The following is a 230,686-nucleotide window of genomic DNA, read 5'->3' on the forward strand; positions in this document are numbered from 1 at the left end:
TTTTTTTTGTTTTAGTTGGTAAATCTTGTGCTTTTTTTATTTTTATTTATGGTAGGTTTTTAGGCGGTAATTTCTAGGTGCTTTTTTCATTTAAACTGCTTATTTTTTAAAATCAGAGATAAGCAATTTAACTATATATTTAATCTAAATATATTTATATCGTAGGAAAAATATCTATTGCCACAAATTTAACTTTTTTATAATTAAAAATTATAAATTGCCAGGAAAGTTAAATATAAATATTTTTTAGTTACTATAGTAAAACTATAGATACAATTTTAAAATTTTTTAAATATCTTAAAATTGTGAAGAGAAATTTAATAATTTAATTTTTAAGGCATTTAAAAAACCTTAAACTTTTAATAACATTTTTTTATCATTAATCACAACCCTTCTTGCTTATATACTTTTATGGACCTATAAAGATACATAAAATAACACACAAACAAATTTTAACTTTATAAGCCCGTAAAAATATATAAGCTCTTAAATAACATTTTTTTAATAACGGCAAATGGCGCTAAGGCGCTGGGTAACTAATTTATAACTAAACCTTTTTTGTTTAAAATAATATCTTGTTCATGTTCTTTTATTTTTTCCCTACCTTTTTTCATTCAATATGAATATTTATCAGGTAAATAAGTAGCATAACCATCAATTATTGCCTGCCTCATTTTTATAGCTATATGAATATATGGATCTAAATCAACTTCAAAATCAAAAATTTTTAATCTATCACAAACTAAACCAAATAAAAAATCACATTTACTGCTTAATTTAAACAAATATAAATTTTCTGTTTTAACCATAAATTGAGTTAAATCATTAGGATTAATATTTAATACTCCAATTTTAGTTTTAGGATTAGAACAATTACTACTAAAATGATAAGACTTGATATTTAAATCATATTTATTTAAATCTTTTGAGTCCAATTTATTTACTTTACTCATATATTTAGATAAATATTTAACTACTTTTTTTCTTCCTGTTGTTCCACCTTTTACTTTAACATTTCAATTAATACCATGAGGTCAATAAGTAAGAATTATAGAGTTAGGAATATATACATTTAATATTATGTGGAAATGAACTGCTCCACGTTTTTGATATTCATATATAGATACATATTTTAATTCTTGGTTTTTACGAAATTTAGATCGCTTTTCGCTATAAAATCAATATTTTAATTTTTGAAAAAATAACTTTAAATCATATTTAGCTTGTTTAATATCTTGCATATTTTTTGCATAAGTGAGAGTAAGAAATGATAATGTTTTTTGGTTATAAAAGTTATGAAATGATTTTCTAATAAATCTACCTTTACTGCGAATTTTACTATTATTTAATTTTTCTTTATTTTTACCAGTATTTTTAACACCACCCTTATTACGCAAATTACTCTCATAACTACTTAAAGGCAATATACTAGTCCTTACCATATCTCCATAATAAGTCTTTGAACAATAATATTCCATAAATAAAAAAACTCCTTTTTAAAGAGTTTCAATCAACATTATAAAATAATAAAGCAGTATTAATACTATTAATTAATAATAATTAAAAATAACTACTATTTAAGTTTTAATGTGAAGAGAAACTTAATATTTATCTAATTAAAGAATAACATAATAATCAATTATTAAGCAATTCTTTTCTTCCGTTGTGTTATTTTATTAAATTAAGTATAACATACGTTACACTTTTTTATTTATTATTGATAGAATTAATATACCTAAAACAAAAAATGCAGGAATTATTCAATCCTGTATATTAAATATGATTATAAATAAATACATTATATTTAATATTATAAATGCAATTTTCAAAGTAAATGGTAATAAATTAAATTCCATTGATTCTATCTCCATATTTTTTAAATTTATTTAATCCTTCAATTATAGAAATTGATTTTTTTATGATTAGAATAATTGTATAGTGCAAATTTTAATAAATTAATATTCTTTTGATGATCTAAATAAATAGAAATAGCAATTTAAAAAAACTATAATTTGTTTTTATATAATTTATGCTTTTATATCATTTTTATAATATTTTAAAACAATTTTAAATATTTATATTGAGTTGATTTTTTTTAAACATAATTATCAATATTTATATCTTTTAATCCATTGATTATTTCTTTTTAAAACATTTATTTATATAAATATTTTATAACATATGTAAGAAAATTATATTCATTAAGATTTTCGTAAATAAAAAATAATTTAAATATGAAAAATTATTTTTTATTTAACTAATTTTTCATATTTGTTTCTTAAAGATTTTTCCTTAATTTTTATCTGTCCGTAATGTTTAGTCATTTCTTCAATTGATTTAAACAATTTATTCATTTCTTCATCGTAGTTATCAATATATTTAATAATTTTACCTAAACCATCAATTTTTTTGTCGTATTGATTTATATTATCAAATAAACTCATGTACTTATCAATTGATTCAATTATTGCTATAAGAGTACTTGGCCCAGCAATAATAACCTTACTGTTAAAAGCCTTATCAATTATTTTAGGCATTGAATTAATATAAGAGAAAATTCCCTCACTAGGAACAAACATAATAGAATATACAGTTTTGTCTTCTTCACTTACATATTTAGAGGTTTCTTTAACCCTTTCTAAAACATGCTCTTTAAATTCTGCTTCTTTTTTCTTAAACTCATCACTTGTAATTTCATAATTTAAAAGACTTTGATAAGCATTAAAAGGAAATTTAGAATCTACAGGTATGTTTACAAATTTACTTCCATCACCTTTAATGAATAAGTCAACAACAAGTCCCTTTCCTTCATCTTTTTTTATTAATTTGTATTGTCTTTCATAAATTAAATTATTATTTTTATTTATCCCTGTAATGTTTGTAAGTATTCTCTCTAATAAATATTCCCCAGCCTTACCTGCTTTATTATTTTGGCTAAGTAAATTATCTAATTTAAAAACTTTTTCTCTAACTTCAATAATTGGAGCTGATTGCTCGGTAACTTTTGTAAGCATTTCTCTAACTTCTTTATTTTTTAAATTCATTTTTTCTTCAGTTGATTGAGTTTGTTTTAAAATGAAATCTCTAACACTTTCACCTAAGTTATTCATACCTTCAACATTTGATGTTGCATTTTTCAATACCATTTCTTTTAAAGATTGTTCAAAATTATTAAGTTTTTCATTGCTGGTATTACTTAAATTATTAATATATTCTTTTAACTGAGCATCGGATCTGACATTAACCTCAGAGAGCTGTGCTTGAAAAATTTCAAGGTCTCTTTTATCAACACCTTCTACTTTAATATTATTTTTTTTAAATAAAAATAATATTATTAAAATAACGCAAAGAATTATAAGAAGTGTTAATAATACTAATATTATTATTTCCATTATGATTTCACCAACATACTTTTAAACTTATCCATTCATTTTATTAAAAAAATATAAAAACAAGCATTTTTATAATTAAATTCATTCACAATTCCTTCCTCCGTCTTTCTCTATTCTCTTTTAATTCCCTAATTTCTTTTTCTAATTCAAGTATTCTTTTTTCTTTTTCAAGAGACTCAATTTTATTAATCTCTGGTTGTTTATTTTCATTTAAAATAGCTAACTCGTATACTTCTTGTAATTATTCTACAGTTTTCTTTTTCTGTCAAATCTTAATGTAGTTATTTTTAATATCTTCTAATTTTTGTAACTTAATTTTATTTAATTCTGGCTCTAAAATTTTTAATTCCTCATAACTACACAAATTAACTTGAATAGTTTTACCATTTAAACTTAAATAAGATTGATCTAGAAGAGAGTTAAACTTAGAGTTTAACTCTTCTAGTAAATCATCAATATATTTAAAGACTATTATTTCAAACATTTTATAAGAATTAGAATTAATACTTAATCTTGTGTCTTTACCAAGAAAACTATTTATTAAATCAGAAACTCTATACGAAAGATCTAAATCTTTAAATTTTTCTTCTTTTTCAATTTTTAACTGTGCTTTCTCTTTTAATTTCTGAATATTTTTTCTTTCATCTTCTTTTAACATTTTTGAATATTGTCTTTGTTCTGCTGTAGGAACTCCTAGCAACCAACCAACTCTCTAAATATTGACATATTAAAATTCCTTTCTTTAATATTTAAACTTATTATAATAAAAAAGTATGTATTAAACATACTTTTTTATTATTCTTTAGTTTTATTATTCTTATTTACTTTTGATAATAAATTTGCTTGTCTTTTTTCTAAAATATTTTGTCTTTTGACTAATTTAAATATTTTTTTAATATTTTTGTTTTCTATTCCTAAAACTCTATTAGATCTAAAAGATTTATAATCATAATAAAAGGAAGTTAGAATATGTCAAATTGCGTTTTATCTTGTCATGCATGTCAATGTTCATGTCAAGGAACTGGAAGTAATCATAAATTTAAGGATTGTAAACACAATTTTTCAGGTAATAATATCAAAAAATAATATTAAAAAAATACTCTAAAAATAGTGTTTTTTTTAATTCAACTTCATAAATACCTTTACACATTTTTAATTTAAATTCTTTATTTTTAAATTTTGCCATATTTTTATCTTTTAGTTTCCTAATTTTGTTTCAAGTATTTTAATTTTATTGATTTATATCTGTTTTGATTTAATATTTCTTGATCAATTTCTTCAGTTATTTTAATCTGTTTTTTCTTTTAAATTTTTACATATTTTTGATAAACTTTATCTAATAAATATTCATTTTTTAAAAGTATCTATAAGATTAGCAAATATATAAATAGTTATAATGTTCTATAAAAATTTTTTATAGATTTAATTATAATTTAAAATTAAGACTATTTTTTGTAAAGTATGTATAATTTCTTTAAGATTTATTTTTAATATATCTTAAAGAAAGGATTCATATATGAAAAATATAAAAATATCTTGATTATCAATGACAATAAGTTTTTTAGTTTTAACATTATTTTCAATATTAATGTTCTTTTTAAAACAAAATACTTTGCAACTATTTGGATGATTTTCTGCAAGTAGTTTTCCTGGTAATCAAATTAAAATTTGAGCAATTTTATTAATGACTTTTTCTATCTTAGGATTAGTTGTTTCTATATTGATGATTGCTTTAAATTTCAAAGATATTGATAGTCTAAATAAAATTGCAACTTATGCACATATTTTAGTTGCATTAGTTATTCTGTTTGTGGTTTTAATGTTTATAATTTCAGCTATAATGTCAAAAACAAATCAAACTACGCCAATCATTATACTTTCATTATCAGCAATTGCTGGTAGTGCTGTGATTGGAACTACAGCATGAGTTGCTAAAGAAGAATTAATGTAAGAAATAAAATAAAAAAAGAGAATAATTTTCTCTTTTTTTATTATGCCTTTTAAAAATTTTGTATTCATGTAAACTTTTTTGAAAATAACTTTTCAAGTTTTTTAATAAGCTCATACTTATTATTATTTATAAAAAAATGAGCATTTTAAAAAATGCTCTAAAAGATTATATTCTTCAATCTTACATAAAAAGTCATTTATATAAGTTTTTCATTTTTTAGTTTTAAAAATCATATAATTTGGCATATAGATACAAGAAAAGATATTATCAACTTCTTTTATATCAATTTTTGACTGTGGTAAAAAGTAAGGGGGTAATGAACTTATTAATTAATTTTGTTTAAATGAATATCTTTAAAAGTTCCAAAATTTAGTCTAATTTTTGTTTTAATTGATTAGAAAATAATTCAATTTTATTAATTGAATTATTTTTACTTTTATTAATATCTACATAAATTTGTTTTGCATCTTTTCATGAAGTATTTACATTATTAGAAAATTGATCTCATGATATTGCAAATTTTTCTCTTAAATTATGTTGACTTTCTAAAAATCTAGAATTATATTTTTGCTGATTTTTGATATTTATATCTAATCTGGCTCTAAACTCAGCTTTAGAATAAAAAATACCATTTTGTTTTCAAACTCTTCTTCTTTTGGGTTTGCCTTACTTATTTTAAACCTTATTTTTATTGCTATCTAAAACATATTAATAAATTGTAGGTTCCTTTTAAAAAAAACCCCAAGTGAATATTATTATCTGTATTTGTATACATTGAAAAAAATCAATTTACTTTTTCAAAGTCCATACCATTGTCACTAAAAAAACTTTTAAGTTCAATGTTTAATGATTTTTGAACTTTTTCAGGATTATAAAGATTGTTCTCTTTAATAAAATCATCTGAAAAAGAGATAATAGCATCTCAAAAAACTTGCTTATCATCTAAATTTTTCATATCTTTTCTTAATTCTTTTACTTCTTCTATAATCATTAGTCATTTTTTTCAATAAATTCCAGTACTCTTAAAGTTTTTGTTAATTTCTTCAAGCATTTTATTATATTTAAATTTTTATTCTCTTGAACCAGTTCTTAAATTATCTAATAGTTTTACTTGTTCATCATCAATATCTAGATTAAAAACAGCATCAGGTCTAGAAATATAGTTTAAATAATCTCTAGACCTATAATAATTATCTCTAGACTTTTTAATCTTATTTATTACCTCTTTTGTTAATGGATCAATTGGTTGATTAAAATTTAAATTTTTAAAAATAACTCCAGGAGTTATTTTCATAGTTTTCCTTTCTATTTTCCCCAAGGAAAATTTAATAAAGATAAATAAAAAACTAGCAGTTGCTAGTTACTAAAATATTAATTTAAACAAAAAAATAGAGTCCTAGCGCTGCCAGTGCTCTATTTACATTATAAATTTAATAACACATAAATGTAATTAAGAATTGAAGATAGAGATGAAAGTCTTCTCTAATTCTTCGATATTTTCAAATCTTTCTTTCATACCTTTATTAATAAAATTAATTATCTTTTCATTATTAATTTCAATAATATTTGTTTTACTAGTTACTAAAAATATTAAATTATTAGTAAATGAATATAACTCATGTTTTAAATCATAATTTTTAAAACAATCTACCAATAATGAAGGATCATTAAATGAATCCTTCATTATTGTATTTATACTAGTTTGCTCAATTGTTGGTACTTTAACTAATCCAAAATCTGATATCTTTAATAATGGAAAACTATCATAGTCTTTTATTAAAATATTTTTAGGAGGTAAATCTCTATTAAATAATTATTTAAAAGGAATATATTTAACTCCTTTAATTAATTGAATTCCCATAAGTTTTCTATATTCTAAAGATAAGTCTGGATATTTTTTCAAATAATTTTCGAGATTATAGTCAAGATACTCCATAATATAACTATTTTCTTCTTCTAAATAAGAATAAACTTTAATAATATAAGGAGAATTTAATTCTTTTAAAGTCTTAAATTCTATTTTAAATCCTTCAATTTCTTTTTCATCTAATTCTTTTTTTGTTTTTTTAGGTATAGAGCACATATATGTGCAAAATGTTTAACTGCGTATTTACAGATAACTTAAATCACCTTTAATTTCTTAATCTAAATAAAAACTGCTTTTTATAGCATTTTTTTTATATTTAATTGATTTATTTTCTACCCACTTATTTTTATCCTCGATTTAAACGAATTCAAATAGTTCATCTACATTATCCTTAATTTTATCTCCATTACTTTTCTGAATACCATATGTAGTCTCATAGTTTCTTATAATTTTTTTAATACCACCTTCGCCAAAAAATGATTTGAATTCCTTACTCTTAATTTTTTCATTGAATAATTTAGTAATTATTTCATCTCTATCTTCTGATAAATGTATAGCTCTGTGACACTCTGGACATAAGGCTATTAAATTATAGTAATTATCCAAATTTATATCATAATCAATTTGAACTTTTTCATTATAAGGAATAAAATGATGAACTTCAAAATACATTTTTCTATCAGAAAACTTTATAAAAGTTTTATTTTTTAAACAACTTTCGCAATGACTAACTTCTTTTAAATAATCATCTATTATTTTTTTATTCCTAACCATTTTTATTGTTGTAATCTCTTTCAAATCTTTCTTGGGATTGTATTTTTTTAGTTTATAGTTTTTTGTTCTTCAACTCTTATATCATTCCTCAGAAAATGAACTAGTATTTCCATTAAACTTGCTCTTTTTAAAGAACTCATCCATTATATTTACTTGAAGACTTGTTTTACCTTTTAATCCTGCTTTCGGTAATCCACATCAAACTCTAAATAAATAATGTATATTATCTATTTTAAAAGATCAAGATTCTTTTGTCCTAACATTAAAATCTTCAACATTATTTAATATATATTCCATAATTTCTTTTCGAACAAATTTCAGAGGCATATTATAGTCTATATATTTAAAGAAAGCTTCCACACAGACATATTCATCTCTATATGTTCAAGCAACCCTTATTTTTTTAACCTCTTGCATAACCTTCAACCTCTATCCCAGGAAAGTAAACATTATATGCTAATTGCTCATTTGGCAATTTCTCTCCATTTTTTTTGAATCTTATTTTATAAATGACAATAAGAATTTTATCTTCATTAGATGAATATTTTTGAAGATTTGAATCACCAAAATATTTATCTTCATCAAATTTTTCATCACTTCTTTTACCAGCAGCAGAAAGAGTGAATATATCTTTTTCACCATGTAAGGTACGTACTTGCTCATCTTGATCTGATCTGATTAAGATTGTTTTAACTTTCTTAGTTTTATAGTTTTTACCTTTTAGTAACTGAGAGTAATCAACGTCAATTTTGTTTAGAATAAATTGTTCAATATTCTCGTTTTTTGAGAACTCTTCTCAATCTGCATATTCAATATATTTACTATTAACACTTTTACCATAAATTTCTTCTCTACCTTCAGTTCTAAGTTTTGACTCGTAATCTCATTCTAAGTTATTTGTATCATGAAATATATTTTGTGTTTGTCACTTTTTGATACATATGTATCTTGTTTTAATTACATTTGGTCTTGTTATTCTCTCCTCTTTTGGCAAAGAAAACAATAAATTACCAAGAAAAGTGTCTATATCTGTATCTCCAGCTTCAAATTGCTCAAGTTCCTGTCATAATTTTTCTTCTAAATTAGCAATCATAAGGTACATTTCCTTTAAAGGTTCGGTGGTGAAAATCTTTATATAATCTAATATTTTTTTTCTATAACCAAATCATCTAGCTCTTTGTAAAACAGTATCTGCATTATTTTTATTTGCTATTCTAGTTATGTAAGTTACAATTAAATTTTCCAAAGTAACCCCTCGCTGTAGCAAATCAGAACCAATATATATAATGTAATTATCCTCTATTTCTTGTATTTTAAGCGCATCTTTCGTTCCGTTTATTAAACGAATATGAACTTCACCAAGTATATCTTTGAACTTTTGAATAAATTCTTTATCTTCCTGATTTGAAAAATCTAATTCCCTATTAAAGAGCATTCTAAATCCTTCATTTATAAAGTCTTTAAACATAAGAAAATCTATGTCTTGTTCATCTTGAGAATATTCCCTATATTCACTAAGCATTTTGTTTAGTTGACTTCTTATTGTTGACTGTTTTTTAGTTACTCTTTCAATATGAATAAGCATTTCATATTTTTTTAGTGGTGTGCCTTTTTTTAAATGATCAATGATACAACACAAAAAATATGATATAGATCTTTTCAATGAATCTGGAGATTCCATTTCATATCTTTCATCTTCAAACAATTCTCCATTGATGTCATTTATTATCTCAATATATTTATTCGTTTCGCTTAAGTGGAATTCTTCTAGACCACAGTATCCTTTTCCTGGTTTAGTTAATTTAATAAATTTAGGAGAAAGTAACTCTTGTTTTTCAAGAAGCAAATTGGCATAAGGTGTCGCAGTAACTGTAAGATAGGCAAAATTTTTTAAGTTTTTAGTAAGCTCTGTAACTTGCTTATTTATTTTTGTTTGTTCCTTACCTTTTTCTCTTTTTGTAAAATTACCATCCAAACTAGCTTGATCACCTTCATCATCAATAATAAGCACTTTTCTCTTGTCAAAAATATCCTTATTTTTAATTATTGAATTAATAGTTTTTTCCAGGTGTTTTATTTGTTTTAAAATAGTTACGATTGCCTTTTTGTTTTCTTCTGGATCAAAAAAATTGGCATCAGATCCTTCTGTTATATTTTCAGGTTTATCAAATATTTCCGTTTTAAAAACCTTACTTAATTGTTTTATTTCACCTTTTCTTTTGAAATTACCAAAAACCTCCTTTGCTCTTATAAAGTTCTGTTTAAGCAAAGTTTTGTCTCAACCACCAAGGATAATAACAGTATCAAATCCCCTTTCAAAAGCAACAGAAATAACTCCTAAAAAATTTGAAGTTTTTCCAGACTGTACCTTTCCAACGATAACTCCAACATTATTTTTTGTAATTAAGTTATCATCTATACACTCACCAACAATGTCTTGAGCTTTTTCAAGAATTTCTAATGTTCCTTCTTCTCCAATTTTTGGAATATAAACTTTTTTAAAGTTACTTATAAAATCACTCATTTTAATACCTCTTAGTTATTTTCAATATAGTTTAATAGATAACTATTAATTACTTTTGTTATTTTTAATGGGTCAACTTTTGAATCTATTGACTCAGTTCTTAATTTGATAATTGCAGCAACGTATGCAAAAGAGAAAGTCTTAATAAATATTATAAAATCAGGCATTTCTGTATAAGGTTTAAAGAACTGGTGTTCTATGTGAATAACAACTTCAAAATAACCTTTTGCATCATCAATTCTTTTTATAGTTATTCAGTCTTTTGGTTTTTGGTTATCATCTATAGTCATTTTTAGTTTTTTGCCTTTTTCCAAATACATTATATTGTCTAATTCTTTTACACTTTCTTCTCTATCGTCATTAACTTTTTTTTGGTTACCATCAAATTCATGTGATGCTAGTTCATATTCTTTCTTATTGTTTGCACTTATTATTTTCTGTACATCATTTCCAAGCATTTTCATAATTTGATCATTAGAGTTTTTTATTTCGTTAGAAGATATTTTAGATATAGGAGATGGTTCAACTTTTCTCAAAATCATAGATCAAGATTTTAATTTTGCTGTTTCTCTAGCTATAAAATTTTTAAACGCATCCTCTAAACCATCATCTCAACTAAATCCATCTTTAGCTTGATTTGCAGGGAAAGTGTCTAAATCTAATTCCCCATATAGTCTTTGATATGAGAAACTACTTTGATCACCAAACACTTCTTTAGGTCTATAGTTATTTTCAAAACCACCTATAATTGCTCTACCTCTTCTGAAAAGTGTAAATCCTGCTTTACTTCTTGAACCTTCCTTACGAATACCCACAAATCCCTTGACCGGATATATTTCTCCTTCAAATTCAAAAGATCCATCAATAGTTTTTGTACAGACTGTAGGTCTTACTATTCCTTCAATTTCACCAGGTTGAACAACTCTGGGTTCGACATCTTCAAATTTCAATGCTGGAACAAGAGATAATTTTTCATATTCAATACCACTATAATCCATCATTTTTTTATCTTTTAACTCTGCATAAACTATTTGAATATCATTACTCCTTATGTCTCTTCTATATATACCAGTTAACAAATTAACAAGATTTTCTTTTTGATTTTTTGTCCTTATTGGTTTATTCAAATTTTCTAAAGTGATTTTTGTATAGTGTTTTGAGGTTATTTCGTCTTCTACATCAATAGGTATAAAATCAGGACTTTCTTTAGAAATTTTCTCAATATCCATTACAACTCTATATTTTTTTTTCGATCCTAATTTAGAAGACTCAACTGTTCATTTATCACTAAATCAAGTGGCCGCAGTTTTTAAACCCATTCCAAATTCGTTTCTACCACCTTTATTTTTAGGTGGTTTACCAAGTATTACAGCTCTTTTAAAGTTTTCCAATTCCATACCGTAAGCGTTGTCAACTATTTGCAAAGTAGAATCTTTACCAGAATTAGTATAAAGAATATAAATCTTTAATTTATATTCTTTATCATTATTTTTATAGTACTGTTGGATCTCAGCTTTTTTTTCAAAAAAACTTGCCGTTGAGTTGTCCACGAATTCAGCTAATGCATATGGTTGTGTATAACTCAACCTTTTATATGTGGCATATATACTTGTGTCTGGTCTAAAGTCTAATTCATATTTATTTTCCATAATTATTCCTAACCCCTTTTAAATAAGTCTTGATATCATTTTATCAGTTTTTCTATATTATATTCAGGATAGACATCTTTAAATTCATCTGTAACTATTTTTTCCGCTATATCTCTTATAAGTTTTTCTTGTTCCTCTTTTGAAGAAAGGTGTATTTTTTTATGACAATTAGGACATAGAGTTACTAAATTGATTTTTGAGTCTAGTGTTTTTATAAAATTCATTTGTGTCTTGTTGTTATAAGGTATAAAATGGTGAACCTCAAAATACTGAATTAATTCATTTTTTTTAGTGAAAGTAGACTTTGTTGAACAAGCTCTACAAAATTGATTTGCAATCAAAAAATCAGAAACTATTTTGCTATCTCTTTTAAGTTTATTATTGTAATCCACACTCATAATATTTTTCTGATCAAAGTCCTCAATAGATTCTTCAATTAATTTTACATAATCAAAAAAATCATCATTTTCTATATCCTCAAAATTTTCAATTACATTTTTTTTGTTTGTAATTACGTTACCACTTAAGTAAGCATCAATAAGAACTTCTAAATTTTTTGAAAATATTGTTCCCTTATGATCGACAAAAAATTCAATATTAGTGTTTTTTAAAACAAAGTTGCATATATCTTCATAACTAACTCAATAAGATGAATAACTTTGATCTTTTTTATTTGAATTATTTTTATATCTTTTTATAAATTCACTTATATCGGAAGTAATAAAAAATAAAGTTTCCTCACCTATATTCAAAAGAGCAAAATAAGAATTTATAGAATTATCTTCAAAAAGTTTCTTTTTAACTTGAAATCTCTTATTGCTATTTCCAAATATACCTGAGTTTTTTAGATAAACAATATTAATAAAGTAATTTTTATTTTGAAATTCAAATTTTAAATAGTTTTCAGATAACTTTTTAGAGTCAGATTTAAAATTAAGAGTACTCATTTTAACTCTTTTATATAATGATTTTATAAATATGTCAAAAAAAACTCTTGATTTTTTTTGTCTTTCATCAAATACATTTACATTTTCTTCAATTTCTAAACCATCTACTATATTTTTATAAATTCCCATTTAATTTTGTCCCCTAACTTCAAAAATTATTTAATATATAAATGATTAATTGTTTCACAACATTTATATTTATTGAGTTTCCAAATTGTTTTTGAGTAATAAAGTCATGTCTCTGCGAACGTCCAAATAATTCTGAATAAGATTTAAAACCTAAATCAATATCTTCATCTCTAATTTTATAGAAATTTTGTAATTTCCCAGTTTCATTAGGAGTTAAATATCTTCACTTTTTTCTATTATCATCAAATATCAAAGGTGTTTGTACCATTGCAACAAGAGTTGGAAAATCTTCTTTTCTTCTGCATCTAATACCAGACTGTCTCAATTGAATAAAAGAGTTTTTTATGTCAAAATTTCCAATACCTGCTTGTCACTCAAATTTTTTTTCTCTAGCTTGTCATTCATCTACATTATATTTTTTTCTTCATTTATTAATATATGTTGAATTATCATCATATACTTCCCACATATCTCTAAAGTATTTCTTCCTTCATTCAGAAATAGTGCTGTTATTAAGTATTTTTTTTCTTTCAACTATATTTGTAAATAAATAATCAAATCATATAACAGGCATAGTTCTTCCTTTTGGCGGTTTTACATTTTTTAAAAACTCTCCCCATGCCTCTATTGCTATTTTTACTTTTTCTTCTACTAAACCATAGTAAAATTCATCTACGTTTTTTTCTACTATTTCATTACTAAAGTATTTTATTTCCGAATATGGTTTAGGTGAATCTATAAACTCTTTATTTTCAACCAAATCTTTTCTAACACCAAGAATATATACTCTTTCTCTTTTTTGAGGTACCCCTATTTGTGTAGCAGATATTACGACAGGTTTTTCAGTTGTTAAATAACCCAAATCATTAATAGTATTAATAATAGTATTAAATGTTTCACCATTATTATGCTTTACAAGATGTTTAACATTCTCAAGTATAAAATACTTTGGTTTTTTTATTGATAATATTTCTGCTATTTCAAAAAAAAGAGTCCCTCTAATTTGATCTAAAAAACCCATTTTTTTCCCTGCATTTGAAAATGTTTGACAAGGAAAACCTGCAAATAAAAAATCATGATCTTCTATATCACTTTTTTTAACGTCTCTAATATTTATTATTTCATCTATATTGTAATTAAAGTTTATTGAATATACTTTTTTTGCATAATCATCTATTTCACTTACAAATACACATTTTGGATTATTTTTTTTGTCAATTTCTTTTAAGGCTGCTTTTAAAGCATAATGAAATCCACCAATTCCAGCAAAAAGATCTATAAATTTAACTTCTTTCATAAAAACCTCGCTTTTTTAATAATAAAGTTTTTTTTATATTATTACAAGCCTTTTAATGAAAAAAATACTATGTTTTCTCCAAATTAAATAACATTATATTTTTACAATAAAAAAATATAGATTTCTCTACATTTCACAACATCCTAATAAAGTTGAATCCTCTAGATCAATAGCAAATTCAAAATTAGTTTTATAAAAAATATCTTCTGTTGTTTTTCAAACTTTTTCCATAATTTGTTCAACAAAGTCTTGGTTTTTCATAGCAACACTTCCACCAATTACTATGATTTCTGGATTTAAAAAGTAAATTGAAGAAGATATTAAACTAACTAATTTTTCTTCAATATCTTTAAAGAAACTATTAACTATTTCATTTTCTTTTGATTTGTATAATTCAAAAGCTTGGTGAGTATCAATTACTTGTACTCCAAGTTTATTTAATTGTAAACAAATGTTTTTGCCACTTGCTTGAAACTCTATTCCACTTCTTTGCACATTTTCACTGTTTCAAATCGGAAGTGCATTTGCTATTTCAAGTGCAGTTCCACTATATCCAGAAAAGATTTTGCCTTCACTTACAAAACCAGCTCCAATTCCTGTTGAAATTGTAAAGTATAAAAGTGAATGTAAATCTTTTCTTATAGTATATTGACCTAAAGCAGCTACATTTCCATCATTGTTTATTTTTACATTTTCTACATTAAATAAATCTTTAAATTCTTGTAAAACACATTTTTGATTTCAATCAGGTAAATTATAAGTTATTAAAATGGTTCCAGTTTTTAAGTCTAATGGTCCAGGACAACAAACACCAATATAGTCTATTGAATGGTTTCAAGAATCAACTGTTTCTTTTATTTCTTGTAAGTTTTTTTTCATGTTATTTCCATCAGTATCAATAACTTTTTTGTTTATTATTTTGTTATTGTCTATTAATGCAAATCTTATTGAAGTTCCACCAATATCAACAGCTAATTTCATATTTGTTAAGTCCTTCCTATTATTTTTTAAATATAAATGTAATTGTTTTTACATTTAAGTTTATCTTACTTCCATAAATAATTATAAATGTACCATCTTTAAATCCTTTTGAAGAAAGGATTTCACAAAATTCTTGTGTTCCATATCAAGATAATTTAAATTCTTGGCTTTCTTGCAATTGATCACCTATAAAATAATCAATTTGATTAATTGTGTATTGTTCTACTCAATTAATTTCTTTTGCTAAGTTTTTAACAACTATTTGTTTATTATTTATTGTATGAGTAAACTCATGAAAACTTCCTGATTTGAATTCTATTGGAAGTATTAAATCAATTATAAGAGTTCCATTATTAGTTAAAGATGTATAAAAGTTTTCTAAAACTTTTAAAGCTTTTTGTCTTGATTCTAATAAGTTAAAACTTGCATTAGGAACTATTATATATTCATAAGTATCTTCACTTACATATTTTTCTAAATCATCACAAATTAAGTCGGCTTGTAAGTTTTCTTTTTCTAAGTTTTCTTTACAAATATCTATCATTTCTTGAGATTTGTCTATTCCAACTATGTCTACTTTGTATTTTAATAAAGGTATAAATAACCTTCCATTTCCAACTCCAGCTTCAAGAACTTTTCCTTCTATTGGAAGTAATTGAGATTTGTAAAATTCAAGATCTTTGTCAATACTTGTTCCTGGAGGTTTTGTTGAGTTGTATATTAAACTGCTTATTTTCTTGTAATGATTTTCCATAGGGTTTTCCTTTTATTATTTGTATTCAAAAAGTTTTTCAAGTATTTTTTCAACTACAGTTACATTAACTGTATTTTTTAATTGTTTATAAGCTTGTTTGATGTTTTTGTTTATTTGAAAGTCTTCTGGAAGACTAGCTAATCTTGAACATTCTCTTAAAGTTAATCTTCTTTTAAAAGGTCCATAAATTGGAACTTCTGAAATAGTGTTTGTTGTTTGAACAACATTTGGCTTTTGAATTTTAATACCAGAAGCTTTAATTTGAATTAATCCATCATAAATATTTTTGATATCTGTATTTGATTTTCAATCAAGTTTTCTATAAGAAGATTTATTTCTTAATATGTCATAGTTTTTAGCCAATCAAGAATCAACAAACTTAATATTTTTAATATATAAATCTTTGTTTTTGTTAATTACACTTTGTTTTGATAAAGGCATTTGTTGAACTATTCTACTTGCTGTTTTAAAATAATCAATTCATATTGGAAAATCAACATTTTCCATATTTACGTTTTTTTTAAATTCATTTCAAGCATCTAAAATAATTTTTTCATTAGGTGTTATTTCATATGTTTTAAAATCAAATTCATCTGAGTTATTAAATATGTTTTCAATACTATTCTTTTTCTTTGAAACTTTTCTTTTAAAGTTAATTTCTAAACTATTTTCTTTCACAAATTCTTTTTTAATTTCAACAACATAAGAACTTACCTTTGCATAAGGTATTCCAAAATGATGAGGACTTAAAAGTAATGGCTTTTCAGTTGTTACATATCCTAATTTTTTAAAGATTGATTTTAATTCTTTTCAAGTATTTCCTTTTTCATTAACTGCTAAGTTTTTAATGTTTTCAAATAAGAAATATTTAGGACTTTTAGCTTCAATAACTTTTGTCATTTCAAATAATAAGTCAGTATCACTGTATTCATATCAGCTTTTTTCTGTTGTTTTATTAAATGTTTTCGAAGGAAGAGAACATAAAAGAATATCGTGATCTGGTATTTCTTTTACATTTATGTTTCTAATATCCTTACTTGCAGTTATTCCAAAGTTCTTTTTATAAGTTTCTAAGCTATAACTGTTTTTTTCACAACTTCAAACACATTCACCATCAAATTTTTTCATTGCATAATTAAATGAACCAATTCCTGAAAATAAATTTATAAATTTCATAAGTACCCCCATTTAGTTTTACACCTCTATTATTTAATCACTAATTAGTGGGTTTTGTATCAAAAAAAGAAAAAACCCAATATAGATTAGGTTTTAGTTTATTTAATAATCTTGTTTTTTGACATTAACAATAAGTGTTCATTGTTATTATCTAGTTTCTTGCAAAATATCGGACCTGCTGCTTTGATTTTTACCCCTAGTCTTTCAGTTAACTCTTCAAATTCCATTTCATCCAAGTTTTCATAAGTTTCATCTATGTTTTCAACCAATAGATAAGGATCATCAAATGCATCAAGCATTTTTATATCATTGATAAGATTGTTACTAATGTTAATTTCAATCCTTTGATATATGTACAATTTTTTTCCTTCTTTCAATAATGCTACTCATGCATCATCTGGTGCTATTTAAATAACACCTTACTTAAATTATAATTGATTAAATGCTATATAAAATAAAAAACCAACATAAAGTTGGTTTAAATATAACTATTTTATATATACAAATGATTGCGGGGCACAAGATACTCCAAAATCTTCCAATTCTCTAGGTTCTTCAAATTCTATATACTCATCGATTTCATAAGCTATTGCTTTATTTTTATTCTGATAATAATGGTAATAAAAATTTTTGTCCACTCCAGAAAATTCCTTTGTAAATTTTCAGATATTTTTTGGTGTATCTATGTGTATCTTACCTATTTTTGCTATTCCAACAACTTTAGAAACAGGTGCAGTAGCGTATACAAAAATTTCGCTTGGGCTGTACTTTCTTGCTTCAACTTTTCTAAACTCGAACCTTTTATTACCGCTTTTAATATTTTCTATATGTTCACTATGTATTGACATTAAAATTTTCATGATTTTTCAACCTCTCTAAAATTAGTTTATGAATAAGTTCTTTATCTTTAATTGCGAATGCAGGTAAATATAATAATTCAGGTCATATTCCCATTTCTTTTAATGATGAATGATTAATAATTTTTCCTTCCCCAAAAGAGAATATATGAAAAAATTTAATTATTATTTTTCTTTCAGAATTGAATTGTTCTTCTAATTCTTTCATTGTAAAAACTGAAGTATTACCAACTAATTTTAATCATTCATTTAATAACATTTTTCTTCCATCATAAACCTCAGAAACTATACCAATTCCAGTTACAACTGATTTATAAGTTTTTGGAGCAATATCACTAATTCTATATTCTAGCAAGAAGTCTCCGCTCTTCGGCAATGAAGCATATTGTATTTTTGTAATGTAAGTTTTACTTATACTTATTGAAGAAACGTTAAACTCCTTAGCTTTATTATCAACATTATACAACTTATTGTTAGGTAATAATTTATCGTGATAATTGCTTTCCAAAGGTATTAAATAATAATCTGAGTCTTTTTATAAATCCCAAATAGGTTGATTGAAATATCATTTATAATTTTTTTTAACTGTATCCATTTTTTGATCAGTAAATTTCGACATAACTATTTCATTATTTTTAACACCTGTTTCAATAAATCCTCAAGATTCTAGTACATTATATAATATTTTTTGTTTTTCCTTAAAAAGAGTAACATAAGCTTCATTAATATTATTATTTTCCATTTCTGAAAAAATTATATTTATGATCGCCTCTGATAATCTTTGAGATTTTATTGAATCATCAATTTTTAATGTAGATATTTTTATTCTCTTGCCTATTATTTGCTTAGGTTCAATATCTTCTTCTATTTCATACTTTATTTGCAACATCAAAAATGCTTTAATGTTTTGAAAATCATCAAACTTTACATAAGCTTCACAATCTTCGGAAGCTTTTTTGTTAAATCAACTTTCAAAGTCCATTTTTCCATAATCATTTCTAAGAGTATCAAAAAATATATCACTCAGTTTTAAATCTTTTAATTTTATTTTTTTTAAAATTTCCATTTTTCTCATTATTTTCTATTTTATATATTTTAACATGTGTAATTTAAATTTAATTAATAATCAAATCCAATTTTAAGTTGATATTATCCGTGATTAGTATCAGTTGAACACATTTGGCATTCAGAACAGTTATCATCGTATTGACATCCACAGTTGCAATCTTTGCAATCTTTGTTACATTCCATACTATTCCACTTCCTTTCAACTATATTTTATTCCTTTTAAAAGAAATATTTTTTTACTTTAAATGTTGCAATAAAATTTCACTTATCTTAACACTACCTTGTTGTAGTATTTGGCTAAATTGTAATTCATTACATCCATTATCAATGTGATCACTTATTACTTTAAGAGATATTAAAGGTCTTTTAAAGATATGTGCTGCTTGGTAAAATCCAAAACACTCCATATCAAATACTGTAATATTTTCACTTAAAGGTTTTATTATTTTGTTTATTTGATCGTGTGAATTTATAAAAGTATCACTTGAACAAATATCTACTCTTTTATATTCATTAAATGAATCCAAAAGTTCTTTGTTTGAAGTATAGAATGGTTCCATACCAGGAATTTGTCCTAATTTATAACCAAATCCAGTTGCATCAGCATTTCCTAAATATGAGTTTTCAACAACAACTGGTTCTAATAAAGATAATTGTTGTGAAAATGTACCAACTAACCCTGCATTTATAAACAAGTCAATTTCATTTTTTGCATTTACATATGCAAAACAAGTTGATGCATTTATTAATCCTACTTTTGATATTGCTATATAAATATTGTCTTTTTTATATATTTCAAAACTTTCATTTTCTAATAATTCAGCATTAAGCTCATCAATAAGTGCTTGAGCTTCTTCTTTCATGGCAAATAAAATAGCATAATTTTTCATTATATTAATTTTCCCCTTTTACTCAATAGTTATAAGATTCTATAAGTGATTTACCTATAGAATCAAGTGAATGTTTATTAATAGCCACTTCATATTGATTTTTTAACAGTTCTTTAAATCCTGTTAGTAAATCAGATTTAACAAGTGCTCTAAGGTTCTCAACACCTTCATAGGTTCTTTCTGCAGATATTTTATCTGCACAAAAAACAATCATATCTAATACTGTCATATCTTTCGATCCGACAGTATGATTATAAACTGCATTTATTATTTCTTTATCACTAAATAATCAATCTTTTTCTAAATGATATGCTCCTACAAATGAATGTCATACTGGAGAAGGTTCATTTAAAAGTTCTTTATTGTTTTGTTCTAAGCAAGATATCATATCTTGTTCACTTCAGCGTTTTACAACATCATGAAGTGTTCCTGCTATTTGAGCTTTGTTTAAATCAACATTATTTAGTCTGGCAAGTTCCATTGCCATTTGTCCAACATTTAATGAATGAAAGTATCTTTTTTCATCCATTTTACTTTCTACTCTTTCGTGTAAATACATTAAATTATTATTTACATAATCATTTACTTCTTTTATTTGTAAATGTAAGTCTTCTAAGTTTCTAATTTTTGTTGAACTTAAGTGATTGTTTTCAAATTCAAATGTTTCTAAATTATATTTAGAAACAATATCTTGGTTAAAGTCTTTTGTTCTTAAAAAGACTTTAAAGTCTAACTCTTCTATTAATTGTTCAAAGTGATCTCATTTTTCAAAGTTATCTAATTGATCAGAGCCCATAATAAATGAGAAGTTTAGTTCAGGGTATTTTGATTTAAAATACTTAACAGTATCATATGTAAAACTTGAAGTTTGTTTAGATATTTCATAAGTTTCAATTTTTACATAATCTAAATCTTTGGTTGCAAGTTTTAACATTTCTAATCTTTGTGTAACACTTGAAGTTGAAAGTGCTTTAAAAGGATTAACATATGCAGGTACAACTCAAACTTCATCAAAGTTTAAGTTTAACTTACAGCTTTTAATTATGTTTATATGATCTGTATGGACAGGATCAAAACTTCCTCCAAATAAAGCTATTCTTTTCATTTTCTTTTATCCCTTACTAATAAGTTCTTTAACGTATTTTCCAACACCATTGTCATCAATGTGGTCAATTACTTTTCAAGCAACTTCTTTTAAATTTTCAACAGCATTTCCTACAGCAATACCAAATGGTAATTCACTTACCATTTCCATATCATTGTTATTATCTCCTATTACATGAATATGGTTTATATCAACATTCATTATTTCAGCTCATTTTTTAATACCACTAGCTTTGTTTACACCTTTTGGCATTGCATCAACTAAAATTCTTGATTGAATTATTGTTGAAGGATGGTATAGGTTTTTTGACTCTAAGTAATCTTTTAAGTCTTGTGCTTTTTGAGTTTCAGTTTCACAATCAAGTGAATACATTAACTTAACTGCTCTGTGAACGTCATTTTTAACATCTTCAATTAATTGATGATAATCTTCATAAAGTATAAATTCTGGTTGACAGTCATCTGGATAATGACCGTAAAGCTCTTTATAAGCTTTAACTCTTTCTGCACTTGTAAGTGCACATAAAGTTGTTGCTGTATATAAAGAAACATCTAAACCATGCTCTATTGAGTAGTTTAAAAGCTCTAAAACCACTTCTTTGTCCATTAAGTGTTCATAATAAACTTCTCAAGTTACAGGGTTTGTAATAGCTCCCCCATTTGAACTTATAACAGGTAAAGTTACATTTAACTGTTTAATGTAATACTTCATGTTTTGAAAAGCTCTTCCAGTAACTATGAAGAAATTATTGTTTGTTTGTTTTTGATATTCAAGAATATCATTTACTGTTTCATCAAGGATTTTAAAGTCACTGTTCTTTACAACAGTTCCATCTAAATCACTTCCAATATAAGGTAATTTCATAATCTTATATCCTCCAAAAATAATTTTACAAGATAATAAAAAAATAACCACATTTGATTAATTGAAAGTGGTTATTTTTTATAAATATAACTGTTTGTAAAGTATTCCATTGTAGAGATACCAACAACGTGAACTGTAAAGTCATTTACTTTAACTTTTGGAATAGCATTTAAAATATCATTAATAAACACAATTCCTTCTACTTTAACATTTTCTTCATCTTCAAATTTAACACCCATTTTTCTCATTTGTTTTTTAATTTTCTTAATGTCTTTCATTATGACACTAAAACTTCTTGAAAAAATTGAAGGTATTATCTTAGAACTTATTGCATAAGTGTCTATTGTTCTTTTTGCATTTAGTCAATCTATATTTTCAACTGAATAAAAGTTTGTAAGTACAAACAATAATCTGTTTAAAGCTGGATCATATAAAACACAATCTGTTAAAGGGTTTTGTTGTGTATGATTTTTACTTTCAGCAAAGAATTGGATTTCATTTGGATCAAATGCTTTCATAACTCCAAATCGTTTTTCAACTTTTTTAAGTTGATCATTTAATATTGGGTTGTAATCAACTTTAAGTCTTGCATTAAATTTCTTAGATAATTCTTTGTCAAAGAAATGATATTCTTTTTGCATTTGATATGACATTCAAACGAATTCAGGATAAGCTATTAACAATCTATTTCCTTTTTGATCTTTAAAATTAAATAAAGGTTTTTTGTAAATAACATCATATAAGTCATCTACTTTTGCAGTTTTATATTCTTCTTTTTCTAAATTTAATGAACAATATTCAATTATAAAGTCTAATTCTTCTTTTGTATAAATCTTATCTGTTGCAGTTGAAGCTTCAGTGAAAAGAGAATTTGCAAGTTCATCATATGTATAGTAAGAGAAATTTAAATAAATTTCTTTTATAACATCAGCTACATAAAAGTATTGATTTAAGTTAACTGTTCCAACCAACATTAAGTCTTTATAATATTCTCTAATTTGGTTTTCAATAGTTATATAGTAAGGTTCTAAACTTCAACCTCTAAAGTCTTCTACTGTATCGATTCTTTTTGCATTTTCTTGTTCAAAACCAACTTCATTAAAGATATGATCATAGTCCATTGGTGAAAGTACATTACTGTTGAATTTAGGATAAAGTCTTTTTGAATCATCATATTTAAATTTGTAATCACTTAAGTCACAAGAAAATTTAATATAAGTGTACATTCACATAAATAAGAAAATATCTTTATAAGCTTCAAGTGAATAATAATCTTTGTCTATGTATTCATCCATGTTTGAAAGAATACTGTAGGTTTCTGTATTTTGATCCATAAAGAAAATACCAAATGTTGAAAGTGTTTCATAGTATTCTTTTAAACTCTTTTTGTAAATTTTATAGTTAAACTTTTCATTAAAAAATTTAAATACCCTTAAATTAACATTATAAATAAGCTTGTTTATTGTAGATAATAGAACATATTCTTGTGAAACTAATCTTGCTCCTAAAAAAACAACACTTGTAAATAAAGCTTTAGCTACTCTTTTTTCAGAGTCATTTTTTACTTTTACAAATTTTTTAGTTTCTTTATTATAAGTATGATTTGTATAGAAAGTGTATCTTTCCATAATTCTTTGATAAATATTGTTTTTAAGTTCGTGCATATTGTTTTCATACTTTTTAAACAGTAAAAAGACATTTTCTAAATCTTCACCTTTTATACCAAAGTAATCAAAGTAGTTTAGTTTATCTTCAAAATCATAAAAGCCGTTTTTACCAGCTATCTTATTAAAGTGTTTTTCCATTAAGCACCTCTTCAAAACATTAAGTATATTATACTCTTTTTTAGCTCTTATTTATACCCCCACAGATAACAAAAGCACACTAGATGTGTGCTTTTAAATACTCTTATACTCTTTCAATAAACAATCCTCGCAATAGTTTTTAATGCGATTTAATTGACTTAAAGTTATGTATTTTGACTTATTATTACATGTATCACAGTTAACTTTATCATTGTTTGTAAGTTGTGCATTTAATTCCTTTATTGCACACTCCTTACAAGTAAGAGTAATTGTGTTTAATTGATTTACTTTTTTAAGATCTGCTGGTTTTTTACAAGTAGAACAAATATATTCTTTCATTTTTTCACTTCTCTTCTAATAATTTAATTATATTCAAAAAAACACTATATATAAGGAATATTTGAACAATATTTTCAATTTTTTTATTAAAAAAAAATAAAAATAAATTGATTTTTCAATTTTTTTTTGATATATTAATTAATGTCCTTTTGGACGCGACTATGACGATTAAACTATGTATCGCAGTTACATCACTTATCTGCGGTAAATTCATTCTTTAATTCAATATAACATCCTTTCTTTCGATAAGGTCACTCTTATATATGTCATAGTCATTAAGTGACCTTTCATTACTCATTCATATCTTTTTAATTATTAGCAAATCAATTACATATGCGAAAGCATGATTAATAATATATAAAAAAAAATACGCTTACCCTAAAAGCGTATTTTTTTCGTCTATTTTTACTTTTTAATATTTGTTTCTTTTTCTATATAAAGGAGCTGTCATTCAAATATGAATAAACATAAATATCATAGGCATGAATGCTTGTCCTATTCAATAAATTTCAGCCTGATATTTTGTAGGTAAAACATTTATTGTGTTATTTCCTTGAAATTTTGCAAATAATATATTTGAGTTCATAATTGATACTCAAGCAATTGCAAGTCCAACAAAACTTAGTATTAATAATTTCGAAGTTATATCAACAGTTTTAGCTTTTTTGAATCCTCTTCAAATAAATAAGTTTATAAAACTTAAAAATATTAATACACATTGAATTGACATCATAGCTATTATTATTCCATCTAGTTTGAAAGCCTTTTCTTTGATGTTAGGTGAAATAACATTTCCTGGATTTACTTGATTATTTAAAATTTCAAATAATCTTGCAGTTTGTCCGAAAGGAACTATTCATTTGCCATTATTTGGATCTAAAATAAGATCTGTTTCATGGTTAAAGTTTAAACCTTTAAAGATAATTGTTACTCCCAAATCACTTGATTGATATTCAAAACCTAGTAAGCAAAAGTATAAAAAGAAGTAAGCTAAGACAAGAATATTTATAATAAGTAAAGCGTATTTGGCTGGTAGTCTGAAGTTCATATCTTAACCCTCTTTTTTTTCCTTTAAATATTTTACTAAAAAACAAAGAAAAAACCAACTAAATAGTTGGTTTAAAAGTATTAATTAGATAGAAAGAAGAAACCGAGTCTTCTGTTTCTGGTTAACTCTCTTTTTCAGTTACAGTTATTTCAACACTTCCAGTATAAACTTCTTCATCAATTGATTTAATAGAAATATCACTTCCACTAATTACAACTTCTACTTTAGTTACATCTAAACTTGAGTTAGCTGCTTTAACTGCTGCTAAAATAGCTGCTTTATCTTTACCTTTTCCTGAATCAACTTCAATTTGAGTATTTTTTATAACAGTTGATAATTCAACTGCATTTGAAGAAGATTTTTCAGTTACAGTTATTTTAACGCTTCCAGTATAGACTTCTTCATCAGTTGATTTAATAGAAATGTCATCTCCATCAATTACAACTTCTACTTTAGTTTCATCTAAACTTGAGTTAGCTGCTTTAACTGCTGCTAAAATAGCAGTTTTATCTTTACCTTTTCCTGAATCAACTTCAATTTTAGTATTTTCTATAACAGTTGATAATTCAACTGCATTTGAAGAAGATTTTTCAGTTATAGTTATTTTAACGCTTCCAGTATAGACTTCTTCATCAGTTGATTTAATAGAAATGTCATCTCCATCAATTACAACTTCTACTTTAGTTTCATCTAAACTTGAGTTAGCTGCTTTAACTGCTGCTAAAATAGCAGTTTTATCTTTACCTTTTCCTGAATCAACTTCAATTTTAGTATTTTCTATAACAGTTGATAATTCAACTGCATTTGAAGAAGATTTTTCAGTTACAGTTATTTTAACGCTTCCAGTATAGACTTTTTCATCAGTTGATTTAATAGAAATGTCATCTCCATCAATTACAACTTCTACTTTAGTTACATCTAAACTTGAGTTAGCTGCTTTAACTGCTGCTAAAATAGCAGTTTTATCTTTACCTTTTCCTGAATCAACTTCAATTTTAGTATTTTCTATAACAGTTGATAATTCAACTGCATTTGAAGGTTTAGTAACATTTGCAGAAATTTCAAATGAAACGTCATCATTTTCTTTAATTTTATAACCAACAGCTGCTTTTACACTAACTATAAAAGTTTTTATCTCAGTTGCATATGTTTCACTATTCTTCAATGAAACGTCACTTATTTCAAGTCCTTGATCAAGTTCTACTGTTGCTATTTTTGTTTTAGCATCTTCATCATTTTCAAACTCTTTATCTTTAACAAACGCTTCTAGTGAAGATTTTACATTTTTTGTTGAAACCTCTTTAAGGTCTTTAGAAACAGTAACTGTGAACTCAACATCTTCTGCACCTTTATAAGAAAGAGTTATTTTTGTTGAACCTTCAGATACTCCTGTAATAGAAAGACTATTTTCGTTAAGTTTAACTGTTGCTATTTTTTCATCACTTGAAGTTGCTGTTAATTCAACTCCATCATCTGGGTTTTCAACAGTTATATCTAAAGAAGTAGTTTTTTCAGTTTCAACACTAGTATTTCCTGGATTTTTAATTACAGGAGCCACTATTATGTTTGCACTAACATAGAAAGTTTCTGAATCTTTACCACTTTCTAATACATAATTTTCATCTAGAGGTTTAATTACAACATCAAATTTTTGAGGATTTAATCCAAATGTTTTTGAAGGTGTAACACTATCTATTTTTAAACCTGTATCTAAAGTTGTATCTTCAATAACTTTTTGAGCTAATTCAACAGTTGTAAATTTTAAATTTTTAACTGAATTATCTAATTTATCTTGAACTTCTTTTGTAGAGATCTTTGTTGGTTCTTTAGGTTTTTGAACTTTTGCAGTAACCTTGTAAGGACCTACGGCATCTTCGCTTTCAAATTTGTATTTATTAGTATCAGATAATTTTATGAATACATTAAATTTAATATTTTCAATTTCTTCTGAAGCAAATGTTGTTTCATTATCTAATTCAACTTTATCTACTAATATTCCTTCATTACTGAATTTTGTTGCCTTTATAGCACTAATTGCTGCGTTATTATCTTTATATTCTTCTTTTAAAGTACTTTGTATATCACTTTGTACTTTATCTGTTTTTACAGTAATTAAAGCAGCTTGTGCAGTAAGTTTAAATGATTGAGTATTTTCTCCATATGTGATTACAACATCAATTGAACCAGTTTTTGTTATTTTTAAAAGTACTCCTGTTTTTCCTTCATAATCATCTGTTCATTCACCAGTTGCACTTCCACTAACTTTAACAGTTGGAGTTCCTAAACCTTTTTTGGCTTTTATTTTAACTTCTACAAAGTAGTCATCTCCAACCCTTGGAGGAGTTGAAGGTAATTTAGGTTTACCAATAGGATTTGCATTTGCTATGAAGTGATCATATGCAAAGTAACCTCCAACACCAACTCCAGCAATTAAAGTAATTGAAGCTAAACCAATCATAAGGTTTCTAAATCCCTTACCTCTTGGTTTTTCAGATCTAGAAATTTTAATTTCTTTTTTAGAAACTTTTTCTTCTTTTCTAGGTCTTCTTTCTTCTCTATATTCTTCTTCGTATGTATCTTCTCTTCTTCTTGAGTCTTTTTCATATGAGTCTCTTCTGTCATAATCTCTATCATCTCTTCTTGAAGATTCTCTTCTGTCATAATCTCTATTGTCTCTTCTAGAAGATTCTCTTCTTGGAGAATAGTCTTTACTGTTTGAAAGAATAGATTTTAAAATACTGATTTCTTCTAAAACTTCTTTCTTATCTTCCAAAACTCAATCAATTTTTTTACTCAATTCTCTAATTTGATTTTCAATTGAAGAATTAATTTGAGAATTATTAAAGTTATTATTATTGTTATTGTTATTGAAATTTTGATTGTTGTTTTGGTTATTGTGGTTGCAAGAATTATTGTTTGACCCATGACATGAATTGTGACCATTACATGAATGACCGTGTGAATGTCCTTGATTCATTAAAGGTAAATTAAAGAATTGTCCATAACTTTGAGGTGTTGCAACATTCAATCCTTGTGCTGTTTGTATATATGCAGCTGCATCAACTAAACGTGAAAATTTTGCCACAATTAAATTTGAGAATGAATTAACAACACAATACATTCCATCAATAATATTTATAAAATACATGTAAGAGCCCTCCAGTAAATTAGCCATTTTTACTTTTATTTAAATAAATTATATCATACTTTTTAAGTTTTTTTGAAAGATATATATTATAAACAAACTTTCATAAAATTACTAGTATATTTAAAATTTAATACATAAAAAAACCCAATTAATATTGGGTTTAAGATATTTTTTAAAATAATTTAATTTAAACAGCTATGTATTTAGATGTTTTATTTTTCATTATTGTCTTTAAAAGTTTTTCTTCTTTTATTTTTTTTGTTTTAATGTTTATAAAACTTTTTATATCAGTATTTAATTTTGATAATTGTTTGAAAGTTTCTTCTTCTTTTTCTAAAGCTAATTGTAATTCTAATTGTTTTTGCTGTTCTTCTTGCTCTAATTTAAGTTTTAACAATTCTTCTTCATTTTCTTCTGTAGTCGAAACTACTTCTTCAATATTTTCGATTTCTTTTTCTTCATTAAAATCTTCTTCTTCGTGAATTTGATCATTTGCTGATTGATTATTATTTATTAAAGCTTCTGATTTTCAATTGCTTGGTGCTAGTAGTTTAGAGTTATTAAATTTTGAAGTATCTTGTTCATTTAGTATTAAAAGTCCATTAAGAGAAGATACAAATGCTTTAGCATCTTCTAAATTAGAAAATTGTGCTATTAAAAAATTATCTTTTACATTATATACAGAGTAAAGGTTGTTTAATAAGTTAATGTAATACATATAAACACCCCTTCTTTTTTAATATTTATTACTATGATTATATCACAATCCCAACATAGCTAAAATACAAAAGAACCCATCATAGCAGGTTCCTTTTTACTCTTCTAACTGAGCATTATAATCTGGATTATTAATGTTTTTAGAAACATATTCTTTTCAATAAGCATCAATATATTCAGCTCAATCATCTGTCATTTTGAATCTGAATAAGAATCCATCATATTTTCTTGCTGGTTGTTCTCATCAACTATGGATATTATTCAACTCATCTTGAGTATCTAAAGTTTTACCAAAGACATTTATTGTTCCTCCAAATATAAATTGACTTAACGATGAATTTCAAGTTACACCCAAACCTTTTCTGTAAATGAATTCTCTTGCAGGTGAATCATATTTACTTTGGAAGTCATTTGTTATTAAATTAATTTCTTTTTGTTTTAATAAATCTGCAAAAGCAATATCATCGTCTGCTTTTGAAAAATCACTAGAAGATTTTTTTGAGAAGTCTAAACTTACATTTTTATTATGTATTTCTAAATTCCCTTTTTCATCATATCCAAATATTTCATATATTTTTTTATCTGCATATTTATTTAACAATGCAGCCATATGATAAATTCTTCATGAATCATGATTTATATTTTGAGAAACCTGATTTGGATCCAATTCAATAGCTTCTTTAAGTTTATTTAACATTAAAGTTTCAGCATTAACTTTTGAAGGAGCTAAGTTTGTAGTTTCTATTCCTAAAACATCTAATTCAATTCTATTTTTTTGTGTAAATTGATATTGTTCTAAAACATTATAAGCTCTTTGCGATGATGAAAGTCTTTGTCCTAAAAACACATTTCTAAATCCCTTATCAGAGATATAATCTTGAGGACTTCTAGAATCATCTGGAGAGTATCATTGTTTTTCTGAACCAGTTATTGGTGTTGATTTAGATCAATAGTAAACTTTGAATTTATAAGTTGAATCAAAACCAAAGTCAAAATAATCTTGTTGACTAGAAAGTAAACTATCATAGTTATTTCCTGTTTTATAAAGGTTTGTATTTAATTGACCAACTGAAAAATCAGTTTGACCAGAGTTTGCATCATTTACATTTCTTGAATCATTCATAACTTCTTTGAATAAATCTGTAAAACTAGTTTTTGAAATAGTATTAAATTCACAATCTTCATTCTTTATTTGATTTAACATAACCAAAAAATTATTCATTAAAGTTTTGTTTGTTCAACTACTTTTTAAAAGTTTACTAACTTGTTGTATTAGTGAATTTATCATAGATTCAACTAATAAGTCAGCTTCATTTAATTCATCTTTTGTAAATAGTGATGTTCCACTTTCATCTTTTAAGTTATGTCTATCAATTGCTTGAGATAACATAACTGTATAAATTTGATTTTTGATTATTGTATTTATTTCTGAGTTTTTTAAACCTTCTCCCAAGTAGATTGGATTGTTTAAAAGATAATCATTTAATGCTTTTTCAATTTCTTTTTTAGAGTTTTGTAAAATCATATTTCCAAAATCCAAAGTTATTATTTTATTATTAACAAAGTCAGTTGCACTTGGAGAGTAGTTGAAAATTCCAGGAGGAACTTTTGATGGTGAAGAAGATAATATTTCATCTAATCTAAATAAGCTAGATGAGTTTGCATAACCTTGATAAATCGCTCCCTTAAAAAAATCTGTTTCAGTTACTTGAGCATTTGGAGGATTGTTTTCATCATAATCCCCTCTTATTCCTTCTTTATTTGAATTTTCTAAATCAATTGAACCATTTTCATCTGCAAGAACTTTTCTATTTATATTTATTCTTGCATAAACTGGATCTTCAACTCCATTTCAACCAAGTTTATCTTTATCTAAAAAAGTAACTGATAATGATCAATCTTTGTTTTTAAATTTCATTCAACCACTAACGTTGTTGAAAAGATTTAAACTTGAAGTAGGATTATTAACCAATTCTTTAATACTTCACTGTGATTGTCATGTTAATTTATTTGCAATTCAAGCATATCCAGGAACTTTTGAAGAAACTTCATTTAAAAATTGATTAGACATTATATAAACACCTAAACTTTTTTTAATAACCCCACCATTTGGACTATTTGAAATTAATTCTTCCAACCCTAAAGCTTTAATGATTTTATCGATATCTTCATCACTTGTTAAAGAGTTTATACGAACACCACTAGAAACTAGTTGTTGTTCTGTTAAGTTTTGAATTGATAAAATCTTTTCTTCATCAGAAAAGTTTATTGACATATCAAGTCCACCATTACAAGCAACAGCAGTGGTTGCTGAAAAAACAGACAAACTTAATGCTCCTAAAAATGAACATAATTTTTTCATAACTTAACATCCTTTCAAATTTATTTTATTATACTACTCATCATCTTGTTGTTGATTATTTCTTTTTCTATTAGCTTTTGCTTCAAGTTTTTGAAGTTTTAATTCACGTTTTAATTCTTTTCTTCTTTCTCTTCAAGCAGATATTTGATCAAGTACTTTTTGTATCTGTCTTCCAACTCAACAAAGAGCCATTCAAAATACTCAAGCAAGAATTATTGTTGAAAATACACACCCTACACCATAGTAAAGAAAAGCACTTACTCCAGCAACTCTTTCTACAAAGTCATCACTAAATGCTCCAGAAATTGCTCCAAAAGCTTGATTTGGAAGAATTCCTCCTCCACCCATATAAGTTAATAAACCAGGTATTAAAGTAAAAGTAACTGCCAATATTGAAAAGTGAATAAATTTAGTTCAATAAAGATATTTATCTTTTGGTACATCAATATATTTATCACTTAACTTTTCTTGAATAAATCAATTAGCAAAAGTGAAATATAAAAATGGAATTATTGGAATTATTGGAATATATCCTATTATTGTTGCTGCAAAGATGAAACCCTGAGAAGAGTTTGGCTCATCTCTTGATTCTGCAAGAAGAAAAAATAAACCTTTAAATCAATAATAGAATCCACCTCTGTTATGTTGCACAACATATGATAACGTTAGCATAAACATTTGAAATGCAAATAAACAAGCTATTATAAATACCATTCAAAACATTCTATATAGTCTTTTATATGGTTTTAATCTAATTAAAAATTTACTAAATCGTTTCATATTATCGCTCCATAGTAATATTTTAAAGGAAAATAACCCCTATTAATTGTTAAAAAGTAAAAAAATACTTTATTATTTTATGTCTTTTAGATAGTAAAATAAATATTGCGAGGTGTTTTTATGAATGTTATAAAAGTAAGTCCAAGAGGTTTTTGTCTTGGAGTTGTTAAATCAATAAAAATGGCAAAAGATGCAGTTAAAATGTATCCTGATAAACAAATATATATGATAGGTCTTTTAGTTCATAACAAGATAATAGTAAATGAATTAGAAGAATTAGGTATAACTGCAATAGATGATTGAAAAAAATCTCGCTTAGACATCATAAAAACAATACCTAAAGGTAGTGTTGTTATATTTTCAGCTCATGGAACAGATCCAAAAGTAGTAAAAGCAGCTGAAGAATTAGAATTAATAGTTGTTGATACAAAATGTGAATGAGTTTTAGAAACAGAAGAAGTAATAGAAAAGTATTTAAAACTTGGTTTTGACATTATATTCATAGGAAAACACCATCACCCAGAAACAATTGCTTTAACTAGTTTAGATGAAAACAAAATTCATTTAGTAACAAATTTAGAAGAAGTTGAACAATTAGAAATAACAAATACAGATGTATTTATTACAAACCAAACAACACTTTCAATAATAGATACTGAATTAATTTATAAAAAGGTCCAAGAGAAATATCCAAATGTAGTTTATAAAAACGATATTTGTGAAGCTACACTCGTAAGACAACAAGCAGTTTTAGATTTAGATCCAAATCAAATTGATTTATTATATGTTGTTGGAGATGAGAGAAGTAATAATACTTTAAAATTAGTTGAGTTAGCTCAAAACAAAGGTATAAGAACAATAAGAATAAACAGAAAAGAAGAAATCAATTTAGATGACTTAAATGGAGTTGAAACAGTAGCAGTAACTGCCGGAGCTTCTACTTCAAGTATTATTCAAAATCAATTTATAAAATATTTAGAAGAATTAAAAAACGAAACTAACTAGTTTCGTTTTTCTCTTTTGTTGTATCGTATTTTGATTTAGCAATAATGAATAATACTCCACTGGGAATATTTCCTATAATAAATGATAATACAATAGATAAAATTGAAGGTGCTTTTTTCTTTTTATATTTTCTTATCAATATAAATAAGCCTAAAATTTCTAAAACCATAATTGATACAGTTGTACCACCTATTGCACCAATAGTTCTTTCATTAACGTTTTCTTTATTAATAAATACTGTAATAAAACCAATAAAAGCAATAGTTAGGTATATTGCTTTAACAACTATTCCGGCAAAGAAATATTTCTTTGATTTTTTAAATTTTATAAATTGATTTCTAAATTATAAAACTATAAATGAGTTTTTAATATCAAATGCACTTATTTTTACTTCATCACCGAAAGTTTTTAATAATTTATTTTCTAAGTCATCAATAAAGTGATTTTCCATATAATGACCTAAAGTTAACATATCCATGTTATTTTGATCTGCATAAAGTCATTCACTTCATTTAGCTTCACCAGTTACAAAAAATGTATTTTGTAACTGTAAGTCCATCATAGTTGATGCCCCACTACCTGGTGTTAAATAAATTCTGTCAATTTCTTTTTCTAAATCAGATTTTCTAGTTAACAATGATTGTTGTTTTCCGAAAACAAATTTTAGTTTTTCAACAGCTTCTTGTAAACTAATAGATCTTAATAATTTTATTTTGTAACCTTCATTGAAAGTTCCTACTTTATCAACACTCTTAACATTTAATTGTGTTTCAAGTAAATCTATAATGTTTTGTTTATCACTATTGTCATAATTTGTGTGAATTGAAAATAATTGAATTTCATTTTCAATACATAAATCATAAATTTCTTTTTTAGCTAAGTTTTTCATCTCATCTTCTAAATCTAAGAATAAGAATGGATGTCTACTGATAACAAAGTTTGATTTGTTTTCAATTGCATAATTTATAACTTCTTTAGTTACATCAAGACAAACAACTACATGTTCTACTTCATCTTGACTTTCTAAGTTATAAACTTCTTCAAGTTGCAACCCAACTTTGTCTCACTCAGCTGCGTTTTTTTGTGGGAATACATCGTTTAAATAATTAATCAATGCATTGGCTTTAATTTTATTCATTAATTAAAGTTCTCCTTTTTAATAATTTACTAATTTCTTTTTTTCTTTTTAATGTAGCTTTATAATTTTTATCCTTTTTAGGAATTTGTTGCAATAGATTAAAAAGTTTTTCTTCTTCTTCTAATCATTTTTGTAAGAATAATTTATTCTTTTCATCTTTAATTAGTAATGGACCAAATAAAATATCATTTCTGTTTTTTATTTTAGTACCAGCAAATTTATTTATTTTAATAATTTCATAAATAATTTTGTTATCTTCAACTATTATTTCTTTTTCTACAAGATATTTTTTATCTTTAGTTCATTGTCTAATTGGTTCTAAACTTGTGTTTGAAGCAATTATGTATGAATAAATATTTTCATTATCTTTTTTTAGAATATCTAAAATAGAAGTTGAACCCATTCCTGCAATAATACAAGAATCTAATTTTATTTTGTTTGGTATTGTTCATTCTATACCGTCTGCTAATATTGTTTCTACTTTATCTGCAACACCAAATGATGCCAGATTATTTTTTGCAACATTAAGTGGACCTAGTGCCACATCTGTTGCATATATTTTTTTTGCTTTACCATCTTTAGCTAAGTAAATTGGAAGATAAGCGTGATCAGTTCCTATATCAGCAACCACTTCACCTTCTGTTATTAAACTTGCTAACGAAAATAAGCGAGGAGTTAAAAAACTCAAATTATCCTTTAAAGAAATCTCTTAAAGCTTTTGCTTTAGGATTTGATGCAGATGGTTTGAATTTTCTAATTGTTTTTGCTTCAATTTGTCTAATTCTTTCTCTTGTAACTTTTAGTTCTTTACCAACTTCTTCTAAAGTTTTTGGTGAATCATATTTTGAAAGATGTAATTGAATCATTGGATTCTTGTATTTTTGAATTTTTTCAATTGATGTATCATAGTGAATATCTAAATCAGCAATTGATTGTTTTAATTCTTCATAACTATCATCATCACATTCTTGTGCAAGTCTTACTAAAGTTCTTAATTTAGTTGGTAAGATACCAAATCTCATTCTAACAACTTTTTCTTCTCTTGGTGCAAGTATGTCACTGAATACTTCATCAATAACTTCTCTTAAAGCTTCTTTTTCTGCATATTCATCTGGAGATGAAATATCTTTATCTTCAACAAAGTCTCCAAAGTGAGTATCATCTTCATCACCAAATGGTTTTTCTAAACTAACTGGTTCAATTGATAATTTTTTAATTTCAATAACTTTTTGTGGAGTAATTCCTTTTCCAAAAGTTTTTGCAATTTCTTTTGATGTAGGTTCTCTTCCTAACTCTTGAGTTAATTGTCTTTCAATTCTTGTAAGTTTATTAATTGTTTCAACCATGTGAACTGGAATACGAATTGTTCTAGCTTGGTCAGCAATAGCTCTTGTGATTGCTTGACGAATTCATCATGTTGCATAAGTTGAGAATTTGAATCCTTTTTTGTAATCAAATTTATCAACAGCTTTCATTAAACCAATGTTTCCTTCTTCAATTAAGTCTGCAAAGTCTAATCCTCTGTTTAAATGTTTTCTTGCAACAGAAATAACAAGTTTTAAGTTAGAAGTAATTAATTTATCTCTACCTTCTTTTGCAATTTCTGGATCTGAATCTTCTAACATTTTTGCATATTCAACTTCTTCATCTTTTGTTAAGATTTTTGATGATCCAATTTGGTTAAAGTAAGATTTAATAATATCTTGAATTTTTGTTTCATTACTAATTCCACCAACTCTATATTTAACTGGAGTATTGTTTTCATTAGCTTTCTTTAAATCTTTTCTTTCTTTATCTCTTTTTCTGAATTCACCTTCAAGTTCATCAGCATCATCATCTGATTCTTCTTCGTCTTCTTCATCTTCTTCGATAAAGTCATCTGTAAAGTTAACTTCTCTTTTTGCTAATTCATCAAATAAAGCTGAAATTTCTTCTTCATCTATATCTTGGAATTTTTTGAAAATAACTTCTTGAATTTCTTCTTGAGCTATTTCATTATCATTTTTGTCTAAGTAATTTCAAAGATATTCTTTGAATTCTTCCATTGTTTCAAATTTTTTTAAATTTAATGCCATTATTGTTTTCTCCTTTTATCATAGATTTTATTTCTATCTTTTAATAATTGTTCAATGTGCTCTGCAAATTGAATTTTTAATTCTTTATCATTTGTAGAATTCATTTTATCATTGAAGATTTTTATTTCATCTTCAATGTTATAAAGTTCTATTGCATCAAAACAATCTTCTACACCTCTTGGTGAAAGTGTTTTTTGTAATGATGAGAAATGTCTATTTTTAATTTCATATATGTACTCACAATATTTTGTTCCAACTTCTTTTAAATCATTTGCGATTTGTTCTCAGTTATGACCAAAATATTTATTTTCTTTATATTGATCAATTATGAAGTTCAGTATTTTTTTAACTCCAACATTCTCAATTGTATTTATTTTTTTCATTAATTCATCTTTTAATGAATCATCTTCTAATAAGTTTCAAATCAATGCAGCTTCTGCAAAGTTTTTTGAATTCTTAATGTTAATGTTTTGAACTTTTACTTCTGCAATTTTATTTTTCTTAACAGTTTCATAAGCATACTCTGGTATTTCAAAGTTAGACTCATCTTCGTTTACATAACTGTTCATCATTCTATTTATGTACTCTTCATTATTATTTGAAAAGTCTTGAACATATTCTTCTTGATAAATGTTTTGTTCAACTTGAACTGGTGTTGGTTTTACTTTTCCCTTAGCTTGATCAAAGTTTTTTCTAATTGTACTTCTTTCAAGTTTTGTTATTTCACTTAAGTTCATAATTGTTGAATCAATTATGCTTTCGTTACTTTCATATTTTAATATTGAAATAACTTGTTCAACAAACTCACTTACTTTAATTGAGTTTGTTACATCTAAGTCTTTTGAAAAATATTTAGTTGCAAAGTTTGCAGGGTGAATTGAATTTTCAATCATTTGATTAATTAAATTCTTTTCTCCAGCTTTTACAAGTTCATCAGGATCTTTTCCTGTACTGTTTTCAATAATTGTTACATCAATTCTTTTTTCTAATAAGAATTGAGAAATTTTCATAGCTGCATTTACTCCAGCTTTATCTCCGTCTAAAAATAATTTATATCTTTTAGCTACTTTTGAGAAAAGTCTTAAGTGATATTCACTCATACTTGTTCCCATGATTGCCACAGTATTTTTTATATCAATAGATTCTAAACTTATTACATCCATAAAACCTTCTAGAATAATAATTTCATTTTTTATTCTAGCTTCTTTTTTTGCATGATCAAAGTTATAAGCAAGTTGTGATTTTTTAAATATTAAACTCTCACTACTGTTTTTATATTTTGGAGATTCATTTGAATCAATTACTCTTCCAGAAAATCCAATTATATTTCCTTCTTCATCAGTTATTGGAAATATCAATCTATTTTCAAATGCACAATTATGGTCAATACCATTTTTATAAACTATTTGTGAATCAAAAATATCTTCTTTTGAAAATCCTAGTTTGATTAAGTAATCATAAACTTTTACTTTGTTAGGACAAAAACCTATTTTAAATCTTTCAATTTCTGCTTCAGTTATTTTTCTTTCTTTTAAATAATTTCTTGCATTAGTTGATAATGAAGAAATTAATAATCCATTAAAGAAATCAGCTGCAGCTTTATTTATATTAAATAAAATACTTTCTTTTGAATTGTATTTAGGTTTATCTTCAAAATCTTTTAAGCCATCTATTTTAATTTTTAAATCATTTGCAATTAAAGATAGAGCTTTAAAGAAAGTGGTGTTATTAAATTCTTGTACAAAGGTAATAACATTTCCACCAGTTCCACAAACAAAACATTTAAATATTTTTTTGTCTGGTGAAACATTCATTGAGGGATCTGAATCATCATGGAAAGGACAAACAGAAACATAGTTTCTTCCTTTCTTTTGAAGATCAATATACTTGCCAATTACATCAACGATGTTGGCTTTACTTAAAACTAGATCAATTTGTTGTTGTGAGATTGCCAAGCTTACCCCTCCTTACTTAAATTAGTTTTGTTAATAAGTATTCTTTAAGTTTTATAATTTCAATTCTTTCTTGTTCCATTGTGTCTCTGTTTCTTACAGTTACACAATTATCATTTTCAGTATCAAAGTCTACAGTTACACATAAAGGAGTACCAATTGCATCTTGTCTTCTGTAACGTTTTCCAATGTTTCCTGTTTCATCGAAAGTTGCATCAAAGTCTAATAATAATTCTTTGTAAAGTTCATTAGCTTTTTCTTTTTGTTGTTTTTGTAATGGCATAATAGCAACTGAGTATGGAGCAAGTTTGTAAGGAAGTTTCATTACAACTCTTTCACCATTTTCTAATTGTTCTTCTACATAACTTTGACAGAATATAGCCAATAATAATCTTTCAACTCCAACACTTGGTTCAATTACGTGAGCTAAGTATTTTTCATTTGTTTCTGGATCTAAATAAGTTAAATCTTGTGAAGAATGAGTTTGATGTTGATTTAAATCAAAATCACTTCTATGAGCAATACCTCATAACTCTCCTCTTCCAAATGGGAAATCAAATTCTATATCAACTGTTCTTTTTGCATAGTGAGCTAATTCATCTTTGTCATGTTCTCTTATTGAATAGTTTTGTGTATCAATAAGAACAACTTTTTCTAAGAAGAATTTTACTCTTTCAAGTCAGTATTCAAATCAATCATTTGAATCATTTGGAGAGAAGAAGAATTCTAATTCCATTTGTTCAAATTCTCTTGTTCTAAAAATAAAGTTACCAGGAGTAATTTCATTTCTAAATGATTTACCTATTTGACCAATTCCAAAAGGAAGTTTTTTTCTTAAAGCTCTTTGAGAATTTTTGTATTGTACAAAAATACCTTGTGCTGTTTCTGGTCTCAAGTAAACTGTTGAAGCTTCATCTTCAACTACACCTTGATTTGTTTTAAACATTAATGTGAATTGTCTAATATTTGTAAAATCATTAGCATCACATTTAGGACAATTAATACCTTTTTCCTTAATGAAGTTTTCTATTTCTTCATTAGTTCATCCCCCAACATTCATGTCAGTGAATTTCTCTTCAATTAATTTGTCTGCTCTAAAACGTGATTTACATTTTTTACAGTCAATTAATGGATCATTAAAGTTTCCTAAGTGACCTGAAGCTTGTCATACTTTAGGATTTAATATAATTGATGAATCCAAACCAATGTTATATTCATTTCTTCTAACAAAGAAGTCTCATCATAGTTTTTTTAATTTGTTTTTAACTTCAGCTCCTAATGGACCATAATCTCAAGAATTAGCAAGTCCACCATAGATTTCTGAACCTTGAAATACAAATCCTTGTGATTTCAAGTGCGAAATTAGTTTTTCTATTTCTACTTTCATAGTTTTCTCCTAGCAATAAAAAATGCAAACTTCGAGTTTGCATATATCGAGATACTTAGCGATTTTCCTACATTAACGACACCTTGTCAATACACTATAAGTGTTATTTATATTTCTTAGCTTCTTTTTCGTTAACATTCAAAGCAACAGTGTCTTTTAAGAGTTTAATTGGTCCCATATAAAAACCAAGTGCATGTTCAAAATGATCAACTATTATATTGTGTAAAACTATTAAATCAGTGTAATGATACTTTTGTTCAACGTTAAAGTATATTGTTTTTCTGTTTATATTAGATAAAACCTTAATAAAAGATTCAGGTTGTACTTTTTCACCAGGTCATAAACATCTAGCACAAATAAAGCCATTTTCAGTGTATTCAAATCTTACTATTGGAAAAGTAGATTTTTTACATCTAACACAACCTTTTATTCTAAATGGTTGAATTGATTCTTGGATTAAATAAGCTAGAAAAAATAAGTAGTTTATAAATGAGTTTCTATTATCATTTATATTTTCTAGACAAAATGTAAGCATTTTAAATATCTTATAGTTCTTATTGCTTATTTGATCAATTTGATCTAATACTTTAAACATAATAGAACCATAAACATAGTTATTATAGTTTTGAGCTATTTTAAAGTAATCTCTTTTTAAAACACCTGTTTTTAGTTTACTTAACTTATCTTCTCTTCTAGCTTTAAATATTTCAAAATCACTTAAACTAAAAGTTTGAATAGAATACTTATTTTTTGATGTTGATTTATTAACACCAGGAGCTATAAATGATGTTTTACCAAATTGCTTGCTAAAAACCTTAACAATTTTGGCATAATCATCAAAATCTGTTGATTCCATAACTACAGCATTTATTTTTGTTGCTCCCATTTATTTCACCTAATAACTATCTTTATCGTATCCTAATTGTTTTATTAATGAAGCAGATCTTCTTCATTTTTCTTTTGTTTTAACAAAAAGTTCTAAATAGAATTGTTTATCAAATAAAGCTTCTAATTTTTCTCTTGATTTAATACCAATTGATTTTATTTTAGCCCCTTTATTTCCAATAATTATTCCCTTTTGACTTTGTTTTTCACATATTATTGAAGCTATGACTTTAATAATATCTTTTTTCTCTTCAAATTTGTCTATTAAAATAGCAACTGAATGAGGTATTTCTTGTTCTGTTTGTAAAAGAATTTCTTCACGAATAATTTCTCTTATTAAAAAACGTTCTGGTTGGTCTGTGAATGTTTCATCAGGATAAAATTTAATACCAGTTTCTGGTAAAGTATTTTTAATTTCATCTAAAAGAACTTGTAAATTACTTCCCATTGTAGATGAAACTGTTGAGATTTTTTCAAATTTAAAATCTTGTTGTTTTCATTCTTTTATTCTAGTTTCTAATCTTTCGTTATTTACTAAATCGCTTTTAGTAATAACTAAAAATACAGGAACATCTCTTTCTTTTAAAGCATTTAAAATGAATTTGTCATTATCTCCAATAAATTCATCTGCAGGAGCTAAGAATAAAATAATATCTACTCCTTTTGTTGATGAAAGAGCTACTTTATTCATAAATCTTCCTAATTCGTGTTGTGCTTTGTGAACACCTGGAGTGTCAACAAAAATATATTGAGCATCATCATGAGTCAATATTCCATTTATTCTGTTTCTAGTAGTTTGAGCTTTGTCTGTAACAATAGAAACTTTTTTTTCTAATAAAGTATTTAGTAAAGTTGATTTACCAACATTAGGTCTACCAATAATACTAATAAATCCTGATCTAATTTTTTCCAATTTTTTATCTCCTAAACAGTATCTTCTGATTCTTTTATTTTTTCTTCGTTATCTCTTTCTTCTAAATATTGTTCAAAGTCATCTTCTCCCTCGAACATATTTAAAACAACTGCCTTTATTTCTTCTCTATCTTTTATTGTTCAAGTATATCTTATAGCAGAGTTCATAGAAAGAACTCAAGGTATAAGCATGATTAAATATAAGTAGAAGTATCATAATCCACTTTGTCATGCAACATTTTGGACCATATAAAGTCCATAAGTTATAAAACCAAATAAGAATATTTGATTTGTTCAATAGAAAAATAAACTTCAACTATTGTATGGTACTACATATGCAGATAAAAAGATAATATATCCAGCAACAAGTATGACATATTTTGCAGCATTGAAATCTGTTCTTGCAAAAATATCCATTAAATGAAATACACTAGCTGTAAGTATTAAGAATCAACCTGTTGTTATCATTAATTTTCTTGCTTTAATTTCACCTGGTGTTACTCAAGTTTTAAATATAAATCCGTTTTCTCTATCTTCTGTTTTTCTATAACGTTCAACTCTCATTCATTCTCTATTTCACATGTTTACATCATAAAATATTGATTTTAAAGGTAAATAAGAGAAAATAGCTACAAATATAGCAAATATTCATATTCATTGAGTTCTTAAAACAGTAAGCATTTCAGAAATATCACTGAATTTATGTAAAAGACCAACTCAGTCTAATACAAATAAGAAACTTCCGTAAAGCAGTGCTTCGGATATATATAAAGTATTAAAAATAGCTGTAAATATTGTCGTTCCCTTGGACATAGTCATATTTAACATAACTATCAAAACACAAGACATAATGAAAACATGATAAATTTGAATAGCCATAAATGTATTTAAAACATTTATTTGATCTTGATACAATCAAAGTTCTTCTGGATTAATAGCATTTACAGGATCATTCATATGTGATTGAACAATTAATCTTGCATAAAGAAAAAATGCTATTCATATTGCTTGGATAGGCATTGTATATACAACTTTACAACAAGCTCTTAATCTAGAAATATAATCACCTTCTGAAACCATCTTTACATGTTGAGATCTTAAAAATCTCTTTGTAAATGTTTCACCAAGTTTACCTTTTACAAGCAAGCTAGTTTTTTTCATGTTTTCACCACCTTTTCAATTAAATACAATTACTATTTAAAGAATATATTAATAACTATTAAGAAGAATCCTACAAAAGGAGCTCCACAAGATATTCAATAAACAAGTTTATAGTCTTTTCAAACCTTTTCTTTCTTGGTTAAATTTATTTGCCTAACTTCATCATTAATTACTGTTTTTACTTTTGTAAATTCACTGTATTTTGTAAGTACAGAAATACCTGCAGAACATACAAATAAAACTCAAATTGAAACTATTCCAGATTCAGGTTTCATTTTTGTCATATCAAATAATCATTCAAATAAATCTGCATAAGAACCACCAACAATAACTAATAAAGTTATTATTCAAACTCAAGTGTGTAATCAAGCTTTTTTTCTAATAGAGTTATGGATATGTCTTTTTGCAAATAATTCATTAAAGTATCAAACTACTTCTCTAGAGTTATATTCCATAGCTCCTCTAAAGATTGTTTTTGCATAATCTATATCTGTATAAAGTTTTCTTTTATTAACACCAGTTAATTTAGATATTTTTAAGTCATATTTCATTTTTTCAAATAACTTTTCTCCATCAACTCTAGTGTGGAGTCTTTGATTTAATATTTTTCTCTGTATTCCAGAAAAAATTAGAGGAGAAATTACTATTATTACTAAACCAATTGCTGCTAGCACATCAGTTACTATAGTTTGAAGTGTTATCATATTCTTTTCTCCTTTTAATCTCTAAAATTATATAAAAAAACTAGGTAAAAACCTAGTTTTGTTACATATAATTTTCTTCAATAAACTTGTGGTATTCTTTTGATTTAACAATTCAAAAGTTTGTAAGTGTTTTGAAGTATTCACATTCCATTCATTCAGATTTTTTTGTTCTCATAATTTCACCATATAACAAGTTTGATATAGGAAACATTTCAAGCATTTCAAAATATCTATTTGGGAATGAAACTGCAGGTCCAAAATTATTGAATATTAAAACCATTTGCATAAAGAATCAACAGAATAATTGTGTATTAGAACCAAAAGTACCTTTTACATAATTTTCATGTATAAAAGCTGAAATTTCAGTAATGATTTCATCAGGTGTTTTTAAACCTTCTAACTTCATTAACATTTCACGCATTGCTTTATATACATCATTATCTTCACTTTTATCTGAAAATAAATCATAGACACTGGCGTCTTTATTTAAAATTAAATAAAGATCTTTATAGTCAGAAACATGACAATGAGGGTAATCTCATCCATTTTCTTCCATTTCTTTAACTTTTGCTAAAATTATTCTTCTCACTTCAATTCAAGCATCAACTAACATTATTGTATTTTGATTCTTGATTTTAACTATTTCTTCTTCATCAAAGCCTAAAACTTTTGATTCAATATAAGTATAAACTTCAGCTAGAGAACAATCCCCACCCATAAGTTTTAAACAGTTAAATGTATGATCGGCCCCTACTCCGATTCAAAAATTATCGTTTTCATAAAATTTTTTCATAATAAGCACACTTCCTTTTAAACAGAATATCTTTCTTTATCATAATGAGAAAATTGTTCTATTTTATCTTTAAACATTGATACAAGTTGTCTAAATTCTTTACACAACGCAAAATTTTTTGAGTTATTAGTTTTTGCATATACAATTACTTTTTGATGTAATTCAATAACAGCTTCAAGTTCTAATCTATCTTCAAACACAACAATACCGTGTCCCCTTGATATCATAGCTGTTTCGACCAATCAAAATAAATATTTAAAAGTCATATCCCCTAAGTAATCATGAGCAGTTAAATCATATGCTGCTGCTAGTAAATATTCAATAAGCGAATCGAAAGTTTCCACAATGGTCAATTTAGAAATTATTCGTTCCAATTTTGTTAAAAATTCTCTACTATTTTCACTATAACCTTTAAACATTTCAACATATTTAGCTTCAGGATCAATTAATTTGTAAAGAGCTACAAATTCATCTAACAGAAGAACATCAACTCTTCTTGAAAATTTCTTTTCAAATTCTTTTATTTTTAAGACCATATCTCTAACTATGTTTCAAGCTTTAATATAATTTATAACTTCTTGTCCGAAATCATCAACAGCTTCTGGATCCAAATATTCTTTTTCGGCCATAAGCTCAAATATCTCGTCTTTAGATGTTTTGACATTAATCCAATTAAGAAACGAAGTTAAATAATCGGCACCCTTTTCATTTCAAAAATCATCATTTCTATAAAACACTTTGACACCCCTTAATCGTTTATGTTTTTACTTGTAAATGCATATGGTAAAAAGTCTTTTACCTCAAATGAATCAATAAATTCATTTTTATTATAAACCCAAACTTCTTGATTTTCTAAAAGTAATTCAAAAAGTGTTTGTCTACAAGTACCACAAGGTGATCCAAATCCTTCTGAATCAGTATATAAAGCAACAAGTTCAACATCATTTTTGTTGTAACCTTGAGCTATCATTTGTGGAAGTGCTGATCTTTCAGCACATATTGTTGGATTATATGCTGCATTTTCAACATTAACCCCTTTTATTGTGTGTCCATCTTTTAAGTAAACTATACAAGAAACTCTAAAGTTTGAGTAAGGAGCATAGGCTCTTTCTCTAAGTTCTTTTAAGTCTTCAAATACTTTGTTTTTATCTAAATTCATTTTTAATATCCTCACTAACTAAATAGTTGACCTATAGTCTCTATTAGTTTGGGTAAATATATAAGAAATCCGATAACAACTGATAACAATGCATTAATAATACTTGCTGCTGCACAGATATCTTTTATTTTCTTGGCTTGGATATTATATTCAAAACTTAATAAATCAACGAAGTTTTCAATTGAAGTATTAACAAATTCAAAACCAGTTAAAACACCAATTGTAAGTATCACTATTGATCACTCAATAGTGCTTAAACCTATTCAAATACCTAAACCAATTGCAAAGATAACTATTATTAAATAAACAATTAAAGTAGATTCTTCTTTAAAAGCAGTAAATATACCTCTTGCTGCATTAGCAAATTTGTTCTTTACTCTCGTACCAACTTTAGTCTTTTTCTTAATGTCGTTTTTCTTTGCCATATAGTTACACCTTTTTTTCTGCTCTATTATTATACTTTAATTAACTTTTAATTTGCAAGTTATAAAAAAATGCCTAATAAGGCATTTTATATACTATATTTTGCTTTTCTAAAATAGAATCTGTTAAAGAAAACATTTCATCAGCTTCTTTTTCATTTGTTTCATGGTCATATCCAAGAATATGCAATAATCCGTGAACAAATAATCAAGCCATTTCTTCTTTGATTGTATGATTATATTTTTGAGCCTTATTGTTTGCTTCACTAAATGTTATGAAAATATCTCCAATTTCTCTAAAATCTAATTGTTCATAAATACCAAAATCATCGTCTATTGGAAAAGAAATAACATCTCCAACATAATCTTTTTGTCTATATTCATTATTAATAGCTCTTGATTTAGCTTCATCTATAAAATTAACAGATAAACTAAGACTTTGATCTATTTTAAGAACTTCTTTTGTTGAAGTTAATAAATTATAGTAAAGTTCTTCATATTCTTTTAATTGTTCTTGGGTTTCATAAACAAAGTCTAGTGAATCATTCATAGTTATCTCCTATTTAATCTAGAAAATATTTGATAAAAGATAAGATAAAAGAGATATCTTTTCTCCATATATCAATACATGGTTTACTGGATATTTAATGCTTCCAATATTGTTTATTCCAATTTTTATTAATGAATTAGAATACTCAAGTTTAGAAGAGTCCACAAACATGTTTCCTTGATTAGTTTCTAAAATTATATAATCAATTAAACTGATATTCAAATTTTTATCACTTAACAAATAAAGATCTGTATTAACTATTCCATTATCATCAATATATTCTTGTAAATATAATGAACCTAAAAATACTTGCTGTTTTTTTATTACACATAAAATAATAATTACAAAAATAAGAGATATTAAAAGTATATATAAAGTTTTTATATCTTTTTTCATTAAATTACCTCAACTTTCTTTTCAAAGAAATTAGAGTATGCAATATCATGATCACACATTACAATTAAACTATTTCGTTTATAATTCATAAAAGCTTTAAATAAATAATAGGCAGTATGTTTATCAACATTACTTAGCGGTTCATCAATTAGATATAGGTCTTTTTCTGTAAAAAATAGACTTATAAAATTTATTATTTGTCTTTGACCCTTACTTAAGTTAGAACCATTATCAATTAAGTTTTTTTCTAAAGCAATATTATTTCTTTCTAAAATTTCTAGTAAATGTAAATCTTCTAACAATTTAAAATCAACTTTATTTTTAAATTGTTGAATATTTTGTCATACTGTTCCATTAAATAAATAATCATATTGACCTAAATATATGATTTTGTTTTTAAATGTATTTTCTTCTATTTCTTTTAATTCAGATTTATCGTTTATTAATATTTGACCTTCATAACTTTTAAAGTGACCAGAAAGTATTTTTAACAATGTTGTTTTACCACTTCCACTCTTACCATGGATAAAAGTATTTTTGTCCACCATGAAATTAAAATCTTTTAAAAGACAATTATCACTTTTATATTTATATAAACTTTTTATCTCAATTTTTTTAATTGAGTCTATTTTAATTTGCTCTACATCAGTTTCTTTGTCTTGTATAAAAATAAAATTTAATGATTTATCAGCTATAAATATTTCTTGTAAATCTAAAATGAAATTCGTTACATTAGAAAAGAAAATATTTATATAACTACTTACTGATGTATAAAACAATAAGTCAGGCATAGTAAATTTGTTTTTATTTATATATATTACAGATATGTAAAATATTAAATAGAAAAACATTTTGTTTAATGTTGAAAATACAAAGTTAGATTTATTATCTAAATCAAATATATTTTTACTTTCTTTGATTGTAGATTCAAAGTTTTTATAACTACCAGACTTTATTTCATTTTCAATATTTTTAAATTTAATTTCTTCAAAACCATCAATCATTTCTCTATAACTTAAGGAAAACTCTATTATTTTTCTTTCTCTTTTTAATTTAAACTCTTTCATTAAATAAAATAATCCAATAGATAATGTTATACAAATTAAATTTTGTATCAGAACCAAAGTTAATATAAATGGAGATATTATTATTAAAAACAATGAAGACATTAAAAATAAAATGAAACCCAAAGGTAAGCTAATAAATGTTTGAGTTATAAACTCAGATAAAATATTTATATATGTTAGTTTTTTGACTCACTCCTCTTTAGAAGAAGAGTTAAATTTTTCTATATCTAAATTTAATAATTTATTTTTATAAAACATATAAATATTTTTACTTATTTTATTTTTTATTCTATATATTATTTTATTAATAAAATACGATACCGTTATTTGAACAAAGAATAAAAAAATAAAAACTAAAAATATAGTTCGCATAGTTTTTGAATCATTTATGTTTATATTTTTCATATAAATTTTTATAAAGTTATTGCTAATCAAAATTAAAATATTAATTAAAAAAGAAACACAAAAAATTAAAGTAACTTCTTTTTTGAAAACTTTGATAAAGTTAAATCAATTCAAAATATTTTTATTCTTGAACTTTATTTTTTCAAAAGATCTAGTTATAGAAAGATAACCCTGATATATTTTTTCAATATCTTTTAAATCAACTCAGTGCAAATCATTTTTATTAGGATCTGCTATCAATAACATATCTTTTTTTCTTTTATAAGCGATTATAAAATGTTCTAGATTATTTTCATTAACAGCACTTAAAACTATTGGATTTGTTATTTCTAAATCAGTTAATTCTTGAAAGCTGCAAGCATAAGAAATAAATTCAACTTTATAGTTATTTAATAAATTTTCTATTTCATAAAAATTCAACATATCATCATTTAAAGAGTTTTCAAACTTTATTTCTTCAATACCAAAATTTTTATTATGATAATAATTTATTAACATTGTTGAAACAGCAATACCACAATCATTTTCACCTTTTTGTTTCACAAACTTATAAGTCATTATTGTCACCCAAAATAATAATCGCCACAAAAAAAAGTTAAATTAAAATTTAACTGCGAATCTAATAAATTCGATATCGTCTCATTTCAATTTAACTTTTTTAGGTCTTCCTTTAATAAAGAAGTTGAATATAAATTCTTCTCCACTTATTTCAGTTAAGTTTCCTGAAAATTCATTAAATGTTTCAATTGGTTGTTTTACTTTCAAGAAGAAGTAACTACCTTTATTATTTTTTAAAACTTCTTGAGTCTTTACAACTCTTTCAGCTCCTGCACTTGCAACTTCAAGAATATAAGGTTCTTTAAGTTCTTCTATTCCATCTAGAAAAGCCGATACTTCTTCATTTGCCCTTATAAGCAAATCAAAGTCCATATTCTTTTTAGTTACATCTTTGTTTTCAACCAGCACTTGTAGTACAGTTGATTCAAAATCATTTACTATATTTAATTCATATAGTAAAAAATCACACCCAATAAGAATATCTTTTATATTATCTGAATACTTGCTTTTAACAATTTCTAATGACATAGCTACCTCTTTTATAGAATAATTTTATATCATTTTAACTAGATAAATAAAAAAAGATAATGATTTTCATTTAGAAATTAAATGAAAGTTGTTCATCATCTTTTAAGTTATCTGTAATTTTTAGTTTTGCAAAGATCTCGATTTGTGTTTGTGTAACTTGTGTTCTTTGTTTTAAGTCACTTACACTAGTTATTTGTCTTTCTTGACGAGCATTAACTATAGATTTAGCCACAGATTCTCCAAGCGAATCAATAACATTAAATGGAGGTATTAATATTTTTTTACCATCTTCATTTAAAATCACAAATCTACTTCCTTCAGAAATATTGAAATCGATGTTTCTGATTTCAACTCCTCTTGCATACATTTCTAATAAAACTTCATACACTGTTATTAGTGCATTTTCTTTTGCAGTTACAGGTAATTTATTATTTTGTCTATGTTTAATATCATCAATTGCAGCTTTAACAGCTTCTTTACCTTTTAAAGCAGTTTCTAAATCAAAGAAGTCTGCTCTTGTTGAAAATCATGTTGCATAATATTCTTCAGGATAATAAATTTTATATCAAGCTACCCTATAGGCCATTAACACATAAGCAGTGGCGTGAGCTTTAGGGAACATGTATTTAATTTTTAAACAACTGTTTATATATCATTCAGGAACATTGTGTTCTTTCATAAGAGCTATTCATTCTTTTGAAAGACCTTTTCCTTTTCTAACACTTTCCATAATGTTGAAAGCACTTGAAGGATCTAATCCCATAGACATTAAGTAAACCATAATATCATCACGACAACCAATAACAGAAGAAATGTTTGCAATACCATCTTTGATAAGTGATTGAGCATTACCAACATAAACATCAGTACCATGACTTAACCCTGAAATTTGAACAAGGTCAGCAAAAGTTTTTGGTTGTGTTTCTTTTAACATGTTTCTAACAAACTGAGTTCCAAACTCAGGTAAACCAATAGCTCCAGTTGACTCTCCCAATATTTCTTCTGAAGAAATATTTAAAGCAGAAAGTTCAGAGAACAATGAGTAAACTGCTTTGTCATCTGTTGGTACTTTAATTGGATCAAAACCAGTTAAGTCATATAACATTCTTAAAGCAGTTGGATCAACGTGACCCAAGATATCCATTTTCAATAAGTTATCATGAATTGAGTGGAAATCAAAGTGAGTTGTTTTTCAATCACTTGCATCATCATCTGCAGGATAGTTAACCGGAGTAAAGTCTTCTATTTCATATTCTTTTGGAAGAATAATAATTCCACCAGGGTGTTGCCCTGTTGTTCTTTTAACTCCAGTTGAAAGTCCAGCTAGTCTCTCAACTTCTGCTTTTCTTATTAAATCTAAATTCATATTTTGCTTTTCAAAATATCCCATTGTAAATCCATAAGCAGTTTTTTCAGCAACAGTTGATATTGTTCCGGCTCTAAATACGTTATTCTCTCCAAAAATTTCTTTTGTAAAGTTGTGAGCAACTGGTTGGTATTCTCCAGAGAAGTTTAAATCTATATCAGGAACTTTATCTCCATCAAAACCTAAGAAAGTTTCAAAAGGAATATCATGTCCATCACCTATTAATTTAACTCCACAGTTTGGACAATCTTTTTCTGGTAAATCATATCCACATTTATATTCTTCTGGAGTTTCAAAGTCTGAATATTTACATTCATTACATCTGTAATGTGCTTTTAGTGGATTTACCTCTGTAATTATAGAAGTTGTTGCCACAAAAGAACTACCAACAGATCCACGACTACCTACAAGATATCCATCATCATTTGATTTTTTAACCAACAAGTGACTAATTCAATAAACAACAGCAAAACCATGTTTGATAATTGATGCAAGTTCTTTTTCTAAACGAGCTTCAACTATTTCTGGTAAGTTATCTCCATAAAGAAGTTTTGCATTTTTATAACATTCATCTGTTAAAAGTTTATCAACGTTTTCAATGTTTGGTGGATAAGAACCAGATCTAATTGGAGTGATATTCATATCAATCAAGTCTGAAATCTTATTTGGATTTTCAATAACAATTTCATTTATTAATTCACTATTTTCAAGTCATTTAAATTCTTCTAACATTTCATTTGTTGTTCTTAAATGTTGATCAGGATTATCTTTAACTCTTTGCTTAAAGTCGTAAAGCGGGTGATATGATCCACCTAATCCTTTTGTATTAATATAAATGTCTCTTATTTTTTTCAATTCAGGTTCAACATAGTGAGCATCACTTGTTGCAATAATTGTTTTATCTAATTTTTTAGCTATTTCAATTATTTTTAGAATTAAAGTTTTTAATTCTTCCATTGTTAAATCTTCTGTTTGAATTAATTTTTTATAAACACTTAGTGGTTGTAGTTCAATGTAATCAAAAAGTTTAATTGCATCTTCTAGCATTTCAAATGTTCCAGTTCTTGCATATTCAAAAACCATACCATTAACACATCCACTACCAATTAAAATATTTCCTTTTTCTTTTATTTCTAAAAGTTTTGATTGAAATATTTTTGGTGAACCTAAAAAGTTTTCTGTATGTGAATAAGAAATTAATTTATATAAATCTTTTAAACCTTCTTGGTTTTTTGCTAACACGTTTACATGGAAACCTCTAGATCTTCTGAAATTTTCATTTTCAAATTTATCTTTATTAAATTTATTTCAATCAGAATCAACATCAATTGGAATTATTTTTTTTGCTTCACTTCACATATGTTCATACATGTTTGTTAAAACCTCGGCATCGTAATCAGCACGGTGAGCAATTTTTTCATCATGAAGAATTTGATATGCTTTAGCAACAGTTCCTAATCTGTGATTTTTTAATCTAGGTTGTAGAACTCTTGCAAGTGATAAAGTATCTATAACTGTATTTGTTAATTCACCATAACCAAGTTTATGTGCATAAGCTTGTAAAAAGTTAAAGTCGAAGTTGGCGTTGTGAGCAATTAAAATTCCATCTTGAATTATTTCCATAATGTTTTTAAATTCAATTTCAATTGAATTTTTATCTTCTAACATTTCATTTGTAATGTGGGTTAATTCAGTTGTAAATTTTTTCAAAGGCTTAGTTGGTTTAATAAGTATGTCATATTTTTTTGAAGTACCTTTTGCATAATCATAAACGTTTGCACCAAACTCAATTATTTCATCATACTCTGGTGATAATCCAGTTGTCTCTAAGTCGAAAACAACAAACTTAGCTTCTCTCAGTTTTTGTTCTTTTGGATTTTTAATTAATCAAGCTTCATCTTGTAACATTACAAGTTCACTTCCATAAATTAATTTTAATTTATTTTCTTCTTCAACACCTTTGTTGATACTTGATATTGCATAGTAAGCTTCAGGGAAAGCTTGAACATTTAAGTGATCTGTAATTGCAATTGAATTTCATCCAAATCTTTTTGCAGCTTCGATATAATCTTTTGCACTACTTACACCATCCATTACAGACATTTTTGTATGTGTATGTAATTCAACTCTTTTGTTTTTAGCTTCATCTTTTCTGAAAACTTTTTTAGATTCAATTTTTTTATATTTATTAATATAAAAAATATAACTCTTATCAAAACTTGAAAAGTTAAAGTTACCATTAAATGAAACTCAATCACCTTTTCTTATTATTTGATTTTCAAAACCTACAAAACTTTCTTTGGTCTCTTCAGTGATTTCATCAAAGAAAGTTGGATCATTATTTCTTTGAAAGAAAATACACATTACAGAAGATGTACCATCTGTAATTGCTATGTTGTAAATATTTCTTCCAGCTTTTGATTGACGAATTTGTTTTGAAATAACTTCACCTTGTATTGTAACGTTTTGTGCATCTTCTTCTAAATCAACAATTTTGTCATAAGTTGCATTATTTAAAATATCATCATTAGATCTATATTTTGGTTTTGGTGAAGTTAAGTTTGACTTAGCTTCATAAGTTTCTTTTTGAATTGTATTAACAACTTGAGAAGCTTTTTCATATTTTTCTCTAATAACTTCAAGAACATCTGTATCAAGATTTTCTTTTACTCTAATTTCTAAATCAACATCTCTAAATCCATATTTTAAAAGTTTGTTTTTGTAATATTCTTTGTGTTCTTCTAAAAGAATTTTTTCAGTTTCATTTGAAACGTTAAAGAAAACCATTCTGTGATCATTAAAGTAATCAACAGTTGAAGGAGAAAGTATTTTAATAGTTCCTGTTTTAACTTCAGCTTTTTGTTCTTTAACATATTCAATATGGTTTCAAATTAATTCTTTTGTGTAATTATTATTTTCTACTAATAAATTTAGTTTTGTAGGAACATGTGTATTTGTAGTTAAAATTGATTCAACTTTATGAAGTAAGTGAATAGGTAAAAAGTCTTTAATTTTTATAAAGACTCTTAGTTTATTTGTACTACCACTAAATTCAGCTTCTTTATAAAAATGGGCTTGGTCAAAACAAACTTCTTCTGATTCATCTAAAAATACATTAAGTTTTTCAAATAACTCTCTAACTTCTCTGTTCATTTTTCCTACCCCCTTTTTTTATGTCCTATTAGATTATAAAATCTTTTACAGTAATTATTACAAATAATAATAAAAATAAAACAGCCCCAGCAGTATTTACTATAACCTTGTATTTTGTTGGTAACTCTTTTCTTAATATCATTTCAATAAAGTTTTCTAATAATCTATAACCATCTAATGGTGGTATGAATATTAGATTTAATATAAATAAGTTAGCACTTATTGTAGCTACATATATAAAGAATTGATCTGCACTTTGTAAAAGTCCAGCAGTTTGTTTAGCCACTCCAACTGGACCAACTAGATTAGCAAACTTACCTGTAAATACATTTCCTAAAGCTTCTAAAATAGATATTGAAGCTTTGAAAGTTTCTTTTCAACCAGCGCCATATGCTTGTGCTGTTGTTTTATATATTCTGTCAGGAGCTGCAATACCAACTTTTTCATTTGGTTGTAATTCAAAGTAATCAGTTTCCTTTGCTTTACCAAGAGCTATACCACTATAAACATCGACTTGTTTATAGGTAAATTGTATTTTTACATTTTCTTTTTCATTTGCTAAAGGTAGATTATCAATAAAACTATAAACAGTTTTTTTGTAATCAACTGCCTTGTTATTTTCTAAATCATTTATATGTCCTTTACATTCATTATCTTGTAATTGTTTTTCACAGAAACTATCGAATATAGATTTTCCATTTGAAGTCATATTTCATCCTCAAATAACATAATCTTGACCAACATAATTTATTTTTGGCTCATTTTTATTTTCTTTTGCCAATATAGCTTTTGCTGCAATTGCGTTTTGATCATAATTTGCACCAAAATATGTCATATCACTTTTTTTAACACCCATAGCGGCAAAAATAGTTGTAAATAACATTAAAGCCACAAACAAGTTCATTAAGGGACCTGCCAAAATAAAGAACATTTTCTTTCATCTAGCAATATAGTCTAATTTTCTTTCATCTGGAACTTCAACATCTTCTCTATCACTTGGTGGATCGGATTTATCTGATGCAATAGAACAATATCCACCTAAAGGAAAAGCTCTTATTGAAACTCAAGTTTCTTTTCCTTTAAACACAAAAAGCCTTGGTCCAAATCCAATTGAAAATTCATATACATAAGCTTTTGCAATTTTAGCAACAACTAAGTGTCCTACTTCATGAATTGTTATTAGCAATAATATTACTATTATCCCAATAAAGAAAGCTAATACAATCATTCCACTACTTGCTTCAGTCATTTTTTATTCTCCGATTCTTGATAAAGTCATTTTTCTTATAGCATTATCATATTTTAGTATTTGTTCATAAGTTGTAAGTTCAATGTCTTCACATTCATTGAAAATAACTTCAACAATTTCAGTTATTTGATAGAAACTTATTTTACCCTTCAAGAAATAATCAACACACACTTCATTTGAAGCATTTAAAGCAATTGATTTTGAGTTATTAGAATCAATACACTGCATAGCAAATTTTATTGGTTTGAATCTAACTTCATCGATTTCTTTTAATTCTAGATTAATTAAATCATTAAATTTCATATCATTTTGTTTTAAATATGAAAATCTTTTTGGAAAATGCAAGAAGTAATTAATTACTTGTTTCATATCTGGAACAGATAATTGTGCTTTTATAGATCCATCTTCAAATCCAATCATTGAGTGAATTATTGATTGAGGATGTAATAATGTTTTAATGTTTTTAACACCAAATAAATGATATGCTTCAAGTATTTCAAATGCCTTATTAAACATTGTAGAGCTATCAATAGTTATTTTTTTACCCATATTTCAATTTGGATGATCCAAAGCTTGTTGTAAAGTAACATTTTTTGTTTCTTCTAAAGTAAGATTTCTAAAACTTCCCCCAGATGCAGTTATATAAATAACATTAGGTTTATTTTGCTCTTCTAAACATTGAAAAATAGCACAGTGTTCTGAATCAATTGGATATATTTTGGTTTTGCTTGTTTCAAGCATTTTATTAATTAGATTTCCAGCAGTTACAAAAGATTCTTTGTTTGCATTTAATAGTATTAATTCTTTTTCAATAGTTTTTAAAGTAACTTGTAAACCATAAAAACCACTTAAAGCATTAATAATTACGTCTTCATTTTGTCCAAATAGATTTAAAATATCTTCATTTATAAATTCAACTTCAGGGAATTTGATTTTTAATTCACTTAATTCTTTATTTGAATATACTTTTTTAATAGTTGGAAATCAAAGCAAAAAAGATTCAACTTGTGAATCATTTTCTCCTACGCTAAGCGCTATTAAATTGTACTTATCTTTATTTTCTTTCAACAATTCAATACATTGTTGACCAATATTTCCTGAAGCACCAAATAATATTATATTTTTCATATTATAAAGTTAGTGAATAACAAGATATAAAGATAAATAAGATGAACAATGAGAATAGAATCGAATCTAGTCTATCTAAAGCTCCACCGTGACCTGGAATTAGGTTTGAATAATCTTTAATATTTACTTTTCTTTTTACTCAAGAGAATAGTAAGTCTCCAAATAATCCAATTATTGGGAAAACTAATGCTAATAATATATACACAATAACTTCTAAAGAAACTGATTTAGCATAAAGTTCTTGCATTGGTTGTCTAAATGGTTGGAAACCAGCAAAGACAGGTACAAATTCAAATAACATTGCAAATAATATACCAACACCAGTTGCACTTCCTAAACCAATTAAAGCACCTTCTCAAGTCTTTTTAGGACTTATGTTAGGGCTTAATTTAGTTTTACCAAATCTCATTCCTCCAAGATATTGGAATGAGTCACTTAATATGATCATTAATCAAATTCATACAATTGTATTAAATGAGAATCTTGCTTCTGTACCATCTAATGACAATGATGCTATTGAGAAAGCTTTTAAAGCTAAAGTTATTATTATAGTCATAACAAAGTTTATTAATGCATTTTTGCTATCAATTCTTTTATCAGCAAAACCAATAACCATTATAGTTATTAAGTAAATTGAAATAATTGTTGGCAATTGTCATGCACTTAATCAAGTTGTTAAATTTAGTTCTTGATAAAATGAGAAATTATATAAAGCATTATTCATAGGGAATAACAATATAATTAGTGAAAATACTATTATAACCACTTGGTAATATCATATTTTAAAACCTAATGTTTTGTTCATTTCATATAAACAAAGAATTGTTAAACCTACTGTTAATATGATTGAAAAGTATGATGCTATTGCAGCATTCTTTATATCATATTTAATTAAAGAAGTATAAATAGCTCCAGATCCAACGAATCCTAAAAGTAAAACCAAAAGAACTATTGTAGAAAGAAGTCTTGTTTTAAGATTTCTTTTTGCTGATTCTAATTTGAATCTGTTATTACCGATATCTTCTCTATCTTCTGGAGTAACTTCAATAGTATCAGTAATTTCAAAGTCTTTATCGTTGATTTTCATCTTTTATACCTCCAAATCTTCTATCTCTATTATTATAATCGTCAATTGCTAACTTTAAATCTTTTTCTTTAAAGTCTGGTCAATAAGTATTTACAAAATAAAGTTCTGCATAAGCTAACTGTAATAACATAAAGTTGCTTAGCCTTTTTTCTCCACCAGTTCTTACAAGTAAATCAACAGGAGGAGTTTTTTTTGTATATAAGTTATCTAAAACTTGTTGAATAGAAAAATCTTCAATTGATAAATTTTTACTATTAATATCATTAAACACTATTTTAAAAGAATTTTCCACCTCTTCAAATGAACCATAATCTAAAGCGATATGAACAGTTATTCGATTACATTCTTTTGTGTTATTTTCTATATCTTCAAGAGCTTTTCTTGTTTTTTCAGGAACTTTTGATCTTCTTCCGATTCAAACAACTTTAATTCCTTCTTTTATATATTTTTCTTGTTGTTTTTTAGAAAAAACTTCACCAGGAAAATCCATTAAATAATTAACTTCATCTTTTGGTCTATTTCAGTTTTCTGTTGAAAAACAAAACATAGTTACATAATTAATACCATTTTCTTTTGATGAAATTATTGTAGGAAATATATTTTCCATACCAATTTTATGACCATAAGTTCTTGGTTTATTTCTTTCTTTAGCTCATCTTCCATTACCATCAAGAATGAAAGCTATATGTTCTATCTTTTTGATAATGATTTCCCCTTTTATTTAACTATTTGTAACTCTCTTAAAGGAGTTGTTAAATAATCATATCCAGTTTTTGTAACTAGAATATCATCTTCAATTCTAACTCCACCAACTCCTGGTATATAAATTCCAGGTTCTACAGTTACACACATACCCTCTTCAAGAGTTTTGTTTCCTGCAGCTGAGTTATATGGTTCTTCGTGGATTTCAATTCCTAATCCATGACCTGTACCATGTGTAAAGTATTTACCATATCCTTTGCTCTCAATGTAATCAAAGCAAATTTTATGTACTTCATTTCCTTTTATTCCAGGTTTAACACTTTCGATACCTAATTGCTGTGATTGGTATACAACTTCATATATTTCTTTTAACTTTTGGTTATCATCATTTCCAACAGCAAATGTTCTTGTTTGATCTGAACAATATCCATTGTAATAACATCCCATATCTAAAGTAACAAAGTCTCCAGTTTCAATTTTTTTATCTGTTGGAACAGCGTGAGGCATACTTCCATTTTCTCCACTAGCAACAATTGTGTCAAAACTTAATTTTTCAGCTCCATTTTTTAAGAATGAATCACTTACAAATCTAGCTAATTCTTTTTCACTCATTCCTGGTTTAACAAAATCAAGAACTTCTAAGAATACTTTGTGAGTAATATCACAAGCTTTTCTAATTTGTTCAACTTCTCATTGATCTTTGACCATTCTAATTGAATCAAAGTTATAAGCTATTATTTCAGCGTTTAAGTTTTTTTCAAATATTTGTGAGTCTTTAACAAATACTCAATCACTTTCAAAAACTACTTTTTTAATATTATTATTTGCTATTTCATTATTTATTAATTCATATAATTTTCCAAATTCTACTATTTCATCAATATTTGTTAATAGTTTTGAATTTCTTGCAGCTGTTATATATCTTCCATCTACAAATAAATATGATTTTTTATTTGTATATAAGATATATCCTAGTGAAGAGTGAAATCTTGAGAATCAATATCTATTTTGTGGCGAATGTAATAGAATTGCATCTGCTTTTGTTTCTTCTAAAATTTTATTTAATAATTCTTTTTTCATAATTAATAACTCCTTATATTATTACTATACAAAAAAAGGGAATAAAAAACCTTATAAAAGTGTTTTATTTCCCTTATTTTTTTTGTTTGTGAACTTGGTGAGAATTACATTTAAAGCAATGTTTTTTAACTTCGATTTTGTCTTTTCTTTTGTCATTTTTTGCTATGTAATTTTCTTCTTTACAAGTTGTGCAACGTAAGATAACTCCTTCACGCATACTCTTAAGCCTCCTTGATAATTCATTTAAGATATTAAGCAAATTAATAATACCAAAAAAATATAAAGAATTGTCTATTTTTTTAAGATAAATAATAAATATTTTCATTTTCTTATTCAGAAAGTTAATTTTATAGTATTATCTATATAGATAGTTATCTATATAGATAATTGTCTTAAGGAGGACAATCATGTTAAATATTTCATCAGTTTGTGAAAACAAATCTTGTACTTGTGAGAACTGTACATGCGAAGTATGTACTTGTGAAAGTTGCTAGCAATTAAAAAATAGAGCTTGTATTAGGCTCTATTTTTATTTATTACAATTTGAACAATTCATTAATTTTTTTTGAACAGTTAATTCTGATACAAAACCCTTTAACTCATCTATTGTTTCATTATTAAGTTTGTAGATCTTTGAGTTCTTATCTTTTATAGAATTTACAAGCCCTACTTTTTCTAACATTTTCATGTGATAACTAAGTGTTGGTTGAGTTATGCTTAAATTGTCTAAAATATTTTGTGCACATTTATTACATCCACAATCACAAATCATATTAAGTATTTGTAATCTTGTAGGATCACCAAGTACTTTAAATATTTCTGCAAATTTATTATAGTTTTCTGTCATAAGTAACCCCTTTTAGAACCACTTTTAGTAGTTCTTTTAAATTATAACAATTTTAAATAAATTATTTTGTATTTGAACTTTTTACTTAAAATACAAAAAATACTTGTAAAAATGTGTAAAATAATAATAGTAAATTAGGAGTGATTAGAGTGAGAAAATTACTTAGTGTAATTTCAGTCACAGCATTAGTTGGAACATCAAGTTTATCAGTTGTATCTTGTAGTTCAAACAAATACTTTAAAGAATTTAAAGGATGAATAGATAATAAAGAATCATTTATTTTATATATGGGAGCAGATGATTGTGAATATTGTCAAGGCTTTGAATATTTACAAGAAAAAGAAAGCTCATATTTTAAAACAAAAACTAAAGAATTAAATACAAATTACAATCAAGAAATCAAAGGTTTGAATGGAAATTATTCAGATTCTATGACTGCATTTGGTGAAAAACTAAATAATGATTTAGAATTCAGAACAATGAAAACAGAAGAAAAAGCAAACAAATTTGATGAAAAATGAAGTAAAAATATTCTTTCTTGACTTGTTGATGAAGTAACTGAAGTTTATAAATATAGAGAATACAATAATTCACAACTTAGTGATAAATTAGTTACAAAATTAGCAAAAGCTAAAGTTGAAACTTATTTAAAGAAAGATAACTTAGGTATTCCTTTCTTTTTAGTAATAAGAAATGGTAAAGTTGCTGGTTGATATTCTGGTTTCTCAAAAGAACCTGAAGCTGGGTGAAATGAGCTTGTAATCGATGAATTATTTAAACAACTTAATTCAATAATAACTAATCATGATCAAGAAACAGAAATGGTTAATTTAGTAAATAATGGTCAATCAACTGGTGGAGAATCTGGAAGCGGAGAAGGATCTGGTACAGGTGGTCAATCTGGTGGTGAAGAAGGATCTAATCCTGAATCTGGAGAAACATTCAGTTATGTTATGAATAAAAATTCTTTACTAATTGATTATTTAATGAATAAATAAAAAACTAGCTTACAGCTAGTTTTTTTTCTGCAAATAATTAAAAAAAAAAAAAAAACACTTTTAAGCGCTTTTTCAATAAATTCTTAATAATGGTCCCCAGGGCCGGAATTGAACCGGCACGACCGATAAAAGTCGCTGGATTTTAAGTCCAGTGCGTCTACCTATTCCGCCACCTGGGGGTTAATAAAAAAAATGGTGTCCCGTATAAGACTTGAACTTATGACCCACTGGTTAAAAGCCAGTTGCTCTACCGACTGAGCTAACGAGACGAAAATAAATGGCTGGGCTAGCAGGATTCGAACCGGCGCATGAGGGAGTCAAAGTCCCTTGCCTTACCGCTTGGCTATAGCCCAATAACTGGTGGGGAGTGACGGATTCGAACCGCCGAACCGTTAGGAGATGGTTTACAGCCACCCGCGTTTAGCCACTTCGCTAACTCCCCTTTAATAAAATTGTGGTGCTGACTAAAGGACTCGAACCTTCGACCTATTGATTACTAGTCAATTGCTCTACCAACTGAGCTAAGTCAGCAATTATCCTTTTTTTCAAAAGTAAGAACCTTTTCAATTATACAAAAAAAGATAAGATAAAGTCAATATTTTTTTTAAATATTTTTAAAAGATATACACTTTATACATAAAATAATTAAAACCCAAGCCAAAAAGCTTAGGTTTTAATAAAATTAATAATATTGTTCATTTAGCAAACTATTTTAAATAGATATTTTTTATTAACATATTATATGTTCCACTGATTTTGCTTGAGTTAAATGAAACATAGAAGTATTCATCTTCGATAACTTCATTATCTAAATATTTTTCACCCATTGTGAATTCATTGTCTTTAATTATGGCTTTGCTAATACTTACCGCCTCTAAATCACTTAATTTAACTTTCTTTTGTGATTCTATTAATTTGATAGCTAAAGTATTAAATGGTTCATAATTATTAAACATGTCTTTTACTTGATGAGAATAGTATTTAAATCCATAGTTGGGTAACTCAATATTAGAAATAAATTGATTTTCAGTATTATTAATATCTTTTTCATTAACAACAAATACTAAAGTTATTCTTCAAGCACCATTACTTAATTGGTATTCATTAAATAAATTTGGATAAGTATTAATGTTATAAGTTTTAATTTGTCCTTTAGAATCTTTATAAGTTAAAATAAATTCTACACGATAATTTCCATTACCAAGATCAACTGTTTTATAGCTTTCAGAAATTACTTCTCCACCATTAACAATAAGTTCTTGTAATAAATATTTTAATTGAGTCGTATCAGTTGATTCTGCAGTAGATGTTAATTGTAATTTAGCACTTACAATATTATCTAATTCTTGATTATTTTTCTCTAAAAAATCTTCTACAGTTACCAATAAACTTTCAATAAGACTTGTTTCTATTCCTTCTTCTTGAACTCCGTAAGGCCCATTTTGATGATAAATTGTTTGATTTTTATAATTGCTATTTTCTAGAATTTGATTTGGTATTAATGTAGCAGAGCTAGCACCAATACCAAAAACTCCTAATAAATTCAATAATTTAAACATTTATATCCTTTCTTTCTTAAACCCACCCTACAACCTTAGTTTTAAAATTAAACTTATAATTTAATTTTAAAACTCTGGATTACTAAAAATTTTTTAATTCCCATTAATAAACAAGTTTAAGTTTTTTTGAGTGAGTGATTAAAAATATTAAAAAACCATTTATAAATTTACTTAAAAAGTAATTTAATAAGTGGTTTCATAACTATAATTTAATATATTAGCTAAATTTGATATCAGAAACGCCCATCTTTGCTTCAGATCTTGCTCACTGAGCATTTCAAGCAGTAGCTCATGCATAAGTGTTAACTGTAGCTTTGATTTCAATTTTAAAGTCATTTAATCAAGTAACTGTTAAAGTTCCATAAGCCCTTTCTTGATTGACATTTTTGTATAATAAATCAAAAGTACTTATAGAAGTATTTTCATTTAGATATATTCTTTGATATTTTGGTTTATAGTGGTTTTTGTCTTTATAGGTTTCACTTTTTGCAACAGGATTTTTTTCATTAACAACGTAATTAAACCTACCCATAGCTTGTGTATAATAATTTGTTGTTAATGTATAATCCATATAACTATAAGTTTTTAGGAATTCACTTTTTCCTAGATCAACATCTATATAAGTAACAGCGGTTTTTGTAGAAGATTGCTCTGAATTATAAGCATCAGATCTTGCTGGATCTGTTTGAATATCTCCAATAGAACCAAATACATCATCAAAAGTAACCATAACAGATCCTGTAAACTTAGACTTTTCAGTTGCTTTAACAATTGCACCTTCATAAGTTATTGTTTCAATGTAAAAATCTTCCTCGCTTATCAATTGGTCATTCCTTTTTATAATTTCTCTTTTTATAGTTTCTTCGTTTAGTTTCTTTACTTCTCCAAGATGAGTATTCTTAATACCTTCAGATAGTTCTTTTTTCTTAATTGTTGATTCATAATTTAATTCTAAATCCTCTACAATTAAGTAACCTTCAAAAGCATTATCATCACCTATGTACATCATTCATAAATCATCTACAATTTTTTCTCCATCCTTAGTTGGGAACTGAGGTAAAATAACTATTCAATTATCGTAATCTTTTTTTGTAGACTTTATAACTTGAGGAAGTACTTTGTTCTTCCTATTAACTTTTGTTAATTCAGTCAGTATTATTTGCAACATTTCTTCATCATTGTTTAAATGTTCTTCATATTTAGAGACATTTATCGATGTTTTTTCAAGTTCTACATCATTAAGATCTATAGTTGCATATTCACTTATAGACCTATTATAATTTTGTAAATTATTTTCTTGTTTAACATTATTTGATTCTATTAATACAGCATTAGAGACCGTTGGTAAAGTGTTAACCCCTAAAACAACAATACTAATCATTGATAATAATTTTTTCATATTTTTTACCCTTTCTTAAATCAATAAATTCATTTTTAATTTTTAAAAATTTTAATTAATCAAAAAGTATATGATAGTTTTAAAATTCATATTCATATTCATAAAGTTCAATATCATTATCACTTACAAATTTTATAGTACCAAAATAAATATAGAAAAATTTATCTTCATTTTCTTTCAATATACCAGTTTTTTTTGTGTCAAAATCTACTCTAACAATAATTTCCAATGAATTATCTACTCCCAATTCCTCTGACTTTTGCTTTGCATTTTCTAATTGACCACAATAATGTTTCAAATCAATTTCAGAGTTTTCATTAATAACTTTGCAATATTTCTCTTCATCTTCTGGTCTTTTACCAGATCAGTTTTTTGCATCATATCTTTGAGAATCACCATTTGGCATTATTGTTGTAGCAAATTGTTTTGTCATATTTGTGTATAAATAACTTTCTTGCTTTTCTTCTTTCATATTTCAATAATTTTTACCAAAAAAATTACCTATATCGTCAATAATTGCAAGCATTTCTGACTTATCACCAGTTTCATATTTTGATCTTTTAAAACTATCAAAAGTATATATTAACTCATTATTTGATTTTTCAAAAGATGAGAAGGTTTTTGAATTAATAAAATTGTGATTATTAATTAAATCTTTAACTTCCTTTTTATCAGCATAAAAATTTAATATAGGTAATGTAACTTCCCTTTTAACTCTTTTATAACTTTTTTTAGAAAAAATATTGTAATTAAATTCTGAAAATACAGCTTTTCCAATATTTCTTTTGTTTTCATTCTCTTCAATAGCACTTATGTTTGTTAAATCTTTACCATCAAAATTTAAGAATTTAGTACTTATTTTATCATTATAGTTTTCAATTTCTAATGAATCAAAATTTATACCTTCCCTTTTTTTAATTATTTTTTCATTTTTTTCTACAATTTTTTCATATTCAGTGTCAATTTCATAAATGAAATTATCCTTCATTCTTGTAAAATCAAAATAATTAACTTTAGGATTGTCTAAAGTTACAAATCTTTCAACTAAAAATTCTTCAAATTCTTCATTAGATATTTCTATAATTTCTTCAAGTAAATTTTGTTCTATATATTTATCATCTTGTTCTATCACTGGTGGTCTTTGAGAACCACAAGAAACAACCGATGCCCCTGAAACAACAAATGTTGAAGCAAGAGCAAAAGCTTTTAATGTTTTTTTCATCACTTTCTATATCCTTTTCTTTAATTTTCTTTCTTTCGAATCATTGATTCTAATTTAATAATAACACTTTTTAGTATATTATTCTATTTTAATAAAAAGTAATAGATTTTTTTTCCAATAATTGAAATAAAAAAAAGCACTCTGGGCGGAGTACTAATTTAATAAATCTAGAACAGTCAATATTATATATATTATAAATCTAAATATTATGTTCATTTGATAGGGCTAAACAAACATTATGGGCTAATGATTCTTTAAAACTATTCCAGACAACAATATTATATTTTAAAACCTAAATAATTTCAACATCTAATAACTTATTTTTTTCAAAATTTAACTAAACATCCTTGTTAGTTAGCAATTTAAGGATCAATTGTTCATCTTGAACTTTATCATTTATAACAATTAATTCTTTTGCTTTTTGTTTGTAAGATTCAATATCATCTCTATTTGTATAAAGAGTCATAATAACATCACCTTTTTTAACAAATTCATTTGTTGTTTTATTTAAATAAATTCCAGCTGAAAAATCAATACTTTCTTCTTTAGTAGCTCTTCCTGCTCCTAAATGCATTGAAAGATATCCCAATTGATCTGCTGATGCAAATGTTAAGTAACCCTCTTGTTCTGAGATTATTTCAACAACATGTTTTGTAGAAAAGTTTTTATAATAATCTAAAATAACTCCAAAATCACCGTTTTGAGCTTCTACAAAGTCTTTTAACAAGTGTGCAGCACTTTTATCATTTAAAACCTTTAAAAGCTCTGTTTTAGCTGTTTCAAGGTCATTAAATACCTTGTTTTGAACTAATGTTAAACCAGCTGCAGTAACACATAATTCTACTAAATCATCTGGTCCGTTACCATTTAAAGTATCTCAAGCTTCTTTTACTTCAATTGCATTACCAATTGCTCTTCCAAGTGGTTTATCCATGTTTGTGATCATAACACTTACATTTCTTTTGTGTTCTTTTCCAATTGATATCATTGCTTTAGATAAAGCAATTGCATTATCTAAATCTTTCATAAATGCTCCACTACCCATTTTTACATCTAAAATAATGCTATCTGCTGGTATAACAAGTTTTTTTGACATAACACTTGAAGCAATTAAAGGAATTGAGTCTACAGTCCCTGTAACGTCTCTTAGAGCATATAATTTCTTATCTGCAGGAACTATTTCTTCAGATTGTCCCATAATTGAAATACCAACTGTATTTAAGATTTCTTTAAATCTTGATTCAGATATTTCACCAGTTCATCCAGGACAACTTTCTAATTTATCAATTGTTCCTCCAGTTTGACCTAAACCTCTTCCTGAAAGTTTTGCAACTTTCACTCCAAATTTAGCAACTAATGGAGAAAAGATTAAACTTGTTTTATCTCCTACTCCACCTGTTGAGTGTTTATCAGCTTTCATTCCTTCAACACCATCTAAGTTATAAGTAATACCAGAATCTATCATTGCTTGTGTAAATGAAGCAGTTTCAGTTGGAGTCATTCCGTTGAATCAAACAGCCATATTGAAAGCAGACATTTGATAGTCTTTAAGTGTATTGTTAACAAAAGAATTAACAACTCAATAGATTTCTTGAGCAGTTAATTCTTTATTGTTTTTCTTTTTTTCTATAATATTTGCAAAGTTCATAATTTGCCTCCTAATCGAAAATAACTAGTAATATGTTACTCTGTTTTTCTTGTCGATTCTTTTTGGTTTTATACCAAGTTTTTTTGGATCTCAATCTTTGTATAAGTTAATGTTTTTTTCAACTTCTTTTTGAACATTTTTTGTTAACATTTCTGTTTTAAGTGAAATGAATTTTTCAGGCATCATTGGTTTTCCAAAAACTACTTTAATATGGAATTTACCTGATTTTCTTTTTTCAAATAATCTATAAGAATCGATAATTGATACAGGAACGATTGGAACATATGCCATTTGAGCCAATTTCATACTTGCTGCTTGGAATTCATTAGGTTCTTGTTTAGCACTTCTTGTACCTTCAGGGAAAATAACTAAACTTCTTTTATATTCTGAGATTAATTCTTTAGCTTCTTTCATTGCATTTAAAGCACTTCTTGGACTAGATCTATCTAAAGGAATATTGTCAGTTAAATTCATAAAGTGTTTAAAGATTTTAGTTTTTCATAACTCTTGTTTTGCAATAAATGCAATTGGTTGTTGTAGTGAAAAATCATTAATAGCTAACATTAAAATAGGATCTAAATTTGATTGGTGGTTAGGTGCCAATACAATACCTCTATCTAGTCAGTTTTCAATACCAATAACATCAACTTGAACGTTAGCTATTTTTAATACTTTTCTACTTTTCTTTTTAACTCAGTTATATCTTCACTCTTCTGAATATAAGTTTGGATATTGTTTAATTTTTCTAGTCACTTTTTTTGCTTTAACTGTAACTCTTCATATACCTCAAGCATTTGTAAATAGTCTTCATTTACTTACATGAGCCATTTCTTTTTTATCTTTTTTACCAGTAGCCGATGCAGCTTCTTGTGTTAATTCGTAATGTTCCATTTTTAATACCTTTCGTAATAATAAGCTATAAAGTCTTTAAAATCTTTTTCCTCAATGATTTTAAACTTTTCTCTATCAAATAAAGGAGCAAAAGTATCTCCCTCAAATTCTTCTTTAATAACACTTACAACTAATTTATCTGCATATTTTAATGCAGAGCTATATATTTGAGAACCTCCTATAACAACAAGTTCCTCATCAATAAATTTATATTTTTCTAATACTTTTTCAAGGTCATTAGACAATTCAAGATTATTATAACCTTTTTCTAAATTTCTTGAAGTAATTAATATATTTTTTCTATTAGGTAATGGTTTAACAGAAAGAGATTCTCAAGTATTTCTTCCCATTAAGATAGTTTTACCTCTAGTATAGTTTATAAAATGTTGCATTTCTTCTTTAATATTTCAAGGAAGTTTATTTTGTTTTCCAATAACTCCATTTTTGGTTTGAGCCCATATTAAAGTAATCATTAAACAGCAACAGCTCCTTTGATTGCTGGATGACTTTCGTATCCCTCTAAAGAAATGTCTTCAAATTTAATGTCAAAAATTGATTTGTTTTGAGCATTTATTTTTAATAATGGTAATTTTTTAGGTTCTCTAGATAATTGAAGATCTAATTGTTCCATGTGATTTGAATATATGTGAGCATCTCCGATTGTGTGTACAAAATAACGAGCTTTTAAATTACATTCAATAGCCACTAATTCTAAAAGTAATGAATAACTTGCTATATTAAATGGAACACCTAAAAAGATATCTCCACTTCTTTGGTAAAGTTGTAAGTCTATGAAACCATCTTTTGAAACATAAAATTGGAATAAAGAATGACATGGTGGTAAAGCCATTTGATTAACTTCCGCTGGATTTCAAGCAGAAATAATGTGTCTTCTTGAATAAGGGTTTGTTTTAATATCATTGATTAAGTTTTTAAATTGATCAACTCCATTGAAGTCTCTTCATTGTTTTCCATAAACAGGACCTAATTCACCATATTTATTTGCAAATTCTTGATCTGTTTTAATTTTTTCAACAAATTCTTCTAGAGTTTCATTTTTGTAATCATTTGATTTTTTGTAAATTTCAAAAGGTCATTCATTTCAAATGTTCACTTTATTATCAACAAGATATTTAATATTTGTGTCTCCACTAATAAATCAAAGTATTTCATGAACTATTCCTTTAAAGAATACTTTTTTTGTTGTAACAAGTGGAAAACCTTCTCTCAAGTCATATCTTGATTGTGTTCCAAATTTAGAAACAGTTCCTGTGTTAGTTCTGTCTTCTCTTTTTTCTCCATTTGTTAAAACATCTTTTACCAAATTCAAATATTGTTTCATATTATCACCATAAAAGATTATATACTAGTTGAGAAAAATAAAAAACCACATTTAATTTGTGGTTTTTATATTATTGTATTACTTTAATAACCAGTTTTTTAATGATAACGTTAACGGTTCCTTGTTCCATTTTTTGTGTGATGTTTTTTGCAGAATTTTCTCAACTTTGACCTTTGTTTGCATTTATTATATCAGAGTGAATTAAATCTAAATTAAATTCAAAATTTTCTATCAGGTTTTCTCCAACAGGTAAACCAACACCAACTTCTTTCAACTTTTCAAAATTTTCGTTTAGTCCATTTTCTGAATAGAAATATGTTAATCTCCCCAAAACATTTCCCATTCTTGTTCACGATTCAACTTCTTTGATTTTTGATTCCTTATTATTGTAATTAAGTTCTAATATTTTTGTAATAATAGATTGATATATTTTTTCAGCAGTAACATTTCCGTTGGGATTGTATGTAACTTGAATTTCTTCGATTTCTTTTGAAACAAAAATTTCATTTAATTTGTAAAATTCTGTAGTTGGTGGTTCAACAGTTCCTCCACCGTTGTCATTTCCTTCACCACAAGCCACTACACTAGCAGATGCTGTTGCTGTTAATGAAACAGCAGATAATAATGTTAATATTTTTTTCATTTTTTCTCTTTCTTTATTGATACAAATAAATTTTATTAAAAAAAAAAAAAAAATCAACTGTTAAGTTGATTCTATATATTTAAAGCTACTGCAACAGAATAATTTTGCTCGTGACTTATTGATAATTCAATAGTTGAGAATTCTTTGTTTTCAATAACTGGTTTTTCATTTCTATAAGTAATGTTAATAGTATTTGCAACAACCTTTTGTTCTAAACACTTAATAATAGCTTCTTTTGCAGCTCACCTTCCTGAAGCAAATTGTATTTTTGCTTCATCACTTTGCAAATTATTTATTAATTCAATTTCTTGCTTGTGTAAGAATTTCTTTAAAAAGTTTTCATCTAAACTAATTCTTTTATTTTCAACTATATCAATTCCTATTTTAGCCATAATTAATTAAAGTACCTTCCTGCAAAATCAAAGTAATATTGAATTCAATAAGTATTTTTGTAGTTATCAACTCATCATTTTTGGTCGTGTTTTATATCACTTACATTGTTTTTTGCAGTTGCAAAAGTGGAAACTTTATTTTCTGGATCAGGTTTTGGTGAGTTTGTAACTCCTACAAATTCACCTAATTTAAGTTCTCCTGAAGGGGTTATTTCCATACCATCAATTAAATAGTTTGAAGTATAAACAGTTGATAAGAAGGGCATTGTGTCCAAGTTACTTCTTGTAGTTGCATTTACATAGTTAATGTTTTTAAAGAAGTTATAAGTTAATAAAGGATCATTTAAAACTTTAGACATATATCTTTGTGTTTTTTTACCACTTTGAGTTCATTTATCATCTATATTTTTTGCTAATTTTTTAAATGGATTTTTTTGTTCTCCATTTTGACTATTTTCATCAGCTCAATTATAGAATTTAACCATTTCACTTTGGTTTAATCAACCTTCATGAATTTTTTCTTGGTCTTTTCCTGATTGTGAGTAATATTCATCAAAAGCATTAATTAATTCAACACTTGTTATGTTTGATCTTTCGCTTGTAATACCATCAACAAATATCGTTGAACCCATTAACATCATTTCTGAAGCTAGTCTAAATAATGCTTTTGAGTCTTGAGGCATAACATCAATACATGCTGAAATTGGAGAAGCTAAGGGATTTGAAGTTGAATAACCTTCAGCTAGTAAATCCTCATACACAACAAAGAAGTCTTTTAATTCAGTAATTTCTTTATTTGCTAATAATTGAGATGAAATAACCATTAAAGGATCTAAAGCATATTTTGTTAAACAAGAATTAGTATATGTAAAACCAAATATTGGAACTGAAGGTAATGGAGATGCTATTTTTCTAGAAATAGAATATCTTTTATAAGCAGTTCCGTTTTTAATTTTATCTTTTCATTGTTCTTCTGTCATATGAGAATAATCCATTAAACCAATTTTTTGAGTCTCAGTTTGAAATAATGGAAAACTTGCAATAAAACTTACAGACATTGATAAAGTCATACCTATTGCAAGACCATTGAAAGCACCAATTAAAGTATCTACATGTCTGACAACTCTAATTTTTTTCATTTTTCTTTTGAAAGATCTATACAATATTAAACCTATTATATTTACTAATAAAAATATAAATATACTAAAAAATAAATATAAACCTAAAGCAGATATAGTTTTTAAAATTTCATAGCCTGTTCCAGAACCATCTATTGGTAAACCTTCACTACCAGGTAAAAGAGATGTTATTAAAGAACCTATGGATTCACCAAAATAAGAAAATACATCTACAAGACCAACTTTAACCCATAACTTCATAAATAATGGATTAAAAGAGTTTGTAAGCAATGCAGGAACAAACATTAAAAGAAGAACTGCTATTACTTGTAATATTAATAAATAAAAAGTTATTAAAAAACCTCTTGTCATACCCCAAACAGTACAACTTATAATTATGGCGAAAGCTATTATATCAAATAATCATCAAGGCCCTATGTTAATCATTTTTGCTTTCACTCCAATCTCACTACCAATAATTATACCAATATTATTATTTGAAACCTTAACCATATTTTACTTTATAATTTATTTGAAAGGCTTGATGACAATGAATAGCTATAGTTTTAAAAAAGTAAGTGAAAATATAATAGAAAAAATTGTAGAAGATAATAAGAACTTTTTATCTACTTCAAAAAACCCAAGTATAAAGTATTTATTCAGATTACCTCAAGGTCTTGTTGTAAATATATATACAACAAACACAATATTACTACAAGGTGATGAAATAGAGTTGTTTGCAAACAAATATGGATTAAAAATGGAAAACAAAGTGACAAACTCTATTTCAAATCAAAAAATAGCTCTTCCAAACATTGGGTGTGATGAAGTTGGAGTTGGTGATTTCTTTGGCCCTTTAGTTACTTGCTGTGTTTACATAGATAAGGACTTTGAAGTAAACTACCCTTCTTTAGCAAGTCAAATAACAGATTCAAAAAAAATAAATGACTTTAAAATAATAGATTTATTTGATCAGTTAAAAGACAAAATAACTTGAGAAGTTTATGTACTTGAAAACTCTAAATATAACAAAGCATATGATATCTATAGAAATACACATACTTTAAAAGCTATTTGTCATAACCAAGCTTTAAAAAGGATATTTAGAAATAATCCTGAGTTAGAAAAAACTCAGATTATAATGGATCAATTTGTAGATGAAAGAAATTACTATAAATACTTAGCAGATCAAGAAATAATAATAAAAAATATATACTTTGAAACAAAAGCAGAAGCAAAATATATTTCAGTTGCTTGTGCAAGTATTATAGCTAGGTATCACTTCTTAAAAGAAATTGAAAAACTAGAAAATGAATATGATGTTAAATTACCTTTAGGAGCCAATAATCACGTTAAAGCACTAGTTAATCAATATAAAAGTGAAAAACCTCAAGAAATTGATAAGTTTACTAAAATGCACTTCAATAGCAAAATATAAAAAAACCCAAATAATTGGGTTTTTTTTATTCTCAACGATGGACGCATTGAGAACTCAATGTATTAAACTAAATTAATACTTGAAATACAGAGTGCTAGTAAACTAACACATAAATATTATATTCCAAAATCTAAAAAAAAAAAAAAAAAGTTAGTTTTATAAAACTAATTTATAGTTACCTTAACTTCTTTTTTAAAGACAAATTCAACATTTGCTTCTTTAAGCATTTTTTTAGCTATTTTATTTTCAACAGTTTCATCATATTTATCAGATGAATAAATAATTCTTTTAATACCTGATTGTATTATGCTTTTTGTACACTCATTACAAGGAAATAAACTAGTGTAAATTTCACACCCTCTTACTGAGTCTTTTGAAGATAGAATAGCATTTAATTCCGCATGAACTATATAAGGATACTTAGTATCTTCAAGTTCACCTTCTCTACTTCAAGGATAATTATTGTCATCCAAACCTCTTGGAAGACCATTATAACCTGTTGAAACAACTTGTTTTAAGTCATTTACAATAACACAACCCACTTGAGTTGAAGGATCTTTACTTCTCATAGCATTAAGTTGTACCATAGCTAAGAAATAAGTGTCTCAATCTATATAATTATCTCTTTTTTTCATATTTAAATTCCTCAAGTAAATATACTTCAACCACCATTTGAGTTTTGACCTATATATCAATTTCAGTGATTATTTCAAAGTATTTCATTAGCTCTTTTTTCTGACATAAATCCATTAGCAACATAATAAAGTAATGTTGTAGCTGAATATATATCATGAGCTGGTGAGTAGTAGTTAATTAAAGATAAGGTTAGTGGTAAGAAGAAAGCTGCAACTAAAATAGTAATTGGCAGAATTATCAATTTATCCATATTTTCTTTTTTATAAGTACTTAACAAGTAAATACTTGCTGAAATTGCAGCCGATGCAATTATCATTATATATAAATATGCTTGTCCTAAAAATAAAGGATAAATAACTAAACAAAGTATTGGAAATATCATTCTATTTTTAGAAAACAATTGAATTGGTTCTCTTTTTTTATCTCAAGTTGTAACACCCAAAACACCAACAACACTTGCCATAAATCCTAATCCACCAGAGAAAACAGCTGTTTGAGATGGCATTGTAGCACTTACAAAGAAACCTACCAATGGATAAGTTATAAAGACTGCTAAAGCAAATTTTAAAGAACCTACTAACCCTTCAGTATAACGAGCTATTTTAATTGTTGCTCCAGTTAAGAAAAATATTTGAATTAAAGCCATCAAAAAACCATTTGAGTTTGCAGTAAATCCATATGTAAATATTCTTCATCATTGTCCACCAACAATAGTTAGGTTTCTATTTGTTGCTCCAAAGAATAAATCTAAATGAGGACCTATTTGACCTTGAAATCACATCATACTTAAAACCATTGTGATTAATGGCATTACAAAAAATACTGTTAGAAGCAACAGAGATATGGGACTATTTCTGTTCATTCTTGAAACGGCTTTTTTAAACTTAATGTTTGAAGATTTTGTTGGATCTTGTAAAATCTCAATCATTTCTTCATCTGAAATATTTTCTTCAACTTCATTTTTTTCAGCTTCTTTTAAAGAGTTTATTTTAGAAAAATATGGTTTTAGTTTAGTTTTTGAAGATTCTAAACTAGAAAAACTTAAAGTAGTTCCCTCTAAAGCAATATCTATATCTGTATCACTTATAGCTAAATTAAGTATTTCTATTTTTTCTCTTTTTTGTTCTTTTAAGTTTGCTTTTATTTCTTCTAAGTTTTTATCAGTTGTAACAGGTGAACCCACAGTTACTCTAATCACTTTGAATTTAGCTTTTGGATTAACTAAGTAAGATACATAATCATTACTGTATTGTTCCAAAGCCTTATATTTTTCAACTTTAACAAAATAGTGAACTAAATTAAGTTTTAATTCATTAAAATTTGTCATCTTTTACTCACCTATTCTTTAAACGTATTAATTTTATCATTAAATTCTTTTGGTAATTCACTTATTAAATCAATTTTTTCATTAGTTATTGGATGATTAAATGCCAATCTGTAAGCATGTAAGTATTGCCCAAACTCTTCTTCCATGTCTTTTCTAAATGCATATAAAGGATCTCCAACCACTGGATGCTTAATATATGACATGTGAACTCTAATTTGATGAGTTCTTCCAGTTTCAATAACACAACTTATTTTTGTATGGTTTTCATAACGTTCTAATACATTAAAGTTTGTAATGGCATGTTTTGAATTAACATCAGTTGTTGTCATTTTTTTACGATCCCCTCTATGTCTTCCAATTGGGGCATTTATTTTTCCAGCATTATGTTCTACAACACCATGAACTAAAGCAATATATTCTTTGTGGATTTCATTGTTTGCTAACATTTCTGTAAGTCTTTTATGAGCTTTATCATTTTTAGCAACAATCATTAATCCTGTTGTCATTTTATCAAGTCTGTGAACTATACCAGGACGAAGTACTCCACCAATTGAAGATAAGTCTTTTACTTTGAATAATAAACCATTTACTAAAGTACCACTTGGATTACCAGCTGCAGGGTGAACTACAAGACCATTTGGTTTATTAACTACCAATAAGTCTTTGTCTTGATATACAATTTCAAAATCTATATCTTCTGCTTTTGCTTCTAATTCTGTTGGTTCTTTTAAATTCATTTTAATAACATCATCTGTTAATAAATTGTATTTTACAGAAACAGGTTGTTCATTTACAAGTACATCATTAGATTCAATTAGTTTTTGAACATAACTTCTAGAAAAATCATATTCTTCTTTTAAGTAATCTGTTAAATATTTATCTAATCTTCCTGAGTCTTGTTCTAATTTAATTTCTAATTGTTCCATAATTTACCCCTTGTTTTTATATTCTTTTCACTCTTTTGAAATTTCTTTATGTTTTAATAAATATTCTTTGTAAGTGATTTTATCTTCTTTTTTAAAATCTAAACTATGATAGTATGCTTCAAAAAGAAGGTTTCTTTTATTTACAATATCACAATAGTATTCGTATTTTTCTTGGTTGCTTCTCTTCATTGTGTATTCTATTATTTCTAACACAACATAAACTAACACCATAACTATTATTATTCCTACAGCTATAGAAACTCAAGCATCAGCTAAGTTAAAAATATAAGCATCTGATCCAAATAACTTAAAATCAAATTGAAGAAAGTCAACAACCCCTCCTTTGATGCCCTCTTCCTTTGTTGCTGGAGCTCAAGATCTTGCAATTAAATTTGCAATACTTCCAGAGACCATTAAAGTAATTGGTATTAATCAGTATTTATTTTTGATAAAAATAAATACTGCAATTAACATGAGTGTAACTATAGCAGCTATTGAAACTGCTAAACCAATTTTTCCAGCATTCATACCATATGCTGCTCCAGGATTTATGATATAACTAAAATTAATAAAACCAGGAATAAACGTTGCAGTTGTTCCTTCAGTTTTCATTTCAGCCACCACAATAGCTTTACTGATTCAGTCTAAAGACACTAAAATTAGTATGAGTGGTAAACATCATACTAATTTGTATTTTCAAATATAATTATATGTTTTTAAGTTTGACTTAATGTTAAATATAAAGTCTTTCATTTTTTTCACACCTTAATTGATTACATCAAAACATCTTTGACAAATATCGTCGTTCAATTCATCAAAAATTGCTCAACACCTTTGACATTTTAACCCTTGTTTTAATTCTACACTAACATTTGCTACCTTAGAGTTAATTTCATTTTTAGATTCTAAAAAGTTTATTGAGTTAACGATTAAAATTTGATTTAAGTCTTCAATTTGTTTTATGAATTCAAATTCATTTTTTAATTCTAAAGTAACTACAGCTTCAAACCCTTTTTTAATGATTTTTTCATTTCTAGCTTTTTCTAAAGCTTCATTTACATCATCACGTAAATCTAAAACAGTTTTTCATCTAGAGTTAAATTCATCAGATTGTAAGAAGTTTTGTTCTCTTAAATCCAATAAGTGAATTGAATCTTCTTTTTCGATATTTTGAATATGTTGATATGCTTCTTCAGTTGTATGAATTAAAACTGGTTTTAGCATATCTAATAATGCTCAAAGTTGTTCATACATAACTGTTTGAACTTGTCTTCTTCTTGTAGAATTTGCAGCTTCAACATAAATAATGTCTTTAATAAAGTCTAAGTAGAATGACGATAAGTCATTTGCTACATAGTTGTTAATTAATTTAAACCCACTATTAAATGAATAGTTTTCCATTGCATTAAAGAATTTAGTTTTTGTTGCTGTTAAGTTATTTAGTGCAAACTTATCAACATCAGTTAAATCACTTTGATAATCTTTTTTAGGGTCAAAATCAACTAAGTTAGATAACATAAATCTAATTGTGTTTCTAATTTTTCTATATGATTCAGATACTTGTTTTAAGATTTCGCTTCCAATTCTTTGATCATCTGTAAAGTCAGTTGAAAATACTCAAAGTCTTAAAATATCTGCTCCAAGGTCATTTGCAATATCTAATGGGTCAATTGTGTTTCCAATTGATTTAGACATTTTTTTACCTTTTTCATCATTTGTCATACCATGAGTTATTAATTGTTTGTAAGCAGGTTTTCCATCATAAATTACAGAGTTAATCATTGATGAGTTAAATCATCCTCTATATTGATCATTTCCTTCTAAATAAACATCAAATGGTCTTTGTAATCCAAAGTTTTGTTCAATTGCTAAGTTTGAACTTCCTGAATCAAATCAAACATCAAGAATATCAGTTTCTTTTGTTCAACCCAATCCTTTAAATTGTTCTGGTAAGAAGTCATCTGCAGGTAATTCAAATCAAGCATTTGTTCCTTTTTGAGCAATTACTTCAATTGCAAAATCAACAATTTCTTTTGTTATTTGAGGTTGTTTTTCTTTATCAAAGAATGCAATAATTGGAACTCCTCATAATCTTTGACGAGAAATTGTTCAATCATTTCTATCTTTTATTATGTTTCTCAATCTTTCTTTAGATCATTCAGGATTTGTTTTTACATTATTAACAATAGCATTATCGATTTCTTCTTTTACATTTGAAAGACCAACAAATCATTGATGTGTTGCTCTATAAATAACTGGTTTTTTTGTTCTTCAGTCATGAGGATAAGAGTGTTTTACAAATTTAAGTTTTAATAATAACCCTTTTTCTTGTAAAGCCATACCAATTATTTTATTTGCATCTTCATAAAAAACTCCTTCTAATCTTGAATCTTTAACAGTTACATCAAATTTACCTTGATCATCAATTGGTGCAAAAGCTTTAATGTTGTGTTTTGTAACAATTTCAAAGTCATCTTCACCAAAACCTCCAGCAATATGAACTAAACCAGTTCCAGCTTCACTTGTTACATGGTGTCCAATAACTGTAAAACCAGTTTTATCTTCATATCAAGGATGTTGGTATTTAATATTTGTTAAATCAGTTCCTTTAAAAGTTTTAACCACATTTAAGTTTTCTCAACCAATTTGTTCTGAAACTGAATCGATTAAATCTTTTGCAACAATAAATTGTCTCTCATCGTTTTCTGGTTTAACAAGAACATATTCTAACTCTTCTCCTAAAGCAATTAATTGATTTGAAGGCATTGTTCAAGGAGTTGTGGTTCAAATAACAAGACAAGTGTTTTGCAATTCTTCATTTTCCAAAACAGGACAAGCAACAAAAATTGTTGGAGATTTAATTTCAGCATATTCAATTTCAGCTTCAGCTAATGCAGATTCACTTGATGGAGATCAATAAATAGGTTTTAAATCTCTATATACCAAATTTTTTTCAACCATTTTAGAAAATAATTTAAGTTCACTTAATTCAAAATCATCTGTTAATGTTATATATTTACAATCATAGTCAGTAAAAATACCCAATCTTCTGAATTGTTCAGATTGATTGGCAACTTGTTGTAAAGCATATTCTTTACATAAGTTTCTAAAATCAACTGGACTCATAGCTTTTCTATCAACTCCAGTTTTAGTTATTGCAGTTTCAATTGGTAAACCATGAGTATCTCATCCCATAATATAGGGTGAGTTATAACCTATTTGGCTTTTTCATCTAACAATAAAATCTTTTAAAATTTTATTTAAAGCATGACCAACGTGAATATTACCATTTGCATATGGTGGACCATCATGAAGAACAAAAGTTGGTTTATTCTTATTAGCTTCTAGTTTTCTTTTGTAAATATCTTTTTCTTTTCATTCATTTTGAATATTTGGCTCTTTTGTTTTTAAATCAGCTTTCATATCAAAACTAGTTTGATTTATAAGTAATGTATCTTTATAATTTTTTTCCATATTAATTAATTCCTTTCAAAATAAAAACGCTCCTAATAATAGGAGCGTTTTAACGCGGTACCATCCTAATTAAATAAACACAAAAAATAGATGTTTATTTATCTCAATTAGATTGTTAACGCTATCCTTGCGAGGAGTTCTACTGGGTATTGAACTTTTCTTCTCCTATTTAAAATAAGTGATAATCTAAATAAATTTTTGTTAATTCTCACCAACCATTAACTCTCTGTGAAAAAATTTTATTTAAACCTTGTCTTACTATTCTTGATTTGTTTTTAAATTTTCATTAATAACTCTACTTAAGTTTGAACCATATAAAAATTGTTTTGGTTCACTTGGTTTTTCATTAGATAATATTTGATCTATGTTAACACCAAAATAATTGAAACCTTTTATGTTTTTAAATGCTTCAGGTGAATCTTTTTTAAATTGTTCTAAAGCTATTTCTCAATTACTTTTGTTTTCAACAGATAAATCACCGCTTTTGAAACCAAAAGCACTTGATGTAGTTGAATATTCATTTGCCACACTAATTCTTATTGGTTTATTTGATAAATCAATAAATTTAGAGTTTTTAGATCAACTAGGATCTATTATAGCTCTTAAAGTTCCATAGAAATATGAAGCGTTTTCTATTTGAGGATTGTATTTTGTGCCAATCTTATCCCCTTTTTTAAATTTTTGACCGTCTATTTCAAAATCTTCTTGTGCTATTGCAAAGTTTTTTGGTCTTGTAATATTATACATAAGAAGTGTTATATCATCATATCAACCTTCCAATGAATCTATTAAAGGAATAACTGTAGCTTTGTTTCTATCTAAAGCATCTTTAAACATTCAAATCAATCTTGCTGAAATACTTAAGTAAAAATCTTTTCCAGACAGTCATCTTTCAACCATTATTTCTTTAACTGCTTGACATAAAGTTTCTTGACTTTCTCTGTTATATAGAGTTTCTCCAGCAACAGCTAAATCAATACCATCTAAACCAAATCCATCTAATATTGATTTTAATTTATCTTTTAATTCATCTTTTTGTTTTCAATTTCACAACATTCTATCTGCAGTTGCTCCACCAAAAGATGTAATAAATTTAACATCATCTGAATTTACTTTTTTATTTTTTCTATCTATAAGGAATTTAGAGTTTTGATTATCAAAACTTGGATCATTTAATTCTGGTGTTAATGTGAAATCATTCATAGCAATACTGTCAATTGCGTATTTACCAGCTTTAGTAAAAGTAGAAGAAATATTTATAATATCATAAGGGTTATTGTTAGATACTAATTTTTCTAATTTGGCATCCTTACCTTCTAAAGTAATATTTTTACCATTCACATCTAGAGTATTACCTCAGTTTCATCAAGTTCCTGATAAATTACTTTCTTTTTGAGCAATTGGATTTTTAGCTTTTTCAATTACTTCTGGTGTTGCTTTAAAAGTAACTTGTGTTCTACCTTTTAAAACTCTAGAGTATTCAGAAGTTCTTATAGTTGCAACATAAGTATCACCAGAATCAGCATCTATTTCACTTGAAGTTAATTTAGTTATACTTGTATGATCAAATCTCATACTTGCTAAATTTTCAATGTCTTTTTGTCTATTTTCAATGTTTGAAGAATTTATACCGTTAACTTCTGCTATTTTTTTTATTATTTCTTTTTGGTTAACTTCTGTCATTTGCCCAAGATTTCATTTGTAATTTAAAGAATTTATACCACTTGTTTTTACAGCACATGAAACAACTGTTGTGCTTGTTGTTGAAACAACAAATGAAACAGCTGCTAAAATTGATAGTAATTTTTTCATATAAATTCTCCTTTTAGAATAATTATACCTCAAAAAAAATGGCAATTACATAATATTAATTGCCTTTATTTTTTAATTTTTTCAATTACTTCATCTAAAAATTCATTTATTTGTTGATCTCTATTGTTTATGAAGTGTGCATTTTTATCTAAAAACTCTTCTAAATATTTAACAAATTCTAAAGGATTTTTTTCTATATTTAATAGAACATCTTCTATATCTTTTTTAAAATCATGAGCCAAAGTAATTGATTTAGATATTATTATCTCTGCATTTTTTCTAGCTATTTCATATACACTTTTAGTTCTTTCCAAACCAGTTTTTGTATACTCTTCTCTCTTTTTGTAGTTTTCAAGTTCTTTTTCTAAAGACTCTATTTTCTTTTGTAGTTCAAAGTTATCCATTAGATTTTACCTTCAAAGTTTCAATTTAGAGATATTTCAGCTGTCTTTTTAAATTTTTCTCTGTATTTTTCATTTTGACTAACAATTATATTAAATATTAAGTCAAATATAATCATTTCCCCAGGAACAGAAGATATTGAAGGATATTTTATTTTGTCATTACTAATTGTTTGAGTTTCAATCAAACTTATTTTGTTTACATCAATTTCATTCTCTAAATGCTCAATTGTTATTTCTTTATCTGCTGTTAAAACCAACATAGGAATGTTTTTGTTATAAGTTCACTTAATTGATTCAATTATTTCTTTTGTTCAACCCGTTCTTGTAATAAAGATTGCAAAGTCACTTTCATCAAAAAATATTGTTCTTTGTACATAGTTGTGAATGTTTGAAACATTTTGAGCCATTATATTTATTCTTGATAAATTTAAAACAAAAGAACTAGCACTAATTTGTTGTTGTTCTAAACCAAAAATAATAACTCTTTTTGAAGAGTATATTTTCTTAGATATTTCCTCTATTTCTTTTATATCAATACTGTTTAATGTTTCATTAATAGTATAAATTGCAGCTCCTCTAACGTTATGAATTATTTCTTCTATAGTATTATTTTCTCCCAATTTATAATAACCACTTTGCATACGTGATTTTTCATAAACAAACATTTGAGTTGATTTAAAAGATTTAAATCCTAATTTTTGACAAACCCTTGTCATTGTTGAAGGACTTACATTACTTTCCTTTGAAACTTCTTGAATTGAGTGTGTACAGAAAAAATCTGGATCATTATTAATTAAGTTTAATATTGAACTTTCTGTAGAGTTTAATTTTCCATCTTCTAAATCTATTATTTTCATTTCTTATTTCCTTCTTTTTTCATAAGTCTTTTACTTTGAGCACTTTTTATATATCTAGAGTTTAAATCAGTTTCTTCAAGGTGTTTTTTTCTTAACTCTTTTAGTTCACTGATACTTGAACATTTTTTAATATCTTTTATGTAATCAGAAGATAATTTAAGAACAACACTTGTTCCATAAATATCTACTTTTGTTTTTCTTACATTAACTATTATAAATGTTATTAAACAAAATGAAAGTATTAATATCATTGCATAAGTTACTGCAAATGGTATTGCAAGATTTTCACCCAATCTAAAGTCAACTTTATATTTACCATCAATTCCAGCATAGTTTAAATTTGTTGCATTAACTCATCCAGCTTGCATGACATTTAACATATATCTTTGAGGTAAAAAATACAAGATTATATTTAATCAAGAAATTTTAGCAATAACTTCATATGGGAAAGCACAACCAAGTAAGTTATATGAAAATAAGTATATTAAAGAAACATATATAGTTCCTGTAATTGTTGATTTTACATATATGAATATTGAATAACTTATAATAACAGAAAGCAATCATAAACTAATTGCTCCAAAAATAAACATAGCTCAGTTAACTCCTGAAAATAATGATCTTTGATCGTTGAAAAATATTATTGTTAATAACATTAGTATTAATGTAATTACAAAATTTATTGTAAAGTTAGCTAAAATATTTGCTGCTGGCCTAATAAACACATTTAATCCAGTGTTATTTATCCTACCTATAAAACCAGTATTTTTATTATTAGAAAGTGTTCTGTGAAATGTATGAACTCCGTTCCTAACTATTAAAGTACCTATAGCAGATGCAAATAAGAATGGGTTGTCACTTTTAAAAGTTAATCAAATAAATAATGTGAAAATAACTAGAAAAACTCCCAAAAACATATTTATGGGAGAATATACAAAAGTCTTTAAAGATAATAAATATAAATCTCTAAAGGTTCTTAAGTTATTATGTAATTTTATTTGATTACTATTTTTTTTCATTCCTTTGTTTACCTCTTAATATTTTTTTCTTTTCTTTTATTTCTGTTGTTAATTTTTTGATATCTAAGATATCATTTAATTCTTCAATTGAACTAGCTTTTTTAATACTTGAAATAATTGCCATATGTTTCATTGTGCTTGAATATTTTTGAAATTTCTTATTTTCATATTCAAATTTTTTAACAAATATAAAGATAAGAGCAATAATAAGTATTACTATTATTGCAAAAGAAACTAAATAAGGTATTCAAAAGTTTCCATTATATCAAAAATCATTTTCTTGCATTTTGATATCACCAACCCAGCCTGAAGCCATTATATTTAAGAAATATCTTTGTGGTAAGAAAAACCCGATTATCATAACAAATTTATTCTCTTCTAATAGGTTTCAAGGAATACCAAGACCCAAAAGAAACACTGGTAAAAAATAAAATAAGTTAGCAATTACTGAAGCTCATTCATATTTTTTTGTAGTAAAAACAATTATTAAAGCAATTAAGTTTGAAGATATGGAAAGCAATAAGAATCCAAGCAAGAATATAAATCAATTTATATTCCCTAAGTATATTCTTTGATTTGCAAAAAGCATACCAATTGCAAACATAAATATAGCAACAATTATATTTACTAATTGATTAAATAATATTATAGTTCCAAAAACGAAAGTTTTAGATATACTTGTTGAAAACAATTTTTCAAAAAACAATGTATGTTTAAAGTCATATAAAGTTTTAACAAAATTAAATAAGCAGTTTCTAATAACACTAATACCGATCGCACTAGCTAAAATAAAGTCATCAATTTTAACAATTGATTCGCCCTCTGTACTTTCACCAACAGGTGCATTTTTGAAAGCAAGTCATATAATAAGTGTTAAAGTAGTTATTATTCAACCAGAAAAAATTACAAAAGCGTCTTTTTTGTAATTTGAAAGTTGCATTGAAAATATTATTTTAAAAACACTTCATCTAGTTGATCTCATAATAACTCCTTCTATTTATTTTTACGTTCTTGTTTTTGTTGTTTTTTAATTATTTTATTTTCAAGTTTCATAACCTTGATTTCTTCTTGAATATATTTTTTCTTCAAAGCAGAAAGTTGTTCTAACTCTTTTTTTGATAGCTGAGCAGTTAACTCAGTTGCATAGGCTATATATTTATTAGATTTAAAACTTTTATATAAATCATGAGTTAAGTAATTTAAAAACTTTTCAGTTTTTGTAAAAAACATTAAAGCTGATTTTTTATACTTAACTTTAGGATCTAACTTATTTATTTTTTTCTTAGTATTTTTAAATATTTTTATAAGCATTTTAGTATGTAAAATAACTTGATCAATATTTTTTCTGTTTATAGCAGTTGAAAGTAAGTGTTCAAGAATGCTGTGTAACTCATTTAAGTGAAAATCTATATTTCTTATTTCAATTATGTATGGTTCATTTTCAAAATCAGCATTTTTTTCTAAGAAAATATTATACTTATCTCTAAATAACTCTACATTAGTTTCAAATTTTTTAATTATAGGTTTAAATAAAGGATCTGGTTTAACTGTTATTTCATTTTCTTTAATAGCATCCATTATGCTTAAAGAATATTTTTCAAAAGTTAAATTTTTATCTCAATCAGTTATGTAGTCATCAGATATAATAAATCCTGTTTCTAAAACTATAACTCTTTGACAAAGTATTTCAAAAGTTGAATCATCAGGTGAAATAACTACAAATGTTGCGTTGTTTTCTTCTTTGTATTCTCTTAAAAAATTAAGAATTTTTATTTTAAAGTCCAATCCTATAGATGAAGAAACTTCATCTAAAACAACAAGTTCTGGTTTATTTATTATGGCTAAAGCAATAGAAAATAATTGTAATCAAGAAGTATTACATGATGTTAGAGTTTTATTTCATCTTGATTCAATACCAAAAACATTAACTATATCATCTATTCATTTTTTATCATTTACATTGTGAATATTTTTGTATAAATTGAATACTTCTTTTACAGTAAAACCATCAGGTCATGAAGTTTGTCTAAACTGAAACCCTATGTTTGCCATAACATTATCATCACTAAAGTTATATTCAATAACTCCTCCAGATTGTTTGATTTGACTTGCTATCAATCTACCTAAAACACTTTTTCCAGATTGATTAGGTCCAATTATAGCAACCCCTTCTCCTTTATAAATTTTTAAGTTAATTTTTTTTATAGCTCAAACTGTTTTATTAAAAATTTTAGAGACATTCTCTAATGATACGCATAATTCTTTGTTTTCCATTTTTAAATATCTCCTTTGTTATTTGTTTATAAAATTATATACAAGTTTTCAATACATTTCTGTATGTAAAAGTTGTGTTCTTATGTGTTCTCCTGTTTGAAAAATATGCAAAACATCTTTTGCATCTAAAACTTTTCTTAGGTTATAAAATTTTTCACTATCTTGATAATCAGTAACAACATCTTTTTTAGAATGAAGATAAAGTATTGGGAAAGTTTTTTCACATAACGCTATCTTATAAGTTAATGTGTCTTGATCTATATTTATTTTATATTTATTATTATATACTTTATAAACTTCCTCTAATACCTTATCTAAAATATTTCCTATAATAGGACCACCTATTGAATTGATTATTCTTTTTAAAACTTTTTTAGTTTCAAAATAGGGAGAGTCTGCAACTCCAAATTTAACATTAAATTTTTTACACTCTTCAGATAAAGCAAATCTATTTACAGTATGTGCTCCCATTGAAAAACCAATTAAACCAAATTCTTTTCCTTTTAATTGTTCTTTAACAAAAGTTATTGCACTTAATAAATCTTTTTCTTCATTTATACCCATTGTTATAAGAGCATCATCTGACTCTCCATGATTTCTAAAGTCGAAAGAAAAAATATTATATCCAAGTTTATTAAAATAGTAACTTGCTATTGTAGAAGATTCTTTAGAAGAAGAAAAACCATGACAAGCAATTATTCATTTATTTGTTTTAACTTCATTTAAGTGATAAATACCTACCAAATTTTTTGTATCAAAAGATTTAAATTCAACTCTTTTAAAGTTTCTCACATCTAAGTTTAAAACTTCTTCATCTTTAGTTTCTTCAAAAACAGCTTGTTGGTATAAACTAAGTAAATTAATATAACCATTGTTTTTATAAATATCAAAGTTATCTCTATTTCTGTTATTGATCATATCAATTACTTTTTGAATTATTTTTTCGTTCATTTTTTTTATACCCCTTGCTTACTTAATAGTATAAAAAAAATCTACATAAATGTAGATTTTTTAAAATATTTATTAGTTAGATTTTATTGGATTTCCATTTTCGTCAGTTTTCACTTTTCAATGAGCACCTTTTCTGTTTTTAATTCAATCTTCACTAACTATTTTTTTAGCCTTTTCATAAGCTTCTAAAGAATCTTTATAATATTCTCTGTTCCCTAATTGTGAATCCATTTCAACATTATAAAGTTTAAATTGAGCTGTACCAAATGATTCATATGATTTTGTATATGGTTTTAAGTAGTTAACAGTTCAAACTTTAGGCATTGCTTTTGTATATAAAGGTAAAGCAAGGAATTGATCATAGAAGAAATTGTATTCTTGTTCAGCAAAACCTTTATATCTTGCATCTGGTTCACTAACTTGTGTATCAACTTGTTTGTAACCTTCTGAATAAGATTCAAAAGCACTTAGTAAATCTTTTGTAGCTTTTGTTTTTAACTCAGGGTTTGCCAATACATAATTATTTCCTTCAACAGTACCTTCATAAGATGATTCTCCATTAGATTTTTTACTTTTGAATAATCTTGAAGTCCCATTATATCCTCTATATGGACCAGTTAAAGTAACTGTTTCCAAGAAAGATGATGGATCTTTGTAGTCAGGAGATCAACCACTCATGAATAAGTCAGTTGCTCCTTTTGAACCTTCAGTTTTATATTCATCTGTTGATGACATTGTTTTTGTTTCAATGTAAATAGGATTACCACTTTTTGCATTGAATTTTTTCATCATTAGATTTATATAAGGGTTCATAGAAGTGTTATTTGAAGGTGAAAGAATAAGTTTTAGAACAACTCTTTCTCCTTGATAACCTTTAATTTCTGTTGTTTGTATATCATTTTCATTAATAAAAGTTTTAATATCTTCTACTAGTTTTGCTTCTGATTTATTAACTAATTCTTGGCTTTTTCCCATATATGGGTCTTGACCATCATCTAAAACAGTTAAATTATTTGAAGCTTCAACAGAACTATTTTTTGTAGTGTTTTCTACATATTCTGCTGCAACATATTTTGTATAATCTACTCCAAGATGTTCAGATACACCTGTTCCTGTATAAGTATTTCTTAACATTTGAGATTTACCTGGTTTACCATCTTCACCTAATTCATCAATAGTTTTTGAAAAGTATCTAACAAATTCTGATCTATCTAAAGCAGTAGACATATAAGCTCTTGCATCTTTAGATTGTAATAATTTCGAAGCACTTAAAGCTCTTTGTTTTTCTGCAGCTCCCGCACTACCATCAATATTTGCATTATAGTAGTTGTAAACTAACAAATATGAACCAGCTTTATCTGGTGACTGAATTTCATATGCAGATCCAAAGTTTGGATTTTCATATGCTTCTCCACCTTTACCTATATATTTATTTCAACCTTTTAAGTCATCTGATTTAAGTTCAAATCAAGAAGATGAACCAGATTCAAATAAAGTTCTTTCTTTTGAAGCAGAAGCTCCATCCACATAGTTAAAGTGTAATTCTTCAATATTTGTACTATCTTTTAATGCATAGTGATTATTTTTCTTAAGTATTATTTCAGAGTTTGCATCAGCTTGATAAGTATAATATGCTCCATTAAATAAAGCATCTTGATATTTAACGACAGCATCCTTGTATGAATCTGGTATTGGTGAGAACACTGAATAAGTAAGTAAACTTTCAAAGTATGGTGCTTGTTTAGTAAGTTCAAATACTATTGTATCGTTTGAACCATCTTTTTGACCAGCATGTATACCAAAATATTTACCATCACTTGTTTGTGTTTTTCCTCTAATAATATCTTTTGCTTCTTCTTCTTTATCATCTTTAAATAATTGTTGAACTTCAGCTCCACCTTGTATAAATGAAACTCATAATTCAGAAACGTCTGAATTATTTGAAGGATTTAAAGCATATTCTGCTGCACTTAAAACACCATCAAGAACTATATTTTCTCTATTAGCTTCGACAATATTTCCCTTTGTATTAACTCAATTCATTTCTCTCATTGCATAAGTTCATTTTCTACCACCGTCTTCCATTTTACCAACGTGACCCTTTGAACCATTTTCTTCTCCATATTCACTTATTGCTAGAGAACCAAATATTCTTCCATATTGATCAGTTGATAAGAATGTGTCATAAGTATTAGATCATATTCTTGAATCTTCTGCTTGCATAGAGTGAGCTGTATTTCAACTTGAAACGTTTAAAGTATAGTTTCCATAATATTTAGTTTTATCAACTATTCTGTTTAAAATTGCATCAAAAGAAGCAGCCCCACAAGAAACAACAGAAGATGAGATCATTGTTGTTGCAAGTCCTAAACCTAGTAGTCCAAGTGTTTTTTTATATCATATTGACATTTTAATCTTCCTTTCGTTGTTTATTTCTTTACTAATTTCTTAATTTCTTTAATTTCTCTTTTATTAGCTCAAACAAAATGATCTTTTGTTATTTCTTTAAAGTAAGGTAAATCAAAGATGTAATCTTTGTGTTCTTCTTCTGCATCATAAACCACTAACTTAGTTTGTTTTGCAAGATCGGGTTCTGGAATTGGAATTGCAGATAATAGCGCTCTTGTATAAGGGTGAAGAGGATTTTTAAATAACTCTTCTGCTGGTGCAATTTCAACTATTTGTCCATGATAGATAACTGCAATTCTGTCAGCAATGTGACGAACAACAGATAGGTCATGGGCAACAAAGACATAAGTAATTCCTAATTCTTCTTGGAATTTTTTAAATAAGTTCAATACCTGAGCTCTAATTGAAACGTCAAGAGCAGATATTGGTTCATCAGCAACAATAACTTTTGGTCTCATTGCTAAACTTCTAGCAATACCAACACGTTGTCTTTGACCTCCTGAGAATTCATGAGGATATCTTGATAAATGTTCTGGAAGTAATCCAACTGCATTTATAAGTTTTAAGATTATGTGTTTTTTAACCTTAGCAGGTGTTGCTTCATCTAAAGTAATTCTTTCATTTGGGTTTGCTTCGTTATATTCTCTTACATATAACTCTCTTGCCTCTTCACCTTTGTAAAGGTCAGGGAAGTTTTCCATACCCTCTGCAATGATTTCTTCAATAGCCATTCTATCATTTAGTGATGAACCTGGATCTTGGAAAATCATTTGAATATTTCTTCTGTTTTCTCTTTTTTGTTGTTTTGATTGAACTTTAAATAAGTATGAATCTTTGATTATTTCATCAATTGAAGGTAAATCTAAGAATTCTGTTAATTCAACAAATGAATCTATTTCTTCTTGTGTATATGAAATTTCAATACCTTTTCAAGCATAGAAAGTTTCAATTGATTCTCTATCTTTTACGATGTTTCTTTCAACAATTTTTGAAATATATTTAAATTCTTTTTTAAGTTCTTCTAATTTAGTTTCATTTACATTTCCCTCTTTTGAAACCAATTCTTTAATAGAGTTTTCAAAATCAGTATTTTTTAGTTTTGAAGCTAAAGATTTAACTTTTTCACTTACAACTTTTTCTTCTGATAAAGTTTTTAATATTTCTTTACTTGCACTTAAGTTCAAGTTTTTCTTTGATCAGAAATCTCTAATAAAGAAATCTAATTTTTTATATTCTTTATCAGATGAATCAGCACCATTGTCTTTCATGATTTGGAATTGTTTTAAACATTCCTCAAAGAATTCATTTCTGTTTACATAAATTAATTTATTGTAATAATCAATGAATTTTTGTCTTCTGTTCATTGGTGATGATAAAGCATGTAATTGGAATTGTAATGATTTTGCTCATTCCAATTTAGATAAAAATTCTTTTTGGTTGTCTGTAACAACTTTTCATAATCAAAGAATTTTTTTAACAACTGATTCCATTTTTGAAGCTTCAACTATTTCAATTGAATCTCTATATGATGCAATTTCTTGAATTTGCACATAAATTTCATCAGCATTTTCTTTCATAGAAATAATAGTTTCTCTTGTTTCTTTTAGTTTTGAAAGAACTGATTTTTCAAGTTCTTTTGAAACTTCAGGAACATAAGAATTTAAATTATCTACGAATTTGATCATTCTATCTTCGTTTTTAAGAATAGAATTAATATATTTTAAGTTTTCTAATAAGATATCTTTTAAGTATTTCAATTTTGAACCTTTAGCAAATTTCTCTAAATCTTTGTGAGTTAATTCTCTTGGATTTTCTAAGAAATTTTCATATAAAGCTTTAAGACCATCTAGTCTTGATTGAATTTCTTTTGAAGTAATATTCATTTTAAATGTCATATTATCAAGTTTTTTTGATATCTCTTTGTTTAATGTGTATAAACTTGTTGGTCTTCCTGCAACAATGTTGTCATCCATATAGATGGCACCATCTTTTAATGGTTGTACACCAACTATTGCTCTACCAATTGTAGTTTTTCCACTTCCTGATTCTCCTACTAAACCAAATATTTCACCACGGTAGATGTCAAAACTAGTTTCTTTAACAGCTCTAAATTTTTTACCTTTTGCACGGAATTCTATTACTAAATCCCTAATGTTTAAAAGTACATCTTTGTTTACTGACATAGTTTTATCCTACCTTTTCTGCTTCTTCAATACGTTTACGTAAGTCTTTTAATATATTTGGTTTTTCCACTTTTGGAGAACGTGGGTCTAATAATCATGTTTTTGCAAAATGAGTATCAGTAACTTTGAACATTGGAGGTTGTTTAATGTAATCTAATTCCAATGCATATTTGTTTCTTGGAGCAAATGCATCACCTATTATTTCATTAAATAATGATGGCGGTGTTCCTTCGATTGAGAATAAGTCATCTCCTTTTTTACCTAATTGAGGTAATGAAGATAATAATGCTCAAGTATATGGATGTTTTGGATCATCAAAGATTTCTCTTGCTGTTCCTACTTCAATTATTTGTCCAGCATACATAACTGCAACTCTATCTGCAATTTTTGCAACAACTCCTAAGTCGTGAGTAATAAATACTACTGAGAATTTGTATTCAGCTTGTAATTCTTTAATCAAGTCTAAGATTTGAGCTTGAATTGTAACGTCAAGCGCAGTTGTTGGTTCGTCACAAATTAATATTTTTGGTCTTGCAGCAAGAGCAATTGCAATAACAACTCTTTGACGCATACCTCCAGAATATCTTCCTGGAATATCTTTGAAACGTTTTTCAGGATTTGGTATTCCAACTTTTCTTAGCAATTCAATTGCTTCTTCTTTAGCTTCTTTTCTGTTTAAACCAACTTGTTTTCTTAATACCTCTGTGATTTGGAATCCTACAGGTAATAATGGGTTTAAAGAAGTCATAGGATCTTGGAAAATTGTTGAAATAGTTTTTCCTCTTAATTGTCTAATTTCTTTTAAAGCCTTTACTTTATTAACTAAATCAGTGTTTTTGATTCTTTTTCAGTCAACTAAAATGTTATTAAAGTGATCTTTATCTAAAGTATTTTTTTCGATAATTGATAAACAAATCTCTTGTAATTCGTTTTCAAATCTATTTAAGTAGTCTTTGTTTGCAAAGTACTTAACAGCAAAATCTTTTTCTTCTTCTGTTCATTGCTCTTCAGTTTCAATAAATTTTTCTATCATTGAAGTAATTTTTGAAACAGTATTTCTGTTACTCATACTTAATGGTTTAACTTTATTAATATCCATTTCTAATTTTAGGATTTTTTCTAATTTTAAAGTAACTAATTCATCTCTTTTTGAATCACTATTAATTAAATTAATAGTTTCTTCAACAGCTTTAATTTTTAACTCTGTTTTAATTATTTTGTTAGCATGTCTATTGCTTCCACCAAAACCAATGTTTTCATTTAAAACATTTAGTTGTTGTTTTCTTTTTTCTAATAATATATTGTATTTATTATTATTAATTTCTTTAGTAGATGAAATTGTAGCTTCGTCTAGTAAGCGAGAGTTTAACTCTTCTGTTATATCTTGTAATTGTTGTTTTAAACGATTTAAAATTGTTTCATTTTGTTCTGATTCAATTTGTTTTTCTAATCTTAATTTTTTTAATTCTTGTCTTTCTAAATCTCCAATATATTTGGGATTTAATTTATATAATTCTTTGATTTCTTTTAAAATTTCTTTTATTTTTTCATTATTTACTTTTAATACACTTTTAATAACATCTTTTGATATTAAAGGACTTTGTAAGTTAACTATGTCTATAGGTTCTTTAAAGTATGCCCCTTCATCTGAAAGAGTTTCTTTGTTAGGTCTATAAACAATAGAACCATTACTTACTCAACCATTTGCTTCTAACATTCCTGTGAATGTTTTTGTAATAACTGATTTACCACTTCCAGATTCTCCTACGATTGCAAGGATTTCTTGGTCATATAAATCTAAATCAACATTTCTAATAGCAGTTAAAAAATTACCTCTAACTTGGAATTTAACTTCCATGTCACGAACAGATATAATTCTATTTTCTTTGTTCATAATTTTTTACTTCCTATCTATGTGTTTTAGGATCTAATGAATCGGCAAATACTTTACCTACTAAGAAGAATAATAATGATATTCCCCCTACAAAGGCTACAGGGATAATTAATAAGTGTGGATACACTTCTCAATCTGATCCAGTTAGCAATTCATTTAAAATTGATCCTAATGATGCTTGATCTAATGTGTTAGTTACAAATCCAAAGTTATAGTATGCAAGTAATGCATCGATAGCTATAGCTGTTGGGATTGCAAATGTTGATGTTTGAATAACTATTGGTAAGATTTTTGGCATAATATTTTTTCTAATGATTTTTGAACTTGGTGTTCCTAAAACTCTAGATGCAATGTTGTATTCTGCATTTCTTACAAGCATAATTTGAACCCTAATAACTGCTGCTAAAGTGATTCAACTTGTAAGTGATATACCAAATATCAATACTGGAATTGATGTAGTTCCTCCAAATAAGAAGATAACCATCAATCATAATATTAATGATGGAATAAGAGTAAGAAATCTAGTAATTTCAATAAATACTAGGTCTAATTTTGAGAAAAACCCTCAAATTGATCCTAATAAAATTCCTAATAAAATTTGAATTGAAGCAACAAAGAATGTAAATATCAATGTTGTTCTTGTTCCAATTCACATTTTAGTTCATAAATCTTCACCAAATTTACCTAATCCAAATATATGTTGTCAACTTGGTGCTTCAAAGTCTATACCAGGTCTGTCAATTGGTACTGGTTCTTTTCCAATTCCAATTGAACATGCCATAATGATTATTGCTATTAATAATGATAATGAAATAATGAATGTTTTTGATTTACCAACTCTAGTAAATACTGATTTTCAGTAACTATATGGTTTATTTGTAATTCTTTCTGATTCTTCGTGCTTTGCACCAACTACTTTGAAGAGTGAACCATCTATAGAATTCATTTCTTCTTTTGTATATTGTTTTTGTTCCATAAATAATTCCCTTCTATTTTGTTAGTTTTATTCTTGGGTCTAATGTTGCAAGTAGTAAGTCCCCAATTAAACTTGAGAATACTCCAGCTGAAGCTGATACGAAAATATATCCTAAAACAACGAATGTATCTTTGTTAGAAACCCCGTTAAGAATAAATTTACTCATACCATCAATTGATCAATGTCTTTCAACTAAGATACTTGATCCAAATAATGTTAATACAAATATTTCTGGTAATGTTTTAACTAATCTAACCCCAGCATTTCTAAAGATGTGAACGTAGAATACGTATTTTTCACTTAATCCTTTTGATAATGCAAATTTTGCATAATCTGCAGTCATTTCGTCAAGAACAAACCTTCTTGTATTAACGATAATCATTGGCATAACCAACAACATTACCCCTATTACTGGTCAAATTTTTGTACCAAAGTTAGAGTTATCAAATGACCCTTGTGCTCCAAATACATAAATTGACATTTTGTATAGCAGAGAAATAATAACCAACGCTGGTATTGCACTAATAATTAAACTAGTACCGTTTATTGCATTGTCAGCTGATTTCTCCTTGTTTTTAGCAGCAAGAATACCTAAAGGTACTCCTACAAGATAAGAAAGAGTTACTCCAATTGCTCCTATTTTAAATGAGATAGGAATTGATTTAGCAAAAGCGTCTTGAACTAATGTTCCTGGCGCTCCACCACTAGCCTTATTCATAAACACTCCTAAGTAAAATCACATAGTTACTACTTCTCCAGAAATAGCTCCTGAGTTTGAAATTTTAGGATCTAATATAATATGTTTAGGTATAAATGGTGTTATATTTCTTAAATAAATAAACATTTGTTGAATCATTGGTCCATAAACTCCAAACATTTTCATTCTATTTTCCAATAGATTGTAATATTCTTCAGAACCATAAATAATTCCATGTTTTGCTAAATCTATATCTGCTAAATATGCACCATCTGTAGTTACAACTCTTAACATTACAAACACTATTGCTATTGCAATATAAAGTGTTATAAATGCATATAAAATTCTTTTCAGAGAATAAGATAATAAAGGGTTTTTTTGCATAAATTCATTAAAGTTTTGCTGAGTTTTATTAAAACCACTTTTTAAATTCTCTATATGGCTTGTTTTAGTTTGTTTGATTTCTTCTTTAAGACTGATTTCATCAAACAACTCAAGGAGCGAATCTTCACTCTTTTCTGAGCCATTAACTTTTGTTTCCATAAGTTTAAGTTATCCTTTCTAGTTTATTTTTGATCTTTAAAACCTATATAATATCTATAAAGGTGATTTAAATGAAAGATAAAAATAAAACAAGTAATTTTCAAAAATTAAAAGATTTACGTGAGCAAGAAAAACAAGCCCACAAACAACAAGTACAAGATAAAGTGAGTGAGGTTTCAAGAGATCCAATTGGTTCACAAACCAGATATATTGAATCTAAGAAACTAAGGTGATACGACTATCTAATTGCGCTAGGAATAAGTGCTGGTGTTATTGGAATCAGTTTTATTTTAGGAATCTTTGCATTTAAAGATTTCTCTAAAACTGAATGAATAACTACAGCAAGTGCTTTGATTGCTCTGTTAACTTGATTAATCATTGGATATATCAAGAACAGACAAGTTGCAAAGTTCTATAATGACACAAGAAGAAGGTATCAAACCACTCTATCAGAAGAGGAAGGCTTTTTAAGAAGAATTTCTAAAATAGCCTTATTAATCTGCTTGGTATTGACAATAACTTCAATTATTATTTGAGTTACACCCTAGAGGTGTAATTTTTTTTTAACTTAATAAAAAAAGAATGATAGATTTATAAAAAGCTTAGGTACATTGTTATCCTAACTGTTTATAAAATAAATCATTCTTTTAAATATTAAATACTACAAATAAAATTGAATTTTATTGAAAATATCATTTAAAACTTTTGTTTAATTTATAAACAATTACGATCATTGCGCCATGTGTTGTGCTGCGCAGTACATAGCCATTTTATTGTCTAAATTCGCATTGTCTTTAAAAAACATATTTTTAAATGACAATGTAGAAAACGCAAAAAAGGCAGCCGGTTTATTGAATTTTTTAATGGTCAATAGTGCTTTCATTTTTTGGTCTCCTTCATCGCCTAATAAGATACTAGCAAAAGGAAGTTATAATTTCAATAAAAAACCAGATTAAATACAAAAAAATAGGCATCTAGTTGCCTATTCAGAAGTAATATACGCCTGTGTCTATTTTTTTGTAATCTCCTTCAAGTGCATACATAACACCCGTTAAGAAATCTATTAATCTTTTCTTCTCTTCTCGTTCAATTTCAGTTAATTTAACTGTAACATTTTTGAACCTTAGTAAACAATCAGCAATTTGCTTTGTGTCATCATAACTGTGAGGTAAAAAGTGAGTTACATGTTCCTCATTAAATTCAGTTATAACAGCAGAAGCTGTATTGTAATCTTCTTGTTTATTTTCAAGAGTTTCTTGTTTTTCAACAATATTTTCTTGTTTTTTGTTAAATAATCCCATTAATTATCATTTCTTTCTTAAGAAAGTTGGGAAATCTCCATCTCCATCTTCAGCAGTATCTTCAATTTTTTGAGCTACTTGTGGTTGTTGACCAGCAACGTTAGCTTGTTTTCATTGACCCATTCTGTCTTGAACATGTTTGTTTTCTTCTTCAGTTTGTTTTACATATTCTGGTCTTTTATCTTGGTTAGCCATAAATGAAGTTCTTTGTTCATAAGCAGTTTCAACTTGTCTTTCTTCTTCAAATGAAGGTTGAGATTGTTGTTGAGGAGCTGAATATTGTTCAACTACTGGTGTTGATTGTTGATTGTTTAAAGTTGGTGCAACATATTCATCATCAAATCCAGTTGCAATAACAGTAACAATTAAATCATCATCCAAGTGTTCATTGATCGCAATACCAAAGATAATGTTTACATCTTCTCCACTTGCTTGTTGTACAATATCAACTGCATCATATGCATCGTTAAGTGAAACTGTTTTTCCACCAGTAACGTTAATAATTGCATCTTTTGCTCCACGAATTGAAGTTTCTAATAATGAAGAAGTAATAGCTTTGTTTGCAGCTTCAATTGCTTTATCTTCTCCAGAACCAATTCCGATTCCAAATAAAGCATTTCCTTTACCTTTCATTACAGTTCTAACGTCAGCAAAGTCCAAGTTAATTACAGCAGGAACTGCAATTAGGTCAGTAATTGTTTGAACCCCTTGTTTTAAGATGTTATCAGCTTCTCTGAATGAATCTTGAACTGGAATTCCTCCAATAATTTCTAATAATCTATCGTTTGAAATAATAATAATTGAATCAACATATTTTCTTAATTCATTTAACCCTTGAACAGCATAAGAATTTCTTAATCTTCCTTCAAATCTAAATGGTTTTGTAACAATAGCAATAACCAATGCTCCTGTTTCCATAGCGATTCTAGCAATTTCAGGAGCAGCACCTGTTCCTGTTCCTCCACCCATTCCGGCAGCAACAAAGATTAAGTCTGATCCTTTTAATACGTTTTTAATTTCTTCTTCTGATTCAATAGCAGCTTGTTTACCGATTTCTGGGTTTGCCCCTGCTCCTAAACCTTTTGATAATTCTTCACCTAAAACAATTTTAGTTGGTGCAGCACTTGCAGCTAAAACTTGAGCATCAGTGTTTGCAACTATAAAGTCAACTCCTTGAACGTTGTCATCAACCATTCTGTTAACTGCGTTACAACCTCCACCACCAACACCAATAACTTTGATCTTGGCATTTTGATTTAAATCTAATTTTGTAGACATATATTTTTTCCTCACCTTATTATTTATTTATTTCTTTGCGTATTTATAATACCATTTTTTAAATAGTTTTCATTGTTTTGATAATTTTGTTGAAACATCATTTGTTGATGATTCATTTGTTGGTAATTAGCTCTTTGGTTTTGTTGTGCAAAACCTTGTTGAGCCATAAGCCTATTTTGTTGAGCCATAGGCACATTTTGTACAGCAGGTCTTCCTTGCATGATTGGTTGTTGCTGAACTTGAGGTGCAACAACCATTTTTGGATTAGGATATATAGCTGTACTTGTTTTGATTTCTTTTTGAGTTTTATTAACTGCACGTGAATGTTTAATCATTCCACATAATGAAGTGGTTCAAATCTCACTTGCTCCAGTAACTAATGAATAGTATATTTCAGAAATATTTTTGTAGTTACTTCTTAGCAATATTTTTTCAAATCCTGCTATTTCAGTTATTTTTCCTGTGTGATAAACTTTAAAGTTTTTAACATTTTGCATTTCTCTTGAAATTAATACATCAGCTTTATCTATAACAGCATTCATTTCTTCTAATAAAATATTTTTTAAATCTATTGCTCTAAGTTCATAAGTTCTTTTTTCATTAGCTAGATATTTTCTGTAAATAACAGTGTTATCTAGAGTGCTTGATGAAAAGTTCAATAATTTAAATATATATTTATCAGCAATATCAAATTTAGCTGCCATTTGAGTAGCTACATTTTCAATGATATTTTTTATACCAAAGTTAATTGTTTGTTTTTTAACAAGAGTTTCTCTTGAAAAGAAACCAATATCAATGCAATCTCAATTTCAGTTTATTAATGCAAATGTGTCTCTAAAGTTTAGCCCATCACTACATTGTTTTGCAAGTGTATATAAGTGACTTGCTACAACCAATTTTTCTATTCCTAGATTTTTAATAACTTTATCAAACGATTCAACAATATGTCTTTCAGTTGTATAAACTTTTGCATTCATAGAAACTATGTTAGCTTTTATACCGATTGGTGGTTTTGCAACACTGTGAAAGTTATTTAGTTTGAATTCATAAGGTTTTATGTTTGTTACAACTAAGTTTTCATCATAAACTACTTTTCTAGAATGTTTATATAAAGTTTTAATGTGTTCTGGTCTTATAACTTTATCTGGATTTTCAACAAATACACTTGGAGAAGCATCTTTTATTTGAAGTGATCCTGTAGGATAAACTATTGATACTCTTTCAATTTTCTCTTTGTATATTGATTCGTATTTGTTGATCATTCTTGCTAATCTATGAGAAACAATGTTTGTATCAACTATATCATTATTTTCTGTAAGTCAACTAACTTTGTTCTTTTCTCTATCTTTGAAAACAACTTTTAAACCAATGTTTTTTTTGTATTTACCTACAGCAAATTTAATATATTTCTTACTTATTTCAATAACTGCATAAGTTTCGTTTTGCATTTTATTCACCAACCTTTCTAATAGCTCAAAGTTTAGCACTATGAGCTCTCCTATTTTCTTCTAATTCTTTTTCACCTGCTATGACAGGTTTTTTTATTACAAGTTCAAAGTCTTTTTTAACTTCCATGTTAACTGGAAGTTTACTTAGGAACTTATCTTCTTTTGATGTTGTTTTAGTCTTAAAAATGTCTTTAATAATCTTTTCTTCTAAAGAGTGGAAAGTTATTACTGCAATAACTCCTCCTGGATTTAATAATTCTAATGAATTACTTAAAGATCTTTTTAAAACTTCAAGTTCATTGTTAACATATATTCTTAATGCTTGGAAAACCTTTTTTGCAGGGTGTTTTTTTTGCTTAAGAACTTTTTGAGGTAAACACTCTTTTATAATTTCAACTAATTGAAATGTAGTTTTTATCTCACTTACTTGTCTTTTTTCTACTATTTTTTTTGCAATATTTCATGAAAACTTTTCATCACCATATTGAAAGAAAATGTCAGCTAGTTGTTTTTCATCAAACGTATTAACAACTTGCTTTGCAGTTACTTTTGTATTTTGTTGATCCATTCTCATGTCTAATTCTGAATCAAAGCGATAACTAAAACCCCTATCTGCTTTGTCGAATTGTGGACTTGAAACTCCCAAATCATATAAAATACCATCTACTTTTTTAATCCCATTTAAAGAAAGTAGAACTTTGATATCTGCAAAATTACCTTCTAAAATAGTAAAATTACTTGATATATCTTCAAGTTTTTTTCTACTTATAGCAATTGCGTCTTTATCTTGATCAATTGCATATAAATGTCCCTGATCTAATTTTTTTAAAATTTCAGCACTGTGACCTGCTCGCCCAAGAGTACAGTCAACATAAATCCCGTTGTTTTTTATATTTAACAAATCAATAGATTCATTAAGCAAAACAGATGTATGTTCTTGTGCCATTAATTTACTCCGCCCAATTTCTCAGCTGCATCAACCAACTGAACTTTAGCATCTTTATCATAAGTTAGATGCTTTTCTTTGTCTCAAATTTCTATTCATTCACCAGCCCCGGTAATTTGAACAGTTTTTGAAATTCCAACCTCTTCTAATAAGTTTGCAGGAATTTTAATTCTTCCAGCATTATCAATTGATAATTCATCAGTATTTGAAAAGATTGTTCTAACAACAGTACGTGTTGAAGTAGAAAGTGCACTTTGTGACTTTAACTCGTTATATCATTCTTTGAAGTTTTCAGGAGTTCTAATTTCTAGACAGTTCCCATCAATACTTCTTGTTACATAAACAAGTTCGCCCAACTTATTACGTAGCTTTGAAGGTATTGTAAGTCTAGATTTATCATCCAAATTATGTTCAAATTTTCCGAATAACATGCAAAGTCACCCACTTTCTCCCACACATAAACAATTATATACCACTTTAATACATATTCAAGTTTTTTTTAAACTTTTTGTCCCACTTTTAAACAAAAAAAGTGCCTATTTAGGCTCTTTTTTAGTGAATTATTTTTCTTTCTAAAGAATTTATAATTTTATTAACTTTGATTTTTAAATTTCTTTCATTTTCCATAACCTCTTCAATTGAGGGACAGTTCTTTAACAATAATGGCCTTATAAAGTATTTATTTAAGTAAATTTTGTAATATAAGTAAAAACTTCTTAATAAACTAACAGATGTTACTGGATCTGCTTTTTCTACTATGTCATAGAAGGTTTTTTCATCTACTTCATGACCAAATACGTTAAAACCATTCTCATTTAATGAGTTAAGAGCTGATAAAGGAATAATTTTTTGAGAAATTTCTTTTATATTGTTAATCATTTTTTAGTTCCTCCAGAATAATTAATCGACAAATGTTTGAAAAAATACAAAAAAAAAGCACTTTTTTAAGTGCTCTTATTTATTAATTAATCAACTTTTTTAACTTCTTTATTTTTGTAGTAACCACATTCACGACAAACTCTATGTGGTTTGATCATACTTCCACAGTTTGGACATGAAATAATTGCTGAGCTTACTAAAGCCAAGTGACTTCTTCTTTTGTTTTTAGCAGCTTTACTGGTCTTTCTAAATGGTACAGCCATGTTGACACCTCCGTTGTTTTATTCTTCAAAATTAAAATCTTTTAATTTATCTCATCTTGAATCTATTTGATTTTCTTGTTCTTGTTGGTATTCATCTTCAGACATAAGTATGTAATCTTTACCGACAAATGAAATTTTATCATAATTATTAGTCAAATTCATAGGAATATTTAAAACTATTTGCTCTATTGCATAGTCTAAAACGTTGAATTTGTCTCCCAAAACGATGTTATGTTGATCATCGTTTACATCTTCAAAGTAATATTCTTCATTTCACTCATAACTTTGATCTTTTAATTGTATTTCTTTACCATCTCTTGCATCAATTGCAGAAATTGATGCAGTAATAGTAGCGCTTACAATAACTGATTTCATTATTTCTTGGTAATTTAAAATACCTTTAACATGTACTTTATCAATAGATTTAATTAAGTCGTGATTTATATTAAAATCAGAGCTTATTTCAAAATCATTGTCTAAATTAATGATTTTCTTTAATTCTATTTCTTTTTTAAGCATTATCTCACCTCTATTTTTAGTTTAGATAAGTTACTTAATACTTTATCTCATTCATTTTGAACTTCTTGATCAGTTAGTTGGTTTTCAACACTGTTGAATTCAAATGAAACAGAAACTGATTTAGAATTTGTTTCTTTTAGTTTCTCGTCTTGATAAATATCAATTAATTCTACTTTTGTTAAATGATTTACACCTTCAACAACAGTTTTAATTACTTGTGAGTATTTATCTGTTGAGTTTAAAATAAATGATACATCTCTTGTTGTTTTTTGGAATTTAGAAATATCTTGAGCTCTAATCACTGAATTTTTAGTGTTTTGAACTTCAGTTATATTTAATTCTAAAACAAATGTTGAATCTAACTTTTGAGATTGTTCAAATTTAGGGTTTAATTTATAAATAAATCCTAATGTTTTTCCCTCGAAAGTAATTTTTGCATTAATAAATGGATGAATTTCATTTGGTGCTTTTTCATTTACATCGAATGAAACATCATTTAAATCAATATTGTATGTTTGTAATATTGAATCACAAATACCTTTTAAATAAGCATAACTTGATTTAATTGATATGTCATAACCTTTTTGATTCATAACATCTCCTGAAATTAATACAGATAAATGTCTTTGTCTTAAGTTATCCATGTTGTAGATATCTGCAAATTCATATAATTTAACATTTTTATTACCTTTTGAGTAGTTAAATGCTGCCGTTTCAATAATTGATCTTGATAAACTTAATCTAAAAGTTTCTCTCAATTTACTTAATGGACTCATTAAGTTTATTGGGTTATTAATATTGAATAAGTTTCAGTTATCAACTGTTTCGCTTGAAAGTAATGAATAAGTTTTAATATTTGTAAATCCAAGACCTAATAAATAGTTTTCGTTTTGTTTTTGTAAACGTAAATCTAATTTTTTAGATTTGTTATCTGAAAGAATTTTTGGCGGAATTGATTTAACATTGTCATAACCATAAATTCTTGTAACTTCTTCTACAATATCAGCACTATGTGCTATATCAGTTCTAAATTCATCAACTTTAAATAATAATTCATCACCATTTTCAACTATTTCAAAATCTAATGCTTTGAATAAGTTAATTATTTCTTTAGCTGTTAAATTTACTCCCATTAATTTATGGATGTAATCTAATTTAACACTAACTTGTGCTTGTTGTTCGCTTGATTCTTTAGCTATTTCAAGTTCACTGTTTGATTCATAAATATTATATTGATCCAATCAGTACATAACTCTATTTTGAGCTATTGTGTATAGTTTTGAACTTACAGGTTTCATATATCTTTGTAAGTCAACTGTTGAAGTATTAAATTCTTTTTGTTGTTTTCTCATAAAGATTGGGTCTAATGAAAGATATACAACCAATATTTCTTTTGAATCAACTGTTGGTAAGAATTCTTCATTTACTTCAACTCCAAGAGTAGAAATAACATTACCATCACTTGTCAATTGTAAATTAACACTGTGGTCAGCATTTTTATTGTTTTTAATTTCTAATTGAGATTTTAATTTACTTGGATCTAAGAACAATACTGGTTGTCCTGTTTCAATAGCTATAGCATTTGCTAAATCTAATCAGAAGTTGTGAGTTGTTTTAGCATCATTGAATTTTAATCAAACATCTTGATTTGAATAAATTTTGTATTCTTTTTCACCAATACTCATAACTTCTTTAATGCCAACCATTTGCATAGCTGCACTTCTAACAACTTTTTCAACTTCTTTATCAATTTTAATTGATACAGGTGAAGTTAAAGAATTTGTCTTAAAAGTATAGTTTTTTGTCATGTCATTTATATCTTTATCAAAGTAATTAGCTAATTCCTTAGCTAATTGCATTGCTCCCAATGCATCACTTCTGTTTAAAGTTAAATCAACTTCTCAAACAGCATCTAAGAAACCAATTTCTTCTAAAGCTGTTTCGTTTCCTATCATTGAATAAGTATCTTCTTTTGTAACTATTGGATAAATTCAATCTTTTTCTTTATCTGATAAAGCTTTTGGATTTAATCCAAGTTCAGTTAATGCACAAAGCATTCCTTCTGACATTTTTCCTTTGATTTCTCTGTTTTCTAACTTTAATCCGTTAGATATTTTTTTACCTGCTTCTGCAAGAATTACATATTGTCCTTCTTGTACGTTGCTAGCTCCACAAACAATTGGAGAAACTAAGTCTTCACCTTTATCCACAAAACAAAAACTTAAGTGAGTTCCTTCCATTGGAGTTACATTACCAACATGAGCAATTTTAAGTTTGTCATTTAAAGATGAATAATCTTTAAATGAGTCAACTTCAAAACCAAGTGAGTTTAATGCAACAGTAATTTGTTCATTTTTAACACCAGTTAAATCTATTAACTTTTCTAATCATTTTCTTGTTAAATACATATTAATCTCACTTTCTAATCTCCAAAGAATTTAAATTGATCTAAGAATCTAATGTCGTTTTCATACATATCTCTTATGTTTTTTAGACCATATTTTAACATTGCAAGTCTTTCAATACCAACTCCAAATGCTAAACCAGTTACTTTTTCAGGATCTAAACCATTAGCTTCAATAACTTCTGGAGCTAACATACCTGATCCTAAAATTTCGATAAATCCAGTATATTTACATATTGGACAACCTTCTCCACTACAGTTTATACATCTAACATCAACTTCTGCTGAAGGTTCAGTAAATGGAAAGAAACTAGGTCTCATTCTAATTACTGTGTCTTCTGAGAATAAACGTTTACACATATATTCTAAAACTCATTTTAAGTTAGCAAAACTAACTTTTTCTCCAATAGCAAATACGTCCATTTGCATAAATTGGTGTGAGTGAGTTGCATCATCATCATCACGTCTATAAACGTTACCATAACTTACAGCTGCCATATTAATATTTCCAGTTTTTGCAGCTTCTGTTAACATTCTTGCTGTCATGTTTGTTGCATGAGTTCTTAAAACTGTGTGCTCATCTATATATAATGTATCTTGCATATCTCTTGCAGGGTGTCCTATTGGCATATTAAGTTTTTGGAAACAATATTCATCTGTTTCAAACTCAGTTCCGTCAACCATTTCATAACCTAATTCAGTAAAAATAGATGAAACTTCATCAATTACAAGGTTTAGAGGGTGTTTAGTACCCATTTTTAAGTTAACTCCAGATAATGTTAAATCTATTTTCTCTGCTTCTAATACTTTTTTTAATTCTTCGTTTTCAAATTTATCACTTAAAGCATTTAATTTACCAAAGATAACTTCTTTGATTTCATTAGCTTTTTGACCAGCTTCTTTTCTTTCTTCAGGAGAAGCTGTTTTTAAGTTTTTAAGAATTTCAGTTAATGGAGAATCTTTTCCAGCAAACTCTTTTTTTAACATTTCTAATTCTTCTTTTGTTTTGATAGTTTCAAATCTTTTATTAAAACCATCCAATATATCATTTATTTTTTTTAACATAAATACACCTTTCCTAAATTTAAAGCAATTTAATTATACTAAATAATTTTGATAAATAAGATATTTGATAATTCTTTTATCAAAAAATACCCATTTTTATTACTTTTTACAATGAATAACCATTATTGTCATTTAAATCCAAAGATTTAGAAAAACTATTTAAATGTTTTTCTATTGATTCTTTGAAATTCATTAATTTTAACTTGAAATAGTCATCTGTATCAAATAATAGTCCTTTATATTCAACAGAACAGTGAATTTTTTCATAAAATAAATACAAAATAAGTCCTTCATTGATTATTTCTTTTATTTCCATATAGATCATATGTATTAAATTATCCAAAACACCCAACTTATTTGTATTTACTTGAGTATTCTTAGCTACATCAACACATTTTTCAATAGATTCTCTTATACCGATAACCTTTTCTCTAACATCTTGTTCTTGATTGAAGTTGTATTGTGTTTTTAATTGATGTTGCATCATAGTTAAGAAAATATTTATATTTAATACATCAAAAAAATCTTCAAATTCCCATTTGAATTTAATTTCTTCTATTTCATGGTTAATTATTTTCTTCTTAAAACGCTTTGCTATTTGTTCTATTAACATAAATACCTCTTATTAATAATATTGTATAAAAAAAACCTACTCATAAGAGTAGGTTTTTTAAACTTAAACTGGCAGCTTCCTATTTTTGCATTATACTATCGTCGGCGTTGCTGATCTTAACTTCTGTGTTCGACATGGGGACAGGTGTGACCTCAGCGCTATGACCACCAGATCTTAAGTTGTTTTTGTCTGAGAGACTAAGTTTTCATTTGAAAACTAAATCGTACTCTCAAAACTGAATACTAGATGATTTTATATATCTATACAAGCAATTTGTTTTGGTTTTTCTTTGAAAGACCTCGATCTATTAGTATTGGTTAGCTAAACACGTCGCCGTGCGTACACACCCAACCTATCAACCATGTGGTCTACATGGGATCTTACTTCCGAAGAATGGGAAAACTCATCTTGAAGGAGGCTTCTCGCTTAGATGCCTTCAGCGATTATCCTTTCCGCACATAGCTACCCTGCTGTGCCACTGGCGTGACAACAGGAGCACCAGGGGTGCGTCCATTCCGGTCCTCTCGTACTAGGAACAGCTCTTCTCAATTTTCCTACGCCCACAACAGATAGGGACCAAACTGTCTCACGACGTTCTGAACCCAGCTCGCGTACCGCTTTAATGGGCGAACAGCCCAACCCTTGGAACCGACTACAGCTCCAGGATGCGATGAGCCGACATCGAGGTGCCAAACCTCCCCGTCGATGTGAACTCTTGGGGGAGATCAGCCTGTTATCCCCGGGGTAACTTTTATCCGTTGAGCGACGGCCCTTCCACACGGGACCGCCGGATCACTAAGTCCTGCTTTCGCATCTGTTCGACTTGTAAGTCTCGCAGTTAAGCACCCTTATACCTTTGCGCTCTTCGTACGATTTCCAACCGTACTGAGGGTACCTTTGAGCGCCTCCGTTACATTTTAGGAGGCGACCGCCCCAGTCAAACTACCCACCAAACACTGTCCCTGGCCCGGATAACGGGTCTAGGTTAGAACCTCAATGTAACAAGGGTGGTATTCCAAGGATGACTCCACGACCACTAGCGTGATCGCTTCAAAGTCTCCCACCTATCCTCTACATGTTACACCAAGATTCAATATTAAGTTATAGTAAAGCTCCACGGGGTCTTTCCGTCTAGTTGCGGGTAACCAGCATCTTCACTGGTACTAAAATTTCACCGAGTCTATAGCCGAGACAGCGAAGGGATCATTACGCCTTTCGTGCGGGTCAGAACTTACCTGACAAGGAATTTCGCTACCTTAGGACCGTTATAGTTACGGCCGCCGTTCACCGGGGCTTCAATTCGATGCTTCACCGAAGCTAACATCTCCTCTTAACCTTCCGGCACTGGGCAGGCGTCACCCCCTATACTTCGTCTTACGACTTTGCAGAGAGCTGTGTTTTTGCTAAACAGTTGCCCCTTCCTCTTCACTGCGGCTCACGTAAAGTGAGCACCCCTTCTCGCTAACTTACGGGGTGATTTTGCAGAGTTCCTTAGCTATAGTTATCTCGCTTGCCTTAGGATTCTCTCCTTGACCACGTGTGTTCGTTCTAGGTACAGGCACCTAATAAATTAACGCTAGAAGCTTTTCTTGGAAGCGTGGAGTCATGGACTTCGCTACTTGCCGAAGCGTTCACTCCCCATCACACTTCAAGGTTACAGTACGCGGATTTGCCAACGTACACCTCTTTGTGCTTAGACCGGCATAACCAACAGCCGGCATCCACTATCCTTCTCCGTCACTCCATCACTTTATTAGGTGGTACAGGAATATCAACCTGTTGTCCATCGACTACGCCTTTCGGCCTCGCCTTAGGTCCTGACTAACCCTGGGTGGACGAACCTTGCCCAGGAAACCTTGGTCAAACGGCATGGGAGATTCTCACTCCCAAACGTTACTCATGCCGGCATAATCACTTCTAATCGCTCCACCCGTCCTCACGGTCGAACTTCATCGCAATTAGAACGCTCCCCTACCACTTGGTATTGCTACCAAATCCAAAACTTCGGTACTACGCTTAAGCCCCGGTACATTTTCGGCGCAGAAGCACTCGACTAGTGAGCTGTTACGCACTCTTTAAATGATGGCTGCTTCTAAGCCAACATCCTAGCTGTCTGTGCACTTCCACATCCTTACACACTTAGCGTAAATTTAGGGACCTTAGTTGTTGATCTGGGCTGTTTCCCTCACGAGCATGGACCTTATCACCCATGTTCTGACTGCCGAGTATGAAATTATGGCATTCGTAGTTTAATTGTGATCAGTACCCCTAGGTGGGGCCATCACACATTCAGAGCTCTACCTCCATAATCCTTTACCTCGACGCTAGCCTTAAAGCTATATCGGGGAGAACTAGCTATCTCCAGGTTCGATTGGAATTTCACCCCTAGCCACAAGTCATCCACGGTCTTTTCAACGAACGTTGGTTCGGTCCTCCATTAGGTTTTACCCTAACTTCAACCTGCTCATGGCTAGATCACCTGGTTTCGTGTCTACGACATCGTACTAAACGCCCTATTAAGGCTCGCTTTCACTACGGCTCCGTGGATTCCACTTAACCTTGCACGATATCGTAACTCGCCGGCTCTTTCTACAAAAAGCACGCCATCACCCATTAACGGGCTCTGACTTCTTGTAAGCGTATGGTTTCAGGTACTATTTCACTCCCCTCACGGGGTACTTTTCACCTTTCCCTCACGGTACTGGTTCACTATCGGTAAAATGGTAGTATTTAGGCTTACCCAGTGGTCTGGGTAGATTCCGACAGGGTTTCTCGTGCCCCGCCGTACTCAGGATACTCACTCGAGGTTAGTGCATTTCGCATACGGGGCTATCACCCTCTGCGGCGCTGCTTCCCAACAGCTTCTGCTATACACTAACTTTGTAACTCCAACATGAGTCCTACAACCCCGGCCCGTAGACCGGTTTGGCCTGTTCCGCTTTCGCTCGCCGCTACTGACAGAATCACATTCGTTTTCTTTTCCTCTTGGTACTAAGATGTTTCAGTTCCCAAGGTTCCCTTCTCATAACCTATGTATTCAGTTATGGATAACACGAGATTAATCGTGCTGGGTTTCCCCATTCGGACATCGTCGGATCAAAGCTTACTTCCAGCTCCCCGGCGCTTTTCGCAGGTAGTCGCGTCCTTCATCGGCTCCATTTTCCAAGGCATTCACCATACGCCCTTACTATACTTTCTAAAGAAAAACCTATTGCATATATAGATAATCTATAAAATTAATGAAATTTTAGTTTTCTTAGTATTAATCTAAATTAAGTTACTAAATACGTTTTATATTGTTTATAAACGTAAGAAAAATAAAATGTCTATTTTCATCTAATATTCAGTTTTCAAAGAACGATTTTCTTTACAGAAATTGTCCGGGCCCGAAGGCCCGTAAAAACAATCTCTGAAAACTAGATAGAACGAGATATAATCATAAGCTGTTTTATCGTTTCACTCAGCTTTTTCTCTTAATCTACGAATACTCCATAGAAAGGAGGTGATCCATCCGCACGTTCCCGTACGGATACCTTGTTACGACTTCACCCTAATCGCTAATCCTACCTTGGTACGCTCCCCCCTTACGGTTAAGATACGTGCTTCTGGTATTACCAACTCTCATGGTGTGACGGGCGGTGTGTACAAGACCCGAGAACGTATTCACCGCGACATTGCTGATTCGCGATTACTAGTGATTCCGGCTTCATGAAGTCGAGTTGCAGACTTCAATCCGAACTGAGACTGACTTTTTGAGATTAGCTCCCCCTCACAGGATTGCGACTCTTTGTATCAGCCATTGTAGCACGTGTGTAGCCCAGGACATAAGGGGCATGATGATTTGACGTCATCCCCACCTTCCTCTAGCTTACACTAGCAGTCTCATTAGAGTCCTCAACTGAATGTTAGTAACTAATGATAGGGGTTGCGCTCGTTGCGGGACTTAACCCAACACCTCACGGCACGAGCTGACGACAACCATGCACCACCTGTCTCAATGTTAGCCTCCACTACATCTCTGTAGCTTTGCACTGGATGTCAAGCCCTGGTAAGGTTCTTCGCGTTGCTTCGAATTAAACCACATGCTCCACCACTTGTGCGGGTCCCCGTCAATTCCTTTGAGTTTCACTCTTGCGAGCATACTACTCAGGCGGAGTACTTAATGCGTTAGCTGCAGCACCGACTTAATGCCGACACTTAGTACTCAACGTTTACGGCGTGGACTACTAGGGTATCTAATCCTATTTGCTCCCCACGCTTTCGTGCCTCAGAGTCAATAACAGGCCAGTAGACCGCCTACGCCACTGGTGTTCCTCCATATATCTACGCATTTCACCGCTACACATGGAATTCCATCTACCTCTCCTGCATTCTAGTTAGCCAGTTTTCAAGGCGAACCGGAGTTGAGCTCCGGGCTTTAACCTCAAACTTAACTAACCTCCTACGCACCCTATACGCCCAATAAATCCGGATAACGCTTGCCACCTATGTATTACCGCGGCTGCTGGCACATAGTTAGCCGTGGCTTTCTGGTAAGGTACCGTCAAACTAAAAGCATTTCCTCTTCTAGCTGTTCTTCCCTTACAACAGAGCTTTACAATCCGAAGACCGTCATCACTCACGCGGCATTGCTTCATCAGGCTTTCGCCCATTGTGAAAAATTCCCTACTGCTGCCTCCCGTAGGAGTCTGGGCCGTATCTCAGTCCCAATGTGGCCGATCAACCTCTCAGTTCGGCTACGTATCATCGCCTAGGTGGGCCTTTACCCCACCTACTAGCTAATACGCCGCATCCTCATCTTCTAGCGACCCAAACGGGCCTTTCAACATCTTCTCATGCGATAATGATGTCGTATGCGGTATTAGCAGTCGTTTCCAACTGTTATCCCCCACTAAAAGGTAGATTAGATACGTGTTACTCACCCGTTCGCCACTGGGTGCAAGCACCCCGTTCGACTTGCATGTATTAGGCATGCCGCCAGCGTTCATCCTGAGCCAGGATCAAACTCTCATTAAATTTAATCAATGTGAAAATTTTGATTCATGACTATATCTTGATTCTCAAATAATTGAACTTGTATAAATTGTACAAATTAATTGGTTGTTGTTGTTCTATCTAGTTTTCAAAGATCGTTTACGTTAGTTTTTCACAACCAACGACATATAAAAATATATATGATTTAAAACCAATAAGCAATACTTTTTTAATTTTTTTTTAAAATTTTTTATACTATTTCGACATTTTTTTAAACATTAATCTATTTCTGAAAAAAAACGCTAATTTGGAATAAAACCCTTTAAAAATGGGTATTTCTCATTGACAAGAAAGATAATAACATATTAAAAACTAAAAAACATAAAAAAAATAAAAAAGTTTAAACTTTTTTATTTTAATCATCTCAATCGATTGTTGGTGTGAAATCTTCATCATTTTGGTCATTTACTGGGTCCAAAATCTTGTCTATATCTATTTCCATGGTTTGAGTTTTCTCTTTTTGTAAGCTATTTACTATATTTGATTTACTTACTAAATGATCTGTTTTAGGAGCTTTAGGAGCTAATCTTCTTTCTTGTTTTTTCATAGCTTCTCAGATTCTGTCTGAATCTCCTAAGAATACTTTTCCTTGGTAGTTTTCATCTACTCTAGGAGTTTTTCTTTCAACTCTTTCAACATATAAAGGTTTAACAACATTACCAATTGGCTTGTCAAAATCACCTGCTCTTTGAGCCGATCTTCTTGGAACAATAGTTTGTTTATAAGGGTCCTTAGGCTCTGTAATAGGTGGTAACTCATCTAACTTAGGAATATTATTAACAGGAGCAACTCTGTCCATTACGGGCTCTGACGGCTCTTGTTGACCTTGTAGAGGTTCAAATTGACCATAATCATCATGCTCTAAAGTTTGAGTTTTTGTTTCATCATCTCAATCTATTACATGTGTTGAAGTTAGGTTTTCTTGTTCTTTATCGAAACTTACTGTATCTTCAGTTTCCTCTTCAGTTGATTCTTCATGGAATTTATTGTTATTAATATCTTCTTTTAATTGAGCCAATTTATCTGACATATTAAATGTCTCTTCATTTGGTGTTGAAGTGAATTCAGGATTGAATTCAGGAACTTCACTTGGATTTTCTCTTAACACCATTGGTTTAAATGGTTCATTTGTATTTGTAGTTGCTGTAGTTTTTTGTCTAACCACTTTTGTTTGTGATCCTGATGACATTTTAAGCATAGGGATAATTGAAAGTAATGCAGTTGCAGATGCTATTGGCAACATAATTATGTTTGCCATAATGTCTATTCCGACAAATGATGTTTCTGCTTGTTTTAAAAGTATTAAAAATGCAATATTAACACCAGCTAAAGTAACACCTAATAAAGTGTATAAAATAACTAATGCTTTAACGTTTGATTTTGCCATTCTAGCAACACCCATTACAAATAACAATGAAATTACTATAACTATTGCTATTTGTAAAATATTAAATATTGAATTTTCTTGTGGGAAGTTGAATGCATAAAAATTGCTTCCCCCAATTAAAAAGCTCCCTAGAAAACTTAAAATTAGCGTTGATAATCAAAGTAAAACGCCAAAAAATAAACCTTTTTTCATATATTTGCCCCTATCTTGTATAGCCCTAAAAATACATAGATATTTTAGCACCAAAAAAAAGTAAAGACAAGTATTATTGAAATAAAAAAAACACCTTTATAGGTGTTTCTTTTGTGTTATTTTGTATTTGTTTTATTCAGATTTTTATTTCTAAATCAATCTATAATTTTTCCGTTAAAGATAATAACTATTAAACTAAGAATTATCGAAAAAGAAGTGTCAGAAATTCAATGTGTTCTAGAAATGATTTGTGTATATTGCATTGTATTTATATGTAAAAATCAAATACCTATTATTGATCATAATTTTCAATTTAACTTTCTATTTTTCTTTTCACCCAAAAAGAAATAAGCAGTATACAACATTGTAAAACAAGAGATCATATGACCAGATGGAAAATCCATATTTCACCAACCAGCCTTACCTGTACCTAGAGGTTTAAATATATCTGTAAAGTTTCCAAAAAAATCATTAATTTGTCACCAAGGAAGATAATCTACTCCCATAACTCTATCTATTTCGACATCATAAATACCTCATGATTTGATTTTATGACCTGTTGTTATTCAATATGTTTTTCATTCATCTGTTACTCTATCTGAATAAAATATATTTTCAAAGTCAACACTGTAAAAGTAAGGTCTTCCAAACACAACCTTCATTATATAAACAATCAAGCTAGTTGTTAAAAAAGCACTAAAAGCTTTAATAGCATCAACCTTATAACCAGATGAAAGAATATCGCTTCTCCTAACAAATTTAAATCTTATATAATAAAAAACTAGCGACATAGCAGTTGTTTCTAACAAAAATAAAACTATCAATATTATTTGTCTTATTTTGTAAGAATCTAAGAATCAACCACTTATTCCAGGTCCATATCCATCATCTATTTTAGTTGTTGTAATTATTCAATAAAGATTTGCAGTAAATCAAAACACAAAAACGGCTCCGTAAAAAATCCAAATTGCTAAGTTTCAAATTTTACTTTCTTTATTTTCTATTCTTTTTATTTCTAAATATATTGATATAAAAAGAAATATGAATAAATACGATTGAGTCATACCAAGTTCTTCATATACTCAGACAAATATTTTTAGACCATAAATATCCATACCCTTTGCAAAAAACTTATTTATTTGTAAATCATATATACTAGATAAAATAAATGATAAAAATGTAAAAAGAAAAAACACTATAAATAATATTTTTAAAATTTTGTATTGTTTATTACTTTTAAAAAACATATTATTCCCTTAAAAAACAATTAACAAGAAGGTCATTTTTAAATGCTCTCCTTGTTAATTTTCTATTAATAATTAATAATCATTCCTTGGTATCTTGTCATACTTAATAATGATTCTCTAATTCCTTGAACACCTTCTCCAGAATCTTTTATTCCTAAGAATGGGAAGCTGTCAGGTCCTCGTTGTGGTCTTGAATTAATATTAACTGTTCCAGTTTTAATTCTTTTTGCAGTCAATATAGCTTTTGAAATATCTTGGCAAAATACACTAGCTTGTAATCCAAATTGTGATTCATTTGCAATTTTAATCATTTCATCTAATGAATCAATTCTAATAACTGGCAATACAGGACCAAAAGGTTCTTCTCAAGCAACTTTCATATCAACTGTTACATTATCAATTAATGTTGGTCACATTAAGTTTTTTTCTCTTTTATCTCCACTTACAATTGTGGCACCTTTATCTTTTGCATCATCAATTAAGCCTTGAATAAATTCTGCAGATCTTTCATCGATAACTGGTGTAATGAATGCATTATCTTGAGGCATTCCAACACTTAAAGATTCTACTTTTGTTTTTAAAATAGGTACTAATTTATCAGCTATTTGATTACTTACAAGAACTCTCTTAACAGCAGTACATCTTTGTCCTGAGTAACCAAATGCTCCATTTATTATTTCATCTGCATATTTTTCTAAGTTTAAATCATCTAAAACAAGAGCAGGATCTTTTCCACCTAATTCAAGAACTAAATCTGTAGAACTTCCCATTTTTCTTATTTGATTACCAATTCCAACACTTCCTGTAAATGAAATCATGTCTATTTCAGGATTTGAAGTAATAATATCTCCAATTTCTCTCCCTCTACCTGTAACTATATTAAATATTCCTTTTGGAAAACCTGCTTCAATTACAAGTTTTGACATGTAAGCACCAACTAAACTTCCTGCTGTAGCTGGTTTAAAAACAACTGAGTTTCCCATTACTAAAGCTGGTATTATTTTTGCTAAAGCTAAGTTGAATGGGTAGTTGAATGGAGAAATTGCTAAAACAACTCCTTTTGCAACTCTTGAAAATACTCCAAGTTTATTTTTTGCACCCATTCCTTCACCAGTTAAAGCTAAAGGTTCCATTCTTTTAGCTTCTTCAAAAGTATAATCAATAATTTCGATTGTTCTTACAACTTCTGCAAGTGATTCTTTAAGGTTTTTTGCTATTTCTTCAGACATAACTTGAGCTATTTCATCTTTATTGATTTCGATTAAATCTCTAAATTTCTTTAAAGTAGCTATTCTATCTAAAAGACTAACTTCTTCTCATGCTTGTTGTGAAGTTCTTGCAGCAGAAAACGCTTTATTAATATCTTCTGGAGATAAAGCACTTACTTTACCTGCAACAGTTAAAGTTGCTGGGTTCATTATTTCTAATCATTGACCATTATCAATAAGTTCGTTGTTAATTAATGCATTATATTGTCTCATTATTAAATTCCCTTCTTTTTTATTCCATAGAATAAATGTTGTTCATAATTATTGACCCTGCAATTGCAACATTTAAACTTTCCAAATCTGGATTAGTTTTTATTTTAATGTTTTTATCAATTGCTTTAGAAACTTCTTGAGATATTCCTTGACCTTCATTTCCAAGAACAAGAGCTACTTGTTTATCTTTTATTTCTTTTAAAGAGCAACTTTCTTCTCTTAGTAAAGTCCCTAGAACTATTATATTCTTTTGCTTTAATTTATCTATTAAATTTATTAAATCTTCATTTTTTAAATTTAAATCAAAGTGATTTGATTGCGTTGCTCTTAAAACTTTTGGATTATAAAAACTAACACAATCATTTGAACAAATAACGTTATTGAAACCAAAAGCAAAAGCACTTCTAATTAAAGTTCCTAGGTTACCTGGATCTTGAACACCATCAAGAATTAGATAGTTTCCATCTTGAAAGTCTTTCTCTTCTATTCTGCAAACGGCAAAAACTTTTTGATTTGTTTTTAAATCACTTATTTTTTTAGAAATGTTATCGCTAATTTCAATAACATTTTCAAAACTTTTATATTTATCAAGCAATTGTTCTTCAACAAGAATCATATCAACAACACCTTTTTGAACAGCAAGATCTACCATCTTTACTCCTTCAATAATGTATTTATTTAATTCTTTTTGAACTTTAGTTTCTTTGTATGAAAGAACTTCTTCAATTAAATTGTTATTAACAGATGTAATTTTCATTTTATTCAGTAAGTGCAAAACCTATTTCATATAATTTATTTTCTGGGTTTGCAAAGTCCTTTCCTTTATAGTTTGGATCTTTAACTGGATAACCAAATATTAATGATGCTCTACGTGGCGGTTCAAGTAATTTAGCTTGAATTGTAGACATTGCAGAAAGTGGTTCACCAGATTTTCTTTTCATTTTGTTTTCTTCCATTAAGTCTTCAATATCCTTAACTTTAGCTTGTTTAACTAATATTCAAATTTTATTTTCTCTATATCATTTAACTATTTTTTTGTATTCAGTATAAGTGAATTGAGTTGCTTCATCTCCAGCATAAAATCTATTTTTTTGTTTGTTTCAACCAGTAACAAAATCTCTTCAAATAACATTTCCAGTTTTACCTTTTGTCATCATATTTATTGTTTGAGCAATTGTTTCATCAAAATCATGATATCCATATCCTGTAAATGAGTTACCAGATCAAAGGTTTACATAATTATTTTTTTTAGGGTCTCAAACTTCTTCAAAACAACTTGCAGCAACTCAATATCTTTTATCAGAAGAGTTTCTGTAAATTTCAAAACCATATTTACTATTTTTTAAAACTACTTCTTTTTGAGTTAATTTTACAACTTTGCTTCTAAAAGTTTCTAGTATTTTCTTAATTTCTTTTTCAGTAAGTTTTAATCTAACTTCACCACGACTGTTTTTTATTATTTCTTTAGTTCTACTAAACTCTTCCATTGCTCTATATTTTTTATTTGCAAATGCATTAAAAATATTTAGCTCAGAAGTTGGATCTGGCATAACAAATTCATTTGTTACAAGTTCATCTCCACTTTTTTCAACTGTGTTTAGTGTGTTTGAAAGTTCGCTTAAACCTCTAATTTTTGCAATAACACTTGTTGCATTTTGTTTGTTATCTTCTAAACCTTCAAGAAGAACTTCTGATTTTTCTTCTTTTAATTTTGTTTGTTTTTTAGGTTTTTCTTTTACTTCTTGAGCAGCATTTGGATTAATGCTTGATTCAAAGTAAAATTCACTATCATCTAAAGAACTTCCAAACTCACTGTCTGAAGTTCTTTCTAATGATGGCATTTTAGGATCATTAGGATTAGAAGGTCTATATTCATAAATGCTTTTTAAATCTTTTTTTGCAGCCATAAATTTACCCTCTATTTCTATTTTTAATATCCACTATCTTGTCTATTAAAGTTTATTTCATTTTTTTTGTTATATACACTTAGAATTTCATCAGTTGTTATATCTAAAATATAAGTAATTGATAAGAATTCATCTAATAAATCATCATATGATTGAGCATCAAACTTATCTTCAAATACTAATGCTTTTCTATAAACATTAATACTTCAAGCATCAATATCATCTGCTTGTTTAATTTTATTATTAAATTCAGAAAAGTCAAAATTAACATTTGTTCCTAAACTAATTATAAAGTGTAAACAATCTATTAGTTCTTCAAGAATAACAGATTTTTCGCTAGGACCTTTATTTGATCAATATTTAAAAGATCTATATTCGTTTATGAATTCAGAAACTTCAACTAAGAAAGCTATTATTTTCTTTTTAATTATTTGTTTATCTATAACTATACCTTTTGATTCCATAATATAGTTATCTAAAATTATTTGTTTATCTTTTAAGTAGATTAAATTATCTTTATTTAACATATTTTTCTCTCCCTTAACCTAATTTTAGTTTAAAAAAATGATAGTTTCCTATCATTTTTTTATTTTTTAGAATCCAGGTTTTCTTAGTAATTTAAACATGTTTGTTTTATAAACTTCAACTCCAGGTTGATTGAATGGATTTATTTCTAATAAATATCCACTCATAGCACAAGATTTCATGAATCAGTATGCAGCATAACCAAACATTTCAGCATCCATTTTTTCAAATTCTAATACAATGTTTGGAACATTTCCTGTATTTGCATGAGCATCAACAACACCTTCAAGTGCAACTTTATTAATTTCATGGAATGACTTGCTTGTTAAGTAGTTTAATCCATCAAGATCATCGTTATTTGTAGGTACATTTAAATCAAGATTAGGTTTTTTAACATCTATTATTGTTTCAAATAATACATTTTTTGTACCTTCTTGAATAAATTGTCCAAGTGAGTGAAGATCAGTTGAAAATACACAACTTGTTGGGAAAAGACCTTTTCCATCTTTACCTTCTGATTCACCAAATAATTGTTTTCATCATTCAGTAAATGTTTGCATTTGTAATTCATAACCCACTAAAGTTTCTGCTTTAAAGTTTTTTTCAGTATGTAAAATATGTCTAGCCACAGCATATTTATAAGCTTCATTATCTAATTTTTTAGTATCTTCCATAGCTTTTTTAGCTCCTGTAAAGATATCATCTACATTAACTCCAGCAACTAATAATGGGAAAATCCCAACAGATGTAAATACTGAAAATCTACCACCAATATCGTCTGGAATTGTAAAAGTTTCATAACCTTCTGCTGTTGCTAATTGTTTTAAAGCACCTTTTGATTTATCAGTAACTGCAACAATTAATTCTTTTGCAGCTTCTTTACCTTTTAAATCCACTAAAAGTTTTTCAAAAACTCTAAATGCAATACCAGGTTCTGTTGTAGTTCCTGATTTTGAAATATTTACAATACCAAATTCTTTATCTTTCACATAATCAACAACTTGTTGAGTATATGTAGAAGAAATGGTATTTCCGATGTATATTAATTCAACTTTATCGTTTGAATATAAACCTCTGATCATTTCATCAGCTGCTCTTGCTCCTAAATAACTTCCCCCAATACCAACAACTAATAAAACATTAATTTTTGATCTTAAGTTCTTAGCAACTTGTTTCATTTTACTTAACTCATCTTTATCAAATTCAACTGGTCAGTTTACTCAACCAAGGAAATCACTACCTTCTCCAGTTTTATTTTCAATCATATCATGTACTTCTTTTATTTTTGCTTCACTGAATTTTGAAATTTCATTTTCAATTTGTGAATTTTTAAAACTTGTTTTTATCATATTACTATTTCCCCTTGTTACTATTTTGATTCTACGCTACTTTTTAAGTTATCAAATCCACTTTTTGTTTCTTTTATTTTTGTTTCTGGTGTTTTTAATAACTCTGGCCTAATTGATTTATAGCTTAATTTAACTTGGTTTTTATCTTGTAGAAGTTCTATAACTTCAACTTCATATTCTTCATTCAAATTTAAGAATTCATCAACACTTTTTACGAAAAAGTCTGATATTTCTGAAATATGAATTAACCCTTTGATTATTTCGTCTTGGTCTGTTACTTCACAAAAAGCACCATAGTTTACAATAGCTGTAATTTTAGCCTTAACTTTTTGTCCTTTGTTCAACATCCTATTGCTCTCCTTACAAATTAATTATAAACTTAATTTGTATTATGAATAACAAATTTGAAAAAATTTTTAAAAAGAAGGTGAAATTTTGGAAAAAAATAATTTAGAAGAAAAAGTAAAGGCTACATTGGAACAATTAAGAATGTACATAACTCAAGATGGTGGAGATATGGAATTTGTTGCAATAAAAGACAAACTTGTTTACATAAGACTTAAGGGTAATTGTGTTGGTTGTGGTTTAACAGAACTGACTTTTAAAGAAGGTGTTGAAGGAGTTCTTATAGAAGAATTCCCATATGACATCGATGGCGTAGAACTTGTAATGTAATTTTTAAATTAGGAGACTTATATATGTTTTTTTCACAAACTACAGATATTATAAATACTATACTTAGTGCCGTTTCAACAATAACTGTTTTTGTAGCATCACTATTGATTCCATATTTAGTTAAAAAATATAATGACAAGAAACAAAAAGTTGATGCAGCAGAAAATTCTTTATTGGATGCGTTTGATAAATATTTTTCAGATGATTATCCTAAAAACGATTTTGAATGATATTTAGCAGAAGTAAGTGCTATTATCAAAAAATATGAGATCAAAACAATTAGTTGTGCAAACTGTAAAAAGAAATGTACAGCACAAAAATATATGAAATGGTTTACAACAGTTGATAAAGTAATTCCAGAAGTAAATAACTTTACTTTTAAAGTTGGAAAAGTAGGTTTTGCAATAAATCTAAACTCTTTATACTGTTATAAATGCTCAAACAAAAAAGTAACAAAAAAAGCAATTAAATAATTGCTTTTTTTTATTATCCAACAGAACCTTCCATGTCCATTTTGATTAGTTGATTTAACTCAACTGCATATTCTAATGGCAATTCTTTTGTAAATGGTTCTAAGAATCCCATAACAATAATTTCTAAAGCTTCTTGTTCGTCAAGTCCTCTACTCATTAAGTAGAATAATTGTTCTTCACTTACTTTTGAAACTGTAGCTTCGTGTTCTATTTGAGATTGATTATTGTGAACCTTGTTTTGAGGAATTGTATCTGAATGTGATTGGTTATCTAAGATTAAAGTATCACATTCAACTCTTGCTTTTGAGTTGATTGCATCAGGTCCAATGTAGGCTAAACCTCTATAGTTTGCTGTTCCACCTTGGAAAGTAATTGATTTTGAGACTATTTTAGATTTTGTTTCTTTTCCTAAATGAATCATTTTACTTCCAGCATCTTGATAAACACCTTTTTTAGCAACAGCTATCGAGATTGTATCTCCTTGTGCTCTGTCACCTTTTAAGATACATGAAGGATACTTCATATTTACTTTTGAACCGATGTTTCCATCAATTCATTCCATTCTTCCATCTTCTTCAACTATACTTCTTTTTGTAACTAAGTTTAAAACGTTATCACTTCAGTTTTGCACTGTTGTATATCTAACACTTGCTCTTTTACCAACAAAGATTTCAACAATAGCTGCGTGTAAGTTGTTTTCTGAATAGATTGGAGCAGTACATCCTTCAATGTAGTGTAGTTCTGCATCATCTTCTACAACAATCAAAGTTCTTTCAAACTGTCCTGATGATTGATAGTTAATTCTAAAGTAAGCTTGAAGTGGTTTTTCTAACTTAACTCCACTAGGAACATAAATAAATGTTCCCCCTGATCAAACAGCTGCATTTAATGCTGCATATTTGTTATCATCGTTTTTAACTAATTGACCAAAGTATTTTTTAAATAAATCTGGATGTTTTCTTAAAGCTGTATCACAGTCAGTAAAAATAACTCCTTGTTTTTCTAACTCTTCGTTCATTCTTTCATAAACTGGACGAGCATCTCATTGAGCATTAATACCTGCTAAAAAGTTTTTTTCAGCTTCAGGTATTCCTAAACGATCAAAAGTTCTTTTAATGTTATCTGGTATTTCATCTCAAGTTTTTACTGTTTTACCAGCACCTTCAGTATAGTAATAATAATCATTAAAATCTACTCAGTTTAAATCTGGACCAAAACTTGGTTGAGGTTTTTGATCAAAAACCTTTAAACTTTCTAATCTATAATCTAGCATTCATTGAGGTTCTTCTTTATGTTTAGAAATCTCTCTTACAACATCTTCATTAAGTCCTTTTTGTACTTTATATGTAGAAACTTCACCTTCATTAAAACCATATTTATAGTCAGATATTTGTTTAATTTCCTCTTCTTGTTTCAATTTTTTCATTATCTACACCTCCTTATTTAAAATAGATTTAAATCCATCTGCTCCTAATAGAGCACAGTTTATTCTATTTCCTTGTTTGTTTATTTCTCAAAATGCTATCAATTCATCCAACATTGACTCATCATATTCATTTCCAGAAATCATATTATAGTAGTTTACAAGTTGCTTTTGAGCTTCTTGTACTTCTAAACCTATTAATTTAGAACACATTATATCTGTTGAAGCAGTTGATATTGCACAAGCATTACCATCAAATCTTGCTTCAACTATTTTTTTTTGTTCAATTAATAATTGAACATTTATTTCATCACTACATGTTGGAGAATCTTGAAATTTGATAATTGATTTATCATTTTCAATCAAACCCTTGTAGTCTGGCTGAGTATAATGTTCCATTATTATTTGTCTTAATTGAATTTTGTCTTCTTTATCAAACATTATAAAGCCTCCTTAAATTATTTCATTAATTCAGTTATCACAATCTTTTAAAGCTTCTATAAAAACATCAATATCTTCTTTTGTGTTATAGATTGAAAAACTAGCTCTTATTGTTGAACTTATTTTAAAAACATCAGTTGCCAATCTAGCACAATGTTTTCCAACCCTAACTGAGATATTGTACTTTTTGTTTAAAAAAGCACCAAAGTCTTGTGAATTAACATTTTTTAAATTAAATAAAACCATTGGTTGATTATTTTCTAAGTTATAGAATTCAAACTTATCTTGATCTATTTCGTTCAACTTACTTCTGAAGTATTTTTTTAATTCTTCTTCATAAGCAATTAGATTATCCAGTTTTAAATCATTTATCATATCTAAACATATACTAAAAGCATATATTGCAGATAAATTTAATGTTCCTGCTTCAAATTTTTCAGGGATAGGAGCTAACTTATAGTTATCAACACTAATATTTGTGTTGTTCCCTCCCCCGTAAAAGATTGGTTTAAGTCATTTTAATATTTCTTTTCTAGCTCAAAGAACTCCCAAACCAAAAGGTCCATAAAGTTTATGAGTTGAAAAAGCAACACAATCAACATCTAAATCAGTTACATCGATTTTGTTATGTGCAATTGATTGAGCAAGATCCAATATAACAATCACTTTTTCATTTATGCTTCTAATTTTTGAAACTATTTCTTTTACTGAATTTAATCCAGCAGTGGTATTTGAATTCATAGCAAATGATACAACTTTTGTTTTATCATTAACTTTTTCACTTATTTTAGAAATATCAATTAAAAAGTTTTCATCTAATTCTAAATAATCTATTTTAAGATTTTCTTCTTCTGCCAAAACCATTCATGGCAATAAATTTGAAGAGTGTTCCATCTTTGTGACAAGTATTTCATCACCTTTATTTAAATAATTTCTCATACCAAAAGCTAATTGATTTAAAGAATGAGTAGTTCCGCTTGTGAAAATAACTTCATCTTTATCTTTAGCCCCAATAAAATTTGCTATTTTAACTCTTGTTTCTGACAAGATTTGATTTGCTTTATAAGCATTATCAAATAAGTTATTGTGAGAGTTTGCAGCTATTTTTAAGTCATATTCTCCTTGCGCTTCAATGACTCTATCAAATTTAATTGAAGTAGCTGCAGAGTCAAAATAGATTTCCTTTGCATTATTTTTAAAATATGAGAATTTATCTTTAAAGTTCATTAGATCATTTCCTTTAATTGTTCTTTTAAGTAATTTAATAATTCTTCTTCAAGAATTTCTTGGAATACTGGTTCAAAGTATCCATTGATAATTAATTCTTGAGCTTGTGTTTCATTTAATCCTCTTGATAAAAGATAAAACACTTGGTCTGGATCAAGCATACCAATTGCATTGGCATGACTTGCAACAATATCATTTTCATCAATTAATAAAACTGGATCTGAATCCGCTTTCGCTTCTTTATCAAGTACTAATAATCTTAATTCTTGGTGAGCTTCTGCTTGATTTGAACCTTTTTTAATATCACTAATACATCTTATAAACCCTTTTGAAGTATCTTTAAGTACTTCATAAGTTCTTATATTTGAATAAGAGTTTCTTGCATTGTGAACTGATTTTATAATTGAGTTCTTTTTGATATTTTTATTAATAATTGTTGAATTATAAAATTCAACTGAAGTATTTTCTTCATTTAAGTTAATTGTAAAATTATCATCACAATCATAATTTGCTATATTAGATATTTTTAAGTCTAATCTTGAATTTTTCTTTAAATTAAAATTAATATTAAACTCTTTTTTAGCACTATCTTTTGAAGGTAAAAACAAAATAATTACTTTCATCTCTACATCTTGTTCAAGATTCAAATCAATAGTTCCAAATTTGTTTTCTAACAATATTATTTTATTTTCACTATTATCAAATGTAAAACTTGAAGGTAAGTTCTCTCTAAAATCTATGTATGACTCATTTAATTTTAAATTAGTCATTATTTAGCTAGTTCCTTTGCTCAAGCATAACCTTCTGTGTTGATTCTTTCAACAATTTCGTTTCCACCACTTGTAATAATTTTCCCATCAATAATAACGTGAGCATGTGTTGGTTTAACTTTTTTAAAGAATCTATCGTAATGTGAAACAATAACCATTGCATTTGTTGATAAATCAACTTCGTTTAAGTTTTTTGAAACAACTTCTAAAGCATCAACATCTAATCCTGAATCAATTTCATCAATTAAACTGAAGATTGGATTTAACATTTTTAGTTGTAAGATTTCATTTTTTTTCTTTTCTCCACCACTAAAACCATCATTTACAAATCTTTTTAACATATTTAAGTCAAAGTCCAATTCTCCTGCACCTTGTTTAATATCTTTAAAGATTTCTTGTAGTTTTTTCTTTTCATCACTGTGAGCATTTACTATATATTTTAAAAACTCTAAGTTTGAAACACCTGGAATAGTTTGGGGGTTTTGCATAGCTAAAAATAACCCTGCTTTACTTCTTTCATCAACACTCATTTCTAAGATTGATTCTCCATCTACTAAAATATCTCCTGCTGTTATTTCATATTTTGGGTGTCCCATAATAGCCATAAGTAATGTTGATTTTCCATTACCATTAGGCCCCATAAGAGCATGTATTTCTCCTGAATTAACAGTTAAATTTACTCCTTTTAAAATTTCTTTATCTTCTATACTTACGTATAGATCTTTTACTTCTAATTTATGCATTTAAAAAAACTCCTTGCTCTATTATTATAGATACTTATGAGTGAAAATAAAAATCTATTTGAAATGAGTTTTAAATTAATTAAAAACTTTATTTTATTTAGTTTTAATTGTAATTTAATGTCATTTTGCCTTATTTTTCTTTATAATTATTTTGATATACAAACCAAGGAGTGAATGGTGTGAAAAAATTATTAACACTGTTAGGAAGTGTTAGTTTAATAACAACAACAGCACAAATGGCTGTTGCTTGTAGTCCAAACTACGATCAAAAAGATAAAGACGGAAACTCAATTCTTATTCAATTTTTACAATCAATAGATGGTACAGCAAAAATTAGTACAAACGATGTTCTTGCTAAATTAATTAATAAAGATGGTCCAAAAAATAAGGAAAAACTTACTTTAGACCTTTTAAAAATGATCAACCTTTCAATATTATCTAATGCAAAAGATAATAAAGATATGATCAAGGAAGAAAGTATTTATACAAACGATGGTTTATCAGACATTTTAGTTAAAAAATGAGATGAACTAAGCTCTGCTGTTGATAGACAAATCACAACAGAAAAAGATAAATACAAAAAAGAACACGGTAAAAAATGAGAAAAAGAATGAAATAAAATGCTTGTAAATAAATACAGCGTTTATCAAGATGACGTTAAATCTATGGATAAAGATTTCCTAGAAAACAAATATAAAGCAGATATCTTATTATCTGATTCAAATAATAATGCTTCAAAAACATTATTAGATGTTTTACTTAAAACTGATCAAATGGGAGTTGAATGAATAACTCCAGATCAAGTTATTAGAAAATATAACGCACTATCTAAAGTAATTCGTGATGCTGGAGATAATGACCAAATAATTGCAAATTACTTAAGATCAGATTTAGATCAAATAGCTCAAATAAAAAACTCAACTGTTAAAACAGGCGAAGAAAGTAAATGAGAAAATACATCTTTAACTGCAGATAAATCTGATAAAGAACTTGCAGATGCAGCTAGAGAAGTTATTAAAACAAGCGTAAACGATATTAAATATGATGCCCCTGTTTCATTAAATGAATTTACAATTAGTGGTAATAAAACAAGAGCTGGTTTCTTAAGTAATTCACAAAGATTCTTTTTAGATAAGTGATATAGTAACCAAGCTCCACTTGCAATAAGTGAAGTTGTAATACCTTTCTCTGAAGGTGGTTCTTTTGATAAAGGATTCACACAAGAAAGCTTTAAATCTAAAGATCAAAAAGATCAAACTAACTCAAACAATGTATTAGGTAGTGTAGAGGACGAGAAAGTTTGAAGTATGTGAATGAGATCAAACAAAGTTGATCAAAGAGAAGATGCTACAGTTAAGCACTACGATAAACTTATGACTTTAAGTAATTCAACTGACTTTACTCAAGATATGAGAACAGTTGTTTATGATTATGTTTTAGGAAAAGATGCTTCATCTCAAATAGCAGGTGATGAAGATAAAAAAGGTATTAAAATTGAAACAGCTGACCTTAAAATTGAAACATTAATAGATAAAATAACAAGAACAAAAGACAAAAACTTTTATGCATATAATGATAAGGGTCAAGTTTTCTATGTAGATTCAACTGGTCTTCACATCGTGAAGATAGATGGATATAAACTTCTAAAAGAAGGACAAACTTCTAAAAATGGAAAAAAACAAGAAGGTATTGTTGAAAACAAAATAAATAATGAAACTTCTAAGGAATTAAACACTTTTAAAGAATTTAATAAATTAGATGCAAATGCAAAAGTAGAAGCTCTTCAAAGTGATGGAGACATGAATAATGTTACATCAAACAAATACTACAAAGGTATGAACACAACTGTAACTAATGAATATTTACATTATTTAGTTAATGTTTCTATGCTTAAAGGTTTACAAGGATCAGCTTCAAGCTTTGATATAATGGCAGAAGTTAAAAATTGAGCTCAAGTTAGTTCAGCTTCAGATTCTTCTTCAACATATTGAGCAACATGTGTTTTTGATTACTTCTTTAAAATATCAAAAACTATTTCTAATCAAAATGAATTTATTGAAAAATATATAACATTTGAAAAAAGCGATAACGAAACAACACAAGAAACTATTGATAGTACAAAAGAGTGATTTAACACTCAATTAAAAACTAAACAAGATTGAATTGGACAAAGTTCATCAAGAGCATTTTATAATGCAAATACAAAATGAGCAGATGAAATAGAATCCAAAACAGTTGCAAGTAACTATCCAAGACAAGTTATTAGAAACTCATGATATGACGGAAAAATGGTTGAAAAAGTCGAAGGTCTTTGATGATCACCAACAGATGCTGGTGCTGGTCAAACAACTACAATGACAAATCAATTTGTAAACGATTCAATAATTAGAAAAAATTATAATCTTGTTTACGGAAACATTGGGAACTATTATGATTTTTATAAAAATGGAGGTGCAAGATAATGAAAAAACTACTAGGTATGCTGGGTGCTGTTTCATTAACAGTTGCTTCCCCTTCTCTTGTTGTTGCTTGTGGTACTAATCAAAGAATTACTAGTCCTAAGTTAAACAAAGATCTTGCAAAACAATTATTAGTTTCTATTTCTGGAAATAAAGACTTAGCAAATATAGACTTTGGTTCAATGTTTACAGATGCTGAAATAGAATCAGTTATTGTAAATATGGTTAATGAACTATTATCATTACAATATTCATTTGATTCAACAAACGCAATGTATGAAAAATTAGGTTTTAAAAATAAATATACTTCTAACACAGAAACAGGAATTGAAGATGCCTTTAAACAAAGATATAGTTTAGAGTCAAGAACAGTTGCTGAAAACAAGTTATTTGAAGAATATACAAAATCAATTAAAGGTGATCGTTTAGATTACTGAAGTGTTCAAAACAACTATAGTTTAAACATTAAAAAAGATACAACTGTAAAATCATTCGATGGTAAGGAAGATATTAAAGTAAGTAAAAAGTATTCTTCTATTTACTTTGGTGGTACAGGTGCTTCAAATATTTGAAGATTTACAAATGAATTAGCAAATAACAAAAATGCTAATTTACCTGAAATAACAGATTTAACAAAGGAATATTCAGGAGAAAAAAAAGCAAACTTTTATGTACAAGTGGGCGAAAATGATTTTAAAGAAATATCTTCTAAAACAGCTTTATATTTAAGATTTCAAGACTACTTCAATTCTAAATTACTTGAAGATATCAACGAAAACTTATTAACAAGCGCTTATTTAAAAACAAATATGTTTGACATTAAAAAAAGCAAAGATGAAAACAAAGGAGACAGTCCTTACATCAACCCTTCATCAGCTATTTTCAACAAAACTCAAACATTGAATGATAAAGATGCTTGAAAAACAAATGTTAAAATGGTTTGAACAATGAGGTTTGATAATACAGATCCTAAGGTTGAAGTTGCAGTTTCAGATGCAATTAGAGAACTAAACACTAAAATTGATAGTGCTACAGGTGCATTTAAATTTGATGACAACGGAAAAGGCAACACTGTTTCAGATGTTATGGATTCTATAACACAAAAAGTTAGTGGAAAAGCAACTATAGTAAATGATACAAAAGCTGGATACGATTCATACTTTGGATTAAAAGGTTATCAAGGATTAACAATTTACAATGGAGACACTTCTTTAGGTGATAGCCCTATTTCAGGAAAAGCTTATGAAGCAAATATAAAAGCTTGAAATAAAGGAGCTGGAATTGTAAAAAGTGATAGAGGTTTCTTAACAAAAGATGCAGAAGACTCAAACTATGCTGACTTAGTATTTGTATTGCCAATTTATATGATTGAATTGTTAGGTGGATCAGATACAACAAGCACATATAAAGTAAAAGGTAAAACAGTTGAAGGCAAAGAACCCGAAACTAAAGAAATGATTTTCAGTAATACAACTGGAGATGATAATATTTACATCGATAGATGAAATAGTATTAAAAACAAAGAATTACACACAGAAGATGTAAAAACTTTAGCGAAAAAACCAACATCACAAGAAGCTTTATTAAACGAAATCATGTATGCAGTTTCAAAAGATACATCATCAAGCGATTTAGCTAAAACAGTTATCTATTCTAAATATTTAGATAAAGATGAAGTTTATTATGCAGGTCTTTGAGATAAAATTGGAACTTACATCAAAAGTGAAGATGATAAAGACGATTAAAAATAAAATAAACCTGATTTAGGGTTTATTTTTTTATACAATATTTACGAAAAGAGGTTTTTATATGGATTGTATATTTTGTAAAATGGTAAACAAGGAAATGGATGCAAAAGTAATATATGAAAATGAATACACAATGGCATTTTTAGATATATTTCCAAATAGTGATGGTCATTCTCTTGTAATACCAAAAAAACACTTTGAAAATTATGAACAAACAGATGACTTCTATCTTCAAGAAGTTGCCAAAACAAAGAAAATTGTAGCTAAAATGTTGAGAGAAAAACTTGATGCAAAAGGTATAAATTACGTTTCTAATCAAGGCTCTGAAGCATTTCAAATGGTATTTCACTACCATGAGCATATAGTTCCAAAATACATTAAAGAAAAAGGATATACTTTTAAAATTAATGTTGAACCTGGAGAGTTATCAGATATAAACGATATTTATAATAAATTAAAATAAAAAAGGAAACTAATTAGTTTCCTTTTTTTCATAATGATTTAGATAACTTCTACCCTCTTCAGAAAGTATTCTTCCTGTTCAAGCACCTTTTTCAACTTTAGCAAGTTCATCATTTATCTTATAAATTCTTGCATCTAAAGCATCTAAAGATGAAATAATAACACCTTCTAATAAGTTTGGCTCAACTGGTGATCCATATTCATTTTTACCATGACTTGCAAGTATTACATGTTGTAGTTTTAAAACATCTCTATTGTTTTTTAAACCAAGCTCAATAGCTTTGTTTGAAACAAAAGCATTACCTATTGAAATATGACCTAATAATCTTCCTTCATCAGTATATTCTGAAGCATTTTTTCCTGCCATTTCAACTACTTTTCCTATGTCGTGAAGAATAGTTCCACAATAAACTAATTCTCAATCCACATCAGCATATTTATAAACTTCTTTTATAGCTTTTGCACCCATCAACAATGAGTAACTATGTCAAAACAGTCCCCCTATTACGTTATGGTGAATACTTACAGCTGCTGGATATGATTTAAATTGTTCTTCATATTCTTTTATTATTGATAGTGTAATTTTTTTATAAACTTCATTTGAAATAGAGTTTATAAATTCAACAAGTTTTTCATAGTTAGATTCAACATTTATAGGAGCACTTATACTAAACATTTCTTCTTTGATGTTGTGTTTTGCAAAATCCTCTTCTTTAATAACTTCATAAGAGTTAACTTTTAATTGTAATTGTTGTCTGTAAACATTTGTTGCAGCATCTATTTTTACAATTACTCCATTTTTTAATTCTTCAACATCTTTATCAGTTGAATTTCAAAGTCTAGCCTCTATTCTTCCTGACATATCAACTAAGTTAATAATCAAATAATTTGATCCATTATTACCAGTTGATAATATAGTTTTCTCTATTCTAGCTATTAAAGTTACTAGTTTGCTATCTGCGTTAATTTGATTGATCATATTCGTTCTCCTCAAAGATAAGTTAATTTTAACAAAAAAAACACTATAAATAGTGCTTATTTCTTATTATATTAAAAATCCAGGATTTTTTAATATACTTATAAATTCTTTACCAAACATTATTGCATCTTCTGGTTCCAACATATTTTGATTGAAAGCAAAGTTTACTTTTACAAAATTTGATAAGTTACCATCTTCTTTAAATGAGTTTGATATTGTTGAAATATATATTGAAACTATTGAGTCTTTTGATAATCCAAAACTTGCATTATCAAGACCTAAGTTTGATAAGTCATAAATGGTTACTTTTAAATCTTGATTATCAAACTTAATGTCTTTTGATATTTCTTTTGTTATATTTAAAATACTTGAATCTTCATTTACTTCAACAACTGTATCACTAATTGTAGCATCATCTGCTTTAATCAATCTTACAAGTGATTGATTAAAATCTAATTCATTAAACTTAACAAGAGTCTTTTTAAGTGCTTTTACATAAAATGAATTTAATTCTAAGTCGACTCCACTTTCCCTTAATGGTTCAACCATTAAAGTATGTAAACTAATAAGTGCTGTTATATCTAATTTGAAAGAGAAAGTACCAACATTAGTTTTATCAACTACCACAGTTTTTTCAGTAACATTAGAGTTATCTTTTGATTTATTTAAAGGCATTGATGAAACTTCTTTGATTTTGTCATCAAGATTTTTTATTTTTTCATCAACTCTTGCTAATAGCGAAGATATAGTTTTAGAACTTTCTTCTTTAGTATTAGTTATAAAGTTTGATACTTTTTCACTAACTTCTTTAAATTTGTTTTCGAATTGTTCCACACCAACTTCTTTATTTGAGTTTTCTAATTCTTCTTTTAATTTATTACTAAATTGACTAATTCTTGAATCAATGTCTTTTATTTTAAATTCAAGTTCTTCTTTTTGATTCTCAATATTATGGAATTTGTTTTCTAATTCTTCACTATTTTTTAAGATTTTTTCAAGTTTTTCATCATCAAATTCATGTAAGTAATCAAATTTAGGACCTTCATGGTTAAATCCTTCTTTATCTGCTTCCACTTTTTTTTCTAATTCTTTTTTCTCTTTATCAATTTCTGCTTTAACTTCATCAATAACTTCTTGATTTTCCTTAATTTTTAACTCTTCTTGTTCCTTATTTTCAGTCTCTAAAACTTCGTCTTCCATTTCTTTACCTTCAGATTCTGGTGTAAATTTAGATAAGAATTTTTGATTTGATACTTTTTCTAGAACTTGAGTTTCAGAAACCTTTGGATCATGATTTGAAAAGATTTCTATATCTTTTTCATCTTCAAATACTAAAGCATGATTTAAAGCCAATTCTTCTGTTATAGAATCTGCAACTGTTAATGGTTTTATATCCAAATGAACTATTGCTGTATCTGTTTTTTCATAAACTGGTGCTTCAAATACTTCAACTTTATTTTCTTGTTCTTTTTCGACAATGAAATCTTCAACTATTTTATCCATTGATTGTGTTTCACTTATTTCTTGTGCATTGTTAACGCTTAAGTAATCTAGACTTGATAATTCTTCAGTTAAAGAATCAGCAACTTCAATGTATTTTCTATCATCAACTTTTTTAGTTATAATTTCTTCTTTTACATCAACTTTAAAGTCTTCGTTAATTTGATCTATAGAAACAGTTACTCCTACTTCTTCATATTCACCATCATTTAGGTGTTCAAGATCAGCTAATTCTTTTGTTAAAGAATCTGATGCATCTACAACTTTTTCCTCTGATTGTGTATCTTCATTTATTAGTTTTTCTAAGTAACCAAACTCATTTAATCCTTCTTTTAAAGTATCATTAATGTTTGTTGGTTTTTTAAGTAAGCTATTTATCTCTTTATCTGAAAAAATATCAAAAACAGTGTCACCGTGTGAAACTATTAATGATTCAATTACATATATATTTCTAATTACACCTTCAATTGTAGATGTTATTTCAAACTTCTCTAATTGAGTTGAAATTAAAGCAAGAACATCATCTTTTTTTACTGGTTGTCCTTCTTTAACAAAAACTTTTTCTACAATACCCTTATATTTTTTAGGATTTTTAAATTTGATTTTCTCCATAAAATAGCCCTTTCAGAATTAGTGTGCCCAAACACTATACTTTTTTATTTTACACTACTTTATGAAAGTATTAAAATTTTTTTAAATGGCATCTAGTATCATTTTATTGTTTTCAGATATATCTAAAAGTCTTTTAAAACACTTATCAAAATTATTAGTTCTATTATAGTGCTCAATAGGTAAACCTTTACAACTTTCCAGCAATCCAACAGACAGTTTGCAAAAATCTAATAATTCACCTTTATAAGTTGGTAATATTGGCCCAAAACCTCTATATAAAAGCATTGAGTTAGCTATTATGCTTAAAAAAGGTATTGTATATACACCTAATGGTTTTTCAATTGCGAAATAAATATATGTAATTAGTAAGTCCTCAATAAAGGCTTCAAGACTAGCTTCTTCGATTAAACTTTCTTCAAAAAAAATTATCATCTCTATTGTTTTGTTTTTACCAGTGGCCATATTTAAAAATACATGTTCATATTCTCCAGAAGAATCTAGCAACATATATACTTCTCTATAATTATTTACATCAAAAGATCACTTGTGTTCTCCTTCGTTTCTAAAAGTTTCTTTAGATTCTATTATTTTTAATCTTATTAACTCTCAAATCCTTAGAAAGTTAATCAACTCTTTCCCATAAACCTCTATCGAATCATCAAGGAGGTATTGATCATCTGCTATTAATTCAAAAACTTCATCTTCAGAAAATTCAAAATCTTTATAATAAGACATACTTGATACTAGTTTTGCTCCAATAGTGGATCACAATTCCTTATTTCTGTACAAAAAAATTACTTCCATATAAGGTAATTTTATATTTTAAACTAGATAAAGCTTTTTAATAATTCTAAAGAATTTTTACATATATATGTGTTTTTTTCTTCTTTAGAATCAAATTTTAAACTGTTATCGAACTTCACAATACCCATATTAGACTTCATAGGCTTTAATTTTTTATGTTTTGGATTAGTTATATAACTAATCAAACTTCCTAGTACAGTGTCCTCTGGAAGTGGTATAAATTTCTTATTATTTATAACACTTAATATCCCTCTAGCAGCGACCAAACCAGAAGCAAAAGATTCAATATAACCTTCTACACCAGTTATTTGACCTGCAAAAAATATGTTTTTCTTTCTCATCATTTGAAGTTTTTTGTTAAGTATCTTAGGGGAATTTATAAAGTTATTTTTATGCATAACACCAAATCTTCTGAAAACAACTTTTTCTAAACCAGGAAGAGTTGAAAATATTCTTTTTTGTTCTTTTCAAGTTAAATTTGTTTGAAAACCCACAATATTATATAGGTTATCAATTGCATCATCTCTTCTAAGTTGAACTGCAGAATATGGTTGAATACCATCTTCATTTTCAAGACCATTTGGAGACATAGCCGATCTTAAGAGTATTTTTTTAGATGTTTTTGCCAATTGTTCAATTGGTTGGCAACCCTTAAAGAATATTTCTTGTTCAAAATCTTTCAATTTAACTTGTTCTGCATTTACAAGTTCATTGTGAAAATCGTTAAATTGTTTTTCGTCTAAAGGAATGCAAATATAACTATTGTCATTTTTATGTCTAGATTTGTAGTAAACCTTTGTAAAATCTATTGATTGCTTTTCTAAAATCGGAGCAGATGCATCTAAATAGAATAACTTTTGTTTACCCAGTAACTGCTCTAATTTAATTTTAAATTCGTCAGAACAAAGAGGACCTGTTGCAATTAAAACTATTTCTTCTGTATCTATGTCTAAAAATTCTTCTTCAAATACTTTAATATTTTCATGTTCTCTTATTCTTTTATCAACCATATTAGAAAACAATTCTCTATCAACTGCCAAAGCATCATCAGATGGTATTTGTGTTTTATAAGCACAATCTAAAATAAAGGAACCTAGTATTTCAAGTTCCTTTTTTAATATCCCTACTGCATTTTGTGTTGAAACACTTCTAAAAGTATTTGAACAAACTAATTCAGCAAAGGTTTCTAGTGTTTGTATTTCATTTTTATGAATTTTCTTTTTTTCATATAAATGTACTTCTACACCATTTTCTGCAAGTTGTCATGCAGCTTCACACCCCGCTAAACCAGCTCCGATTATTGTAACTTTCATAATTATTTCTCCAATAATTCATTTATCTTTTCAGCACTTGATAGTTCATCTCAACTTGAGTTATTTCTAACACATGATCCAACGTGAATATTGTCAGATATTTGTTTTAATTCTAAGAAGTTATCTTGATTAACTCCTCCTCCGATTAAAACCTTTGTGTCAAGATTCATTGAAACTAATTCTTTTAAAGTTTCCATACCATCTTTAATGTTTTTACCACCACTTGTAAGAACATTATTTATTTTTAATTCATTTAAAATAGCATAAGATTTTTTAAAATCTTTAACTTCATCAAAAGCCTTGTGAAATGTTACTTCTAAATCACCTTTAATTTCAATGACTTGTTTTAAAAAATCAGTGTCTATTGTTAAATCTTTATTTAAAGCACCAATTACTATACCGTTGGCTTTAGTATTTTTAATAGCTTTTATTTGTTCAATCATTTCTTTCTTTTCTTCATCACTGTAGAAAAAGTCTCTTTCTGTATTTCTAACTATTACATTTACTGGCAATACAGAATAAGAACAACATTCAATAACATCTTCTAAAAAAGGTGTTAGTCCACCTATTTTTAATTCTCTACAAAACTCAATTCTATTTGCATTTGAGTTATTGATTATTTTTATATCCTTTAAATCTTTAGCAATCACTTCTAATAACATCTTATAAATATGCCTCTAATTCTCTAATTTTATCTAGTTTTTCTCAGTTGAATTCTTTTTTACCAAAATGTCCGTATTTACTTGTTCTGAAGTAAACTGGAGATTTTAAATCTAAATTTTCAATTAAAGAGCTAACTTTAAAGTCAAAGTTTTCTCTTAAAGCTTTATATAAAATATCCATTGATACTTTGTTTGTTCCAAAAGCTTCTATAAATACAGAAACAGGTTCTGATTTACCAATTGCATAACTAACTTGAATTTCTAGTTTATCTGCTAGTTTTGCTGCAACCATATTTTTTGCAGCATATCTACACATATAAGCAGCACTTCTATCCACTTTACTTGGATCTTTTCCTGAGAAAGCCCCTCCACCGTGACGTGAGTATCCACCATAAGTATCTACTATTATTTTTCTTCCTGTAAGACCAGTATCTCCTTTTGGTCCTCCAATAACGAATCTACCAGTAGGATTTATTAAAACATTGAAATCAGTGTTTAAATTATATCTTTTTGCAATTACATCCATAATGTTTGATTTAACAAATTTTTCAAATTCTTCTTTGTTGTAATCAGCATCATGTTGAATTGACATTAAAATAGTTTCAATTCTTGGGTTATTTTCATTTGTGTAATCCATTGTAACTTGTGATTTCATATCTGGTTGAGCTCACTTGAAAGCTCCAACTTTTCTTAACTTTGAAGCTATGTGAACTAAGTCATGAGCAACTTGGATTGAATAAGGCATATAAGTAGATGTTTCATTATTTGCATAACCAAACATAATTCCTTGGTCTCCAGCTCCCATTTCTTCTTGTTCAACACCCATAGCAATATCAGGTGATTGTGTATTTATTTTAACTACAATCTCACATGTTTTTGGATCTATACCAGTTTCTTGGTTATCGTAACCAACTCTTTCTAAAACTCATTTTGCAATTGCTGCATAATCAACTTTAGCTTTAGTTGTTATTTCCCCTCCAATTAATAAGTAGTTTTCTGTAACAAAAGTTTCACATGCCACTTTTGAATTTGGATCTTGTCTTAAACATTCATCAAGTATTGCGTCACTTATTTGATCACAAATCTTATCTGGATGTCCTTCTGAAACTGATTCACTTGTAAATAATCTTCTCATTGTTTTTTTCTCCTCTTGTAAATAAAATCGTAAAATAAAAAAACTTCCCCAACAAAAGAGAAGTTTTTAATAGCCTCATCGTTGGTTTCCCCTTAATTTAAGCACCTTCATAAAATGGGTTGCTACCACATCAACGAGTTGTTTTCTCTCAGTGGTTCTTAATAAGAATTATTTAGTTTTTCTAAAGTAATAATAACAAATATTTATATATTTTTAATTATTAATTCAAATATTTGTTCTGAATTTTTTGTATTTAAGAAATAATGCTTAAATCCTTTAACTGTTTCTAAATTATATTTATCTTTCTCTAATTTTGAAATGTATTTTACTGTATTTTTAGAGTTACAGTAAAAGTCTGTGTTTGACATTATTAGTGTAAATTTGCTTTTTGAATTATTTATATTCTTAACACTAACTTTGTTTGCTTTTTTTCATAAATAATAATCTCTTGTATTCATTGAGTTCTTAGTTGTATTTTCATCTTCTATTACTTTTGCAAAATTAGAATCATCTGTTAAATCTGAACCATTTAAAGGTAAAGCTAACCTAGCATTTGCTTTAAATAATGTTCCTCATCAAAGTTTTAAATAAAAGCCAAAAGTCTTTTTGTATACATTATTAAGTCTCATTGAAGAACATATTATGCTGTGAATTTTTTCATCTTGTGATAAAAATGAAGCTATAGTCGATCCAAATCCATCTCCCAATAAGATTATTTTTAAACTAGGGTATTTTTCACCTATCTCTTCTACTATTTCTCTTAAATCAGATATCGTAGTTCCAAAGTGGTATTGGTTATCAACTATATTTTCACCACAATTTCTTTGATCAAAAGAAACTAAAGAATATTTATCTTTATGAGTTTTTCTCAACCATAATTCTAACTTATCAAAATCTTTTCTATTTCTAAACATATCATGAATACCAATTATTATATATTCACTTTTTTGATCAATTTCACCAAATCATCTAAGCTCATATCCATCACTTGTTTTGAACATTTTCTTCTTAATAAGTTCACTTTTAACTATTTGGTCTTTTTTAAATTTAAGCTTATTAAACTTAACTATTCTAGCTATTAAAGCTAGAATGAAAATTAAAGCAAAAGTACCTAAAACAGCATAAACAATAACACTTAATAAATCTCAAACTGCATTTCATATTCCCATAAAATCACCTTTCTTAATTATAAATAAAAAAAACACTTTTGAAAGTGTTTGTTATTGTAAATGTATATTAGTCTCCGTGTGATAAATCTAATGCGTAAACATCAAATTGTCCCATAAATCAGAATGCGAAGATAACGTTTTGTTTTCTAATAATGAACTCATCGTTACCCATAACGTTAATTGCTTCATATATAACGTTACCAGCATCTTGCTCAAGGTTAATTCTCATACGTTCGAAGTCATAAATTGTTGATCTACCATACATTTCGTTTTTACGTTCGAATTCAACTTCAGTTAAAATTCTTTCATATGTATCTCTGTATTTTGCAGCTGTTTTAAGTCTTTGTTCTAAACCTCTACAAACGTTTTTAACTTCTTTATCTAAAGCGAATAATGCTTCGTGTAAATTTCTAAGCTTATCATGTCTTTTCATGTCGTCATCTCCTATAAGGTTATTTCTTTAATAACAATATTATACACAAATTTTCTCAAAAATACTATAATAAGTGGATTATTTGCCAATTCGATATTTTTGAAAATTTTTTAAACTAAATAATTTGTAATCTTTTAATTGATTTAACTAGATTTTTTTCATCAATTGATATTATAACACCACATAACATTCCTTCATTTTCTGATGGTATGAACTTTGTTGGTAATCCAGTTTTTTCTTTAAAGATAACTTCATCTGGATTTGCTCCGATTATAGAGTTTATAGGTCCTGTCATACCTAAATCTGTTATAAAAGCAGTTCCTTTAGGAAGTATTCTTTCGTCAGCTGTTTGAACGTGAGTGTGTGTTCCAACTAAAGCAGATATTTTACCGTCATAATTTCATGCAAAAGCTAGTTTTTCAGCACTTGCTTCAGCGTGAAAATCAACTATATGAATGTCTGAATTATCTTCTTTTATTATGTTATCCATAACCTCATAAGGATTGTTAACATGTTCCATAAAACTTTTACCCATTAAGTTAGTAACTCTTACTTTTTTACCTTGAAAGTCATAAACATTTGTTCCAATTCCTATGTTGTATGAATTCATGTTTGCCGGTCTTAAAAGATCATCAACTTTTTCAATAAAATCAAAAGTTTCCTTTACTTTAAATACATGATTACCTGTAGTTATTACATTTACACCGAGTTGTTTTAAAAAATCATAATGATTCTTATTGATACCTTTACCGTGACTTATATTTTCTCCATTAACAATTGTGAAATCAATTTTATTTTCTTCAATAATTGATTTAATATGTTTTTCTAAAACATCTCTTCCTGATTTTGAATATACATCTCCTATAATTAAAAAGTTCATTATAAATTTTTCTCCACTTCTACTATCAATTCATCAATTGATACATTGTTGGTTTTTGCTTTATCTAAAATATCTTTTATTTTAGAGTTTTTAGCTTTCAAATTTAATTTTTCTTCTAAATCTAATAAAGATGAAGATGTTTTGTTTATGCTGTCATAAACGGCATTTCTAGAAACACCAAATTCCTCCGCAATTTCTTGTAAAGTAAGGTCTTCGAAAAAATATAATTCAAAATATTGTGATTGTTTTTCAGTTAATAAATTTTTGTAATAGTCATATAGTTCAGCTAAGTTGGCAGTTTTTTGTATATCTTGGTTTATCATACTATTTGTTTTCCATAAAATCAGATGTTAAATCTCAAATATAATTATCAACATCAAATTCTTCTATATCATCTACAGTTTCGCCGGTTCCGATTAATTTAACAGGTATATTTAAAATATCTTTAATAGCAAGTGCTATTCCACCCTTGCTTGTTCCATCCATTTTTGTAAGAACTATTCCACTTACATTTGTTGTTTCAGCAAAAACTTTTGCTTGGCTTATACCATTTTGTCCTGTTTGAGCGTCAATAACTAGTAATCTTTCATGAGGACCATCTGTCACACTTTTTTGTATGATTTTTGTCATCTTTTCAAGTTCTTTCATTAAGTTATCTTTGTTTTGAAGTCTTCCAGCAGTATCTATTAATAATAAGTCATATTTTTCTTCACTTGCTTTTTTAATACCATCAAAAACTACACTTGCAGGATCTTTTGATCCATTTGTGGATTTAATTAAATCAACATTTTTCAGTCTTTTATCGCATCATTCTTGTAACTGCTCAACAGCACCAGCTCTAAAAGTATCTGCTGCTGCAATAAGAACTTTTTTACCCATATTTGAATAATAGTTTGCTATTTTAGCTATACTTGTTGTTTTACCAACCCCGTTAACACCAACCATTATAAATACATTTAATCTATTATCTTTATAGTTTAATTCAGTCTTGAACTTACCACTATCTGTATATGTTTCATAAATTTCTTCAACCAATATTTCTTTTATTTCTTCAAAAGAATGTTTTGGCTTAGATTTTTTTTGCACTCTATTTGATATTTCAAGAACCATTTTCATACCCATATCTGTTTTAATAAGTATATTTTCTAATTCTTCAAAAAAATCTGAATTTGGTTCTTTGTAACTTTTACTTAGTTTTTTAATATCATTTGAAAAAGTTAGTGTATTTTTGTGGTCCTTTTTATGTTTTTTTTGTATTTTTTTAACTTCTCTTCTTTGTTTTAAATTATTTCAAAATCCCATAAAAGTTCCTCATTTCTCTTTATTAATTGTATAATAATTTTAATATATTATACATATATTAATGTGTGAGGGATAATTATGAAGAAGATGTTAACAGTTTGACTTTCATTAGGACTAACTGTATCAGCAGGAGTTGGATCAACTCTTAAGAATGAAAGCAAAAATACTAATAAATACTCTAGGTATTTAACTTCAATGGATGATTTTTTATATTTAAAAACAGATGTTGGTTTAGACATAAAAGAATTAGATGAAAAACATATAGAGAAAGCTTTAAGAGATTCTTTTAATAGTGATAAATTAGGAAAAGAAGTTTTTGAAAATGTTGATTACGAAGTAATTAGTAGTGATAATGGTGAATTAACAGTTTTATTCAAAGATAAAAAGGGAATGAATTTGTTAAAAGAAAAAATAATATTAAAATTCAATATGGTTTTATTTAATTATGACAAGATTAAAGAATTTGTTTATGTAATGGATAACTATATAGTTACTAACCCATTAATTTTGAATAAAAATAAATACTTACAAATAGAAATTGAAGATCTATTGAAGTTCAAATTCAAAAATCTATTCGATAGATATGCGGCATCAGTTTTATATTTAGATAACATTAAAGAGTTTTGAGAGTTTGTTGATTTAGAAGATATTTCAAATCAAAAAAATGAAACTATAAAAGCTAAATTCTTGAATGATAGTAGATTGAATTTCAAAATACTTAGAAGTTCAGAGTCATTCGGAAATGATGAATTTGATAAATATATAAATTTTTCTGTTAACGAAAATATATTCAAAAAAGAAATTTTCAATTGAATAAAAAAATATGCTTTCTTTAATGGCGATTTAAAAGATTATAATAATTTATTTGAAATAGAGTTTAAAGATGAAAAGACAGTTACAATTTCACTTTCAGATAAATTATTTACAAACTCAAAATTAATAACTTTAAATAAAATAAAATAAAAAAAGAACTTTAAAGTTCTTTTTTTATTTATTTGGTTCTAAATTGTTAATTATAGTTTCTTGAAGTTCTTCAAACTTACCAGTTCTAATAAATTGTAATGTTTCTTCAATATTAATTAAACACTCCCCTGCTCTTTCAAGGTTTTTTAATTGTCTAACAATAGTGATAATTTTTTTAGACTCTGTTTGATTTTTAGCTTCAAAGTTTCTTGCAGCTAAAGTATTTGATAAATTTGAAAACTCGATACTTAATTGTTCTTCTGTTTTTAAAACTTTTTGATGTTGATCGTTGTCGTAGTTTTCAATCAATGATGAAACTATGTTTAACATTGTATTTACTAAATCAAACATTTTTGAAATATATTCAATTTCAATTGGTTCTGGATTATATTTTAATGTAAATGCACAAATGTGTTTTGCAACGTCAGCAATTCTTTCAATTTCACGACTTATTAAAACTCCCCCAACAGCTAATCTTAAGTCTCCAGCAACCATTTGTTGCTTTGCAATTTTTCATAAAGCCATTTTAGTAAAACTATTTTGTAGGTCGTTTATTTTTAAATCTCCATCAACTACTTCTTTAGCTAATTCTAAATTTTGTGATTTAAGAGATTCGAATGTATTTGCATATTGAGACTTTGTTGATTCAACTAATCTTATCAATTCACGTTTAATACTTTTGATATCATTATCTAATATTTTATTGTATGACATTTCCGTTTCCCCCTATCCGAATCTTCCTGAAATGTAGTCTTCTGTTTTTTGATTTTTTGGATTTGTAAATATTTTCTTAGTTCTGTCGTGTTCGATTAATTCTCCTTGTAAGAAGAATGCAGTATAGTCACTTACTCTTGTGGCTTGTGCCATTGAGTGAGTTACTATTACTATTGTATATTCGTTTTTAAGTTTTAAAATAAGTTCTTCAACTTTCAATGTTGCAATTGGATCTAATGCACTAGTTGGCTCATCCATTAACAAAATTTTTGGTCTCATAGCAATAGCTCTTGCTATACATAACCTTTGTTGTTGTCCTCCACTTAAACCTAGCGCTGAATCTCTTAAGTATTCTTTTACATCATCTCAAAGAGCTGCTTTTTTAAGTGAATCTTCAACTATTTGATTTAAAGCATTCTTATCAGTGATTCCTTGGTTTCTTGGACCGAATGCAACGTTGTCATAGATTGACATAGGGAATGGATTCGCTTTTTGGAAAACCATTCCTACTTCTGTTCTTAATTTAACAACATCAGTTCCTTTTTCGTAAACATCTTTACCGTGTACTTTTATTGCTCCATCGATTGCAATATTATCAACTAGATCATTCATTCTGTTGATTGATCTTAATAAAGTTGATTTACCACAACCAGAAGGACCAATAAATGCAGTAACTGTATTTTCTTTAACATTCATGTTTATATCAAACAATGCTTGTTTAGAACCACCGTTATAATAGAAATTAAAATCTTCAACTTCTATTACATTAGGTCTTTGTTTTAAAGGTAATTTTTTAGGTTTTTGAAATATCTTTTCTTCAGTTAGAAGCTCAAGCTCACCTGTAGTTGAAATTTCATTATCTATTGTTTTATCTATTCCCATGTTCTAGTCCTCCTTTTCATTAACTTTTACTTTAATTTCTTGTTTTGTTTTGTTTTTTGCTTCAGTTTTAATTGTTTTTATAACATTATTTCGTGTTTTAGCATTTTTAAAATGTATTTTCATTTTCTTAAAGTTGAATATAGAAATTCATTTTTTGTAGATCGATATAGTATCCTTCTTAGTTTTTTTAGCAACTTTTTTAATATTTGTTCAAGCAAATAAACCAATTCAAGCCTTAAACTTAACTTTAAATGGTATTTTTTTATGTATTGGATTTAGTTTAACTCCAATGTATTTACTTAAGAAGTTTAATCCTAAAACAAGGAATATAGTTACTAGCGCTATTTGATAAGCTACCCCAAGTGTGTGTGGATTATTTCCTTCTGATGCCATCATATAGATTTGTGTAGTTAAAGTTGCTCCTGATGAGAAGAAACCTTCACTTGGCATTCTAACAGATGTTCCCAGTGTTAGATAAACTGGAGCTGATTCTCCAATAATTCTAGCAACAGATAAAATAGTTCCAGTAACAAGACCTTTTGTGGCATTTGGTATAACAACTTTAAACAGAACTCCTGTTTTTGTCATACCCATTCCATAAGCAGCTTCTTTATATAAAGAAGGAACTGAAGTTATTGAATCTTCAAATGAGGTAATCATTGAAGGCATTATAACCATTGTCATTGTTAAACTTGCTGCAAAAACAGACATAGGAATACCCATAGCAACAACAAATAAACTTAGACCAAATACCCCAAATACAATACTTGGTGTTGATGCTAAAACATTAATTGCAAATCTTATTACTTTTGCAAACTTACTATCTTTATGTGCATATTCAGCTAAATATATAGCAACAGTTAAAGCTAAAGGTATTGCAAAAATTATAGTTGCCATAACAAGTAATATTGTTGTAAATATTAATGCAAAAATACCACTTCTTTGACCTTCAATTTCAACAAATGCTGTGGCATCAAATCCACCAATACCTTTTATTGTAACCGTTAATAAAATTCAACTTGTAAATCCAATTATTATTGCAGTTGAAGATATCATAAAGAAGTTTAAAATTGCACTTTCAACTTTTTTACCAAATCTTTTTTCAGTATATGTTTGAACTAAAATATTTAAATTATGACTATCATATTCATAATCATTATTTCTAATTTTTAATTTTTTATGTTTTATGTTTTTTATTGATTTTGTTTTCTTTTTATTAATATTTCCTACAGCTATTATCAATAAGTTAATAACTATAACAATAATAAATAGAACTAAACCAATAGCATATAAAGCCGATTCATGAGTAGTTCCATGATTTTCTAGCATCTCCAAACCAATTGTTCCTGCTAGAGTTCTAATTGAAGAGAAAATAAATCCAAAAAATCCATCATCTGTATTCAATCCTTTTGTAGAGTTACCAGCAATTAAAATAACTGCCATAGTTTCTCCAATTATTCTTGCAACACCTGTAATTATTGCTGTAATAATTTTTGGCATAGCAGAAACTAGCACTACTCCAAAAGTAGTTTTTTCTTTTGTCATACCTAAACCTAAAGAAGCATATCTATGCCCTTCAGGAACGGCTTCAATAGCATTAATTGATAAAGTAATCATTGTTGGTAAAGCCATAAAAGCAAGAGTAAAACTTGCTGTCATCATATTACCACTTGACGGAGCTCCCATTGCAACAAATATTGGCCCTATTTGATCTAATGCAAATAAACCAAATACAACAGAAGGAATACCGGCTAACAATTGAATAACTGTAACAACGAATTTTTTTGTTTTGTTTTTTAGATATTCAGTTATAAATAAAGAACTAAATATTGTTAAAGGTATTGCAAATAACAATGTTATAAACATCATCATTAGAGTTGATAATATTATTTTACCAAGCCCATAACTTGCAGTTTGACTTTCATCTTTTCCTGGAGATCAATCTCCTGAGAATAAAAATTTGAAGAATGAAAATTCACTAAATAGAGGAACAGATTTATATAAAATGAATCCTACTAATATAGCTAAAATTAACAATACAACAGTAGTAATAAAGATAATTGAAAACTTTGTGGTTAAATCCATTTTAGAAGCCTTTGCTTTAGGGAGGCTTTTTGCGTTAGTTTTAAGCATAAGCACCTCCATCAAGACTTTGATAATTCATGTCTTTTACAAGACCTTCACTTTCAAAGACTTCATTAGATTTATCACTATTCATAAAATCAAATAATTTCATTAATTCTTCAATTTTTTTAGTATGAGTATTAAAAATTGCTATAAAAGGTCTTTTGAAGGTATAATCAGTTTTAATAAAATCCTCAGTTTCTATTTCCATTTTTTCCCATTCATGAGTTTCATCTTTTCATTCTTGAGGTTTATTACCTTTACCAATAGGCAATTTATATTCATCTATTCCAGCTAATTTTATAGGTCCATCATCATTTAATTGAGTTAAAAATGCATTAGATACATAACCAAGACTTGGAGCTCTTTGCATATTTTCTATCATTGAACCATTTGAGTTAACAACATTAGAAGATGACATATCTTTTACACCAGTTAGGTCACTAAAAGCAGATCTTGTTCCTGATCCATCTTCTCTTGTGAATGTCACTAATTTAATTCCTGGTTGTTTATTAATCAATTGAGTGAAACCATTGTATATTTGTTGATCAAATTCACCTTCGCCATTATTATATGGAGATATTAAAACTGTAGCTATCTCTTTTCATTGTTTTTTACCACTATAAATTTCAGCAAGTAATTTTTTACCATCTACTTTATTTTTATCTGAAGTTTTTATATTGAAATTAGCTATATCATTTAATGTTATTGATTTTTCATCATTAACACCATATTTGACCGGTTCATCTCAATAAGCAGGAGCATTATAAATTATACCTATTGCATCTATTGCGAATTCTAAAGCAACATATGAATCTTTTCTTAGATTTTCACTGTGTGGTATTTCACCACTTGTATAAGCACATTTTTTTATACCATTATTTGGCTCTGTTTGTTTATCATTACACATATCCAAAAAAGTGTTACCTTTTGTTAAAGTACCACTATTAATGTCTTTAGAAATGAATCCAGCTGAATACATATCTTTTTCTACTCCTCCAACACCAGCTTGACTACCTGTTGAGTTGTAGATAAAGTCTTTACCTTCATCAGTATCATAATATTTTTTTGTAAGTTTTTGCATGAACGGGTTCACACTTGTACTGCCACCTAAAATTATTGAGTTTTTAGGTACTGCAATACTTCATATTCATAGACCTAATATTGTTGATAAAAAAACCAATAATATTATGCTTATTTTCTTACTCATAATTTTCTCCTAGCTAGATGCTAATTTGTGTTTGATAATTTTTTTGCTTCCACAAGTTTGATTTGAACAAGTTTGGTAATACCTTTTTGTTCCATTGTTGCACCAAATAATGTATCACAATTTTCCATTGTTCCCATTCTGTGAGTAACAATCATAAATTGTGTACTTGTTGTAAATGTTTTAATGTATTTTGCAAAACGTTCAACGTTAGCAATATCTAGAGGTGCTTCAACCTCATCTAAAATTACTAATGGTATTGGTTTTACTTTTAGTATTGAGAATAACACCGAAAGAGCAACCATTGATTTTTCCCCACCACTTAATAGGTTAAGGTTTGCAATTTTTTTACCTGGAGGAGACATTTTTAAATCTATACCAGTATTTAAAATATCATCTGGATTTGTATAGATTATTGATGCAGTTCCCCCACCAAATAATGTTGCAAATGTATCTGGTAATACAGCATTAACTTCTTTGATAATTTTTTTGAATTGAATTATCATTTGTTGATCCATGTCACCAATTGCATCTTTTAAGTTTTTGATTGATTCAATTACATCTTGTGTTTGCTCAACATATGTTTGATATCTAGCATTTTCTTCTTCATATTCTTCAATTGAATCTAAGTTAACATTACCTAAAGAATTAATTTCTTTTCTTAGGTAATTAATTCTATCTCTAACTTCGTTTTCTGTTTCAGATAAATTAGTATTTAATTCTAAAGCAGCTTCAAATGTTAAGTTATAGTTTTGTGCTAATCTTGCTGTGGCATTTGATTGTTTTTCAAACATCAAAGTTCCATCAGAATTCAAGTTAGAATACTTATCTTTTAATGATGACAACATTCCTCTGTCCTCATTTATAATTGAGTTCAAGTTGTTTTGTCTTTCATTAGATTTATCTTTAAGAGATCTAATAACATTGATTTGTTGTTGTACTTCATCTTTTTTAGTCTCTTGTTCAGATATTTCGGAAATGATTTTAATGATTTGCTCATCCACTGATTGGAATTCTTGCTCTCCACCATTTAATTCTTTTCCTGTTATAACTCTAAATTCTTCTTTAACTTCATTTGCTTCTTTTTCAATTAACTCTGAAGAGTGTCTTGAAGCTCCAATTGCAGTTTGAATTTCTGCAAGTTCTTCACGTAAAACTTCAATTTGATCACTTAATGTTTTAACTTGTTTAGAAATTGTACCTTCTTTATCATCAAGTTCTTTTTTTCTGTTTTCAAGTTCTTGAATTTGATTTGAATCATTCAATAAAACACTTTTGTTTTTTCTACTTCCCCCAACAATAGCTCCATGTGGCAATATCCTTTGACCATCTAAAGTTACTATGTGGAATTTTTGATTAGTTAATTTTGAAAGCTCTAAAGCATTGTCATAATTTTCAACTACTAAGTAGTTTGAAAGTAAGTAATCTAGAACTATTTGATATTTTTTCTCTATTTTTACAAGTTCATTTCCAAAACCAATAAATCCATTTGCTTTTTGAATAATGAATCTTGTTTCGTTATTTATAAAACTTGGTTTTAAGTTATCTAATGGTAAGAATGTTGCATAACCAGCTTTGTTGTTTTTTAAGAATTCAATTGCTAATTTAACATCAGCTGCTGATTTAACAACTATGTTTTGTAATCCGTTTTGAATTACAGTTGATATTGCAACTTCATATTCTTTATCTACATTAATAAGTTCTTGAACTGTTCCAAGTATTCCAGATAATGTATTTTTGTTTTCTAAGATGTTTTTAACACCTTCAAACAAGTTATCTAAAGAGTTTTTTCTTGATAATAAAGTTTCCAAACTTGATTCTGTTTTAGCTAATTGTTTTCTTATACCATCTAATTCTTGGTTTAATTTAAAACGTTCACCACTAGCTAAATCAAGTTTTTCTCTTTTTTCAACTTTATCTCCAAGCAATTTAGCAAGTTTTTGTTCTTCAGCTTCTAATCTAATTTCAAGTTCTTTTGATTTGTTTTTTAAATCAGATGATTTAAATTCTTTATCATCAATATCCACTTTGCTTTTCTTAGATTCTAAAGTAATTCTAGAAACTTTTAATTCACTTATTCTTTCAACTATTTTAGTAAAGTCTTTATTTAACTTAGATAGTTCTTTTTCACTATTATAGTTTGATTGTGAAATGTCATTAAATTCTTCACTCTTCTTACTTATTTCTTTTTCTAAAGAACTAATTTGAATTTTCAATTCAGTTTTTTGTTCATTTAACTCAATAATCTTTTGTTTATAAAGTTTAATGTCATTAACAAGAACTGAAACTTCAATGTTTTTTAGTTCATCAAATAATTCTTTATAAGAAGCAGCCTTTTTAGACTGTCTTTTTAAAGTTGGTAATTTTCTTTCAATTTCATTTATTATGTCGTTTAATCTGTCTAGATTTTCTTGAGATCTTACAAGTTTTCTAATTGCTTCTTCTTTTCTTTTTTTATAACGAGCAACCCCAGCTGCTTCATCAAAAAGTCTTCTTCTATCTTCTGGTTTTGATTCAACAAAGTTACTAATTGAACCCTGAGAAATAATAGCTAAACTTGATTTAGTTAAACCAGTTTCTAAAGCAACATCTTGGATATCTTTAAGACGCACTCTACTTCCGTTGATAAAATATTCAGATTCTTTAGTTAATCTAAAGAATTTTCTTGTAATTGATACTTCATTATAATCTAATGAGCTAAAAGCTCTATTGCTATTGTCGAATACAAGGGTAACTTCTGCCATATTCAATGGTTTCTTTTCACTACTTCCAGAAAACACAATGTCATCCATTGAGTCTCCACGCAGTGATTTATATGATTGTTCTCCAAGAGCTCACATGATAGCGTCATTTATATTAGACTTACCACTACCATTTGGACCTACGATCCCAGTCATTGAAAAATCAAAATTTAAAGTTGTTGGTTCAGCAAATGACTTGAACCCATACGCTTCAATTTTTTTTAAGAATATCATTGTTTTTTTACCTCGTGTAATCGTATATAGCCGTCCTATATAACAAAATCATTATATAGATTTTAGCTCGTTTGTACAATTTTTTGTCAATATTAAAAATGAAAAAAACCCTTTATTGATAGGGTTTTGATGCTTTTATTTATTTTTTTTAATTTTAGATAAAGCGCTCTTTGCAGCCTCTTGTTCAGCTTGTTTTTTATTACTTCCCTCACCTGTTCCAAACACCATTCCATCTAGAACTGCATTCATTGTAAATAAAGTTGTATTATTATCAAACTTTTTGCAAGAAACTAGAACATATTTAAGTTCGCTTCTCATCTCTAATTGTATTAATTCTTGTAACTCAGATTTATAATCATGAGATTTATCAAGAAATTGGTTTATTACATAGTCACTGAATATTGTTTTTTGAAGTCATTTATTTAAAACCTCTTCTTCTTGATCTAAAAAGATAGCTGCTGTAATTGATTCAAAAACATCAGATAATATTGAGTCTTTTTCATAACCTTTTGACTCAAGTTCCCCTACTCCAAGTCTTATAAATTTTCCTAAACCTATTTTTCTTGAAATCTCTGCTAATGTTGATTGTTTTACTATTGAACTTCTATATTTTGTAAGCAAACCCTCATTTGATTTAGGGAATAACTTATATAAATATTCACTAACTTTCATTTGTAAGACGGCATCTCCTAAAAACTCAAGTCTTTGGTAGTTTTTAGCTAATCTATTTTCATTTGAAAAAGAGTTGTGTGTTAAAGCTTCATAGTAGTGATTTTTATCATTAATTTTTATTGAAAATTCTTTGAATATAAAATCTTTTATATCCATTATTCAGCTAAGGCCTTTTTAACTTTATTAACTACATCATTTTTAATTGCATTGTAAGTCATTTTTAAAGTTGCATAGAAAGCTATTTTATCACTTGATCCATGTGATTTGAAAGCAATACTATTTGCACCCAAAAGAATTGCTCCTGCGTGATTTTTGTAATCGAATTTCGCAGCAACTTCTTTAAATGCTTTTTTCAATCTTAATGCAGCCAATTTTCTAAATAGTGTTTTTGTAATTGATGATTTGATTTCGTTAAGTAATGCTTTACCAATACCTTCAACAGCTTTTAAAGCTATATTTCCAGTGTATCCATCAGTTACAATTATATCCACTATACCATTTGCTAAATATCTTGATTCAATATTTCCAACAAAATTAACATCTTTGTTCTCTTCTAATAATTTATAAGCTTCTTTATGAAGTTCTAAACCTTTTGTTTTTTCTTCACCAATATTTAATAATGCAACTTCAGGGTTTTCAATACCATTAACAGCTTTTGAATAAGCTGTTGCCATAATTGCAAAATTAACTAAATCTTCTGGGTCACATTCTAGGTTTGCTCCAACATCAAGTAAAAGAGTAATTTTTCCCTTTACATTAGTTGGAATAACTGGCATAAATCCAGGTCTTTCGATACCATCTATTTTTTTAATTATGAAATGACAACCAGCAATAAATGGAGCAGTGGCTCCTCCAGTAGTTATACCGTCAGCCTTTCCATCTCTTACCAATTCAAGTGCTCTAACCATACTTGAATCTTTTTTTCTTCTAATATCCATAATACCATCAATCATTTCAATAACTTCAGTTGTGTTTACTATTTCAACTTGATCAGGATTGTGTTTTCTAGATGAAAGTTCTTTTTTTAAAACTTCCCCATCTCCAACAAAGATTATTTTTAAATCTTTTTGCTCACCTAATAGTTTAATAGCAGCATCTACTGCTGGAATTAAACCATTATCCGAACCCATAACGTCAAACGCTATTACTTTATATTCCATAGTTTATCTCCTGTCCAATAGTGATTATATAGGCAATTGCTAGTTAAAGCAAAAAAAATAAAACATTTTTATGTTTTATTTTTTATATTTAGCTTTGTTTTCTTGTTGTCTTGCGCTTCCTTTATCACAACAAGGACATTGTTTTGATAAACAAACTTGACAACCTATACATTTTAAACAGCTTTGGCATCCATGGAATGAACCACTACATACTCTACAAGTGTAACAGTTATGTGCTCCTCCAGGACAACAAACATCTCCAGATGCTTGATTATTTTGTTTTGGTAATGGCATACTTATACCCCCTTATGTATAAAAATATTATACCCAATTACTAGCTCACTAGCAATGTTAGAGGACGTTTTTTGATTTGTAGCATAGCTGCCATTCATCCAATATAAAGGATTGCTCCTAAAATTAATGCAGACACAAATGGTATTCATGGCAATGATGGTAACGCAATCAGTACAGTGAATTTTGATCAAACAAATGATTGAATGAATTTTCAAACACCAACTGAAGCAATGAAAGCGAATATATAACTTATTGCAGCTCCACTAACATATTTACCCATAACCATTCAATTTATTTGACCATTTGTATATCCAAGCGATCTCATAATTGTAATTACATTTATTGAATCTGTAATAATAATGTTCATAATTACGATTAGTAAAATTATCAATAGTACAACATCAATTAAAATATACATTAACATAGCGCTTGTCATTTTTCCAAGAACTTGATCAATAACTGATTTTAGTATTGGTAAAGTTATAACCTGAGAATTCATAAAGAAATTTGTTGCCTTAGGGCTTTCAGGATTCATAATTGAAGGAGTAACAATGCTATCTAATCATTTTGTATTTTTTGAAGAAGCAATTGTATATGTGTCCCTAGAATAAATGAATGAATTTATTGATGCAGCAGGATTTGCTAAATCAACTGTACCTTCACTTGCATATTTTGTACTTACCAATGTATTGAACATTAAGTTTTTTTCATTAAAACTACCATTAACTTTAGTTATAACAGTTTCATAGTCAGCATAAATGTCTTGCATTAATGTATCGTTTTCATTGATTGCCGCTACTTTAATAGTTAAAGGTATATTTTTACCAACAACAATATCAAAAGTATCTCCTATATTTTTATTTAAAACTTTTGATAATCTGTAAGAAATTATTGCATTTACAGAATCTGGATTTATTTCTCTCAATTGATTTAATTGAGCTTCATTTACAGAATCTAGATTAACAACACTTCTTACATCTCCACCATATTCATTTGTTGTATCAATCAATTTTATTACTGAGTGATCAATATCAACTTCACTATTATTTTCAATATGGTATGAAAGGAAAGTTTGTAAAGATTCTTTTTTACCATTGAAAATAATGTCATTTACACTTATGAAAGAATTTACATTTTCTTTCATTTTTGCAAATGTACTTAGTAAAGAAAAGAAATGTGAACTTGGTGGGAAAAAGTTTTGATTACCAGCTTTTAAATTATTTTCACCAGACATAGCTGACAATAATTTTAATAAATATGATTTAAACTCTTCTGTGTCAGAACAACTACCCAAATATGGGTTAACCACTCCAAGTCCTGCACCAAAAGGAGAAATACAAGCCATTTTTCCAAAATCATTTAAAAATATTCCACCCATATTCTCTGGTGTTACTTGTCTTAGAGTTGTTAATTCTTTATTTAATGGAGCCTTTTCTATTAATAAACTATAAGCTTTGAATGAATTTTCCATAATTTCGTTTGATGACGCATTAGGGTTTAATTCAATTCACTTATCTCTAACAATAGAAGCTGCATCCAACACTTTTGTTAAATTAACTGTTGTTTGATATTTAGAACCCTCTTCTTGCGCTGCTTTTTTAATATAATTTTCAACAGTTTGTGAGTTTTCTATATCAATATTAGTAAATGAAATTCCATAATCTTCTTTTGTAACATCTTTTACAATTTTATCTTTTGATTTCAAAGGGATTACTTTACTTAGATCGTAAGTGTGGTTAACCTCTTTTGTATAGATGTTATAACCACCTTCAATCATATTTTTAATAACAGGCATAGCTCTTAATTGTAATGTAAATAAGAATGAACTGAAAACAAACAGTCCCATAATAAGTGCAAACTTACCTTTTCCAGCAGAAACAAAGGCGTGTTGCATTCTAAATGTAAATCCTTTATTTCTTTTTCTTAAAATAGTTAAAGTTATTCAATTTATTAAAGAATAAATAAGAGCTGGGAAGAATATTATTTTTAATATCAGCACTAAACCATCAACTTTAGATTTTTTAGGTCCAACAGTCAATAAAGATAAAGCTCCTTCATTTAAGAATTTAAATATTATTAAATAACTTAAACCAGCAAATAATAATGGCACTATTAAAATTAATACAGTTAAGAATAGTGGTGAAGCATATATAGTTTGATAATCAAAAACGACAAATGAGTTAAATTGTTTTGTAGCTGAATCTATTTGGAATGGGAAAGATAATAAATAACCTATCCCAATCCCGATAATCATTGTTAAAAATGTTTTTAAAGAGAACACTCATGTCAGCTCTTTTGTTGTATAACCCAATGATTTGAATACCCCAAGTTGTTTTCTTGTGTTATTAATTTCTTTTTTAAGAACAAATAATATAAACATGAATCCTAAAGTAAATAATATTGATCCGATAACAACATATATTCAAGTAATTATGTATAGACTAGTTAATTTATCTATTACACTATGAGCTTTAGGTTCTCTAAACATAGTTGTACCAGGAGTCATTATAGTTAATTTTTGATTATTTTTAGTATTTTGTTGTTCGTAAGATTCTAAACTTAAATTAGAGAATATTTCATTTAATTTATAGTTGTTATCATTTTTACTTATGAAAACCTCAGTTCTTTTATCAAATTGAAACCCAGTTGAAGCTTCAACCTTGAAATAATCAGTTTGAAGTAATTCTTCATATAAATTATCTTTTTCATCAGAAAAGAAAGTATCACTTACAAAGATCTGTCCATAATCCTTTATAGAGTCAGTAAAACTACTGAATCCTATTGGTGTTAAAGTAGAATATTTTAAACCTATTCCAACAATAGTAAATTCACCTGTTTTTAAATCAGAAGAACCTTCATATGGAGTGTCAACTCCCAATAAAACCTTGTCTCCTATTTTTTTATTTTGATTTTTAGCATATGAGTCACTTACTATGATCTCATTATTTTTTAAAGGCATTCTACCTTTTTGCAAAATAACATTATTAATATTTAAATTGTCATCTCCACTTAAAGAAGTTGCATTTGAAATGTTATAAACAAAATGCTCAGAGCTTGTGTTGCTTTTTTTCATTTTGATATTAGCATTCATAAATTTTTCATATTTAAATGCACCTTTTGATTCAATTTCTATTTGGTCCAATATTGAATAAACTATGTAATTTTTAACACTTCTGTTTGTAAATGAAAAAGTTTCTTTGTTGTTTATTTCATCCATTGCTTCTTTGGTGAAAATATTACCAACTTCTAATTCAACATTATCGTTCTGTTCAGTTGCAAAAAATTTAGTTTTAACTTTATCACCATAGTTTTCATAAAATCATAAAAGATTTTTTACTGCAGAAATAGTTTCTTGTTTTTTTAATTCTTCAATATTCTCTTGTGTTTTTTGATCTTCAAGAATATCATCTACATATTGATTTACTATTGATTTAGTTTCTGGTGTTATTCATGAACCTTGTGGTCCAGCAAACTTCAAATCCATGCTTTCATAATTAAATTTAAAATCTTTATCTTCTCAAATGTAAGAATATAAAAATTCTTCTTCAAGTTTACCTCCACCTTGTCATTGTTCTTGTCAAAAGTTTGTTTCTTTTTTAATAGAAGAAGCTTTAAATGACAACTGCAATGGTGTAGATAACATACCAAATATAAGCATAGTAAATATCATTAGAAACACAATTGTTCCCAAAGTTTCTACTCAAGCCTTAATAAAGGCTTTCATATAAGATTTAAAAATGTTTTTCATTTTTTTATTCCTTTCTAGTTAAAATTTTTAAAAAAATGAAATAACTGGTGGACATTCCCCTTTTAGTTCTATATTTAAAAAATTACTTCTTTTAATAGAAATTATATTTTTTTGATCTAAATCATATGAATGCATTCTTATTATTTTTGTTTTATAAAAATTTAAAATTATTTCTTTAACTTGAGAAAATTTTATTGATAAGTAATTGATGAATTTAATAAATATGAAATAAAGTTTTGAACTTAATTTAGCAACACTTATCTTTCCTAGTTTAGTTTTTCTAACTAATTTAAGTATTGCAAATATAACTATAACACTGACAAATTCAAAAGCAGCAAAAGTAATTAAAGATAAAATCATTTTTCTGATAACAACAATTTTATTCATTTCAAAATCAGCTTCAACACCATTTGAAGCAAGACAAACAAATATCATAAAGGCAGATATTCCCAATACCAAGTAAGTTGTTGGGTTCAATTCTACCTTAATTTTATTTATTAATTCATCAAATAGTTCTTTATTTATTTGGCTCAGTTTTACTCTTTTTAAGTAATTTAAAGTTGAGATGTAATTTATTAATTTATAAAAATATACAAACATAACAAAAAAACCTATATCAAATAAACCAAAAGTTATTAAGTAGTTAGATATAGCAATATCATTTGTTATACAAAACTTAATTATTGCCATAGAACAGAAAATAGAAAGCATTGTTATTATTAAGTTAACAACAACATAAAAAACCGCTCTATCTTTGTTGTTTTTGGCTAAAAACCTCATATGCTTTCCTCTTTTCTAAAATCATTTTTAATTATAACTCATTAATAATAAAAAAATGATTCACTAGGAATCATTTTTAATTATTCTATACCAATAATAAATGAGTATACTTCTTGTTGTCCATCAATTACTTCATACTCAACATCGTGGTTTTCATCTAAGTATTTACGTAAGTCACTGATATCTTTAAATGATGCATCTTGTCCAGTAAATATTGTTAAAATTTCAGTTTTTGATGTAATGAATTTTGACAATGATTTTGTAAAGACATCATTAAGTGTTTTTGCAGATATTGTGATTTTTTTATCAGCTGTCATCATATATTCGCCAGTTTTAATGTTAATTCCATCAAGAGTTGCATCTCTTGCTGCTTTGTTAATTGAAACAGAAACAACGTTTTTCAATGCTTTAGCGATATTTGATTCATTTCTTTTTGCACTTTCATCAGTGTCTAAGTTTAAGTATGCTGTCATACCTTGTGGTATTGTTTTTGTTTCAATAACAACCACTTTAGACATTTTTTCTAAATCTTTTGCTTGTTTTGCAGCTAATAATACGTTTGAATCGTTAGGGAATAAGTAAACTGTTTTAGCATCAACTGCTTCAATAGCTTTAATAAAGTCTTTTGTTGAAGGGTTCATTTTTGCCCCTCCATCAATAACATAGTCAAAACTCAATTCATTTTTGAAGTAGTCTTGCATCCCTTTTGATCTAACAACAGCAATTGTAGCAACTTCATTTTTCAATGTACGTTGTTTTTGAGCTGTTGATCTAGCTGATGATTCATCAGCAGTGTTAGCAACATGCTTGTCAGCTTGTAATGTCATGTTTTCAGCTTTAATAGTTCTGAACTCACCGAATTGTTGCAAGTATGATAATACTTGTCCTGGCATCAATGCATGAGTATGTATTTTTAAAATATCTCCATCGACAACCGCAACGATTGATGTATTACCATATTGTTCGAATGTATTTCTTACTGTATCTACTTGTAATTTATCGATATATTCTTCATTAAGCATAACGATAGCTTCAGTACAGTAACCAAATTCATCTTCAATGGCCATTTCAATATTAGCCCCTGTATTTTCTTCAAGTTTTTTTAATTTAGCGATAGGTTTTAATTTTTGAATGTAGTATTGCATTCCTTCGAAAAACTTAACTAAACCATAACCACCACTATCAACAACACCAACCTCTTTTAAAGCAGGTAATAATTCTGGTGTTCTTTCTAATGATTGATTAGCAGCCACTACTACTTTATCTCAGAAATCATCTGGAGTTAGTTCTTCGTTAATAGTACTTACAAATTCGCTTGTTTCACGAATAACAGTTAAAATAGTTCCTTCAACTGGCTTCATAACAGCTGCATATGCAACTTCTTTAGCCATTGCAAAAGATACTTTTCAAGTTTCTAGATCCAAGTTTTCTTTGTCTTTCATACCATTTGAAAAACCTTTGATAATTTGAGAGAAGATAACACCCGAGTTTCCACGAGCCCCCATAATCAGACCTCTAGAAAATTTACTCATTAATGAGCCAACTTTTTCAAAATCTTCATTTTCAATTTCCGCATATCCATTGGTACAAGTTAAATTCATGTTTGTTCCTGTATCACCATCTGGTACAGGGAAAACGTTCAACTTATCTATGTGTGGATAATTATTGTATAAATTATTAACCCCACTAGTTATCATACCCTTTAAAATTTGTGCGTCTTTCATAGTATTGTCACCCTCTAAACTATATTGTTTCCTTATCATTTAAAATAAAAAAATGATAAAAAATTGCAAATCTATATTTGCCAGATCATAAGCTGATGCCTAAAAATAAAAATATTGCCTAAAGAACAATAAGATCATCTACAGTAACATCAACAATATAATTTCGCACGAATTGTGAAAGTTTTTCCAACTCGTACTTTACACGTATTTGAACTTCCTTGACAACGTCACGTATATTAACTCCATTGATTAGAATAATGTGCACTTTAACACTATCAGTGATATCAGCTGATGTTAACTCAACCGCTTTTGAAATATCTTCTGTTTTTAATTCAGACTCTGTTTTAGCTGCAAAGTTTGCAAAAGAAGCAACACCAGGTACTGTAACAACAGCATTTGAAATTGATTCTAAAATAGCTTTATCTATCATAAGGTCCTCCATTAAAAATTAATATATTAGTGCTTTTATCTAATTCAGGCAACACGTTGATCATGATGTCACGTTTCAAACTAGTACAAAATTATTTTACACTAATACAAATAATAATTAAACTAATAACATATAAAAGTTAAAATATTTCCAAATAATAATTTCAATATTTTGTTGTATTTTCAATTGAATTATTATATTATTTATAAGTCTGAGGTGAAAAATATGGCAAGAAAAGACGGTTTAACAGGTAAAGGTCCTTTGTCAGGTAATTCAAGATCACATGCTATGAATGCCAACAAAAGAAAATGAAACCTTAACTTACAGAAAGTTCAAGTTATGGATGAAAATGGTAAAGTTATGACTTTAAAAGTTTCAGCCAGAACACTTAGAACTTTGAAAAAAAACAATCAGTTAGCAAAATAAACTACAATAAATCAAGAAACTCATAGAAGTTTCTTTTTTTGTATATATAATTAAAAGTGGTTATGCCCTCTTGGCGGAATTGGTAGACGCAGCAGACTCAAAATCTGCCGAGAAATCGTATCGGTTCGACTCCGATAGAGGGCACCAATAAGAAATAAAAACAGGATACTTTTGGTATCCTGTTTTTATTTTGTCATTATTATTATTGTCTCTTCTTTTACTTTTATTTTTCCATTTACATAAGGTATAAATTGGTTTGAGTAAGCAAATGAGTTAAAAGCTTCTAACTTGACGTTTTCTACTTCATATTTCATATCTTTTACACTTATTTCATTATCCTTTAAACAGAATAGAGATATATAAGTAAAATCTTGATACTTATCAAATTCAATTTCGTTTTCACCTATATTTAATTTGAATATTACAGAATCATCATTAATGATTCTTACATTATTTTTAAAAACATATTCAATTATAGTAAGGTTCATATCATATCTTTTTGTAGGTTTAACAACCATTGTTATGTCTTTATAGTTTTTTTCTCTTAAATAATTAATAGTTGCAATTCCATCTAAATAATCTTTTTCTGGATTGAATTGAATAAATTCCTTTGTTTTTGACTTAATTAAATTTAATTCTTCGTCTGTTACTTGATCAAAATCAGACATAGCAATATCAATTTGTATCTCCTTATTTATTAAATCCAAACATCCTCTTTCAACACCGATAATTGTGTGATTTTCAACAAAAGGTTTTAGATTTAATTCTGTGCTAGAAATTACAATTAAAGCTTTATCCTTCAAGTTTTAAAACCCTCTCTTCAATATCTAAAACATTTTTACCAACTAAATAACTTCCAGCAACAATCATATCAACACCAGCCTTTTGTACAAGTTTGTATGTTTCTTCATTTATTCCACCATCGACTTGAATTAAATAATTGTAGTTATTTTTTTCTCTTAATTCTTTTAGTTTAATTATCTTGTCTAAAGAACTTTCTATAAAACTTTGTCCCCCAAATCCCGGATGAACACTCATAACTAAAACATTTTGAATTTTATTAAGATATTTTTCTATTTTAGAAACTTCAGTATCTGGATTAATAGATAAAGAACATTTTAAATCATTGCTTTTACAAAATTCTATAAATTCCTCTATTTGATTTTCATCAAGAGCCTCATAGTGCATTGTTATTTGTTCAACATTTTTCATAACAAAAGGTTTCAAATAGTCGTTAATACTAAAACCTATAACTTTAACCATTAAGTGTAGGTCCATTTTGAAATCATACTCACTTACTATGTCAGACAATATTTTTGGTCCAAAAGACAAGTTTGGTACAAAGTTATAATCCATAACATCATAGTGAATTCATTCTATTTTTGCATCTTTTAACTTATCCAAGTCAGATTTTAAATTAAGAAAATCAGCTGTAAGTATGCTTGGAGCAACTATATATTTTTTCATTAATATTTTCTCCTTTTGTTTTGTTCTTCAATTTCTGCTTGTACTTTTACATAATCGTTATATATGAAATCTGGAAATTCTTTATTTTCTACAGCTTTTACAACTTGACAACCAGGTGTGTTATTTATATGTAAACAATTATTAAATTTACAGTTGACTTCTTTAAAGAAGAACATGCTTGAAGCAATATCTTCAGCACTTATTTCTTTGTATTCAAATGATGAAAACCCTGGAGTATCACCAATTAAAGCATCTTTGTACATAAATAATTCATTTTTAGTTGTTGTATGTTTACCCCTATTCAATGCCTTTGATATTTCTTGAGTTTTTTCAAATAAATCAGGAATTATATGATTTAAAGTTGTTGATTTACCAGCTCCAGTTTGACCTGTAAATACAGATGTTTTAGATTCTAAACACTTAAGAAAAGCCATTCATTCTTTGTCGGTTTCAATCATGTTATTTATCAAATAAGTTTCATAACCCAAATCTTTATAAGATTTAGCCTTTACCAATTCTTCATCATCTTTGTTTGTTAAGTCAACTTTAGTAAACGCCAAAACAGGCTTTATTCCTAAAGACTCTACAAAAAATAAATATTTATTCAAAGTGTAAGTGTTTAATAAAGGGTCTCTAAGAGATGTAATTATAACAACTTGATCAATATTTGAAATTCTGGGTCTATAAAGTTCATTAGTTCTTTCTAAAATGTTGGTCAAAGAACCTTTAAAGTTTTCTTGATCAATTATTTCAAACTCAACATAGTCTCCAGTTGTTGGTTTATTATTACTGTGTCTTATTTTTCCTGTAGCTTTACATTCATACAAGTTTTCTTCAAACAAAACATAAGCATATTCACTTAAGATTTTTAAAATAATACCTTTATTCATCTTATAACACCATAACCAATACTAAAGTGACAATCAAAGCCACAAATATAGACAAGAATCAAGCAAAGAACATAGTTCTAGCTCTTGAAGGTAACTTATCATAAGCTGTTCCTACTTTAATTGTTTTTTGACCATCATTCATATTTATAGTTACTTTTTTGTGATAAATATAAGGTTTTGGATTATCTGTACTTTTTATTTTTAAAAGTTCTCTTTTAACTTCATCCACAGATTCAAATCTATTCATAGGTTCTTTTTCAATCATTTTTAATATTAGATTTTCTAGACTTTGAGGAATTGCTGGATTTATCAATCGAGGACTTGTAGGAGTTTCTTTTAAGTGTTTTGCTGCAATTTTTGGTGCTTCTTTTGCAATAAAAGGTGCAGTACCAGTTGCAAATTCATATAACATTATACCTAATGAATAAATATCACTTTGTGGTGATGGAGATTGTGCTGCAATTATTTCTGGAGGCATGTACTTAGGAGTACCAATAGCTTTATTTGTTTCAGTAGACTTACCTTCCATTACAGAGATACCAAAGTCTCCTAATTTAACTTCTCCAGATTGAGTAAGCAAAACATTATCAGGCTTAATATCTCTGTGAATTATTCTTAATTTGTGAGCCTCTGATAAGGCATCACATATTCTTGAAAAATAATATTTCAATTCTTTTAAAGTCATTGAACCAAATTCTTGGTATTTATCTTTTAATGTTCCACCCTCAACACACTCAAGAATAATAAATCATTCTTCTCCTTGTTGGATAATATCAAATAGCTTTACCACATAAGGATTTGATCCTAATTTAGCAAAAGCTTCTTTTTCTATTTCAAATCTTTCTTGACCAACTGGTTTAATAACAATTTCTGGAGCAACAACTTTTACAGCAACAATGGTTTTTGTGAATAAGTCATATGCTTTGAAAACAGATGCCATACCACCTTTACCAAGCTGATTTATAACTTCATATCTGTCATTTATTAATGATCCTGGTTCATAATTACTCATATAGTTTGCTCCTTTAACAATAATATAATAACAAAAAAAGCAGAGTTAAATTACTCTGCTTCAATAATTAGAATTGATAAGTTGTCAGTTGAAATGTTATCTTTAGCATCCTCAACAATTAAATGTGCTTTGTCTTTTAATTTAACTTTTGGGTTACTTAATGTTGAAGCTGTTATTTCTTCATCCATGTAATCGTGAACTCCATCAGTTGTTAACATATAGATACCTTCTTGGTTTTCAATGAAGTATGTATCTATTCTTAAAGTTTTTTGTGGTCCTAATGCACTTGTAAGAACTTTTCAAAATGTGAAGTCGTTTGCTTTTTCGTAAACTCCTGACATTTGAATGTCTTTTCTTTCTGCTTCAGGTGTTGAGTTTCATAGGTTTTGGTCTTGAGTAATTTGGAATAAACCATCATTTACAAGTTTGTAAGTTCTTGAATCTCCAACATTAATAACAAATCCACCAACACTTGTGAATAGTATTGCTGTTAATGTTGTTCCCATATCTCTTGTTTCAAATCTTTCGTTTGAATATTCAACCATTTCTGTAAGAATGTTATTTACACAACTTCTTAATCATCTGTTAACTTCTTTTTGATTTAAGTTTGAAAAATCTTGCTCATTGAAATATTCAATAAATTTTTCAACAGCTATTTTTGAAGCAACTTCACCATAGGCGTGTCCACCCATACCATCACAAACAACTCCAAGAGCTTCTCCTGATTTTTTTGTTGCAAAATCAAGATTATCTTGGTTTGATTTTCTATAGTTACCTATATCTGTAAGTATTGCACTTTTAAATTTCATTTTTTATGACACCTTCCCTTTTGGCTCTTAATTGTCCGCAAGCGGCATCAATGTCTGCACCAAATTCTTTTCTAACTATTGCATTAATACCTTGTTTTTTCAAAATCTTAAAGAATTCATCTATTCTTGTAGATTTTTTATAAGGGTTTTCTTCAACTTCATTGTAAGGAATTAGGTTAACATAACCATTAATTCCTCTTATTATTTTTGCTAGTTCATTTGCATGTTCTGGTCTATCATTGACATTATCTATCAAGATATATTCAAAGGTAACTCTTCTGTTTGTTTGATCAACATAATATCTAACTGAGTCTAATAGTTTTTCAATTGGATAAGCTTTGTTGATTGGCATCATTTGATTTCTAACTTCATTATTTGATGCATGAAGAGATATAGCCAAGTTTATTTGTGTTTTAAAATCAGCAAATTCTCTAATTTTTGGAACTATACCACAAGTTGATATTGTGATGTGTCTTGCTCCAATTTCAAACCCTCTTTTGTCATTTATTATTTTGACAAACTTTAGTACATTATCATAGTTATCGAAAGGTTCTCCTATACCCATAACAACAATATGACTTACTCTTGATCTTTTGTTGTCTGGATCATTTTTATATTTTTCTTTTAAATACAAGTTCATTGTATATATTTGTCTGACAATTTCATCAACAGAAAGATTTCTTTCTGTTTTTATTAATCCTGAGGCACAGAATTTACAAGACATTTTACATCCAACTTGTGTAGTAACACAAACTGATTGTCCATATTTCTGTGGCATTAAAACAGTTTCTATAGTTTTTTTATCATCAAGCATAAATAAGATTTTGATTGTACCGTCTTTTGATTCTTCAGTAACTAAATCTTTTAGTAAGTTTGTAGTGAATCTTTCTTTAATAAATTCTCTCAATTCTTTACTTAAGTTAGTCATGTTATCAAAGTTGGTTTCCATCTTGATATAAACTCAATCATAGATTTGCTTAGCAGAAAACTTTTTAAATCCATTTTCTACAAGAATATCTTCTAATTCTTCAATTGTGTACCTAAATATACTTGTTTGTTCCATAAAATTTAACTCCAAAATATATTTTAACACACTAATAATTGTTTAATTTAAAGACTTGTTATATTTTAGGACTTTTTGACTCCTTTTTTAAAAGCTATAAATATCAATATTGATATCCCCAATGTTATAGAAGCTAAAGATCAAGCTACGATGCTTTTTAATTTACCTTTATCTTTTTGCTCAACATTATTTTGCCCTTCTTTATTTTCATCATCTTTGTTATTTTCAGAAATACTATTATCTTCTTTTAATTTTTTCATTGTTACTTTATAGATACATCCTTGATAGTCGATCATTTCAAAATATCCATTTGTATTTTTATCAATTAAAAATAAATTTAAACCATCACTTTCTTTAGAAATTTTTATATTTTCATTAAAGTTTAATAAGTTAAATTCTGTTCTAAAGATTCTAACTTCCTGACTTTCTATTTCTTTAATTGATTCAGAATAATTTTCAATACAGTTTATTTTTAATTTTTTATTATCATTTTTATAAATTATATTTATTTCATATTCTCCAATTTCTTTTGCATAGAAAACAATAGAATTTTTGTTTCTTGAAAAAATAATATTTGAAGAACTCGAAGAAATCTGAATTTTATTTTCTTCTAAACAATCATAATTAGAAATTGAAAATTCATTTCTTTCATCAACCTTAGTAACTACAAAATCGTAATCCAATTCTGGTTGTACATTATTTTCTATTACCTCTAAATTAACAACAGAGACTTCTTTTGTTATATTAGACATTATTTCAACATCAAAACAATCTAAATGAGATGAAGATACTTTTAATTTATTATCTTCTATAAAAGCTTTTACATTTTTATTTTTATTTATAACAACAAGTTCATTTAAGTTATCAGATAATATATCTAAAGTTCCTTGTTCGCCTTTTTTTATTTTTAAATTATTTTCAGCTAATTCAAAATAACCAAACTCTTTTTCAATATTTATGTTTATAGTTTTTTTGTATTTTGCTTCAATAGAATCTATTTCTATTATTCCAGATCCGTAACTCAAACCTGTAATTCTTATAATATTTTTTTCAATTATTTCATATTCAATATTTTTAGAAACTTTAATTTGAATATCAAAAAACTCTTCTGCATTTAAAACGAAAATGTCGACACTCTCATTTTTTCTTAAAGATAATTGGCTATCTGATAATTTTATTTCTTTGAAACTAATCTCATTGCCCAGTATTTCACCCTCACTTATAACTCTTGATTCATCAACATCATAATTTTTATTTGTAGAGAAGAAATTAACATTTGTTCAATCAGACATAACAACATTCTCTTCAAATTTTTTATACGTGTGTGAAATATTTACATATATAGTAAGGATTCCACCTTTTGGTTTTTTAAAGTCATATTTAAAAGTTGTAAATTTTTGAGAATGAAATTTTTTAATAGCACTTGAATTATCTATATCAGACTTATCAAATATTATTTCGTCTACTGGTATTAAATAATTCTTCGAAATATATTCTTTTATTTTTTCATCAGTAACATCTAAATTTTTGAAACGACTTTGATATTGAATATAAGTAAACTCATCTTCTTGGTTAACATCTTTCCCTACAAACACAACCTTTACATTATCAGCAACACAAATTGATCCTTGATATAAATCTATAGTACCAATGAAAGTCCCCTTACCAAATGGATCAACTGGCATTATAGTTTTAACTATTAGATTGTGAGTGCTAACTTTTTCAATTCCTAAGAATTTATAAAAATTATCGTCATACATCAATTTGTTTTCAAAAACATTTCTTGAATATAAATAATTTTTATCACTTCCTGTATGGTGAGTGTAAACTGACTCTTCAACATCTTTAAAACTATTTTTTCTAGAAGTGAAATTACATGATAAGTTTGTTAAAACAAGTCCACCACTTAATGGTCTTGCAAAATGAACTCTTGAATCGTTTTTATCAAAAACATTTCTATCTTTAAAAATTTCTTCTTGAACAAATCCTCTAACAGATAAACCTTCAGCTCCTTTGGTATAAATTTTCTTAAACTCTAAATTAAGTTTAGTGTAAATAAAAACATCATTTCATTTATCGTGATAACTAAACTCTTTTTCAATAGTTTTAGATTCTTGACGTTTGTCTAAACTTATTTGTAAATCATAACTTCTTTCTGTTAAGTTGGGAATTGTGACTCCATTATTTTCTAATTTAGAATCTCTCTCAAGGATATTACTAAAATTTAATTCTATGTCTGAAAAAAATCAATAATCCTTCATGTGATCTAAATGCAATTGTTTTAAAGTAATAAACTCATTCACTTCAAATTTAAAAATTGTTGAGTCTGGTTGATAATTAATATCAACATTTTTGTTATATAAACTAGATGACTCTAATAAATAATATGGTTCTTTTTTCAACTCATGATTTTCAATAGAGAAACCATTTTCTAATAAATTAATAATTTCTGGTTGAATAACTAAAGCTGCACTTGAATTCAATCCAGAAACTGCAAATAATAATTTTAATATTTTTAGCATCAATACCTCCACAAGGAAACAATCGACACACCTGATAATTAAAATAAAAAAAATGAAAAAGAAAATTATTTCTTTTTCATTTTACATATATAAAATCCGTCATTATCATACTCTTCACCAAAAAATATTTTTTCGTAAATTATTTCAACATCTTTATATTTGTTTAAAAATTTATTTATTTGATTTTCATTTTCATCTTTATTGATTGTACAAGTTGAATAAACTATTTCAGTTCCCTTCTTCATACATTTATAAGCTTTGTCCAAAAGTTTTTCTTGTAAATCTATTAATTCTAAATTTTCTTGATCAGAGTGTTTCTTTAATTTTATTTCTGGTTTTTGTCTTATTACACCATATCCAGAACACGGAGCATCTAAAAGAATATAATCATATTCTTTTTCTTCTATGTCTAAAGCATTTTGACATTTTAAACTTACATTTTTAACATCTAGTCTAGATAAGTTTTCGATTATTAATTTTATTTTATTTTCTTGTAACTCATAAGCATCAATAGTTCCAGAGTTTTTCATTATCTGTGATAAGTGAGTTAGTTTTCCTCCCGGTGCACAACACATATCCAAAACTTTTGAATCTAATTTTGGATTAAGTATGTGAGAAGCTAAACCACTTGTCTGATCTTGTATTGTTACAAGTCCTTTTTTAAAAATTTCTTCATTAACAATATTGTTCTTAGATAAATAAAAATAATCTATCAACTTAGATTTTTCTAAATCAAATTCTTCTAAATATTTTTTTCAAATTCTTCTTTACTTATTTTTAATGTATTTAATCTTAAACTTATTTTACTTTCTTTATTAGAGTGCAAAATAAATTCACAAGCTTTTTCTTTTGAATAATCATTTTCAATTTTTTTAAATAATCAAAAAGGAAATCCATTTTCTAAAGCAAAAATATTTTGTTTATTTTTTATTTTTACTTCCCATAAATTTTCATTAACTAATTCCTTAGAAACTTTATTAACTAATCCTCCATAGTTTTTATTTATAGATTTAGCAACTTCAACTGACTCATTTATTACATAGTAAGGTTTTGATTTTAAAAACTTTAACTGGTATAAATTCATTCATAACAGTATTTGAATTTTATAATCAGTTTTTTCTGGATCAATTACTTTATTAACTACATATTCCAAATATATTTTGTATTGAATGGTTCCATATACCAATTTAAAAATAAAAGCTATGTCCTGTTTTGACATAGCTTCTTTTTTTATAAGATTGTTAAGTAATTTATTTGAAAACTTATTATTGTTTAATACTTCAAATAAAATATCTAACGCTTCTTTTCTAGATCTCATTATTTTTTGAATTCTTTTTGTTCAATACTGAAGAAGTTAACATCAATCATGAAGTGTTCTACGATTGTTTCAATGAACTCTGAGTTGTCAAGAATATTTAAATCTTCACTTGCCAATACGTGAGCGTAAGTTTTGTCTGTTAATAATTCTACTAAGTAGTTTTTGAAATCAAAACTTGCATCGATTTTTTCTCCACCAACTTTTTGAACATTTTCTCTTCAATTATTTACGAAGAACTCATATTGTTCACTTACGATTTGAGCTACTTTATCTTTTAATTTAAAGTATTTACTTTCAGAAGGATCTACACTTAATGTATTTTCTTTTGCTAAAACTTCTTTAACTTTTGCAACTGCGTTTTCAACACTATCAATTTCAATAATGTATTGGTATTTGTGTTTTAACGGAATTTCTAATAAAGCTTTGTCTAATCTTTGTTTAATGATTTCTTCTTTTTCAGTACCACGTTTTCTTAGTCTTTGTTCTAAGGCTTTTAAGCTTGGTGGCATTAAGAAAATAGAAACTAAATTTTCTGGTTTTTCTTTTTTAAGAACTTGGGTTGCACCAACAACTTCGATTTCTAAAATAACATTTTCACCTTTTGCGATTTTGTCATATACAGTTTTTCTTGGTGTTCCATAAAAATTATCAATGAATTCAGCATATTCGATTAATTCATTGTGTTGAATAGAATCTTTAAAAGTTTCTTTATCAACGAAAAAGTAGTTAACTCCATCAACTTCTCCAGGTCTTGGAGCACGTGTTGTCATAGAGATTGATTGAACTAAGTTTAATGATTTATCTTGTGCTAATTCTTTATTAATTGTACCTTTACCAACACCTGAAGGTCCTGATAAAATAATTATTTTACCTTGTTTATTCATCATTTAGGTCTCCTTTTTCTAGTCTTAAAATATATAAATGCTTATTTTTGAAATCCTTATATTTCAAAGTATTCAGAATTGCTATTTTGGACATATCCAGTGGCAATTCTGATTCCATTATTAATATACCATAATTATTTAATAATTCATTGTCATATATATATTTAAAAAATTCATAGTAATATTCAACTTTTGCAAATGGAGGGTCAAAAAATATTAAATCCATTTTTTTGTTTAAGTTTGATAAATAATCTAACATTCTTTTGTAATCTAGATTGAATAGTTCATATTCATCTTTATCTAAACCCCTAAAGTTTTCTTTTATTATTTCTAAAGCAGGTTTATAGTGATCGTTTACATATGCAAAACCAATACCCCTTGAAAGTGCTTCTAAAGAAAGAGCTCCACTACCACCAAAAAGATCTAAACAGACCTTATTTTCAAAAACAAAATAGTTATTCAAGACATTGAACATATCTTCTTTAACTCTTGTTATGGTTGGTCTGGTATTCATACCCTCTAATGTAGCTAATTTTCTTCCTCTGAAACGTCCACTTATAACTCTCATAGTATTATTTCCTTTGCTTTTATATTATACAAAAAATATTTAATATATAATCAAAGTTGAGGTATTGATTTATGAAATTAGATTTAACAAAAGACTTACTACAAAAGGAAATTCCAACAAACAAATGATTATGAAAAGACACTCAACCAGAGGTTATTAGAAACAAATCAGTTGATGTGGAGTTACCTCTAAGCAGTGAAAATGAATTGGTAATGAACAAATTAATTGATTTTGTAAGATATAGCCAAGATCCAGATTTGAATAAAAAAGAAAACGAAGACTATTTAAGACCAGCTGTTGGTTTAGCAGCTCCCCAAATAGGAAGCAACACAAATATGTTCTTTACTAGATTTGAATGAGATTTAGAAGGAAATGATGTAGAAGAATTTGCAATGGTTAATGCAAAAATAGTTGCAAAAAGCGATCAAATAGGATGTTTAAGTGATGGAGAAGGTTGTTTAAGTGTGGACAAAGACCACAAAGGTATAGTTCCAAGAAGTTATAAAATACAAGTTCAAGGTTATGATTGATTAACAAAAGAAGAAGTTGATTTAACTTTAAGAGGATATCATGCAATTGTTTTCCAACACGAGTTAGAACACAATCAAGGTAACCTATATTACGATAGAATCAATCAAGAAGATCCTAACTTTAAAGATGAAAGCTGAATAGTAATTTAAAAAGCATTTTAATTGCTTTTTTTTATTTTTTTTATCACTTTTTTGTTTATTTATCTGTGTTTTTTGCTAAAATACTAGTAACTATGACTTTTTAAATTATTTGGAAACGATAATACAATTTAAATACTATTAAAGTATCTTTTTACAAATTTTTACAATTAAATACAAGGAGTTGATAATATGGAAGACAAAAAACAAGAGTCTCTACAACAGGTAAAAAGCGTAGTTGCAGATTTAGAGAAAAAAATTGAAATTAAAAAATTGGCAGATAACATAGATCCGCCAAAGAAAAAATTACCACAAGCACCTTTCCCTACTAAAGTTTACGCTTTAGGTGGATTAGAAGAAGTTGGTAAAAACACTTATTGTATCGAATATAATGACGAAATCATAATGATAGATGCCGGAGTTAAGTTCCCTGACGCTACACAATTGGGTGTAAGTGCAGTAATACCTGACTTTAGTTACTTAGTAGAAAATAATTCAAAATTAAAAGGATTATTTATTACTCACGGTCACGAAGACCACATTGGAGGTATTCCTTACCTTCTACAACAAGTAGATGTACCTGTAATTTATGCTCCAGCTTTAGCTGCTGCTTTAATTAGAGATAGATTGAAAGAATACAAATTACAAAACAAAACCGTTGTTAAAGAATATGTAGAAAATGATGTTTATTCAACAAAGAACTTTACAATTCAATTTGCAGCAGTTAACCACTCAATACCAGATGCATTTGGTATTCACGTTCAAACACCTAATGGTGCAATCTTCTCAACAGGAGATTACAAATTTGACTGAACACCATTAGGTCATGACGCTAACGTACAAAGATTAGCTTCATGAGGAAATGATGGAATCGAATTGTTAATGGCAGATTCAACTAACGCAGAGGTTGAAGGATATACAATTGGTGAAAGAAAAGTTATTCAAAACATTGATACACATTTCTTAAAATCAAAAGGAAGAATTATTATTGCTTCATTTGCATCAAACGTACACAGACTTCAACATATTATTGAATTAGCTAACAAGTATGGTAGAAGAATTGTTGTTATAGGTAGAAGTATTGAAAGAATTATTAAAATAATTAGACAAATGGGTCACTTAAATATCAATGACAAAATGTTTATTAAACCAAATGAAATTGATAACTTCCCAAAAAATCAAATAATGATTTTATGTACAGGAAGTCAAGGAGAACCTATGGCTGCTCTATCTAGAATTTCTAGAATGGAACACCAAACAATTAAAATAATTCCTGGAGATACAGTAATTATGTCTTCATCACCTATTCCAGGTAATAGAGCTGATGTTGAAAATGTAATTAATAAATTAACAAGAATTGGTGCTAATGTTATTGAAAATAGTGCTGATAATAAAATCCATACTTCAGGGCATGCCAGCCAAGAAGAACAAAAACTATTATTCACTTTATTAAAACCAAGATGTTTTATGCCAATGCACGGTGAATATAGAATGTTAAAAATTCATGGTGAAACAGCAACAAAAGTTAATGTTAAACCACATAATGTATTTGTTGTGGCCAATGGAGATCAAATCGAATTACATAACGGTGTTGGTCAGGTAGGAAAAAGAGTTCCTGCTGAAGCAGTCTTCATTGACGGAAAAGATATGACAGGAAAAGCAAGTAACGTTATTAGAGAAAGAAACATATTGAGTAAAGATGGTTTAATGGCTGTAATTATCTCAATAGATTCACAAGCTAATAAGTTATCTGCCCCTCCAAGAATTGTTTCAAGGGGAAGTTTCTATGTAAGAGATAGCGGTAACGTTATTGCTGAATCAATCAACATAGTAACAAATGCAGTACAAGAAGTTCTTAAATCACAAAAACCAACATTTGGTGCGATTAAGAATGCGATAAAGGAATCATTATCACCTTTCATCTTTAGATATAAAAGAAGAAATCCGCTAATCATTCCAGTAATTTTAAACAAAAAAGTAGAGGTAAAATAGAATAATGAAAACGAAAAAGGAGCAATTAGGCCTATTTTCAATAATTTGAATTGGGTTTACATTTATTGCTGGAATTACATTCACAGCAAGTTTTGCAGACATAGTACTTTCTTCTCCCGACGCTAACGGGGAAAGATCAGGTGTTGGTCTTAATATTATATGAATATTTGTATTAGAAGGTTTCATAGCATTTATGTGTGCTTGAGCTTTTGCTAAATTAGTTAAATACCATCCACAAGCAAATGGTGGAGGAAGTCAATATTCAAGAACTGCTTTTGGTAAGTTCTGAGGTTTATTGATGGGATTCTTTAACTATTCAGTTATTCCAGTTATTGGTATGGCTTTAATAGTTACAATGGTTAGAGCGAACTTTAATGACGCTTGAGGAAATTGAGGTCATTTATACCTTGACCTTATTGCTTTTGCACTTTATATGTTTGCTGCAACTATTATATTTTTTGGAATTAAAAAATATAAATATGTTGGTTTAATAATAGGTTATATGACTTGAGGAATAACAGTGTTATTAATGATCTTTGGATTAACAGCAGGATTTATGAATTTAAGTGTAAATAAAAATCCGTTTGAAGAATATGCAGAAGCAAAACTTACATTGGACGGATTCACAAAGGCATTTACAACATGTTTCTTTGCTTTTGGTGGTATAGAAACATTTATAACAACAGGTAAAAATATAAAAAATAGAGGTAGAAATATGCCAATTGCAATCGTAATAATTATGATTGCAACAACAGCTTTTTACATAGTATTCTCATTAATAACTATGTTTGCAGTTGGTGGGGTACCATTTAGTTCAAACCCAAATACTCAATTATTCCCGGATAATAACTTCTTAAAGAGTTTTGGTCCAATATTAATTATTATTTGTACTATACTAATGAGATTTAACTCTTCATTACAAATTACAATGTTTGGTGGTTCAACTTTAGAACCTTTATCAAGTCAAGGATATATTTCACCAGTATTTAAAAAAGAAAACAAAGAAAATATTCCTGTGGCTGGAGTTGTTTCAACAATAATTTTATTTGTAATATGTGCAATAATATTTTTATTCATACCAGATATTATTAGAGGAGCTACAGGACAATCTTCACCATTAAACTATGCAACAATTGCTAGTTGTGCTTCAATTTTATTGATAGCAATATATGGAACAATAATACCAACTGTAATCGTACAAGGTATTAGAAAAAATGTTAAAGTTAGAATTTGAGAATATATAGCATGAAGTATTACAGCACTGTTCTTATTATTTGTATTAGGTAGTTACTTTGCAACTTCATTATTAACTCCATTTATAAGTCCAGAAGGTGGAAAAGTAGGATCTTCAGACAACTTACAAGCACTTATAAGTAGTATTTTCCAAATTGTTTACTTTATTGGTGTGGTTGTATGAGCGGTATTACAATACCACTTATACTACAAACCAAAAATGGCTGCTATGGATCCAAAATCAGAAAGAGTTAAAGAAATTGCTGAATATGAAAAATTAATCAGACTTCTAACTCCTGAAGAAATGGAAAAAATAGCTTTAGAACAAAAAAAAGAAGATGAAGAAGATAGACAATATCGTATTCAACTAAAAGAACAAAAAGCTAAAAATAAAGCAGTTTCAAAATAGTCCAATTAGGACTATTTTTTTATATTATAATTAGATTAATTATGGAGGGATAAGAATGAAAAAGCTATTAGGTATTTTAAGTGTATCTGCTTTAACTGTAGGTTCTACAGCACCAATTATAAATTATGCATTATTTGCCCCTTCTCAAACTGTAATAAAGAACTTTAAATATAGTTATGATTTTAAAAATTTAAATTGAAATGATATAAAATGAGAAAATAAAAACGGTATTAAGGTAGCTGAACTTTCATCAGATGAATTTACAAAATCTTTAACAGATTGTATTCAATTAATGTTTGATTCTATACCAGAGAGAGACTCAAACATTTATAAAATAAATATGATTTCAACAACTTTTACTGGATTTACAGAATCTGCAAACAATAACGTTGAGGTCTTTAGCAAAGAATTTGTAGATGCAAAAAAAGACTTGAATAAAATGGATGTTCAAAACCACAGACTTGTTATTGAACAATATACAGATCCAAACAACGGAACTTTTTATTATATAAATGTGTTTGCAACTATAAACAAAAAAGAAGTTAGGTTATATGGTGGGAATTCTAGTGAAAGATTTAGTGATTTAAGTGAAATAAAATCTCAATTTACAAATAATTTTGAATTAGAAATAACAATGGAAGTTTGAATTGATGGAGAAGATAGTCTTGATTGAGGAATATTTTTCCCAGAAAATATTGATTTCCAACTAAAATCTCAAATGATAAACTGATTTATGGATGATTTACAATCAGATATGAGAGCTAAAGTAATTGCTCATATAAACGAAGAGAAAAACACTAGTCTTACAAAAATAGATAGACCAAAAAAAATATATAGAGCAATTCCTCAACCAGGAGGAAAAACATTCATTTCTGGAGAAGAAATTCCAGATAATGAATTAATAAAAGATCCATATTTCTACATAGGAATAGAGAGTAAAGAACAGGCTTTTGGTGAATATAAAGTACTTATAAAAAATAGACCTCCAAAAGAAGAAGTTATAGAATACATAAAAAATAACTAGTTATTAACTAGTTATTTTTTTGTATATTATTGGTGGTACAATTCTCTTAAGGAGGTGTAATTATGGAAGGAAACAGAGAAATGAGTTCAATTAGAAGAATGCTTAAATGAGCAAATTACTTTGGTTTATTTTCAGGAATACTTTTATTGTTAGTATTTACATACTATATGTTTGATAAAAGTTATACTTCTTGAGTTTATGCGCCAATGTTGTTTGCCGTTGTAGGTTTCTTCTCAATAACTAACGTATTCTTTTGTTGTTACATCATCAACTTCTTAAAAAAAGCAGATGATGTTACATTATTAAATAACAGATACATTTTAGCATTGTTCTCAATTTCAATTGGTGGTTTATTTACTCCATTTGTTTTGGCACAAATGAGAAACATACCAATTGAATCAACAATAAGTCCTAAATTCACAATATCTAAAGGATATGGTGGAAATTCATTGGTTTCAGGAGGATTAGCTTTAGTAATATACTTTGCTTTATCACAATTCTCTCGTAAAGGAGCTATATTTGAAGCAGGATTAGCAGATCAAATCGTTGTTATTGTTTTTGGAGCAATCCTAGCATGAGGTGTTTTAAATTGTTTATTATTTGCAACACCTAATGCAAAAGCAACTTGAGACAAAAAAGGATTTGGTTACTTTATTATGAACTTTGTTGCAGTAATTAACTTAATCATTGCAACAATAGGATTGATATTACAATTAATCAACTCAGTATTGTCAATTATTTCTATTTTTGCCGATATGTTCGACAGAAGAAGAGGTTTCTTGGGTGCATTATTCAATGCAACTTGAGCAGCTTACAGAATAGCAATGCAATTATTCATTATTTATACAATAAATAGAATAATCAAAGGTATTTGATCAAGAGCTGACAAAGTTCAATATCAAGACTACTCAAGATTGGCTGAAAAACAAAGAAACTTTGAAGCACAACAAACTCAAGGTTAATATAGATAAAAAAAATAACTCATATGAGTTATTTTTTTTATCTTAAGATATTAATTTTTCTTTTTTAGCTTTTGGTGAAGATTCTTTTCCCTCTTCATCAATTTCTCTAGGAATAATAATTGTTGTGTTTATTGTGAATGGGATTGAAGCTTGTAATTTGAATAAACTCATTACTTGCTTTTTCTCATCATCTGGTAAATTACCAACAGTTATTTCATCTAATTTTTTAATTAATTTACTAAAGATTTTAATTCATCATGCTCAAGCAGCTATTAACATAACTGTTCCTGCTGCTGATAATGCTACAAACAATCAGTTTAAGTTCATAACTGATAATGCTCCTAGATTACAGAATCTAAAGCTTAGGTATGAAGATAAGTTTGCAGCTACACCAAATGCAGCTAATATATGACAGTAGATTGATCTACTTCAAAAGTTTGTAGATTGTTCACGTATATCTAAGATATTTGTGAAGTTATATAACATTAACATTGTTCCCTTTAACGAGTTGTTTTCTTCATATCATTTTGGTAAATGTAATTCTTGATAAGCAGCTCTATAGTTAAAGTGGTTGTTAACTCTTTTTCTTTGTCCATACATTAATTTAATATCTGTATAGTTTGTTTTAATTGACAATGCTTTAAATAAATCTTTTTGTAGTACGTTACTTTTTTTAGTTTTAGTTTTTAGATAAACAGTTATGTTTATAATACTTGCTGCTATTATAACAAGTAAAGCAAACACGAATGCTCCGAAACTAAAATACAATTGTATGTCTTGAAAGAAATAACCGAATTCTGGGTGATTTCCATCATGAGGTCTTAAAATTGGATTCATTTTGAGGGTACCTAGCCTTTCAAACTAGTATAATTGTATACTAATATATTAATTTTAACAAATCTCTTGGGTCATTTTTTTCAAATTTTTTCACCATTAATATGTTTTCATCCAACATAATGGCTCTTTTTATAAAACTTTGATCAAATTCCTCAGTTTTTTTTGTTAGAAAGTTGTAAATCAAAGTGTTTAAATCATCTCTATAACTTATTAGGATGTTTCTTTTGTTTATGTAGTAAATTTTCTTAAAATTACTATTCGGTTCAATTACATCTATTTCCTTAAAATTTTGATCCATTAAAACTATTGTTTCATCTGCTTTATGAACTATATAATTATTTTCAAACTCAATAATATCTATTAAATCATATTCAAAAGTTTTTATATCCTTAAAGTTTTTATCAACCAATAAAGTCTTGTTGTTTTTTATTATTACTAAATTACTTCCAATTACTTTTAATATTTGAATTTCATATAAAACTTTTAAATCTAAAACATCTGCTGTATAAACTTTGCCATTGATTATAAAACTTATGTATTTTTTGTCTTCTATAGAAACAAAGTTTTGTATGTAATTATCATATATACCATATATTTCTAAATCTGTATTTGAAGATAATTGAATTGAAGATAACAAAGGGTTTGGGTGAGCAAGAAATGATCTATACATGTCTTGCTTAACTTTTAAATTTTCTTTAAATATATTTTTATCAATAAAACATAAAGTATTAGTTTTATTATTTGGTTTGCTATCTGAAAAGTATATATATTTTGAATCAAAAAACATATTAGTTATTCACTCTGTATTATCAATGCTCCTGCTTTTAGTTTTCAAACTTATCACCTTTTTTAATTATAAATTAAAAAAACACGGTTATATCCGTGTTCTAATTAATTATTTATTTTGAATTGCCTCTACACCAGGTAAAGTTTTACCTTCCATGTATTCTAATGAAGCTCCACCACCTGTTGAAATGTGTGTGAATTTTTCTTTAAATCCTAATTGGATTGCAGCTGCAGCTGAGTCTCCTCCACCAATTAATGTGAATGAGTCTTTTAAGTTAGCAATAGCTCCACAAACCGCTAAAGTACCTTTGTTGTAGTGTTCAAATTCGAATACTCCCATTGGTCCATTTCATGCAACTGTTTTCGCATCTTTTAAAATATCTTCAAATAATTCAATTGATTTTGGTCCGATATCTAATCCCATTACATCTTCTGGTAAATCAACACCTGAAATTGTTGGTTCTGTATCTTTAAAATCAGTATTATTTGCTGAGTCAATTGGTAAAATAATTTTTCCATTAGCTTTATCTAAGTATTCTTTTGCTAATGATACTTTATCTTCTTCACATAATGATTTACCAATACTGTGACCTTGTGCTTTGAAGAATGTATATGCCATTCCTCCACCAATAATAATTTTGTCAGCTTTTTCTAATAAATTATCGATAACACCGATTTTATCAGAAACTTTAGCCCCACCAATAATTGCTACAAATGGATGCTCTGGTTTATCAATACCTTTTGCTAACATTTCTAATTCTTTTTGAACTAAGAATCCTACACAGCTTTCAGCTATGTTTGATGCGATCCCTACGTTTGAAGCGTGAGCTCTATGTGCTGTACCAAATGCATCATTTACAAACACATCTCCTAATCCAGCTCAGTATTTTCCTAATTCAGCATTGTTTTTTGATTCAAATTTAACAACTTCACCATTTTGAACATCTTCAAAACGTGTGTTTTCAAATAAAAGAATTTCTCCTTCATTTAATGATTTAATAGCTGTTTCTAATTCTTCACCTCTTGTTTGAGGAACAAATTTAACTGATTTTCCTGATAACTCTTCTAATTTTTTAGCAACTGGTGCTAAAGTTTTTTTAGCTTTATCAGCTTCTTCTTTAATTCTACTTAAGTGTGAAAATAATACTATTTTTGCTCCATTTTCAATTAAGTGGTTAATTGTTGGTAGTGCTGCTCTAATACGGTTATCGTCTGTTATAACTCCATCTTTTAATGGAACGTTAAAGTCAACTCTAACAAGAACAGTTTTTCCAGATACTTGAATATCATTTAATGTTTTTTTCATTTTTCGTTCTCCTATACCTAATTATTTTAAAACATTTTTGACCATAAAATCTATATAATGAAAAAAATTATCTTCATTTTCATTGTGAAACCTTATTATATCTAGGTCCTTTATTAGGGTATTTTTACTTGGTTTATAAAGTTTTTTTCAAGGAGTTTGTTCATGACAAATAACAACAATATCTCAGGATTTTAAGTTTAAAAGGAACTTTACTATTTCATAAGCAATTTTGTTATCCATTTCAAAATTTTTGTTTATATCCTTATCTATTTTTTCTATATAAGTAATTGGTATATCAGATCTTGAATAAGAAGTGTGTTTTTTTCACAAGTCATATATAACAGGTCCCCACCTTCAAGTTTCAAATTCAATATTAGCAACTTTTTCTTTAAATAATAAAAAGTAACTATAAACTATGTAAATAACTTTTTGAATTTGGATTTGAGTTACTTTTTTTAAGTTATTGTCTTTTTTAACCTTAGCTATTACATTTAAAATGTAATCAATAAATTCATCTTTAGAATAAAAAAACATATTTTCACCTCAATATTACTATCGATTTAAAAATATGCTTATTGTATATATTTAGAAAATTATAAACTTAACATGTGTTTAATTGTACGGATGAATTGAGAAGTAAATGAGTTTTCGTTATCGTATCATGCGAATACTTTAACCATTTGTTTTCCTTCAACTTCCATAACTCTTGTTAATGTTGCATCAAAGATTGAACCATATGTTGATCCAATTACGTCTTGAGAAACGATTTCTTTTGTACAGTACTCTAATGCTAATCCTAATTCAGCGTCACTTGTAACTGCTGATTTAATTGCATTGTTGATTTCATCAACTGTTGTGTTTTTTGCTAATTCAACAGTTAAATCAACGATTGATCCTGTAATAGTTGGAACACGTAATGCTAATCCATCTAATTTTCCATTTAAGTTTGGTAATACTTTACCAATTGCTGCTGCTGCTCCAGTTTTTGATGGAACGATGTTTCATGCAGCTGCACGCCCACGACGTAAGTCTTCTGGGTGAGCTAAGTCTAATAATCTTTGATCATTTGTTACTGCGTGGATTGTGTTCATTAATCCTTTAACAACTCCAAATTTTTCATCTAAGATTTTTGCTACTGGTGATAAACAGTTTGTTGTACATGATGCAGCTGAAACGATTGTGTCTTCTGCTGATAATGTTTTGTGGTTTACACCAAAAACGATTGTTTTTAAATCTCCTGATGCAGGTGCTGAAATAATTACTTTTTTTGCTCCTGCTTCAATGTGAGCTTGTGATTTAGCTTTGTCAGCGTAGAATCCTGTACATTCTACTACTAAGTCAATTCCCATTTCACCTCATGGTAAGTTTTTTGGGTCTCTTTCAGCTAAAATTTTGATTTCTTTTCCATCAACAATAATAGCTCCTTCTTTAGATTCAATTTTTCCACTCATGAATTTTCCTTGAGCTGAATCGAATTCTAATAAGTATGCTAATTTTTTTGAATCAGTTAAGTCGTTAATTGCTACAACTTCGATATCGTTTGATAAGAATAATTGTCTAAATGCTAGACGACCAATTCTTCCAAATCCGTTAATTGCTATTTTTTTCATATTAGTCAATTCCTTTCACGATTTAATTTTATACCTTATTGCCTTATTTATTAAACAAAACAATAAAATTTTATTTCCATTTTTTCCATATTAATTTTTTATATATGGAAAATAATTCCACTAATATCTTTGGTTTTTACCTGTCATTTCAAATTCATTTGAAAGGCCTTTTATTCTCTCTGTAAATCTTAATGTCTTTTGCATTTCAAATTTCTTTTCCTCTACACCAGTAACTCTTTTGTTTAAATAGTACTTTTGTAGATCTGAAATTGAGAAATTTGAAGTAAAGTAGGTAATCATTTTATTTTCCAACCTATGATTTAATATCCCAAATAATAGTTCGTCTCTACTTCAGTCACTTACTATTTCAGCTCCTATATCATCAAGTATTAAAACATCAACTTTTAAACAATCATCATAAAACTTTGAAAGTTCTGTTTTTTCTTGCTGGTTAAAAGTGTCTTTAACTATCTTTACAAGCTTGTTAACAGTCACAAATATAACTTTCTTATCTTTCTTTGCATATGTGTTGGCAAGTCTCTTCATAATGAAAGTTTTACCTATTCCTGGAGCACCATATAAATAAAGCCCTTTATGAGAATTGTTAGTAATGTTTTCTCTTATTTTTGTAAAAAGAGTTTTTGATTCTTGACTCATTTTAGATAAATCAAGTGTTTCAATATAATCACCTATAGTTTGGGTATTTTCTTGTAAATCAAAATCTGCATGAATGATGTTTTTAAGTATTTTATGGTCTTTGTTTTCAAATATTCAATGTTTACAATTTTTGCTAGATATGTAAAATAGATTATTTTTATATACTAGTTTTTGTTGTAACCCAGGTATTGTTTGTTTACAAAATTCCATTCCCTCTTCTTTTGAACAGTATATATAGTCATTTAAAAATCTATTTATAACAAGTATATTGTTTTCAAGAATTTGGTCACTAATATTGTGTTTTGAAATTAATTCTTTTAAATCTTTATGATTCTTAATATCTTCTAAACTGAATTTTAACATTAATAATCACCTCATCCGGTTTTTTCAAATGTTAAGTCATCTTCAACTTCAATTTTGTAAGTTTTTTTATTTAAAGCTTCATCTCATTTTGGATTTAAATTAGTTTTTATATCAATATTTGATTTTACTTTAGATCTTGATTTTTGGTGAGCAACTTTTAAATATTCAAATGCTTCATTTGCTGTTTTAAATCCATTTTCAGACATAGTTGAAGCTATTTTATAAATATAATTAGGTACTATTTGACCTTTATTTTTTAAGAAAACAAAATCAAATAAACAGTTTATAACACCATTTCTTAATTTGAATTTATTTTGAAGGTCTGCAATTATTTCATTGTGAATTTTTTCAAGTTTTGAAACTTTCTTTTCTTTAGAGTTTAATAATGCTAATAAATACTCTTCTGGTTCGATAGTTTCCATTTCGCTTAACTTTTTGTTTTTTTGGTTTTGAATATTTAAAGTAGCATCAAATTCAGGAACTGTAGTTTCAAATTCATCTTTTTTAAACACTAATTTAGCAACTTCTCCATAAAATACAGCAGTTTCAAAAGAACATGATTCTTTTGAATATATTTTTTTGATTATTTCTTTTATTTCAAATTGACTAATATTATATGACCCAAAAACATCTTCTATTGCTTTTTTAACAACTTGGTTGTTTTTGCTTATTATTACATCTTCATTTTCTAAAGATTCAATTAAATTAGCATAATCAAGCCCTTTTAATAGAGCATTGGTTCTTTTTGGTTTTGCTTTAATCATTGGTGATTCAACTGATTTAATATCTTCAATCTCTCCAAAAACTTCTGCAAATTTTGAAGAAGTGTCTTTATATCCACTTTCAATTGATATTTCACCTTCATCTCTAAAAGTAAATCTGACAAGTTCATAATCATCTTTTTTTAATTTACCTAATAAAGCACTATTAAAAACTTGATTATTAAAGAATTCAGCAGGTTCTAATGGTGAATAAACATTAAAAATGACAGTTTGTTTTTCAATATTTTCTAAAGTTCTTAACAAACCTAAAGCCTCTAATTTTTTAAAGTATTTAGGTAGTGTATTTAAACTAATTCCAGTAATTTTAGATAACCTTGTATTAGAAAGAGTTATTTTCTTAAAATCACTCAAGATGTAAGATTCATTAATTAAAGTATTATATAAAGCAACGGCTTTTGATCCTATTATTGGTTGGTATAGGTAAGTTATTATTTTGTTATTTGAGCTGTCTGCAATATTTTTAAGAACTACTCTATAGCTAAAATTATCCATAAGTTACCTCCAACCCTTTGCTTATTAATAATAAAAAAAAGAAAAAAAATTGAAACATATTTAATATTTTTTATAAAATTGCATATCAAATGTTAATAAAAATAAGATAAAAACACCTTTAATAAAGGTGTTTTTTGAGTTATCCACATTTTAATATAAAAACTGACATTCTTTACAGAAGTAAGTTCCTCTTCCATTTACTTTTATTTTTTCAATAATTCTTCCACAATCAAAACAAGGTTTTGATTTTCTTAAATGAACTTTAAGTTCATTTTGAAATTTACCATCTATCCCCTGTTCTGGTTGATAACTGTCAATTGTAGAACCACCAAGTTCTATAGATCTTTTCAAGATTTTTATAGAAGATTTTAGTATATCTTCATAGTTTTTAAGTTCTAAAGAACTAGCTCTTTTTTCAGGGTGTATTTTTGCATCAAACAAGATTTCATCTGCATAAATATTACCTATTCCTGATATCTTTGTCTGGTCTAGCAGAACAGTTTTAATATGTTTGTTTGACTTAGACATTATATCCATAAGGTATTGCCCGTTTAAACTGCTATCAAAGGGCTCTGGACCAACTTTATTGATTGGTTTTTCTTCTTTATATGATGATTTGCTTTGCAAATGAATTGTTCCAAATTTTCTAGTATCAGTGTAAATAAGCATTTTATTATCACTTAAAGTAAATATAGCTTCTACATGTTTTGTATCATATAAAGTACCTTTATCATAAACAAATCACTTACCTTCCATTCTTAAATGGCTAATCATAACCAAATCTTGTAATTCAAAGATTATGTGTTTAGCAATCCTTGAAACAGCATCTATTTTTCTACCTTTTAAAGTTTTTTCGAATTCAGGAATTGATATATCTGATTTTATTAAGTTTGGATATGTTATTTTTACATCTTCAATTGTAAGACCCTTAATTTTTTTATTTAAGACCCTAATAACGGTCTCAACTTCTGGTAATTCTGGCATTTTTGTAGCCTCCTTATTTTAAGTTAAATCAATCGCTTGCTTGTGAGTAGTTGATTTCTAACTCAACAAGAGCTTTTCTTTGTTTGTTTGATACTTCTAATAAATCGTCATATGCTTTTTTCATAGTTTCTAGAACTATTTCTTTAACTTGCTCTAGTTCTGTTTTTTTAACCAATAAGATTATTTCATCGTGTATTTGAGCAACCATTTTTGATTCAAGATCATTTTCATTTAAGTTTTTAAAAACATTTATCATTGCCACTTTCAAAATATCTGCAGCAGTTCCTTGGATCGGAGCATTAACTGCAGCTCTTTCTCCAAATTGCTTAACCATATAGTTTGAGTTACTTAATTCATAAATATATCTTCTTCTATTTCCTAAAGTTTCAACATAACCATGTTCATATCCAAATTTAATAACTTCTTCTTTAAATTTTAATATTTGAGGGAAACCTTGATAATAAGCTTTTATATATTCTTTTGCTTGAGGAATAGATATTTTTAAATCTTTTGCTAAACCAAAATCACTTAATCCATAAAGGATACCAAAGTTGAAAATTTTAGCTACCCTTCTTTGATCTGAATTTACTTCTTCGCTTTCACTTAAATTAAAAATACTTCTAGCAGCTTCAGAGTGAATATCTCTTTTCATTGAAAAAATTTGAATTAGTTTTTCTTCTTTAAGAATATCAGCTAAAACTCTTAATTCAATTTGAGAATAGTCAAAACTTAAATAAATATTTTCATCATTAATTATAAATATTTTTCTAACATTTTTTTGTTCTTCGTCTCTTACAGAAATGTTTTGCATGTTTGGATAACTTGAACTAAGTCTTCCTGTATTTGTAAGAGTTTGATTAAATATTGTATGAACTTTACTGTCTGGGTGAATAAATTTTTCAAAACCTTTTAAGTATGTTGAATGTAACTTACTATATTTTCTAAAAGCAATTATTTTTGAAATAACTGGATGCTTATCTTCTAACATATCAAGTGTCTCTCTGTCAGTGCTTCCTTTATTGTAGTCTGGTAGTTTCATCTTTTCAAATAAAAGTTCTTTTAATTGTTTAGGTGAACCTATGTTGAAATTATCATCAATATATTCACTTAAATCTTTTTTTATTTCAACTTCTAAATTATTTAATAACTCTAAAATATTTTTTTCTTGTATTGATAGTTCTTGTCTATCTACTTGTATACCTTCTATTTCCATATCTATTAAAACTTTTGCAAAAGGTAATTCTATTTTTTCATAAAGGCTCATTTGATTGTTTTCGTTTAGTTGTTTTAAAATTTCTTCTTCATAGTTTTTTATTATTAGTGCTTTTGAAACTAAATAATCCATTTTAATTTTTTCATCAATTATTTGAGTTCTCTTAACACCTTTACCAAAAATTTCTTCAAATGTTTTTATTTCATTAGAAGGATCTATCATCACTACGTGTTGTTCAAAATTTGATTTAATATTTGAATTTATAACATAGCAAGCTATCATCATGTCGTAAATGAAAAGTTCTGGTTTAATTTTATATCCCATCTTTTTTAAAGCTACTATAGTTTTTTTAACATCATAAGTTTTAAATTTTCCATCTAACAAGAAAGACTGGAATTGATCATCTAAAACAGATTCACTTCAGTTGAAAATATTTATTTCTTCACTTGATTTAAATGAGTAATAAAAATTTCCTTTTGAGTTTACAATCGAGATTCCAATGACGTCACTTGTATGATAATTGTCATTTAAAGTTTCTAAATAAATATAATTTTCCTTATCATTATATTTATTATTTCATTTATCTAATTTTTCATAATTCATTTTTATTTCTTGAACAGGTTCTTCATTTCTTGAATTATATTTTTTTAAAAGAGAGTTCATTTCATATCTTATAAAGAAATCTCTTAGACCAGAGAAGTCTATGATTGTTTTTTCAAAACTTATGTTATTCAATTCCATATCTTTATAGATAGTTGCTACTTCTTTTGATAGGAAAGCATCTTCTTTTCCTGCTAAGAGTTTTGTTTGTTTAGCACCTTTTATTTTATTTATATTTTCATAAATATTTTCTAGTGTTCCAAATTCTTGTAATAATTCTTTGGCACTTTTTTCTCCAATACCAGCTACACCTTTAATATTGTCAGAAGAGTCTCCTCTTAAACCTTTGTAGTCAATAACCTGTTCTGGAGTTACTCCTCATTTTTCAAATAATTTTTCTCTATTGTAAACCATTAGATCACTTGTTCCAATTTGTGGAGATAAAACAAAAGTTTTATCAGAAATTAATTGATACATATCTTGATCACTAGTAAGAATATGTGTTTCTACATCTTTATTACTTTCAAGAGTTTTTGAAATAGAACCAATTATGTCATCGGCTTCATAATTGTCTACTTCAAATCATTCTATATTCGCTTGTGTAAGGAATTCTCTAACTATAGGGAATTGCATTACAAGTTCAGAAGGAGTTTTTGCTCTTCCTGCTTTATAGTCTTTTAATTTATCGTGTCTAAAAGTTTTTTTACCTTTATCAAAAGCTACCTTAACGCAAAAATAATCATTTTTTTCAATGATATTCATAAGCATATTAATAAATGAGTATACTGCATTTGTTGGTATTCCACTTTTTGTTGTTAGAGTTGCTCTTCCATAAGAACTATAAAAGGCTCTAAAAATTAAAGCATTACCATCTACAAGTAAGAATTTGTTTTTCATAATTTTTCACCGTTAATTCTATAATAACAAAAAAAGTGCCCTTGGCACTTTTTATTATATCTCTTTGATAATTTCCAATAACACAGCATTAATTTTGTTATTGAATTTTTGTGTTTTTATTTTAATAATCAGGTTTTTACCGAGATTTAATTTGGGTTTTAAATTCTCAAAAACAGAAGAGAAAACAGTTACAACAAGAGTGTCTGTTTCATCCATTATATCTATGAATCCCATTTCATTTCCGTTTTTATCTTTTTTAGTAATTATGTTTTCTATGTTTATTAAAACATCACAAACTATACCTTCATCTTTTAAACTATTTAAAGTTCTTAATTTATCACTGTTTATAATTTTTTGTCTAATTATAGAAAGTGGATGAGCAGAGACAAAGAATCCTAAATATTCTTTTTCAAAACCAACTATTTCTTCTGGCTTATCTTTTTTCTTTTCTAAATCTAAAGTCATATTAGGATCATTTAATAATGTAGCTGTTGATGCTAAGTTGAATATCTGTTCTCTTCTTGTTATTAAATCTTTTCTAGAAAACCCATAACAATCAAATGCTCCCGAATAAACTAAGGCTATATATCTTTGTTCACTTAATCCTTTATCTTTCATATTTCCTATGAATAAAAGTATATTGTCAAAAGCTGATTTATTAGTTTTAAATAATTCTTTAATATTTTTTAAGAATTCAGGTCCAATGAATTTTATTATGTTCATTGGAATATTGATCATATTATTATGATAAATATAAATACTGTTAGGATTTTTTATTGTAGGAGGATTAATATTAAATCCTGCATTTTTTATTTCATTTAAATATTGAGAAGTTTTAACTTCATTTCTTATTGAACCATTTAATAAAGAACAATAGAAAGATGATTTATGATTTGCTTTTAAGTATGCCATTCAATAACTTATTAATGAGTATGCTATTGCATGAGATTTATTAAATCCATATAGTGCAAACTTTTCAATATAAACTCATATTTCATTTGCTTTATTTTGAGAATAACCATTCTTAATTGCAGCTTCAATAAATTCTTCTTTGAACTGTGTCATAAGATTTTTATCTTTTTTACCAATTGCTCTTCTAACAATATCGGCTCTGCTCAAACTCATGTTAGCAACCCTTTGAAGCATTTGCATTATTTGTTCTTGATAAACAATAATTCCAAATGTTGATTCTAAAATGTCTTCCACATTTTTGTCAATAGAATATTTTGCTCCACTATTATTTTTTCTTTCAATGAATAATGGAATATTGTCTTGTGGTCCAGGTCTATACAAGGCACTTGTTAAAGCTATATCATCAACTGAGCTTACATTCATTTTTATAAGAACATCTGTCATACCAGATGACTCTAGTTGAAATATACCACTTGTGTCTCCTGACTTTAAAAGTTCAAAAGTTTTTTTATCATTTAAAGGTATTTCTTCTAATTTAATTTCTGTTTTGTCTACCATTTTAATATTTTTTAAAACTTCTTGAATTATTGAAAGATTTCTTAAGCCTAGTATATCAGTTTTGATTAAACCAATTTCCTCTAAATGATTCATTGAAAATTGAGTTTGAGATATTCCATTAATTCCAATTTTTGTTGGTACAACTTTATAAAGTTCTACATCTGAAAAAACAACTCCAGCAGCATGAGTTCCGGTTTGTCTAGGAAGACCAATTATCTTTTCACTTATTTCAAAAATTTGAGGATACTTCTCTTTGTATTTTCTTAAAGTTTCACTATCCTCTAAAGCAAGAGCGAGGTCTTTAACATTTTTATCATTAATTTGTTTAGTCATATGATTAATATCACTTGAAGGAACATCAAATATTCTTCCGCAATCTCTTAAAGCATTTTTTATTCCTATTGTTTGAAAAGTTGTTATTGTTGCAAAATGATCTTTTCCATATTTATTAAATAAGTATTCTAAAATTTCTTCTCTTCTATCATCTTGAAAATCAAGGTCGATATCTGGAAGTGTAACCCTGTCAATATTTAGAAATCTTTCAAACAATAAATCTCATTCTATTGGATCTAACTTTGTAATTTTTAAAAGGAAAGCAACTAAACTTCCTGCAGCCGATCCCCTACCTGGACCATAAAGAATTCCTAATTTTATAGCTTCACTTATCATGTCGTGAACTATTAAAAAGTAATCTTCAAATCCCATTTTATTAATTACATTTAATTCATAAGATAATCTTTTTTTATAAATTTCTTTGTCTAAATTATTTTTGATATTTAAATAGCTTTCTAAAAAATCTTCACATATTATTTTTAAATAATCTTTAGAAGGCATTTTTTTACTGTTTGGGTATTTTAAGAAATGTTTTTCATAAACAAAAATATTTTCAAAATCTATTAGTGAAGTTATTTTCAAAATATTATTTATGTGATTTTCACAACTTACGTATTTTGCAACCAATTCTTTAGGGTAATAAAAATTCTTTTCCACATTTAAAAGTTCATTTATTAACTTTCCTTCACCTATAGCTTTCAGAGTTTTATAAACAGAAAATTCATTTTCATTTAAAAAATTAATTTGATTGGCAAAAACAATATTTTTGAATTTAGAAAAATAAGTGTGGTTTTGTTTTGTTATACCTATATAAAAATTTTCTTCATCTAATAATTTTTTAAACTTCTCTAAGTAGCTGTCTACATTTTCAATAGAAAAGATTGAAACTACAATTAAATCATTTGAAATAGTTTTTCAAAATAAATCTTCAATTTTTGTAAGATCTGTTTTTTCGTTTTCATTTAAATACGAACTAATTTTACTTATTTGTTGAAATCCATTATTATTTTTTGCATACATTAAAACATTCCCAAAAGACAATTCAACATTTAAACCTATAATTGGTTTTAGGTCTTTAGCTTTAGCTTTATCATAAAATTCTGCAGCTCCATACATTGTATTTTTATCTGAATAAAATGCATAATCCAGATTATTCAACTTTAAGAAATTTAAATAATCTTCAATCTTAATTGTTGAATTTAGAAAATTATAGCAACTTTGAACATTAAGTAAATTTAAATATTCCATACGAAACCTCACTTCTTTTATTTTACATCATTAACAAAAAAACACCATTTATAAATAGTGTTATTGTTTTCTCCTATTAAATTCATCGACAATTGTTTCATAAGCATTATTAATTTTTGTCATTTCTGCTTGTGCTTCCAAGTTATTTGGATTTTTGTCTGGGTGATATTTTTTTGCAAGTTCTATATATCTTTTTTTAACATCTTTTAGAGAAGTTCCTTTTTCAAGACCTAAAGCTTTATAAGCTTGATCTATTTGAGATTCTCCACTATAAAAGTCTTGGTATGAGTTCGATTCGTCATATCCATATCCAGCAGTATCTTCATCTGAATAACGACTTTGACTATTATCTCTATTTCTTTGTCTTCCGCCGTTTCTTCTTCTACGACCACCGAAAATTAAATCCAATATTAAGTATATAAATATTGCATTAATTATTCTGGAAATGATTCTTAATAAATCATCCAATTTATTCACCTCTTTTTAACTTATTGATAATCAAACTATTAGTACAACTATTAACAATAGTATTATTATATATGCAGTAATCTTGTAAATAAAATAATTTGTTTTTCTCTTTTTATTCTTATTATTTGATTCACTTTTTTTATCTTTTAGAATAGGACTTTTAATTTCAGAAATAGTTAAAGAATCATCTTTATAGTTTTCTATTTCAAATTCCTGATCATATGCTAATGTTTCACTGTTAACCACATTACCATTGAACACTCCGAATTTACTAGTCTCTGTTTTCTTTTTCGCTTTGTTGTTTTTCAACTAAACCACCATCTTTTCATATATAAGTTTTAATTAAGTTGTTAATAGTATAGTCTATCATTTCATCTAATAATAAACTTTCTTCTTGTTTTTGAGCTACATAACTTTTTGGTTTTGTAACAGGATTTTTAGGAACATACATAGAACATACATCATCAAATGGTAATATAGATATCTCGTATGTATCTATTTTTTTAGATATATCAATAATTTCTTCTTTATCAAAAGTTAATACCGGTCTTAATATTGGTAATTGAGAAACTTCATTGATAACATTTATAGATTCAATTGTTTGGCTAGCAACTTGTCCAAGAGATTCTCCTGTAATAATTGCATGTGCACCAATAATTTTCGATCAATTATTAGCTATTCTTATAAAAATTCTTCTCATAATAGTTATTCTGTATGATTCTTCTTTTATATGCATTAATTCTTTTAATATCATAGAAAAGTCACAAACATATAACGAGAAGTTTGCTTGATTATATTTTTCAATTTGACTTGCCAATTTGAAAACTTTATCTAAGGTTTCGGGTGTTGTGTGTGGTGGTGTCATAAAGTGTAGAAAATCTACTTGCATACCTCTTTTTAAAGTTAAGTAACTTGCAACCGGAGAATCTATTCCTCCACTTAATAATGAAAGACCTTTTCCACTTACTCCAACTGGTAATCCTTTTGAAGCATTAATTCTTGAAGTGAATATAAATGCACCATTGTGTTTAATAATTACAGTTATTTTTAATTCTGGTTTATGAACATCAACTTTAATATTCTGATTATTTTTTAAAATATTAACAGCAACTTTTGTTTTTAATTCTTGAGAACTTAGTTCAAAACTTTTATCTTTTCTTTCAACTTCAACTTTAAAAGTACCTGAATGTTTCATTGCAACTTCTAAAGTTTTCGAAAGAATTACATCTTCTTTTTTATCAACAATTTCAACAATAGATAATGAGTAAATACCAAAGATGTTTTGTAGTATAGAAGATATTTCATCCAATTTAGATTCATCACTTATTTCTAAAACCAAACTGTTGTGGTCTTTCTTATATACTATTATTTCTTTGTACTGTTTAAGTTTAAATTTGATATTTTGAATTAACTTACTTATAAAGGCATTTCTATTATTTCCTTTTAAAGTTAATTCACCATATCTTATTAATATATTTTTCATTTAGTACCTCTTATCTAATTCTGCTCTCTTTTATTTTTAGTAATTGATTTAATGAGAAACCAATTAATTGATCAAGTTGTCTTTGTTTAAATAATCTTTCACAATCATAAATAACTGTTTCGATTCCTTCAATTTTTCCAACATATCTTTCTAAATAAACTATTATTTCTTGAGAAATGTAATCTAAAAAAATTGTATCATTAAGATCTCTTGCAATAACAAGAGTTTCTTGATTACATTGTTCGATTCTATTAGAAATAACTTCTCTTTGTTCTTGGGTAGTTATTTTCTTTAATGTGTCCATAGAAAACTTATCTAACTTGATATGCATTTCTTGAATTGGCTCAATAAATCTTTCTAACTCTTTTATAGATCTGAATTGATTAATTTTTACATCAAGTTGATTTAAAATTGATTGAATAAATACAACTTGATTAGCTAATGAATCAATATTTGTACTTTTACTTTCAACAACTTTTGCAGATCTTTCTAATGCAGCCATATCTTTAAGAGCTTGTTCCATTAACTCCAACATTTGCACTTTAATTTCTGAAAGATTAATTTCAGAACCATTATTGGTTCCTAAATCTATTTGTGAGAATAATAAATCAGCTTTTGATTTAGTTTTTCTAAATGAAACTTTTGCAGTCTCAAAATCATTTCTATCTTTAGAAAATTGTTTAGTTATATCCTCTACTCTAGTGAAATCTCTTTCAACAAGTCTTGATGAATGTTCAATCATATCAAATTTATTTCTTATATCTGGAGTTCTAACCTCAAAGAAAGATTTTAAGTTGTCTTCATTTTCCACAACACTTCTAAAAGCATTAATTTGATTAAATACATCTTTTAAAGTTCTATTAGCTTTTTTAAATTGTAATTTCTGTAATTCGTTGTTTATTTTTATTCTTAAAGTATCAATTGCTATTTCAAGTTCTCTAAATTTTACTGCATTTATAGGTAAGTTTCTTCTTACCGGACCAAATGTAACGTGTTTATTTTTTAGTTCAATCATCATTTGAGGTATTACAGTTGTAATTATTGAAATAACATATGGTATTGAGTCTAAAAGTTCAATTAAAAATATTAAAGCTTGGTCTATTTTCAATAAATAGTCTCAACTTTCTTTATATCTACCTTCATCCAGTTTTAAATAGAAGTCTTCAAAAAGACCTTCTATTTGGTCAATTGTTGATTTTAATTTAATTTCATCAATTGCTATATCTTTAAAAGTTGTCATTATAACTTCATCTTTAAGTATTCTAAATAACTCTTTTTGGAATGTTAAAGAATCTCTTTGTATAAATTCTATTTCTAAATTATTCATTGTTTCTATAAAGATTTCATGAACATTTTTGTTTATTGTCATAGCTCTTTCATAAACAGTTTCAAATTTCTTAAGATTTTTTAGGTTAGGTCTTGTGTTTTTTCTATCTTCAATCAATCCCACAAAATCCATAAATACTTTTTGTAATTCAACTTCGAAAAGGATTTCATATTTTGTTCTTCAAATCATTAATTCTTTTTCAAAACTTCTTGTTTCTTCAAATATCATTGATATTCTCATTAAACGGTATTTTAAAGGTGATTTTTTTAAATCATCCATTAAATCAATTGTTTTTGCTGCAGTTTGAAGGATTCTTCTATAAATATTCATTAAAATCAATATTATCATCGCTATTACAAGGCAAGCAAAAAAAGTACATAACGCCCCTATGTACACTGGATTTTTAAATATTTGATCAATATCCCATGGTTTCATAATTTTACTTCCTTAAAATCAAATTCATTATATCATATAGAGAATTATTGAGTGTTTTTTTAAATTAACTTACTTTTATAGGGGAATTTAATATATAATTATTTTTGGTTAATCTGCAAATAAACACTGCAAAATAATTAGTCTATAACTTATTAAAAGTAACCCCTGCAGATGGAGGGCGAAATATAGACTTCCTTTGCTGGAGTTTATCTTTAGTTATGATTTTCCAAATAATATAATAAAAAAATAGAAAAACAGGAGAAAAAGTATGTCAAGATATACAGGATCTACATTCAAAAAAGCTAGAAGATACGGATTTTCTATCTTAGAAACAGGTAAAGAGTTCTCAAAAGGTAAAAAAAGAACTACAGCACCTGGACAACACGGTGCAAGAAGAACTAAACTTTCAGGTTATGGTCAACAAATGCAAGAAAAACAAAAAGTTAAATTCATGTATGGTTTAACTGAAAGACAATTCAGAAACACTTATGCAAGAGCTAAAAAAATCAAAGGAATTACAGGAACAATCTTCTTACAACAATTAGAATCAAGATTAGATAACGTAATTTACAGAATGGGATTATCATTAACAAGACAAGGTGCAAGACAATTAGTTTCACACGGTCACATTTTAGTTAATGGTAAAAAATTAGATATTCCTTCATATTCAGTAAGAATTGGAGATATCATCTCAGTTAAAGATAAAATGCAAAAAAACGATAAAATCGTTGAAGCATTAGCATCAAACGCATCAACTGTTGAATTTGTAAAATTCGATAAAGCAAAAATGACTGGATCATTAGTAAGATTACCAGAAAGAAAAGAATTAAACCAAGAAATCAATGAAGCATTAATTGTTGAATGATACAACCGTTTAATTAAATAATAAAAAAATGAGCTTTGAGCTCATTTTTTTATTCTCTAATTGTTTTTTTATTTATTAAGTCAATTATTTTGGAAGGCTTAGATTCTAGAATGCCATCTCAAAACACTTCACTTATTTGGATGTTGAATAGTTCCAACTCTTCTTTTTTACTTAAAAATGGATTACCAGAATAATTAACACTTGTTGAAAATATTAAACCTGTTTTGTTTATTATTTTTTTTAAGTCTCTTCTTTTGACTTTTCTTAAAGCTATACTGCCTTCTTTAGTTTCAACTATTTGAGTAATAGGTTCTTTTAATTTAAGATTTTTAAAAAACTCTTTTTCTAACTTAATTAGTTTTTTTACTTGTTTAATCTTAGAAAATAGAACAATCAACTTCTTATTTTCTTTTGATTTTTTAATTAAATTAATTTTATTTTCATTTTCATTATTGTATAAAGCACTTAATCCATAAATGGTATCTGTTGGCAATATTACAACTTTGTTGTCTTTTAAGTACCTTATTGCACTTTTTATGTCTTTTTTTGACAACATTATTTTGTCTTCCTTTGATAATTGTAAACTGAATTTAAAATTCAAGATTCTGGCATTCAGTCTGTAAGTTTTTTAGCCATTCTATTAAATCCGCCAACAACTATATAGTTTTTTCTTTTTATTTTAATTGCCTTTTTCAAACTTTTCTTTGCATAAGTTGATGATTTCATAGCTTTTGAACCATTTCTTAATTTTGCTCTTTTTTCATCACTGCTTCTATTTCAGAAATCTGTTTTAAGTGCTCCTGGACAAATTGTTATTACCCTAGCTTTTGTTTTTTGTTTTTTAAGCTCAGTATTTATAGCTATACCAAAACTTAAAACATATGCTTTTGAAGCATAGTAACTAGAGAATACAGGTCCTGGAGTAAAAGAACCCATTGAAGCTATATTTAAAACTCTACCTTTATTATTTTCTTTGAATTTTTGTACAAATAATTTTGTAATTATATGCAGAGATTTTATATTTAAATCCAACATGTTCATTTCTTTTTCTAAATCTGTTTGATCGAAATAACCTCAAACACCATAACCTGCATTATTTATAACAATTTCCACATTATATTTTTTTGAGTCTTCAAAAATTTTGTATGAGTTTTTTAAATCACTTAGATCCAAATCTCACCCCTCAACTTTTAAATCTTTATATTTATTTTGTAGTTCTTTTAAACTATCTGTATTTCTAGCAATACCGATAACGTTATATCCTAATTTTAGTAATTCTTCACAATAAGAATAACCAAGACCCTTACTTGCCCCAGTAACTATTGCAAAAGTATCTTTATTTAGATTTTTTTTCATTATTTTTTTCTGTAGAACCATCAAATAAAACTTTTCTGTTTGCATGAATATAAATCCCTGCAGATAAAATTGAAAGAACGGTTGTTAAATACATTGGTATCATAACAACTTGGTTTATTCACCCAAATTCATAAGCACCTTCTCAACATTGAATACCAAAGAAAAATAATATTGTTAATCCAAGCATTTCAGCTGTAGCTCTTATTCTTCCCATTTGGTTTGCAGCCATAACAACTGCTGAAGTTGCCAATATTTGTCTAACAACATCAATTATAAAATCACGACATATTAGAATTACACACATTCAGATTGGCAATATTTGGAAACAAGCAAATATTATAAGTACTGCATTTGTTAATAATTTATCTGCAATTGAGTCAAAGAACTTACCAAAGTTTGTTACCATATTATATTTTCTAGCTACATAACCATCCAACATATCAGTCAGACTTGCTATTATAAATAAGACACCTGCAATTAAGTATGTTCCAGGTAAAGAGTATTTACCTATTTCAAAAACATTTCATCCTTCTATAGCTTTTATTCCATCATATCCAACTTGATTTGCTGGAGTTATTAATAATAAAACAACTATTATTGGAATTAACATTATTCTTACAAGTGTAATTTTATTTGCCAAGTTCATAATTTTGCCTCTTTTCATTTACAATTATTATAATACAACACTCTTAACTAACCAAATTAAAAACATTTAAATGTGATAAAATATTAACTAATGAGGGGGAATATTTATGGGTAACTTCATATCAGAGAAATTATATATAGCTCTTGATGAAAGTGGTAAATTAAATCAAAACGATATAGCTAATTACTTTATTGTTGGTGGTTTTCTATACTCTGATAAAGATACAGTTAAATCAAAAATAAGACAAATTGAAAATGAAGTTAAAAATAAATACAATATCCCTAAAAGTTTCGAATTAAAAGGTAATAAATTAGAAGAAATGGCAACCGTTGATTTTGTTAACAGAATATTTGAAGAAATAGGAGATCTTATTTGTCCAATATTCTCAGTTGTTTCTAGAAAAGAATTAGGTGAGCACTTCACAGTTAATGAGATGCTTGCATATGACTTTTTCGTTAATAACTTACTTGGTTTTAACTCAAAATTATTTAAATTTGATGAAAAATGTAACAGAATATTTTTATTAATGGATGAAAGAAATCTTAAAAAAACAGAATATAACCAATTAGAAAATTTATTGAAAACAAATTATATTGAAAAACCATATACTATAAATACATATTATTTATCAAGTAAAATAACAGATGTTATTAGACTTGCAGATATTTTGGATCATGTTGTATATACTTATTACAACAACCCAAATTCAGAAAAAAATAAATTATTTCAAACTAAAATAAACAAAGATATTTTAGAAAGAATTAAGAACGGTACAATTTACTATCCATTTAAAAAATCTTATTTCAAAAAATTGAATGAAATGGATCAAAATAAAAATCACGATTAATCGTGATTTTTTTATGCTCTAACTTTTGTTTCTTTAAAAACTTTTTGGTTTATCACATTTGAAAATATTTCAATATTAACAATTAAACCCATAAAGTCAGCGTTTGCAGATGATAGTTTAACTATGTCATGAACTCAACCATATTCATCAACTAAAGCACTGTAATCAATAAAGTGATCTAGTCTTTTAATTTCATCTTGTCTTAAAATAACCTCTGTTGCTCATTTAACTATTTCTTCTACAGTTTCACTAGCTGTGATGTTTTTTAAGCAATTTATAAATCTAGCTACCTTATCATTGTTAATAAATCTTGGAGATAGGTTTTCATATTTATTTAAAACCATTTGAGAATTTGATGTTAATTTTCTAACAACGAATTTTTCATTTAAATCAATTAAGTTTTTTTCTGATTCAGTATGTTTTAGAAAGTTTAAATCTTTAAATGATTCTTTAACCTTTCTAAAACCCTCTGTTGCTGATGATAAAATAATTTCAGTACTTGCAAAAAACTTGTGATCAGAATTTTCTTTAGTTAAAAGATCCTGATTTTCTTGTCTTAGTGCATTTAATTGTTCAATTACAGAATCTATTAAATCCAAATTTTCTGTTGATATTTTTTCAGAAAAATTATTTGAACCTATACTGATTGTTCTACCATTTAGTTTAATGTTTTTAAAACATTCATCATTAAAATAACTAAATAATTCTTCTACAGTTTTTTTTAAAATTAAGTTAAAATCCATATCTAGATTACTCCTATAACACTTCTACTATAAAGTATTTTTTCTTACCCTTTTTAACAATAATATAATTTTCTACAGTTAACATCTTTTCATCAACTACAGCATTTTCTTCAAACTTGTTATTAGCATTAATTCAAATAGCACCTTCATTTATAAGTTCTCTTGATTCTCTCTTTGAACTTGCTATTTTTGCTTCAATGATGAAATCAATTAATTCAAGATTTTTTGAAACCTGAACTTTTTGCATTGAGTTAATCATTGATAATAAATCTTTTTTATCTAAATCTAATAAATTTCCACTGAATAAAGCTTCTGTTATTTTTTCAGCCTTTGCAAGACCTTCTTTTCCATGAACAAATGTTGTAACTTCTTGAGCTAATCTTTTTTGCATTATTCTTTTGAACGGTTCTTTTGAATGTTCTTCTTTTATTTTTTCAATTTCTTCAACAGGTAATGTTGTTAAGAATTTAAATAGTTTTTCACAATCTTCATCATCTTGATTTATGAAGAATTGATAGAATTCATATTCACTTGTTTTATTTTTATCTAATCAAATAGCTCCAGATTCTGTTTTACCAAATTTTACACCATCTTTTTTAGTTAAAAGATTCATTGTAACCCCACAAGCTTTTGAGTTTTCTCTTCCAACTCTACTTGCAATGTAATCTGTACCACTAGTTATGTTTCCTCATTGGTCAGATCCACCGATTTGAACTCAACAATTTTGTTCTACATATAGTTTATAAAAATCATATCCTTGAAGCATTGTATATGAGAATTCAGTTATACTTAAACCTTTTTCGATTCTTGAAGCTATATTTTCTTTCGCTAAAAGATAAGCTAGGTTAAAGTCTTTTCCTATTTCTCTTAAAAAATCAATTAAAGACATTTTTCCTAATCAATCATTATTATTAATTACATTGATGTCTGGTATTAAAAAGTTTAATTGTTTTTTGATTGCCTCAACATTTTCTCCAACTTGTTCTAAAGTAAGTAAATTTCTTTCTTCACTTTTAAAACTAGGATCACCGATCATTCCAGTTCCACCACCCAATATAGCTATTGGTGCAAAACCATAATCTTTAAATCTTTTTAAATTTATTATTTGAATTAAGTGACCAACATGAAGAGAATCTGCTGTTGGATCAAATCCACAGTATATTCCTGCTCCATCTTTTTGAGCATTTGCTATTTTTTCTTCATTAGTTACTTGTTTAAGCAAGTCTCTTTGCTTTAGTTCTTCTAAAATGCTACGCATTATTATTTCTCCTTATTAATTACTGCTTTAGGTTTTTTTGAGTCTCCAACTTCATATACATCTTCACTCATACTTATAGAAACATCTTTTACTTTTGAATAAACTTCATCTGCTTTATCTATTATATCTACTGTTATCATTGCTAAATCTTTTGCAATTATTTTTACGTTATTTGATTTTGCAACTTCTTGTCCAATTTTTACTGTTGTTTGTCCAATTTTTTGTAAAGCTTTAAATGCTAATTCCTTTGTTTTAGCAGCATCTAATTCATCACTGGCATTTCTAATATTTGAAAGTTTCATTTCAATATTTGCAATTACTTCGTCACTTTCATTACCTTGAGATTTTTCTCAAGTCTCTTCTATTGTTGATATTAATTTTTTAATTTGTGGTCTATATTTTTTAAGATAATCTACAAAGTCAGCTCTAATTTCAACACCTTTTTTTGGTGCTAACATCATTCCAAGAAAGACTCATGAGGCTAATTTTAATAATTTAAACATTTTATTACCCCCCGATTAATCTTCTGAATTGGCAAATTCTCTTAATTTATCAACCAATTTATAAACAACGTCTTTGTTTTTTGTTGCAACTTTAACTCATGATTTAACGTTTCTTTTTGCAAAAGCATCAAATATATCAACATAGTTTGTTACTCTTGCTACTGTATCAACAGTAGCATTTAACATTTCTGATTTATATGTAAGATCTTCAAAGAAATAATCTACTTTTTTAGCTGCAATACCAACTTTTCTTAAAGTCATAATTGTATACAATGTCAAAATGATAGCTAATGCTAGTAAAATAATTATCATAACTGTTTGTGTTGTTTCAACTGAAGTTGAAGCAAATATAAGTGCTAAATTCATAAATAATCTCCTAATAATCACTAAAATTATACAACACTAAGAGCTGATTTGAAAATTAAATTGGGAATAAAAAAACTTGATAACTATTCATCGTCATCAAGTATTCCAAGTCTTTCCATTCAATTATCACTGCTTCTTTTAGATGCACTTTTCTTTTTTTCTTTAATTTGATTTGTTCAAGAAGCCTTATTGTTATTTCTTAATTGAACAAGTCTTCTTGCTCTTTCAGTTTCTGCATTATAAGCGTTATTGTAAATGTGTTTTCTTCTATCTTCAAGAGATATTTTATTCTCACTTAAAACAAGAGTATCAATATCATCGTGTATTTTATCAAAAGCATTTAAATATTGAGCTTGTAATTCAACTGTTTTTTCTAACTTTTCATCATCTTCTTTATCAATTAAAGAACTAATTTTTTTGTTTGTTTTAACTATTAATCTAGACAATTTTTGTTCTTCTTTAATAAGTTTTTTTTCAACAGTTTTTTTCTCTTTTTGAATTTCTTTATATTCAGTTTGTATATCTGACATTGTTTTTTCTATTTCTTTTTGTTGCTCATTTGTAAAAGGAAGGTTTTTCTTCTTTCTAGGTTTAATTAAAGCTACATCACCATTGTCAGAACTGTTATTTTTTCTTTTAGGAACATAAAAATTATTAGCTGTTACTTGAGAATTCATTAAACTATTGCTTTGTTTAATTTCTTCAAGTCTCTTTTTAGCTTGTTCACTTTCTAATTTTGCTTGTTCTGCTGAATTATTGTTTTTTTGGTCCATTTGGACATCACCTTATTTCTTTTTGTTTTGAAGTCTTCTAGGTTTAATAAGTTCTGGTTTTCTGTTTTCTTTTGTACTGTCTTTTAAAAGTTTATCAAATTCCTTTAACTTTTCTTCAAAGAACTCTTCTTTTACAACGTCACTCAAGAATACTTTTGATTCCATTTCTTGAATTGTTTTTTCGACTTCTTCTTCAATATTTCTGAATTTAATTTCTTTTAGTTCAAGAAGTTTGTTTTTAACTTCATCTTCAATACTTTTCTTTTTAAGTTCTCTTTTAGGAACAGCTAAGAAGATGTTTTCTTGTGGTTCTACCACTTCATCTTCTGTTTTTTGTTCTAATTCAAGTTGTCTTAGTTTATTTCTTTCATCCCTTTGATTTTGAACTTCTTGAGAAAGTCTTCTAACTCTATCCAGTTCACTTTCAACAGGTTTTGTAGCATTTTGTTCATGGAACTCTTTTGCTCTTTGTGCATAACTAACAGATTTTTGTTTTATTTTATCAACATCGGTGTAAAGATCTGCATCCACACCACCTGTTTTACGCAATTCTTCAATTTTTTGTAATTTAGCAATTACAGGGTCGTTTTCAAGTATTTCATTTTGTATATCTTGAGTTTTCTTTCTAGCTCCATCAATAATAGAACCAAGAACACCTCCGGATTTTTTAGGTTGAGTACTTGTTGTACCTAAGTTTTTTCTTATTTCTGCTAACTTATCAGTTACCGAATTACTTTCAACACTTGAATCTTCTGTTGCAAATTGTTTAGAAATTTCTTCAATTGAAAATTTGTTAGCTTCTGGATCATCTGTGAAAACAGGTTCCATATTTAGCATAGGATCATCATTATAAGTCCAATGATTAGGACTTCTTTCTTCATATCTTTCATTAGAGTTTTCAAGATCATCATTTCTGTTCTTTTTTCTAGCGAATAAATTCATAAAGTGTCCTCCTTGCTAAATACATCATTATCTATATTTTATACTTTTTATCTTATTTGAAAAAGTGTTTTCTCTACCAAATTTAGATTGTTTTTTTCCATCAATAAGTACTATATCTCCTGTGAAACCAATCTTATTTTTAGTAATAGCATCTCCTACACCATATACATCTACTGGTGTATTTTCTTTTTCAAAGTATTTTATTTTTTCTTCATTAAATCCTGAAGAAACTATTATTTTTACTTTATTGTGCCCGTTTTCATCTAATTTTTCTCTTAATAACTTAACAAGTGTTGGATTAACACCATGTAAGTTGTTATCTTTTTCTTCAAAGTTTTGAAGTGATTTATCAACTAAAGCAGGAGATGTATCTAATCTGACTGCATACACCTCTCCTTTAAAAGCTTCACAAACTTTTAATGAATCGTTCACACAGTCATTGTTATAATCAACAAGCACTACCAAGTTATTATTCGGAAAAGTCTCTCTATACGCTTTTGTAGCTTTTATTAAATCTCCATCAAAAGAAGCAATTAAAGCATGAGGCATAGTACCATTTAAGTTTGGTTCTTCATCAAGATATTCAAAAGATGCTTCTGTAACAAGATTTTTTATACCCCCAACACTAGATGCGTAACCATCTATTTGTTGATTAGAATAATAGTCCATTCTGTCATTCATGTTAAGAACAGTTTTACCATTTGCAGCTTTTAATATTTTACTTGCATTAGTAGCAATTGTAGATGCTCTTGAAAGTATTCCATCAAAAAGACCTTCAAAGTGTGCAAAATCACTATATTTTCCAGTAATTTTAAGAATAGGTTCTAATGGATTTACTATTTCTCCATCTTCAACTGCTTCCACTTGCAAATCTGTAACTTCTGATAATCTTAGAATTTCTTTTATTATTTCTATACCACAAACCATTGTTTCAGAACCCCTTTGAAATCATTGCATTGTTACAAGTTGGTTTGGTTTAAATTTGTTTAATATTTCTTTTGTTTTTTTAAAATAATCAGCTGAATAATAGTCTTGAAAGATTTTTAAATCAATATTAAATTTATTTTTCATTTAGAACCTCTCATATAGATCTACCAATGTATGAATCATTTAAATCTCATTCCATAATTCCTGGTTTATCAAATTTATTATCCTCTATTCCAAGTTCTTTAGATGAACAAAGCATACCAAAAGAATCAAAACCCTTTAATTTACCTTGATTTATTTGACTACCATCAGGCATTCAAGAACCAACAGTTGCTAGTGTTGTTAATAAACCCTCTCTAGCATTGCTGGCTCCACAAATTATTTGAATGTCTTCTTTTCCGGTAGATACCTTACATTTCGATAAGTGTGTATCTGGTATTTTTTCACACTCTATTATCTTAGCTATTATAAATTGGTTCTCGAAATCAAAATTACCAATTTGTTTTTCAACAAAGGGTTTTATAATTTCATGAAGTTCTTTATCTTCTAAATAAAAGTTTTTATCAAGATCAAATCCAAAAATATTTATTCCAACAATTTCATCATTGTGAAATAAAAGTTCACAATTGTCTTGTTTTTTTGTTTCTGTTATATTTTTACTCTTGAATAAAACCCCTATAGTATTGAAGTTTTTGATATATCTTGAAAATAATTTCATACTAATTCGCCTTCTTTTCTATTGGAATAATGTCAAAACAATTATATAATATAATAAGTCTTTTATATAGAGGAGGAATTATGAAAATTGCAATTTTAATTGACTCTTCTTGTGGAGTTAAGGATGTAAGTAAATATAAAGATTTACACCTTGTTCCATTGATGATTACCAAAGAAGATGGACAGCAAATAGCTGATGATGAAAATTTAAGTATGGATGAGTTTTATAAATTAAACGATTCACAATTATTAAAAACATCACAGTCTATCCCTGGTAATGTTATGGGTAAATGAGATGAATTATTGAAAGAATATGATGAAGTTGTTTGTTTACTAATTTCAAAAGGTCTTTCAGGACAATATAATACATTTAAGATGTTTTCCCAAGAAGATGAATATAAAGATAAAATACATGTAATTGACACAAACGGTGTAAGTATCGTTATTAAACGTCAATTAGAATTAGTTGAAAAACTAATTGAAGAAGGTAAAAACGGTCAAGAGATCACACAGATAGTAGAAGAACACTATAACAAAACAACTGGTTATATTATTCCAAAATCACTTGATCAATTAGTTCGTGGTGGAAGAATTAGTAAAGCTGCTGCAGGACTTGCAAAAATATTGAAAATAACTCCAATATTAAAATATAACGGAGAAATCGATAAGCAAGATAAAACAAGAACATTTAAGAAGGCTGTAGAAACAGCACTTGGATTATTAAAAACTGAGTACTCAAAGAACGATATCGTAGACATCGCTTATTCAAGAACAGATAAAGAAACTCTTGAAATGGTTAAGGAAATAGTTGATCTTGCAGGATTGAAAATAGGTTTATTAGAAGAAATGCCAAATACAATTACTTGTCATACAGGTAGAGAGACTTTTGCATTTATGCCTAACCAAATTTGAGGAGAAAAATTATGAAAATAGCTGTAATCACCGATTCGTCAAGTGGTGTTAATAGTTTAGAAGGTTTTAAGGACCTTTACTTAGTACCATTGATGATTACTACTGATGATGGGCAGCAAATAGCTGACGATCAAAACTTAGTTGCTGATGAATTTTATAAATTAAATGATTCACAATTATTAAAAACATCACAATCTATTCCAGGTGTGATGATGACAAAATGAGATGAGTTATTAAAAGAATACGATGAAGTTATTTGTCTATTACTTTCAAAAGGACTTTCAGGTCAGTACAATACATTTAGAATGTTTTCACAAGAAGATGAATATAAAGGTAAAGTACATGTTGTTGATACAAACAGTGTAAGTATCATTTTAAAGCGTCAACTAGAATTAACAGTAAAATTGATTAATGAAGGTAAAACTGGTCAAGAAATAAAAGATATATTGGAAGAACACTATAACAAAACAACTGGTTATATTATTCCAAAATCACTTGATCAATTAGTTCGTGGTGGAAGAATTAGTAAAGCTGCTGCAGGACTTGCAAAAATATTGAAAATAACTCCAATATTAAAATATAACGGAGAAATAGACAAACAAGGTAAGACAAGAACTTTTAAAAAAGCTGTAGAAGAAGCACTTCTACTTTTAAAAGAAAATTATCCAAATAGTAATATCGTAGATATTGCTTATTCAAGAGCAGATAAAGATACTCTTGAACTTGTAAAAGAAGTAATTAAGGATTGTGGTTATGAAATCGGTTTATGAGATGAATTGCCAAATACAATTACTTGTCATACAGGTAGAGAAACATTTGCTTTAATGCCTTACCAAACTTGAGGGGAAAAATTATGAAAATAGCAATAATAACTGATTCAGCAAGTGGTGTTCCAAACATTAATGAAGTAAAAGACTTATATTTAGTACCATTAATGATAACTAAAGAAGACGGAACTCAAATAGCTGATGACGAATTGTTCAAACCAGATTCATTTTATGAATTAAATGACTCACAACTATTAAAAACATCACAATCTATTCCAGGAACAATGATGACAAAATGAGATGAGTTATTAAAAGAATATGATCAAATAGTATGTATTTTAATTTCAAAAGGACTTTCAGGTCAATACAATACTTGTAAAATGCTTGCCCAAGAAGATGAGTATAAAGGTAAAGTATTTGTTGCAGACACTAACGGTGTAAGTACAGTTTTAAGAACTCAAGTTGAGATAGCTTTAAAATTAGCTAATGAAGGTAAAAACGGTCAAGAGATTGAAGATGAAATAAATAAATCAAATGATAAATTTAGTTTATTTATTATTCCTAAAGCTTTAGATCATTTGGTTCGTGGTGGAAGAATTAGTAAAGCTGCTGCAGGACTTGCAAAGTTCTTAAAAATAACTCCAATACTAAAATATGATGGAAAAATTGATAAACACGGAAAAGAAAGAACTTTTAAAAAAGCTATAGAAGAAGTAGTTAGAATTTTAAAAGAGTTCGGTGATGATCAATTTGTTGATGTATCTTACTCAAGAATCGACGAAGAATATTTAGATATAGTAAAAACAGCAATTGAAAAAGCTGGATTAAAAGTAAGACTTTATGATGAAATGCCAAATACTATAACTTGTCATACAGGTAGAGAAACATTAGCATTAGCTGCATGAAAAAAATAAGGAGAAATGTATATGAAAATAGGAATATTAGTAGATAGTTCAACTGGTTTTATTGAAAAAGAACATAATACTAAACTAGTAAGAGTAATACCACTTCATTTAATTGTTAATGATAAAGATGATTATTTAGACACACCTGAAGTTGTTAAGGAAAAAGAATTAATGAAAATACTTGCTGGAGGAAGTAAAACAACTACAAGTCAGGCCTCTCCAGGAGAATTAATGAATAAGTATGATGAAATGTTAAAAGAATTTGATCATATTATTCATATGACAATTCCAGCAAACCTTTCTGGAATGCACCAAACAGCTATAATGATTGCAAATGATGATGACTACAAAGGAAAAGTTACTATAATAAAAAACTTTTTGGCAGCAAACTGTGCACAATTATTGGCACTTAAATTTGCCCAAATGGTTGAAGAAGGAATTGAAGATCCAAAAGCTTTCCAAGCAGAATCAGATGAATGATCAAAAAATTCATTTACCGCTATTGTACCAAGTGATTTACAAAAAATGTCTAAGGGTGGAAGAGCAAACTCACTATTAATAACTATGTTAAAAATGATGAAAACTAAAGTTGCTATCCAATGATTAGAAAAACCTAAAAAAATTGGTATGGGAAGAACATATGGAGCTGTTTTAGATAAAATGATAGCAGCACTAAAAAAAGATATAAAAGATGAATTTGAACTACTTTTTGTTCATTTACCAGAAGCTAACAAAATACACATGGATCAAATAAAAAACTACTTAAAAGATAATAATTTAGAATATAAAGAAGAATTAGTGCCAAATGTTTATCCTTGACATGCAGGGATTGATACAATGGCTCTTATAGCAATTAAAAAATCTTTAATAGCAAAAAAATAACGCTTATTGCGTTATTTTTTGTTTCTTAATGGCAAGGATAGCAGGACTTGAACCCACGACACTCGGATTTGGAGTCCGATGTTCTACCAACTGAACTATATCCCTAATAAAAAAATACCCTTTCGGGTATTGATATTTCTTATTGGCAGGGGTAGCAGGACTTGAACCCACGACACTCGGATTTGAAGTCCGATGTTCTACCAACTGAACTATACCCCTATTTAATACTTTTTAATTATAACATTAAAAAGTTTTATGTATAGAATATGCTCTCTTTATTTGCATTTTTTACAAATTCCATGAAGCTCTAACTTGAAGTGTTCAAGATCCATATCTTTGTCCTCTAAAATATTTGAAAATCTTACAAATAGCTCATTTGCCAGTGATGGACTTTCTAAATCCTCTAAAGAACCACAAACATCACAACTAATGTGCATTAACTGTGGAGATATTGCTTCATATATAATTTGCTTACCATTTATTGTGTTTGCAAATAATAAGTGCATTTCTAAGAATAAATCTATGTTGTTATATATAGACATAACATTTACACTACCAAGATCTTCTTCCACCATTGAAATTAATTCGTTAATTGTGAAATGTTTTTTAGTAGCAATTATTTTTAACATAGACAGTCTTACGTCAGTAAGTTTAACTTTTTTGCTTTTGAATAATTCTAAATAATCGTTAATTTTATTTTCCATAAACTATTTAGTTAAATTTTCAATTACCGCTAAAAGGTCGCTTACTTTTTTAATAGATAATAGTTCATCATCTGATATTGAGATATTTAATTTATCTTCTAAAGTAACTATCATGTCCATTAAATCTAGTGAATCTAATCCCATTGATTTAAATTCTGAATTGTTACTTATAGTACCTTTAGCACCTTTATTTAAAAGTGCTTTTTTTATTTCTTCAAAATAATTCATTTCTAATCACCATAAATAATTATATATTAAATTAATTTAAAATTCCAAGTATATGTACGATTAGTCAACTTATAATCTACATTTATCATTGTTGGGTGTGTCAAATCATTTACACTGTAGCTTAAATTTATTGAATTATTTTTTGGTCCAAGTTTGTTAAATTCTAATAAAAAATAGTATTTGAATTCATTCATTTTGAAATATTTTTGTTTGGAAAAATTAATCATATAAATTTTTTGTTCTAAACTAAAGTTTATAGTTAAATCACTTTTAGCAAAATCTTTTTTCTCCGGTACTGTTGGTTTTTCAATTTCTTCCACATTATTTCCTTGATCTATATTCGTATTTGCAGCTTTTGTATAAAAAAATACAAAAAATCCCAGAACAGAAAATAAAGATATACAAATTATTGAAACACAAATTCATTTAGATATTTTTTTCTTTTTCATTGATGTAATTTATTATCCTTTCTTTGTTTTTTCAACCTATATTATTTAGTTCATCAGTTTTATAAGATATTAAATAAGAGAAAGTGTAATTTTCAGTTTCACTTGAATAACTTATATTATAATTATTTTTATTCAATTTTTCCGAAACATAATCAATAGAAAATAATCTAGAGTTTAAGTTTAATTCTCTATTATAAATAATTTCATTATTGTATAGAGGGTTTCATAAAACACCTTCGGTTCCTAATTCGCTTTCCTCTATTGTGTTTTTAGGAAAAGAGTAATTTGTTATGTTCTTATTTTTTATTTCATACTTATCTTCAATAACTTTAACTTCATCACTTATTTTCTTAATTGCATAGTAATCACTATAATCAAAACTACTCTTTAATTTAGGTGTTGATGTTAAAGATGTTGTTCTATTTAAACCTTCAAGGTAATTTTTCATAAAGGTATTCATTTTATTACCTAAAACAGAATCACTAATAGAGTTTCAAGAAGTATAATTACTTCTAAGTTCCATAACAGGATCAATTGTGTTGGTAGATCTTCGTTTAACATCAATAACAATATCGTTTCTTAACAAATCAAAATAGTGTCTATTATATTTATTATTAAAATCATAATTAAAATAACCATAAGCAAGATTTGCAATAGTTGTTGTGCTTCTATTGTTGGAATATTTATGTTGAGTTAGATTTCTTCTATCTATTTCAATACTTCCATAATTTGTGTGAGGTTTGATGTATTCACCCTCTACGTTATAACTTGCACTGTAAGAAATAAACAAGTTTTGCTGATCTTCTATATAAGAAGCTGGTATGTCAACTTCTATAAAATCAAAATCACTTAGAGTAAATACACCATTTCTTTTCCCAGTTATTTTATATGATGGTATGTCAAACTTTTCTTCTTTACCATTCTTAATTAATTCAACACCCTCTTTGGTTCTAATATAAAGTTGTATAGCACCAGATTTAAAATTTAGTGTCGTTTCATCCTTTTTAGACTCTTGAAAGAATCTTCTAAAATAATCATATCCATCAGCATTTGATATACTGGGTCTTATAAATAATCTATAATACTCTTTTTTATTAAAAATATACTTTTCATTAATAAATATGGCGTCTAACCCCATTTTTTCACTATCGACTCGACTAACTTTAATAAACTCCTTGTCTTGAAGTTCTTCTGAAAATTTTATCTCGTCTTTTAAACTAATATCTAAAATATAAATCACCTCAAATATGTAATCGACTTTTAGATAAAAAAAATCTTCTTTTTTAAAAGAAGATTAAGTTTCTTAAATGGGGCGTGTAAGGGGAATTGAACCCCCGAGTGCCGGAACCACAATCCGGTGCGTTAACCACTTCGCCATACACGCCATATAATGTTTCACCTACTTATTATACTAAAAAAATATTTTAAGTGGCAAAAAACAACAAAAAAAATACAACTAAATGTTGTATTTTAAGACACTGTAAGAATTTCAGGTTTTTCAAGAATAGATTTAACCCTTGCAAGGAATTGTCCTGCTTCTGCTGCATCTATTGTTCTTTGATCAACTGTTAAACTCATATTCATAATTGCTTTTATTGCAAGTTTTTCATTATCCACAACCACTGGCTTTTTAACAATCTTACCAACTCCAATTACAGCTGCGTTTGGATAGAAAATTGTTGGAGTTGCTTGAATTGCTCCTATATTACCATAGTTAGCAATTGTTATAGTGCTTCCCTCTGATTCATAATCATAAAGTTCTCCAGATCTAAGTCTTGTAGTTACTTCTTTTATATCTATTGCAACCTCTTTAATTGATAACTTTTCTACAAATTTTAGTACAGGTATAATTAAACCTTCGCTTGTTTCAGTTGCTAAACCAATATTGTGGTATTTTTTAATAACCACTTCATTTGTTTCTGCATCATAACTTGAATTTAATTTAGGATAATCCTCTAAAGCTATAGAAATAGATTTTGCTATAAATGATATAGTTGTAAATTTAATATGACTTTGTGTTTGTTTTAACATGTGTTTTAATTTTAAAATTGAACTCATATCAATTTCAGTAGAAATAGTTAAAGGAGGTACAAAGTTTTGACTTAAAATCATTGATTTAACAGCTGGATTTCTGTTTTCATTAATTTTTTCTCTTTCAATAACTTTATGTACATCATTAGATTCGAATTGTAAGTATCCAACTGAATTATCTGGTTTATCTTGTTCAAAGTTAACATCTTTGATGTTTTCTTTTTCTCTTTCTAATCTTTCTAATTCAAGTTTTTCTCTTATATCTTTTTCAACTCTTTCAATAATTTCTTGCTCTAATCTAGCTCTTTCTTCTTCTTGACGTTGTTTTTCTTTTAATTCGTTTGCAAATGCATTAATTTCTTCTTTGATAATTGATTTTAAATCGTTTGCATTAACTTCTTTGTTTGGTTCTTTCTTTTGATTCATACTTTGCATCATGTTTTGCATTAACATGTATTGCATCATTTGTCCAAATGTATCAGTTCCAGCGTTGAAGTTAGATTGTTGATTTAACTTAGAAGTTGCAGCGTTTAATTGGTTTTGCTCTTTTAAAGTTTTTTGTAATTCTTTTATTTGATCTTTTAAGAAATCCACAGTTTCATCAGCAGTTTTTTTATCTGATGCTTTTGCAAGTTCACTATCTTTTTTACTAATTTCAGTTTTAATTTCTTTTTGAACAACTTTTGGAGTTTTAACCAATAATGAATCGTGAGCAATTTCTTCTAATTCATCTGCGGGAGCGCTCATACCAAGTTCTGTTGTTCTTTCAATATACTCTGCTTCATCTTTATAAGCAGTATATAAGTTTGTAGCTCTTAATCAGTTTTCAAATTCTTGTTTACCTTTTGGAGTTTCGTTGTAAGGCATAAACACCATAGCCCCTGTTGAAGGATCTTGTTGAGGAACTTCTCTTAAAAATTCTTTTGGTATACCAATTTCTTTAACTTTTTTACTGTATTGAAGATTTTCTTGTTTCAATCCTCTTTCAACAGCTTCTCTTCTTTGGTTTATAACACTTCTTTCATCTCTACTTTTCATGATATCTCATCTTCTTGAAGTGTCATATAGATTTGAAAGTTTTGATTCAGCATAAGTTTTACTTGATTTATGACCAATTTCTTCCATAAGTTCTTTTGGTTTCTTTTTAGGCATAACAACACCACCATATGGGTTTAAATCATTTGCATCAATTGTTGTTGCTTCTTCATCATCTACATAAGAACCATATGAAACACCAAATTGACCATCTTCACTGGCCCCTTGTCTCATAAATGTATCATCTGATTTTACTTCAAGATTTTTTTGTTTCATTCTTTCAACCTCTTGTGCTTTTTGAATTGGATCAACAACTTCTTTAGGTCTCTGGCTATCAAGAATTGCATTGTCTTTTGTAGCTACAATATCTCTTTCAAGAACACTTGGATCTCCACCGGCTTTATTTAACTTCTCAATTCTTGCTTGAATTATGTTTCTCATAATTAAAGGACGACCTTTTTCGTCAGTTTTTGACATTGCATTAATTTCTTCATCAGCTTCCTGTACTTCTTTAAAGTCATTTTCTTCTAAAAGTTTTTCTTTTCTTGCTTGAACAAGTTGTCTAAACTTACTTACACCAGCTGTGTTATTTGTAGAAAATAGATTACCTCCATCTTCTGCTTTAACATCTTCATTTGTCATTTTAAGTAACTCTTCTTTTGTTAAGTCACCCATTATTTTATTTTGAGGGGCATTCTTAATTGAGTCTCTAATATTTGCTCTCATCTGAGCAAATCTGTCTTTGGGTTGTTCATTTGCTTGACTCATATCATTATCCCTCTCTTCTAATTTTTTGACTTTCTCTGGAGAATCCATTATATCGTCTCTTCCAGTAGAAAAAGGAGTTATTGCTTGATTATATCTGTCATACATTACAGCACCAGAAAATAAATCAGCATCAGTTTCGACAGGTTTTAAATTAGGTTCATGTTCTCCATCACCTATAAATACTTCTTCTTCAGGTATATGTTGGACATCACCTTTTTTGTAATGTCTACTTTTAAATTTTTGAATCTCTTTATCTCCAACAGCTATGTTTGCTAAAATACTTCCATTTTTAACAGCACTGTTTAAATGAATAGTTTTGGTAACAACACCATTGTAGTTAGATTTTATATTTACTTTGGTTCCATCATCAAGTTCTATAAGAGCAAAATCCTGTCCGAAGGTAATTTCTTCTCCAGAGAATAATCACTCTTTTAAAATTCCTTTTGATGGTAAATTTCTAGCCCTTAAATGTACCATAATCCTATCGCCCCTTTTAGATATATACCACCTATTATTATATAAAAAATAAAGGCAAATTCCTACCTTTATTGGTTATCAGATTAATAAAATAATACTTTTTAGCCCTTTGTTATATATATTTTAACACCTTAAATAAAAAAAATAAGTATTGCTACTTTATTTTTAATTTGTATATTTAGGATTAAAGATAAGAACACCTTTTTTAACAAGTTTCTTATATCTTTCAGCTTCTCTAATGTTATCTCTAACAAACGGTCTGTCTTTATAGTTAAGAGATAATATAAATCTTTTGATTTTTTCTTTATTAGACTTATAAATAACTTTTTCTTGTTTTACCGCTGCTTTTTTAAGTTTCTCTTCAAGAATTCTAGCCTTGATATATTTTTTTCTCTTAGAAATTCTTTCAGATCTTTCTAAAGATTTAATACTTTTTAAGAATATTTTAAATTCAACTTTTTTGTGTAAAACTTCCATCTTTTGTTCGTTTTTAAAAGTAATTTTTTTCAATTTAGCTTTTTGTTTACGATAGTCATGTTCTTCTTTTGTAATAAGTTTACCTTCGATATCATGTCATCTGTAAAATTTACCATTATTTCAATTTAAATAAAAGTATTGTAAATTAACTACAAGGAATGTAATTGCTAAACAAGATAGTATGAAAATACTTATTAGTAATCATTCAGGCCCCATGCTGCGACTTACACTAGTATAGTTATTATCGCTTCCATATCCAAGATCGAATTGATGAATGTTTAAAAATCAATAAGGATATCACATTTGTTGAGTGTAATATTTTGTTTGATCTATAACACCATTATCTAAACTTCATATATTTTTTCAGAATCATTCAGATTCAGGACTATTACTATATATTTTATTAAAAAACTCTGGTGAAAAGTATTTAAATCTTATTTCTCCCCTAATCATTGCAAATATTAAATATCCAGCTGGGTATCCACAAGTTAATGGCAATGAGAATTTTGAGTATCTTCTTGGTGCGTGATAATGATCACCACAAGAAAGAAGGAAATAACCAATCATAATACTTGGTATACACATATGTAAAACAACAGTAGAGACTCAGTTAGATGGATAATATGCATTTATTTCATCTGGTGAAGCCAAAAGACCAAATCAGAAAACCATCATTGTAACAGTAATATAAACTGTCATGGCCAATTCAATACCAAACACTGGTTTAGTGTTATAAATTCTTCTCATAAATAGAGCAACTATTAAGTAAATAACTACTGCATAGTTAGATTGGGTAGTAAAGAAAGCATAGTATATATTTAATCTTTCCATTGCAGGTATACCTTCCAAGTTTTTCTTAGGAGCGTATATTTGCAAGGCAAAATCGAATGCTAAAAAGGCAATTAAAATAATTAAAACCATTACTTTTAAAGAAAATTCAAAGTCTTTATTTAATTTCATTTCTTATCACCCTGCACTTCATTGTAAAAATTATATCTAATATAAAAGAAAAAACCAAACTATGAGTCTGGTTTTACCTAAATTTTCTATAAAAACTTCAATGTTTGATTACAAATCATTAATTCTTCATTTGTTCTAACTTTTAAAACTGGAATTTTTGAATCTTTTGATGAAATGTTTAGATAATCTCCATATTTTTCATCATTTAAACTAGAATCGATTGAAAGCCCTAATAGACCACATTTTTGAATAACTTTTTCTCTTACTATTGACGCATTTTCACCAATACCCGCAGTAAATATTACTCCATCAATGTTGTCATTTATTTGATTTGCAAATTTAACTATAAAATCAGCAACTGTTTGTGTATATAATTCTAAGGCCAATGATGCTTGAGCATTGTTATTAGCAGCAGCTGCAATAACATCTCTCATATCACTGCTTATTTTACTTACACCTTGTAAACCTGATTGTTTATTTAAAATATCTGTTACTTCAAATACATCTTTACCTGTTTCTTTTGCAACATATTGAATAATTGAAGGATCGATATCTCCACTTCTTGTACCCATCATTAATCCAGCAAGAGGAGTTAACCCCATTGTAGTATTATATGATTTACCATTTTTAATGGCACAAATACTTGCACCATTTCCTAAGTGACAAACTATTAAGTTTAAATCTTCTTGTTTTTTATTAAAAATTTCTTGTGATTTAAAAGCTATATATTCATAACTGATTCCGTGAAATCCGTATTTTCTAACTTTTAAATCTGTATATCATTCATATGGAACTGTATACATATAACTAATTTCTGGCATTGTTTGGTGATATGATGTATCAAAACAACCAACTAATTTAGCGTGTGGTAAACTTTCTTGGAAAGCATTTATTGAAGTTAATGCTCCTGGATTATGTAAAGGAGCAAGTCTTATATTGTCTTCAACAGTTTTTTTGATTTCATCCGTTAATTCAACAGTTTCAACTATTTTATCTCCACCATGAACTATTCTAAATCCAATACCTTTAATATCTTCTGGTTTTTCAATAACTTTTAAGTCAGTGAATTTTGCCAATATTAATTTAACAGCATCTAAATGATCATCCATTTTATCTTCAAAGACATGTTTTTGATCATCTATTTCAATAGTTAATCTACCATCAACTGAAATTCTTTCAGCCAATCCATCAACTAATGATATTGGATTTTTTGAATCACTTATATCAAATAATTTAAATTTTATTGAACTACTTCCTGCATTTACTACTAAAATCATTATTCATTTCCTCCATTGAACATTGAAGTATAAACAGTAACTATTGAAGTTTGTTTAATATCTTCTAAAGTTGCACCTCTTGATAAATCATTTACCGGTTTGTTTAAGCCTAAAATAAATGGTCCTGCTGCTTGGAAGTTACCAAATCTTTGCGCGATTTTGTAACCAATATTTCCAGCATTTAAATCTGGGAAAACATAAACATCTGGATGTTCTTTTGTGATTTTTGTGTTTGAATATTTTTTATCTCTAACACTTTTATCAAAAGCTGAGTCAAATTGCATTTCTCCATCAAATAATATTCCATTTGTTGATTTATCTTTTAATAAATCCATTGCACCTTTTACTTTATCAACAGTTGGCCCCATTCCTGAACCATTTGTTGAATAACTTAACATAGCAACTTGAACATCTTCTTCATTTAATCGTTTTGCAAAATCAGCTGCCATTGAAGCTATATCTGCCAATTGTTGAGAATTTGGATCTACGTTTAATGCACAATCAGTGAATAAATAACTTTCATTTTCTTTAGACATTAAAAACACTGATGAAGCTATTGAATAATTAGGACTTGTTTTAATAACTTGTAAAGCAGGTCTTAAAGTATCTGCTGTTGTATATTCTAAACCACAAATCATTGCATCTGCTAAGTTTAGTTTCATCATCATTACACCAAAATATGTTCTTTGGTTTAATAATTTAATTGCTGTTTCTTCATCAGCTTTACCCTTTCTTACTTCTAAGAAAGTTTTAATCATTTCATCTTTGTTATATTCATCAAGTACAACTGTTTTAATTTTTTCATTTAAGTTACTTGGTACTTCACTTTTTGTATTAAACAATAATACAGGTATTGCTAATTCATTTTCCACTAAAAATTCAGCATTTTGTTGAATTTTTTCTTGTGTACCTTCTGGAAAAACAACTGTTTGTTTTTTATCAATTGATTTAATTTTATTTTCTATTTCTTTTATTGCTCACATATTCTATTCCTCACTTTTATATTGTTCTATTTCTTTTAATAAACTAGATGATACTTTTCTTTTTTCATTATCTGATAAAAATAAAACTGTTTCTAATTCTTTATAAATACTTTTATTTCCATCATATAATTCAATTTCATATTCTAAAGTTTGAGCGTCCCTAATACCTCTAACTATGTAGCCAACATTTTTACTTCTTGCGAACTCTGCAGTTAGTTGATTTTCATTAATCTCAACCACCACATTATCCAAGTGTTTTGTCATTGATTTTATTTTTTCAACTCTTTTTGATAAGTCTGGATTACTATCTTTTGAAATATTTTTAGTAACAGTAACTATTACTTCATCAAATAGTTTTGATGCCTTTGTTAAAATATTCAAATGACCATCATGAAAGGGATCAAAACTCCCTGGATAAATAGCTCTTTTCATATTAAACCTTTCTTAATATCTTTATAATTTTATAACCAATTTAGTGAAATTTTTTTATTTTATAATATTTTATGTAATAAAATAAGTTTAAATGAGGTATAAAAATATGAAGATACTTTTAGTTGATATAGGAAATACTACAGCAGATTTTCGTATCTGAAGCAAAGAAGATAATACATTAACAAAAATAATAAGACCAGAAACAAAAGATAACCAATGAAGAAGAAGTACTGTGTTGAGTAAGCACTTTAAAGATAATAAAATTGATTTTGATAAAATAAGTTATGTGTCAGTTGTTCCTGAATGAAATGATATTATGAGAGCTTTTGCAAGTAATATGAATGTTGAAATCACTAATTTAAGAAGTGATTTCAACATAGAGAAAGATCTTTTCAAAGTTGATGACATAAATAAACTTGGAGCTGACTTTATATCTAATTATTATGGAGTTAGAGATAACTATGACATAGAAAATGGAGCAATAGTTTCTATGGGAACTGCATCAACAATAGCTATAATTGAAAATAGAGAATTTAAAGGAGCAATTATTTGTCCTGGATTAAAAAATGCACTTAATTGTTTAATATCAAGTGCTGTTCTTTTACAAAATAACAGCTATGAAAAATCAGATAAGAAATATGGAACAAATACAGTTGATGCAATAAACATAGGTTCTTTTAATGCACACTATACAATGCTAAGTTCAATGATTAGAAAATTAGGATTTGATTCAGCTGTATTTACTGGTGGTAACTCAATTGATTTTAAAGAAGATATAAAAAATGATGGTTTCATTTTTGATGAAGAGTTAATTTTCAAAGGACTTATAAAATTTAATAAATAAAAAAAGTCTTTAATAAGACTTTTTTTTAAACTATTTAATTGCTTCTTTTGCAGTGTTAAATACTTCTTTTAATTGTTCACATGATTTGTTAAATAATTCTTGTTCTTCTGATGAAATATCTCATTTAATGATTTCTTCAATCCCGTTTTTTCCAATAATACATGGAACACTTGTGTAGATATCTGAGTTTCCGTATTCACCATTTAAGTGAGCACCAACCATTAACATTACTTTTTCATCTGTTAAGATTGCTTTAACAATTCTTGCTAAACAAGCACCGATTCCGTAGAATGTTGCTCTTTTTTTCTCAATAATTTTGTAAGCCATGTGAGTAGCTTCGTCTTTAACTTCTTGTAAATCTTTTTCAGTAATTACACCTTCATTTAAGAAGTCTTGAACAGATTTTCCATTAACAGTTCCTAAGCTTCAAGCAGCAACTGATGAATCTCCGTGTTCTCCTAATAAGTAAGCTTCAACTTCGTGTGGCATTGCCCCTACTTTGTCAGCTAATAATCTTCTTAGTCTTGATGAGTCTAAAGTTGTTCCTGAAGAAATAACTTTTGAACTATCGTATCCTGTAACTGATTTGTAAACATAAGTTAAAACGTCAACTGGGTTTGATGCAATAACAGTTATTCCATTAAATCCTGAGTTTTTAATTTGTGTTGCAATATCTTTCATGATTTTTGCATTGTCTGCAACCATTTCTAATCTAGTTTCACCAGGTTTTTGTGGTCTTCCTGCAGTAATTACGATCAAGTCAGCATCTTTACAATCTGAGTAATCTCCTGCTTTAATTGATGTAAAAGGTTCTGGTAAGATAGCTTGTGCGTCAGCTATATCCATTTGGTTTCCTTCTGCTGCATCTTTGAATACGTCGATTAATACATATTCTTTTGCAATTCCTTGGTTAACAGCTGAGTAAACAAAACTTGTTCCTACAGCTCCACAACCAACTAATACTATTTTTTTATCATTTATCATATTTTTATCGCTCCTACATATTTATATTAATACTAATTCAGTAATTAATCTACTTTAAAATATAGTTTTTATTAAATTGCAAAAAATTTGCATAAAAAAATACCCACAAGTGGGTATTCATATGTACATACGATATTGTAAATTAACGTTTTGAGAATTGTGGTGCTCTACGTGCTCCATAAAGTCCGTATTTTTTACGTTCTTTAACACGAGCATCACGTGTTAATAAACCGTGTCCTCTTAATTCTGGTTTGTAATCTTTTGAAGCTTCTAATAATGCTCTTGCGATTCCTAAACGAGCTGCTCCAGCTTGTCCAGTAAATCCTCCACCTTTAACAGTGATTTTAATTGAAAAATCTGATTTTGTTCCAGTAGCTTCTAAAGGTTGTTCCATATCTTGTACTAAAGTAGCATATGGGAAAAACTCTAAAGCTGGTTTTCCATTAACAATAATTCCACCTTGACCAGGAGTTAATATAACTTGAGCAACTGAAGATTTTCTTCTTCCTGTTCCTCTATACATAACAACGTCTTTTTTTGCTGCCATTATTTGTTATCTCCTTTTTTTGTTTGAATTACTAATACTTCTGGATTTTGTGCTTGGTGTGGATGTTCATTACCTGCATATACGTGTAATGCACGGTATTGATTTCCCCCTTGAACGTTTTTTGGTAACATTAATCTTACTGCTCTTTCAATGATTCTTTCAGGGAATAATTTACGTTGTGTTGCAACGTTTCTTGATTTTAATCCCCCTGGGTGCATTGAGTGGTGGTAGTAGTTTTTATCATTTTCTTTTTTTCCTGATAAAATTACTTTTTCTGCATTAATTACGATTACGTGATCTCCATTATTAATATGAGGTGTAAATGTTGGTTTATTTTTTCCTCTTAGTACCATAGCAATTTGAGTAGATAATCTACCTAAAGTTGCTCCAGTAGCGTCAACTACGTATCATTTTTTAGCAATATCTGCCGTTTTAATTAGTGTAGTTTGTTTCATGTGCTTGTTCTCCTTACCTTCCGGGGCTCATGAGTAAGCAAATATATTATACATTATTTCTTAAAACTGATAAATAAAATTAGTACAAAATATAAAAAACCTAAATTTAATCACCGAAAAAGTTTTTAAATTTAGGTTATTTTAATTTTTTTAAATAAATGGCTTATCCGAAATAACTAAAAGTTAATTCAATCCCATTTTCATCTTTTAAATAATGGGCTTTTTTATCGTATTCACCATTTTGGTCCGTTGGTAAGTCCGGTATTTCATTACTCTCACCATAAGGTTTTAAACTAAACATCATTTTATATTTATTTACTTGTCCATCAATTGGTATTGCTTTAAAATTATCTAAATCAAGATCATTTACAAACAATGCTCAATATATAGAGTTTGTAAGATTTTCAATGATAAATTGCATTAAAACAGTATATTGGTCTTTACCACTAAGAGTCCCTAACTCAGTTTTTGGCTTATCCAATCCGTTTGATGCTTTTACCATTTGTTGAATTGTCATTGGATACTCATCATTATTAGAAGGAGTAAACTTTTCAATGTTATAACTAACATCCAAAGAACCATAATAACCTGTTGGTCTTTCATCTGGTATTTTGTCATTAATTTTTATAGTTACTCCATTTAAATCTTGGTTGTATATATAGTTTTCAGCTTTTGTAAGTTCGTTACCAACCCTTGATAACTGAGGAATCATGTCCATATTATAAAACATTAGACCCATCATAATTGTTCTTGGTCTATGATCATAAACGTTTCCTATATTGGTTACTTTGAAAACATCTTGTAAATAAAGTGAGTTTGTTATTTTTATTGATGCTGTTATTTTATCTTTTTCATTATTTTTATTTGTTATTACAAATTTATAATTAGCATTTCTAAATATATCTGTAGTTTTTAAGTCATATTCAATTCCATTTTTAAAAAGTTGAATATTTAAATCATCTCTTTCATAACCAGAGTTTTTTAAACTTGATAATATTTGGTTTAGTAACTCATCAGTATAAAATATTTTTTCAGTATCTATGTTGTCCAAGTTTACATTCTCAAAACCCTCTTTAATGACCGGCATTATAGGTTCTGGTCTTCAAATATTATCTCAATAATTTCCACCACAAGAAACAACAGATAAAGTTGCTGTTGGTATTATTGCGAACATAGAAAAACTAGCTAACATTTTTTTATATAATTTATTCATTTTTCTATCCTCCTTGAACAGCTAGTAGCATACTAACTTTTTTAAGTGATATTCAACTTAATGTATTACTTACTGTATATAACAGTCAAGTTCCTAAAATACCAGGAACTATATATCAAATTTTAAACACTAATGGTAATACCATTATTGGAGTTGCTAAGTGTATTCCAAGCATAATTATTGCTCAAGCTAATGCAACACCAATTATAGAACTTATTATTGCTACAGGAACATATATACCTATAAATAATTTACTTATATATGATTCTTTGTAACCAAGTATCTTCATTACTGCAATTATTTTTGCATTTTCTGATATAACCAAGTTAATTGTTAATAATATAATTATTGCACTTAAGAAAATGGTTACAAAAACTACAAAGTATATTATCAAGTTGGCAGTTGTGTTGATTCTTGTCATAACTTTTAAAGCTTCTTCAATTTGCATTGCTTTGTTAATAGAGCTATTTGAATATCCAGGATATGAAGTTGTTGTGTCACTTCCTCCGTTTAAACCAATCATAGAATAATCTCCATATTTTTGGTTTGTTGAAACCCCTTTTGAAATATCTGTAAACGATTCATCAAACGAGCTTTTATAATTGAATAAAGGATATTCAGACTCAAATAAGGTCATGTATATTTCATTTCCTTCTTCTTTTGTTCAATTTTCAAAATTAGCAAATAATTCTTTATTACTTAAACTTGATTTACTGTTTAAATTATTTAAGTAACTTTTTAGTTTTTGAATTTCTTTTTCTGATGAATTAGGATTTGATCATTCTTTCATAAATAATCTAAATAAAAGTTCTTTAGATTCATTATATTTAGAAATCTCTTCTGCTAAATCATTATTTATTCAAGCTTTATTATCACCATATTGATTTACCACTCCTGCAACTGTATATTCAAAATCTACAGTTGAATTAGTTGTAGCTACATCACCTTTTGCGATGGCTTTTGACATTTCTGTTGCACCAACCAAACTAGAACTAGTTATATCAATTTTTGATTTATAAACTCTATTATCTTCGTTTGGATTTATTTTTGAGTTTTTTCAACCATTTCCATTATCTTTCATCATTGAAGATGAATAGAAGTTTGATGCACTAGTGTAGTCATCTTTTTCATTTTTAGCACTTAGCCCATTAGTATCTCAAGTTTTAATATTTAAAGGTTCATTTCCATAAGAAAGTTCGTTAATTATGTGTGTCATATTAACTTTATCTCCAGGTTTTAGATTTAATCTTTTTGCAAGAGATTGATTTATTAAAATTAAATTTTCTGATTCAAATAAATTATTTTTAAGATCTTTCCCTTTAGAATCTTTAACAATTTGTGTTTTGTTATCTTCTTTTATTCCATAAATTTTTAGACTTTGATCATTTGTGTATGCATTTAAGAAAATTCCAATATCTTCTTTTTCTTTATTATATGGAATTAAGCCAAAAGTAGTATTAAAATTACCATCTTCTTTTTGATATTCTCTTTCTATAATTGTTTTTATCATAGAAGGAGATTGACTATAAATTCCTTGTAAAAAGGCTTGTTGAAGGTTATTGAACATAAATGCCATAATTCAGTTATAAATAGGAACCATGACAGTAACTCTTGATTGAGTTCAATCTTCGTTTTCATCTCTATATTCATATAAAGATTTTTCCATTGGTTCATCACCATTTATTTTCCCAGAGTTAGCAATTCTAACTGTAGGAGGACTATAACCAGAACCCGGAACAAAAACTTTTCTAAAATCTTCATGAGATATCATTGGTTTTCCATCCTTAACAGAACCACCAGTAATACTCAAAGTGTTTTTATTGTTAGGTAAGTAGTAACCTTCTCTAGCTATGGCATCTTGGATACCGACACTATCTCTGTATTTTAAGTAAAATTGTCTTAATTTTTCTAACTCATCTATATATTCGTTTGATTTAGAATTACTAGAAATTACACTAAGCATTTGTTGTTTATTTCAATATTTATCTAGACCATAGTTTTTTAAATCAGGTCATAAATTAAAAATCACTGTTTTATAGTAATTATTTTTTGTTGGTATATCATTAATTTCACCTAAATCTAAATATAAATCTTTATTTTTAAGATAATTCATATCTATTGATTTGTATGTCATATCATTTAAAGCACCAACATCAGTAGAAGGATTATATATTTTTTGAGAAACATTGTTTTGTAAATACATGTTTCAAATATTTGTAGCAGAATCATTTATATCCAATTTATCTACGTCACTATAAGGATTATAAGTTTTATAAAAACTTGTTGGTGAATTGTAAATTGGACTTTGATATTCTATTTGATTGTTATAACCTTCTTTGATATATGTAGATTTTTTATTATCTGCAAGAACACTAGGCATTATAGCACCTATTGAAATAAGTGTTGAAGAAACAAGCATTACAGAGAAAACAGAAACCAGTTTTAAGATAGAACCAGATAATATAGCCCCTCTGAAACGATTATTAAATTTTTTACTTCTAGCTAAAATGCTTTTAACAGCTAATTTGAACTTGTTTGTAGAACTTCTACTTTCGAAGTTGATCATTTGTAACGGTGTGAATTTATTAAACATATAGAAGTATGTTATCAATGTAATTATTTCTAAAAGAATAAACATACCAAATATTGTAATTAACATTGATTCTCAAGATATCTCAAAAGCTTTCAATTTAAAAGAGAAAAAGTTTGAGAAAATTGAAATTACCATTTCTTGCATAACCATTCCTAAAATGTAACCAGCAAAACCACCAATTACAGATATAAACAATGGATATAAACCATTTGATCATATTAACTGAGATTTTTTATATCCAAGAGATAATAAAACTCCTGATTGACCAAATGATTTTTTAATTTGGTTATTTAGCATTATAACTAACATTACAATACCAATAATTATTGTAACCAACATAACTATATAACTAAATAATTTATAACCTTTTATTGTTGAACCAAGCATAGTTGTTCTTGCATAAAAAGGATATCTTGCATCCCCTCTTTGCAAGGCAATAGGAACACTTTTATTCAAAGTATTTTCATAACCTGCATATAGGGAAATCTCTCCAGCTTTTTCTAAATTAGTTAAATATTCATTTATCATTTCTGTAGAGTTTTTGATATTTTGTCTAGATTTAAACTTGGCAACAAATGAAACTTCCTTATCAAGACTAGATGTTGAAGATATTACTTCATTATTTTTAAGTTCACTGTCTGTATATCAAATCTTTTGCGTCTCTGGATTATCTATTTTGAAAATATTTTCTGGATAAATACTTTCATAATAAACATTTTTAAGACCAAGGTTAGAAGGATCAATGTAAATTAATCCTTCTTGTTTTGTATTTGGTAGTGGTTTTGTTTCATCAATTACTGGAGTTGAAAAATCAGCAGTTGAACCAAAACCAACAACTTGAAATCATTGTTTTGAAGAATATTTTGTATTTCCAATTCATGAGTTTATATCTATATTTTTATATAATGATAGGTCGACTTTTTTAGTCTCACTATCTTCAACACGAATTGAACCACCATATTCATCATCTTTAATCCTAATGATATCATTTATTTTAATATTATTAGCTTTTGCAAATTCTTCATTAACATAAACTCATTTTTTTGTATTTATGTTTGTGGCTTGTGTGTATTGTTTTCATAATTCGATACTCATACCTTTATTAACAACAAATTTATCTACTTTTTGATCTGGATTTAAAGCAAAAACTTTTAAAGTTTTTTCACTTGATAAATTTGATATACGAGATTCTACTCTATCAAAATCAAATGCTAAATCTGTATCAAATAATTTATTTTGTAAATATGTTATTACCATATTGTCTCTAACATCAGAATCAGATATATTTTTACTAAATAAATCTTTTTCAAAGTCTTTGACATATGAGGATTTTGATAAATCAATTATGAAATCATGGATGTTACTATTTTTTTCAGAAATAAAATTTTCATACGACTTTTCTATTCTACTTGTTGAAGAATAGGAAAGTGTAAAAACAAAAGAAGTTAAAAACACTAGAACAATTATAGTGATTAATTGTATTTTATTTCTTAATAAGTTTTTAAATGCATTTTTAAAAAATGGCTTTTGGTTTTTCATTTACTTTTAAGCTTGTTTTATTTCAAGTTTCATTGTAGTAAATCCATTCACTTTTATTGCAATTGTGTCTGTAGTTTTAGGTATAATCCCACCTTTAAATGAAGGAGTCATTTTTAAAGTGTATGTACCATCACCATTTTCAACAACTTCTGTTTTAGTTACTTTGTTACCTATAGCTTCTGCAGTTACATTGTAATTTGAACCAGCAACTTTATCAGATAAAGTAAATTGTAAACTTGTTTCTTTATTGTTTTCAATAGCAAGATTGTTTTCTATACCATTTACTTTTTGTTTTACTTGAATAATGTCGTGACCTTGGTAAAAGTTACCTGAAGTTGAACCACCTATTGTGAAATAACCCATTCCTGATGAGTATTTTTCTTCAAGTTTTTTGTTTTCTTCATATTTAGAAAGATCTCCTGATCCAGTTCCTATAGCAACCATTCCTTTTGCACATATATATCCTTGGAATGCAGCTCCATCATGACCATATAATATATCTGATCCAGGTAAAACATCAAATTTAAAATCAATTGGTTTTTGATTAGCATCTTTTGTATTGAAAATAATATTTGTAAACTCTATAAAATGAGATAGAGATACTTTATTTTTAAATTCTTGTGTTAATTGGTTATAAACTTCAGTTTTCGCTTTAATTTGACCAACCTTAGTTTTATCATCAAAGTTATGTACATCAATTTCAACTTTTCCATTTGATGGTAAAGCTTCAAATAATGTTATTCTATCTTCTTGAACTATTTTTTGTGTAAATTCAACTTTCACATTTGGTTTGAATATTCCACCAAGTTCTGGCATACCATTTATTTTAAATGTAGTTGCTGAAACTGTTGATTTTGACATTATTTCTTTTCCACCAGCACCTAAATTTTTAACTAAGTTATTTTTAATGTATTCTAGTTGTTTATTTTTAGCACCAATTTGCTCAAATATTATAGCAGCAAGAGACATTGAGTCATCTTTTTTATTAAGTACATCTTGTAAACTATTAAATGCACCTTTAAATAATCTGATTTCTCCAAGATCTCTATTAACAAAATAATCGCTAGGATCTATACCTTGATTTAATGTAACCAAGTTAGAACCTTTAACTGTTTTACTGTTTTCTGATGCAGATATTTGGTAAAGAGCTCCAATACCATTGTTACCAGAATCAATTTCTTCAATTTTTAAATCTTCAGCATTTAATTTAACACCATTCATTTCACTAAAACCATTAATTACTGATTCTTCTGTTATTTGGAAACCATCGTCCCCTATAGCAATATTTGGGTCAATATAACCATCAGTCATATTACCCGCCATTACATTAAGCACTAAGTTATCTTGAGCTAAATCAAAAACACTTAAAGTAATTTTGATATTTACATCCACAGTTTGTCCGTTTTCAGACTTAACTGTTAAAACAAGATTTTCTATTTCTTTATTATTTGCAGTAATTTTAATTCTATGATTTGCTGAATCAATTTCAGCTTCTGCATATCCTTGGTTGTTAAAAGTAAGACTTGAAGGTTTTTTATCTTCACTCAATGAGTCTCAATTTGTAACTGTTATGTAGTTGAATTTAGAAGTTTCCATTTCAATTGAAGTTTTATCTAATTTGAAAGAATCTTCTTGCTGAATTTCTTTTATAGTTACAGTTATAACTTCTTTGTATCCGATGCCAGACTCAACAGTAACTTTTACAGTTGATGGCTTAGCATTTGCTAATGGACTTATTGTGATTTCTCCATTTAAACCGATTGTAGCTTGTACAATACCGTCTGTGTCGTAAGTAAATTTACTTGGTTTAGATTTTGTATTTAATATTTCTCAGTTTGATATTTTAATTGATCCAGGATTTTTTGTATCAATTTCAATGTTGTTTTTTTCAAGTTTGAAGTTAGCATTTGGCAGATTTTCTCCCCCGTTTTCGCTTCCTCCTTTATCCCCACAAGCTACAACAACAGCTGCAGGTGAAGCAACTAAAGTAGCAGTTGCTAAAAGTGTCAATAATTTTTTCATTTTCCTATTTCTCCTATTTAATTTATTTTTTGTGTTATAAAAATTACTCTAAGTTTGTGTGAAAACTTATTTGAGTACAATAAAAATTTTATATTTCGATATTTAAACTAAAAAACTAGTTTATAAAAAATAAATTAAATTAGAGGTGGAGTTGTTGCCTTTTTAGTTTCTTTTAGGAAAGAAGATATTTTTTTATTGAAATTCATGTCATTTTCAATATTTTTTGATGTTAAAAATATTTCTATTTCATCATTAAGTTCATTCATGCAAACTGATTGATCAAAGTTAGAAACATTTAAAAATATAGTACTAAAGTAAATTTGCTCCATTAAGAAATTTACTTCTAATTCTGGATTTTCTACTCACTCTATTTTAATAATAAATTTATATACGAAAAATAATGTTATAAGAGCAATAGCTAAAAGAACACTAAAAGAAGCAAAAACTAAAACAACAATGTTATATTCTAACTCTCTTCCTTCTGCTGTGAAGAAATTATAAAGATAAAGAGCTACAAAAGGTAGAGTTAATAAAGCTAATTTACACACAAAAGATAAATGATCTTTTTTTATCATTCATTTTAGATTTTTAGTATTATTTAAATTTAATTTAATGTAATGAACAAATTTAGTAAATTCTATTATTGTAACCAATAACAAAATAAACATGAATAAAGTATTAAGTCAAACGTTTAAATGTTCAAAAATAGCATTTATTTTTGCACTTATAAAAACGCCATAATTAGAAACAGTAAGCAAGTAAAAATGAAGTATTATAGAAAATACTGTAACGCTTATTAAAATCTTTTTGCTAGCAGCTTTAATCTTTAACATTTCATTACATCCTTTTGATTGATTATACAAACTTTAAAATAAATTACAAGTTTTTGATTTTAAACACAAAAAAACACTCCTTTAAGGAATGTTTTTAAAACCAACTATTTATCTTTTAAAGCTTCAAGTGGGTTAATTTTTTGAATGTTTGATCATCCAATACCAAATGTTACTCCATAAATTGCTGCAATAACACCAAATACGGCAAATGGTAATCATATTGTAAATTGAACAGGTAATACTCAAGCTGTATTTATAGCCATGTAATTAGCAATAAATACAAATGTAGTTCAACCTATTATAAATCCAATAACATACATAATTAATATAGGCATTATGTACATTCCTAGAATTTGTTTTACAACATAAGGATTTGAATATCCTAAAGTTTTCATTGTTGCAATAAATTGTTTGTTTTCATAAATAATTAAGCTTGTTGTTAAAAGAATAATTGTTGCTGAAACAATAACTGCAATTACTATAAACATAATCATAATCATGTTTATTAAAGTTGTTATTTGTCCTAAAATTTGTCTGGTTTGTTCTTTTGGGAGCATTGTAGAAAGAGCTCCAATACCATAACCTTCATTAAAGTTTTTTGGATCTATTGTCATACATTTTTGATCTTCGACTTCTTCATAAGCAGAGTTTTCATTTTCCTCTTTAGGAGGACATTCAGTTTCTATCATATGGTAGTTTCCATTTAAACCAACAGAACTAAAATCGGCAAATCTTTGCGCAATTGACATTCCACTCTCTAAATCTTGCATAACTTTATCTCCAGTGTATTTATAATTAAATATTGGATATAAATTATTGTACAATTCGTTCATTTTTCTTCAGCTCGAGTTTTCCTTACTTCTTTCAACATTTGATTTGAAGTCTTCAAAACTTCTTTTACCGTTGTAAACTTCTGTAAAGAACTGTTCAAGGTTTGTTCCTTGTATAATTTCATCATTCTCACCAGAAAACATTTCCATTTTGTATATTGGGTTTCCTTCAGGATATTCTCTTGCAAATCAATTTTCAAAATTGTATTTTTGAGTTTTATCATAACCCAAAATTTCATTTGCTGATTCGTTATTTATTCAACCTTGGGGTTGTCCATAACCATCTTGAACTCCTACTATTTCAAATTCTTTAGAAAACACATCTTTATTAATTACTAAATTTCCATTTTTGTATTTGTTGTATACATCAACTGTATTTGTAGCATCTTCTGCATACTTTGCAGATATATTAGATCCAGCAATTTGAGAAGAACCAACACCACCTAAGTTTGATGTAAATATTGCAGCTGAGTTATTAGAATAAAGACCGTCATTTGTATAGTAACCATATGTAGACTGTGTTCGCATTTCTTTAAAATCAATATAATTGTCTTCTTTTGTGGGGTTTCCAACATTGTGACCATATTTAATTGTAGAATTGTTATCACTATTTACATTGTAATATTCCACTTTTTTTGAATCACTATATAGTAATTCTTGTAGCACTTCAAAACTAACTGTAGCACCAATATCTTTTCCTAATTTTTTTTGCATACTCTCATTTATTATAAGAGGCACTTTCCCATTTTCAGCTTTGTTTAAAAATAGATTTTCCTTAATATTTTTACCTTTAGAATCTCTTAGATCAACAAGAGATGAATCTCTATTAATACCATATATTTTAGCACTTTCTTTTTTATTATTTAAAGTATTAAAATTAACATTAAGTGATGTACCAAGTTCGTCCAATTTATTATCATAAGGAACTAGGTTAAAGGCTATGTTATAATTTTTATTTTTTTCTAAAGCTTGTTTCATTTTTTCTTGAACAAAATAAGAGGCTCTTGTATAAGTTGTTTGTAATATTGCCATACCCATTCTTCCATCCAATACAGCACCAAATCATAAAGTAAGTGCTGTATTTAGTTTTTTAATGTCAGCAGCTTCAAGTTTGTTTAGATAAGAATCATTTAAGTCTTGTGGATTTAATAAATCTGATTCGTTTTTTCATCGGAAACTTGTGTCTTCAATATTTATCTCCATATATTCTGAAGATTTTATTTTATTATCATTTATTCAATAATTACTTACACCTTTCTTTTTATCTGTAGGTTTTTTTGTAAATACTTCATTAAGATTTCCTATTGCTTTTTTGGCATTTATCTCACCGTCTTGTAAAGAATTATTATTAAAACTTAGTTTTAAACCACCAATATATTTGTTGTAAATTCTTAACATGATTTTTGTGTATTTTAGAAGTTGTTGTTGTTCTAAATTATCACCCACCATTACTAGATTTGGTAAATCAGAAGCTGTTAATTGTGAATAATCAGGTCATTGGCCTTGCAATTGTGTTAAAGCGGTTGAAGATCCAATTCCTGAAACCGATGCTTGATCAAGGTTTAGCAATAATTTTGTAGACATATTTTTTCAATCCAAGTATGAAAACTCTGTTCAAAAAAACTTATCATTGTCAGCTATATCATATGAATAATAATACGGACTAATATCTCCGCCAACAATTTCACTAACAACCTTATTTCAATCTATAGCTTCCGAAGCCTTTTTACCAGCAGCTTCTTCGATTAACGGGTAAGCAGTACGACCGTCAGTTCAACCACTAGCATTTCCAATAGATGGACCGGTGTCTTTCCCACCATTCCTTATTTTTATTTTTTCTTTATACTCTCCTCAACCTTTATTTTCAGCATTTGGGTTGTATGTTTTGTAGAAAGACCAAGGATTATTTGCTATTGGTTGTGTATACTCAACCATGTTTTCATAATTCATACCATTAAATGTTGCTGTCATGTTGTCTGACATAACTTTCGGAGCAACCACAGTGGTTGTTAAAAGCGTTGCACTAAGTAACATTGTTGCACTAACTCCGGCTAATTTTCCAAGAGAAGTTGTTAATAAAGCCACTCTTAATCTTGGGTTAAAACGTCTTTTAGCAGACAACGATTTAATCTTCATTGCAAATTTATTAATTACCTTATCATCTCCACCTTTTAATAAAGTTAGAGCTGATAATCTTATTTTTCAATAACCAATTGAATAAGCAAGTACAGTTAAAGCTAATCATAATCCTAAAATACTTGCACTAAAAGTAACAATATTAAATTTAAATCCCAGGAAAGCTATGTTGAAGTAATTTGAGAACATTCCAACAATTACTGTTTCTAAGAAAATCGAAAGTATATAACCAGCTAACGCTCCCGCTATAGAAACAATTAAAGGTATCGCAATGAAGTTATTTACAACTTCACGTTTTTTATAACCAAGTGATTTCAAACAACCAATTTGCCTACTTTGTAATTCCACTTGTTTTTTAGTTGTTAAAACTGTTGTAAAGCCTGCAATAACAATAATAACAATAATAAGACCTGTCGCCATAGCATTATAACCACTCATTATTGAACTAAAAGTTGTTATTCTTGTTGAAAATTTATAAGTTGAATCATCTCTATCATAAAAATATCTAATATCTCTTTTTACATTTATGTATGCTTTGTATTCTGAATTCAATTTGTCAATTTCGGATTTAGATCTACCTTCATTGCTTTTGATTGAGAAGTATGATTCTCTGTCATTCTCAGAAGAAACAACAACTTTTGCGTTTTGAACAGCATAAGTTGAAAGATATCTTGTTTTTAAAACACTTTCATCTCTTTTGTTTTTGAAATTATAACTTGCAGTGTTATAACCCATTCAAGTTGGGTCCATATACATTAATACTTCATTTTTAACATTCGGCATTACAGTTGTTTGGTCTAATAAAGGTGTTGTAAAGTCGGCTGATGTTCCAATCCCAACAACTTCGAATCAAACCATATTTTGGTAAGCCCCCATTGCAAGTACATCTTGAGCACTTTTTGTAGATATTGCATTATTTAAGTCCTTAATTTCTTGTGAACTACCTGTTGTATTTTTAACAAGTACATCTTTACCATACTTATCAGCATTAATTCTAACAATATCTCCAATTTTAATTTTATTTTCTTTAGCAAAA

205 protein-coding genes, 9 tRNA genes, 3 rRNA genes, 1 pseudogene and 1 riboswitch (1 of these 219 cut by a window edge) are annotated in these 230,686 nt (G+C 27.4%); of the genes and pseudogenes, 25 read left to right on the forward strand and 193 right to left on the reverse strand.

From position 1 onward, the window contains the following. Nucleotides 1-536 precede the first annotated feature (536 nt). From AACL10_RS03055 to AACL10_RS03065, 3 genes are all read right to left on the reverse strand, one after another. Nucleotides 537-1,478, reverse strand: coding sequence for a rolling circle replication-associated protein (locus tag AACL10_RS03055; RefSeq protein WP_338984459.1), 942 nt, complete (start codon nucleotides 1,476-1,478; stop codon nucleotides 537-539). 771 nt (nucleotides 1,479-2,249) lie between these two features. Beyond that, nucleotides 2,250-3,392 (reverse strand): DNA recombination protein RmuC, encoded by a 1,143-nt coding sequence (gene rmuC / locus AACL10_RS03060; RefSeq protein WP_338984461.1) that lies wholly within the window; start codon nucleotides 3,390-3,392, stop codon nucleotides 2,250-2,252. Between the two features lie 241 nt (nucleotides 3,393-3,633). Then, a complete protein-coding gene (locus AACL10_RS03065) occupies nucleotides 3,634-4,092 on the reverse strand; it encodes a hypothetical protein (RefSeq protein WP_338984463.1) in 459 nt (152 codons plus the stop codon). 816 nt (nucleotides 4,093-4,908) lie between these two features. Between AACL10_RS03065 and AACL10_RS03070 the strand changes: the two genes are divergently transcribed. Then, a complete protein-coding gene (locus AACL10_RS03070; RefSeq protein WP_338984465.1) occupies nucleotides 4,909-5,343 on the forward strand; it encodes a hypothetical protein in 435 nt (144 codons plus the stop codon). Nucleotides 5,344-6,037: 694 nt separating this feature from the next. Here AACL10_RS03070 and AACL10_RS03075 read toward each other — a convergent pair. From AACL10_RS03075 to AACL10_RS03200, 26 genes are all read right to left on the reverse strand, one after another. Beyond that, on the reverse strand, nucleotides 6,038-6,334 hold the full coding sequence (locus tag AACL10_RS03075) for a hypothetical protein (RefSeq protein ID WP_338984466.1): 297 nt from the start codon (nucleotides 6,332-6,334) through the stop codon (nucleotides 6,038-6,040). A gap of 78 nt (nucleotides 6,335-6,412) precedes the next feature. Continuing rightward, nucleotides 6,413-6,637, reverse strand: coding sequence for a hypothetical protein (locus AACL10_RS03080; RefSeq protein ID WP_338984468.1), 225 nt, complete (start codon nucleotides 6,635-6,637; stop codon nucleotides 6,413-6,415). Between the two features lie 156 nt (nucleotides 6,638-6,793). Then, nucleotides 6,794-7,027, reverse strand: coding sequence for a hypothetical protein (locus tag AACL10_RS03085; protein WP_338984470.1), 234 nt, complete (start codon nucleotides 7,025-7,027; stop codon nucleotides 6,794-6,796). Between the two features lie 129 nt (nucleotides 7,028-7,156). Next, a complete protein-coding gene (locus AACL10_RS03090; protein WP_338984472.1) occupies nucleotides 7,157-7,426 on the reverse strand; it encodes a protein kinase in 270 nt (89 codons plus the stop codon). A gap of 141 nt (nucleotides 7,427-7,567) precedes the next feature. Further along, nucleotides 7,568-8,401: an HNH endonuclease signature motif containing protein gene (locus AACL10_RS03095; protein ID WP_338984473.1), complete on the reverse strand. Its 834-nt coding sequence runs from the start codon at nucleotides 8,399-8,401 to the stop codon at nucleotides 7,568-7,570. Further along, entirely contained in the window at nucleotides 8,388-10,508 is a 2,121-nt protein-coding gene (locus tag AACL10_RS03100; protein ID WP_338984475.1) for a Z1 domain-containing protein, read from the reverse strand. Before AACL10_RS03100 ends, AACL10_RS03095 begins: the two co-directional genes overlap by 14 nt. 11 nt (nucleotides 10,509-10,519) lie before the next feature. Next, a complete protein-coding gene (locus tag AACL10_RS03105) occupies nucleotides 10,520-12,157 on the reverse strand; it encodes an ATP-binding protein (protein WP_338984477.1) in 1,638 nt (545 codons plus the stop codon). An 8-nt stretch (nucleotides 12,158-12,165) separates the two neighbouring features. Further along, nucleotides 12,166-13,233, reverse strand: a complete 1,068-nt coding sequence (locus AACL10_RS03110) for an HNH endonuclease signature motif containing protein (RefSeq protein ID WP_338984479.1) — start codon at nucleotides 13,231-13,233, stop codon at nucleotides 12,166-12,168. 13 nt (nucleotides 13,234-13,246) lie between these two features. After that, the gene (locus AACL10_RS03115) at nucleotides 13,247-14,530 is read right to left on the reverse strand and encodes a DNA (cytosine-5-)-methyltransferase (RefSeq protein ID WP_338984481.1); all 1,284 of its coding nucleotides are present in this window, start codon (nucleotides 14,528-14,530) and stop codon (nucleotides 13,247-13,249) included. 126 nt (nucleotides 14,531-14,656) lie between these two features. Continuing rightward, complete coding sequence (locus tag AACL10_RS03120) at nucleotides 14,657-15,511, reverse strand: ROK family protein (protein ID WP_338984483.1); 855 nt, start codon at nucleotides 15,509-15,511, stop codon at nucleotides 14,657-14,659. 19 nt (nucleotides 15,512-15,530) lie between these two features. Continuing rightward, nucleotides 15,531-16,265, reverse strand: a complete 735-nt coding sequence (locus tag AACL10_RS03125; protein WP_338984485.1) for a class I SAM-dependent methyltransferase — start codon at nucleotides 16,263-16,265, stop codon at nucleotides 15,531-15,533. 15 nt (nucleotides 16,266-16,280) lie between these two features. Beyond that, entirely contained in the window at nucleotides 16,281-17,441 is a 1,161-nt protein-coding gene (gene dcm, locus AACL10_RS03130) for a DNA (cytosine-5-)-methyltransferase (RefSeq protein ID WP_338984487.1), read from the reverse strand. Nucleotides 17,442-17,539: 98 nt separating this feature from the next. Beyond that, on the reverse strand, nucleotides 17,540-17,800 hold the full coding sequence (locus AACL10_RS03135) for a hypothetical protein (protein WP_338984489.1): 261 nt from the start codon (nucleotides 17,798-17,800) through the stop codon (nucleotides 17,540-17,542). A 129-nt stretch (nucleotides 17,801-17,929) separates the two neighbouring features. After that, the gene (locus AACL10_RS03140) at nucleotides 17,930-18,301 is read right to left on the reverse strand and encodes a hypothetical protein (RefSeq protein WP_338984491.1); all 372 of its coding nucleotides are present in this window, start codon (nucleotides 18,299-18,301) and stop codon (nucleotides 17,930-17,932) included. Next, the gene (locus AACL10_RS03145; RefSeq protein WP_338984494.1) at nucleotides 18,276-18,806 is read right to left on the reverse strand and encodes a hypothetical protein; all 531 of its coding nucleotides are present in this window, start codon (nucleotides 18,804-18,806) and stop codon (nucleotides 18,276-18,278) included. Before AACL10_RS03145 ends, AACL10_RS03140 begins: the two co-directional genes overlap by 26 nt. Nucleotides 18,807-18,833: 27 nt before the next feature. After that, nucleotides 18,834-19,364, reverse strand: a complete 531-nt coding sequence (locus AACL10_RS03150; protein WP_338984496.1) for a hypothetical protein — start codon at nucleotides 19,362-19,364, stop codon at nucleotides 18,834-18,836. A 238-nt stretch (nucleotides 19,365-19,602) separates the two neighbouring features. Then, nucleotides 19,603-20,256 carry a 5'-methylthioadenosine/S-adenosylhomocysteine nucleosidase gene (locus AACL10_RS03155; protein WP_338984498.1) on the reverse strand — a complete coding sequence of 218 codons (654 nt, stop codon included), beginning with the start codon at nucleotides 20,254-20,256 and terminating at the stop codon, nucleotides 19,603-19,605. Nucleotides 20,257-20,260: 4 nt separating this feature from the next. After that, nucleotides 20,261-21,361: a nicotinate-nucleotide adenylyltransferase gene (locus AACL10_RS03160; RefSeq protein WP_338984499.1), complete on the reverse strand. Its 1,101-nt coding sequence runs from the start codon at nucleotides 21,359-21,361 to the stop codon at nucleotides 20,261-20,263. 6 nt (nucleotides 21,362-21,367) lie between these two features. Continuing rightward, nucleotides 21,368-22,225 carry an HAD family hydrolase gene (locus AACL10_RS03165; protein ID WP_338984501.1) on the reverse strand — a complete coding sequence of 286 codons (858 nt, stop codon included), beginning with the start codon at nucleotides 22,223-22,225 and terminating at the stop codon, nucleotides 21,368-21,370. Nucleotides 22,226-22,296: 71 nt separating this feature from the next. Beyond that, nucleotides 22,297-24,030 (reverse strand): hypothetical protein, encoded by a 1,734-nt coding sequence (locus AACL10_RS03170; RefSeq protein ID WP_338984503.1) that lies wholly within the window; start codon nucleotides 24,028-24,030, stop codon nucleotides 22,297-22,299. Nucleotides 24,031-24,123: 93 nt separating this feature from the next. After that, nucleotides 24,124-24,369, reverse strand: a complete 246-nt coding sequence (locus tag AACL10_RS03175; protein ID WP_338984505.1) for a hypothetical protein — start codon at nucleotides 24,367-24,369, stop codon at nucleotides 24,124-24,126. Nucleotides 24,370-24,781: 412 nt separating this feature from the next. Then, a complete protein-coding gene (locus AACL10_RS03180) occupies nucleotides 24,782-25,417 on the reverse strand; it encodes a hypothetical protein (protein WP_338984507.1) in 636 nt (211 codons plus the stop codon). Nucleotides 25,418-25,538: 121 nt separating this feature from the next. Beyond that, complete coding sequence (locus AACL10_RS03185; RefSeq protein ID WP_338984509.1) at nucleotides 25,539-28,565, reverse strand: hypothetical protein; 3,027 nt, start codon at nucleotides 28,563-28,565, stop codon at nucleotides 25,539-25,541. Between the two features lie 187 nt (nucleotides 28,566-28,752). After that, a complete protein-coding gene (locus tag AACL10_RS03190) occupies nucleotides 28,753-29,283 on the reverse strand; it encodes a hypothetical protein (RefSeq protein ID WP_338984511.1) in 531 nt (176 codons plus the stop codon). A 96-nt stretch (nucleotides 29,284-29,379) separates the two neighbouring features. Beyond that, entirely contained in the window at nucleotides 29,380-31,644 is a 2,265-nt protein-coding gene (locus tag AACL10_RS03195; RefSeq protein WP_338984513.1) for a hypothetical protein, read from the reverse strand. A gap of 33 nt (nucleotides 31,645-31,677) precedes the next feature. Next, nucleotides 31,678-32,424, reverse strand: coding sequence for a hypothetical protein (locus tag AACL10_RS03200; RefSeq protein ID WP_338984515.1), 747 nt, complete (start codon nucleotides 32,422-32,424; stop codon nucleotides 31,678-31,680). 120 nt (nucleotides 32,425-32,544) lie between these two features. Between AACL10_RS03200 and ispH the strand changes: the two genes are divergently transcribed. Next, on the forward strand, nucleotides 32,545-33,429 hold the full coding sequence (gene ispH / locus AACL10_RS03205; RefSeq protein WP_338984517.1) for a 4-hydroxy-3-methylbut-2-enyl diphosphate reductase: 885 nt from the start codon (nucleotides 32,545-32,547) through the stop codon (nucleotides 33,427-33,429). Between the two features lie 343 nt (nucleotides 33,430-33,772). Here the strand turns inward: ispH and AACL10_RS03210 are convergent, their stop codons facing one another. The 25 genes from AACL10_RS03210 to AACL10_RS03330 form a co-directional block, all read right to left on the reverse strand. After that, nucleotides 33,773-34,567 carry a Nif3-like dinuclear metal center hexameric protein gene (locus tag AACL10_RS03210; protein ID WP_338984520.1) on the reverse strand — a complete coding sequence of 265 codons (795 nt, stop codon included), beginning with the start codon at nucleotides 34,565-34,567 and terminating at the stop codon, nucleotides 33,773-33,775. Further along, nucleotides 34,560-35,255, reverse strand: a complete 696-nt coding sequence (locus tag AACL10_RS03215) for a class I SAM-dependent methyltransferase (protein WP_338984522.1) — start codon at nucleotides 35,253-35,255, stop codon at nucleotides 34,560-34,562. Before AACL10_RS03215 ends, AACL10_RS03210 begins: the two co-directional genes overlap by 8 nt. Before the next feature lies 1 nt (nucleotide 35,256). Further along, nucleotides 35,257-36,642, reverse strand: coding sequence for a sigma-70 family RNA polymerase sigma factor (locus tag AACL10_RS03220; protein ID WP_338984523.1), 1,386 nt, complete (start codon nucleotides 36,640-36,642; stop codon nucleotides 35,257-35,259). Continuing rightward, nucleotides 36,642-38,597, reverse strand: a complete 1,956-nt coding sequence (gene dnaG, locus AACL10_RS03225; RefSeq protein WP_338984525.1) for a DNA primase — start codon at nucleotides 38,595-38,597, stop codon at nucleotides 36,642-36,644. The genes AACL10_RS03220 and dnaG overlap by 1 nt, the downstream gene beginning before the upstream one ends. A gap of 16 nt (nucleotides 38,598-38,613) precedes the next feature. Beyond that, on the reverse strand, nucleotides 38,614-39,981 hold the full coding sequence (locus AACL10_RS03230; protein WP_338984527.1) for a glycine--tRNA ligase: 1,368 nt from the start codon (nucleotides 39,979-39,981) through the stop codon (nucleotides 38,614-38,616). A gap of 103 nt (nucleotides 39,982-40,084) precedes the next feature. Then, nucleotides 40,085-40,867 (reverse strand): DNA repair protein RecO, encoded by a 783-nt coding sequence (gene recO, locus AACL10_RS03235; RefSeq protein WP_338984528.1) that lies wholly within the window; start codon nucleotides 40,865-40,867, stop codon nucleotides 40,085-40,087. A 9-nt stretch (nucleotides 40,868-40,876) separates the two neighbouring features. Further along, entirely contained in the window at nucleotides 40,877-41,779 is a 903-nt protein-coding gene (gene era / locus AACL10_RS03240) for a GTPase Era (protein WP_338984529.1), read from the reverse strand. Between the two features lie 11 nt (nucleotides 41,780-41,790). Then, a complete protein-coding gene (locus AACL10_RS03245; protein WP_338984531.1) occupies nucleotides 41,791-42,939 on the reverse strand; it encodes a hypothetical protein in 1,149 nt (382 codons plus the stop codon). Nucleotides 42,940-42,971: 32 nt separating this feature from the next. Beyond that, entirely contained in the window at nucleotides 42,972-43,643 is a 672-nt protein-coding gene (locus AACL10_RS03250) for a hypothetical protein (RefSeq protein ID WP_338984535.1), read from the reverse strand. A gap of 61 nt (nucleotides 43,644-43,704) precedes the next feature. Then, entirely contained in the window at nucleotides 43,705-44,436 is a 732-nt protein-coding gene (locus tag AACL10_RS03255) for a hypothetical protein (RefSeq protein ID WP_338984537.1), read from the reverse strand. Between the two features lie 17 nt (nucleotides 44,437-44,453). Continuing rightward, nucleotides 44,454-45,065, reverse strand: coding sequence for a hypothetical protein (locus tag AACL10_RS03260; protein ID WP_338984539.1), 612 nt, complete (start codon nucleotides 45,063-45,065; stop codon nucleotides 44,454-44,456). Nucleotides 45,066-45,184: 119 nt separating this feature from the next. Further along, complete coding sequence (cdd, locus tag AACL10_RS03265; RefSeq protein ID WP_338984541.1) at nucleotides 45,185-45,595, reverse strand: cytidine deaminase; 411 nt, start codon at nucleotides 45,593-45,595, stop codon at nucleotides 45,185-45,187. A 14-nt stretch (nucleotides 45,596-45,609) separates the two neighbouring features. Further along, nucleotides 45,610-46,020 carry a diacylglycerol kinase family protein gene (locus AACL10_RS03270; protein WP_338984543.1) on the reverse strand — a complete coding sequence of 137 codons (411 nt, stop codon included), beginning with the start codon at nucleotides 46,018-46,020 and terminating at the stop codon, nucleotides 45,610-45,612. Nucleotides 46,021-46,093: 73 nt separating this feature from the next. After that, nucleotides 46,094-46,567 carry an rRNA maturation RNase YbeY gene (gene ybeY, locus AACL10_RS03275; RefSeq protein WP_338984545.1) on the reverse strand — a complete coding sequence of 158 codons (474 nt, stop codon included), beginning with the start codon at nucleotides 46,565-46,567 and terminating at the stop codon, nucleotides 46,094-46,096. A gap of 18 nt (nucleotides 46,568-46,585) precedes the next feature. Next, a complete protein-coding gene (locus tag AACL10_RS03280; RefSeq protein WP_338984548.1) occupies nucleotides 46,586-46,963 on the reverse strand; it encodes a hypothetical protein in 378 nt (125 codons plus the stop codon). Continuing rightward, on the reverse strand, nucleotides 46,963-48,993 hold the full coding sequence (locus tag AACL10_RS03285) for an ATP-binding cassette domain-containing protein (RefSeq protein ID WP_338984550.1): 2,031 nt from the start codon (nucleotides 48,991-48,993) through the stop codon (nucleotides 46,963-46,965). Before AACL10_RS03285 ends, AACL10_RS03280 begins: the two co-directional genes overlap by 1 nt. Before the next feature lie 42 nt (nucleotides 48,994-49,035). Continuing rightward, nucleotides 49,036-49,521, reverse strand: a complete 486-nt coding sequence (locus AACL10_RS03290; protein WP_338984552.1) for a hypothetical protein — start codon at nucleotides 49,519-49,521, stop codon at nucleotides 49,036-49,038. A gap of 70 nt (nucleotides 49,522-49,591) precedes the next feature. After that, complete coding sequence (locus AACL10_RS03295; protein ID WP_338984554.1) at nucleotides 49,592-54,040, reverse strand: PolC-type DNA polymerase III; 4,449 nt, start codon at nucleotides 54,038-54,040, stop codon at nucleotides 49,592-49,594. Nucleotides 54,041-54,068: 28 nt separating this feature from the next. After that, nucleotides 54,069-55,289, reverse strand: a complete 1,221-nt coding sequence (locus AACL10_RS03300) for a site-2 protease family protein (RefSeq protein ID WP_338984557.1) — start codon at nucleotides 55,287-55,289, stop codon at nucleotides 54,069-54,071. A gap of 3 nt (nucleotides 55,290-55,292) precedes the next feature. Then, a complete protein-coding gene (dxr, locus tag AACL10_RS03305; protein WP_338984558.1) occupies nucleotides 55,293-56,417 on the reverse strand; it encodes a 1-deoxy-D-xylulose-5-phosphate reductoisomerase in 1,125 nt (374 codons plus the stop codon). 1 nt (nucleotide 56,418) lies between these two features. Further along, a complete protein-coding gene (locus tag AACL10_RS03310) occupies nucleotides 56,419-57,504 on the reverse strand; it encodes a phosphatidate cytidylyltransferase (RefSeq protein WP_338984560.1) in 1,086 nt (361 codons plus the stop codon). Further along, nucleotides 57,488-58,225, reverse strand: a complete 738-nt coding sequence (uppS, locus tag AACL10_RS03315; RefSeq protein ID WP_338985715.1) for a polyprenyl diphosphate synthase — start codon at nucleotides 58,223-58,225, stop codon at nucleotides 57,488-57,490. The genes AACL10_RS03310 and uppS overlap by 17 nt, the downstream gene beginning before the upstream one ends. Continuing rightward, on the reverse strand, nucleotides 58,222-59,289 hold the full coding sequence (locus AACL10_RS03320; protein WP_422398159.1) for an aminopeptidase P family protein: 1,068 nt from the start codon (nucleotides 59,287-59,289) through the stop codon (nucleotides 58,222-58,224). Before AACL10_RS03320 ends, uppS begins: the two co-directional genes overlap by 4 nt. Nucleotides 59,290-59,359: 70 nt before the next feature. Further along, nucleotides 59,360-59,503, reverse strand: coding sequence for a 50S ribosomal protein L33 (gene rpmG / locus AACL10_RS03325; protein WP_338984564.1), 144 nt, complete (start codon nucleotides 59,501-59,503; stop codon nucleotides 59,360-59,362). 312 nt (nucleotides 59,504-59,815) lie between these two features. Further along, on the reverse strand, nucleotides 59,816-60,133 hold the full coding sequence (locus AACL10_RS03330) for a metalloregulator ArsR/SmtB family transcription factor (RefSeq protein WP_338984566.1): 318 nt from the start codon (nucleotides 60,131-60,133) through the stop codon (nucleotides 59,816-59,818). A gap of 149 nt (nucleotides 60,134-60,282) precedes the next feature. Between AACL10_RS03330 and AACL10_RS03335 the strand changes: the two genes are divergently transcribed. Then, nucleotides 60,283-61,131, forward strand: a complete 849-nt coding sequence (locus AACL10_RS03335) for a lipoprotein (RefSeq protein WP_338984568.1) — start codon at nucleotides 60,283-60,285, stop codon at nucleotides 61,129-61,131. A gap of 90 nt (nucleotides 61,132-61,221) precedes the next feature. Here AACL10_RS03335 and AACL10_RS03340 read toward each other — a convergent pair. The 15 genes from AACL10_RS03340 to AACL10_RS03410 all read right to left on the reverse strand — a co-directional run bounded on the left by AACL10_RS03340 (nucleotide 61,222) and on the right by AACL10_RS03410 (nucleotide 71,792). Beyond that, a tRNA-Leu gene (locus tag AACL10_RS03340) sits at nucleotides 61,222-61,310 on the reverse strand. A 14-nt stretch (nucleotides 61,311-61,324) separates the two neighbouring features. Continuing rightward, nucleotides 61,325-61,400: transfer RNA gene (locus AACL10_RS03345), tRNA-Lys, on the reverse strand. 9 nt (nucleotides 61,401-61,409) lie between these two features. After that, a tRNA-Gln gene (locus AACL10_RS03350) sits at nucleotides 61,410-61,484 on the reverse strand. Nucleotides 61,485-61,489: 5 nt separating this feature from the next. Continuing rightward, nucleotides 61,490-61,573: transfer RNA gene (locus AACL10_RS03355), tRNA-Tyr, on the reverse strand. Between the two features lie 13 nt (nucleotides 61,574-61,586). Further along, nucleotides 61,587-61,662: transfer RNA gene (locus AACL10_RS03360), tRNA-Thr, on the reverse strand. Nucleotides 61,663-61,838: 176 nt separating this feature from the next. Then, nucleotides 61,839-62,690, reverse strand: coding sequence for a hypothetical protein (locus AACL10_RS03365; RefSeq protein WP_338984570.1), 852 nt, complete (start codon nucleotides 62,688-62,690; stop codon nucleotides 61,839-61,841). A 217-nt stretch (nucleotides 62,691-62,907) separates the two neighbouring features. Next, nucleotides 62,908-64,089, reverse strand: a complete 1,182-nt coding sequence (locus AACL10_RS03370; protein ID WP_338984572.1) for a hypothetical protein — start codon at nucleotides 64,087-64,089, stop codon at nucleotides 62,908-62,910. Nucleotides 64,090-64,168: 79 nt separating this feature from the next. After that, the gene (locus AACL10_RS03375; protein ID WP_338984574.1) at nucleotides 64,169-65,311 is read right to left on the reverse strand and encodes a hypothetical protein; all 1,143 of its coding nucleotides are present in this window, start codon (nucleotides 65,309-65,311) and stop codon (nucleotides 64,169-64,171) included. 337 nt (nucleotides 65,312-65,648) lie between these two features. Next, a complete protein-coding gene (locus tag AACL10_RS03380; RefSeq protein WP_422398160.1) occupies nucleotides 65,649-66,962 on the reverse strand; it encodes a thymidine phosphorylase in 1,314 nt (437 codons plus the stop codon). A 21-nt stretch (nucleotides 66,963-66,983) separates the two neighbouring features. Beyond that, entirely contained in the window at nucleotides 66,984-67,850 is an 867-nt protein-coding gene (locus tag AACL10_RS03385) for a lysophospholipid acyltransferase family protein (protein WP_338984578.1), read from the reverse strand. A 2-nt stretch (nucleotides 67,851-67,852) separates the two neighbouring features. Continuing rightward, nucleotides 67,853-68,323, reverse strand: coding sequence for a dihydrofolate reductase (locus tag AACL10_RS03390; RefSeq protein WP_338984580.1), 471 nt, complete (start codon nucleotides 68,321-68,323; stop codon nucleotides 67,853-67,855). Continuing rightward, complete coding sequence (locus tag AACL10_RS03395; protein ID WP_338984582.1) at nucleotides 68,323-69,192, reverse strand: thymidylate synthase; 870 nt, start codon at nucleotides 69,190-69,192, stop codon at nucleotides 68,323-68,325. Before AACL10_RS03395 ends, AACL10_RS03390 begins: the two co-directional genes overlap by 1 nt. A 70-nt stretch (nucleotides 69,193-69,262) precedes the next feature. Continuing rightward, nucleotides 69,263-69,835, reverse strand: a complete 573-nt coding sequence (locus AACL10_RS03400; RefSeq protein WP_338984584.1) for a lipoprotein — start codon at nucleotides 69,833-69,835, stop codon at nucleotides 69,263-69,265. 71 nt (nucleotides 69,836-69,906) lie between these two features. Next, nucleotides 69,907-70,230, reverse strand: a complete 324-nt coding sequence (locus AACL10_RS03405; RefSeq protein WP_422398161.1) for a holo-ACP synthase — start codon at nucleotides 70,228-70,230, stop codon at nucleotides 69,907-69,909. Further along, nucleotides 70,230-71,792 carry a hypothetical protein gene (locus tag AACL10_RS03410; RefSeq protein ID WP_338984588.1) on the reverse strand — a complete coding sequence of 521 codons (1,563 nt, stop codon included), beginning with the start codon at nucleotides 71,790-71,792 and terminating at the stop codon, nucleotides 70,230-70,232. Before AACL10_RS03410 ends, AACL10_RS03405 begins: the two co-directional genes overlap by 1 nt. 103 nt (nucleotides 71,793-71,895) lie before the next feature. Between AACL10_RS03410 and rnhC the strand changes: the two genes are divergently transcribed. Beyond that, on the forward strand, nucleotides 71,896-72,783 hold the full coding sequence (gene rnhC, locus AACL10_RS03415) for a ribonuclease HIII (RefSeq protein ID WP_338984590.1): 888 nt from the start codon (nucleotides 71,896-71,898) through the stop codon (nucleotides 72,781-72,783). 164 nt (nucleotides 72,784-72,947) lie between these two features. On the opposite strand, the gene AACL10_RS03420 is transcribed toward rnhC, so the two are convergent. The 17 genes from AACL10_RS03420 to oppB form a co-directional block, all read right to left on the reverse strand. After that, nucleotides 72,948-73,418 carry a dCMP deaminase family protein gene (locus AACL10_RS03420; RefSeq protein WP_338984592.1) on the reverse strand — a complete coding sequence of 157 codons (471 nt, stop codon included), beginning with the start codon at nucleotides 73,416-73,418 and terminating at the stop codon, nucleotides 72,948-72,950. Between the two features lie 2 nt (nucleotides 73,419-73,420). Further along, nucleotides 73,421-74,746 carry a hypothetical protein gene (locus AACL10_RS03425; protein ID WP_338984594.1) on the reverse strand — a complete coding sequence of 442 codons (1,326 nt, stop codon included), beginning with the start codon at nucleotides 74,744-74,746 and terminating at the stop codon, nucleotides 73,421-73,423. Nucleotides 74,747-74,757: 11 nt separating this feature from the next. Beyond that, a complete protein-coding gene (locus tag AACL10_RS03430; protein ID WP_338984596.1) occupies nucleotides 74,758-75,672 on the reverse strand; it encodes an RluA family pseudouridine synthase in 915 nt (304 codons plus the stop codon). Nucleotides 75,673-75,675: 3 nt separating this feature from the next. Next, nucleotides 75,676-76,425 (reverse strand): signal peptidase II, encoded by a 750-nt coding sequence (locus AACL10_RS03435; RefSeq protein ID WP_338984598.1) that lies wholly within the window; start codon nucleotides 76,423-76,425, stop codon nucleotides 75,676-75,678. A 12-nt stretch (nucleotides 76,426-76,437) separates the two neighbouring features. Further along, entirely contained in the window at nucleotides 76,438-79,146 is a 2,709-nt protein-coding gene (ileS, locus tag AACL10_RS03440) for an isoleucine--tRNA ligase (protein WP_338984600.1), read from the reverse strand. Between the two features lie 258 nt (nucleotides 79,147-79,404). Further along, on the reverse strand, nucleotides 79,405-80,958 hold the full coding sequence (locus tag AACL10_RS03445) for a lipoprotein (RefSeq protein WP_338984602.1): 1,554 nt from the start codon (nucleotides 80,956-80,958) through the stop codon (nucleotides 79,405-79,407). A gap of 65 nt (nucleotides 80,959-81,023) precedes the next feature. Beyond that, nucleotides 81,024-81,362 (reverse strand): hypothetical protein, encoded by a 339-nt coding sequence (locus tag AACL10_RS03450; RefSeq protein WP_338984604.1) that lies wholly within the window; start codon nucleotides 81,360-81,362, stop codon nucleotides 81,024-81,026. Beyond that, complete coding sequence (locus AACL10_RS03455; protein ID WP_338984606.1) at nucleotides 81,362-82,219, reverse strand: MurR/RpiR family transcriptional regulator; 858 nt, start codon at nucleotides 82,217-82,219, stop codon at nucleotides 81,362-81,364. Before AACL10_RS03455 ends, AACL10_RS03450 begins: the two co-directional genes overlap by 1 nt. Then, on the reverse strand, nucleotides 82,210-83,238 hold the full coding sequence (locus AACL10_RS03460; protein ID WP_338984608.1) for a hypothetical protein: 1,029 nt from the start codon (nucleotides 83,236-83,238) through the stop codon (nucleotides 82,210-82,212). Before AACL10_RS03460 ends, AACL10_RS03455 begins: the two co-directional genes overlap by 10 nt. Continuing rightward, nucleotides 83,225-84,220 (reverse strand): ABC transporter permease, encoded by a 996-nt coding sequence (locus AACL10_RS03465; RefSeq protein ID WP_338984609.1) that lies wholly within the window; start codon nucleotides 84,218-84,220, stop codon nucleotides 83,225-83,227. The genes AACL10_RS03460 and AACL10_RS03465 overlap by 14 nt, the downstream gene beginning before the upstream one ends. Before the next feature lie 11 nt (nucleotides 84,221-84,231). Further along, on the reverse strand, nucleotides 84,232-85,512 hold the full coding sequence (locus tag AACL10_RS03470) for an ATP-binding cassette domain-containing protein (protein WP_338984611.1): 1,281 nt from the start codon (nucleotides 85,510-85,512) through the stop codon (nucleotides 84,232-84,234). Nucleotides 85,513-85,530: 18 nt separating this feature from the next. Further along, a complete protein-coding gene (locus tag AACL10_RS03475; protein WP_338984613.1) occupies nucleotides 85,531-86,463 on the reverse strand; it encodes an alpha/beta hydrolase in 933 nt (310 codons plus the stop codon). A 72-nt stretch (nucleotides 86,464-86,535) separates the two neighbouring features. Further along, the gene (locus tag AACL10_RS03480) at nucleotides 86,536-88,872 is read right to left on the reverse strand and encodes an ABC transporter substrate-binding protein (RefSeq protein WP_338984615.1); all 2,337 of its coding nucleotides are present in this window, start codon (nucleotides 88,870-88,872) and stop codon (nucleotides 86,536-86,538) included. A gap of 20 nt (nucleotides 88,873-88,892) precedes the next feature. Beyond that, a complete protein-coding gene (oppF, locus tag AACL10_RS03485; RefSeq protein ID WP_338984617.1) occupies nucleotides 88,893-91,055 on the reverse strand; it encodes an oligopeptide ABC transporter ATP-binding protein OppF in 2,163 nt (720 codons plus the stop codon). 4 nt (nucleotides 91,056-91,059) lie between these two features. Next, nucleotides 91,060-92,949 carry an oligopeptide ABC transporter ATP-binding protein OppD gene (oppD, locus tag AACL10_RS03490; protein ID WP_338984619.1) on the reverse strand — a complete coding sequence of 630 codons (1,890 nt, stop codon included), beginning with the start codon at nucleotides 92,947-92,949 and terminating at the stop codon, nucleotides 91,060-91,062. 13 nt (nucleotides 92,950-92,962) lie between these two features. Next, nucleotides 92,963-93,925, reverse strand: coding sequence for an oligopeptide ABC transporter permease OppC (gene oppC / locus AACL10_RS03495; protein ID WP_338984621.1), 963 nt, complete (start codon nucleotides 93,923-93,925; stop codon nucleotides 92,963-92,965). A gap of 13 nt (nucleotides 93,926-93,938) precedes the next feature. Then, complete coding sequence (gene oppB, locus AACL10_RS03500) at nucleotides 93,939-95,165, reverse strand: oligopeptide ABC transporter permease OppB (RefSeq protein WP_338984623.1); 1,227 nt, start codon at nucleotides 95,163-95,165, stop codon at nucleotides 93,939-93,941. A gap of 71 nt (nucleotides 95,166-95,236) precedes the next feature. On the opposite strand from oppB, the gene AACL10_RS03505 reads away from it, so the two are divergent. Then, a complete protein-coding gene (locus tag AACL10_RS03505) occupies nucleotides 95,237-95,713 on the forward strand; it encodes a hypothetical protein (protein ID WP_338984625.1) in 477 nt (158 codons plus the stop codon). 176 nt (nucleotides 95,714-95,889) lie between these two features. On the opposite strand, the gene AACL10_RS03510 is transcribed toward AACL10_RS03505, so the two are convergent. The 23 genes from AACL10_RS03510 to AACL10_RS03620 form a co-directional block, all read right to left on the reverse strand. After that, nucleotides 95,890-96,048: a hypothetical protein gene (locus AACL10_RS03510; RefSeq protein ID WP_338984627.1), complete on the reverse strand. Its 159-nt coding sequence runs from the start codon at nucleotides 96,046-96,048 to the stop codon at nucleotides 95,890-95,892. A 91-nt stretch (nucleotides 96,049-96,139) separates the two neighbouring features. Then, nucleotides 96,140-96,466, reverse strand: coding sequence for a cell division protein SepF (locus AACL10_RS03515; protein WP_338984629.1), 327 nt, complete (start codon nucleotides 96,464-96,466; stop codon nucleotides 96,140-96,142). A gap of 3 nt (nucleotides 96,467-96,469) precedes the next feature. Next, nucleotides 96,470-97,744: a cell division protein FtsZ gene (gene ftsZ, locus AACL10_RS03520; RefSeq protein WP_338984631.1), complete on the reverse strand. Its 1,275-nt coding sequence runs from the start codon at nucleotides 97,742-97,744 to the stop codon at nucleotides 96,470-96,472. Nucleotides 97,745-97,767: 23 nt separating this feature from the next. Next, nucleotides 97,768-99,192: a hypothetical protein gene (locus AACL10_RS03525; RefSeq protein WP_338984633.1), complete on the reverse strand. Its 1,425-nt coding sequence runs from the start codon at nucleotides 99,190-99,192 to the stop codon at nucleotides 97,768-97,770. Nucleotide 99,193: 1 nt separating this feature from the next. Further along, nucleotides 99,194-100,138, reverse strand: coding sequence for a 16S rRNA (cytosine(1402)-N(4))-methyltransferase RsmH (rsmH, locus tag AACL10_RS03530; protein WP_338984634.1), 945 nt, complete (start codon nucleotides 100,136-100,138; stop codon nucleotides 99,194-99,196). Further along, nucleotides 100,138-100,569, reverse strand: a complete 432-nt coding sequence (gene mraZ / locus AACL10_RS03535; protein ID WP_338984637.1) for a division/cell wall cluster transcriptional repressor MraZ — start codon at nucleotides 100,567-100,569, stop codon at nucleotides 100,138-100,140. Before mraZ ends, rsmH begins: the two co-directional genes overlap by 1 nt. 121 nt (nucleotides 100,570-100,690) lie before the next feature. Then, the gene (locus AACL10_RS03540) at nucleotides 100,691-101,017 is read right to left on the reverse strand and encodes a hypothetical protein (protein WP_338984639.1); all 327 of its coding nucleotides are present in this window, start codon (nucleotides 101,015-101,017) and stop codon (nucleotides 100,691-100,693) included. 86 nt (nucleotides 101,018-101,103) lie between these two features. Continuing rightward, nucleotides 101,104-101,280, reverse strand: coding sequence for a 50S ribosomal protein L32 (rpmF, locus tag AACL10_RS03545; protein ID WP_020836573.1), 177 nt, complete (start codon nucleotides 101,278-101,280; stop codon nucleotides 101,104-101,106). A gap of 18 nt (nucleotides 101,281-101,298) precedes the next feature. Further along, nucleotides 101,299-101,799, reverse strand: a complete 501-nt coding sequence (locus tag AACL10_RS03550) for a YceD family protein (RefSeq protein WP_338984646.1) — start codon at nucleotides 101,797-101,799, stop codon at nucleotides 101,299-101,301. Continuing rightward, nucleotides 101,799-104,207, reverse strand: coding sequence for a phenylalanine--tRNA ligase subunit beta (gene pheT, locus AACL10_RS03555; RefSeq protein WP_338984648.1), 2,409 nt, complete (start codon nucleotides 104,205-104,207; stop codon nucleotides 101,799-101,801). Before pheT ends, AACL10_RS03550 begins: the two co-directional genes overlap by 1 nt. A 14-nt stretch (nucleotides 104,208-104,221) precedes the next feature. Further along, nucleotides 104,222-105,268, reverse strand: coding sequence for a phenylalanine--tRNA ligase subunit alpha (gene pheS, locus AACL10_RS03560; protein ID WP_338984650.1), 1,047 nt, complete (start codon nucleotides 105,266-105,268; stop codon nucleotides 104,222-104,224). 106 nt (nucleotides 105,269-105,374) lie between these two features. Next, on the reverse strand, nucleotides 105,375-105,881 hold the full coding sequence (locus AACL10_RS03565; RefSeq protein WP_338984652.1) for a hypothetical protein: 507 nt from the start codon (nucleotides 105,879-105,881) through the stop codon (nucleotides 105,375-105,377). Nucleotides 105,882-105,947: 66 nt separating this feature from the next. Beyond that, nucleotides 105,948-106,053: ribosomal RNA gene (gene rrf / locus AACL10_RS03570) — 5S ribosomal RNA — on the reverse strand. A gap of 114 nt (nucleotides 106,054-106,167) precedes the next feature. Then, a 23S ribosomal RNA gene (locus tag AACL10_RS03575) occupies nucleotides 106,168-109,081 on the reverse strand. Nucleotides 109,082-109,376: 295 nt separating this feature from the next. Further along, nucleotides 109,377-110,897 (reverse strand): 16S ribosomal RNA (locus AACL10_RS03580). Together the 16S, 23S and 5S rRNA genes form the textbook arrangement of a ribosomal RNA operon. A 373-nt stretch (nucleotides 110,898-111,270) precedes the next feature. Next, nucleotides 111,271-112,494 carry a hypothetical protein gene (locus AACL10_RS03585; protein ID WP_338984654.1) on the reverse strand — a complete coding sequence of 408 codons (1,224 nt, stop codon included), beginning with the start codon at nucleotides 112,492-112,494 and terminating at the stop codon, nucleotides 111,271-111,273. Between the two features lie 116 nt (nucleotides 112,495-112,610). Continuing rightward, on the reverse strand, nucleotides 112,611-113,741 hold the full coding sequence (locus tag AACL10_RS03590; protein ID WP_338984656.1) for a phosphatase PAP2 family protein: 1,131 nt from the start codon (nucleotides 113,739-113,741) through the stop codon (nucleotides 112,611-112,613). 65 nt (nucleotides 113,742-113,806) lie between these two features. Next, a complete protein-coding gene (locus AACL10_RS03595; protein ID WP_338984657.1) occupies nucleotides 113,807-115,222 on the reverse strand; it encodes an NADP-dependent glyceraldehyde-3-phosphate dehydrogenase in 1,416 nt (471 codons plus the stop codon). Between the two features lie 19 nt (nucleotides 115,223-115,241). Then, nucleotides 115,242-115,997: an RNA methyltransferase gene (locus AACL10_RS03600; protein ID WP_338984659.1), complete on the reverse strand. Its 756-nt coding sequence runs from the start codon at nucleotides 115,995-115,997 to the stop codon at nucleotides 115,242-115,244. After that, on the reverse strand, nucleotides 115,981-117,129 hold the full coding sequence (locus AACL10_RS03605) for a hypothetical protein (RefSeq protein ID WP_338984661.1): 1,149 nt from the start codon (nucleotides 117,127-117,129) through the stop codon (nucleotides 115,981-115,983). Before AACL10_RS03605 ends, AACL10_RS03600 begins: the two co-directional genes overlap by 17 nt. Before the next feature lie 23 nt (nucleotides 117,130-117,152). Next, nucleotides 117,153-117,656 (reverse strand): dUTP diphosphatase, encoded by a 504-nt coding sequence (locus tag AACL10_RS03610; RefSeq protein WP_338984663.1) that lies wholly within the window; start codon nucleotides 117,654-117,656, stop codon nucleotides 117,153-117,155. Nucleotides 117,657-117,722: 66 nt separating this feature from the next. After that, nucleotides 117,723-119,003, reverse strand: coding sequence for a glucose-6-phosphate isomerase (locus AACL10_RS03615; protein ID WP_338984665.1), 1,281 nt, complete (start codon nucleotides 119,001-119,003; stop codon nucleotides 117,723-117,725). 20 nt (nucleotides 119,004-119,023) lie between these two features. Beyond that, on the reverse strand, nucleotides 119,024-119,350 hold the full coding sequence (locus AACL10_RS03620) for a S1 RNA-binding domain-containing protein (protein ID WP_338984667.1): 327 nt from the start codon (nucleotides 119,348-119,350) through the stop codon (nucleotides 119,024-119,026). 88 nt (nucleotides 119,351-119,438) lie between these two features. On the opposite strand from AACL10_RS03620, the gene AACL10_RS03625 reads away from it, so the two are divergent. Together AACL10_RS03625 and AACL10_RS03630 are read left to right on the forward strand one after the other, a co-directional pair. Beyond that, nucleotides 119,439-119,678, forward strand: a complete 240-nt coding sequence (locus AACL10_RS03625) for a NifU family protein (protein ID WP_338984669.1) — start codon at nucleotides 119,439-119,441, stop codon at nucleotides 119,676-119,678. 23 nt (nucleotides 119,679-119,701) lie between these two features. After that, a complete protein-coding gene (locus AACL10_RS03630) occupies nucleotides 119,702-120,151 on the forward strand; it encodes a hypothetical protein (RefSeq protein WP_338984671.1) in 450 nt (149 codons plus the stop codon). A 13-nt stretch (nucleotides 120,152-120,164) separates the two neighbouring features. On the opposite strand, the gene sufB is transcribed toward AACL10_RS03630, so the two are convergent. From sufB to sufC, 5 genes are read right to left on the reverse strand one after another with little or no spacing between them, the layout of a single operon-like run. Beyond that, a complete protein-coding gene (gene sufB, locus AACL10_RS03635) occupies nucleotides 120,165-121,577 on the reverse strand; it encodes a Fe-S cluster assembly protein SufB (RefSeq protein WP_338984673.1) in 1,413 nt (470 codons plus the stop codon). Nucleotides 121,578-121,580: 3 nt separating this feature from the next. Then, entirely contained in the window at nucleotides 121,581-122,015 is a 435-nt protein-coding gene (gene sufU, locus AACL10_RS03640) for a Fe-S cluster assembly sulfur transfer protein SufU (RefSeq protein ID WP_338984675.1), read from the reverse strand. 12 nt (nucleotides 122,016-122,027) lie between these two features. Then, the gene (locus tag AACL10_RS03645) at nucleotides 122,028-123,242 is read right to left on the reverse strand and encodes a cysteine desulfurase (RefSeq protein ID WP_338984677.1); all 1,215 of its coding nucleotides are present in this window, start codon (nucleotides 123,240-123,242) and stop codon (nucleotides 122,028-122,030) included. Continuing rightward, nucleotides 123,242-124,012, reverse strand: coding sequence for a SufD family Fe-S cluster assembly protein (locus tag AACL10_RS03650; RefSeq protein WP_338984679.1), 771 nt, complete (start codon nucleotides 124,010-124,012; stop codon nucleotides 123,242-123,244). Before AACL10_RS03650 ends, AACL10_RS03645 begins: the two co-directional genes overlap by 1 nt. Then, nucleotides 124,012-124,755: a Fe-S cluster assembly ATPase SufC gene (gene sufC, locus AACL10_RS03655; protein WP_338984681.1), complete on the reverse strand. Its 744-nt coding sequence runs from the start codon at nucleotides 124,753-124,755 to the stop codon at nucleotides 124,012-124,014. Before sufC ends, AACL10_RS03650 begins: the two co-directional genes overlap by 1 nt. A gap of 179 nt (nucleotides 124,756-124,934) precedes the next feature. On the opposite strand from sufC, the gene AACL10_RS03660 reads away from it, so the two are divergent. The 3 genes from AACL10_RS03660 (at nucleotide 124,935) to AACL10_RS03670 (ending at nucleotide 129,425) form a co-directional block, all read left to right on the forward strand. Beyond that, entirely contained in the window at nucleotides 124,935-127,217 is a 2,283-nt protein-coding gene (locus AACL10_RS03660) for a lipoprotein (protein ID WP_338984683.1), read from the forward strand. Continuing rightward, on the forward strand, nucleotides 127,217-128,959 hold the full coding sequence (locus AACL10_RS03665; RefSeq protein WP_338984685.1) for a lipoprotein: 1,743 nt from the start codon (nucleotides 127,217-127,219) through the stop codon (nucleotides 128,957-128,959). The genes AACL10_RS03660 and AACL10_RS03665 overlap by 1 nt, the downstream gene beginning before the upstream one ends. A 64-nt stretch (nucleotides 128,960-129,023) precedes the next feature. Continuing rightward, nucleotides 129,024-129,425, forward strand: coding sequence for an HIT family protein (locus AACL10_RS03670; RefSeq protein WP_338984686.1), 402 nt, complete (start codon nucleotides 129,024-129,026; stop codon nucleotides 129,423-129,425). A gap of 9 nt (nucleotides 129,426-129,434) precedes the next feature. Here the strand turns inward: AACL10_RS03670 and AACL10_RS03675 are convergent, their stop codons facing one another. The 11 genes from AACL10_RS03675 to ftsY form a co-directional block, all read right to left on the reverse strand. Continuing rightward, the gene (locus AACL10_RS03675; protein WP_338984688.1) at nucleotides 129,435-130,403 is read right to left on the reverse strand and encodes a 3'-5' exoribonuclease YhaM family protein; all 969 of its coding nucleotides are present in this window, start codon (nucleotides 130,401-130,403) and stop codon (nucleotides 129,435-129,437) included. Between the two features lie 66 nt (nucleotides 130,404-130,469). Beyond that, nucleotides 130,470-132,515, reverse strand: a complete 2,046-nt coding sequence (locus AACL10_RS03680) for an acetyl-CoA carboxylase biotin carboxyl carrier protein subunit (protein ID WP_338984690.1) — start codon at nucleotides 132,513-132,515, stop codon at nucleotides 130,470-130,472. 81 nt (nucleotides 132,516-132,596) lie between these two features. Further along, nucleotides 132,597-133,304 carry a hypothetical protein gene (locus tag AACL10_RS03685; protein WP_338984692.1) on the reverse strand — a complete coding sequence of 236 codons (708 nt, stop codon included), beginning with the start codon at nucleotides 133,302-133,304 and terminating at the stop codon, nucleotides 132,597-132,599. Between the two features lie 38 nt (nucleotides 133,305-133,342). After that, entirely contained in the window at nucleotides 133,343-134,638 is a 1,296-nt protein-coding gene (gene trmFO / locus AACL10_RS03690; protein WP_422398162.1) for a methylenetetrahydrofolate--tRNA-(uracil(54)-C(5))-methyltransferase (FADH(2)-oxidizing) TrmFO, read from the reverse strand. Beyond that, entirely contained in the window at nucleotides 134,635-135,294 is a 660-nt protein-coding gene (locus AACL10_RS03695) for a copper homeostasis protein CutC (protein ID WP_338984696.1), read from the reverse strand. Before AACL10_RS03695 ends, trmFO begins: the two co-directional genes overlap by 4 nt. 1 nt (nucleotide 135,295) lies before the next feature. Continuing rightward, the gene (metK, locus tag AACL10_RS03700) at nucleotides 135,296-136,429 is read right to left on the reverse strand and encodes a methionine adenosyltransferase (protein ID WP_338984698.1); all 1,134 of its coding nucleotides are present in this window, start codon (nucleotides 136,427-136,429) and stop codon (nucleotides 135,296-135,298) included. Nucleotides 136,430-136,501: 72 nt separating this feature from the next. Then, nucleotides 136,502-136,597, reverse strand: a riboswitch (SAM riboswitch). Between the two features lie 35 nt (nucleotides 136,598-136,632). Beyond that, a complete protein-coding gene (locus tag AACL10_RS03705; RefSeq protein ID WP_338984700.1) occupies nucleotides 136,633-137,598 on the reverse strand; it encodes a serine aminopeptidase domain-containing protein in 966 nt (321 codons plus the stop codon). Nucleotides 137,599-137,665: 67 nt separating this feature from the next. Continuing rightward, a complete protein-coding gene (locus AACL10_RS03710) occupies nucleotides 137,666-138,031 on the reverse strand; it encodes a hypothetical protein (RefSeq protein WP_101780931.1) in 366 nt (121 codons plus the stop codon). A gap of 115 nt (nucleotides 138,032-138,146) precedes the next feature. Then, nucleotides 138,147-138,911: a TIGR00282 family metallophosphoesterase gene (locus tag AACL10_RS03715; RefSeq protein WP_338984703.1), complete on the reverse strand. Its 765-nt coding sequence runs from the start codon at nucleotides 138,909-138,911 to the stop codon at nucleotides 138,147-138,149. Further along, nucleotides 138,911-139,234: a YlxM family DNA-binding protein gene (gene ylxM, locus AACL10_RS03720; protein ID WP_338984704.1), complete on the reverse strand. Its 324-nt coding sequence runs from the start codon at nucleotides 139,232-139,234 to the stop codon at nucleotides 138,911-138,913. Before ylxM ends, AACL10_RS03715 begins: the two co-directional genes overlap by 1 nt. A 1-nt stretch (nucleotide 139,235) precedes the next feature. Beyond that, nucleotides 139,236-140,213, reverse strand: a complete 978-nt coding sequence (gene ftsY / locus AACL10_RS03725) for a signal recognition particle-docking protein FtsY (RefSeq protein WP_338984706.1) — start codon at nucleotides 140,211-140,213, stop codon at nucleotides 139,236-139,238. 78 nt (nucleotides 140,214-140,291) lie between these two features. Here ftsY and AACL10_RS03730 point away from each other — a divergent pair, with 78 nt between their 5' ends. Then, on the forward strand, nucleotides 140,292-141,176 hold the full coding sequence (locus AACL10_RS03730; protein WP_338984708.1) for a hypothetical protein: 885 nt from the start codon (nucleotides 140,292-140,294) through the stop codon (nucleotides 141,174-141,176). Between the two features lie 24 nt (nucleotides 141,177-141,200). Here AACL10_RS03730 and phoU read toward each other — a convergent pair whose 3' ends face one another. From phoU to AACL10_RS03790, 12 genes are all read right to left on the reverse strand, one after another. Further along, complete coding sequence (gene phoU, locus AACL10_RS03735; RefSeq protein WP_338984710.1) at nucleotides 141,201-141,890, reverse strand: phosphate signaling complex protein PhoU; 690 nt, start codon at nucleotides 141,888-141,890, stop codon at nucleotides 141,201-141,203. 12 nt (nucleotides 141,891-141,902) lie between these two features. Next, a complete protein-coding gene (gene pstB, locus AACL10_RS03740; protein ID WP_338984711.1) occupies nucleotides 141,903-142,772 on the reverse strand; it encodes a phosphate ABC transporter ATP-binding protein PstB in 870 nt (289 codons plus the stop codon). A 3-nt stretch (nucleotides 142,773-142,775) separates the two neighbouring features. Beyond that, entirely contained in the window at nucleotides 142,776-144,905 is a 2,130-nt protein-coding gene (pstA, locus tag AACL10_RS03745; RefSeq protein WP_338984713.1) for a phosphate ABC transporter permease PstA, read from the reverse strand. Continuing rightward, nucleotides 144,898-146,106, reverse strand: coding sequence for a phosphate ABC transporter substrate-binding protein (gene ptsS / locus AACL10_RS03750; protein WP_338984715.1), 1,209 nt, complete (start codon nucleotides 146,104-146,106; stop codon nucleotides 144,898-144,900). The genes pstA and ptsS overlap by 8 nt, the downstream gene beginning before the upstream one ends. Before the next feature lie 20 nt (nucleotides 146,107-146,126). Then, the gene (locus tag AACL10_RS03755) at nucleotides 146,127-149,078 is read right to left on the reverse strand and encodes a chromosome segregation protein SMC (protein ID WP_338984717.1); all 2,952 of its coding nucleotides are present in this window, start codon (nucleotides 149,076-149,078) and stop codon (nucleotides 146,127-146,129) included. A gap of 135 nt (nucleotides 149,079-149,213) precedes the next feature. After that, complete coding sequence (gene rnc, locus AACL10_RS03760; RefSeq protein WP_338984719.1) at nucleotides 149,214-149,906, reverse strand: ribonuclease III; 693 nt, start codon at nucleotides 149,904-149,906, stop codon at nucleotides 149,214-149,216. Further along, on the reverse strand, nucleotides 149,906-150,910 hold the full coding sequence (gene plsX / locus AACL10_RS03765) for a phosphate acyltransferase PlsX (RefSeq protein WP_338984721.1): 1,005 nt from the start codon (nucleotides 150,908-150,910) through the stop codon (nucleotides 149,906-149,908). The genes rnc and plsX overlap by 1 nt, the downstream gene beginning before the upstream one ends. A 75-nt stretch (nucleotides 150,911-150,985) precedes the next feature. Then, nucleotides 150,986-151,204 carry a hypothetical protein gene (locus AACL10_RS03770; protein WP_338984723.1) on the reverse strand — a complete coding sequence of 73 codons (219 nt, stop codon included), beginning with the start codon at nucleotides 151,202-151,204 and terminating at the stop codon, nucleotides 150,986-150,988. 40 nt (nucleotides 151,205-151,244) lie between these two features. Next, nucleotides 151,245-154,952, reverse strand: a complete 3,708-nt coding sequence (locus AACL10_RS03775) for an ABC transporter permease (protein ID WP_338984725.1) — start codon at nucleotides 154,950-154,952, stop codon at nucleotides 151,245-151,247. 27 nt (nucleotides 154,953-154,979) lie between these two features. Next, the gene (locus AACL10_RS03780) at nucleotides 154,980-155,732 is read right to left on the reverse strand and encodes a hypothetical protein (RefSeq protein WP_338984727.1); all 753 of its coding nucleotides are present in this window, start codon (nucleotides 155,730-155,732) and stop codon (nucleotides 154,980-154,982) included. 80 nt (nucleotides 155,733-155,812) lie between these two features. Beyond that, nucleotides 155,813-157,456 carry a DAK2 domain-containing protein gene (locus AACL10_RS03785; protein ID WP_338984729.1) on the reverse strand — a complete coding sequence of 548 codons (1,644 nt, stop codon included), beginning with the start codon at nucleotides 157,454-157,456 and terminating at the stop codon, nucleotides 155,813-155,815. Nucleotides 157,457-157,574: 118 nt separating this feature from the next. Next, nucleotides 157,575-157,886, reverse strand: a complete 312-nt coding sequence (locus AACL10_RS03790; RefSeq protein ID WP_338984731.1) for an Asp23/Gls24 family envelope stress response protein — start codon at nucleotides 157,884-157,886, stop codon at nucleotides 157,575-157,577. A gap of 225 nt (nucleotides 157,887-158,111) precedes the next feature. Between AACL10_RS03790 and rpmB the strand changes: the two genes are divergently transcribed. Together rpmB and AACL10_RS03800 are read left to right on the forward strand one after the other, a co-directional pair. After that, nucleotides 158,112-158,312 (forward strand): 50S ribosomal protein L28, encoded by a 201-nt coding sequence (gene rpmB, locus AACL10_RS03795; protein WP_020834659.1) that lies wholly within the window; start codon nucleotides 158,112-158,114, stop codon nucleotides 158,310-158,312. Between the two features lie 64 nt (nucleotides 158,313-158,376). Then, nucleotides 158,377-158,459: transfer RNA gene (locus AACL10_RS03800), tRNA-Leu, on the forward strand. Nucleotides 158,460-158,497: 38 nt separating this feature from the next. On the opposite strand, the gene AACL10_RS03805 is transcribed toward AACL10_RS03800, so the two are convergent. From AACL10_RS03805 to rsmD, 11 genes and pseudogenes are all read right to left on the reverse strand, one after another. Beyond that, nucleotides 158,498-159,115 carry a thiamine diphosphokinase gene (locus AACL10_RS03805; RefSeq protein WP_338984734.1) on the reverse strand — a complete coding sequence of 206 codons (618 nt, stop codon included), beginning with the start codon at nucleotides 159,113-159,115 and terminating at the stop codon, nucleotides 158,498-158,500. After that, nucleotides 159,105-159,779 (reverse strand): ribulose-phosphate 3-epimerase, encoded by a 675-nt coding sequence (gene rpe / locus AACL10_RS03810; RefSeq protein WP_338984735.1) that lies wholly within the window; start codon nucleotides 159,777-159,779, stop codon nucleotides 159,105-159,107. Before rpe ends, AACL10_RS03805 begins: the two co-directional genes overlap by 11 nt. Then, entirely contained in the window at nucleotides 159,779-160,669 is an 891-nt protein-coding gene (gene rsgA, locus AACL10_RS03815) for a ribosome small subunit-dependent GTPase A (RefSeq protein ID WP_338984737.1), read from the reverse strand. Before rsgA ends, rpe begins: the two co-directional genes overlap by 1 nt. A 1-nt stretch (nucleotide 160,670) precedes the next feature. Continuing rightward, nucleotides 160,671-161,681, reverse strand: a complete 1,011-nt coding sequence (locus AACL10_RS03820) for a serine/threonine-protein kinase (RefSeq protein ID WP_338984739.1) — start codon at nucleotides 161,679-161,681, stop codon at nucleotides 160,671-160,673. A gap of 50 nt (nucleotides 161,682-161,731) precedes the next feature. Further along, a complete protein-coding gene (locus AACL10_RS03825; RefSeq protein ID WP_338984741.1) occupies nucleotides 161,732-162,490 on the reverse strand; it encodes a PP2C family protein-serine/threonine phosphatase in 759 nt (252 codons plus the stop codon). Continuing rightward, the gene (gene rlmN, locus AACL10_RS03830) at nucleotides 162,480-163,553 is read right to left on the reverse strand and encodes a 23S rRNA (adenine(2503)-C(2))-methyltransferase RlmN (RefSeq protein ID WP_338984743.1); all 1,074 of its coding nucleotides are present in this window, start codon (nucleotides 163,551-163,553) and stop codon (nucleotides 162,480-162,482) included. Before rlmN ends, AACL10_RS03825 begins: the two co-directional genes overlap by 11 nt. Nucleotides 163,554-163,618: 65 nt before the next feature. Next, complete coding sequence (locus AACL10_RS03835; protein WP_338984747.1) at nucleotides 163,619-166,075, reverse strand: hypothetical protein; 2,457 nt, start codon at nucleotides 166,073-166,075, stop codon at nucleotides 163,619-163,621. 65 nt (nucleotides 166,076-166,140) lie between these two features. Continuing rightward, nucleotides 166,141-166,791: an RsmB/NOP family class I SAM-dependent RNA methyltransferase gene (locus AACL10_RS03840; protein WP_338984749.1), complete on the reverse strand. Its 651-nt coding sequence runs from the start codon at nucleotides 166,789-166,791 to the stop codon at nucleotides 166,141-166,143. 26 nt (nucleotides 166,792-166,817) lie between these two features. Beyond that, nucleotides 166,818-167,393 carry a transcription antitermination factor NusB gene (locus AACL10_RS03845; protein WP_338984751.1) on the reverse strand — a complete coding sequence of 192 codons (576 nt, stop codon included), beginning with the start codon at nucleotides 167,391-167,393 and terminating at the stop codon, nucleotides 166,818-166,820. After that, nucleotides 167,393-168,277: a guanylate kinase gene (gene gmk, locus AACL10_RS03850; RefSeq protein ID WP_338984753.1), complete on the reverse strand. Its 885-nt coding sequence runs from the start codon at nucleotides 168,275-168,277 to the stop codon at nucleotides 167,393-167,395. The genes AACL10_RS03845 and gmk overlap by 1 nt, the downstream gene beginning before the upstream one ends. After that, nucleotides 168,270-168,848 (reverse strand): annotated as a pseudogene (gene rsmD, locus AACL10_RS03855) (16S rRNA (guanine(966)-N(2))-methyltransferase RsmD); the annotation flags it as partial. The gene gmk and the pseudogene rsmD, both read right to left, overlap by 8 nt. 68 nt (nucleotides 168,849-168,916) lie before the next feature. Between rsmD and AACL10_RS03860 the strand changes: the two are divergent. The 5 genes from AACL10_RS03860 (at nucleotide 168,917) to AACL10_RS03880 (ending at nucleotide 175,133) form a co-directional block, all read left to right on the forward strand. Beyond that, a complete protein-coding gene (locus tag AACL10_RS03860) occupies nucleotides 168,917-169,525 on the forward strand; it encodes a peptide deformylase (RefSeq protein ID WP_338984755.1) in 609 nt (202 codons plus the stop codon). 180 nt (nucleotides 169,526-169,705) lie between these two features. Further along, nucleotides 169,706-171,505, forward strand: a complete 1,800-nt coding sequence (locus AACL10_RS03865; RefSeq protein ID WP_338984757.1) for a ribonuclease J — start codon at nucleotides 169,706-169,708, stop codon at nucleotides 171,503-171,505. Nucleotides 171,506-171,509: 4 nt separating this feature from the next. Next, nucleotides 171,510-173,147: an APC family permease gene (locus tag AACL10_RS03870; RefSeq protein WP_338984759.1), complete on the forward strand. Its 1,638-nt coding sequence runs from the start codon at nucleotides 171,510-171,512 to the stop codon at nucleotides 173,145-173,147. 55 nt (nucleotides 173,148-173,202) lie between these two features. Further along, on the forward strand, nucleotides 173,203-174,171 hold the full coding sequence (locus tag AACL10_RS03875) for a hypothetical protein (protein WP_338984761.1): 969 nt from the start codon (nucleotides 173,203-173,205) through the stop codon (nucleotides 174,169-174,171). A 62-nt stretch (nucleotides 174,172-174,233) separates the two neighbouring features. After that, a complete protein-coding gene (locus AACL10_RS03880) occupies nucleotides 174,234-175,133 on the forward strand; it encodes a hypothetical protein (RefSeq protein ID WP_338984763.1) in 900 nt (299 codons plus the stop codon). Between the two features lie 42 nt (nucleotides 175,134-175,175). Here the strand turns inward: AACL10_RS03880 and AACL10_RS03885 are convergent, their stop codons facing one another. The 14 genes from AACL10_RS03885 to AACL10_RS03950 all read right to left on the reverse strand — a co-directional run bounded on the left by AACL10_RS03885 (nucleotide 175,176) and on the right by AACL10_RS03950 (nucleotide 192,424). Then, nucleotides 175,176-175,970: a hypothetical protein gene (locus AACL10_RS03885; protein ID WP_338984765.1), complete on the reverse strand. Its 795-nt coding sequence runs from the start codon at nucleotides 175,968-175,970 to the stop codon at nucleotides 175,176-175,178. 40 nt (nucleotides 175,971-176,010) lie between these two features. Beyond that, a complete protein-coding gene (locus tag AACL10_RS03890; protein ID WP_338984768.1) occupies nucleotides 176,011-176,757 on the reverse strand; it encodes a hypothetical protein in 747 nt (248 codons plus the stop codon). Between the two features lie 108 nt (nucleotides 176,758-176,865). Beyond that, a complete protein-coding gene (locus AACL10_RS03895) occupies nucleotides 176,866-178,062 on the reverse strand; it encodes a phosphoglycerate kinase (protein ID WP_338984770.1) in 1,197 nt (398 codons plus the stop codon). 21 nt (nucleotides 178,063-178,083) lie between these two features. Then, nucleotides 178,084-178,596: a type II toxin-antitoxin system antitoxin SocA domain-containing protein gene (locus AACL10_RS03900; RefSeq protein WP_338984773.1), complete on the reverse strand. Its 513-nt coding sequence runs from the start codon at nucleotides 178,594-178,596 to the stop codon at nucleotides 178,084-178,086. Between the two features lie 59 nt (nucleotides 178,597-178,655). Next, nucleotides 178,656-179,672, reverse strand: coding sequence for a type I glyceraldehyde-3-phosphate dehydrogenase (gap, locus tag AACL10_RS03905; protein ID WP_338984776.1), 1,017 nt, complete (start codon nucleotides 179,670-179,672; stop codon nucleotides 178,656-178,658). 120 nt (nucleotides 179,673-179,792) lie between these two features. Beyond that, nucleotides 179,793-180,692 (reverse strand): ATP-binding protein, encoded by a 900-nt coding sequence (locus AACL10_RS03910; protein ID WP_338984779.1) that lies wholly within the window; start codon nucleotides 180,690-180,692, stop codon nucleotides 179,793-179,795. After that, nucleotides 180,692-181,966: a DnaD domain protein gene (locus AACL10_RS03915; RefSeq protein ID WP_338984781.1), complete on the reverse strand. Its 1,275-nt coding sequence runs from the start codon at nucleotides 181,964-181,966 to the stop codon at nucleotides 180,692-180,694. The genes AACL10_RS03910 and AACL10_RS03915 overlap by 1 nt, the downstream gene beginning before the upstream one ends. Nucleotides 181,967-182,116: 150 nt before the next feature. Next, nucleotides 182,117-182,950 (reverse strand): DNA-formamidopyrimidine glycosylase, encoded by an 834-nt coding sequence (gene mutM, locus AACL10_RS03920; RefSeq protein ID WP_338984784.1) that lies wholly within the window; start codon nucleotides 182,948-182,950, stop codon nucleotides 182,117-182,119. A gap of 13 nt (nucleotides 182,951-182,963) precedes the next feature. Beyond that, entirely contained in the window at nucleotides 182,964-185,660 is a 2,697-nt protein-coding gene (gene polA, locus AACL10_RS03925) for a DNA polymerase I (RefSeq protein ID WP_338984786.1), read from the reverse strand. A 54-nt stretch (nucleotides 185,661-185,714) separates the two neighbouring features. Then, nucleotides 185,715-188,711, reverse strand: coding sequence for a DNA polymerase III subunit alpha (gene dnaE, locus AACL10_RS03930; protein ID WP_338984788.1), 2,997 nt, complete (start codon nucleotides 188,709-188,711; stop codon nucleotides 185,715-185,717). Between the two features lie 60 nt (nucleotides 188,712-188,771). Then, nucleotides 188,772-189,179: a J domain-containing protein gene (locus AACL10_RS03935; RefSeq protein WP_338984790.1), complete on the reverse strand. Its 408-nt coding sequence runs from the start codon at nucleotides 189,177-189,179 to the stop codon at nucleotides 188,772-188,774. A 15-nt stretch (nucleotides 189,180-189,194) separates the two neighbouring features. Next, the gene (locus AACL10_RS03940) at nucleotides 189,195-189,488 is read right to left on the reverse strand and encodes a hypothetical protein (protein WP_338984792.1); all 294 of its coding nucleotides are present in this window, start codon (nucleotides 189,486-189,488) and stop codon (nucleotides 189,195-189,197) included. Continuing rightward, nucleotides 189,451-190,662, reverse strand: coding sequence for a tRNA uracil 4-sulfurtransferase ThiI (gene thiI / locus AACL10_RS03945; protein ID WP_338984794.1), 1,212 nt, complete (start codon nucleotides 190,660-190,662; stop codon nucleotides 189,451-189,453). The genes AACL10_RS03940 and thiI overlap by 38 nt, the downstream gene beginning before the upstream one ends. A gap of 10 nt (nucleotides 190,663-190,672) precedes the next feature. Beyond that, on the reverse strand, nucleotides 190,673-192,424 hold the full coding sequence (locus tag AACL10_RS03950) for a septation ring formation regulator EzrA (protein ID WP_338984796.1): 1,752 nt from the start codon (nucleotides 192,422-192,424) through the stop codon (nucleotides 190,673-190,675). Between the two features lie 268 nt (nucleotides 192,425-192,692). On the opposite strand from AACL10_RS03950, the gene rpsD reads away from it, so the two are divergent. Further along, entirely contained in the window at nucleotides 192,693-193,310 is a 618-nt protein-coding gene (gene rpsD / locus AACL10_RS03955; RefSeq protein WP_338984798.1) for a 30S ribosomal protein S4, read from the forward strand. 28 nt (nucleotides 193,311-193,338) lie between these two features. On the opposite strand, the gene AACL10_RS03960 is transcribed toward rpsD, so the two are convergent. The 3 genes from AACL10_RS03960 to pgsA are packed head-to-tail and all read right to left on the reverse strand — an operon-like array spanning nucleotide 193,339 to nucleotide 195,291. Further along, nucleotides 193,339-193,845, reverse strand: a complete 507-nt coding sequence (locus AACL10_RS03960) for an L-threonylcarbamoyladenylate synthase (protein WP_338984800.1) — start codon at nucleotides 193,843-193,845, stop codon at nucleotides 193,339-193,341. Further along, nucleotides 193,845-194,645, reverse strand: coding sequence for an SDR family NAD(P)-dependent oxidoreductase (locus AACL10_RS03965; RefSeq protein WP_338984802.1), 801 nt, complete (start codon nucleotides 194,643-194,645; stop codon nucleotides 193,845-193,847). Before AACL10_RS03965 ends, AACL10_RS03960 begins: the two co-directional genes overlap by 1 nt. Further along, a complete protein-coding gene (gene pgsA / locus AACL10_RS03970) occupies nucleotides 194,626-195,291 on the reverse strand; it encodes a CDP-diacylglycerol--glycerol-3-phosphate 3-phosphatidyltransferase (RefSeq protein WP_338984804.1) in 666 nt (221 codons plus the stop codon). The genes AACL10_RS03965 and pgsA overlap by 20 nt, the downstream gene beginning before the upstream one ends. A gap of 106 nt (nucleotides 195,292-195,397) precedes the next feature. Between pgsA and AACL10_RS03975 the strand changes: the two genes are divergently transcribed. Beyond that, nucleotides 195,398-196,138, forward strand: coding sequence for a DUF3800 domain-containing protein (locus tag AACL10_RS03975; protein ID WP_338984806.1), 741 nt, complete (start codon nucleotides 195,398-195,400; stop codon nucleotides 196,136-196,138). Between the two features lie 11 nt (nucleotides 196,139-196,149). Here AACL10_RS03975 and AACL10_RS03980 read toward each other — a convergent pair whose 3' ends face one another. From AACL10_RS03980 to ytpR, 8 genes are all read right to left on the reverse strand, one after another. Further along, complete coding sequence (locus AACL10_RS03980; protein WP_338984808.1) at nucleotides 196,150-196,881, reverse strand: hypothetical protein; 732 nt, start codon at nucleotides 196,879-196,881, stop codon at nucleotides 196,150-196,152. A 13-nt stretch (nucleotides 196,882-196,894) separates the two neighbouring features. Then, on the reverse strand, nucleotides 196,895-198,142 hold the full coding sequence (gene tyrS / locus AACL10_RS03985; RefSeq protein WP_422398163.1) for a tyrosine--tRNA ligase: 1,248 nt from the start codon (nucleotides 198,140-198,142) through the stop codon (nucleotides 196,895-196,897). After that, the gene (locus AACL10_RS03990; RefSeq protein WP_338984812.1) at nucleotides 198,142-198,642 is read right to left on the reverse strand and encodes a hypothetical protein; all 501 of its coding nucleotides are present in this window, start codon (nucleotides 198,640-198,642) and stop codon (nucleotides 198,142-198,144) included. Before AACL10_RS03990 ends, tyrS begins: the two co-directional genes overlap by 1 nt. 15 nt (nucleotides 198,643-198,657) lie before the next feature. After that, on the reverse strand, nucleotides 198,658-199,008 hold the full coding sequence (locus AACL10_RS03995; RefSeq protein WP_338984814.1) for a hypothetical protein: 351 nt from the start codon (nucleotides 199,006-199,008) through the stop codon (nucleotides 198,658-198,660). Between the two features lie 83 nt (nucleotides 199,009-199,091). Beyond that, complete coding sequence (locus tag AACL10_RS04000) at nucleotides 199,092-199,781, reverse strand: hypothetical protein (RefSeq protein ID WP_338984816.1); 690 nt, start codon at nucleotides 199,779-199,781, stop codon at nucleotides 199,092-199,094. 12 nt (nucleotides 199,782-199,793) lie between these two features. Next, on the reverse strand, nucleotides 199,794-200,723 hold the full coding sequence (locus AACL10_RS04005; protein ID WP_338984818.1) for a hypothetical protein: 930 nt from the start codon (nucleotides 200,721-200,723) through the stop codon (nucleotides 199,794-199,796). A gap of 27 nt (nucleotides 200,724-200,750) precedes the next feature. Continuing rightward, nucleotides 200,751-201,794: a nicotinate phosphoribosyltransferase gene (locus AACL10_RS04010; protein WP_338984820.1), complete on the reverse strand. Its 1,044-nt coding sequence runs from the start codon at nucleotides 201,792-201,794 to the stop codon at nucleotides 200,751-200,753. Next, entirely contained in the window at nucleotides 201,784-202,368 is a 585-nt protein-coding gene (gene ytpR / locus AACL10_RS04015; protein WP_338984822.1) for a YtpR family tRNA-binding protein, read from the reverse strand. The genes AACL10_RS04010 and ytpR overlap by 11 nt, the downstream gene beginning before the upstream one ends. 80 nt (nucleotides 202,369-202,448) lie before the next feature. Here ytpR and AACL10_RS04020 point away from each other — a divergent pair, with 80 nt between their 5' ends. Genes AACL10_RS04020 through AACL10_RS04035 form a run of 4 tightly spaced genes read left to right on the forward strand, consistent with a single transcriptional unit; the run spans nucleotide 202,449 to nucleotide 205,833 of the window. Next, complete coding sequence (locus tag AACL10_RS04020; RefSeq protein WP_338984824.1) at nucleotides 202,449-203,300, forward strand: DegV family protein; 852 nt, start codon at nucleotides 202,449-202,451, stop codon at nucleotides 203,298-203,300. Continuing rightward, nucleotides 203,291-204,142, forward strand: coding sequence for a DegV family protein (locus tag AACL10_RS04025; protein WP_338984826.1), 852 nt, complete (start codon nucleotides 203,291-203,293; stop codon nucleotides 204,140-204,142). The genes AACL10_RS04020 and AACL10_RS04025 overlap by 10 nt, the downstream gene beginning before the upstream one ends. Then, the gene (locus tag AACL10_RS04030) at nucleotides 204,133-204,960 is read left to right on the forward strand and encodes a DegV family protein (RefSeq protein WP_338984828.1); all 828 of its coding nucleotides are present in this window, start codon (nucleotides 204,133-204,135) and stop codon (nucleotides 204,958-204,960) included. Before AACL10_RS04025 ends, AACL10_RS04030 begins: the two co-directional genes overlap by 10 nt. A gap of 12 nt (nucleotides 204,961-204,972) precedes the next feature. Continuing rightward, nucleotides 204,973-205,833 (forward strand): DegV family protein, encoded by an 861-nt coding sequence (locus AACL10_RS04035; RefSeq protein WP_338984831.1) that lies wholly within the window; start codon nucleotides 204,973-204,975, stop codon nucleotides 205,831-205,833. A gap of 29 nt (nucleotides 205,834-205,862) precedes the next feature. Here the strand turns inward: AACL10_RS04035 and AACL10_RS04040 are convergent. The 12 genes from AACL10_RS04040 to coaD all read right to left on the reverse strand — a co-directional run bounded on the left by AACL10_RS04040 (nucleotide 205,863) and on the right by coaD (nucleotide 215,654). Then, a tRNA-Trp gene (locus tag AACL10_RS04040) sits at nucleotides 205,863-205,938 on the reverse strand. 38 nt (nucleotides 205,939-205,976) lie between these two features. Then, nucleotides 205,977-206,052, reverse strand: a tRNA-Trp gene (locus tag AACL10_RS04045). A gap of 56 nt (nucleotides 206,053-206,108) precedes the next feature. Then, the gene (locus tag AACL10_RS04050; protein ID WP_338984833.1) at nucleotides 206,109-206,537 is read right to left on the reverse strand and encodes a Fur family transcriptional regulator; all 429 of its coding nucleotides are present in this window, start codon (nucleotides 206,535-206,537) and stop codon (nucleotides 206,109-206,111) included. A gap of 3 nt (nucleotides 206,538-206,540) precedes the next feature. Further along, on the reverse strand, nucleotides 206,541-206,765 hold the full coding sequence (locus tag AACL10_RS04055) for an acyl carrier protein (RefSeq protein WP_338984835.1): 225 nt from the start codon (nucleotides 206,763-206,765) through the stop codon (nucleotides 206,541-206,543). Between the two features lie 26 nt (nucleotides 206,766-206,791). Continuing rightward, on the reverse strand, nucleotides 206,792-207,214 hold the full coding sequence (locus AACL10_RS04060; protein WP_338984837.1) for a hypothetical protein: 423 nt from the start codon (nucleotides 207,212-207,214) through the stop codon (nucleotides 206,792-206,794). Further along, nucleotides 207,192-208,454: a hypothetical protein gene (locus tag AACL10_RS04065; protein ID WP_338984839.1), complete on the reverse strand. Its 1,263-nt coding sequence runs from the start codon at nucleotides 208,452-208,454 to the stop codon at nucleotides 207,192-207,194. Before AACL10_RS04065 ends, AACL10_RS04060 begins: the two co-directional genes overlap by 23 nt. A 68-nt stretch (nucleotides 208,455-208,522) precedes the next feature. Next, nucleotides 208,523-208,598 (reverse strand) — tRNA-His (locus AACL10_RS04070). A gap of 86 nt (nucleotides 208,599-208,684) precedes the next feature. Further along, nucleotides 208,685-211,525 carry a 2-oxo acid dehydrogenase subunit E2 gene (locus tag AACL10_RS04075; protein WP_338984841.1) on the reverse strand — a complete coding sequence of 947 codons (2,841 nt, stop codon included), beginning with the start codon at nucleotides 211,523-211,525 and terminating at the stop codon, nucleotides 208,685-208,687. Between the two features lie 165 nt (nucleotides 211,526-211,690). Further along, nucleotides 211,691-212,962: a hypothetical protein gene (locus tag AACL10_RS04080; RefSeq protein ID WP_338984843.1), complete on the reverse strand. Its 1,272-nt coding sequence runs from the start codon at nucleotides 212,960-212,962 to the stop codon at nucleotides 211,691-211,693. Between the two features lie 86 nt (nucleotides 212,963-213,048). Further along, nucleotides 213,049-214,239: an acetate kinase gene (locus AACL10_RS04085; RefSeq protein ID WP_338984845.1), complete on the reverse strand. Its 1,191-nt coding sequence runs from the start codon at nucleotides 214,237-214,239 to the stop codon at nucleotides 213,049-213,051. Beyond that, nucleotides 214,239-215,222: a phosphate acetyltransferase gene (gene pta / locus AACL10_RS04090; protein WP_338984846.1), complete on the reverse strand. Its 984-nt coding sequence runs from the start codon at nucleotides 215,220-215,222 to the stop codon at nucleotides 214,239-214,241. Before pta ends, AACL10_RS04085 begins: the two co-directional genes overlap by 1 nt. Before the next feature lie 3 nt (nucleotides 215,223-215,225). After that, nucleotides 215,226-215,654, reverse strand: a complete 429-nt coding sequence (gene coaD, locus AACL10_RS04095) for a pantetheine-phosphate adenylyltransferase (protein ID WP_338984848.1) — start codon at nucleotides 215,652-215,654, stop codon at nucleotides 215,226-215,228. Between the two features lie 106 nt (nucleotides 215,655-215,760). Between coaD and AACL10_RS04100 the strand changes: the two genes are divergently transcribed. Next, the gene (locus tag AACL10_RS04100) at nucleotides 215,761-216,498 is read left to right on the forward strand and encodes a type III pantothenate kinase (protein WP_338984850.1); all 738 of its coding nucleotides are present in this window, start codon (nucleotides 215,761-215,763) and stop codon (nucleotides 216,496-216,498) included. Between the two features lie 30 nt (nucleotides 216,499-216,528). On the opposite strand, the gene AACL10_RS04105 is transcribed toward AACL10_RS04100, so the two are convergent. From AACL10_RS04105 to AACL10_RS04140, 8 genes are all read right to left on the reverse strand, one after another. Beyond that, on the reverse strand, nucleotides 216,529-217,482 hold the full coding sequence (locus AACL10_RS04105) for an L-lactate dehydrogenase (protein ID WP_338984852.1): 954 nt from the start codon (nucleotides 217,480-217,482) through the stop codon (nucleotides 216,529-216,531). A gap of 142 nt (nucleotides 217,483-217,624) precedes the next feature. Continuing rightward, on the reverse strand, nucleotides 217,625-218,029 hold the full coding sequence (rpsI, locus tag AACL10_RS04110; protein ID WP_100917006.1) for a 30S ribosomal protein S9: 405 nt from the start codon (nucleotides 218,027-218,029) through the stop codon (nucleotides 217,625-217,627). Continuing rightward, nucleotides 218,029-218,484 (reverse strand): 50S ribosomal protein L13, encoded by a 456-nt coding sequence (gene rplM / locus AACL10_RS04115; protein WP_101781008.1) that lies wholly within the window; start codon nucleotides 218,482-218,484, stop codon nucleotides 218,029-218,031. Before rplM ends, rpsI begins: the two co-directional genes overlap by 1 nt. Before the next feature lie 163 nt (nucleotides 218,485-218,647). Continuing rightward, a complete protein-coding gene (locus AACL10_RS04120) occupies nucleotides 218,648-219,697 on the reverse strand; it encodes a hypothetical protein (RefSeq protein WP_338984856.1) in 1,050 nt (349 codons plus the stop codon). Between the two features lie 4 nt (nucleotides 219,698-219,701). Beyond that, on the reverse strand, nucleotides 219,702-223,829 hold the full coding sequence (locus AACL10_RS04125; RefSeq protein WP_338984857.1) for an ABC transporter permease: 4,128 nt from the start codon (nucleotides 223,827-223,829) through the stop codon (nucleotides 219,702-219,704). Nucleotides 223,830-223,835: 6 nt separating this feature from the next. Further along, the gene (locus tag AACL10_RS04130; RefSeq protein ID WP_338984859.1) at nucleotides 223,836-225,851 is read right to left on the reverse strand and encodes a lipoprotein; all 2,016 of its coding nucleotides are present in this window, start codon (nucleotides 225,849-225,851) and stop codon (nucleotides 223,836-223,838) included. 134 nt (nucleotides 225,852-225,985) lie between these two features. Continuing rightward, nucleotides 225,986-226,684, reverse strand: coding sequence for a hypothetical protein (locus tag AACL10_RS04135; RefSeq protein ID WP_338984861.1), 699 nt, complete (start codon nucleotides 226,682-226,684; stop codon nucleotides 225,986-225,988). A 104-nt stretch (nucleotides 226,685-226,788) separates the two neighbouring features. Then, nucleotides 226,789-230,686 carry the 3' portion of an ABC transporter permease gene (locus AACL10_RS04140; protein WP_338984863.1) on the reverse strand. It continues 578 nt past the right edge of the window, so 3,898 of the gene's 4,476 nt are visible here — the last part of the coding sequence; the start codon falls outside the window, past its right edge; it ends in the stop codon at nucleotides 226,789-226,791.

This window comes from Spiroplasma endosymbiont of Diplazon laetatorius (genome assembly GCF_964019625.1).
GTDB lineage: Bacteria > Bacillota_I > Bacilli_A > Mycoplasmatales > Mycoplasmataceae > Spiroplasma_A.